The organism is Cupriavidus sp. SHE, assembly GCF_000812445.1.
GTDB lineage: Bacteria > Pseudomonadota > Gammaproteobacteria > Burkholderiales > Burkholderiaceae > Cupriavidus > Cupriavidus metallidurans.
In genome coordinates this window covers 1-174,612 of sequence record NZ_JWMB01000016.1, presented here as the reverse complement: position 1 = coordinate 174,612, position 174,612 = coordinate 1, and the positions used below count along the sequence as shown (strand labels likewise).

Genomic DNA, 174,612 nt, shown 5'->3' with positions numbered 1-174,612 from the left:
TGGGCTGGAAGCCGGAGGTGTCGATGGAGCAGGCGCTGCGCCGGATCTTCGAGGCGTATCGCGACAAGGTGGTCGAGGCACGCACGCTGGTCGACGCCAGCAACTGAGCGTCGCCCCGGACGGGGCGCGGCAGGCCATCAAAGAGGCTCTCGGCCCCCGGTTCTCGGGATGGCGGCGCGCCGCCCGCACGGCTTGTGGACTTGCCAGCGCGGCCGTGCGAGCCTATGGTTGCGGTTCGTCCCGTGCGCAGTAGGGCGCACGCACCGCCTCCAGCCCATGTCCACAGCTACGCCTGCCGACCACCCGTCCACGATGCCCATCGACCGCCGCCTGCGCTTCATGCTGTGGGTGGTGGCGGTGGGCTTCTTCATGCAGACGCTCGACTCGACGATCGTCAACACCGCCTTGCCCTCGATGGCGCACAGCCTTGGCGAGAGCCCGTTGCGGATGCAATCGGTGATCATCGCCTACTCGCTGACCATGGCGGTCATCATTCCTGCTTCGGGCTGGCTGGCGGACAAATTCGGCACAAGGACCATCTTCCAGATCGCGATCGTGTTGTTCGTGGCCGGATCCCTGCTTTGCGCCGCGGCGCCTTCGCTGCCGTTCCTGACCGCCGCCCGCGTGGTGCAAGGGGCGGGCGGGGCAATGCTGCTGCCCGTGGGGCGACTCTCCGTGCTGCGTACGTTTCCGCGTGAGCAGTATCTGCAGGCGCTGAGTTTCGTGGCCATCCCAGGCATGATCGGTCCGCTTATCGGCCCGACGCTGGGTGGATGGATTACCCAGACGTTCTCCTGGCACTGGATCTTCCTGATCAATGTGCCGGTCGGCCTGCTGGGCGTGCTGGCCACCATCCGCTATATGCCGAACTCGCGCCTGCCCGGCATCGGCACGTTCGATGCGGTTGGCTATGCGTTCCTGGCAATTGCCATGGTGACACTGTCGTTCTCGCTCGACGGACTCGCGGAGATGGGCTTTCAGCACGCCACGGTGCTGATGCTGCTGATCGCCAGCATGGCCGCGCTCAGCGCATATGTGCTCCACGCCAACAAGCGCAAGCAGCCGCTGTTCCCGCTGAGGCTGTTCCGGATTCATTCGTTCAGCGTGGGCCTGCTTGGCAACCTGTTCGCGCGTATCGGCAATGGCGCCATGCCGTTCCTGATTCCACTAACCCTGCAGATCAGCCTCGGCTATTCCCCGTTCGATGCCGGCCTGATGATGCTGCCTGTCACGGCCGCCGGCATGGCGTCGAAGCGCCTGGCCACGTGGCTGATCGAACGGCACGGCTATCGCCGCGTGCTGGTGACGAACACATTTGTGGTCGGACTGGTCATGGCGTCGTTCGCGCTGATCACGCCGACGCGCCCATTGGCGCTCATCGTGGTGCTACTGGCGATTTTTGGCGCGGTCAATTCGATCCAGTTCACCGCGATGAATACCGTGACGCTCAAGGATCTGAGTGGTACCCGGGCGAGCAGCGGCAACAGCATGTTGTCGATGGTGCAGATGTTGTCGATGAGTCTGGCGGTGACATCCGCCGGCGCATTGCTGGCGACGTTCCAGGAGGGCATCGGCGAGCATCACCTGGACGTCCTGCCGGCATTTCACGCGACGTTCGTCTGCGTCGGGCTCATTACGTCGGCATCGGCGTGGATCTTCATGCAGCTTTCGCCCGAGAAGGCGGAGCGGCACAAGGCCAGGGAAGACGTGAAGCAGGGCGGGGAGGTTTGAAGCAGGCCGGGAATGCGATTCCCGGCCCGAGTGCCTGAGGTTCGGTTTGATGCGCGGAAGGATCAGGCCGACAGCAGCGAGCAGAAACGCTCCAGGTCGACGTTGCCGCCGCTGATCACCACGCCCACGCGCTTGCCCTTGAGCGCGTCCTTCATCTGCATGACCGCTGCCAGGCCCAGGCAGCCGGTCGGCTCGACAATCATCTTCATCCGTTCGGCGTAGAAGCGCATCGCCTCGACCAGTTGCGCGTCCGTTGCGGTCAGGATGTCAGTCACGTCACGCTTGATGATGCTGAACGTGTACTGACCCAGGTGCTGTGTCTGGGCGCCGTCGGCGATGGTCTGCGGAGTGTCGATATGGACGATCGAACCGCTGCGGAACGATTGCTGGCCGTCGTTGCCCGCCTCGGGCTCCACGCCGTAGATCTGGCACTGTGGCGCCAGCGCGCGCGTGGTCAATGCGGTACCGGAGAGCAGTCCGCCGCCGCCCAGCGGGGTGAAGATGGCGTCGAGCGCGCCCACTTCCTCGAACAGTTCCTTGGCGGCGGTGCCCTGGCCCGTCAGCACATCCGGATGGTCATACGGCGGAATCAGCGTCATGCCGTGCTTTTCGGCCAGGTCGCGGCCGATGGCTTCACGGTCTTCCTTGTAGCGGTCATAGCTCACCACGGTCGCGCCATACCCCCGCGTCGCCGCTACCTTCAAGGCCGGAGCGTCGTGGGGCATCACGATCGTGGCAGGCATGTTCAGCAGCTTCGCGGACAGCGCGATGCCCTGCGCGTGATTGCCGGACGAGAACGCGACCACGCCGCCACGGCGTTGCTCGGCGGTGAACTTCGCCAGCGCGTTGAACGCGCCACGGAACTTGAAGGCGCCCATGCGCTGGAAGTTCTCGCACTTGAAGAAGACTTCCGCGCCGAGCATTTCGTTGAGCGTGCGCGACGTGTTGACCGGCGTGCGGTTGGCAAAGCCTTCGATCCGTTTGGCGGCGGCTTCGACGTCGGCGTAGGTGGGCAGTTGCAGGGTCGTCATGATGGGCAGGGAGAGGAGAGTTGTTACCAGGGCCAGGCCAGGCGTGTGCCGGTGCCGTCGGCCCGCGCGCGTTGGTCCAGGAAGCGGGCGACCGTCAGGTCCTGCAGGGCCAGTCCGGTCATGTCGAATACGGTGATATCGGCGGGCTGGCGCGTGATCGTGGCCTTGCCGGTCAGCAGGTCGCCAATCTCGATGCATGGGAGATCGGGGGCCCATTGGCATTCGCCGATGCGGCGTGCCTGTTCGCTGTCATCCACGACGATGCGCGCGCGTTCCAGCACGCCTGCAGGCAGTTCGCGCTTGCCGGTGGTATCGGCGCCGACACAGGTCAGGTGCGTGCCCGGCCGCACGGCCTGGGCGTCGAACAAGGGGCCGCCGCCCGGGGTGGCGGTGATTACCACGTCGCTGTTGGCCACGGCGTCATCGCGGTCCGTCGCCAGTTGGATTTCACACCGGTCCTGGAAGGCTGCCTCAAACGCCGCATGGCGCTGGCCACTGTTCGAAACATAGCGCACCGTTTGCAAGCTGGGCATCAAGCGCAAGGCAAATTCGAGCTGAACGCGAGCCTGGACGCCGGTGCCAAAGACGCAGAGGCGCGTGCTGTCGGGCCGGGCCAGTTGTTGCAGGCCGATGCCGCCGGCGGCGCCGGTGCGTGCCGTGGTGATGGCGTTGCCGTCAACGATGCAGAGGGGGCGCCCCGTGGCGGGGTCGATCAGGACGATCGTGGCCTGGTGGGTGTCTCCGCCCAACTGGCGGTTGCCGGGCCAGAATCCGGCGGCCTTGAAGCCAAGCAGGTTCTGGCTGCCCACGTCGCCGGCCTTGATGCCGAACACCCCGCCCGTCGCCAGCTTTTCCCGCACCACTGGGAAGACGCGTCCCTCACGCTGGCTGTGCAGCACGAATGCCTCGCGCACGGCGGCCAGCACGTCGTTGGGTAGCAGCGCCGCTTCCACGGCGTGCTTGTCGAGCAGAAGCAGTTCTGCGGATCGTTGATTAACGGACATAGCTGTAGACGGCTGCGCGCGATACGCCCAGATGGGCCGCGACGGTTTCCATGGCGCGTCGGACATCGAGTAGCCCCGATGCCTTCAGCTCACCCAGCAGCGCGCGCCGCTCCTCGGTTTTCAAGGCGCGCGGCGTGGTGGCCAGCCGCGCGGCGAAGGCGTCGATGCGGTCGCGCAGCGCGTCGGTGCCCGCAGGATCGAGCGTTTCCTTCGGACCGTCCGTGGCGGTCTGGACGAACTGGCCCATGGCCATCTGCAGGCTGCGGAACAGCGTCAGGTCGACATTCATGCACAGCGCGGCGATGTAGTTGCCGCTTGCGTCCTTGATGCCGATCGACGTGCTTTTTGCCTGACGACCGTCCGCGAACTGGTTCGCGTAGTTGGCCAGAACCTGCGGGTAGTCGGGATCGGTGATGCGCGCCTGACCAAGCTCGGTGGTCGGATCGCCAACCGCGCGGCCGGACAGGTTGTTGTGGATGGCCAGGATCGACTGCTCGGGCTCCAGCAGGTCATGAACCACGACCTCGCAGAACGGTGCGAGCGTCTGGCCGAGGCCATCGGCAATCTGCTTGATCTGGTCGAGCAGGACACGCTGCTCGGCGGTGCGTTTGACCATGTCAGGCGGTCTCGGTGTGTGAAGCCATGATTCTGGACAGTTTGTATAGAGATGGAATAAATGTCAAGAACTGGGCGAAAAAGAAGGTTCATCGCCGATTTCCGGGAAAGGCTGAAGATCCGACGGCTTAGACCGGCCAGAAGGCGACGCTACTAAACAGGCCGTCGGATGTCCCTTCCGGTCGTTAGAGGCCATTCGCGCGCACGGATGTGGGGCGATGGCAAAGAGTTCCAGCAGTCCCGCCATAGGCGCTTTCGTTGTGGACTGTGTGGCCCTGCAGCATGGCATCCAGGGCAGAGCCGGGTGTTTGCCCGGGAACAGGGATCGACGACGCATGGGCGCGCCGCAGACCCATGGGAGCTCGACGGGCCGAGACCGGCCATGAAGGGACATTCGCCTTTGTGGCGAAAATCCTAGCAATCGCGGTTCGAACATGCCGGGCGATAACGCTTGCAGAAAGCTTAGCCATATTACAATACGCACCAGCGCGGCATCGAAAATAGCGACCGCATCACATTTTTAGCACCGTTTTTGGAATTCCCCATGGAAATTAAGGTCGACTTTCTCGATAAGCTGCGTCTTGAAGCCAAGTTCGATGATTTCACGGTAGTAGCCGACCAGCCTATCCGTTATAAAGGCGATGGTTCCGCACCTGGTCCGTTCGATTATTTTCTCGCCTCGTCGGCCTTGTGTGCGGCCTACTTTGTCAAATTGTACTGTGTAGCCCGCAATATTCCCACCGATAATATCCGCCTGTCGCAGAATAATATTGTTGATCCGGAAAACAGATATCAGCAGATTTTCAAGATCCAGGTCGAATTGCCAGCAGATATTTCTGCCAAGGACCGCCAGGGTATCTTGCGATCCATCGATCGCTGCACGGTAAAAAAGGTGGTGCAAACCGGACCCGAGTTTGTGATCGAAGAGGTGGAGAACCTGGACGCCGATGCTCAATCGTTGCTGACGTTGAAGCCGGCGTCTGGCGCCAGCACCTATATTTCAGGCAAGGATCTCCCATTGGAGCAAACTATCGCCAATATGTCAGGCATTTTGGCGGGCCTGGGGATGAAGATTGAAATCGCGTCATGGCGGAATATCGTTCCCAATGTCTGGTCGCTACATATCCGTGACGCGCACTCGTCAATGTGTTTCACCAACGGCAAGGGAGCAACCAAGGAAAGCGCATTGGCGTCGGCGTTGGGTGAATTTATCGAACGCCTGAATTGCAACCATTTTTATGCCGGTACATTCTGGGGCGAAGATCTCGCCAATGCGGCGTTTGTACACTACCCGAACGAGCGCTGGTTCAAGCCGGGACGCAAAGACGCGCTACCCGTTGAAATTCTCGATGAATACTGCCTGCCTATATACAATCCCGATGGCGAGTTGCGCGGCTCGCATCTGTACGAGACCAACTCGGGGAATATGCAGCGTGGTATCTGTTCGCTGCCCTTCGTACGCCAGTCAGACGGCGAAGTGGTGTATTTCCCCTCCAATCTGGTCGAAAATCTTTACGCCAGCAATGGCATGAGTGCAGGCAATACACTGGCCGAAGCACAGGTGCAATGCTTGTCGGAGATTTTCGAGCGGGCGGTAAAGCGCGAGATTCTGGAGGGCGAAATGGCACTGCCTGATGTGCCTCAGGAAGTGCTGGCGAAATATCCTGGCATTATGGCTGGCATTCAGGTGCTGGAAGAGCAAGGTTTTCCGATATTGGTGAAGGATGCATCGTTGGGTGGGATCTATCCGGTGATGTGCGTCACCTTGATGAACCCACGCACTGGCGGTGTCTTTGCTTCGTTCGGTGCGCACCCAAGCTTCGAGGTGGCGCTGGAACGGAGTTTGACGGAATTGCTGCAGGGTCGTAGTTTTGAAGGCCTGAACGATCTGCCACGGCCCAGCTTTGTCAGTAATGCCGTGACTGAGCCAAACAATTTTGTCGAGCACTTCATTGACTCCAGCGGCGTGGTGTCGTGGCGCTTTTTCAGCGCCAAATCGGATTTCGATTTCGTCGAGTGGGATTTCTCTGGCCAGGGCAAGAATTCCAATACCGAGGAAGCAGCAACCTTGCTCGGCATTCTGGAAGACATGGGCAAGGAAGTGTATATGGCGGTGTATGACCAGCTAGGCTCCGTTGCTTGCCGGATATTGGTTCCTGGCTATTCGGAAGTTTATCCTGTCGAGGATCTGATCTGGGATAACACAAACAAGGCACTGTCGTTCCGCGCAGACATTTTGAACTTGCATCGCCTGGACGACGAAAGCCTGGAGGCCCTGCTTGAGCGCCTGGATAACAGTGAGCTCGATGAATACGCCGACATCGCCACGCTGATCGGCATAGAGTTTGACGAGAATACCGATTGGGGCCAGCTGACAGTGTTGGAGTTGAAGCTGCTCATTCATCTCGCGTTGCAGCAATTTGAGGCAGCGCACGAACTGGTGGGCGCCTTCTTGCAATACAACGACAACACGGTCGAGCGCGGACTGTTTTACCAAGCCTTGGATGTGGTGCTGGAGGTGCTGTTGGATGACGACCTGGACCTGGAAGACTACAAGGTCAACTTCCGTCGGATGTATGGCAATGCGCGGATGGACGCGGTGCTCGGTTCCGTTGACGGCAGCGTGCGTTTCTTTGGTTTGACGCCAACCAGCATGAAATTGGAGGGGCTCGACAGGCACCACCGCCTGATTGACAGCTACAAGAAATTGCACGCCGCGCGGGCAAATGCAGCGGCTGCAGCCAGTTAAGTCCGAGGATGAAGACGGCGGTGAGGGCCTCCAGCGGGAAGCGCTCACCGTCAGTGTCCGCTGTCGAGAAAGCTGAAAGGCCGCTCAGGGTCGGTCTGCGACTGTCAGTCACCCCGCAAATCGGCGATGAACCAAAAGAAGCGGACGAAAGAAAGGCGCGGCGGGCACACGGCCCGCCGCGCCTTTGTCGCCTGCGTATCTGTTAAGCCGCTTCGACCACCCGGATTTCCACCAGCAGCTTGCGCAACTCCGGCACGCAGGAGCCGCAATTGCCGCCGGCCTTCACGCAAGCCGTGATTTCCGCCGGTGTCTTAAGGTCGTGCTGGCGCACCGCGTCGCAGATCGTGTTGCGGCCCACGCCGAAGCACGAGCAGACCGTGGGGCCCGCATCGGCTGTCTTTTCGAGTGGCTGGCCCAGTAGCAGGCCGATGCGATCGCTGTCTTCCAGGCGTGCCTGACCGAAAAGCTGAGACAGCCACGCCCGCGACGGCAGGTCGGGGCGGGTCGAGAGATAGACGCAAGCCTCAAGCCGGTCATCAACGACATAGCCAGCGTGATAGACGCCCGCGGCGCGATCCTCGAACTCGAGCCAGTCCGCGTCGGGCGCCTGCGCTCCCAGTCGCTCACGTGCCCACGCGGCACGATCCGTGATGACATCGCGGCCCGCGAACTCGTGGCGATGGAAATGCTTGCCCTGGATGCGTGTCCACCAGGTCAGCGCGTCAGCGGGAAGCACCTTGCGGCTCAGCACGAAGCCGTGCCACGACACGCGGAATTCCTCCACTCGCACGGGCGTGTGCTTGAACTCGGGCTCGCCGGACACTGGATCGACGGCCGGATTGACCACCGCGCCAACGCGCGCGTCGGAGCTGAACTGGTCGTTCCAGTGGATTGGCACGAAGACGCTGCCTCGCGGAATGCCTCCGCCAAAACGGACTCGGCCGATCATCACACCCCAACGGCTGGTTACGCGTGCGAGCTTGCCTTCGCCCACACCGCAGAGCAGTGCGTCTTGCGGATGCATGTCGACGAATGGCTCGGGCAGGTGATCCGACAGACGGGCGGCTTTGCCCGTCCGAGTCATCGTGTGCCATTGATCGCGCACGCGGCCGGTGTTCAGGATCAGCGGGAACTCATCGTCGGTGGCATGGACGGGCGCGCGCGCCGCCGTGGCGACGAAGCGTGCCCGGCCATCGGCGAAGGCAAAGCGGGCATTCTCGAACAGGCGTTGCTTGCCTGACGAAGCCATGGCGGGCAGCGGCCATTGCACGGGCAGCATGGCGTCGTATGCGGCCTGGTCCATGCCAGCTAGACCGCCGATGTTGAACATGCGCGGTGCGTGGGCCGCATCATCGCCGCCACCGCTGCCATTGCGCCAGGCGCTGAGACGCGCGTGCTCGTCGAAGATCTCATGCTGGCCGGCGTAGTCGAAGCCGGCGAACCCCATGCGGCGTGCCACGTCGCAGAGGATGTCCCAGTCCGCGCGGGCTTCGCCGGGAGCGGGCAGGAATGCACGCTGGCGCGAGATGCGGCGCTCGGAGTTGGTGACCGTGCCGTCTTTCTCGCCCCAGCCCAGCGCGGGCAGCAGGATATGCGCGGCGTCGTTGGTGTCTGTGCGTGTGACGATGTCCGACGTCACCACGAGTTCGCAGCGGGCCAGCGCGCGCCGGGCCTGATCGGCGTCCGGCAGGCTGACCACAGGATTGGTGGCGATCACCCACACGGCCTTGACCTTGCCTTGTTCGATGGCCTGGAACAGGTCCACCGCCTTCAGGCCGGGCTTGTCGGCCATGGCTGGCGAGTGCCAGAAGTCCTGCACGATGTCGCGATGGCGCGGGTCGGCCAGTTCCATGTGAGCCGCGAGCATATTCGCCAGTCCGCCGACTTCGCGTCCGCCCATGGCGTTGGGCTGGCCCGTGAGCGAGAAGGGCCCCATGCCGGGACGGCCGATCCGGCCGGTCAGCAGGTGGCAATTGATGATGCTGTTGACCTTGTCCGTGCCGGCCGACGATTGGTTCACGCCCATCGAGAACGCGGTGACGACCTTCGTCGTTGCGGCAAACAGTTCGTAGAAGGCCTGCACATCCTGCGGCGCGAGTTTGCACGCGCGTGCCACGGCGGCGATATCGGCACCGTCGGCGTCGGCCACGGCCAGCGCATCGTCAAGGCCAGCGGTATGGTCCGCCACGAAGACGTCATCGCCATGACCGTGACGCGCGAGGTAGCTCAGCAACCCATTGAACAGCCGCACATCGGTACCGGCGCGCAGCGGCAGGTGCAGGTCCGCCAGTTCGCAGGTAGCGGTTCGACGCGGGTCGATCGCGACGATTTTCATCTCGGGCCGCGCTTCCTTGGCGCGGGTCAGGCGCTGGAACAGGATCGGGTGGCACCACGCGGTATTGGAGCCCACCAGGATTACGAGATCGGCCAGTTCGAGGTCCTCGTAGCTGCACGGTACGAGGTCCTCGCCAAACGCGCGTTTGTGGCCAGCGACTGCCGACGACATGCACAGGCGCGAGTTGGTGTCGATGTTCGCAGTGCCGATAAAGCCCTTCATCAGCTTGTTGGCGACGTAGTAGTCCTCGGTCAGAAGCTGGCCCGACACGTAGAGCGCGACGGCGTCGGGGCCGTGCCTGGCGATGATCTCCGTGAAGCCACGGGCGACCTTGTCGAGGGCTTCGTCCCAGTCCACGCGGCGCAGCGAGCCATCGGCATCGCGCACTTGCGGATGCAGCAGCCGCCCGTTCAGGTCGAGCGTTTCGCCCAGCGCGGAGCCCTTGACGCAGAGCCGCCCGGCGTTGGAAGCATGATCGGCATCGCCGGCAATGTCGACCAGGCCATCGGCACGCACGGTGGCGCGCACGCCGCAACCTACGCCGCAGTAGGGGCAGGTCGTGGAGATTGTCTTGGTGGGGGTGGTGGCGACCACCGCGATATCTGACAGGTTCACGTCGATGTCCCGGAAAAAGCTACGCCGCAAGGGCCTCGCATTGCGCCTTGCCGAACAGCAGACGCTGACGCAATGCGGCTACCGGCTGGCCGGTCTGGATCAGGTCGAAGTACCACGGCCCGTCCTGGACGTCGCCATAGAGCACGGCACCGACAAGCCGGCCACCCTGCAGCACCAGACGCTTGTAGACGCCTCGGCGCGGATCGCGCAGCACGAGGTCTTCGCTGCTTTCGCCGCCGATGAAGTCACCGGCCGAATACAGGTCCACGCCCGTGACCTTGAGCTTGGTAGCGGTGGCCTGCTGGACATAGCGGCGGTGGCCGGCACCTGCCAGGTGGGCGGCGCACACCCGTGCCTGATCCCAGATCGGCGCCACCAGCCCGAACGTGGCCTGGCGGTGCTGCACGCATTCGCCCACGGCGTAGATGCGGGGGTCGAAGGTCTGCAGCGTGTCGTCAACGACGATCGCGCGCTCGCAGCGCAGCCCCGCGCTGGCGGCCAGTTCGATGTTGGGGCGCACCCCGGCGGTCATCACCACAAGGTCCGCCGGGATCTGCGTGCCGTCCTTGAACAGCACGCCCGTGACCCGCTCGCTGCCGAGCACGGCGGCGGTCTGCGCGCTGAGCAGGAAGCGCAGACCCTTGCGTTCCAGCGCTGCCTTGAGCAGTTCGGCGGCAGGTTTGTCGAGCTGGCGCTCCATCAGGCTGTCGGCCAGGTGCACCACGGTGACGTCCATGCCCTGACGCATCAGCCCGTTGGCCGCTTCGAGGCCAAGCAGGCCGCCGCCGATCACCACCGCATGGCGATGATTGCGAGCGGCGTGGAGCATTGTTTCCACGTCCTGGATATCGCGGAAAGCGATCACGCCGTCGAGCGTGTGGCCGGGGACGGGGATGATGAACGGCTTGGAGCCGGTGGCCAGCAGCAGGCGGTCATAGCGGACTTCCTTGCCGGACGCGGAACGTACCAGCCGGCGCGGCCGGTCGATTGCAACGACCGGATCGCCGGCCAGCAACTCGATGCCATGCTGGCCATACCAGGCGCGGGTATTCAGCATGATGTCGTCGACGGTCTTTTCGCCGGCGAGCACCGGGGACAGCAGAATGCGGTTGTAGTTGCCGTGCGGCTCGGCGCCGAACACTGTGATGTCATACAGGTCCGGCGCCAGCTTCAGCAGTTCCTCGACCGTGCGCATTCCGGCCATGCCATTGCCGACGACGACCAGTCGCGGCTTGGCGTGGGACGAGACGGGGGGCGTCATGAGCGTCTTCCTGATTCTGGCTGTTGGCGTGGGCGAGGGGGTGTCGATCGAAGGTCAGGCGGCCAGTTCTTCCTCGGCCTCCGCTTCTACCTCTACCTCTGCCTCCACCTCGCGGGCCATGGCCGCGGTGGCCACCCAGACCTTGCCGTCGTAGACCCGTGCGGTATAAGCATCCACCGAGTGCTCGGGCACTTCGAGGCATTCGCCGGTGCGCAGATCGAAGTGGTGCTTGTAGATCGGCGACGCCACCACGGTGCGCGGGCCAAGGTTGCCGACCAGACCACGCGACAGCACGTTTGCCTGCGCGTTCGGGTCGAAGTTGGCCAGCGCGTAGACCTCCTCGCCGCGGCCGATGCGGAAGACGGCGACCTGTTTTCTGTCGACCAGGGCACAGACACCAGTATTGGGCACGATATCGCGCAAGGTGCAAATCGCGGTCCAGGTCTCTGGGTGGTGGGCTTGGCTCATCACGTTCTCCTTGAAATCGGGGGCTTCACGCAGCTTTTGCGGGCACGGCAACCACGGGGATGTGGCTCAGGCGGGAACGTTGCAAGTTTCGTTCCTCCTGCGTGGCGGGGCGAACCTGGCCGCGCTCCTCCAGAAACATGAGGTTGTCGTCGCGCAGGTCGCTGTTGACGAAGTGGCGGAAGCGCTTGCGCGTCTCGGGGTCGGTGACGGCGCGCTTCCATTCGTCTTCGTACGTATCCACCACGTGCTGCATCTCGGCTTCGAGTTCGGCGCCGATGCCGAGCTTGTCGTCGATGATCACGGACTTCAGGTAATCCAGGCCGCCTTCGAGGTTGTCGCGCCACGTGCTGGTGCGTTGCAGGCGGTCCGCCGTGCGCACGTAGAACATCAGGAAGCGGTCGACGTAACGGATCAGCGTTTCGCGGTCCAGATCGCCCGCCAGCAGTTCGGCATGGCGTGGCTTCATGCCGCCGTTGCCGCACACGTAGAGGTTCCAGCCGCGCTCCGTGGCGATGATGCCAACGTCCTTGCCTTGCGCCTCGGCGCATTCGCGCGTGCAGCCCGAGACGCCGAACTTGATCTTGTGCGGCGCGCGCAGGCCCTTGTAGCGGTTCTCGATGTCGATGGCCAGGCCGACGGAGTCGTCCACGCCATAGCGGCACCACGTGGAGCCCACGCACGATTTCACCGTGCGCAACGATTTGCCGTAGGCATGGCCCGATTCGAAGCCGGCCGCGATCAGTTCTTCCCAGATCAGCGGCAGTTCCTCCAGCCGCGCGCCGAACATGTCGACCCGCGCGCCGCCGGTGATCTTGGTGTAGAGGCCGTACTTCTTCGCGATCTGGCCAACCGAGATCAGGCCGTCGGGCGTGACTTCGCCGCCGGGCATGCGCGGGACCACCGAGTAGGTGCCGTCTTTCTGGATGTTGGCCAGGAAGTAATCGTTCGAATCCTGCAGGCTGGCGTGTTCTTCCTTGAGCACGAATTCGTTCCAGCACGACGCCAGGATGCTGCCGACGGTCGGCTTGCAGATGTCGCAACCCAGCCCGGAGCCGTGCGCGGCCAGCAGGTCGTCGAAGGACTTGAACCTGCCGACGCGCACCAGGTGGTAGAGCTCCTGACGCGAGTACGGAAAGTGCTCGCAGACATGGTTGTTCACGGCCATGCCTTGCTTCTTCATTTCCGCCTTCATGATCTGCGTGACCAGCGGCACGCAGCCACCGCACGCGGTGCCGGCCTTGGTGCACGATTTCAGCGCGCCGATGGTGGTGGCGCCATCGCACACGGCGCCGCAGATCTCGCCCTTGCTGACGTTGTTGCACGAGCAGATCTGGGCGGTATCCGGCAGCGCGTCGGCGCCGAGCGCGGGCCGGGCCTTTCCGTCGGAGGCAGGAAGGATCAGGAACTCCGGAGATTCCGGCAGTTCGATCCGGTTCAACATCATCTGCAGCAGCGTGCCGTACTCGGCGGCATCGCCAACCAGCACGCCGCCGAGCAGGAACTTGCCGCACTCGGATACCACCAGCTTCTTGTAGATCTGCTTGCGTTCGTCGGTGAACTGGTATGAGCGGCTACCCGGTTCGTTGCCGTGCGGGTCACCGATGCTGGCCACGTCCACGCCCATCAGCTTGAGCTTGGTGCTCATGTCGGCGCCAGCGAACTCCGAGGCTTCGCCGCGCAGATGCCGGGCGGCTACGCGGGCCATGTCGTAGCCCGGGGCCACCAGGCCATAGATCTTGCCGTCCCACAGCGCGCACTCGCCGATGGCGTAGACGTGCGGGTCCGAGGTCAGGCAGTTGTTGTCGATCACGATGCCGCCGCGCGCGCCGATCGTCAGGCCGCTGGCGCGTGCCAGCTCGTCGCGCGGACGGATGCCGGCCGAGAACACGATCATGTCAGTGTCCAGGTGCGTGCCATCGGCGAAGTTCATGCGATGCGTGCCTTCGGTGCCATCGACGATCTCCAGCGTGTTCTTGCCGGTGTGCGCCGTCACGCCCAGTTCCTCGATCTTCTGGCGCAGCATTCGGCCACCGCCATCATCGACCTGCACCGCCATCAGGCGCGGGGCGAACTCCACAACGTGGGTCTGCAGACCCATGTCGCGCAGCGCCTTGGCGCACTCCAGGCCAAGCAGGCCGCCGCCGATCACCACGCCCGACTTCGCGCGCTGGCCGCATTCGAGCATCGCCTCGAGGTCCTCGATCGTGCGGTAGACGAAAGTGTCCTTGCGATCCTTGCCGGGCAGCGGAGGCACAAACGGATAGGAGCCGGTGGCGAGCACGAGCTTGTCGTAGCCGAGCGTCTCGCCTGTGGAGGTGGTGACCGTCTTCGCGGCTGTGTCGATGGCCGTGGCCTTCGCGTTCAGGCGCAGCAGCATGTTGTTGTGCTGGGCGAAGAAGCCTTCAGGCACCAGCGACAGATCCTCGGCGGACTTGCCGGCGAAGAACTCGGACAGGTGGACGCGATCGTAGGCGGGGCGGGGCTCCTCGCAAAGCACCGTCACATCGAGGTCCTGCGCGCCGGCGTCCGCGAGGCATTCCAGGAACTTGTGGCCGACCATGCCATGCCCGACGATGATGATCTTCATGATGCTTTCCTTGTCCGAAGGGAATGTCTTGTGGAATTCAGTTGGCGAGCGCGCTGTCGTAGAGCGCCTGCTCCTGGGCCTTGTGCTCGGCACTGAAGCGCACCGCAATCGCGCACAGGGCGGCCAGCGTGGCGGCCACACCGAGCCACGTCAGGGTCTGCTGCAGGTCGCCGAGGCCCTTCATCAGGAAGCCCGCCGCCACTGCGCCCACATTGCCGCCGGCGCCGATGATGCCGGCCACGCCGCCAAGTGCCTTGCGATCGATGAACGGCACCAGCGCGTACGTCGCACCGCAGGCCATGTGCGTGAACAGCCCGAAAACCAGCATCGCTGCTACCGCAGTGGTGGCCGTGGAGGCGTGAGCGAAACCGAGCAGCCCCAGACCCTCGCCGAGGATGAAGACGAACAGGATCAGGGAGCGGGCGTCGAGGCCGCGACGCATGGCCAGCTTGTCCGATACGTAGCCGCCCAGCGCGCGGGCAAACAGGGCCAGCAGACCGAAGCTCGCGGCGGCCATGCCGGCGGCCGACAGTGACAGGCCGAAGCGATCGACGTAGAACGTGGCGGCCACGTTGTGAATGAAGATTTCCACGCCGAAGCAGGCACCGTACGTGATGAACAGCATCCAGACGCGGTAGTTGGCGCTGGCGGCGCGGAAGCTGGCCCAGCCGCCACCGCCCTTGCCACCGTCTTTGCCACCGCTAATGGCGATGCCACGGGCACGCAGGTCGGAGAAGTTGCCTTCGGGGCAGTCCTGCGTGAAGCGCCAGTAGACGACGGCCATGACCAGCATCAGGATGCCAGGGACCAGCAGCGCCACGCGCCAGCCCATCGTGTGATCGACGCCGAGAAACAGGATCGCGGCCAGCAGCAGCGGCATCAGGCCTTGGGCGGCGCCGCCACCTGCGTTGCCCCAGCCAGCGGACGCCGCATTGGCGGTGCCCACCACGTTCGGCGCGAACATCACCGACGTGTGGTACTGGGTGATCACGAAGCTGGCGCCAACCGCGCCGATCAGCAGGCGAAAGAACAGGAAGGTCTCGTAGTTCTGGGCGAAGGCCACGCCGAGCACGGGCAGGGCGCCAATCGCCAGCAGGCCGGTGTACGTCTTGCGCGGGCCAAAGCGGTCGCACAGCGGGCCGATGACCAGCCGCACCAGGATGGTCACAGCGACAGCGGCGATATTGATATTGGCGATCTGATTCGGCGTCAGGCCGAATTCGCCCTTGAGCACCGGCATGAGCGGCGCGCAGGCAAACCACGCGAAGAAACAGACAAAGAAGGCCATCCAGGTCAGGTGGAAGGCGCGCATCTGCGGCGTCTTGAAACTCAGCAGATCGATCCGGGTGGCTTTTCCGTTCATCCTTTTGCTCCAAAAACAAAAGGCGTCCCGAGATTCCGACCCGATGGGCCAGTTCTGGGGACGCCGTTGTCCTGCCGGCGGCTCTCAAAGGGGAGCTGCGGCTGTGTGGGGTGGGCGGATCGCCGTTGACCGGCCCGCGCTTAGTAACGCAAGCGTCGTGCCAGCGTGCGCGAATGCCGTTTCGGATGCTTATCGGGGCGTGGCCCGATCATCGGGTGGAAGAGCGCGCACATTGATGCGACATGGTGCCGCGCCAGTATTGGGCGTTCGCACGGCAATGGTGCGGTGCAATGTGTGCAAGCGGTGCGTTTGCTCAGGCGACCGTGTCGGTGGAGGCGGGGACGGCCAGCAGTTGCATGTCCGAGGGGGAGACAGTCTCCCCAGCCTCGTCGATCAATGCGGCACGCACCTTGAGTCCGGAGAGCTTGGAGCGGACTTCGGCCGGGCCGCTACCGTCGGCGGCCATATGGGCGTCGCCCCATTGCATCAGTCCGACCAGGACGGGAAGCAGATCGACCGCCGCGCGCGTCGGATGGTAGGCGAAGCGTTCCCGTTCCCCGGGCGCCTTGTAGCCGACCTTGCGCAGTAATCCCGCCTCGGTCAGCGTCTTGAGCCGCGCCGAAAGTACGGCCGGCGAGCATTGCAGGCGCTCGAGGAAGTCATCGAAGCGGCGTACCCCGGAGAACACATCGCGCAAGATAAGAATCGTCCACTTCTCGCCAATCAACGAGAGCGTGGCGGCAATCGAGCAGTTCGTGAGGTCGACGGGCGGTGGCGTGATCATGCTTTGAGCATAGCACCCTAACTTCATTTGCAAAAGTTAGGGTTTCGACTATAGTCCTGACTATACAAAACGTAGTCAGGAGCGGACCATGAGCCGTGTCGAAGACGACAACCAGGTGGCGACACCGATCAGTGAAGAAAACTGGACCGGCCGCAGTGGCGCCCGGTTGACGCTTCGGCCCGCGCGCGGGGCGGATCAGGCCGCGCTGCGGATGTTTGTCGACAGCTTGTCACGTGAAAGCCGCTACTTCCGCTTCCTGACTGGTGGGCGGGTGACTGACGAGATCGTTCAAGGCTTCGTGAGCCATCGGAAGGCGCGGGACGTGGCGCTCGTGGTGACGTACCGCGAGGCGGATGGCGCCGAAACCATCGTCGCCAATGCCGAATACGTGGTGAACGAGGAGGATGTTGCCGAACTGGCCGTTGTGGTCGCCGATGCGTGGCAGGGCCAGGGTCTGGGTCGCCGGCTGATACAGCGGCTGCAGCAACTGGCCGGATCGGGGCAACTGCGTGGAATGCGGGGCGACGTTCTCAGCGAGAACCGCCGGATGCTGGCGATCATGCGGGATTGCGGATTTTCCGCGCGCCGCAACCCCGAAGACAGCTTCCTGCATGAGGTCAGCCTGACCCTGGCAGAGGCGCGGGCGTCAGCGCGGGAACACCGGATGCCGCGCGACTGGTTCGCCGCCCATTAACGCTTGCTTTTCGACGTAGCTGTACAACCAATCGACGCGACGATGATCGCGGCAATCGCTACCCACTGAATCGGCGTCAGTTGTTCGTTCAGGAATGCCAGGCCCGCCAGGGCGCCCATGGCTGGCTCCAGACTCAACAAGATGCCGAACGTGCGCCGGGGGAGCCGCTTGAGGGCTACCATTTCCAGCGAATACGGGATCGCGCTGGAAAGAATGCCGACCGCCAAACCGGAAAGCAGAAGAGCCGGGCTGAACATCTCCAGTCCGGCGTGGCCCAGTCCGAATGGCAAGGCGACCAATGCCGCCATGGTCATCCCCAGGGACGTGGCCTGGCCGCCATGGGCGTTGCCCGCCATCTGGCCGAACACGATATACAGCGCCCAGCCCACCCCTGCGGCGAGGGCGAAGCCAATGCCTACGGGGTCGAGGTGCGTGGCGGCTTCGCCAAGCGGCAGCAGCAGGATCAGTCCGGTGACCGCGCAGCCAATCCACAGAAAGTCGATCGCGCGGCGTGACGAAAGCACGGCAACCGCCAGCGGACCGGTGAATTCGATGGCGATCGCCAGCCCGAGCGGGATCGTCCGCAACGACATGTAGAACAGCAGGTTGGTCCCGCCCAGCGCGGCGCCATAAAGGGCGATGGCGCGGGCATTCTTGCCGGAGAGCGGAAAACGCCAGGGGCGCCAGACGCAGATCAGGATTACCGCCGCAAAGCTCACTCGCAGCGCGGTGGTGCCCTGTGCGCCGATCGACGCAAACAGGCTTTTGGCAAATGATGTGCCGATGCAGAGCGACGCCATCGAGCCGATCAGAGCCAGCACAGCCAGCAGGCTGTCGCTTTGTTTTATGCGCGAGAGTGGCAATTCTTGTCCAGGGAATCAGTCCCCAATTGGGGCGGTGCGGCATCATGCCTGAGCGCTACGTCGGGTGCCATACACAGATGACGGTTGCACGCGCTGTACAGTTTCTCTTGCGACATAGTATTTTTGCGAGACGGGCGGCAGAGGGCTATCGTTTAAGAACCCTCACCCTGGAGCGTTTCATGGACTCGACCGCTGCCCGTCGTCATGTCGTCATCACCGGAGCCGCCGGCGCGCTAGGCCGTGCAGTGGCCAGCCGCTTTGCCGCCGAGGGTGCCAGATTGGCGCTGATCGACCGGGACCTGCAGCACTTGCAAAGCGTATTCGCTCATCCTGAGCCCGATCACGGCGGCACGCTGCTTCACGCGGCCGATGTCACATCGGACACCGCGATGGCGCCGGTTGCGGCGGCAATCCTCGACGCCTTCGGTACGGTGGACGTTCTGGTGCATGTGGCCGGCGGCTTTGAAATGGGCGAGGCCACTCACGCCATGAGCCGGGAATCGTGGATGCGGATGATGGACCTGAATGCGTGGTCGTTCGTTGCAGTCACCAGTCACTTCATTCCGGCCATGCTGTTCCAGAGGCACGGCAAGGTCGTTGCGGTGTCGGCGCGTGGTGCCATGGCCGGGGCGGCGACGATGGCGGCCTATGCGGCATCGAAGAGCGCGCTGCAACGGCTCGTGGAAAGCCTGTCGCATGAGGTAAGGGGTGCAGGCATCAACGTGAACAGCGTCGCCCCGAGTATCCTCGATACCCCGGCCAATCGTCAGGCCATGCCCTCGGTCGACCATACGCGCTGGGTATCGACAGGCGCCGCGGCACGGGCAGTGGCGTTCCTGGCCTCTGATGCGGCAGAAGCGGTTCATGGGCAGCATATGGTGCTGGATGGATTGAGTTGAGTCGAGGGGCGAGTCAGGCAATCAGTCTCATACCGATGCCACTTGCCGCCTTCCTGTCGAATGTGGCGACATTCCTGCAGCCGAAGGTCTGGCACGTTTGCAGGATCAGGCAGTCGCCGAAGCCGACAGAGCTGACTTCGAACAATCGCAAGGCAGAGACGACGATCTGCTCGGATTCCACGACGAGATCCTTGCTGTTGATGAGGTAATCAACAATGCGGGCGATTTCAGAGCGTTTCATCTTGAGCCGGCGGCCCATCACCCAGGTCAGTTCTGCGGGCGCAACCGTGGAAACATAGCCGCGCTCGACAGCTGATAGCGATTTCAGCAGCATCGCGGCCTTCGGCGTTTGGATAGGATCATCCTTGGCAAAGAACCGAACGAGGATGCAGGCATCGAGACCGATCATGAAAAGGTCGCCATGTATCGCTCGACGATACCTTCCGCTATCGCCTCGTCCATGTCCTCGACAGTGATGGGCGGGTTGATGGCGCGGCCAGCCAGGCAACCCTCCAGATCCATGATCGAACAAGTCTGACCAGGCTTGAGTCTCGGCAATCCGAGAACGATGTCGTCATCGACTTCCTGGCTGGCGAGATTGTTCGTGGCTTGTTCATTCACGATGACGGCTGATTTCATGGCGTAGCTCCAGTAATCCCCATGCCCAATTGCATGGCTTCTCCAGTCTGGAGCCTGCGAAGCCTGCGCGATATGGGACGGTTCTCAAAATGCCCACCCACGCCATGCTCTGCCGCCACGCTCACTCGTCATCGGCCCCCAATGGCGGCGCGACTTCCTCCAGCGGCTTTCGCTCGGCGTCCACCCCGTACTTCAGGGCCATCGCCCCCGCCACGATGACCAGGGTTGCGCCGATGGCGTAGCCGACCGCCACGGCGCCTCGGCTACCCGTTTCGATCAACGCCCCGAACAGCACGGGTGCGATGAACCCGCCGACGCCCGTGCCCACCGCGTAGAACACGGAGATTGCCAGCGCCCGCATTTCGAGCGGGAAGACTTCGCTGGCGGTCAGGTAGGCCGAACTGGCCGCGGCCGAGGCCAGGAAGAACACTGCGGACCAGCACAGCGCTTGCGATCTGGCGTCGAGCCAGCCGGACATGAATGCCCATCCGGTGGCGGCCAGCCCGATGCCGGAGAGCACATAGGTCAGCGCAATCATCTTGCGGCGGCCGATGCGATCGAACAGCGGGCCGAGCAACAAGGGCCCCAAGGCGTTGCCGATTGCGAACGGGAAAATATAGAGCGCGACGCGTTCCTCCGGCACGCCCAGGAAGCGTGTCAGCACCAGGGCGTAGGTAAAGAAAATCGCGTTGTAGAAGAAGGCCTGCGCCACCATCAGGGCGAAGGTGACGGCGCTGCGTGTCCGGTAGCGACGGACCAGCAACCGCACGACGTCGCGCAGGGGAGGCACGGGTTTGCCCCCGTAGTAGACCAGCGCCGCGTCATGGACCGGGGGCAGCGGACCGTGCCGTCGGGTGATCGCTGCCTCGATACCTGCGATCACCTGCTCGGCTTCGGCATGGCGGCCGTGCGTGGCCAGCCAGCGCGGGCTTTCCGGCACATGGCGCCGGATCAACACGATTGCCACTGCCAGCAGCGCGCCCAGCGCGAAGCATGCGCGCCAGCCCCATACGGGGCCCAGCACCCGTGGATCCAGAAGAAGCAGACTCAGGCCGGCACCGAGTGCCGCACCCAGCCAGAAGCTGCCGTTGATCGCCAGATTGACCCTGCCGCGCACGCGGGCAGGAATCAGTTCGTCGATCGCCGAATTAATGGCTGCGTACTCGCCGCCGATGCCAAGCCCGGTCACGAAGCGGCAGGCCGCGAAGAACGCGAAGTTGGGGGAGAACGCGGTTGCCAGCGTCGCCGCCATGTAGACGAACAGCGTGGCCAGGAACAGCTTTTTGCGGCCGAGCCTGTCAGCCATGCGGCCGAAGGCAAGCGCGCCGACCACGGCGCCGAGCACGTAAAGCGAACCGGACCAGCCGACCTGCGTGGCATTGAGCGCAAGTGTGTCCGGCCGCTCGAGCACCGCGCCGACCGAGCCGACCAGCGTGACTTCGAGGCCGTCCAGCACCCAGGCGATGCCTAACGCGATCGCGACGCGCCAGTGCCAGGCGGACCATGGCAGGCGATCGAGGCGTGCGGGAATGTCGGATTGCCGGCCGGGGATGGAGGGCTCCTTTCCGGGGGTGTTTTGCACACTATAGTGCCTTGCATGCAGATCCTCTTCCTGCCGGGCAGGTTCCTGCGGGCGGAAAACGGGGCGCGACCGGACTTTCGACCATCCAATAGAGAAGGGGGCGGCCCCTTGCGGTGCCGCCCCCATTTCAGCGCGAAGGCAATGCCTTCGGGCCCTGCTTACTGCGCCGGGAAGGTCAGCGCATTGGTCAGGTCGCCCATCGCCGGCTTGCCGTTGGCGATCAGCGAATCGTCGCGCAGCTTCAGGCCAGGCAGCGTCGGCAGCGCGAAGCGGTGCGTGATGAAACGCAGCACCGAAGCGGTGTCGTATTGCGTGTGATCGACGAAGCCGCGCTTGGCGAACGGCGAGATCACGATGGCCGGGATACGGGTACCCGGGCCCCAGCGGTCGGCCTTCGGCACCGGTGCGTGGTCATAGAAGCCACCGTTCTCGTCGTACGTCACCACGATCAGCATGTTGTTCCACTGCGGGCTCTTCTGGAGCTGGGCGATCACGTTGGCGATGTGGGCATCGCCGTCGGTCACGTTGGCATAGCCGGCGTGCTGGTTCAGGTTGCCTTGCGGCTTGTAGAACGAGACGGCCGGCAGCTTGCCCGCTGCCGCATCAGCCAGGAACGACGAGTCGTAGTCCTTCAGGTGAGCCGCGCGATAGTCTGCGTGATCGACCGGGCTGAAGGCCGAGTAGTAGTTGAACGGCTGGTGGTGCGGCTGGAAGTTCGGCGTGGTGTTGTTGTAGATCAGCGCGCTGTTGGCGGTCACGGCGCTCCATGCGCCCGAGTACCAGGCCCAGGTGATGCCGCGGCGGTCCAGCAGCGAGGCGATCGTGTCCTGGGTCTGGGCAGGCAGCGTGGTGGCCTTGGTCGGGTCGGCCAGCAGCTTGGTCGAGTCCGTCGACGCAGGTGCGTTGCCGCTCGGCTGGTACGGCGGCTGCATCGTGTTGACCGCGTAGTAGACGCCGGTGCCGTCCTTGGCGGTCAGCGTGCTGTCGTTCACGTACTGGGCGGTGCCGGTCTGGATGCTGGCGGGGCTCGTCGGCTTGAGCGACAGGCTCTTGAAGTTGCCATTGGCGTCCGTGTCGACGACCGAAATCGAACCCGAGGCCACCGAGGTTTCGGCATTCGGGTAGACCGGCGCGCAGGCGCAGACCAGGTACTGGTGGTTCAGGAACGAGCCGCCGAACGCGCCCATGAAGAAGTTGTCGGCCAGCGTGTACTGCTGGGCGAGCTTCCACATCGACATGGCGCTGCCGTCGTAGTAGCCCATGACCAGACCGCCGGCGTCGGAGAACGCCGTGAACTTGTCGTTCTTGCCGCCGTTGATCTGCATCTGGTTGTTATAGAAGCGGTGCACCAGGTCACGCGTGATGACGTTCTGGCCCACCACCACGCCCGTGCCGTTCACGCCGGCCGGGTCGTCAATGCGGAACGGCTTGTTGGCCCAGCCCACGGTGCTGGCCTGCGGGAGCGTGACAGTCTGGCCGCTGGCGGTGAAGCCGCCCCAGGTCGGGGGCAGCGAGGCCAGCGCCGAGCCGTCAAAGTCCTTCTGCGGTTCCACGGTACCCACGGCCGTCGGGTTCACGCCCGGAATGCCGTTGGCGCCCGGGAACAGGCCGTAGAGGTTGTCGAAGCCGCGGTTCTCGGCGTAGATCACCACGACGTTCTTGATGTTCTGCAGCGCGACGCGCTTGGTCACGCCATCACGGATCGCGGTGCCGATGTCGCCGCCCGAAGCCACGGCCGTCGCGATCAGGTCGATCGCCTGCTCGATCTCGGCCTGCAGCGTGGCCTTGATGTTGCTGTCGGTTTCCTTGTTGTGGTCTTCCAGCAGTTTGTCGGCGGTGACGCCCAGGCGGGTAGCCAGTTGATTGCGTGCGTCGTCGAGCTTGCCGCCGTTGCTGTCCATCAGCGCGGCCAGTTCGGTCGAGATCGCGCTCACCACGGCATTGGCGCTGGCCGGGGCGCGGAACACGAGCTTGCGCGTCACGGCGTTGTGGGCGCCCGTGTCGTCGTTGCGGAAGGCATCCGTGCCGATCTCGGCCACCACAGCGCCCTGACCCGTCAGCGTGAAAGCGCCCTTGGCATCGGTATAGGTCGATGCTTCGCCGCTATCGCACTGGGCATTGGCGTTGGCGTCGATACAGACTTTCGCGTGCTCGAAGTAGCTGCCAGTGACAACGCCGGAGGTGGTGGCGGTGGGGGTGCTGGCGGTGCCGGAATCGCTGCCACCGCAGGCGGTCAGCGATGCGGCGGCGATTGCGGCCAATGGCCACAGACGAGTGAGACGGCTCATGGTTTTCCTCTTTCTTATGTGTGGGTATTCAATGCTTGGAAAGCAGAGGGGTACTACTGGGTGCGCCGCGAGTGTGTATGCGGTATGTGTCAAGTTGATGATGAGGCGGAAACCGGCGGTGGTGGCCGACGCGAGTGGGGTGCCTGATGTCATTTCGATGACCTGACACGTGTGTGTCACGGATGTGACGTAGCCTCGCTGCGCCATTCAACCCTCATCCTTGCCGTCATCGTTCCGTCATGACCCTGCCGCCGCTGCTTTGGAATGCCGCGTTTCCCTCGCCGATCACGTGGCTGCGTGCCGCAGGCGGTCTGCTGATCGCGCTTCTGGTCAGTCTGACCTCGGGCTGCGGCAAGCAGGAGGCGGCTGCGGGCACGCCGGCCGCCGCGGCGCAACCGGTGGCAGTCGTCAGCGTGGCTAGCGCGCCAAAGCCCGCTGGCCCGAAGCCGTTCTACGCGATGATGGCCGAGCGTCGGCCCAACATCCCGGCCCTGACGGCTCTCGGCAAGACGCTCTTCTTCGATCCAGCGCTCTCGGCGTCGGGCAAGCAGTCGTGCGCGAGTTGCCATAGCCCCGATCACGCCTATGGGCCGCCGAATGATCTGTCCGTGCAACTCGGCGGCGTCGACATGAGTCGCACGGGCGTGCGTGCCGCGCCGTCGCTGCGCTACGTGCAGAACGTGCCGGCCTATACCGACCACTATCACGAGAACGACGGCAACGACGCCGAGGATCAGGGTCCGACAGGTGGGCACAACTGGGATGGTCGCGCGAACTCCGCGCACGAGCAGGCGCGCATCCCGTTGCTGTCGCCGCACGAGATGGCCAATGGCGAGCCGCGCGTGGTGGTCGAGAAGATCCGGAAGGGGCCCCATGCCGAAACCTTCCGCAAGGTGCTGGGGCAGGATGTGCTTGATGACGACGAAACCGCGTTCAATGCAGTGCTGATGGCCCTGGAGGTGTTCCAGGAGACGCCGTCGGAGTTCTATCCCTATACCAGCAAGTACGACGCCGTGCTGCGCGGGCAGGCAAAGCTCACCCCCCAGGAGGCACGCGGCCTGCGCGTCTTCAACGATCCGAACAAGGGCAATTGCGCCGCGTGCCATCCGGGCGATATTCGCGAGGGCGCATTTCCGGCTTTCTCGGATTTCGGATTCATCGCCGTGGGGGCGCCGCGCAATCGCAAGCTTGCCGGCAATGCCGATCCCGAATTCCACGATCTGGGACTCTGCGGCCCGGATCGCACCGATCTCAAGGATCGCGCCGACTATTGCGGCCTGTTCCGGACGCCGTCACTGCGCAACGTTGCACTGCGTCATGCGTTTTTCCACAATGGTGTATTCCATTCTCTGGACGAAGTGCTGCACTTCTACGCCGAACGCGATGTGAAGCCGCAGAAGTGGTACCCGCGCGGCAAGGACGGCAAGGTGTGGAAGTTCGATGACCTGCCCGAGCCTTATCAGGCCAACGTCAACATGGAAGCCCCGTTCGGCGGCAAGCCTGGCGACAAGCCCTTGATGACTGAAGGGGAAATGCGCGACGTGATCGCGTTCCTGAACACGTTGACGGATGGATACAAGGTGCCGGCAGCAGCGTCGGTGCGATGATGCCGGCCCAGGTACCCGGGGGCTGCGGTTGAAGCGTTAGTTCAGACGTCCTACGGCTTTGAGCATCGACATGCCGTGCGCGGTGATTTGCGGGCAGGCCATCTGCCCGCTATCGTTCTGGATGGACTCCAGCACGACGAGCCGTTGGGCGATCAGGGCGTCAAGATCCACGGGATCGATTTCCCGTGCGTGGGTCGCGGCGGTGTCGTCGCGGGTGTGGGGGCCATTGCCGATCAGCATCAGCGTGGCCAACTCATGTGGACTCAGCACAGTCATCTCCTTGGCGAGAGGGGAGCGGTTGCTGGGGACTCGGGGACGCATCTGTAGTGCACGCCCTCGGCGGGATGTTGAGCCATCTTCACGAACCGTTCACGCTGCATCGCATCGTGATGGTCGGTCGACAGTCAAGGGGTTGGACGGGACCGCCCGCTACGGGTTCCGGCCGATACACGACGGATACATGTCAAAACGTTTCAGCGGGTACTCATGGGATACGCGCTTGTTGAGTGCCCATCAGGCGCGTATCAGTCGCATGCGGGTGATCATACGGCCGATCAAAAAACCTCAGCGGGCGCAGGGACATCGGCAGCGAGCGCGATGGCCGGATCAGGTCCCCGAGTGAACCACGACCAGCAAGGCCGTTGCCACGCTTTTGCCCGGATTACCAATGGCATGCGGCACATCCGCGCCGTAGCGTGCGGTATCGCCGTGCTTCAGCTTCTTCTCGTCGCCACCTGACCGGACGGTCATCGACCCGGTCAGCACCGACAGATGCTCCTGCGTGCCTGCTTCATGTGGCTCCGACGCCAGCACGCCGCCCGGCTGGATCGACAGCTCATACCATTCGAAGCGCCCCGCCATGTCGATCGGACCGAGGATGCGTAGCTCGCAGCGGGTATCGGGGCTCTTGAGCGCCGGCGTGGCATGTGGTGGCACCACGGTGATGGCGGGCGCCTGTGGCGCAGCAGTCCCTTGTGCCAGGAAGTCCGTCAGGCTGACGCCAAGCGCGTTGGCCAACCGCCACAGCACCGCCACGGTCGGGTTCGCCAGGTTTCGTTCGATCTGCGAAAGCATAGACTTGGAGACACCGGCGCGGCGCGACAGCTCGTCCAGGGACAGTTGCTGGCTCTGCCGAAGCGCCTGCAGCGCGCTGCCTACGGCTGGCGGCCCCTCGGCCGTCATCGGCGTTTTGGCGGAGGAGGGTTGCGACATCGTCATCTGTTCGTTATAGTGCACGACATGTTCGTTATATAGAACACGTTCGATTTATCGAATTGAGCGTTCCGAGACACTACCACCGGGAGTCTGGCTATGTCGAGTGCCGAGGCCTTTTATGCATCCATCCGCGCGGAGCTGGATTCGATCCGCGCCGCGGGCCTGTACAAGCGCGAGCGCGTCATCGCCACGCCGCAGGGCGCCAAGATCCGCACGGCGGACGGTCGCGAGGTGATCAACCTGTGCGCCAACAACTACCTTGGGCTGTCGTCGCATCCCAAGGTCATCGAAGCCGCGCACGAGGCGCTGCGCACGCATGGCTACGGGCTGTCGTCGGTACGCTTTATCTGCGGCACGCAGGATCTGCACAAGGAACTGGAGGGACGTCTGGCCCGGTTCCTGGGCACCGAGGACACCATCCTCTATGGCTCGGCCTTCGATGCGAACGGGGGGCTGTTCGAGACCATCCTCGGCCCTGAAGACGCCGTGATCAGCGATGAACTGAACCACGCATCGATCATCGACGGCATCCGCCTGTCCAAGGCACGGCGCCTTCGCTACCGGCACAACGATCTGGAAGACCTGCGCGCCCAATTGCGGCAGGCCGATGCGGATGGCGCGCGCTTCAAGCTTGTTTTTAGCGATGGCGTGTTCTCGATGGACGGCACCGTTGCGCGGCTGGACGAGATCCGGAAGATCTGCGACGAGCAAGGCGCGCTGCTCGGCATCGACGAATGCCACGCCACGGGTTTCATGGGCGCGCGTGGGCGAGGCACGCACGAGGCGCGCGGGGTGTTCGGCAAGATCGACATCATCACGGGCACGCTGGGCAAGGCGCTCGGTGGCGCGTCGGGCGGCTTTACCTCCGGGCGCAAGGAAGTCGTCGAGCTCTTGCGCCAACGTTCCCGACCTTATCTTTTTTCGAACACCGTGGCGCCGGCCATCGTTGGCGGCAGCATTGCCGTGCTCGATATCCTGGAAGGCAGTACCGAGCTGCGGGACCGGCTGGAGCAGAACACCCGCTTCTTCCGCGAGGGCATCGCGAAGCTTGGCTTCGACATCAAGCCCGGTGACCATCCGATCGTGCCGATTATGGTCTATGACGCCGAAAAGGCGCAGCAGCTGGCTGACAGACTGCTGGAACTCGGTGTGTACGTAGTCGGTTTCTTCTATCCCGTGGTCCCGAAGGGACAGGCACGTATCCGCGTGCAGATGAGCGCTGTGCACGATGCGGTGACGCTGCAGTCCGCTCTCGATGCCTTTGGCCAGGCTGGCCGTGAACTGGGGCTGATTCGATGACAGCCGCCACAACAGCCGTGCCGAAAATCCTGATCATCGGCGCAAACGGGCAACTTGGATCGGAGCTGGCTCTGGCATTGGCGGAACGCCATGGGCGTGAGCAGGTGGTGACGTCGGACGTGGTGCCGACCGGCCGCCACGTCCATATCGCGCACGAGATGCTTAACGTGACGGATCGCGGTGAGCTGACGACCGTGATCGAGCGGCACGGCATCACGCAGATTTATCTGCTGGCGGCCGCGCTGTCGGCGACGGGGGAGAAGGCGCCCCAATGGGCCTGGAACCTGAACATGACAGGTCTGCTGAACGTGCTGGAAGCCGCGCGGCATCATGGCATCGAGCGCGTGTTCTGGCCCAGTTCGATTGCCGCGTTTGGGCCCACCACGCCGAGCATCGACACACCACAGAAGACGGTCATGGAGCCGACTACCGTGTACGGCATCTCGAAACAGGCCGGCGAGGGCTGGTGTCGCTGGTACTTCGAGAACCATGGCGTCGACGTTCGCAGCGTGCGCTATCCCGGGCTGATCTCGCACAAGACCCCGCCGGGCGGCGGCACGACCGACTATGCCGTCGACATCTTCCACCACGCCGTGCGCGGTGAGCCCTACACCTGCTTCCTGAAAGAAGACGAGCGGCTACCGATGATGTACATGCCCGATGCCATCCGGGCCACGCTGGAACTGATGGAGGCCCCGCGCGAACAGGTGCGCGAACGTGGCAGCTACAACCTGGCCGCAGTGAGTTTCACGCCGGCCGAAATCGCGGCGGCGATCCGGCTACGCGTGCCTGAATTTGAAGTCCGCTACGCGCCTGACTACCGTCAGGCGATCGCACAGGGCTGGCCTGATTCGATCGACGACAGCGCGGCGCGTGCGGACTGGGGCTGGCAGCCACGGTTCGGCCTGCAGGAGATGGTCGACGACATGCTCGACAATCTGCGCAAGAGCCTCGCCGTCGAGCCGGCCCCGGTAGCCCCGGTAGCGACAGCGGTCTGAAGCCGCCGTCGCAGGGGTCAACGCATACCGGTGGCGTCGGCGAACGATGAGAGTGTCCAGCCCTGGCCCAGCAGGATCATGCGAGTGTGCAGATCGGCTTGCACGGTCTCGCTGACGGACTCGCCGAGATAGGTCATCGACTTGTCGCGTAGATCCACGTAGCCGCGGGTGTGACGCCTGGCCAGCGTCCCCCACAAGGCATTGGCGCCGGCAGACTGCCGCGCGCCGCTGATCAGGCAGAGACCGCCGTCCAGTGCCCATCCGTAGATGGACGTGGCCAGGCCGCAGCGCTGATAGGCCGGACCGAGCTTCGTGTGGGGCGCGCGTACCACTCGGTCCGTGCGTCGGCTGACCTCGATCAGGCGGTTGAACACCGTATAGCCGGCGATGCGTCCATATCGCGTGTCTTCGACGTACACGTAATACTCGCCATCGGCTTCGCGATAACGCAGGCGCACGCCCGGCAGAGCGGTTGGCACCACCGGCATATCGTGCAGCTTGTCACCGGGCTGGCGGATGCGGTCGTGCAGCGTGTCGAGTTCGCGCTCCACTTCGCCGGGCGACAAACTGACGTCGATGCGCAGTTCGAGTATGCGTGCCAGTACCTGCCCCCAGGAGGGCATTGCAAGCGTGAGTGTCATGAGGCGCCTCTTCCGTCAGCTATTGATCAGGACGTAGAGCGCGGCGACGGCCACGATGGCGCAGATGGTCTTTCGGTAGACGGGGGTCATGGCTTTCTCCAGGATGCACGATGAATTGCGGCGCCAGGGGTGGCGTCCAAATGCAAAGTGCCGTGCGGGAAAGCTCAGGTCCGGATGCCGGTGTCCCGAGTTGCCCGCACGGCCAGGAAAAGCACGGCGCGCGGGACCGGGGCGGTCAGGTGTGTGGCGGCAATGCCAGCCTGCATTCCACGGGCGCACGCAGTCCTGCCATGCGGAGCACGGCGGGAAACTGTGGCGAGGCGCTGGAAGCGGGACATTGGCTTTCTATTCGGGGGCGCTCGACTGGTAGTCAGCCGGCGTCAGGCGTTATGGGGCAATGGGTCTTATGCCATATTGCCCGGGGAAAGTCCAGCCCGGTTGCCCGGTGCTGCTTGTGATCTGCGGATGGTTCTTGGCGCGGACCCGGTCGAGGATGGCTCACTGTGGGACCAATATCGACGATATCTGACGCGCGAGGTCACTTGCGAATCGTGGCATCCGTGCTCAGCGCAATCAGCGTGCAGCCGCACGCGGTCCGGTGCCCGTGCAGGGCAATCGCCTTGCCGTTGTCGGTCAGCATGTCGGAGCCTTCGATGATTGGATTGATGCCATGACCGGGGAGAGGGCAGGACACGAGGTCGCCCACCCGCGCAGCCTTGCGTCCCATGACGATCATGGTATCCGAGCCTGTGAGGATGACGCCGCCGTGAGTCGTGGCGTCGCCGACGAAAGCAATAGAGGTCATGGAATTACTTTTGTAAGTGCGAGGTCATTGTTCAGGCACGGAGGGTGCCGAAGACTACGATCGTCCCGTCCGGACTGGCTTCCAGACAAAGGGATCAACCCACTCAGCCGGATTGGGCGCATACGCATAAACATTGATCCCACCCGCCCGCCCAATCGGGTCCTGACTCATGAACCGCCCACTGCCCGGACCGTAATACCGGTGCCGCTTGTAGTGCAGCCTCACCTCTGCATCAACGCATTACTCAGCTAGATCTTCAGTCTTTTCTTCGCTGCCTCTGCTACAAGCTCATCGTCATCTGACGCAAGCTGAGTCAGAATATCTGCTGGTACCTTTGGGTTGCATGCTATTCGATGCCTGATACTTGAATCTGAATCATGTGCTAGGCGTTCGAAGATGAGTCGGTTGATCCTTCTTTTTGTTGCTACATTCCAGCGAACCTCACTGTCTTCGCTATCTGACAATTTCTCCAGCACACTCATCGAAATTGTGTTGTTAAATGCGACTTGACGAGCCAAATCAGGATACTTTGATAAAATATCAAACCACACATAGTCGGAAGCGGCATCTCGAGATTTCAAAAATTCTTCTTCGTTATCGCTTTCAACATATCGCTTGAATTCTTCTGCGCTGTGTATCATTGCTCATTCCCCTCTGCATTCCGGCACTTCATATCGCCCATTGGCATTGTTTTTCCGGTATTGCCCTTGTGCTTATTCATATAGTCGCCGTAAATGTCAGCGTCTTGCCTATGAACAAAATTGTTGCCAGCTTGAGCCATTACCTTCCAAGCAGAACCTCCATGCCATTCGGTATCTTGAGACCACCACAGTTCTGTATTGGGATCACGGAAATATTTGACTCGAGTCCCGTTCAGTGTTGCCTCACAGACCCGGTCAAAACGGTTGACTTCCCACTCCTTTCTGCAAGGACATTTCGAGTTTTGATTTGGCTTCTGCGACGTTTGTTTTCTTCCTGCGGTTGCCGGGATCTTTGAAAATCCGAACGGATCAACCCACCCCGTTGGATTCGGCGCATACGCATAAACATTAATCCCACCCGCCAGCCCAACCGGATCTTTGGAAATGAACCGCCCACTACCCGGATCGTAGTACCGGTGCCGGTTATAGTGCAGCCCCGTCTCGACATCATGGTACTGCCCCTGGAACCGGATGGCGTTGGTGGTCTCGGCCGGGTCTGCCGACTTGTGTGTGGTCTTTAGCCCGCCCCAGGCTTTGTACCGGGCGAGCCACACGACCTTGCCTGACTCGTCGACCATCTCCTGCGGGGTGCCCAGGTGGTCATTCAGGTAGAAGAGCGTCGCGTGCCGGCTCTTGGCCGGCACCTGCACATACCGTCCATCAGTGCCCGTCGCCATGAAGGCAGGTTCCACTAGCGTCTCGTCCAGCCGCGCCAGCGGCACGAAGCTGTCCGGCTCGTGCAGATACAGCGAAGCTCCTTGCCACTGGTGGGATTGCGCCAGCGTGTGCTGGCGCTGCGCCACCGGCACCGAGTACGCATCTTCGGGATGCTCCCGGATGATCGGGATGGGCTGGTATTCATGTGGGGTGAACGCTTGCGGCTTTGCCTGGAGGAAGCGTTCCTCCATCAGCAGCACGTCGCCGTCCCACGTAAAGAAGGTGCGCTCAAGGCGGCCGGCCCGCTCGACCGCCTTGAGCGTGCGTCGCCCGAACGCGTCATACAGGAAGCGCACCTGCATGTCCGGTTCGACCCTGGCCGGGAAGGCGTGCAGCACGCCGTCTGCGGTGCGCTCGATGCGCTTCAGTGCTTCAGCCGGCGGCGGCGTGGCGTAGCGGTCGGCCCGCTCCAGCCGGTTGGCGGCATCGTACTGGTACAGCCACGTCACGCCGTTGGGCTCGGTGCGCCGCACGAGATTGCCATACGCATCGTGCGCGTAGCGCGTGCGCGAGAGTTCGCGCAGCACGTTGCCCACGCAGCGCGGCAGCGACGCCTCCCAGGCTTTCAGCTTCTCCCTGTCCCGCGAGGTCCGCTCATCCCAGCGCAGCGGCGCATACTTCTCGCCCGGATGCTCGCGCAGCCACGCCGCATCCTCGGCGGCCTCCCGCGCGTGGCGCAGTACCTTGTCTGGCTTGCTCTCCACCTCCGGGCGTGGGGCTATCTTGTCCGGGTCGACCGGATTACCCGCCGGATCGAAGGCAAACACCTCGGTCAGGTCCGGCGATGCGGCCTTGAGCAGACGCCCGACCGGATCGTAGGTGTAGTCGGTCACGCCGCGCGCATGGTCCTGGATGCGCGCGAGATGGCCGGTCTGGCTGTACAGGTACTGGCGCTGGGCGATCCAAGCGCCCGGCACGTCGGCGTCTCCCTCTCCCTTTCTCTCGTGCACGGCGATCCTGTCCAGCCGCCCGTTGACATCGTAGGCGCGCGTCTGGCGCCAGCCCCGGTGCTGGCGGGCGACTTCGCGATGCAGGCCGTCGCGCTCAACATCCAGCAGCGCCTGCCCATCGAGTTGCACGCCGTGCAGATGGCCCGAGCCGTAGCGCAGCCAGTCCACCGTGCGCGTGTTTGGCAGGGTGGTTCGGGTGCGATGGCCCAGCGCGTCGTACTCGTGACGGCTGACCGTGACGTAACCGCTCCCCGCACTCCCATGGCGCTGCAGCTCGGCCACCAGGTTGCCGGCGTCGTCGTAGTGCAATTGCACGGTGCTTACGCCACTCCCGGCGGTGACCAGCCGTCCCTGCGCGTCGTAGTGGAAATGCTCGTCCACGGACGAGCGCAGCCCCTCGGCACGTACGCTACGGCGCGTCAACCGTCCCAGCGGATCGCGCTCGTAGTCCGTGCGCATCTCGCCCTCGACGGTACCGATCAGGCGGCCTGCTGCGTCGTAGGCATACTGCACCGTGCGGTCATCGAAACCGGTTTGCTTCACGAGTTGGCCCACCACGTCGTAGGTGAAGCGTGTTGCCTCGCCAGCCTCGTTCTGCAGGCGTGCCAGCCGCCATTGCTTGTCGTAGAAGTACCAAAGTTCGCGGCCTGCGGCGTCGCGCCGCAGGGTCGGCTGGTGGCGCGCGTTATAGCTGTACTCGGTCACCTGGCCTGCAGCGTCGGTGTAAGCGGTGAGGTTGCCCTCGCGGTCGTAGGTAAAACGCTCTTCGCGCTTGTCCGGGTGCGTCCGCGTCAGCAACTGCCCGCTGGCGTCATGTCGGTAGCCGGTGCTGTGGCCTTCGGCGTCGATCCGTTGCAGCAGAAAGCCGTTGGCGTCGTACGAATACCGGGTCTCGTGGCCCGAACAGTCCTGTACGCAGGTAAGCCGTCCGCCGTGGTCGTAAGTGAACGTCTGCACGCCCCCCTTCGGGTCGGTGAGCGCGAGCAGCAGTCCCGCGCCGCTCCAGGCGTATTGAGTCATGCGTCCGGCCGGATCGGTCACTGACACCGGGTGGCCCAGTTCGTCGTACGCGGTCTGCGTGACTTCGCCAGTCGGCGCCGTGACCTTGACGGGTAGTCCTGCGGCGTCGTACTCGGTACGCGTCGTGTTGCCCAGTGCATCGGTCACGGCGGTCGCGCGGCCCTGCTCGTCATAGGCAAAGCGCTGCACCTGACCCTCGGCGTTGGTCACGCCCACCACGTTGTTGTGGTCATCCCACTCGAAGCGCTCGCTGCTGCCGTCGGGGTGCTCGACCATCACGATCCGGTTGTGATAGTCGTAGCGCTGATAGGTGATGCCGCCGTCCGCATCGGTGACCTTGGTGTACCAATGCTCGCGGTGATATTCGAAGCGCGTGTCCTCGCGTGGGTCGTCCGCGTGTTTGCCAATCCACGTCCGCACGCATGTTGCATCGGCCGGTGCCGGCAGGCCGTGCGCGCGCCCAGGCCAGGCCCACTCGAGGTGATGCGCGTTGCCGTTGAAATCGGTGTATTGGGTGAGCAGGTGCTGCACGTAGGCAAAGCTACGCGTATGACCCAGCACGTTCTCATGCCGTACGAGGTCGCCGGCCCGGTCATAGCGATAGCGCGCCAGGGTCTGCTGGATATCGCCATTGAGGTCAACCCGGTGGATGGCCGACACCCGGCCCTCGACATAGTCCAGCCGGATGGTGGCCTCGGCCCCGCCGGTCATGCCGATCAAGTTGCCGTGGTTGTCATAAGACAGCATCAGCGCCATCCCGTCGCGCCGGCTGCGCGTGGTGAGCCGGTAGCGCGTGCCGTGCAGCGTGTAGGCCTCCGAGGCGCCATCGGGATAGGTGAGCCGCACCTGTCGCCCATCCGGTCGATGCAGGGTCAACTGCTCGCCCGGCACCTCGACCGACTCGCCCACCTCAACCGCCGGCAGCGGCACCGGACGATTGTCCGGGTCGAAGAAGAGGAACGACCCATCGTCCTGCGGCGCGAGCGACAGGTGATAGGGGCTGCTCCAGCGCGCGCCCAGGGGGCTGTTGTCGTAGGCGCAAAGGCTGGAGCGGTAACGCCGCGTCCACACGATGGGTACGATGCCATCAAGCACGAAATCGGTTTGCGCCAGGTTCTCGTCGCCCATGGCGTAGTTGACCGGCTTGGGACTCGCCGTTATCGGGCAGCCGCAGCCGTCCCTGGCCGGCGTCTTGCTCGGCTTCGCGGGCTTCTGCGTGGTATCACGGTGCTCCCCAGGCTTGCGGTGCGGCTCGGTCAATTCACCCGGCGCAGCCTGGGCGGTGTGCGAGGGTGTCTTGCCACGCCCGCGCCGCGCCTTGATTTCCGCCACGATTTGCGCCGCCATGAACAGCAACGTGCCGGCCTTGGCCGCGTCACCCAGCGCCGCGCGGATCATTGGCTCGGTATTGCGTTCGAACTCGTCCAGCCACGCCAGAATGGCGGTGCGCTGGCCGGACAGCTTGAGCAGTTCATCAATGCCGTATAACGCCACCTCCTCGGTGGACGGCACCCACGACCAGAAGCCCTTGTTCGTGCGGATCACGCCTATCTGCTCGGCGGCCGATATGGGGTTCTGCACAAAGGTGCGGATCGTGCGGGTCGCCTGTTGCACGCCCTTGATGATGTCCGCTTGCCAGCGCTTGAGGTGTTCGTCCAGATGCGCCATGAACTCGATCACATCGCCGCCGGCGGTGGCCCAGAACAGATCCACCAGGACAGCGGTGCGTTGCCCCTTGGCGAAGGCGAGCAACACCTCCTTGACCACGGCGCGCGCAGGGCGGCTCGCATTGCCGGCGGCCGGCACCACCCCGATGGCGTCGATGACGAGAATGCCCCACTCGAACAGATTCTTGGCGGCACTCGGTTGGCTGCACAGCCGGTAGACGTCGGTGCCCACATCCCACAGCGACATGGCATTGCCCACGACGGGAACCATGTACAGGCACTGAATGAAGAGTTCGTGGCTGTGATCGGCCACCGAGTCAATGGCGCCATGGACTAGCGTGGGGGCGGTGACAGGGGCCGTGACAGGTGCCGGGACAGGACTGAGGACCACGCGCCTGGCCTGGGCATTGTCGTGAACGGCCTGGGGAATCTGACGGGCGGGGCTATGAGGCGTCTCGGTGGCGGCCATGGTGACGGGATCGGCGAAGAGAAATGTTGTCAGGAATGCGCGTGGGGCGGGTTACGTCAGGGTCTTTGCCTGAGCGGGCAGGCCTGCGGTCGGTGTCGTGTCGGCGCTGGCGTCTGCCATTGCCTTGTCGAGCGTGGCAACGACCTTCGCAGCCTTGCCGGTTGCGGTGCCAAGCGCGGATTTGGTCAGCGCTGGGCCGGCAACCGATTGCGCCTGACTGGCGGCGGTCGCCATGATTGGCCCGGTGAGGCTTGGCAAACCGTTGTTAGCGCCTGCAGGCATTGGCAGCGCGCTGGCGTTGAGTTGAGGCTCCCGCCATTTCCTGGCCCGGCTCTCCAGGTCGCCGGGTTCTTCGAAATAGTGGACTGTGCCGCCGCCACGCGGCACGTTAGTCAGGGTGCCGCGTCCATTGGCATCCAGGGTGCCGTAGCGCGTGGTGCCGTCAGGAAACTGCACCACATAGCTGGCGTTCTTGACTGGCTCACCGTTCGGGTAGGCATGCCAGAGTTGCAGCCCGGTTTGTTTCTGCGTCGGCAACTGCGGCAGCGCGTGATGCTGTCCGGCCGATGGCCCGATGCGCAGCGGGCCATGGCACTGGATGTCACTGGTGCTGCCGATGGTGATCAGGCCCTGTGCCAGCTTGATGTAGGCACCGCCGCACATCAGCGTGAGCGCTTTGTCGGCAACGAGCGTGACAGAGTCGCTGGTGCTGGCAATCGTGACGCCCTTGAGCGCGGTAAGGCTCATCGCATCGCCCTGGGCCTGCACATCGACCGGTCCAGCCCCGGCATAGAACTTCATGCCCTTGGCGCCGGCAAACAGCGAAACGGCATCGCTGGCGGCCACGGTGTAGTTGCCACCAACAGCCGCGTCGGCATTGCCCCCGGCCGTCGTGAAAAGGTGGCCTGCCGACGAGAACTGCATGTGCCCGCCGCTGGTCAGCGCAAGCCCTTGCGGGGCACTGCCGAGTAGCACCGCCTGCTGCAAGTCCTTGAGCTGGGTCTCCAGCATCGTCTTCTGCGCCTCGCAGTCGGCGACGACCGCTTTCGCCTCGCGTACCGCGTCGGACAGACTTTGCATGCGCGATTGAGCGGCGTGCAATTGCTCTAGCGCGGCGCTCATGTCAAGGACCTGTCCGCCCGCGCTAGCCTGTTTGTCGGCGCTCAGGAACAGTCCCTTGCCGCTGCGCACGGCCCCCCAGGCGTCGGTGCGCAGTTCGAATCCTTCGCCGCGCTTCTCGCGCTTGCCGTCGACGATGTGGCCGAGTGTGAGTTGGCTCTTGCCCGAATGCTCGGTGGAGACCTTGACGTGCTCCTGGCCTTCCCAATCTTCTGCTTCGAACTCGTTGTCGCTCTGCGTGCGGAGCACGTTGCGCGACATCCACCGGTCCTGATTGGTGATCAGTTCAGGGTGCTGGCTGGTGTGTTGCGCGCTTAAAATGTACGGCTTGTTGGGGTTGCCGTCACGGAAGGCCACGTCTACGTACGTGCCGTCGATGAGCGGGAAGTGGAAGCCCGTCTGGTTCGCCCCGGCAAACGGCTTGGCGAACCACAGCGGCACGCTTTCGCCGCCGTTGGGCCAGGTGTCGAAGTCGAAATCGAAGCGGACGATGTACTGACCCTGCTGCGTCAGGCAGGCGTATTTGTAGTCGCCGGGGGAGGTAATTCTTGCACTTAGCGTGCCGGAAATGCGCGGCCAATCGGCTTCGCCTAGCGGCAGCCGGAAGCGCCGGTCCGAGGGAATGGCCTTGTAGGTGTTGCGATACGCGGCGTCGCGGGCACCGGTATGAACGACTTCCGTGATGACCTGCCCGTTGGGCGCATCGGGCAGCGCCAGGTCGAGGCGCAGGATGCGCGCCGGGCACAGCGCGAGTACATTGCTTTCGCCCGCGTAGACCAGTTGTTCGGCGTACTTCGCCTCATGCCGCAGCAGCGCTTCCCACTTGGCCTCATCAAAGTCCAGGTGGTGCGTGCCGAAGACATAGGACTGGCCGTAGGTATTCTCCTTGCGTGCGACGTTGGCGTCGCCGGTGAGCCGCTCCCACGCCTTGTTCTGGTTGTAATCCGCCACCCGGAACGATTCGGGGATGGTCTTCGCATGGGTCTTGAGCGAGAGGATTGTCTCCTGCCCGGATTCGAGCCCGGCCGTCTCGCGGTACGGCACGATCCGTTGCGGCTGGTAGATGTAGTGGTCGATGTCGTCGCCGAAGACGATCTGCTCCCCGAACTTGCCTGGCGCGAAATAGCAATAGATCCCGTTTTGCTCCATCAGCAGCCGGATATAGTCCCAGTCCGAAAGCTGGTGTTGCATTCGGAAACTAAGCTGCGGATATCTGCGCCGCAGATTGAATGCGAACTGGTGGCCCTTGAGGTCGTGGCGGCGCAGGACGGCCTCGATGATCTGCGGGGCGGTCTTCTGCTGGTAGATGCGGCTGGCCTGCGTGAGCTTCAGGCGCGACACTAGCGGCTCGACCACGATCTCGTAGCCACAGAAGTCACGGGTTTGGCGGGTCTTCGAGAACTCGGAAATCCAGCCCGCGAATTTGCGGGGTTCGCTATCACCCCCCGCATTGATGACGAAGGTGGCGTTCCGGTTCAGGTACTCAGCCCGATCCAGTTCCAGCGGATGCGTCAGTTGGACAGTGACCCTGTAGGGATCTCCCAGCCGTTCGACGGCTTCGAACGACACGACTGAAAGCTCTGCCGCGCTCGATGCGCCAGGGACCTCCAGAAAATAGACTTGCCTACCTGCTACCAGCTTCGCTGCGTCATTCCAACCTTCGGCCATGTCGATGTCCTTGTCTCAGGAGCGCGCCGGGATGACGGCATCCGGTATCAGGCAATCACAGGCGAGGGGAGGGCCCAGATCACCTGATCTGGGCGCGAATCATGGCGAAGTTGACCCGACGTGAATATCGGTTTTCTACGATTTTGAAATCGCGGATTCTGGATTCAGAAAATACTGAAGCGGGCACGCGGCGCTGGCCCCGCGTCGCTTCCGCCCACGTGGTTGTCCGCTGTGGGAGTGGCTACCTTTCCCGCAGCAAACTCCAAAGCCAAGACGTTCAGCAGAATTAAAAGCCTAAAGCTCGCGATACGGAGTGCCTTCATGTGTTACGCCGAGCGCTCCGCTGCGGACATCGAATACGCCCGCAATCGCGCGGTCTTCCAGCATCGTTGGTGATTGTGCGTCGATTGGCGGCGGTACGATTTCCCAGTTGTCCGCGGTATGGGTGATTGGGTCCTGCGGAATCCTGTGCAAATAGGCGCGTTGCACGAGGGTGTCGAGGGACGGCGGATAGTGGCCATGGTCTACGTGGAATCGGGTGATCGCCTCTCTCATTGCCAGCAGGTTGTAGCGGAGCGCCGCTTCCTGGGAGGGTTCTGCCTCTGTGGTGAGGTGGGTTGCCATCAGCGCTATCAACCCAATCCCGATCAGCGCTGCGAGCAGTGTCGCCAGCGTGAACCTTGCTCGGCGCCGGGCGGTCGCCATGGTGATTGTCATCGACGGTCCTCGTGGGCAGGCCATGCGGGCCTGATTGGGGCGACTGTATTTTCATGAAGTAGAGGCGGATATCGCCGATCTGCGGAAGTGCCCGTAACGTTGTTGTCGACGGATGTTTTCAGATATTTCTGAGGCGCTGCCAGGGGTGCCGAGGCGACGATTGCGTCCCATCTCCAAATTTCCGCACAGCATTGAGAGTCTCTTGATGCACATTAACTAGTTCGCAGAGAAATCATTTGCATCCTAATAGATTCACATCTATCATTCTGCCCATGCCAAAGATCGATTCCCTTCTTTTCGCCTTTACCGGCCAGTTGATGCTGGCCGGGCGCCAGTGGCGGCAGATCAGCCAGGCCGCAGTGACCGCGCACGGGATTTCCGCCGCGGCTGCCGCGCCGCTGCTGTTCATTCGCCGTCTGGGCGGTGGTGTGCGCCAGGTGACCCTGGCCGATTACGTGGGCGTGGAAGGCGCGACGCTGGTGCGTCTGGTCGACCAACTCAGCGCGGCCGGGCTGGTGCGTCGCGAGGTGGATTCGAGTGATCGCCGGGCCAATGTGCTGTCCCTGACGGAAGAGGGCGAGCGCATGGCGGAGTTGATCGAGGTGGCGCTGAAACAATTGCGGACCGAGGTGTTCGCCGATATCAGCGAATCGGACATGGCGGCCACGTTGCGCGTGTTCGACGCTCTGGCGCGCGCGGCCGCATCTACATCGGGCAAGCAGGAGTCCTGAGCAACATGGGTAGTTGGCCGTCCGCGAGAGATTGGGTCTTTTCCATCAAGGCCTTCGTCGCAGCGATGCTGGCATTGTGGATTGCGATGTATCTCGGCCTGCCGCGCCCCTACTGGGCGATGGGCTCCGTCTATATCGTGGCGCATCCGCTGACCGGCGCCACGCGTTCCAAGGCGCTGTATCGCGTGCTGGGCACACTGCTGGGCGCCGCCGCTGGCATTCTGATGGTCCCGCCACTGGTCAACGCGCCGCCTCTGCTGATGGGCGCCGTGGCGATCTGGACGGCCTGCCTCTTGTACGTGGCGCTGCTGCATCGCACGCCGCGCAGCTATCTCTTTATGTTGGCGGCCTATACGCTGCCGCTCGTTGCGCTGCCTTCGGTCGATAATCCAGCCGGCATCTTCGATCTTGCCGTCGCGCGGTCCGAGGAAATCTGCCTGGGCATCCTGTGCGCCAGCGTGGTTGGTGCGGTCGTGTTTCCGGCCAGCGTAGCCAATGTGCTGCGCGACAAGTCTCGCCAATGGATGGCCGATGCGACGCTGTGGGCGAGCGACATGCTGTCGGCAAGCCCCGGCAAGCAGGTGTCGCGCCACCATAGTCGCCATCGTCTGGCCGCCGATATCCTGGCGCTGGACCAACTCATCAGCCAACTGAGCTACGACGCCGAAAGTGCCCAGCGCGTGCGTGCCGCGCGTGAATTGCGTGGCCGCATGACGATGCTGCTGCCTGTCATGTCGTCCCTGGCTACCGTCGTTGAATCGATGCAGTCCGCCGGCGGCGTGCCGGAACCCCTGGCCGCGAAGATGCGGGCGGTGAAGGCCTGGATTCAGGCGGGCGCCGCGGAAGGGGAGCGTCCCGAACTGACGTCCACGCCCGTTCAGGCGGGCTGGGATGCCGCCTTGGTCGCAGCAGCCGAAGACCGTCTGCAGCAGATGGCGGCCTTGTGGCACGACTGCGTCTCGCTGTGCCGCCGCCTTGGTGAAAAGCACATCGAAGGCGAATGGCTGCCGGAGTTCCTGCGTTGGGATGTTGGCCGCGCCCGCCACTACGACCACGGCATGCTGCTGTTCTCGACCGTGACGGTGGCGCTGGCCATCTTCGCGATGGGCATGATCTGGATTCACACGGGCTGGGCCGATGGCGCGGGTGCTGTGGCGCTTGGCGCAATCTCGTGCTGTTTCTTCGCCGCGCTCGACGAGCCCGCGCCGATGATCCAGTCGTTCTTCAACTGGAACGTGGTCTGCCTGCTGATCTCGATGGTGATGCTGTTCGCGGTCCTGCCGGTCGCGCACGATTTCGAGATGCTGGTGCTGATGTTCGCGGTGCCGTACCTGATCATCGGCCTGCTGGTGGCGCAGCCGCGCCTGGCGATGATCGGGATGCCACTGGCCGTGGTTACGGCAAACGACATCGGTATCTCGGGCGCCTACAGCGCGAATTTCCAGAGTTTCTTCAACAGCAACCTGGCAGGTATCGCCGGGATTGCGTTCGCCCTGGTCTGGACGCTGGCGGTGCGGCCTTTCGGCACGCGAGCCGCAACGCGCCGGCTGGTGCGGTCCGGCTGGAGCGACATTGCCGAGAACGCCGTGAGTACGCGTCCGGAGTCTCATTCGACGCTGCGCGCGCGGATGCTTGATCGTCTGGCGCAACTCGTTCCCCGGCTGGCTGCCAGCGAAAGCGAAGTGTCTGCCGACGGCTTCAGCGAAGTGCGTGTGGAACTCTGCACGCTGGCGCTGCAACGCGAGATGGCCGAGCTGGAAGCCGATGAGCAGCATGCAGTGAATCGCGTGCTGCGCAGCGTGTCCGGCTATTACCAGTCACGTTTGAAAGGTGCCATCGATGCGCCGCCGCCGGCGTTGCTGACGCGGCTGGGCAAGGCTCAGCAGAAGGTGCGCTCGCGTATCGCACTGGCGGCCCTCGTGGACCTTCAGGTTGCCTTGTTTCCGCCGGTCCTGGTGCCGGCAACCGTTTCCGGAAAAGCATGATGCCCGGTGAAATCAGTATCTATGGCGTGTACATCCCCAGCTTGCTGGTGTGGATGCTTGCCGCCTTCGTCATTACGAGCGCCGCGCGGGCGGTGCTGACGCGTGTCGGCTTCTACAAGCTCGTGTGGCACCGTTCCCTCTTCAACCTGGCGCTATATGCGATCGTCCTCGGTGGGGTGGTTGCGTTGGTGCCCTCGCTGCAATCATGAAACTGAGACTCTCCTCGCTCGGGCCAGTCGTGCTGACGCTGGCCGTCACCGCCGTTGGCGCGGTCGTTGTCAAACACCTGTGGGACTACTACACCGTGGCGCCGTGGACGCGCGACGGCCACATCCGCGCCGAGGTGGTGCAGGTGGCGCCCGATGTCTCCGGGCTGGTCACGCGGATCGCGGTCAAGGACAACCAGCATGTGAAGGCAGGCGACGTCCTGTTCGAGATCGACCACGAACGCTATGCGCTGGCGCTGCGTCAGGCGGAAGCCACGGCGGCGGCGGTGCGCGCCAATCTGGCCCAGGCACGCCGCGAGGCGAAGCGCAGCCAGACGCTTTCCGAGGTGGTCTCGAAGGAAATCGTCGAAGAAGGGCTGGCCAAGGTGCAGCAGGGCGAGGCCCAGCTGGCACAGGCCGAGGCCGCGATCGGCGTGGCGAAGCTGAATCTGGAGCGCACCCACGTGGTGAGCCCGGTGGAAGGCTACGTCAATGACCGGCTGCCGCGTCTGGGGGATTACGTCGTGACCGGCAAGCCGGTGCTGTCGATGGTCGATTCGAACTCGTTCCACGTGGAAGGCTACTTCGAGGAAACCAAGCTGAAGGGTATTCATATCGGCAGCCCCGTCGATATCCGCGTCATGGGCGAGAAGCGCGTGCTGCACGGCCATGTGCAGAGCATCGCAGCCGGTATCGAAGACCGTGATCGCACCAATGGTTCGAACCTGCTGCCGAACGTGAACCCGACGTTCAACTGGGTGCGTCTGGCGCAACGCGTGCCGGTGCGCATCCAGTTCGACCAGATGCCCGAGGATGTGCGCCTGGTGGCAGGACGCACGGCCACCGTATCGGTGAAGGCCGATGACGAGAAGAATATCGGGGAAACGGAAGACAAGCCGACCGCGCCGGCGGCCGGCCGTAGTGCCTCGCAGGACAAGGTTGCGCTGGCCGGCAAGCGCGCGCCCTCAACCGGAGCAGTGCAGTGAAACGCTTTGCCCGTGCCTCGCTGGCGGCGATGTTGCCGCTTGCGCTGGCCGCTTGCATGACCGTCGGCCCTGATCACAAGGTGCCCGACGATGCGGTCGTGAAGTCATCGGCCGCCAATGGACCGTTTGCCGGCACCGACAGCGATGCGGTGTCGATCGGCGACGTTCCGAACGACTGGTGGCGTCTGTACGACGATCCCCGTATCGACGAGCTGGTGCAGCAGGCGCTGGTGGCCAACACCGACCTGCGTGTGGCCGCTGCCAACCTGAAGCGCTCGATCGCCGTGTATCACGAGGTGGAAGCCGAGAATCTGCCGGAAACGAAGTTCCGGGCCAGTGCGGAGCGCGGCCAGATCGCTGGCGAACCGCTGCTGCACGAAGAGAAGATTCCGGTGATGAACTTCGGCGACATTGGTCTCAATGTTTCGTACCTGATTGACTTCTGGGGCAAGCTCAAGCGTGCCGACGAAGCCGCCTTGGCATCGGCGCAGGCCAGCCATGCGGCGCTGGACCAAGCCCGTGTGGGCGTGGTGGCGGAGACCGTGCGTGCGTATGTGCAAGGATGCACAGCCACGCACGAATTACATGTGGCCGCGCATCAGCTCGACCTGCAGGAACGCGGCGTGAAGCTGGCGCAGAAACTGGTCGATGCTGGCCGAGGTCAGCCGACCGATCTGCTGCGCGCCGAGGCGCAAGCCGACACCCTGCGTTCGGCACTGCCGAAGTATCGTGCGGAGCAGGAAGGTGCGGCATACCGCCTGGCGGTAATGCTGGGCAAGCCGCCGACTGCGCTCGATGTCAGCAGCGTGGCGTGCGAGCACGTACCGGCGTTGAAGCAGGCGCTGCCCGTTGGCGATGGCATGGCGCTGCTCAAGCGCCGACCGGACGTTCGCCAGGCCGAGCGCGAGCTGGCATCGGCCACGGCCAAGATCGGCGTGGCTACCGCGGACCTGTTCCCGCAGATTCGCATCGGTGCATCGGCAGGTTTCACCGGTATTCTCGACCACCTTGGTCAGGCGCCGACCGCGCACTGGGGCTGGGGCCCCGCGATCTCGTGGACGATCCCGACCAGCGGCACGCGCGCGCGCATCCACAACATGGAGTACGGGGCCGAAGGGGCGCTGGCTCATTTCGACGGCGTGGTGCTGAAGGCGCTGCGCGAGACGCAGACTGCGCTGTCGGCCTATACGCACGAACTGGACCGGAACGCGTCGCTGCGCTCGGCGCGCGACAAGGCCAATGAGGCAGCCCGTCAGAACCGGCTGCTGTGGCAGGCAGGCCGATCGCCGTATCTGCAGAGCCTGGATGCCGACCGCACGCTGGCCAATACCGATGCCGCGCTGGCCGCATCCGACGCGCAGGTTGCGATGGATCAGATCAACCTGTTCCTGGCGCTTGGTGGTGGATGGCAGAATGCGCCGGCCATTGCCAGCCATCCGGTGGACAAGGAGCCTGGACAGACTACGGAGCACACCGAGGAGCACTGAGGAGCGCCGAGGAACAATAAGGTAAGCTTCGGCCTCGGCCACGCCTTGGCTGCACTATCGAACTGATTCCGGCGTCGTTGCGCGGCTTCGCCGTACGATTTGTACTGGCTGCGGCCAGGCGCCAAGCCAGAGCCGCTTCGCTTCAGTTTGATAGCGCCGCTTACCCGGCGAGGCCTGACCGCCATGACATCTGCTCTTGGCGGCTCCTCGATTCCCAGGAAAACAAGACCTATGAAAATGCTCTCGATTTCAAAGACCCTGGCTGCCGCAACCGTGGCGCTGGGTATCGTAGCCGCCGGCAACGCGGCGGCTCAGGAACAGACGATCCGCGTGGGCACCGTCAGTGGCCCCGACGCCGAAGTCTGGCAAGTGGTGCAGAAGGTGGCCAAGAAGAACGGCCTGAACGTAAAGGTGGTCGAATTCAACGACTACGTGCAGCCGAACGCCGCGCTCGACGCGGGCGACCTCGACGCCAACAGCTTCCAGCACCAGCCGTATCTGGACAGCCAGATCAAGCAGCGTGGCTACAAGATGACCAGCGTCGGCTACACCTATATCTCGCCGCTGGGCATCTATTCGAAGAACCTGAAGTCGTCGAAGGATCTGCCGCAGGGCGCCAAGGTGGCCGTGCCGAACGACCCGTCGAACGAGAACCGCGCATTGCTGCTGCTGGCCGCCCAGGGCGCGATCAAGCTCAAGCCGGGCGTGGGCACGAATGGCGTCAACGCCACGCCGCTCGACGTGGCCGAGAACCCGAAGAAGCTGAAGATCGTGGAACTCGACGCTGCCCAGCTTGCCCGTGCGCTGCCTGACGTGGCCGCCGCCGTGATCAATACCAACTACGCGCTGGCCGCGGGCCTGCAGCCGACGAAGGACGCGATCGCGCTGGAAGACATCCACAGCCCCTACGCCAACATCATCGTCGTGCGCACGCAGGACAAGGACAAGCCGTGGGTGAAGAAGCTCGTGGCCGCCTATCAGTCGGAAGAAGTGCGCCAGTTCATGAAGGCCCAGTACAAGGGCGCCATGGTGCCGTCCTTCTAAGCAACAAGGTCCCACAACCTTGGCTTGATGCGGAACGGCGGCCAATGGTCGCCGTTTTTGCATCTATCCATAGTCGAATTGCTTCGTTCGCAACGCACGGACGGGGCGCTAAGGTAGGGGACCGATTCCCGCCCCGGAGACTTACCGTGTCAACCCCGCTCAAAGTCGTTGCCGTCAATGGCAGTGCTCATCAACCGTCCCGCACGCTCGTACTGGTGCAGGCACTGCTGGCCGAACTGGATCAACGGCTCGTGCTGGATACGCAGATTGTCGACCTCAGCGAGATTGCCCGACCGCTCGGCGCGTCGTTGACCCGCGACGAACTGCCGCCCGACATCGAGGCACAACTGGCCGCGATCGAATCGGCGGATCTCGTGATTGCCGCGGCGCCGGTGTATCGAGGTTCGTTCCCCGGCCACTTCAAGCATCTGTTTGACCTGGTGGGCATGGATGCGCTGGCAGGCAAGCCGGTACTGCTGGCAGCCACTGGTGGCAGTGACCGTCATGCGCTGGTGCTCGAGCACCAACTGCGTCCGCTGTTCAGCTTCCTGCAGGCGCTGACGTTGCCAATCGGTGTGTACGCGTCCACGGCGGATTTCGATGGGTATCAGGTGGGCAGCAAGTCGCTGGCCGACAGGATCACCCTCGCGGTCGAACGTGCCGCGCCGTTGTTTGCCAATGCAGCGAGGCAGTTGCGGCGGGTGGCCTGAAGTACCGTATTGCTTTCTCCCCTCCCTGCACGACGTGAGAGGGGAGCAGAGCCCTCAGCCTTCGATAGCCGGCGGCAGGCGATCATTGACCCAGTCGCGCACCTTCTCATAGGCCGCTGCCAGTTGCAGCACACCCAGATCGTCGCGCGGCCTGCCGATCAGTTGCATCCCCATCGGCAATCCGTCCGCGTTGAATCCCACTGGCACGCTGATCACCGGGCAGCCCGATAGCGTCCACGCGACCACCACTTCCATCCAGCGATGGTACGTGTCCATCTGCCTGTCGGCGATCTGCTTCGGCCAGTGTTGCGTGACGTCGAACGGAAACACCTGTGCGGTGGGCACGGCGATGTAGTCGAACTGGGTGAACGTCCGTTGCAGCGCCTGGTACCACGCACTGCGATCGGTGCTGGCGGCGTACAGATCGCTGGCCTTGAGGTCCAGCGAGCCTTCGATCTCCCAAATCGCCTCGGACTTGAGCTGCGCACGCGTGGACGGATTGGTGTACAGCCCCAGACGCGAATTCCCAGTCAGGAAGTGGCGATAGACGAGCCAGGTTTGCCAGATTTTCTCGGGCGGGTAGGGTGCTTTGATGGCCTCGACGTCCACGCCGAAATCCGGGAAGAAACGCAGCGCCTGCTCGCAGAGCGACAGGATGCCGTCTTCCATCGGCAGGTAACCACCCCAGTCGCCCAGCCATGCAACACACTTGCCGGTGAGATCCGTTTTCAGTATGTCCGCGACGTTTGCCGGTGTCAGCGAAGCCAGCATCGGATCGTGTGGCAGCGCCTGCGGCGTGCGCGCGTCGGGGCCGGATTGCGTGGCCAGCAGCAGTGCAAGATCCTCGACATTGCGTGCCATCGGCCCTTCGCTGCCCAGTTGGGGTAGAAACAATTCCGGCGTCGGGCCGTAAGGCACGCGTCCCGCTGAAGGCCGGAACCCATAGACATTGCAGAACGCAGCGGGATTGCGCAGCGACCCGCCAAAGTCGCTGCCATCGGCAACCGGCAGCATACGCAGCGCCAGCGCGGCGGCTGCACCACCACTGGAGCCGCCAGCCGAACGCGTGGGATCGTAGGGATTCAGCGTGGCGCCATAGACGGGATTGAACGTGTGCGACCCCAGCCCGAACTCAGGCGTGTTGGTCTTGCCGATCAGGATCGAGCCGGCACGTCGCATACGCTCCACGATGACCGAATCACTGGCGGGGATATTGTCGCGAAAGATCGGCGATCCGTACGTTGTGCGAATGCCACGCGTCATCGCCAGATCCTTCGGCGCCTGCGGGAAGCCATGCATCCAGCCGGAAGACTTGCCCGCCGCCAGCGCTTCGTCGGCCGCCGATGCCTCGCGCATCAGCGCTTCCTCGTCCTGCATGGCGACGATGGCGTTGCTGCCCGGGTTGACTCGGGCGATGTGCGCCAGATAGGCCGTCATGACTTCCCGGCTCGACACCTCCTTCTTGTGAATGGCCTCGGAAAGCTGTCGGGCAGACAGCATGACGATGGGGTCGGGACGGTAGGCGGACATCGGAGGAGGGCGCAAATTGGATGTGGCGGAAGACGGCATCATGAATGAATTGCCCGCGCTCGTGTATTGGGAGTTGACCGCGAGGCGTGTTGATCACGCCATGTCGTATCATTCCTGCCCAAAACCACAAAAATGACACTAGGGAGAAGCAATGCGCAAGCTGATATTGGTCGCAGCACTGTGCGCCGCCGGGTACTACTACTATCAGCACGACCGGCAGGCGCGCCTGCTGGCGGCAACGGAGACTGTGGTGGCAACGGAGACTGTGGCGGCCGAACCGTCTGCGCCGATCAGCCTGAGTCGGTCGAATCCGGCGGTGCAGTCATTCAGTTGCCAGGGCAAGACCAGATGCAACGAGATGACGTCCTGCGACGAGGCGAAGTTCTATCTTCAGAACTGTCCTGGTACGAAAATCGATGGCGACGGTGATGGCATCCCATGCGAGAGGACGCTCTGCGGCGGCTAGAGGGATTCAGGCGTGGGGATGCCGGCGCCGGGATGCGCCGGCATCAGTCCTTAAAGCCGCTCCGCGTGATGCCGCACGTGGTCGGCAATGAACGTCGAGATGAAGTAGTACCCGTGGTCGTACCCGTCGTGCCGACGCAATGTCAGGGGCTGCCCGGCCTTTTCACAGGCGGCCTCGAACACTTCCGGATGCAGTTGCTCGGCCAGGAATTTGTCGGCGAGCCCCTGATCGATCAGGATGCCGGCCGGGAAGGGTGCCGACGTCTGCGCGCGCATCAGGGCACTGGCATCGTGCTGGGCCCAGCGGCTGCGATCTTCGCCAAGGTAGCCGGTGAACGCCTTCACGCCCCACGGGCAGTCCGACGGCGCTGCGATTGGCGCGAACGCCGATACCGATCGGAACCGCTGGGGGTAGCGCTGGGCCAGCACCAGCGCGCCATGTCCACCCATGGAATGCCCAAAGATCCCTACCCGTGCCGCATCCGCGGGAAGCTCGCGGGTCACCAGATGGAACAGCTCATCCGCAACGTAGCTCTCCATGCGCCAGTGCATGCGCCATGGCGTTTCGACCGCATCCACGTAGAAGCCGGCGCCCACGCCGAAGTCCCACGCATCGGCCTCGCCTGGCACATGCGCGCCGCGCGGACTCGTATCCGGGCCCACCAGGATCAGGCCGTGCTCGGCGGCAAAGCGCTGCGCGTTTGCCTTGATCGCGAAGGTTTCCTCGGTGCAGGTCAGGCCGGCCAGATAGAACAGCGCTGGCAGCGGCTTCGCGCCGGGTTGCAGCGCCTGCGGCGGGAGATAGACCGAAAACCGCATCGGCAGCCCGATGGCCACCGACTGGTGCTGGTAGAAGCGCTGGACGCCGCCGTGGCAGCCGTGTTCTGACAGCAGTTCCATGGATCGCGTCCTCAGTACAGGACCACCGAGCGGATCGACTCGCCGCGCTTCATCAGGTCGAAGCCCTCGTTGATGCGGTCGAGCGGCAGCGTATGCGTGATCAGGTCGTCGATGTTCAGTTTGCCGTCCATGTACCAGTCGACGATCTTGGGCACATCGGTGCGCCCGCGTGCGCCGCCGAAGGCCGAGCCCTTCCATTCGCGGCCCGTGACGAGCTGGAACGGACGGGTGGAGATTTCAGCGCCCGCTTCGGCCACGCCGATGATGATCGACTTGCCCCAGCCCTTGTGGCAGCACTCCAGCGCCTGACGCATGACCTGCGTGTTGCCGATGCACTCGAACGAGTAGTCGGCGCCGCCGTCGGTCAGTTGGACGATGTGGTCCACCACGTTGTCGACATCCTTCGGATTCACGAAGTGGGTCATGCCGAACTTGCGTGCCATCGCCTCGCGCGCGGGATTGAGGTCCACGCCGATGATCTTGTCGGCACCCACCATCTTTGCGCCCTGGATCACGTTCAGGCCGATGCCGCCCAGGCCGAACACCACCACGTTCGCGCCGGCTTCCACCTTGGCCGTGAAGATCACCGCGCCCACGCCCGTGGTCACGCCGCAGCCGATGTAGCAGACCTTGTCGAACGGTGCGTCGGGGCGGATCTTGGCCAGCGCGATTTCCGGCACCACGATATGGTTGGCGAACGTCGACGTGCCCATGTAGTGGAAGATCGGCTTGCCATCGATCGAGAAGCGCGAGGTGCCATCCGGCATCAGGCCCTTGCCCTGCGTGGCGCGGATGGCCTGGCACAGGTTGGTCTTGCGCGACAGGCAGAACTTGCACTGACGGCATTCCGGCGTGTAGAGCGGAATCACGTGATCACCCGGCTTGAGCGACGTGACGCCCGGACCGACGTCGGTGACGATGCCCGCGCCTTCATGGCCGAGGATGGCGGGGAAAATGCCTTCGGGGTCCGCGCCGGACAGCGTGTAGTAGTCGGTGTGGCAGATGCCGGTGGCCTTGATCTCCACGAGGACTTCGCCCGCGCGCGGACCGTCGAGGTCCACCTCTTCGATGGTGAGTGGTGCACCGGCTTTCCAGGCGATGGCGGCTTTGGTTTTCATGAAGCAACTCCCGAGCGAATGAATTGAGGCGGCACGTGTCCGCGTGACAGGCCAATACCAAGGCCACGACTATAAGCCGAACCGCGCACACGAGCCAGACCGGCGGGCGATTATCGGCTGCCGGTCTGGCCCCGGGCGAGTACAGCCGGTGGGGATTTCTCGGCCGTCAGTTCCGTCAGCTGACCTTCGTGCTGGCGGCCAAGCCACCAGCCCAGCCAGCCCCACACGATGGCGAGTACCGCGCCCGCCAGCGCCACGGTTGCGGGGTGCCCGGACAAGGCGTCGATCGCCGTTTTCACCCAGGCGCTGACGGCGTCGCCGGCACGATAGATCGCGGTGTCGATGACGTTCTTGGCTTTGTACTTGGTTTCTGGGTCGACCACCGTAAACAGCATCTCCCGGCCGGGGCGCAGCATCGCGTACTCCCCGACGCGTCGCACGATCATGGCGGCCGCGAGCACGCCGAACGTGGGCCACATCGCCAGTAGCAGGAAGCCGCCGGTCACGGCCAGCGGCACGGCGGTCAGCAGGGCGGTCACGCCGTAGCGCCGCGCCACGCGTCCTGAAAAGAAAATCTGCACGAGAATCGTCAGCGCCTGCACGGTGGCGTCGAGCGCGCTGAATACCTGTGTCTGCTGCGCACGCGAGTGGAAGGTGGCCGCCACCAGTCGTGCCTGCTCGAAGTAGAGGAACGTGCTCGATGTGGCCAGCAGGATCACGAACAGGCTGATACCGATGAGGTACCGGGAACGGAGGACCAGGGACAGACCAGCCCAGAGTCCGCCGCCTACCGGTTGCGCAGGGTCCGCCGCCGAAGCTGTCTCGCTGCCGGGCGCACCCGCTCCATACCTGCGTCGCCAGGCGAACAGGTAGCCGACCCCGGGCAGCGTCGCGGCCAGCAACGCGGCCGACAGCAACATCAGGCCAGTCAATCCGATGTGTCCCACGAGCCAGCCGCCGAGCACGGGTCCGGTGAGCCCGCCTGCGCTGGCACCCGCCGCGATGATGGCGAACAGTCGCTTGGCCTGTTCGGGCCGAAATACATCGGCCATCAGGCTCCACGCCACCGATACCACAAACAGGTTGAAGACCGAGATCCAGACATAGAACACGCGGGCCAGCCAGATGCTGTCGGGCAGGGCGCGGGTGACAAGCGCGAACGCCACGAGGTTGGCGATGAAGAACGCGTAGACCCACGGCACGAAGCGCCGGCGCGGCAGCCACTTGCAACATGCGCCGTAGAACGGGATGGCCACGAGCATCACCACGAACGTCGCGGTAAACAGCCACTGCAGATTCTGCACGCCGCCCGCGATGCCCATCGTCTCCCGCACGGGTCGCAGCATGAAGTAGCTCGCGAACAGGCAGAAGAAGAACAGGAAACCCGCCACCACGGCTGGGGTTTCGCTCCGATCGATGCCAAGCAGCCCGCTGGGGCCGGCGGGATTGGGAGACAGGTCGGGCGTGTCCATGGCGAAGGCCGACAGTCAGGCCAGCTGTCAGGCTAGCGCCGCCGCGATGCGGGCGCGTTCGGGCGTATCAGGCATCCGCCCGAACGCGGCGCCAGCGTTGTCGAGCATATTGTGCGGATTGGAAGTGGCCGGGATGGCGGCGGTGACAGCGGGATGACTGACGATGAACTTCAGGAAGAGCTGACCCCAGGACTCGCAATCGACCTCGGCAGCCCAGTCTGGCACGGGCTTGCCCTTGACAGCCGCGAACAGACGCCCGTCCTGGAACGGGCGGTTGATCAGCACGGCCACGCCACGTTCCTGGCATAGCGGCAGCAACACGCGCTCGGCACCGCGTTCGCCCAGTGAATAGTTGATCTGGACGAAGTCGAGCTTCTCGGCCCGCACGATCTGCGCGACGGCATCCTGCGCGTCTTCACGATAGTGGGTGATGCCGATATACCGCGTCTTGCGCTGTTCCTTCCACTGCCGAAGCAGCTTCAGGTTGTCGCGCCAGTCGATCAGGTTGTGCACCTGCAGCAAATCGACTGCATCCGTATGCAGATCAGACAGCGAACTGGCGAGCTGCGCTGGCGCACTGGCTGCGTTGGCTGAGATCTTGGTGGCCAGGAAGACGCGGCGCCGCGCGTCGGCGGCTTGCAGCAGGTCTCCGGTCACCGCTTCGGCGCTGCCATAGCTCGGCGCCGTATCGACAACGGCACTTGGCAGGCGTTGCAGCAGCACGGACATGACTTCGGTCAGCGGCGCGCGTTCTTCGGCGCTCTTGCCGGTGTTGAACGTACGGGCCGTGCCCATGCCAATGACGGGTAATTGCACGGTTGAGCCCGGAATCTTGCGCCGCATCGGCGCGTCGACGGTTGCGGCGCTGGCGGTGTTGCCGAGCGTGAGGCCGACTGGCAGCGTGGCCAGCGAGGCGGAGATTCCCAGAAAGGTGCGGCGGTCAATCGACATGGCGATGTCCCCGGCTGTCAGGTGCAACGACCTTAGCGCTTGTGGGGGGCGAAGTAAACCGGCACCGGGTGCTGCGCGGGTCGCGCCCGATTGCAAAAATGCGGCGAGACCGGAACAATCGCCGCCAACCTTCCCGAACCCGCGGTCATCCATAAAAAGGACCGGATTGTGATATCGAGCTTGCCTGGCGTGCTGTTCGATGGCGTGGCATACGGCAGCCTGCTGTTCCTTATCAGCATCGGGCTGTCCGTGACGATGGGGCTGATGAACTTCGTGAACCTGGCGCATGGCGCGTTCGCGATGCTTGGCGGCTACGTGGCGGTGGTGCTGATGAACCGGTCCGGGGTGCCGTTCCTGGCAGCATTGCCGCTGGCGTTTCTGGGCGCGGCGGCAGCCGGCTGGGTGCTTGAGCGCACGCTCTATCGCAGGCTGTACCGCGCCAGCCACCTGGACCAGGTGCTGTTCTCGATCGGCCTGACCTTCATGGCGATGGCGGGCGCGACGTGGCTGTTCGGCCCGGGCCAGCAGCCCGTGGTATTGCCGGATTTCCTGATCGGGCAGATTCGCGTGGGCGGGGTCGACCTCGGCGCCTACCGCCTGTTCCTGATCGCCGTGGTGATCGTCATCACGCTGGCGCTTGGGTGGCTTGTTGCGCGTACCCGCTTTGGCGCGCAGGTGCGCGCGGCGGTCGATCATCAGCAGGCGGCACGCGGGCTTGGCATCGACGTCGAACGCGTGTTCAGCCTGACCTTCGCGCTGGGATCGGGTCTGGCCGGTCTTGGCGGTGGGCTGGGCATCGACGTGCTGGGCCTCGATCCGACGTTCCCGCTCAAGTACATGGTGTATTTCCTGCTCGTGGTCGCCGTTGGCGGCGCCGGGAGTATCCGTGGCTCGCTGGTCGCTGCGATCGTGTTGGGCGTGGCGGACGTGGCAGGCAAGTACTACGTGCCCGCGATCGGCGCGTTCGTGATCTACGCGATGATGGTGCTGCTGCTGGTAGCGTTTCCGGCAGGTCTCTACGGGAGGCGCGCATGAAGACCCGTATGCATCGTCTGCCCGATGGCCGCTGGCATCCGGCGGAGATCGTGTTCTGGCTGGTGCCGGTCGTGGCGTTCTTCTTGCTGCCCGACTATCTGATCCTCGGCAGCCAGATCCTGATCGTCGGACTCTTCGCGCTATCGCTCGATCTGATCCTGGGCTATGCGGGCATCGTGTCGCTGGGCCATGCGGCGTTCTTTGGCCTGGGCGCGTACATGGCCGGTCTGCTTGGCGCGCATGGCTGGGGTGAGCCACTCACCGGCTTGCTAGCCGCGGCAGCGGTGGCGGCGCTGGCCGGATGGCTGTGCAGCTTCCTCGTAATCCGGGGCGGCGATCTGACCCGCCTGATGGTGACGCTCGGCATCGGCCTGATGCTGTTCGAGGCGGCGAACAAGGCGGCATTTCTGACGGGTGGCGTCGACGGGCTCTCCGGCGTGACGATGAACAAATTGCTTGGCATGTTCGAGTTCGACCTGTTCGGCAAGACCGCCTATGTCTACAGCCTGGTGGTGCTGTTTGTGATCTTCCTGCTGGTGCGAAGGCTGGTGGCTTCGCCATTCGGTCTGTCGCTGCGCGGCATTCGCGAGGGCGCGCGGCGAATGCCAGCGCTGGGGACCGACGTGCCCGCACGGCTTCGGGCGGTCTTCACGGTGGCGGCGGCGATTGCCGGCGTGGCGGGGGGCTTGCTGGCCCAGACCACGCAGTTTGTCGGCATGGATGTGCTCGGCTTTCCGCGCTCGGCCGAATTGCTGGTGATGCTGGTGCTTGGTGGCACTGGGCGGCTTTACGGCGCGTTGGTCGGTGCGGCATTGTTCATGATCGCGCAGGACGTCCTGGCTGGTATCAACCCCGTGTACTGGCAATTCTGGATCGGGTTGCTACTGGTGGTCATCGTGCTGTTCGCGAGAGATGGTGTGATGGGGGCGCTGTCGGCGCTAGGCCGGCGCAGGCATCCGTCCGTACCCGCGCGAAAGGAGGTCGACGCATGACCGCGATCCTGCGCACGGAAGGGCTGAGCAAATCCTGGGGCGCGTTCGCCGCGAACAGCGACGTCGCGCTGACGTTCGAACCGGGTGCCCGCCACGCGCTGATCGGACCCAATGGGGCGGGCAAGACCACGTTCGTCAACCTGCTGACCGGGGCGCTGGCCCCGTCGGCAGGACGCATCTGGCTCGGCGAGCGTGACATCACCACGCTGCCGCAGCACGCGCGCGTGAAGCTGGGCATGACGCGCACATTCCAGATCAACACGCTGTTCCCCGGGCTGACGGTGCTCGAATCGGTAGTGCTGGCGGTCGCCGAACGCACGGGGGCGGGGCGCGTCTGGAGGCGCACGGTGGCGTCGCAGGCGGCGCTCGTCGACGAGGCGATGGCAGTGCTGGCCACGCTCAGGCTCGAGGCCGACGCCGATGTCGAGACCCGGCAATTGCCCTATGGCAAACAGCGCCTGCTGGAGATGGCGCTCGCGCTGGCCACGCGGCCTTCGATCCTGCTGCTCGACGAGCCCGCCGCCGGCATTCCGACCGGTGAGAGTGCCGAGTTATTCGCGGTGATTGCAGCGCTGCCCCGCGACATCACCATCGTTTTCATCGAGCACGATATGGATCTGGTGTTCCGCTTCGCCGAACGCATCACGGTGCTGGTGGCCGGGCGCGTGTTGATGGAAGGGACGCCGGCTGAAGTCTCCACCGACCCGAGAGTGCGTGAGGTCTATCTTGGGGAGGCCGCCCATGAGTGATCTGCTACGGCTGGAGGCCGTCAGCGCCGGGTATGGCGAGGCGACGGTGCTCGAGCAGATTGATCTGGCGCTGGGCGCCGGCGACAGCCTCGCGCTGCTGGGCCGTAATGGAGTGGGCAAGACGACGTTGCTGTCCACGCTGATGGGCTTCACGCGATTGCGTGGGGGCAAGCTGCTCTGGCAAGGGCGGGATCTGGCCAGGGTGCCGCCGCATCGCCGTGCCCAGAGCGGCATCGGTTGGGTGCCGCAGGAGCGCTGGGTCTTTCCCTCGCTGACCGTGGAGGAGCATCTCGGCGCGGTGGCCCGGCCCGGGCCATGGGATGTCCAGCGTGTGTATCGGACCTTTCCGAGGTTGGGTGAGCGCCGGCGTAATCTTGGCAACCAGTTGTCTGGCGGGGAGCAGCAGATGCTGGCCATTGGCCGGGCACTGATGGTCAACCCCGCCTTGTTGCTGCTGGACGAGCCGATGGAAGGGCTGGCCCCGGTCATCGTGCAGGAGTTGCAGCGCGTGATCGCGGGGCTGATCGCAGATGCGGGGATGGCTGTGATCGTGGTGGAGCAACACGCGCGGTTGGCCTTGGGCATGACCCGGCAGGCGATTGTTCTGGACCGGGGCCGAGTGGTGCACCGGTCGGATAGCGCCACACTGCTGGCCGACAAGGCGTTGCTGGATCGGCTGGTTTCGGTCCGATAGCCGAGGGGCGGGGCGTTCGCAGTAGCGCTCGGACGATTCCGAACGTTTTCGGAATCGTCTTATATCCGCGTGGTCTCCCGGCTTTGACAATGCATGGGTCGCTGCAAGGGTGGCGACGCGGGCCACACGCCCGCCTGAACGCTTTGTCGAAAGAAAGGAGTTACGCCATGCATCGCCACGATGTCTGCATCTTACTTGCCGTTCCGGTCTCCCTCCCCCTGGGGAGGCCGGGGCATGGATAAGCCAGTACCCGGAGCCGCTTCGCGCAAGCCCGCCGGCAAGCGGCAGGCCGGGCCACCAGGGCAACCCAATGCGGGCTTTCCATCGCCGGATGTGATGGCGTTCCGGCAGTTGCAGCGCGTCGAAGGGGCAATGGGTGTGGTGACGGTTGCAGTCGAGCACGCCGCCGCGCCGGAGTTTTCGAATGAAGGGGCTGCGCTGATCTTGCGCATGTTGAGGCAGGAGGCAGCCAGGGCTCTCGAGGAGCTGTCGCCGTACTGATTGGCGCCGGGGCGGATTCACGGCCTGTGGTATCCGCTCCGCCAATGCCCGTCAGTGCATCCGATCCAATCCTGGATCGCAATTGGTAACAGGATTCTTGTCCATGGATGTTCGTACCATCGGTGTCGATGACCTCGACCTCATTTGCCAGCATCGGGAGGCGATGTTTCGGGAGGCAGGCTTTGCCCCGGGCACGTTGCGCACGATGACAGACCACTTTCGCGCCTGGCTGCGGCCACGCCTGGCGGATGGCAGCTACTTCGGCTTTCTGCTGATAGATGTGCGGCAGCCTGTTGCGGGTATCGGCCTGATGCTGGTCGACTGGCCACCGCATCCCGCGCATCCGACGCAGGATCGCCGGGGCTATGTCCTCAACGTCTATGTGGAGCCGACGCGCCGGCGCCGGGGTCTGGCGCAGCAGTTGATGGCGCTGGCCGAGGCGGAGTTCGCGCGACGCGGCGTGGAGTTTGCCGTTCTCCACGCTACCGAGGCAGGTCGACCGCTCTATCAACGGAGCGGCTGGAATCAGACTTCGGAGATGTCCAAGGTGATTGCCCCACCCGCGCCGTGATGGCCCGGGCGCGGGAACCACGCCGCGCGCCTTGGGGCTACTTTCCCGAGTCCTTCACGCCATCGAACTTGTCGAATTCGACGTTGTAGAGCTCGCCGTTCACCTTCTCTACCTTCCGGATATAGACCGTCTGGACCACGTCGCGGGTGGCGGGGTCAATCGTGATGGCGCCGCGCGGGCTCTGCAGTTTCATGCCCTTCAGCGCGCCAACGAGCTTGTCGCCGTCCGTCACGCCGTTGGTCTTCTTCAGCGCATCGTAGATGGCGGCCATGCCGTCGTATGCGGCCACGGCCATGAAATTCGGGCGTCCGGCCCCTGGGTTGGCATCGGCAAAGGCCTTCAGGAACGCCTTGTTCTCCTTCGAATCATGCGCCGCCGAGTAGTGGAACGACGTGATCACGCCCAGCGTGGCATCGCCCATGGCCGGCAGCACGTGGTCGTCAGTGAGGTCGCCCGTGGCGATGACGCGGATACCGGCATCGGCCAGCCCACGTTCGCGGAAGCCCTTCATGAACGCCACGCCCTGTTCGCCTGCCGGCAGGAAGAGGAACACGGCCTCGGGTTTGGCATCCTTGATGCGCTGGATGAATGGGGCGAACTCGGGATTTCGCAGCGGTACGCGGATCGATTCGACAATCTGGCCGCCACCGCCCAGGAAGTTGGTCTTGAAGGCCGTTTCGGCGTCGATGCCAGGGGCGTAGTCTGCGACCAGCGTCACGACCTTGCGGATGTTATTGCGAACGGCCCACGTCGCCATCGGCGCCGAGATCTGCGGCAGCGTCATCGACACGCGGGTGATGTAGTTCGACTTGGTAGTGATGACCGACGACGCCGCATTGAAAATCACCATCGGCTTCTTCGCCTGCTCGGCGACCGGCGCAACAGCCAGTGCCTCGGGCGTCAGGCCGAAGCCTGCCAGGATATCGACCTTGTCGCGCACCACCAGCTCTTGCGCCAGCCGCTTGGCGACCTCGGGAACCGGACCCGTGGTGTCCTTCATGATCACCTCGATCTTGCGGCCCGCCACGACGTCGCCGTTCAGCTTCTGCCAGGCCTTGATGCCGCCTTCCATCTGCTTGCCGTAGTCGGCAAAGCTGCCAGAAAACGGGGCGATCAGGCCGATCTTCACGGGATCGGCTGCAAGGGTGAGGAGGGGATACGTGAGGACGGCGAAGGCGCTGCACGCCGTGATGGCACGCCGCATCGGACTGAACGTCATGAGAGTCTCCCGGAAGTGCAGCATCGGACGGCTGCATCGAAGAGGGAGTGTAGGAGGGGTGGGGGCTTTGTGCTACCCCGGGTTTTCTCCCCCGCCGCCGGGCGGAACAGGGGAGAAAACACCGCCGCGAAGCCTCAGGTCACCGTCGCCAGTCCCAGCGTCAGCAGCAACGCCACGACCGAAATGATCGTTTCGGCGACCGACCAGGTCTTGAAAGTCTGGGTCACTGTCATGTTGAAGTACTCCTTGACCAGCCAGAAGCCGCCGTCGTTGACGTGCGACAGGATCAGCGAACCGGCGCCGGTCGTCAGCACCAGCAGTTCGGGGCGCGTGCCCGGCACGCTGGCGGCGATCGGGGCGACGATGCCGGCGGCGGTGGTCATGGCCACGGTGGCCGAGCCGGTGGCGATGCGGATCATCACGGCCACCAGCCAGCCCAGTACCAGCACCGAGACGTTTGCGTGGGTGGCCACGTCGACGATGGCGGTGGAGATGCCGGAGTCGCGCAGGATGCGGCCGAAGCCACCGCCGGCACCCACCACGAGGATGATGATGGCGGTCGGCGCCACGCACTCGTTGGTGAACTTCAGGATGGCATCGCGACCGAAGCCGCGGGCCTTGCCGAAGGTATAGAAGCTGACCAGCGCGGCGATCAGCAGTGCCATGACCGAGTTGCCGATCAGCTTGAGGAAGTCGTTGGCGAAGGTCTTTGGCGTGGCAATCAGGTCCGCCCAGCTACCAATCAGCATCAGAATCACCGGCAGCAGGATCGTGAAGATGGTGATGCCGAAGCCCGGCAATTGGCGCGTGCCCTTGATGTTCTCGGCTTCTTCGGTGAACTGCGCGGCCAGCGGGTTGACCTCGGGCAGCTTCACGTGGCGGTCGATCAGCTTGGCGAACAGCGGGCCAGCGATGGCGGCTGTCGGGACACCGACGATCAGCGCGTACATGATCGTCTTGCCCATGTCAGCGCCGTAGGCCTGCACGGCCAGCAGCGCGGCAGGGTGCGGCGGAATCAGCCCGTGCACCACCGAGAGGCCGGCCACCATCGGGATGCCAACCAGCACCATCGAGGTATTGGTGCGCTTGGCCACGTTGAAGGCGATCGGCACGAGAAGCACGAAGCCCACCTCGAAGAATACCGGCAGGCCGACGATGAAGGCGATGACCACCATCGCCCAGTGCACGTTTTTCTCGCCGAAGAAGTCGATCAGCGTCAGCGCGATGCGCTCGGCGCCGCCCGATTCGGCCATCATCTTGCCAAGCATCGTGCCGAGCCCGATCACGAGCGCGATATGCCCGAGCGTGCCGCCCACACCCGCTTCGAACGACTTGATGATGTCGCCCATCGGCATCCCCACGGCGAAGCCCAGGGCCACCGAGACCACCACGAGCGTGATGAATGGGTTCAGTTTGAATTTGGCGATCAGGATCACCAGCGCGATCACGGCGATCAGCGCATAGACCAAGAGCGTGGTTCCGGTAACGGCACCCATGTCGTCTCCTTTTTGCGGGTGCCGTCGGTCCGGACGGTCCGCTTCCGCGTGTGAAAAAGCCGCTATGCCTTGTGTCGCGTAGCGGCGGGTTGAGAAAGCTGAAAAAGCAGAAAAGCTAAGAAGCTAAAAGCTATGAAGCTGTGGCCCTGGCTCGGCTGGCTCGCCGACCACGCCCACGCCGGCCGGGTTCAGGCCGCCGGCTTCTTGTAAGCGATGCAGTCCACTTCGACCTTGCAGTCGACCACCATGCTCGATTGCACGCAGGCCCGGGCCGGCGGATTGGCGCCGAAGTATTCCTTGAAGATCTTGTTGAACGACGTGAAGTCCCGGGCATCGTCCAGCCAGACGCCGCAGCGGACCACATGCTCCGGGCCGTAGCCGGCTTCCGCCAGGATGGCCATGACGTTCTGAATGGCCTGGTGGCTCTGCGCGACGATGCCGCCGTCGATGACTTCGCCGTTGACCATCGGTACCTGGCCCGACACGTAGAGCCAGCCGTCCGCTTGCACGGCGCGTGCGAACGGCATGTGCGAGCCGCCCTGGCCGGTGCCACCTTCGACGCCGAATCGTTTGATATCCATGGAAACTCCTGTTTTCAGTGTTGTGGCTGGGTGCCGCGCGGCAGGAAGCGGCCGGCGCGTACGCCGGTGGCGGCGCGTTGCCGCCATGTCAACTCGCCGTTGACCCAGACGGCCGCAATGCCTTCGGCCGGTTGCTGTGGATCGGTGAAGCTCGCCGCGTCGCGGATCGTGGCGGCGTCGAACAGAACGAGATCGGCCCAGTAGCCTTCGCGCACGAAGCCGCGACCGGTCAGGCCGAAGCGCTCGGCCGACATGCCCGTCATCTTGTTGACGGCCACCGCGAGCGGGAACAGCTCGCGATCGCGCGCGTAGTGACCCAGCACGCGTGGAAATGCGCCCCACAGGCGCGGATGCGGCAGCGGATCGTTGGGTAGCCCGTCGGACCCAACTACGGTGGCCGGATGGCTCAGGATGCGATCGACGTCCGCATCCTCCATGCAGTGATAGACAGCGCCGGCGGGCTGCAGGCGGCGTGCCGCTTCAAGCAGGTCGACGTTCCATTCGGCGGCGATATCGGCCAGCAGCCGGCCACCCATCGTGGGATGTGGCTCGGACCAGGTGACCTGGATGTCGAAGTCGCTGGTGACCTGCTTGAGATCGAGTGTCGACGAACTGGCGGTGTAGGGGTAGCAGTCGCAGCCGACCGGTTGCCAACGTTCCGCGCCTTCGAGCGCGGCGAGCACCTCGCCGCTACGGCCCCAGTTCGACACGCCCGCGCATTTCAGGTGCGAGATCACCACCGGCACGCGCGCGTGGCGGCCGATGCGGAAGGCTTCGTCCATCGCGTCCAGAATCTCCGCGAACTCGCTGCGCAAGTGGGTGGCGTAGATCGCGCCCGCCTTGGCCAGCGGTTCGGCCAGCGCCAGCACTTCATCGGTGGGAGCGTGGAATGCGTTGGCATATGCCAGGCCGGTGGAAAGCCCAAGCGCGCCATGATCCAGGGCTTCCTGAAGCTGGCCGCGCATTGCGGCGGTCTCGGCCTCGGTCGCGGGCCTGTCGAGCCGATCCATATGATTGCTGCGCAGCGCGGTATGGCCGACCAGTGCGGCCACGTTCACGGCTGGTTGCGCGGCGTTGACGGCAGCCACGTACGTTTTGAAGTCGGGGTAGCGAAAGGCGTCGGCGCGGCCCAGCAGGTTCATCGGGTCGGGTGGATCACCGGCCAGCGTGACGGGCGCGGCGCTGATGCCGCAGTTGCCGACGACCACGGTGGTCACGCCTTGCGAGATCTTCGGTGTCATCGCTGGCTCACGCACGACATTGGTGTCGTCGTGTGTATGGACATCGATAAACCCGGGGGAAAGCACCAGACCGTGACCTTCCACGACGTTCGACGCGGAATCGGGGTCGATCGCGCCAGGCTCGTCGATGCGGGCGATGCGGCCATCGCGGAGCGCCACGTCGGCCAGGCGCGCCGCGGCGCCCGAGCCATCGAGCAGCAGCACGCAGCGGATCAGGGTATCGAACAGGTGTGGCATCGTCAGTCTCCGAGCGGCTGGCGGCTGTCTGGTCCGTCACTATCCTGGCTGACGCCACGGTGGGCATCCAGCACGTATTTCAGCCGGCGCAGCTTTTCCTTGCTTTGCTCCTGTTGCAGTAGCGCAAAGCGGGTGGCCAGTACGTCCAGCACCATCAGCATCGCGTAGCGCGAGGCCGACGGCTTGAAGATGAAATCCGTTTCCAGCGTCCGCACGGGCAGGAGCACGTCGGCGCGCGCGGCCAGCGGCGAGCCAAGCGCGGTCACGGCAATCAGCCGCGCGCCATACTCGCGCGCGATATCGCAACTGGCCAGTATCTCCGGCACGCTGCCGCTGGCCGAGAACGCCAGTACCACGTCATCGCGCGTCAGCGTTGCGGCGACCATCTTCTGCAGCAGCGCGTCGTGATACGTGGCCACCGGGTGCCCCAATCGCGCCAGCCGATACCGCGCCTCGTCGGCCATGAAGGTCGAGCCTCCACCCATGCCAAAAGCGTAGACCATGCGTGCGTTGAGTAACAGGCGCGCGGCAATGTCGATCCGCTCGGGATCGATCAGCTTTCGGTTGACTTCGAGCGTGGTGAGAACGTCGGCGTGGATGCGCTCGGCCAGGGCGGCCGGCGCGTCGGTATCGACCGGGCCCGGCGCCGGTTGCAGGAAACGCGATCCCACTGCCGTGGCTTGTGCCAGGCGCAGTTTCAGATCGCGGACGTCGCGGCAACCGATGGCCTTTGCAAAGCGCGTGACACTGGCCTCGCTGACCGCCGCCTTGCGTGCCAGTTCGTTGATGCTGGCCGCCGCCGCCCCGGCAAGATCCTCAAGGATCACCTGCGCCACTTTCTGCTCGGCCAGTCGCAATGACGGGCCACGCTCGGCGATGCGGGTCAGGATGTCGAAGGGCGCGGTCATGGCGTACGGTGGGCGGGCCCCGCCGGTCACCTCGGCCGACGAAGCATGTTACTTTCTAACAAGGATGAAATATCGTAGTTTCAAGGCTATCATTACGTCAATTGAATTTTGACGGGGTGATGTCAGTCATGCGTGAAACAAAGTACCAGACCGGTATGATCGATCCGCTGAACAAGGCGATGGGGCGTCTGGACGCGCCGCTCACGCCGTCCGAGGCGGGTCAGCCGGGCTGGCGTCTGCTGGCCGAAGAGCTCAGTCTCCCGGCAGCAGTGCTCTATGAAGACCGTCTGACGCACAACCTGCAGTGGATGCGCAATTTCATGGGCGCATACGGCGTGCAGCTGGCACCGCATGGCAAGACGACAATGGCGCCGAAACTGTTCGCGCGTCAGCTTGCCGAGGGCGCGTGGGGCATCACGCTGGCCACCGCCCATCAGACCGCGGCGGCAGCCGCGCACGGCGTCAAGCGCGTGCTGATGGCCAATCAGCTAGTGGGGCGGCGCAATATGGAGATCGTTGCCGATCTGCTGGCTGCCGACCCGTCATTCGAGTTCTTCTCGCTGGTCGATTCGGCCGCGCTCGTCGACCAGCTTGGCGCGTTCTTCGACGCGCGTGGTCAGACGCTGCAGGTGCTGCTGGAACTGGGTGTGGAGGGCGGCCGGACCGGTGTGCGTGATGCCGCGCAGCAGGCGGACGTGCTCGATGCGCTGTCGCGCTGGCCGAACGCCCTGAAGCTGGCTGGCGTCGAGATCTATGAAGGCGTGTTGCAGCAGGAAGCCGATATCCGCAAGCTTCTGCAGCGCACGGTGGCCGTGACGCGCGAACTGGCCGCGGCGGGGCGTTTCGGACGCAGCCCGGTGGTGATGTCCGGCGCAGGCTCGGCATGGTATGACGTGGTGGCCGAAGAGTTCGCGCGCACCGATATCGGGATGCCGATCGATATCGTGCTGCGTCCCGGGTGCTACCTGACGCACGACGTCGGCGTCTATCGGGCGGCGCAGGAACGCATCCTGGCGAGCAATCCGGTGGCGCAGAAGATGCGGGAGGGCCTGCTGCCCGCGCTGCAGCTCTGGGCCTATGTGCAGTCGATTCCCGAGCCAAACCGCGCCATCATCGGCATGGGCAAGCGGGATGCCGCGTTCGATGCGGGCATGCCGATACCAGCGCAGATGTATCGTCCGGGTGCGGCCAGCCCTGGTGCCACGCCCGCGCACTGGAAAGTGACGGGGATGATGGATCAGCACGCCTATCTGGAAATCGAGGCTGGCGATGACATCCGCGTCGGCGATATGATTGCCTTCGATATCTCGCATCCTTGCCTGACCTTCGACAAGTGGCGCCATATTCCCGTGCTGGACAGCCAGTTCCAGGTCATCGACATTGTTCAGACGTTCTTCTGACCCCGGTGTCAGTCCCTGTGGTCAGACCGAATGGAATGAAGAGGAGATGAAGTCGAGATGAGTATCGATATCCTTGCCTATGGCGAACCGCTGATCGAGTTCAACCAGCAGCCCGACGATCCGTCGCGTTACCTGCAGGGCTTTGGCGGCGATACCTCCAATTTCTGCATTGCCGCCGCGCGCCAGGGCGCGACCACGGCCTACATCACCGCCGTAGGCGCCGACAGCTTCGGCGAGCGGTTGCTGGCGTTGTGGACGCGGGAACGTGTCGATACCCGACACGTGGTGGTCAATGCCTCTGCGCCCACCGGCGTCTATTTCGTCTCCCACGACAACCACGGCCATCGCTTCGACTATCTGCGCGAGCGTTCCGCGGCCAGCCGCTATCACCATGAGCAGTTGCCGCTGGCGACCATCGCGCAGGCCCGCTTTCTGCATCTCTCCGGTATCAGCCTGGCAATCAGCACCAGCGCCTGTGATGCAGGACTGGCGGCGATGGAACATGCGCGCAAGGCCGGGGCGAAAGTATCGCTCGACACGAATCTGCGATTGCGGCTCTGGTCGCTGGCCCGCGCGCGCGGCATCATGCGCGAGGCATTTTCCCTGACCGACATCTGCCTGCCGAGCTGGGACGACATCACGATCCTGACCGGGCTCGATGACCGCGATGCGATCATCGACTATTTGCTGGATTGCGGTGTGGAACTGGTTGCGCTGAAGCTCGGAGAGGAGGGCAGTTACATTGCCACGCAGGAATCTCGCGCGCTGGTGGCGCCGTTCCCCGTACGTCCGGTCGATGCCACTGGCGCGGGCGACTGCTTCGGCGGCAGCTTCATCGCGCGGCTGGCTGCGGACGCTGATCCGTTCGATGCGGCACGCTATGCCAATATCGCCGCCGCGCTATCGACCACAGGTTACGGGGCCGTGGCGCCCATCCCCCATGCCGAAACCGTGCGGGCCCGGCTGGAGCAGGGCGTCACAGTTATTGCCTGATGCATTCGGCAACAGCCTTGTCCCGTTTCATGACAATTCGGCCCCTTGCACCAACGCACCAATTTATCGAAGATCCGTCATGCCCATCCAAGCTTCCCCTCTGCTCGAACGCCTGACCAATGTGCCGGTGATTCCGGTGCTCGAATACCACTCCGTCGACGACGCGCTGCATATCAGCGAGGCCTTGGTGGCCGGAGGCCTGCCGCTGCTTGAGATCACGCTGCGCACACCGGTGGCATTGCAGGCGATGGAAGCCGTCGCCAAGGCCTTGCCGCAAGCCGTGGTTGGCGCTGGAACCGTGCTGACGACTGACCAACTCCAGGCCGTGCGTGATGCAGGCGCGCAGTTCGCGGTGTCGCCTGGGCTGACGCAGAAGCTGGCCGATGGCGCTCAAGATGCGGGTATTTCGCTGCTGCCGGGCGTGGCGACGGCGAGCGAGGCGATGTTCGCGCTCGAAGCGGGCTTCTCATTCCTGAAGTTCTTCCCGGCGGAGGCAGCCGGGGGCGTGCAGATGCTGAAATCGCTGCATGGACCGTTCTCTCAGCTCAAGTTCTGCCCGACTGGAGGTATTGATCTGGCGAAAGCGCCCAACTATCTGGCCTTGCCCAATGTCGTGTGCGTAGGCGGTTCGTGGGTGGTGCCGAAGGATGCGATTGCGGCGAAGGATTGGGGGCGAATCCGCAAGCTGGCCGAAGAGGCGGCTCAGTTGCGGAAGGTCTGAGCCTGACGGCAGTCGTCGATAGGATGCGGCACTGGCAAGCTGAAACGGGAAAAAGAAAAGGGGCGCACGAGCGCCCCTTTTTCATGCTTCAGTTGGACAACCTGAGCGCTCAGCCGTCTTACTTGCGCTCGGCCGAATTCTCAAGCTTCTGACCGCCCTTCTGAATGTCCTGGCCAAGTCCTGCCATGGTATTGCAGCCTGCCAGCAATGTGGCGACCAGTACGCACCAGATCCATCCTTTCTTCACGAGGGGCTCCTTTCAGGGATAGTAATCAACGGGCACATTTTATCGCCGCGCCGATACTTGTCGATGCAGGATATGTGCCAAAGTGTAAGTCCATCTGTACTGCAATTGATGTGATCCGCGCGTTGCGCCGCACCTCAATGCCGGTTAGACCAAATTGGTTGGCCGCAGGAGCTGCCGAGCGCGCTCGGCCACGGCTGCGTGGGTCTGCACCAGCCATTGCGCGGGAAAGGGCTGCGCCAACAGATAGCCTTGCACGCCATCGCAACCCCAATCGCGTACGGCCTCAAGCTGGGCGCGAGTTTCCACACCCCGGGCGTGGACCGCCACGCCCCGCGACCTGGCGAACACACATGCCGAGCGCAACAACGTGGCAGCATCGCGCGCCTGCGCCGAACTGCCCAGATGCCGTGCATCGAGCATCACCATGTCCGGTTCGACCAATGCCAGCGCGTGCCGGCTGATCTGGTCATCCGTGAAATCCGAAAGGGAAATCTGGATGCCGCAGTCATGTAGTCGTGCGGCTTTCTGCGCGGCATCGGCAACTGCGCCGATGCACTGGACTGGCACCTCCACGCAGAGACGGTCCGGGGATATACCGGATGTTTCCACCGCGCGCTGCAGCATGGTGATTGCATCGTCGGCCAGGAGCTGCGGGCTGGACGCCAGCAGCGTGAACTGGACCTTTGCCACATGTTTGGATTCCTGGATCAATTGCAGCAATTGCTGCACCAGCCAGTGGCCGACCTCGCGCATCATGCCGAGCGCTTCGACGGCTGGCAGGAAGTCCTGCGGCGAAATACGCCCAAGCACTGGGTGATGCCAGCGTAAGCGCACCGTATAGGCGGCAATCTCCGCTGTGTCGAATAATGCACGAGGCTGTAACTGCAGGCTGAATTCGCCGCGTGATACGGCCTCGGGCAGCGCCGCCAGCAGGGTCACCATGCGCGGGCTAACAGGCTGGCTGGCATTGGCAATACCACCACCGCCACGCCGATTGATCTGCAGCATCGCATCGAACGCCTGCTGCAGATTGCGTTCGGTGGCGCTTTCCGGGCTGTCGATGGCGGTGCCGATGCTGCATGAGAGGAATAGCTCGAATCCGTCGACGGAGTAGGGGAGCCGCAGCGCTGTGGCAATGCTCCGGCTCAGTTCGGCCATCTCTTCGGCGGTTGCCGGCAGAAGGCAGGCGATGCCAAGGTCGGCCGGACTCAGCCAGTGCATCACGGCGGGCATGACGCCGACACCGGCTATGCGGGATTTGACCTCAGCCCGCAGCATGCGGGTGCGCCGGCTGCCGATCGTTTCGCAGGCAAACTGAAAACGGTCCAGGCGGACGATCACGATCGCCAGCGGATGTGCGGTGCCAATCTCCGCGCGATGCCCGGCAAGCGCTGCCAGAAAGGCGGCGGGTTGGGACTCCGACAGCGCAGGCTCGCGGTCGCGGTCATCCCCCCAAGGCGCGTCTTTGGCTTCAGAGTCCATCGAATACGTTTGCTGGCAGCAAGTTCATGTTAGGCAATAGCCGCCGGCGATACCGCGACTGCGTTCCGTCCTGATGTTCTCTTGCCCGGCGCGCTCCGGTGGTGCGGCAGGGTCTATTTGGTGTGCGCGGTCGCACTACCTTTGTACGGCTGGTCAGATAATACGGCAGGAACCTGCGAGATCGTAATTCGACGATGCTGGCACAGGCATATCGTCGCAGCGAAAGTTGATCTTGAGCAATATCGGGATTGCCCGGCTGTCGCGTATCTTGAACACGGCGGCAAGCGACAAACACACTCGGCTTGAAACAAGTGAAAACGGACACCGAAGTGTCCGTTTTGATCGATCAATCGCAATGATCGGATCCGGTCAGGTATTGCCGGTCAGTATTGCTGATCAGCCGGTGGTATCGGGCTCGGGGCCGTCCTCTGCCGGTACGCGGGAGGCCAGCACCTTGTCGATGCGCTTGCCGTCCATGTCGACAATCTCGAACTTCCAGTCCTCCCACTGCACGGCGTCGGTGGTTTGCGGTAGTCGACCCAGCAGCAACAGGAGCATGCCTGATAGCGTGTGATAACGCTCCTTGGCCTCTTCCGGCACCGCCCGCAGGCCGATCCGGTCCTTGAGTTCGGGAATTGGGATCAGTCCGTCCAGCAGCCATGATCCGTCGTCGCGCTGCACGGCCCATTCGTCGCCGGCCGCATCCGGCTTGAACTCGCCGGTGATCGCTTCCACGAGATCTTGGAGCGTGACGAGGCCCAGTACTTCGCCGTACTCGTCGATTACGAATGCAACTTGCCCGCCGGACGAGCGGAAGTTCTCGAGCAGTTCCATGCCGGTCACGCTTTCGGGCACAAACACCGCCGGCTGCAGCACGGCCGTCAGCTCGGCCTTTTCGCCGCGCAGGCGCTTGGCCAGCATTTGCCGGGCGCTGACTACACCGAGAATGTCGTGCATCCCGCCGCGTACCACCGGAAAGCGGGCGTGGTCCGATTCCTCGATGCGGCGCAGGTTCTCGTCCTCGCTCTCCTCGACGTCCAGATAGACCACATCGCCACGGGGCACCATCAGCGAAGCGAGTTGGCGGTCGTCGAGGCGGAACACGTTGCGCACCATCGTGTGCTCCTGCTGCTCGATGATGCCGGCCTCCGAGCCTTCCACCAGTAGCGCGTGGATTTCCTCCTCGGTAACTGCCGGGCCGCGATTGGTTTTCACACCAAGCAGGCGCAGCACGAGGCGGGTAGAGCTCGACAGCAGCTTGACGAAGGGGGTGGAGGCAACGGCGAGGAACGAAATCGGGCGGGCGGCCATCCGGGCGATCGCTTCCGGCGCAAGCTGACCCAGTCGCTTGGGCACGAGTTCGCCCAGCACGATGGAGAAATAGGTCAGGCCGGCCACCACGATCGCGGTGGCAACGTATCCAGCAGTCGTGGCTGAAACACCAAATCCCTGAAGCCATGCGCCAAGTGGCGCCGCCAGCGTGGATTCACCAACCACGCCGTTCAGCACGCCGATCGACGTGATGCCGATCTGGACCGTCGAGAGGAAGCGGGTAGGGTCCTCCCCCAGTTTCACGGCCGCCATGGCGCCCCGGTCGCCTTCGTCGATATGGCGCTGAAGGCGGGCCTTGCGAGCCGTCACAAGCGCGATTTCGGACATGGCGAACAGCCCGTTCAGCAGAATGAGCGCCAAAATTATGGCAATTTCCATCAGGGTGCGCGCCCTGTGCGCGCGGGAATTGAAAAGTCAGAGCATACCATCGGCATGTGACGGGATACTGCCCTGGTGGCGTAAGCGTCACTGTCGAGGTGGCATCAGGGCAGATCATGCCGTCAGCGGCTGGATGTCGCGCTCGATGATCGGCCCTGCAGCCGCGCGCGCCAGCCGCAGTGCATACGCGGCCTGGAGGCCCGCCCAGAATTCAGCACTAGTGCCGAAATAGCGGGCCAGCCTCAAGGCGGTGTCTGGCGATATAGCTCGCTGACGTCGCACGATATCGTGAATTCGTTGCGGCGCCATATGCAAGGCCACCGCCAGCGCTTCTGCCGACAGTTCGTTTGGCGCCATGAACTCGGTTTCCAGGACCTCGCCGGGGTGTGCAGGCGGGATCGGTCGGCCGGTGGCAATGCTGCGAAAATCCGCGCGCCGCAAGTCTTCGCGCTTGATTGTCATGCGCGCTCCTCATTCCTCGCATTCGGCGATGCCGACGTCCCACGCTTCGCCGTTGATGAAGCGAAAGCAGAGATGCCACGGACCTTGAATGCGCACGCGCCAGTGGCCGCGGCGCTTGCCGAGAACCGGTTCCAGCCGGTTTGCGGGCGGCGCGACCATATCGGGAAGAGACGACGCAGCGTCGAGGATCGCGAGCTTGCGCAGCGCATCGGCCTGAATGTGAGCGGGCAGTGTGTGAACGGACTGGCCGCAATAGATGGCGGCCGTCGTCTTGTCGGAGAGCGAGCGGATCATGATGGTTGGCGGTACGGTCAGTCGTTGGTTCCGGGATGGAGCCATCGTACGAATCGCGCGCCATTACCAATATGGGATGAATCTGAAACCCCGGATTCCCGAGGTTCTGAATCGTGGATACGAAAACGCCCACCGTTACCGGTGGGCGCTCCGAGGCCGCCGCTATCCCGTTGCGCTCAACCTGCCAGGGCACGGCCTACGACCAGCGGGTCGACCAGACCGACATGCTCCGGGCTGCGATTTGTATAGGCAAAGCGGTGGAGCACAACGCGCATCGCGTTCAGGCGCGCCCGCTTCTTGCAGTCCGAACGGATCACGGTCCAGGGGGCGTCGGCGGTGTCCGTACGGGCGAACATCGCTTCCTTGGCCTGGGTGTAGTCTTCCCATTTGTCGAGCGAAGCAAGGTCGACCGGGCTCAGTTTCCACTGCTTGAGTGGATGGACCTGACGCTCCTTGAAGCGGCGCCGTTGTTCCTTCTGGCTCACGGAGAACCAGAATTTGAACAGATGGATGCCGCTGCGGACGATGTGCCGCTCGAACTCGGGTGCCTGATACAGGAAGTCGTGATACTCGGCATTGCTGCAGAAGCCCATCACGTGCTCGACGCCTGCGCGGTTGTACCAGGAGCGATCGAACAGCACGATCTCGCCGGCTGCGGGCAGGTGCTGGATATAACGCTGGAAGTACCACTGCGATCGCTCGGTGTCCGTGGGCTTTTCGAGCGCCACCACGCGCGCGCCGCGTGGGTTCAGATGCTCCATGAACCGTTTGATCGCGCCGCCCTTGCCGGCCGCGTCGCGTCCCTCGAAGACGATCACCACGCGCTGGCCCGTTTCGCGCACCCACGCCTGAAGCTTCAGCAACTCCACCTGCAGGAGGTACTTCTGCTTTTCGTAGTTGCGGCGCGACATCAGGTTCTGGTACGGATACGTGCCCTGACGCCAGGTGGCTGACAGTTCTTCGTCAGGATGACGTTTTTTGCCGGCAGGCCACGTCGAGGGCTCGCCCTCGAGGATCAGGCGGCGCAGCTCGGCGGCCTCGTCGGGCGACAGGCCGTCCATGACCGTGCGGACGGTGGCAAGGACAGTATCCGGGTCCTTGCCGGCAACATCGGCCAGCACGTCACGCAAGCCACTGGCCACCAGCACCCTGGCGGCTTCCGCGCCATCGCGCACAGCGTGGAGTTCAGCCGAACGCGCCGAGTTGGTGGGAAGAACGTCCCCCTTGCTGACCGGACGCTCGTCGGCACTGGAGCCTGCAAGCGGTTGTGTCGCGTCGACGGCCTGAAGCCCGTCGTTGGCCGCCGTGTTTTTCTTGCCAATGGCCATGTTAGTTTCCGGCGGTCTTGCGAAGAATCACGTACAACTGATCCTTCAAGCGCAGCTTCTCTTTCTTCAGGTTTTCGATGGCTTCATGGGTTCCGACGACGATGCCGCTTTCCATGTTCTTGATCTGATGATCGAGATCGTTGTGGAGGTTGAACAGACGGGAAAAGTGGGCGTCTTCAGTCTTGAGGCGGGAGATTTCTTCGCGGTATTCCGGGAACATGTTGTGTCCTGTTAAGCGGGGGTGAGGGCGAGAGACTGTGCCGATTGATTACATTTTGTGTAGCTGGCGGCAGCTTGGAATTGACGTGGGTCATGCTTGTTGTGGCGCTCACGAAGAATCAGACATTTCCTTGTGGTGACAACGAAGTCCGATGTAGGTTGGCTTCGGAGTCTCTCGCTATCGCTGTCGATCGTTAATAGCCCGCGCGTTCATGGCCGCAATGGCAGTGTTTGCATGGCGGGTGACTGAATTACAACGATTACCTTGGAGGTAGTCGCCCGGGTATGGCCGGCGTGCTGTAATCGGTCCCATGGATACGCTGACTCCCGGCTCCGAAGCCGCCCTCGATTTCCCCGGCCTGCTGCGCTACTGGCGCGGAAAGCGCGGCTATAGCCAGCTAGCCCTGTCGTTGGCGGCCGGCGTGTCGCAGCGCCATATCAGCTTTCTCGAGTCAGGCCGCGCCCGGCCCAGTCGTGAGATGGTGCTGGCGCTCGCAGAACGCCTGGGCGTGCCCTTGCGGCAGCGCAACCGGCTGCTGCTGGCCAGCGGCTATGCGCCGGCGTATAGCGAGCACGCGCTGGCCTCGCCTCCAATGCAAATGGTGCGGCACGCCATCGCGCTGATCCTGGCCAAACAGGAACCGTATCCCGCCGTGGTGCTCGACCGTTTCTGGCATCTGGTCGATGCCAATCAGGCCTACCGGCGCATGCTCGACAAGCTGCTGCAGGGCCGCAAGCCAGCCACGCTGGACGAAGCAGGGGGCCGACTGAACCTGATGCTGGCGGTGTTCGATCCCAACGGTCTCTGGCCTGTGATCGAGAACGCGCGGCAGGTGGGCCGCTATTTGCTGCGGCGCGTCTGGCAGGAACTGCAAGTACAGGCGCAGGACCAGACCGCGCGCGAGATCCTGCGGCGAATCGCCGAATGGCATCCGGACATGGTCGGGGCAGGAGGCGTCCTGCTTGTCGAGGATGATCCGGCCGAAGGCACGCCGCCGCCCGTGCTGCCGGTGGCGCTTCATGCCGGGCGATTCCGTGCATCGCTGTTCTCCACGCTGACCACGCTGGGTATTCCCCAGGATGTCACCCTGCAGGAACTGCGGATCGAATGCTTCTATCCCGCTGACGACGCCACAAAGGCGGTATTCGAAGCGCTTGCCGAGGTGCCGGCAAATCCATTGGCAGCATCGACGAATCGCTGAACAGCTAAAAAAGCACAGTCGTGCTAAGATCGTCGCGCCGCTGCGAGGTCTCTCGCGGCGGCATCGTTACGTCTTCAGGGCGGGGTGTAATTCCCCACCGGCGGTATGTGGCCGGCGCCATTGGCGCATTGTCACGAGCCCGCGAGCGCCCACGCTCTCCGCGTGGGGTCAGCAGATCTGGTGAGAGACCAGGGCCGACGGTTAAAGTCCGGATGAAAGAAGATGGGCGGAATTCGCATGACCCCATGCGCGCGCAATGTCGTCCACTGCGTGCCGTCGGGGTGTCTTTGCCGTTCTCGCTAATCATCCCCTGAAACGCCCATCCATGGAAATCCACGCACGGAGCGTTTCAATGCTGACCCTTACCAAATCCACCAGCTTTCCCGATTCCCCCGCCTCGCTGGCGCCATCCGATGCCGACACGCGTCCACTGGCCGAGCGCATCGCGCAGGCCCTCGATGCGATGCGCGATGGCCGTCCGGCCGTACTGCTCGACGATGACGACCGCGAGAATGAGGCCGACCTGATTCTTGCGGCGGAGCGGCTGACGAACTCGAACATGGCCATGATGATCCGCGAATGCAGCGGCATCGTCTGCCTGTGCCTCACGCCGGAGAAGGTGCGGCAACTCGGCCTGCGGCCGATGGTCGAGAACAATCGCAGCCAGTACGGCACTGCGTTCACGGTATCGATCGAGGCGCGTGAAGGCGTGACCACCGGTGTCAGCGCGGCGGACCGGATCACGACCATTCGCGCCGCCATCGCCGATGAGGCGGGCCTTGATGCCGTGGTGAGTCCCGGACACGTGTTTCCGCTGGTAGCAGTGGAAGGGGGCGTGCTGGCGCGTCGCGGGCATACCGAGGGCTCGGTTGAGCTCGCGCGCATGGCGGGCCTGTCGCCGGCCGCGGTGTTGTGCGAGCTGATGAATCCCGATGGCACGATGGCACGCAGGCCCGAAGCGCTGGCTTTTGCCGAGATGTACCAGTTGCCAGTTCTGACGATCGCCGATCTGGTGGCGTGGCGGCAAATTAACGGCTGACCAACCGCAAAAAAATGACGCGGCGCTGGTCCCAAAACGATACAGATCGACCAAGATCATCGTCGCGCGCGAATGCTGTGCGAAAATGCGGGGGACTTTTTCCCGTCCTTACGAGGGTTCCCCAATGTTCTCCCGCTTTATTTCACGCGCGGCGCTGCTCGCCGGCGCGTGCCTTTGTCTTGCCACGCCGCTTGCCTTTGCGGAATCGGACGGCATGGTTCCAATGACCCAGCTGATGCCCAATCCTGCGGTGCGTCCGGTGGCAGCCGGCGCTCTGTATCAATGCCAGGGCCCGAATGGTGGCACCGTGTTTCGCGCTTCGCCGCGTGAAGGGTGCACGCTGGTGGCCTCGCCCGATCCGGCCGCACCGGACCCGCAACGCTGGATGCCGCTGATGGGCGCCACAGGTATGATTTCCTATCTCGATCAGACGGCCATCCGCCGGCGCGGCACCGAAGTGGGCGTGGTACTGGTGCATAACGCACCGGCCGGTGTCATCAAGACCGCCAGTGGCGACACGATCCGCTCATCGCTCAAGCGCATGGTGCTTAACTGCGCGACGTCGATGTATGCCGTGATCGAGCAGACCCTCTACAACAAGCGCTACGCGCGCGGAGAATCGCTCTATACGATTCGCGGTCCTCAGGCCGGGATGCCCCAGCCGGCAGCACCCGGCACGCTGGCCGGTGAACTGATCGGCCGTCTCTGCCACTGAGTATTCGCACTGAGTATTCGTCTACCCGACCGATCGCGGGAGTGCCGCCCGGCATTCCGCGTCGGCCGGTGGCCTGTCAGGCGTCAGTCCTGGACTTGACGCGCCTTCCAGGTGCCATTCGACTGCTTGCAGAACCAGCCTGACCAAGCCTCGGTGGCGCTTCCGCGCTTCAGTTCCGATTTCAGCCGGCGGCAGGATTGGCCCTTGTCCGTCTTGGTGGCGATCGGGCTGACCGTGCCATCCACGGCCTGACGACGACCCTCGCCGGGGAAATGCCATTCCACGACCTGGTTGTCTTCCGTGTCGTTGAGTGCCTTGCGCACGGTTTGCTGGAGTGAGGCAACTTCCTTCTTGTTCAACGTGCCCACGATGCTGCCGGACAGGTAGTTGTCAAAGTAGGCCAGGGCCGGCTGGCTGGCGCCAAGCAGCAGGGCGCAACCTGCGGTGGCGGCAATGGCGAGGCGGAAATGACGCCGGAAGGACATGACGGTTCCTTGTGAAATGACGTTGTCGATGGGCCGATTGTAAGCGCGTGGTGACGGATTGCGTGCAAAGGAAGGGCGTCCGCGGCACATTCGTCGATGCGGCCGTTAACGCCTGGGGCCACCTTGTCAAACCATGACCTATGCTTGACTTCAACCCGCAAACGCTTGTCCGGAGCGGCTTTCAGCCCACAGGTGTGACATTTTGTTGCAAACGTTGCGACACCGAAACGTGACTTTTAAGGCTCGAATTGTTAAGGTTTCGCATCGCAATGCAACAAAGCCATCAAACCTGTCCTGCGGTGGGCCTATCTGGCACTGGTACGGATATGCCGACGCGGGTGTCGTTGCGCAGCACCCTGGCTCATCTCTTGCTGCTTCCGCATGTTGAAGATTCACGATCCGGCCACATGATCGGGTCGCTGCTTCCGTTAACCCACTCCCGGGCCTTCATGACCGCCATTACACCTTCGATCCGCCACGACCAGATTCCGACCGCCGCGCCTGCGCGGCGCTTATCGGCGAGGATGTCCGGTCTTGGGCGATGGATTGGTGGCGGCCTGCTGGCGGCGATGGTGGTGACTGCGCACGCGTTCGACTTCGAGACCGTGGCGGCACGCGCGCGCCAGTTGTCGGCGTCGCCGTACAAGCCGGTGAAACACGACTTGCCGCGCGAACTGAAGGACCTTCCCTACGAGCGATATCGCGAGATCGAGTACAAGCCCGAGCGCTTCGCGTGGCGCGGCCAGCGGCTGCCGTTCGAGGTGTCGTTCTTCCACGAGGGCATGGTGTTCGACCAGCCGGTGAAGATCAACGAGGTGGTCGGCAATAGCGTGCGCGAATTCCGGTTCGATCCTTCCGCGTTCAACTATGGCTCTCACCGGGTGGATCCGGCCAAGCTCAAGGGGCTTGGGTTTGCCGGTTTCAAACTGCTGTATCCGCTGAACCAGGGCAAGCGCAAGGATGAGCTGGCGTCGTTCCTGGGCGCAAGTTACTTCCGCGCGCTGGGCAAGGACCAGTGGTATGGCCTGTCGGCCCGCGGCCTGGCAGTCGACACGGCCTTGAACTCGGGCGAGGAGTTTCCGCGCTTCGTCGAATACTGGATCGAGCGACCGGCGGCCAACGACAAGCAGCTGACCATCTACGCGCTGATGGACTCCCGCCGCGTGAGTGGCGCGTACCGGTTCGTCATCAAGCCCGGCAACGAGACCGTGATGGAAGTGAAGTCACGTCTCTTCCTGCGTGAGAACGTGACCAAGCTGGGTCTGGCGCCGCTGACGAGCATGTATCTGTTTGGCGAGAACCAGCCGTCTCAAGACACCGACTACCGGCCCGAGGTGCATGACTCCGATGGCCTGTCGGTGCAGCTCGGTACCGGCGAATGGATCTGGCGTCCGCTGGTCAACCCCAAGCGACTGTTGGTGACATCGTTCGCCGCCACCAATCCGCAAGGATATGGCCTGATGCAGCGCGATCGCAGCTTCGACAATTACCAGGAGATCGGTGCCTGGTATGAGCGCCGGCCGAGTGCCTGGGTCGAGCCGAAGGGTAACTGGGGCTCGGGCCGCGTGGAGCTGGTGCAGATTCCAACGCCCGACGAGACCAACGACAACATCGTCGCATTCTGGGTGCCCGACAGCCCGCCCAAGCCCAAGCAGGCATTCGATTACGAGTACCGCCTGAAGTGGCAGAAGGATGGCGAGAACCTGCCGCCGCTGTCATGGGTCACGCAAACGCGCCGTGGGCAGGGCCTTACGCGCAAGCAGGATGACACCAGCTTCTCGCTGATGGTGGATTTCGAAGGCCCGGCCTTCAAGAAACTGCCCGATGACGCGAGACTGGATGCAGTGATTTCGGCGGACGCCAATGGCGAACTGCTCAAGACAACAGTCCAGCGCAATGAGGCCACGGGTGGCTGGCGCATGACGATGTTCATGCGGCGCAAGGACGAGAACAAGCCGGTTGAGTTGCGCGGCTATCTTCGCAACGGCAATACAACCCTTTCCGAAACATGGAGCTACATCTTACCCCCAGGCTAAAGCAGTTACCGGCCCAGGCGGCGGCAGTATGCGAGCGCTATGTCGATCGTCTGCCGGCTTCGCCCGAGGTACGTAGTGAACTGCTGGCCGATGCCCTGTCTCCGGCTGTGTCGAGCCTGCCGGCTGAGGGCATTGAAGTGCCGTCGGCGATGACGGAGTTGCAATTGCGCCTGGCTGGGCGTGACCCGAAGGAGAAGGACATCGCGGATCTGAATACGCGGAATACGGCCGGTGGTGCTGCATATGCCTCGGTGCCCCGACGCTTCGCGATGGCGTACGGCAATCCACAGGTCGATGGCGCCCCGTTGCTGCAACGGCGGGACGATGGCACCGTGCGCGTGGACACCGGCCCGGAGCCGCAGCGCGCGTCCATGGTGCCGCGTCAGTGGCCACCGCATGTGATCTCGGGCTGGATTCGCAATACCTGGCGCAAGATGCTGGGCCGGCCGCCGGTCCCAGAAACCTGGGATACGCTGCACGACGGCCCGGATGCCGAAGGCAAGTGGCATCCCGCTGGGTCGCATCGCCGTTGGTTCCTGCTGGCGCTGGTGGTCATTCAGACCGCGCTGGCCACGTATTTCATGGCGAAGGTACTGCCGTATCACGGCGCGGATCCGCTCGAAGTGGCGATCCTGGTGCTGTTCGCCGTGCTGTTCTCGTGGGTGTCGGCTGGTTTCTGGACGGCGATGATGGGCTTTCTGGTGCTGGCCAAGGGCGGCGACCGCCATCTGATATCGCGCAGTGCCGCGAGCGATGCGCCGATCGATCCCGCAGCCCGCACGGCCGTGATCATGCCGATTTGCAATGAAGACGTGACGCGCGTCTTCGCCGGTTTGCGCGCGACCTACGAATCTCTCGAGCGCACCGGGGAGTTGCAGCATTTCGATTTCATTGTCCTGTCCGATAGCGGCAATCCCGATCTGCGCACGGCCGAACATGACGCGTGGATGGAAGTGTGCCGCGCCGTAGGCGGATTCGGCCGCATCTTCTATCGCTGGCGTCGCCACCGCGTGAAGCGCAAGACCGGCAACGTGGCCGACTTCTGCCGCCGCTGGGGCAGCAAGTATCGCTACATGATCGTGCTCGACGCTGACAGCGTGATGAGTGGCGAATGCCTGGCCACGCTGACGCGGCTGATGGAGGCCAACCCGGGTGCGGGCATCATCCAGACCGCGCCGCTCGCGGTCGGCCGCGACACGCTTTACGCGCGTGTGCAGCAGTTCTCCACTCGCGTCTACGGCCCGCTGTTTACGGCTGGTCTGCATTACTGGCAGCTTGGCGAATCGCACTACTGGGGCCACAACGCAATCATTCGCATCAAGCCGTTCATGGAGCACTGCGGCCTGGCGCCGCTGCCGGGCAAGGGTCCTCTCTCTGGCGAGATTCTGTCCCACGACTTCGTCGAAGCAGCGGTCATGCGTCGCGCGGGTTGGGGCGTGTGGATCGCATACGACCTGCCGGGATCGTTCGAGGAATTGCCGCCGAACCTGCTCGACGAGGTCAAGCGAGACCGCCGCTGGTGCCAGGGCAACCTGATGAACTTCCGGCTCTGGATGAAACAGGGCTTCCACGCGGTGCACCGCGCGGTGTTCCTGACCGGCATCATGGCCTACGTGTCGGCGCCGCTCTGGTTCCTGTTCCTGCTGCTGTCCACGGCCGCGCTGGCCAAGCATGCGCTGGTGCCGCCCGAGTACTTCACCAAGCCGTACCAGATGTTCCCGACCTGGCCGGAGTGGCATCCGGAGAAGGCGCTCGCGCTGTTCTCGGCCACGGCCACGCTGCTGTTCCTGCCCAAGCTGGCCAGCGTGTTGTTGCTGCTCAAGGACGCCAAGCAGTATGGCGGTGTGGTGAGGCTGTTCATTAGCATGTTGCTGGAGATGACGATGTCGGCCCTGCTGGCACCGACGCGCATGCTGTTCCACACCAAGTTCGTGATCGCAGCCTATAGCGGCTGGGGGATCTCGTGGAAGTCGCCACCGCGCGAGGACGCCGAGACCACCTGGGGCGAGGCATTCCGTCGCCACGGCTGGCATACGCTGCTGGGGCTGGTGTGGGGCGCGGGCGTCTACTGGATCAGCCCGGGCTTCATCTGGTGGCTGCTGCCAATCGTCGGGTCGCTCGCGCTGTCGATTCCGTTGTCCGTGATGCTGTCACGGGTGTCCCTGGGTCGTGCCGCGCGTCGCGCGGGCCTGTTCATGATTCCTGAGGAAACGGTCGTGCCGCGCGAAATCGTGGAGACGCAGCAGCATGTGGAGAATGCACAGGAGGTGCCGGGCTTCGTCGATGCCGTGGTCGATCCGGTGACCAACGCGCTGATGTGCGCCACCGGTACCGCGCGCAAGATCCAGCCCGAAGCGGCACGGCTGCAACACGCGGCGCTCGTGCAGCACGCGCTGACGAACGGGCCGAAGTCGCTCTCGGCTGCGCAGAAGCACGTGTTGCTGGGCGATCCGTTCGCGCTGGCCAGGCTGCATGAGCTGGTTTGGGGTTCGCCACTGGCGGACAGCGCCTGGAAGGAAACGCGCGTGCTGATGCGCCGGGCGCCGAACGTGTTGCCATTGCGGCCACGGGCGGCCTGAGGGACGCATCGCTGGAATCAAAAACGGCAGGCTTTGAAGCCTGCCGTTTTTGTTTGTCCGGCATCCGGATGCGGAGGGGAGGCCGGCCTCTTTCCAGCCACGCCGTGGCGCGATATTCGCTCGGGCTGCGACCTCACACTCCATGGCATCTTCGCGCGAAGCGACCACGGCGGCATCGGTTCGAGGATGGCACTCTGGCCGATGCCGAATCCGCCTGCATGCAGGCGTGTGGCACTTGTTTGAAACGGGTTATCGCAACGCGGCGGTACAGATCGGGGCGTTGATATAGACGTCGCCGACACGACGCTCGCCGCGATCGTTGCGAGTCATATAGCGGAACATCATGCTGATGCCGAGCTTGGTCAGGATCTCGACGTCGCGGTTAGCGCAGATGTTGCGCTGTAGCGGTGCCGCGTAGTTGACCTCGAAGCTGGCGAGGTCAAGCATCGGGCCACGGTAGTTGGTCAGTTCCAGCTGAAACAGGATGTGCTTGCCTGGAATCGACTGACAGCGCCGCAGGCGAGTCTCTCCGTCGATCTCGATCGGCAGCGCATCGTTGAGCTGGCGGCAGGCGCGCGCCAGCACGCTGTCAGGGCGATTGGTATTGCGCAGGAGTTCCGGCACGCCAGCGGCGCCCGTGTTCTGACCGGTGGCGGCACCCTTGAGCATTCTCGCCAGGGCGTCGGCTTCGTCCACCGCCACGGGCGCGGAAGACGGAGCCGGCGTCGCGGTCGGCCTGCCCGGCGCGGCCCATGCGGGCAACGGCGGCAGGGCTGCGATCGCAACCAGGCTCAGCGAGGCAATTAACGGCTTATATCGTATGGTCATGCAGGATAACGGTGCCGGGGACGGTTTCCGTGATCCGTCTCCCGCGATGCGTCTGACTGCGTGGTCGGTGCAACATCCGAGCCGACAGGCAGGCATTGTACCCTCCACCCCGCCGCGCGTGAAAGCCAGTCCAACAATGTTCCGCACCGGTGGCGGGTTGCCTGGCGATCAATGCCAACATCCTTGCTTCCCCGACGGGTGGGCCGGTGCGCATTTGCCGGCTGTGCAACAATTGCGCCTTGCGTTTCCGGAACCCTTTCATGACGTCGACCAAGGGCGCGCCATCGTCCTCCCGTTTTCCCCTCTGGCTTCTGATTTGCGCATCGCTGACCGCCATCGCGCCGCTGTCCATCGACATGTACCTGCCGAGCTTCCCGGCGTTGGCAGCAGATCTGCATACCGACATCGGACAGGTGCAACTGACGCTCGGCACGTTTCTGGTTGGGCTGGCGATCGGACAGGCGTTTTACGGCCCGATCAGCGATCGCTTCGGCCGCAAGCCGCCACTGTACGTCGGACTCACGATCTACGGCGCGGCGGCTGCAGGCTGTGCGATGGCGTCGACCGTCGATTCGTTGATGCTCTGGCGGTTCCTGCAGGCGCTCGGCGGCTGTACCGGCCTGGTAGTCTCGCGCGCGGTGATTCGTGACCGGATGGAAGCCCATGAGTCGGCGCGGGCGTACTCCTCGCTGATGCTCGTGATGGGCCTGGCGCCGATCCTGGCTCCGCTGATTGGTGGCGCGGTGCTGGCGGCTTCCGGCTGGCGTGCGATCTTCTGGATTCACTGTGGCGCAGCGGTGCTGCTGCTGTGGTTCGTCCACGTGCGCATGGAGGAGTCGCTCGACGTGCAGCGCCGCCGGACACTGCATCCGGTTGCAGTGCTGCGCAGTTACTGGGAGTTGCTGCGCGATCGCGAATTTCTCGGCTATTCGCTGGCGGCGGGATGCGTGCAGGGCGGCATGTTCGCCTATATTGCGGGGTCGCCGTTTGTGCTGATCGAACTGCATGGCATCGATCCCTCCCACTACGGCTTTGTTTTCGGGGCGAATGCGTTTGGCCTGATCGGCATGTCGCAGGTCAATTCCCGCCTGGTGCGGTCGCGCGCGCTTGACGATGTGTTGCGCGTGGCGCTGTTCGCGCCTTGCGTGGCAGGTCTCGTCCTGGCTGGCACGGCCCTGATCGGCTGGACAACGCTTCCGGTACTGCTGGTCTGCTTCTTCGTATTCCTGTCGGGCCTTGGCTGCATCACGCCCAACGCCTCGGCCTTGGCGCTATCCCACCAGAGTCATCGCGCCGGCACGGCATCGGCGCTGATGGGCACGTTGCAGTTCGGCTTCGGCACGCTGGCGGGCGCGGCGGTCAGCCTCTGGCACGATGGCACCGCGCTGCCGCTGGCCGTTGTCATGGCTGTCTGCGGCAGCGGCGCGGTCGTGCTGCGTCTCTACGGGCGGGCAGGTATGCGGCAGCGCTCCCAATCCGCAACCTGATCCCGCCGAGCTTGCCTGGCCGGATCAGGCTCAGGCCGCCTGGTTTGCCGGCGTGCCCGATGCTACCGATACGGCCGGCGCGTTCTGCATCACCACGACCTGGGCCGGCATCGGCGCCTGGAAGCCCGCTTGGCCGAAGCTGTCGCGAATCGTGCGGTTGGTATCGAAATAGACCTGCCAGTAGTGATCGGTATGGCAGTAGGGGCGGACGGCCAGGACTGGGCCAACCAGCGTGAATTCGAGGATCTCGACATCGACGGGCGGTTCGGTCAGCACGTTCGGAATGGCCGCGATCTTTTCCTTGAGCAACGCCGTGGCGGCTGCCACGTCAGTCGACCCGGCAAGTTGCGCCTTCAATTCGACCCGGCGGAACGCATTGGCCGAGAAATTCTGGATCGTGTCGCTGAAGATCTTGTTGTTGCCGACGACCGTCATGACGTTGTCGGGCGTGTCGAGCGTGGTGGAGAACAGGCCGATCTCGCGCACCGTGCCGGTGACACCACCGACGGATACGAAATCTCCGACCTTGAACGGGCGCAGGACCACCAGGAACGCGCCGGCTGCGAAGTTCGACATCAGGCCAGACCAGGCCATACCGATAGCAACGCCGGCTGCGGCGATCAGCGCTGCAAACGTCGTAGTCTGGATGCCGAAGTAGCCGAGGATGCCGATGACCAGCACGACATTCAGCGTGACGGTAACGATCGAGCCAACGTAGCGCAGCAGCGTCGGGTCTACCTTCTGCCTGGCCAGCGAATTCTGGACCATGCGCACCACGAAATGAATCAGCCAGCGGCCGACCACCCAGAAGGCGAGGGCGGCAAGGATCTTGACGCCGAAAACAGTGGCATAGCCATAAATCACATCGCGGATGCTTTGCAACGAAGAAGTATCCATGGGGGCACGCTCCAGTTCTTTATGGAAAAGTGAAAATCAGGCACGTCAGAATCAGCGCAAATCGGTGTGGATGGTGCCAGGGCTGCAAGACACGCCTGTGTCGGCGTTTCTTCGGGAGTCCAAGGGCATTATTGGGCGCGTCGAGATCAAAGTTCAAGTTAATCTTTGTGAACACAAAGTAAAACGGCCGGATGATTCCGGCCGTTTTATTTGGGGCGATTCGAGGCTGCAAGCGTGTCGATTACCAGCTCGTTTCGCGCTCCGGTGTAGCGGAGATGCGGTGCAGTGTCAGGTCGGCGCCGTTGTACTCCTCCTCAGCGTCCAGGCGAATGCCGACGACCTTCTTCAGCGTGCCGTAGACCACGGTGCCGCCCACCAGGGCAATCACGATCCCCATGGCCGTGCCGATAAGCTGGGCCACGATCGAGACGCCGCCGATACCGCCGAGCGCGTGGCTGCCGAAGATGCCCGCGGCGATGCCGCCCCAGGCGCCGCACAGGCCGTGCAGGGGCCAGACACCGAGCACGTCGTCGATGTGCCACTTGTTCTGCGCCAGCGTAAACAGATGAACGAACAGCACACCCGCCACCGCACCGGTAATCAGCGCGCCCAGCGGATGCATCAGGTCCGAGCCCGCGCAAACGGCGACCAGGCCTGCCAGGGGGCCGTTGTAGGCAAAGCCCGGATCGTTGCGGCCGGCCCACCACGCGGCCAGCGTGCCGCCCGCCATTGCCATCAGCGAGTTGATCGCGACAAGGCCGCTGATCTTGTCGACGGTCTGCGCGCTCATGACATTGAAGCCGAACCAGCCCACCGCCAGTACCCAGGCGCCCAGCGCGAGGAACGGGATATTCGAAGGCGGGTGCGCGCTGATGCGGCCATCCTTCTGATAGCGGCCGCGGCGCGCGCCCAGCAGCAGCACCGCCGGCAGCGCGATCCAGCCGCCGACCGCGTGGACCACCACCGAGCCGGCAAAATCATGAAACGGCGCACCGGTCACGGAGGCGATCCAGTCCTGGATGCCGAATCGGTTGTTCCACGCGATGCCTTCGAAGAAGGGGTAGACGAAACCGACCAGCACGAACGTGGCTGCGAGTTGCGGGTTGAACCGCGAGCGCTCGGCAATACCGCCCGAGATAATCGCCGGGATGGCCGCAGCAAATGTGGCCAGGAAGAAGAACTTCACCAGCTCATAGCCGCTTTTTTGCGCCAGTACATCTGCCCCGGACATGAATTGCACACCGTAGGCGACCGTATAACCGATAAAAAAGTATGAGATCGTCGAGACCGCGAAATCGACCAGGATCTTGACCAGGGCATTGACCTGATTCTTCTTGCGGACGGTGCCAAGCTCCAGGAATGCGAATCCCGCGTGCATGGCTAGCACCATGATTGCGCCTAGCAGGATGAACATTGCATCCGTACCGGTTTTCAAGTTGTCCATCGTTGCCCCATGCTCAAAATGGGAGCATGGGTATGCAAAAGCCGTTCCAGATCTGGGCATGAATGCCGAAAAACCGCGCAAACTCAGTGCGTGGCGCACTTGGATGGCGTTTCGGGTCACTCTGAGCCGCGGAATGCCAACGCCCAAAAAGAGGGAATGAGGTGCAAATGCGCCGTGATGGCGCACGTTGTGTTGTCAAATCAGACCCGAAACGGTGCATTGCACCTGAACTGGGCGTTGTTGAGTCTGGACGGACTGATGCCTGGTAAATGGGAGCCGAACGTTCCGGTGACGGGTACGGCAATTTCTCCGGGAATGCCGATGTGCGATATTCGGTACAGCAGACAGCCGCAAAAAGTGACGTTTCGATTCTCGGAACAGAGGGGGAGAACGCCCGCTAAGTCTTGCCACAGAACGATTTCCGGCAGTTTTCGTTGCATTGGTGCCACTGGGGATTGCCCAAGGCACAAAGGGCAGATTAGACTGCGCCGATCGGACTTCTGCCATGCGGTAAAAAGTCCGGTGACGACGACCAACAAGGGAAATCAGCCATGAATAAAGGTGAACTGGTATCGGCCATCGCCGCGGAAGCAGAACTCAGCAACGCCGCCGCCGAGCGCGCGCTGAACGCTGCGCTGGACAGTATCAAGAAGGCAGTAGCCAAGGGCGACTCGGTCACTCTGGTGGGTTTTGGCAGTTTCAGCTCGGGCAAACGTGCTGCCCGCACCGGTCGTAATCCGCGCACCGGCGAAACGATCAAGATTCCTGCGGCCAAGACCGTGAAGTTCTCGGCAGGTCAGGGTTTCAAGGACGCTGTGAACAAGAAGAAGTAAGCACATCGCGTCTGAGAAGCAAAGAAAGCGGCCTGCGGGGCCGCTTTTCTTTTGTCGAAAGTTTCTTGCATGGCTGGGGTGGGCCGGGCTCCCATTCACGCACGCGGCGAGTTACACTGCCGGCGCCTGAATGCCCGAATCTGGATTTCCTGCGATGAACGATCTGTCCCACCAGCTTTCCATGACCGTGCTGATGACGCCGGACATGGCCAATTTCTCCGGCAATGTCCACGGCGGCACGATCCTGAAATACCTCGATATGGTGGCCTACGCCTGCGCCAGCCGCTATGCCGGTCGCTACGTGGTTACGCTGTCGGTGGACCAGGTGATGTTCCGCCAGCCGATCCACGTGGGCGAACTCGTGACGTTCCTGGCTGCCGTCAACTTCACGGGCCGCAGCTCGATGGAGATCGGTATCAAGGTGGTGACCGAGAATATCCGCAGCAAGGTCGTGCGCCATACCAATAGCTGCTACTTCACGATGGTCGCCGTTGACGACAACGGTGCGCCGGCCGAGGTGCCGCCGCTGCAGCCGCGTGACGAAGTGGAGCGCCAGCGCTTCGAAGCCGCCAAGCAGCGACGCGCGCTGCGCCAGGAAATGGAACGTCGCCACGACGAGATCAAAGGCTCCACGCCGTGACCCCGACATGACCAGACTTCGTATCGGCATGGCCGCGGGCCTTGCCATCGGTATGCTTGCCTGCGCGGCACAGGCCGAAGAGATCGGCAGCGTTTCCACCAATTTCCGCATGACCGGATCGGACAAAGTCGTTATCGAGGCTTACGACGATCCGCAAGTCGACGGGGTGACCTGCTACGTCTCGCGCGCCCGGACCGGCGGCATCAAGGGGACGTTCGGCATGGCCGAAGATCCGCCAGAGGCGTCGATCGCCTGCCGCCAGGTGGGGCCGATCACGTTCAAGGGTCCGGTGAAGGCGCAAGAGGATGTGTTCTCCGAGCGCATGTCGATCCTGTTCAAGACGCTGCACGTGGTGCGCGCAGTGGACCGCAAGCGCAATACGCTGGTCTATCTGACGTATTCGGATCGGATCGTGTCCGGCAGCCCGCAGAACTCGGTCACTGCCGTGCCGGTGCCGGCGGGGACGCCGATTCCGGTGAAGTGATATTCAGAGATTGAGGGTTTGCGCCCCTCTCCCGTTTGCGGAAGAGGGGGCGTCACCTCAGACAATCAAGCCGCGAACAGCTTCCTGAGGTTCGACTTCAGGATTTTCCCGTTCGGATTCCGCGGCAGCATCTCCTCCAGCACGATCACGCGCACCGGCACCTTGAAGGCCGCCAGACGCGCGCGCACGAACTCCTGCAGTTCGGCCTCGGTTGCCTTCATGCCAGGCTTCAGGCTGACCACCGCGCCGGGCTCCTCCCCCAGCGTGCGGTGCGGAATGCCTACCACCGCCGCATCCATGATGGCCGGATGATCGTATAGCGTGCTTTCCACCTCGATGCAGTAGATGTTCTCGCCGCCACGGATCAGCATGTCCTTCATGCGGTCGACGATATAGAGGAATCCGTCCTCGTCGATACGCGCCACGTCGCCAGTGTGCAGCCAACCGTCGACGAAGGTCTTCGCGGTTGCTTCGGGCTTGTTCCAGTAGCTGTGGACCACATTGGCGCCGCGCACCAGCAACTCGCCGACCTCGCCGGGCGGGAGTGCCCGGCCGAATCCATCGTCGATCTTCATCTCGCAGATCGGCAGCGCCGGGCCGGCACTGTCGGGACGATGGATGTATTCCTCGGCGCTGTGGCTTGTGAACGTGGCTGACGTTTCCGTCATACCCCAGCCGATGCCCGGTGCGGCATGTGGGAATACCTCCTTGATCCGGCGCACGAGTTCCGGTGAGGCGGGGGCCCCACCATAGTTCATGTTCTCGAGCGACGACAGATCGAACTCGCCGCGCTGAGGGTGCTCCAGAATCTGCCACGCGATGGTCGGCACGCCACCCGCGCCGGTGCAGCGCTCCGCCTGAATCAGTTCCATGGCGCGCAGCGTGTCCCAGCGATAGAGCAAGACGATCTTTCCGCCGGTGGCGAGCGTGCCATTCAGGATGGACATGCAGCCGGTGACGTGAAAGAACGGCACCGCCAGCAATCCCCCTTTCTGTGGGGCGTCCGGATTCGGTTCCGGCACCGGCTCGCCACGGCGCAGCAGGTTGCGCAGTGGGCTGAATTGCGCGCATACGGCCACCGTGCAGGCATTGCGGTGCGTGCCGACGGCGCCTTTTGGCTTGCCCGTGGTGCCGGACGTATAGAAGATCGTTACGTCATCGTCCGGATCCAGGGGGACGACCGGGAGAGATTGCGAGGGGAGTGCCGGCCACGCATCCGATTCACCGATCACCGATGCCAGCGGCACGATACGCGGGTCGTCGAAGGTCGCATTGGCGGGGGCGCGCACGACGTAGATCCGTTCGAGATCGGGGCAGGCTGCCAGATGCTCCGTGATGCGATCCAACCGTTCGTAGTCGACGATGGCAACGCGGCTGCCCGAATCGGCCAGGCCATATTCCAGCTCGGGACCGGTCCACCACGCATTGAGCGGGGTGACGATGGCGCCGGCGAGAATTGCCGCGTAGAACGCCACAGGCCACTCGGGCAGGTTGCGCATGGCCACGGCCACGCGGTCGCCCTTGTGGATGCCGTCGCGTACCAGTTGCTGGGCCAGCGTCGTGGCCGCCTGCGCGAACGCGCGATAGCTGACGCGCTCCTCTTCGTAGACCACGAAGGTCTTGTCGCCCCAGGCTGCGGCGATCAAAAACAGATCGCGCAGCGTTGGTGGCGCATTCTTCCAGACCGTGGTCGGGATGCCCCGGATCACGCGCGTCTCGGTTTCGAACGGCGCGCCCGGCGCGGTCAGCCGGGCGTGCGCTTCGGCCAGGGACATGACCGGCCATTGGCCGGCGCCGGCGCCGGCCTCCGGCGGCCGGGATTGCTGCGTCTGCTGCTGGTGCTGTTGGTGCTGCTGTTGCTGCGGTTGTTGCGACATGCATGGCCTCCCGCAAAAACAATCGTCAGATGGTAACGCCCCCGTCAACAACCAGTGCCTGGCCCGTCATGAACGTGCTGGCGGCGGAAGCCAGATAGCAGGCCGCGCCCGCGATTTCCACCGGTTCACCGATGCGGCGCAGCGGCGCGTTCTCGGTGGATTGCTTGTAACGCACCGGATCTTCCCAGAGGGCACGTGCGAAATCGGTCTTGATCAGGCCCGGGGCAATGCAGTTCACGCGTACGTTGTGCGGCCCGAACTCCACGGCCAGATTGCGGGCCAACTGGAAATCGGCGGCCTTGGACACGTTGTAGACCCCGATCGTGGGCGAGCCGCGCAGGCCACCGATCGACGACACGATGATGATCGAGCCCTCGCGGCGTTCGATCATCTGCGGCGCCACCATCTGGATCAGCCAGTGGTTAGAGATCACGTTGTTGTCGAGCACCTTGCGGAACTGCTCGTCGCTCACGCCACTCATCGGGCCATAGTAGGGGTTCGATGCCGCGTTGCAGACCAGCACGTCGACCTTGCCGTAGACGCGATTGGTTTCGTCCACCAGATGCTGCAGTGCATCCTTCGACGAGATATTGGCGGCCACGGCCAGCGCGGTGCCTGCGCCGTGCTTGGCGTTGATGGCGTCGACGACTTCCTGGCAGGCCTCGATCTTGCGCGAGGAGACGACGACCTTCGCGCCCTGGATGGCAAGCTGCTCAGCGATGGCCCGGCCGATGCCGCGCGAAGAACCGGTGATGATGGCTACTTTGCCCGACAGATCGAACAATGACATGGCGTCTCCTGTTGTTTGACAGCGGTCATTGCCGCTGTCTGGATGGGTGATTGGCCGGGACATTATGGGCAGGCGCCAGGACTCAGTCCATAACGAAAGCGGTGCCAGGATGCCTGTATCAGCAAACTTTCTGCGGGCAATTCACGCGATGCATGGCGTGTGCCGCTGCGCGGAATGGCAGCCGGGTCTCTATCCGAGCACCGCTGGCAGTCGTGCCGCCAGCGCGGCGCGCAAGGCGGGATCGAGCCGGATCTGGAAGCGCGTTGCCAGCGTGTCGATCACGGCGTCGGCCGACGCCAGGGCGGTTTTTCGCACGCTGCCGTCGGGCGAGCGCTCGCTCAGGTTGCCATTGGCGAGCGCGAGCCGGGTGTCGCCGTCGGTACGCGCGGCCATCAGCGTACGGGTGAAGTGGCTGTCTGGATGCGTGGAGACGTACCAGTTTCGCGCGATGAAATCGATCCAGGGCTGCGGGGTCAGGTCGAAACGGTAGATCGGTTGCCAACCCGAAGCGTCGTCACTGACGTCGGGCACCGTCAGATCCAGGCAGTGAAAACCCGTACCCGTCAGCGCGTTTGCCGGGGAGGGTTGCAGACGATAGGGCGTGTTTTCATCCGGCGGCAGCGATAGCGACAGGGCGCGGTCCGGCGTCGGCCCGCCGAAGCCCACATCGGCGATATAGCTTTCGTGCGCCACTTCCACGCGCAGGAGCATGTGCGACAGCCCCGTCGGCGTGGCTTCCGGCACATGCCAGCGCACACGCGCGGCCAGTGGCGTCACCGCATAACCGAGTGCCTTGAGGCCGGCGCAGAGCAGGGTGTTCTGCTCGAAGCAGTAGCCGCCGCGGCCCTGCGCCACGAGTTTTTCGAATACCGAGGGCAGATCGATCGACACCCGGCGGCCGAGCAGCGCATCGAGATTCTCGAACGGGATATGCGCGAGTTGCGCCGCGATCAACGTGTTCAGCAACGGTAGCGCGGGGGCGTCGGGAACTGCTGCGATGCCGAGGCGTCGCAGCCAGGCGGCCAACTGGTCGGGGTGGAGAGCGGGGATTTCGTCGGCGGCAAGCATGGTGGGGTGCTGGCGGGAATTAGTAGGGGCGCTCGAACGGAAGGGGGGACGCTACCGAATCGCACGGGACGTGACTACTATAAGGCCGCAACGGCCGCGATGCGAACCTTGCGCCAAAGCATAAAAAAACTACGGAGACGCCCGTGAAAACCCTGATCGATCACCTGTCGAACTACGCTGCCTATCACCGTGATACCCGCAACGTCGTGACGCATTTCATCGGTATCCCGATGATCGTCCTGGCCGTGACGGCGCTGCTTGGACGGCCCGCGCTGCCGCTTGGTGACGGCGCTCGATATCTGACGCCGGCGATGATCGTCTACGCGCTTTCGTGCCTGTTTTACCTGCGCCTGTCGTTCGCTTTCGGCGTGGCGATGGCCGTGATTCTGGCGTTTTTCGTATGGGCTGGCGCATGGCTTGCGGCGTTGCCGACGGCCGCATGGCTGGCATCTGGCATCGGTCTGTTCGTCGCGGGCTGGGTCATCCAGTTCGTCGGGCATTACTTCGAAGGTCGCAAGCCGGCCTTCGTCGACGATCTGGTTGGTCTGCTGGTGGGGCCGCTTTTCCTCGTCGCGGAGACGGCTTTCGCGCTTGGCCTGGCGCGTGAAACGCGCGATGCGATGCTGGCGCACGCGCATTGAATGACCCGAAAACGCGCCGTCGCGCGACGCTCGCGGAATGCGAAAGTGGGGGGACGTAACGCTCCGCAGCGTGTTTGCTGATGCAAACCAGCTACAAAACACGGGGTTTTCACTTGGTTTGCCCTACGGCATGTACGAAAACCCCTTTACTTCTGGCCGTTTCCGCTATGATTCAGTGCGTACCGGCACTGACGTTCAGCAACATGCCAAACGTTGCGATCGGCCGGCACACTATCTTCAACTCTCGTATATAGACATGGCGACCAAAGCGAAACCGACCGCGAAGACCGCAACCAAGCCCGCTGCCAAGAAGGCCGCGGCACCCAAGGCACCCGTGAAGGCACCTGTGAAGGCTGCTGCCAAGAAGGCCGCTCCGGCCAAGAAGGCTGCTCCCGCCGCTGCCGCGCCGACTCCGAAGCCGCTGAAGGACACCTTCAACAAGTCGAGCCTGGTCGCTCACCTGGTAGCCCAGACCCAACTGGAAGCCAAGGCCGTGAAGACGGTGCTGGCACACCTCGAAAACACCATCGTCAGCGCACTGAACAAGAAGGGTGCTGGCGAATTCACGCTGCCGGGCCTGCTGAAGGTGACCGCACAGCAAGTGCCGGCCAAGAAGAAGCGCTTCGGCAAGGATCCGTTCACTGGCGAAGAGCGTTGGTTCCCGGCCAAGCCGGCCAGCGTCAAGGTCAAGGTGCGCCCGCTGAAGAAGCTGAAGGACGCTGCGGCCTGATCGCCCGCATCTTTGGTAGTCGTCAGTCCGGTGCCGATCGCTCGGCGCCGGGCGACTTGAAACCCCGTGCCCGAAAGGCCCGGGGTTTTTTGTTGGGCGGGCGGGATCGAGCGGGATCAGTGCCTCAGTAGGCCTTGAAGTTCGCAGCGACTCTTTGCCGCAGGAAATCACCTGCCGTAATCGCCGGATACCGCTTCGACGGCCCTTCGATCACCGCATCGCGGTTGGCCTGGCAGAAGAACGCAAGGCTGTAGCGCGGGCCCATGTACTCTCCTGGCGCGGGATTCCGGACGCGATGGAAGTTCGACGGCAGGCGGTCGTCGCTCCAGCGCATCAGCATGTCCCCGATGTTGCAGGTGACCACGTCCTCGATCGGCGCGATCGGGGTCCAGGCCTGGGCATCCATCTCCTTGCCGGGACACACCTGCAGACCACCCTGGCCTTCGCGCTGGAACAGTAGCGTCAGGCAGTCGAAATCGGTATGGGCGCCGGCGCGCCACAGGTCGAGCTTGTCCTGCGCCTCGGGTGGAATCGCGTAGTAATGCAGCAGCCGCAGCGTGCTCTGGTAATCCGGTGCGGCCGGGTCATGCGCGCGCGAGAAGAAGTCGGTGTCGAAGCCGAGTCTGTCGGCGAAGCAGGACAGCACCTTCATTCCCACGTTCCAGCATTGCGCCTCGAATTCGAGCATCGTCTGCCGGAACCCGGGCAATTCGGTCTCCGCAGGCCAGAGTGGTGCCATGTGCGGGCGCGTGATCTGATAGGACTCCTTCTGGTCCGGGGTGCCGGTGGATGGCCTTACCTGCGCGCGAGATTCCCAGCCCGCGTTATTGGCTTTCTGCAATGGATACCGGGCTTTTACCGTCTCCGGTAGTGCGAAGAACTGTTCGGCCATGGCAAATGCCCGCCGTATGGCAGTCAGGTCGATACCGTGGTGCCGCAACTGGAAGAAGCCGATGTCGGTGGCGGCACCCCAGAGCTGATCGGTAATCTCGGGCTTGCGGGTGTCGAAGTCCGAGAGGTCGATGCAGCGGATCTCGCGCGTGTCGGTTTCGGAGCCATGGGCGCCCATGCGTGATTCGCGGGCAAGCTCGTGGAGGGGAAGGGTGGCGTTGGTCATGGGTGTCCTGGTTCGGGAATGTGGGCCGATCGGTCCGTCCCGGGAGCAAGACACACGCATATCGCGGCAATGCGGCTCTCGACTTCCGGGATGGACACGGAACTCAAGAGCAATTTCCTGCCGCCCCGGTGCCTGGAAAGGGCGGGGCGGTTGAACGCTTCTACTCTTCGATCGCAGGTGATGCAGGATTCGGGCCAGCCGGCACGCGCCCCGGTTCACCAGATTGGCGCGGCCGACGGTTACTCCGTGGCGTTGAATGCATCGTGATAGCGCACGGTGCCCACCGGCACGTCGGGCCCGAAGGCAAGGGTCTGGAAATACTCCTGCGGTACGCCGGGCAACACCAGCCGGGAATCGGCCTGGAAGCCGAATCTGCCGTAATAGGCCGGGTCCCCCAGCACGACGCAACCACGTCCGCCACGGCGCCGCAACTCATCAAGCGCCGCCAGCATCAGCACCGAGCCAATGCCCCTGCGCTGCCGATCTGGCGATACCGAGACCGGCCCAATGCCATACCAGCCCGAATTGCCGGAGGAAATGGTGACAGGCGAGGCCGCAACGTGGCCGACGATCCCGCTTTCATCCTCGGCCACCAGCGAGAGCGTCAGGCATCCGGCACGACGCAAGCCGTTGATGATGAAGGCTTCGGTGTGGCTCGAGTGGGTCTCGCCCCTGAACGCCGCTTCCGTGAGTTGGGCGATGGTTTCAACATCCTCGGGACGCTCGGTCCGGACGGAGATGGTCATGCAGTTTTCCTCATTGATGCTCTCGCGGTGGACATCAACCATACTGCAATACGGTCAACCAATCATCCAGATTGCGGGAGGCGGGAAATGGGAAGCATTGGTGCGGTGGTGGTGGCGTCAGTCGCCTTCGTGGGCAGTCATTTCCTGCTGTCTCATCCGTTGCGGGGAACGCTGGTTCGCGCGGTCGGCGAAAAGGGGTTTCTCGGCATCTATTCGCTGGTCGCCTTCCTGACGCTTGGGTGGATGGTGATGACCTACAAGCGAGCGCCGGTCTCGTCACCGCTGTGGGTGCCTGGCGACGGGACATGGGCGGTGGTGACGGCGGTCATGCTGATCGCCTCGATCCTGCTGATGGGATCCCTGATCCGAAATCCGGCGTTGCCCACAGTTGGCCGCCCGGGCGCCTTCCCGGAGGCTGCGCGCGGCGTGTTTGCGGTGACGCGTCATCCGATGATGTGGGCCTTCGCGCTCTGGGGCGTGTGCCATATCGCTGTGTATCCGGTGACGAGGAACATCGTGGTCGCGCTGGCAATGATCGTGCTCGCCCTTGTGGGCGCCGCATTGCAGGACCAGAAAAAGGAACGGCTGCTGCCAGACCGCTGGCCGGACTGGGAGGCCAAGACGAGCTACCTTCCATTTGCGGCGATCGTCACCGGCCGGGCTCGGCTGGCCGGATTTGGCTCGCACGCGCTCCTTGGTGGGCTTATCGTCTGGCTCGCGGCGACCTGGGCCCACCTGCCGCTCGCCGGGATTGCGGCGGGCATCTGGCGGTGGTTGTAGTCGCCGCGGGATTACAACAACGTACCGCCCCGGCAAATGCCGGAGGGCGCGTCAAATCCACTGGTCGTTCTCGACGGTGCGCTCGCCCGCCGCACCGTCACCCGTGTTCACCACGCCTCGCGGCTCGATCAGCAGCAGTTTGACTTCCGCGTTCGCGCAGGGCTTGTGCTCGACGCCCTTCGGCACCACCGCCATCTGCCCGGCACGCAGCACGATCGACCCGTCGCCCGTGGGTCCCGTCCGGAAGTCGATGCGCAGTTCTCCTTCCAGGACGATGAAGGTTTCGTCGGTGTCGGCATGGCGGTGCCACTGGAACTCGCCCTCGACCTTCACGACCTTGAACTGATAGTCGTTCATTTCAGCGACGACGCGCGGTTGCCAGTGACCGTCGATCAGCGCGATCTTGTCGATCAGGTCGATGGCCCGGCACTGGCCACGGTCGGCATGCATGGTGGGATGTTTGGGGGCTTGGGGCATCGTTCTCTCCGCTCAAATGTTGACGATTCGAGCTTACGCACGATCCACGCGACGGCATTGAACGATCGTGGGTGTGCTCAGCCGCGTTGCATGTACCCGGCGACTTGCAGCCAGCGCCCTGGCGTCAGTCCAAATGTCTTCGAGAAGTGCCGCGTCATGTGGCTCTGATCGGCAAGCACCAGGATTCTCGCACGGAGCATCGACATCTCCGCTGGCGCATGACGCCGTCCTTCAACTGCGTCTGAAGGACCCAGACGCATCTATATCAGTGCGCCAGCCATCTGCGGCGACCCTTTCCCCGGGAACTGAAAGCACATTTCATATTGCGAAATCCCCGGAAAATTTCACCACTGGCTTCTTTTCGTTCTCCGAAAACTCGTTCCACATCGCAAAAAATAGAGCTTATCTCTTTGAAAAATAAGGATAAATTAACTCTTATGTCTTATATAAGACCTTGCCGCGATGCATCAAAAACCCCCTACAATTATTTCCACGCTGCTTGCTTCGACACCCGTAGCGGCACAGGCAAACACTTCTTCAAACACGCTTCACTCTTAGGAAACTCGTATGGCTCAGTATCAAGACGACATCAAGGCAGTTGCTGGTTTGAAAGAGCAACACGGCAGCGCGTGGAATGCCATCAACCCCGAGTATGCCGCTCGCATGCGTGCCCAGAACAAGTTCAAGACGGGTCTGGACATCGCCAAGTACACCGCCAAGATCATGCGCGCCGACATGGCCGCCTATGATGCGAATCCTTCGAAGTACACCCAGTCGCTCGGTTGCTGGCACGGTTTCATCGGCCAGCAGAAGATGATTTCCATCAAGAAGCACTTCAAGAGCACCGAGCGTCGCTACCTCTACCTGTCGGGCTGGATGGTCGCTGCGCTGCGCTCCGAGTTCGGCCCGCTGCCGGACCAGTCGATGCACGAAAAGACCTCGGTCAGCGCGCTGATCCGCGAGCTGTACACGTTCCTGCGCCAGGCTGACGCACGTGAACTGGGCGGCCTGTTCCGCGAACTGGATGCCGCCACCGGTGCCGCCAAGGCCGCCATCCAGGAAAAGATCGACAACCACGTCACCCACGTGGTGCCCATCATCGCCGACATCGACGCTGGTTTCGGCAATGCCGAAGCGACGTACCTGCTGGCCAAGCAGTTCATCGAAGCCGGTGCATGCTGCATCCAGATCGAGAACCAGGTGTCCGACGAGAAGCAGTGCGGCCACCAGGATGGCAAGGTTACCGTGCCGCACGAGGACTTCCTGGCCAAGATCCGCGCGATCCGCTACGCCTTCCTCGAACTGGGCGTGGACGACGGCGTCATCGTGGCCCGTACCGATTCGCTGGGCGCAGGCCTGACCAAGCAGATCGCCGTGACCGCCACCCCGGGCGACCTGGGCGACCAGTACAACTCGTTCCTGGATTGCGAGGAACTGTCGGCCGACCAACTGGGCAACGGTGATGTCATCATCAAGCGCGACGGCAAGCTGCTGCGTCCGAAGCGTCTGCCGAGCAACCTGTTCCAGTTCCGTGCCGGCACGGGCGAAGCACGTTGCGTGCTGGATTGCGTCACCGCGCTGCAGAACGGCGCCGACCTGCTGTGGATCGAAACCGAAAAGCCGCATATCGCCCAGATCGGTGGCATGGTCAGCGAAATCCGCAAGGTCATCCCGAACGCCAAGCTGGTGTACAACAACAGCCCGTCGTTCAACTGGACCCTGAACTTCCGCCAGCAGGCCTACGACGCGATGAAGGCCGCGGGCAAGGACGTGTCGGCATACGAGCGCACCCAGCTGATGAGCGTGGAATACGACGACAGCGAACTCGCCAAGATCGCTGATGAGAATATCCGCACGTTCCAGGCCGATGCATCGCGTGAAGCCGGTATCTTCCACCACCTGATCACGCTGCCGACGTACCACACCGCCGCGCTGTCGACCGACAACCTGGCCAAGGAATACTTCGGCGATCAGGGCATGCTGGGCTACGTGGCTGGCGTGCAGCGCAAGGAAATCCGTCAGGGCATCGCCTGCGTCAAGCACCAGAACATGTCCGGCTCGGACATCGGTGACGACCACAAGGAATACTTCAGCGGCGAAGCTGCCCTGAAGGCGGCTGGCAAGGACAACACGATGAACCAGTTCTGATCTGGGTCGTACTCCTAAGCAAGCTTTAGGCAGAACGCCAACCCTTCGCGGGTTGGCGTTTTTTTTATTTGGCGACGCGCAAAAAAAAGAGCCGACGAATCGGCTCTGTCCAAACTCTCAACGTGACGACCTGAGAAACTTACTGCGGTCCAAGCTTGCGGATCAGCGCGTCCAGTCGTGCCATTTCGTCTTCGGTCAGATCGGTCAGCGGCGCGCGCACCGGACCGGCATCGTGGCCAACCAGCTTGGCGCCAGCCTTGACGATCGACACCGCGTAGCCTTGCTTGCGGTTGCGGATGTCCAGGTATGGCAGGAAGAAATCGTCGATCAGTCGACCCACCGTGGCGTGGTCGTCAGCGGCAATCGCGCGGTAAAACTCCATCGCGGTCTTCGGGATGAAGTTGAACACGGCCGACGAGTAGACGGGCACGCCCAGCGCCTTGTAGGCGGCGGCATAGACTTCGGCGGTAGGCAGGCCGCCCAGGTATGCGAGCCGGTCACCAAGCTTGCGGCGAACGCGCACCATCGCCTCGATCTCGCCCACGCCGTCCTTGAAGCCGATCAGGTTGGGGCAGCGGTCGACCACGCGCTCCAGCAGGTCGGCGCCGATACGGGAGTTCGCGCGGTTGTAGACGATCACGCCGATTTTCAGCGCCTTGCAAACCTCTTCGATGTGGTTGGCGATGCCTTCTTCGCTGGCTTCGGTCAGGTAGTGCGGCATCAGCAGCACGCCGTGGGCGCCCAGGCGCTCGGCTTCCTTCGCGTATTCGATCGCCACGCGGGTCGGGCCACCGGCACCGGCAAGAATGGGTACCTTGCCCCGGCAGGTTTCCACCGCGGTGCGGATCACGTTCGAATAGTCTTGCTGCGTCAGCGAGAAGAACTCACCCGTGCCGCCGGCGGCGAACAGCGCCGACGCACCGTAGGGCGCCAGCCATTCCAGGCGCTCGATATAGGTATCGGGGCGGAAGTTGCCTTGCGCGTCGAAATCGGTGATAGGGAAAGAGAGCAGGCCTTCCGAGATGATCTGCTTGAGTTCTTGCGGTGTAGTCATGTCACGCTTCCTGATCGCCACATGGCAGATGGCGGTTGGTGGGGAACAAGGTGGGTTATGGCCTCGTTCCATCTGGTCGATGGCTTCGAGATAAGTCATCGTACAACTATAGCGAAAAGCGCGCAAGCATCGACAGGGAAGTCCGAGGGAAAACCCCGGGTTTGACTGCTTCGGAAGCACGCCGGTGGCCAAATGGAAAGTGACGGCCTGGAGAGTGAATTACCCTGAGAGCCCGCAAACAGGCTGAAAGAGGGTGATATGCGTCGGACTACGGAGTCGGCAAATGCGCGGAGTAGGGGTAAACGCGCACTGCATTCATCCGAGCCTCGTTCTTATAATTCCAGTCGTATGACGACATATCTCAAGCCGGTCCAGAAGCACTCCCGCATCCAGGAACCAGGGCTGTGAGGAGACCTCTCATGAATGCCACCCCCACCACAGGCGCTGCAGCCGCATCCACCGCGCGGCGCACCAATGTCCGTTACTGGATTCTCGCGCTGATTTTCATCGTGACCACGGTCAACTACGCGGATCGTGCCACGCTGTCGATTACCGGGCCCGCGATGCGCGAGGAATTCGGTTTCTCGGCGGTCCAGATGGGCTATATCTTCTCGGCCTTCAGTTGGTCGTACGTGATGGCGCAGATTCCTGGCGGCTGGCTGCTCGATCGCTTTGGCGCCCGGCGCATCTATGCCGTGAGCATCTTCCTCTGGTCATTCTTCACGCTGCTGCAGGGGTGGGTCGGCATCTTCGCCTCGATGGGAGCAACGATGACGGCGCTCTTCATGCTGCGTTTCGCCGTGGGCCTGGCCGAGTCCCCGGCATTCCCGGCCAATGCAAAGGTGGTGGCAAGCTGGTTCCCGACCGCCGAGCGCGGCACCGCGTCGGCCATCTTCAACGCCGCGCAATACTTCGCAGCCGTGGTGTTCACGCCGCTGATGGCGTGGATCGTCCACAGCATGGGCTGGCATCACGTCTACTTGTGGATGGGCATCATGGGCATGCTGCTGGCGATGCTCTGGCTCAAGGTCATGCGCAGCCCGGTCACGCATCCGGCTGTGAATCGCGCGGAACTTGAGCACATCGAGCAGGGCGGTGGCCTGATTCACATGAATGAAGGGGCAGGCAAGTCAAAGCAGGGCGCCAATCCCGCTGGCTGGTTCTATGCCCGGCAGTTGCTGTCGAACCGGATGCTGGCCGGGGTCTATCTGGGCCAGTACTGCATCAACGTGCTGACGTACTTCTTCCTCACGTGGTTTCCGGTGTACCTGGTGCAAGCGCGCGGCATGTCGATCCTGAAGGCGGGTTTCGTCGCGTCCCTGCCGGCCATCTGCGGCTTTCTCGGCGGCGTGCTGGGCGGCGTGATCTCCGACCACTTGCTGCGCCGCGGCTACTCGCTGACCATCGCCCGCAAGGTGCCGATCGTGGCGGGCATGTTGCTGTCGGTGTCCATGATCGCCTGCAACTACGTGGATGCCGAATGGCTGGTGGTGGGCATCATGGCGCTCGCGTTCTTCGGCAAGGGCATCGGCGCGCTGGGCTGGGCCGTGGTGGCTGACACTGCGCCCAAGGAAGTGATCGGCCTGGCGGGCAGCATCTTCAACACGTTCGGCAATATCGCCGGCATTGTGACGCCGATCGTGATCGGCTATATCCTGAGCGCGACAGGCTCGTTCAACGGCGCGCTGGTGTTCGTGGGTATCAATGCCCTGGTCACCGTGCTGAGCTATCTGGTGATCGTCAAGGACATTCGCCGCGTCGAGCTGAAGCACCCCCAATAAGGAAGGAATCCCCAACATGTCGGACTTGTCGGTACAAAACGCGCAGGGCCAGGCCGCCGAACGCGCGCCGCTCTACATCCGCATTCACGCCAACGACAACGTGGCCATCGTCGCCAACGACGGCGGGCTGCCAGCCGGCTCGGTATTCCCGTGCGGTCTGACGCTCGTGGAGCGCGTGCCGCAGGGCCACAAAGTGGCGCTGGTGGATCTAAAGAAAGGTGACGCGGTTACGCGCTACAACGTGACCATCGGCTACGCCTTGCAGGACCTGCCGCGCGGCGCGTGGGTCAACGAGCGCGTGATTGAAATGCCAACCGCTCCGGGACTGACCGATCTGCCGATCGGCACACGCGTGCCCGAGCCGCTGCCGCCGCTGGAAGGCTATACGTTCGAGGGTTTCCGCAATCCGGACGGATCGGTCGGCACGCGCAATATTCTGGCGATCACGACCACGGTGCAGTGCGTGTCCGGCGTAGTGGAGCACGCGGTGCACCGGATCAAGACCGAGCTGCTGCCGCGCTATCCGAACGTCGACGACGTGATCGGCCTCGAGCATACCTATGGCTGCGGCGTGGCGATCGATGCGCCCGACGCGATCGTGCCGATCCGCACGCTGCGCAATATCGCGCTGAATCCGAACTTCGGCGGCACCGCCATGATGGTGAGCCTGGGGTGCGAGAAGCTGCAGCCGGAACGCCTGATGCCGCCGGGCACAATCCCGATCCAGACCGGCGCCGGCGAGGTGCAGGTGGGCGTGGTTTGCTTGCAGGACGACAAGCACGTGGGTTTCGCGTCGATGATCGACTCGATCATGGCGATGGCCGAGACCCATCTGCAGACCCTCAATGCCCGCAAGCGCGAGACGGTGCCCGTATCGGAACTGGTGGTGGGCGTGCAGTGCGGCGGTAGCGATGCGTTCTCCGGCGTGACGGCCAATCCGGCTGTCGGCTTTGCCACAGACCTGCTCGTGCGCGCCGGCGCGACCGTGATGTTCTCGGAAGTGACCGAGGTCCGCGACGGTATTGACCAGCTCACTGCCCGCGCCGCTACCCCCGAGGTGGCCGAAGCGATGATTCGGGAAATGGACTGGTACGACCGCTATCTGGACCGTGGTCGCGTCGATCGCAGCGCCAACACGACGCCAGGCAACAAGAAGGGTGGCCTGTCGAATATCGTGGAAAAGGCCATGGGTTCGATCGTCAAGTCGGGCAGCGCGCCGATCTCGGGCGTGGTGTCACCGGGCGAGAAGGTCAAGCAGAAGGGCTTGATCTACGCGGCGACCCCGGCCAGCGATTTCATCTGTGGCACGCTGCAACTGGCTGCCGGCATGAACCTGCACATCTTCACGACGGGGCGCGGCACGCCGTATGGTCTGGCCGAGGTGCCCGTGATCAAGGTCGCAACGCGCAGCGATCTGGCGCGCCGCTGGCACGACCTGATGGACGTGAACGCAGGCCGCATCGCCACGGGCGAAGCCACGATCGAGGATGTGGGCTGGGAGTTGTTCCGCCTGATGATCGATGTGGCCAGCGGCCGCAAGCAGACCTGGGCCGAGCACCACAAGCTGCATAACGCGCTGGCGCTGTTCAATCCGGCGCCGGTGACCTGAGTGGTGGTTTGTTGAGGGGTGTCGCCTCTCTCCCGCAGGTGGGGGAGAGGCGGAAGATCGCCAGGCTTAGCCGCCAATGATCTGCTTGGAGTACGTCGCGCGCTCCATTTCCACGACGTTCACAGACACCTGAACGCTCTGCGCCGACGCGCCGGGGCGGACCATTTCCGAGATCGCATTGCACACGAGCTGGCCGAGTTCCTTGCGCACGGCCTGATCACGGCCGTCCAGGATCTGCAGCGTGGCGTGGACAAACGCGCGGTCCACGTTCTCCGTTCCCTGGCGATAGGTGGAGAGCGTCACGCAGCGCGACTTGATATCGGGTTCCTGGAATTGGCCGCTGGACAGCAGCGCGGCGTTCGCCTCGTCGAGCAGCTCCTCTTGAGAGCAGGTCAGACGGGTGTTTTCCGTGAGTTCGATGACGAGATGGGGCATGGAACCGAGTCCGGTTGATGGCGGGAAACCCGCATCGTACGGCATTCCGGTGCGGCGTGCCCGCAACCGTTCCCCATCCCGTCAGTGTTTCGCTCCGTTACCGTGTGACACCGAACGCGGCTTCGATCTTGCGGATATGGTCACGCAGCAGCGGACGCACTTTCTCCAGCAGATGGGCTGGCGGCACGATCGCATTGGGACCACTGCAGCTCAGCGTCATCGGGGGCAATGAGGGCCCCGGCCGGAACGCGTGGGCGATCGAATTGATGTCGGGCAGCCATTCGCCAAACGACGTGGTGCAGCCAAGCCGGCGTTGCTCGTCACGGCTGTTCGCGAGGATGGCTTCGGCTTCGGCAGGGGCGACCTTCTCGTCCGTGCGGAATGCCGTCAGCGCCTGACGCTGCTCGGCTGGCGGCAATGCCACCAGATAGGCACGGCCTGCTGCCGTATTGAGCCCCGATACGCGGCTTCCCACGGCGACGCGCAGAGTCAGGTAGGTCTCGGACTGGCAGTTCTCGAATACCAGCATACGTCCGCGGTCGCGCACGATCAGTGAGGCGACGCCTTGCGACAAATCCGCCAATTCCTGCATGTAGGGCCGCGCCACCGCCAGGACCTCTGCACCCTGTTGCGCGGCGGGCGCCAGCGCCAGTGCGGAACTGCCCAGGCGGTAACGAACGGGGTCCGTCAGGGCCTGGAGGTAGCCAAGTTCGGTCAGCGTGTGGGTCAGTCGCGAAATCGTCGATTTCGGCAGGCCACAGCGCTTGGCGAGTTCGGCATTGCCAAGCTCGCTGTCGAATGCACGAAAGCACGCCAGCACATCCAGACCACGCGCCAGCGCGGTCACGAAATGGCGGTCTTCCTTGCGTTTGCTTTCCTTCGGTGCGGCGGCGATCTCCGCCATTTCGATCACATCTTCCATGGCGTGCTCACTCTTTGCCCGTGGCAAGTTGCACGTGCAGCTTCGCCTGGATGGTGGTGCCTGCGAGCAGGCGTGGTGTTGCGAAAAGGGGGATGGACGCGAGACCAGAACGGTTCGCGGGTACTGCGGTACTACGCATGATGTCTCCGGGTAAGGCGTCCGGTGTTGATGACTCACCGGTATTCGATGAGTCGCATCGTCCCACCGATACTCGGCAATTGTCAACCGCAGCGCGGAATCATAATTCTGCATTGCGGAATTCAAAGGCTGAATCTAGTGCTCGGAGGCTTGCGTCTGCAGCCATTCTCGTGGCGATTTGCCGACTTTGGCCGCGAAAACTCGCGACAGCGCAGAGGGGTTGGCATACCCCAGTTCGTTGGCCAGCAGCTTGATCGGCACGCCATCACGCAGCCGCGCCTGTGCAAGGCTGATACGCCAGCCCGCCAGGTAGTCGGCAGGCGTCTGTCCCACGATTTCGCGAAAGGCGGAGGCGAAGGCGCTGCGCGACATGCCGGCGCAGGACGCCATGCGGTCCAGGTTCCAGGTCTCGCCAGGGGCTTCGTGCATCGCCACCAGTGCGCGGGCCAGTCGCGGATCGGAAAGCCCGGTAATCAGGCCCGCCTGGATGCCTGCATCGGCCGGATGATCGAGCATCCAACGCAGTAGCTGGATCAGCACGACCTCGAACAAGCGGTCTGCCAGCAGCCGCTGGCCGCAGCGGACACGCCCGGTCTCGGCGAACAGCAGCGATAGCGCGGCATCCAGCCCCTCGACCCGCGCCAGCGGCAACACGATCAGCGGGGGCAGGGCCCTCGCAACCGGGTTCATTGCACCTCCGGCGAACTCGAGCGTGGCACAGGTGAACTGCGAGCCTTCGACCGGCGGATTGTGGAAGGTATGGATGACGTGCCGCGGATAGAACAGCAGGGACGGCTCGCGGATTTCCATGCGCCGAGGCAGGCCACGGGCCGAGTGCGAGAGCGTCAGATGGCCTTCGCGCAGCACGTGCAGGAATCCGCGTTCCTTCACATCGAACCGGCTGATCCCGCAGAGCGCCCCGGTATGGAACAGGTGGGCGCGAACGCGGAAGCGTTCCAGCAAGCCGGAGAGGCGGTCAGGAGTGGATTCGATCGGGTGGGACATCTTGATGGATGAATTGGTACGTTTCGTGGACGTATGGTATCCGATCGTGTTGCGCCCGGCGGCATAGTGGAGCCCATGGACGGCACGGCCCGTCCGGTTCCCAGTACCACTCCACTTATCATCCAGAAAGGAGCTTCATCATGACCGCACGTGTTCCCCTCGTAGACCAACGCACTGCTCCGGCCGCAAGCGTGGCTGCCATCGAACAGATCCAGACCGCGTTCGGCGTCGTACCCAATATGTTCCGCGCCGTGGCCAACTCGCCGGCCGCGCTGCAGTCGATGTGGGGCAGCTTTGGCGCGCTCGGTGGTGGCACGATCTCAGCGCAACTGGGCGAGAAGATCGCCGTGGCCGTTGCCGACCGCAATCGCTGTGAATACTGTCTGGCCGCGCATACCGCGCTGGGCCGCAAGGCGGGCGCATCTGCCGAGGAGATGGCCGCCGCCCAGGCTGGGTTGTCGAACGAACCCAAGACGGCCGCCGCGCTGGCCTTCGCGGTGAAGGTCGTGGAAGCGCGCGGGCAGATTAGCGAGACCGATGTGGCATCGCTGCGCAAGGCCGGTTTCGGCGAGGAGGAGATTGTCGAGATCCTGGCACACGTCGCGTTGAACCTGTTCACGAACTACGTCAACGTGGTGTTCAACGTGCCGGTGGATTTCCCGGGCGTGAAGCTGATTGCGCGTTGAGGTTGCGCCGAGATTGCGCTGAGTTTGGGCTGATGTCGCGCGCGGCTGAAAGCCAATGAAAAAAGGGCCGGAATTGCTTGCGGCCCTTTGTCTCTTGCTGCGGGACCGATTGAGCGTCAGTGCTGAATCAGCCCTGAATCAAGCGTGAATGGCACCCGATTCGAGTTGCTTGCCAGTCAGGCTGGCCACCGCGATCGCCATGGCGCGCTCGCGGGCCTCGGCGGCGGCGGGCGCCGGCATGAAGCGCTCCGGTGCCTCGCGTGCCAGTTGCTGCAGATGGCGCAGCTTGGCCTTGAGATCGGGGTCGACGCGCGAATCCGGCGTGATGGTGGAAGGGCAGGCTACACCGAGGATGTCGAGCGCCTTGCGGAAGATGTCGACGGTCAGACCTTCGGCCGGGTTCACCTGTACCAGGTGTGCGCGCTGCTCGTCGGTCAGCGACTCGGGGGCAGCGGTCGAGATGATGACCCATGCGCCCGGAGCCGGGTGTTGCGCGAACCAGGCGTCGATCTCCGCGCCGTGTCCGCCTGCCACCGGCGGCGTCATGCCTTCGACCTGCAGATCCAGCTGCTGGAAGATGGCGGCCGGGGTGCCACGGCGCCAGGCGTCCGAGACCACGACGCGGGCGCCGGCAATGCCGAACAGGCGGCGCAGGTAGCCGAGGGCGATGGGGTCGAAGTACCTGACGTCTCGCAGGGTTCCCGTGTTTGGCGTGCCGCCCAGGCGGGTAGCGGAGCGGTCCGAATACAGGACGCCGGGGACGTCCAGCATGATGAGGCGTTCAGACATGGGATTCCTGTGTTTGTCAGTCGCAGTTAAGCGGTTAAGTTGAATCAAGCGTATCTGGCTTTAGGGTGCGATGGGCTACACAAATTGTGCTCAAGTGCAACAGCCGTGTAACTTGGCCACACAACTCGTAAATGCCGGTTAGCGCTTGATATCAGTTGTTTCGTGCAGACACACTGCCAGGCTGCGGTCCGCATTGTCTCGACAATGTCGACGCGCGGATACAGACCCGATGCACGCCTCAACGAGTGGTTTGGCGGGTCGGTTGACAGGAATTTGAAAGGAAATGTTCGCGGATGTGAAACATTTGATGCATTGCAGGCGAGGGGAATGGCGTTCAGCGCTTGCGCAGCATTTGCATTTCGAAATGTTCGAACGAGTACTGGCACGTGATGCCGCAAAATAATTCGGCTCGCCTGACCGGCTGCTCGCAGGCGTGACAGGTGCCGCAAGGCTTGAGCCGGGGCACCCAATCGCGCCCAGCGTTCTCGAAGTCTTCCAGAAAGCTGCTGTCATCCTGTACGGCTTTGCGTAGCATTCGCTTGTCTCCGCGAGAGGCATTTCCTTGGCCAATGACGCAATGCCTTCGGCCTGTGGGTCATGCTCGCGGGACGTTATGCGTCGGTCAATAGGCGTGTTGTCATTTACGGACGACAAATGCGAAAACTGAAGCCTTGCCCCGGCGTTCGGCACCCTCGGGGCAAGGTATTGCGGCGGTGCGAAACCTCAGAAGCGGAAGCGCGCGACGTCTGCCTCCAGCGCTGCGGCCTGTTGGTCGAGTTGCGCCGCCTGGCCGGACACGGCCTCCACGAGCGTGCCGTTCTGGGCGCTGGTCTGCTCGAGCCGTGTCAGCGCATCGGCGACGTGCCCGATGCCGGACGCCTGTTCGTCGGCCAGCAGGCGCAGTTCTTCGGCAAGGGTGTGGCTGTGATTGACCGCGACATCAATGCCTTCCATGGCGCCCACCACGCGCGTGCTGAGGTCCGCACCGCGTGCGATCTCCTTCGCCGCGTCGCCGACAATGCCGCCGATTTCGCGCGCAGCCGTGGCGCTACGCTGGGCCAACGCGCGGACTTCCTGCGCGACAACGGCGAAACCACGTCCCGCAGCGCCCGCGCGAGCGGCTTCCACCGCTGCATTCAGCGCCAGGATATTGGTCTGGAAGGCAATCCCTTCTATCACCGTGACGATTTCGGAGATGTTGCGCGACTGCGCGTGAACGTTCGCCATGGCGCCGCTCATGTCGCGCACCGACGCCATGCCTGTAGTGGTGGCTTCGCGCGCGCGGCTGGCCATGTCGCTCGACTGCCGGGCCTGTGCGTGCGCCTGCTGAACCAGTTCGGTCAGGCGCGCCACGTTCCCTGCCGCCTCGGCAAGCGCTGAAGCCTGCGTGCCCGTGCGTGCAGCCAGTTCGCGGTTGCCGTTTGCGATACCGTCGCTGGCACTGGAGATTTCATGCGCGCATTGCTGGATGCGCGCGAGCACGCCGGCCAATTGATCGCGCATGCCGGCCAGGAAGTAGAGCAGGCTGCCTTGATCGTGGGCGCCCACGGCGATCCGGGCGGTCAGGTCGCCATTGGCGATGCGATTTGCAACGGCAGCGGCGTCGCGCGGTTCGCCACCGAGTTCGCGTGTCAGGCTACGTGCCGCGATCCAGGCCAGCGCGGCGGCGGCGAGGAAACTGGCGACAAGCAGTACCGCCATCACGGTCTGGGCGGTGACTTGCGCAGCGGCCACGCCGGCAACTGTGTCCGCAGCTTGTTGATCCAGCGTGGACCGTGTCTGTTCGATCAGGCCGGCGAGCTTCTGCAGCTGTTCGCCGACGAAGTGTCCGTCGACCGAGACCGATGAATCGAATTGCAGGGCGTCGAGCGGCTGCTTGCCGATCAGGGCCACGAAGTTGTTCATCAGTTCGCCGGCAGTCGCGCGCTCTTTCTGCAGTGCGTCAGCTTGCTGCGGGGCGGCCGAGCGGACGCCGTCAACAGCCTGGTCGAGCCGGCGCAGCGCCTGGGCGATCTCCGACGCGGCGGTGTCGCGCTCCGCGGTGCTGGTGGCCAGCGTCAGCGACAACTGGGCGCGGCCCAGCGTGGCCAGCGCCGCCTGAGCACGCTCGGCGGAGATCGCGCCGCGCATGTCGCGCTGGTAGAGCGTGTCTGTATCCTGCTTTAAATGAACCAGATTGATGATGCCGGTGAGTCCGACGGCCGCGCCGAAGGCGTAGATCAGCACGAATGCCGCTGACAGCCGCATGACCAGTGGCAGGCGCGCCAGTCCTTGCCACAGGGATTTGCCTCCCAGTCCAGGCAGACCCAGCTTGATGGCTTGCAACACGAGAAACACTCCTTCGGGGCCGCGACCCCCTCATTCCATGACCCGATGCGCTGCGGCATGCCGGCCTCTCGGTCATTCCCTGGGGAGTGCGGGGCGTGGGTCGTGCTGCGGTGCAGCGCGATCGTCGTGCATGAATGTGACGATAACGTGACACCCCCTGAATGGGTGACGTCGTCATACTGGTGACACATTGCTGTCATGAAATGGCGGGCGCTCCATTTATCGTCCGCGCCGAAAGCCGCCTCGTGGTATCACGCCTCCCGGCCGATAACCTGCCATTCAACCCTTATCCGCATGTCATGCTGACCGTCGCCTGCTCGTTGGCCACGGCCCGAGAGGCTGTGTGCCTGCCTTCGCTGCAGGCGGTATTCCAGCCTATCGTGTCGCTGGGCAATGGGGACATTCTGGGTCATGAGGCGTTGATTCGCGGCCCGGCCGCATCGTTGCACGAGATGCCTGACGCCTTGTTCCGACTCGCGCAGGAAAATGGGACAACCGTGGCGCTTGAAGTGGCGGCGGCCCGTACCGCGCTCGATGCGTGGTCGTCGCTGAACCTGCCGGGCAAGCTGTTCCTGAACTTCAGTCCATTGACGCTGCGCCATCTTCTGGTCGGGCGTGGGCACGCCATGGCCGCGTTGCTGGGGGCCGATGGCATTGTCGGCGGCGCGGCGGCCATCGCACCATCCCGGGTCGTTATCGAGATCACGGAGCAGACTGCCATCGGCAATGCCCAGACCTTTGGCCAGGCCATGGCGCTGCTCGGCGAGCTAGGCGTGCATTACGCTCTGGACGATTTCGGTTCGGGACATGCCAATCTCGACATGCTGGCCGATCTGTCGCCGCAGTTCATCAAGCTGGACAAGTCGCTCGTGCGCGGGATAGGTACGTGCTCGCGCCGGCTGGAGATACTGCGCGGGATGTTGCGCATGATGGGAGCATTCGGTGGGCACGTGATCGCAGAAGGCATCGAGCGGGCCGAGGAATTGGCCATGGTGCGGGATCTTGGCGTTTTCGCGGGCCAGGGCTACTTTTTGGGGAGGCCAGTGGCGCAGCCTGACCCGCAAGCGTCGCCGGAGGTGCGGGCTGTGCTGGCCTCGCGTCAGATCGCGGTGTTTCCCCAAGCCTTGCGCTCGGGGTGGTCGGGCATGACAGCCGGGCAACTCCTGCGCCCCGCGCCCACGATTCTTCCCACCACCTCCAATAACGACGTTCTGGCGCGGTTTCACAGCCAGCCCGATCTGCACGCGATGGCAGTGGTGGACGAGGCCATGCGGCCGGTGGCGATGATGAACCGGCAAATCCTGATCGACCGCTACGCCACGCCATTTCATCGGGAACTCTATGGCAGGAAGGCCTGCATCACGATCGCCAATCCGGCGCCAGTTTGCTTCGACCGCCGTACCAGTCTGGAGGATATGGCCGAACTTTTCGCGGGCGAGCAATCCCATGTGCTGGCCGATGGTTTCGTGATCACCGATCAAGGCAGATACGTGGGTCTTGGCACCGTGGCCGATCTGCTACGCGCCACCACCGAGGTACGCATGGAGGCGGCACGCTATGCGAATCCGCTAACGTTCCTGCCCGGCAATATCCTGCTGAACCAGCACGTCGACCGACTCATCACAGCCGGCAGCGCGTTTCATGCGTGCTATGTCGACCTCAACCAGTTCAAGCCATTCAACGATCGCTACGGCTACTGGAAGGGCGACGAAATGCTGAAGGGCGCGGCCGCCATTCTGGCGCAGGCTTGCGACCCCGCGCGCGACTTCCTTGGGCATGTCGGCGGCGACGACTTCCTGGTGCTGTACCAGGGGGACGATTGGGAGGTGCGTATCCGGGACGCCATCGCACGCTTCAACGATGCGGCACTGATGTCGTACTCGTCGACGGATCGTGCTGCTGGTGGTATTCACGGCGAGGACCGGTTCGGCAATCCGGCGTTTTTCGTGCCGGTAACGATGGCCGCCGGCGTGGTCAGTGTCAGTGCGGAAGCAATGGCGACGCTGCGGCTATGCAGTCAGCATATCGGCGCGGCCTCGGCGGTGGCCAAGCGCAGCGCCAAGCGCGCGCCATCAGGCGTTGCGCGGATCGATATCGCCGAACTGGCTGCGCGCGGCGCGCTCAATATCTAGATCTGGATTTTCAGACGGTCTTACGAAAGCAATTTGAACATCCGCGCAGGGGGCGATGACGCGGAGGCCGCGCGAGCGGCAGCGGACAATTCGTGGCGTGCAGCTTGATCGAGGATGTCCAGCCGATACCCCTGGGCATAGACGACGCTGACCGTGACGCCGTTCTCCGCGCACAGGTTCAGGGTACGACGCATTCGCGATACCAGTCCGGCCAGCGCGCGGGAGTAGGGCGGCAAGTCATGCCCCCAGATTGTGTGCTCGATGCGGCGACTGGCCAGAATGCGGCCCGCGTTGGCGAACATCAGCATGGCCAGGTCGAACTCCTTGGGTGTCATCGGAATCCGGTCGCCATTGAGCGTGGCATAGCGACCGGGGTTGCTCAACTCGTATGGCCCGGCGCGCAACGGCATGGCTCCGCGCAAGCGCGTGCCGCTCATGCGCCGGCGCAATGCGGCGATGCGGGCCAGCAGCACACGCGCGGCCAGCGGGCGGAGCACGTAGTCGTCGGCGCCGGCATCGAGGGCCTCGACGAGATCGTCGTCGTTGCTCTCGCTGGCAAAGATCACGATTGGCACGTCGCGGTTGCGCACGGCCCGCACGGTGCGAATCACGTCGATGGCGGAAATGTCGGCCAGCTCACGGTCGATCAGGAGCATCTCGTAGCTGTCATGGCCGAGCCCTTGAATCAGGTCACGTCCGGCGTGAAAGACGTTGCATTGGTAGCCGGCGACGGCAAGGAGTTCCTGCAGCGGATGCAGGGGTGACGAGCTGTTTGCCAGCAGCGCGATGTTCGTTCGGGCATTCATGCGACATTCTCTGGAAAGCGAAGTAAACGCGTTGCAGCGTAGCCAGCGTTTGCAGGGCGAACAATCGGTGTTCCCTTAAATGGATGGCGTTGACGTCGGAATGAAACGAAATCGGGCATCCGGCGGCGACGCGTGCGTGGTGTCCGTTATCCACAGATTGTGTGGATAACTGCGTCGGTGCCTCCGCCAGCCGCGCCGGGTCATGGGAGCGCATCGGGCTGCCCAAAAAATAAGCAGCGTGGATGCGGGTGCGTGGCTTGGGGATGTTGGAAGTGATGTGCTGTGCCAGAATAGCGTCCATCTCGTCCGGCCCCGGCTGCCTATGTTGACCCCTAGTGTGATTGCAGCGATCGTCGTGTCTCTTCACGTGCTGGGCGTGATCGCGGCGCTGCATGCTGTCATGACCGTACGCACCGCGCCCGGGGCCATAGCCTGGGCCGGATCGCTGGTCATGATGCCGTACTTCTCGCTGATCCCCTATCTGATCTTCGGACGAAGCCGCTTCGCGGGATACGTCAATGCGCGGCGCTTCAACAATCACCGGTTGCGCGAGATCCGCCAGAACATGAGCACCCAGGAGCTGGATTCGCTCAGCGCCTGCCTGGTGATGAACCCCGACCAGGAATGCATGCGTGCATTGCCGCGTCTGACTGGCATGCCATGCCTGGGCAATAACGACGTGCGGCTACTGGTCAACGGCGAGGCGACCTTCCAGGCGATCTTCGCCGCGATCGATGCCGCCACGCAGGTCGTGGTGGTCCAGTTCTTCATCGTTCATGACGATGAGCTTGGACTCGAACTGCAACGCCGCCTGTGCGAGCGTGCCAAGGCAGGGGTCAGGGTCTATTTCCTTTACGACAGCATCGGCTGTCACGCGCTAGGCCGGGCCTACCTGCGTGCGCTGGAGGAAGCCGGCGTCCACGTGCGCTCATTCGCCACGCATCCTGGCTTTGTCAATCGCTTCCAGCTCAACTTCCGCAATCACCGCAAGCTGGTGATCGTCGATGGCGAGCGCGCCTTCGTCGGGGGCCATAACGTCGGCAACGAGTACCTCGGTCGCCGGCCACCACTCGCGCCCTGGCGGGATACCCATATCGAGATTCGCGGCGCGGTGGTGCTCGAGCTGCAGATGACGTTCGCCGAGGACTGGTACTGGGCCGCGCACGAGGTGCCCTACCTGTTGCTGCCGCCGCCGAAGCGCTTCGGCGACATGGTGTGCCAGATCGTGCCATCCGGGCCGGCGGACGCGCAGGAGACATGCTCGCTGTTCTTCGTCGAGGCGATCCAGGCCGCGCGCAAGCGGATCTGGATTACGTCGCCATACTTCGTGCCCGACGAAGCAGTATCCGCGATGCTGCGGCTGGCAGTGCTGCGTGGTGTGGACGTGCGTATCCTGATACCGGCGCGGCCGGACCACTACGTGGTCTATGGGGCGTCGACGATCTATGCCCACCAGGCCGTCTGCGCCGGCGTGAAGGTGTTCCGGTACCAGCCGGGCTTCCTGCACCAGAAGGTCATCCTGATCGACGACGACGCGGCGGCTGTCGGCACGGCGAATCTGGACAACCGCTCGTTCCGGCTCAACTTCGAGATGATGGTCATGACGGCTCACCCGGCGTTCGCGGCCAGCGTGGCCGAGATGCTGGAAGCCGATTTCGCGCAGGCCCGTCAGATCGACCGCGAGGACTTCCTTGGCGCGCCCGCGATCCTGCGCGTGGCGATGCACGTCGCCAAGCTCTTCGCTCCCATCCTTTAGTGACGCGGGAAATACGCGAACCGCGCGGACGAACGGCGCTGGAAGTGTTTGTGTACACTGTCTACTATTATTATTCGTTGCCCTGGACGTTGTCCGCATGGGAGCTAGCATGAAGCGAACCGCCGCGCCCACACCGCCCACACCGCCCACGCGCACCACTTATCGCCATGGTGACCTGCGCCGCGCCCTGCTGGAAGCAGGCATCGATCTGGCACGGCAGGGCGGGCCAGATGCCATTGTCCTGCGCGAGGCAACACGCCGAGCGGGCGTGGTGCCGAATGCGGCATACCGGCACTTCGCGAACCGGCAGGATCTTTTGCAGGCAGTGCGCGCGCACGCGCTGTCCAGCCTGGCGATGGCGATGGAAGCGGAGTTGGCGACGATTCCTTCCGATGCCGCGCCTGCCGAGGGCGCGCGGGCCAGCCTGCGGGCGGTAGGCGCGGGCTACCTGCGCTTTGCCTTGGGTGAGACAGGGCTGTTTCGCACCGCATTCTCAGTTCCCGACGATGTGGAGGAAGATTCCGATCCGGCAAAAGCCGGCAATAGCGGACTGAACCCGTTCGAACTGCTTGGCGCCGCGTTGGATCGCTGGGTAGAGGCAGGCTTGCTGCCAGTCGAACGACGTCCGGGTGCGGAGTACCTTGCGTGGTCGGCCGTACATGGCCTGGCGATCATGCTCATCGACGGGCCGCTGCGCGGCCGGGCAAGGGAGCAGGCGGGAGTGCTCGGCCAACGACTGCTCGACCTGGTGGAGAAGGGCCTGTAAAAAAAGATGCCACGGGACGGGGACCGCGTGGCATCGTGAAGCCTGAGTCTCAGGGGGAGGGGTCGACCCTGAAACCGGGTGGGTCGCCCGTATTGCACGGGCGAGGGGCAGTGTAAGAAGACGATTCTCATATGAGAATCGGAAGATTCCGAAATTTGGACTTCTCGATGCAGCTACTGTCTAAGTGACTGTCGGAAGTCAATTCCGACCGGGTATCGACAGGAGGTTGTGATGAGGGGCGCCCACGGGTGGGTCCTGGCGGCAGTGACCGCGGCAACGATGCTGGGCGGCTGCGCGACGTATCCCGGCTATGACAGTCCGTACGGATATGACCCCAACTATCCGCTGGGCGACCTTGGTTCTGTCTACGGTGGGTACCCGGGCTACGAATATGACTACGCGTATCCCTATTGGTACGGCTATCCGTACGCGTATGGCGGCGGTTATCCATACTGGCCCGCTTACTGGCCGGCGTACACTGGTGGCGTATTCTTCGGCAGCTTCTGGTATGGCTGCTGTCACACCTCTTACTACCACCGCTACGGATGGTATGGGCATGGGTACCGTGGATACTACGGGCACGGCTGGTATGGGTATCGCGGTGGCTACTACGGCTACCGTGGGTCGCCGGGCTATCCTGGGTATCGCGCGTACCCCGGCTACCAGGGCGCAGGTGGAATGCCGGGATGGGGTGGCGGTGGTCGGGGCGGACGGAGCGGTGGTGGCCGCGGAGGCGGACATCGCTGACACGCATCACCAGCACTTTTCAAGGAGTCGATGTTATGAGCAATCTGGATTCCACCAAATCTCTCACACCTGCTTCAAGAAAGGCACGCGAGTCGCATGATCAGAAGGTCGAGCAGGAACTCGACGAGGCCTTGCTCGAGACATTTCCGGCCAGTGATCCGATCGCGGTGCATCCTGTGCCGCACGAACCGGCCCACAAGGGGCCGGGCGGAAAAGGGTGATTGGAAGGCGTCGGAGGGCGTTAGCGAAAGTGGCCAGGCGACCAGGGCAACCAGGGCGACCAAGGTGATTTAGGGCAACTGGCGCAATTGCCCGATGACGGACATCAGCCGGCCGTGCGCGACCGTGACCGCGGCTTCATCCTGCAGCGCTTCCTGATAGCGCTTGCGGAAGTCCGCGTCGCCACGTTCGCTGAACAGCTTCTGCGCGGCGGCAGCCACGGCCCGGCAGGTTTCGTCGTGATGTTCTTCACCATCGAGTTCTTCGTCGATCTCGATGATCAGTCGCGATAGTGGATCGAGCCAGCGGAAGAAGGATTCCTCGGTCACGAGTTGCACGAACTGGCCGGCTGGAATCGGACCGTGCAGCCGCTCGTACTGGCCACGGTCATAACCGATGACTTCCTTGTGAACCTGGAGCAGCGCCGCGCGCAATGCCCGGAGCCCCAAGCGGCGGGTTTCCTGGATCGCAAGGAACTGTTCGCTGGGCATGTCCATCTTCACTTTCCTCTTCAATGGCAGGCCGAATGGACATGATCATCCGTGGCATCCTCCCTGGGCCGCCAGAGCCTGCCCGCTAGTGTTATCGGGCACACTCGTAGACAGCGTGATGCTGTGTACGGTGCGAAGTCAGTATAGGCAGCGGGGCAGGCGCGATCTAGCGTTGAAGCCTAGCGAAATACCCGTATTGCGGCCCCGCGACAAAGCGTGCCGGGCTTGCTGCGCAGGCGCTCACCACGCCTCGCGCATTGCAGTGCGGCACTCAGCCGCACGGGCGGGGCGGGCGAACGTGGCGCTACTTTTGTGGCTACTTTCTTGTGGCTACTTTTGCGCGGGTAGCGACTTCAGCAGTTCAACGAGATACGGCTTCCAGACCTCGGGGTGTTGCAACGTCTGATGCCCATAGGTGTTCCCGCTCTCCGGCATCTCCACGTACTTGCCTTGCCGTACCTTCGGCACGGTGCGTTGCATGACGCCGAGGTCCACCGCGTTGATCATGTCGTCGGCGAAGTTCACCGCGTAAAGCGGCGCGCGGATCATGCCCAGATCCGGCTCGGGGTTGTAGTCCCATGATGATTCGAACCAGTAGAGGTAGTCATTGGCGTCCACGCCGCGGCTGTCCGCCACGGTCTTGTCGACGTACTGGTTGACCTGGTCGCGCGTAGGGGCGGCCTTCTGCAACGTGGCTGCGCTTTGCGTCATCAGGGCAAATACCGGCGTGGTGCGGGTCCAGTGCGTGGGCTGCCGCGTATAGTTGCCGCCGTTCCAGTCTGGGTCATTCCGGATCGCGTCGATCAGCATCCGGCGCCACAACCAGTTGCGGCCCGACATCGCCACGGGCTGGCTGGCGATCGGCATCAGCGCATCCATCATGTCCGGATGCCGTTCACCCCAGACCCACGTCTGCATGCCGCCCATCGACGTGCCCAGTACCAGCCGCAGGTGATCGACCTTGAGTCCTTCGGTCAGCAGGCGGTAGTGGCCTTCCACCACGTCGTTGTAGCCATAGCGCGGAAAGTTTGCGCGCAGGGCGTCGCTGGGCTTGCTCGATCCGCCACGGCCGATGCCGTCGGGCATGATGATGTAGTAACGCGAGGCGTCGAGCGGCTGTCCCGCCGCGAACAGTTCCTTCTGCATCAGCGGCGTCAGGTACGCGCGTCCGGTGCCGGTGGTGCCGTGGAGCAGAAGCACGGCGTTGTTGACCTTGCCGTCGGCGCCGCGCGTGGGCGTGCCCAGCGTCGCGTAGTGAAGCTTGACGGTCGGCAGCGTCTGGCCGCTCTGGAAATGGAAGTCGCGTGCTTCGAAATCGCCTTCGGTGGGTTGCATCACCGGCACCGTCGATTGCGCATGGACTATCCCGCAGGCGAATAGCGTGGCAACGGCGAGGCGCTTGAGCCCGACCGTCGTGATCGTTGTCTTCATGGTTGTCTCCCCCGTTTTGGTTCGCTGGTTCGCTGGCTCGAACACGCGCGCATCATACGCGCGGCGGGAGAAATCTGCAGATCAGGCCAGCGCGGCGGCCCGCCACGCACCGGGCGGTTTGCCGAACCGCCGGGCGAATGCGCGTGTGAAGGTGGTTTGATCGGGATAGCCAACGCCATAGGCGATATCGGCGAGCGACATCGTGCCGGCCATCAACCATTGCACGGCCTGGTCCAGCCGCAGGCGTGTCTGATAGCCGTGCGGGGTATCGCCAAACGCCTCGCAAAACAGCGTGTGGAACCGACGCGCGCCCCAGCCCATGCGCGCGGCAAGCTGGTCTACCCGCAACGGCGACGCGAGATTGGCGCGCAGCCATGCGTCGATGGCCATTGCCGGAAAATGCGTGGCATCGTTACCGGCCGCATCGAGACCCAGCGCCGATGCCAGATTGCCCGCGAGCGCCGTTGCGCAATGCCACGCGTGCTGGAGTGGCAGGTCGCCAGACGGGCGATGCGTCGCCAACGCGCGGACGCGGGCAGCGAAGCTGGCATCCATGGCGAAGGCGCGCGGGTTCTCCATTAGCCGCGCAGGCAGGGCGACGGAACTGGCGGGAAAGTCCGCCACGAGCTGGAGGTTTTCGGTCAGGCCCGCGCAGACATGGTGGGCGCCCGCAGGCACCACCAGCCCGTGTTGGCCATCGACCCGGTAGGCATGGCCGTCAATTTCGAGTTCGATGGCCCCGTCCACGCCGAACAGCAACTGATGGTAGTCATGGGCATGGCCGAAGGGCCGCGGCGAATAACGGCGCGGCTCGACCAGCGGCGAGGCGTGTTCAACGAGCTTGGGCATGTCGGGGGTTGCCCTGCGTCTGACAGAGCCACACGCCAATACCGGCCACGGCCATGCCAAGCCACTGGAGCGGGGCGAGCCGGTCGCCGAACAAGAGCGCGGCCTGCACGGCGGCAAGCGGTGGAGCCAGGAACATCAGCGCCGCCGCATTGGCGGCCTGACCACGGCGCACCAGGCTGAGCAGCAGCCAGGTGCCGATCCCAGACAGCACGAACGCAGCCCAGGCCAGCGATGCCCACAGCGTCGGGCCGGTTTCCCAGCGCAATGCGCCAATTCCGCCCGTGGCGCAGACCAGCACCCCGGCCACAAGCATGGCGCCGGCATTCTGCCAGGCCGAGCTAGCGCGGATATCCGCGCGGGCAATCGAGGTTTTCTGGAGGAGGGTTCCCATCGTGATGGAGAGAATGGCGAGCACGCCCGTCAGTATGATCCATGGCGACACGGTCTGCGGCGTGCCGGCCTGCATGGCCGGAAGCACCACCAGCCCGACGCCCAACGCGCCGAGCCCAAGTCCGCGCCAGGTACGGGACGAAGGTTGCTCCTTCAGCAGCGGGATCGCAAGCAGGGCGGTCAGCAGCGGCTGCAAGGCGCCAAGCAGCGCCATGATCGAAGGTGACAGTCCATGCGCCACCGCGCCGTAGCCCGCGCACAGGTAGATGCCCTGCATCAGTGCGCCGGCCAGCAGATGGCGTGGCACCTGCTTGAGCGCAGGCCACGTGACGCCGCTGGCCATCGCCGCCACGGAAAACATCAGCGCGGCCAGCGTGAAGCGGGCCAGCAGGAACAGGTTGGAGTCGGCAACCGGAACGACGGCCTTGCCGACGATGAAGCCGGTGGACCAGATCAGGACGAAAGCCATGGCCGGGAGCCAGGCGGGGAAGGGGCGCGACATCGGTTCGAATCGGGTAGGGCCTTGGTGGAGCCTCGGGATGGCTTTTCTTGGGCCGGAATGGTCGGCGGAATGGTCCGTATTGTCCGGGAGCCTAACCCGCCACGTGCCGGGTCGTCTTGGCGAATCCTGCAATGCCGGGGCCATGCCGCCATCGGCCGACATTCTGTCATGCCTGGCTTTCGGGTAAGGTGGCGTGTCAGTCATCCGATCCACACGCCAGCCCCCTGCAGCCCCGGAAACAAGCCATGCTTACGCGCTCACCGCAGCAACGCCTGATCGACGAACTGTCCCTGGTCCCGCACCCGGAAGGCGGCTATTACCGCGAGACCTACCGGGACCCCGCGCGTATCACACGCGTGGCCGACGGTGCGGAGCGCTCTGCATCCACGGCCATCTACTACCTGCTGTGCGATGGCGCCTATTCGACTTGGCACCGCATCCAGTCCGACGAAGCCTGGCACTTTTACGCGGGCGACGTGCTCAATGTCCACGTGCTGGCGCCCGACGGCGCGTTCACCACGCACCGGTTGGGTAATCCGCTGTTCCAGCCAGGGACCGTCTTCCAGGCGGTGGTGCCGGCCGGCTGCTGGTTTGCCGCGGAACGCGTGGCGGGCGCGGCCGGCTATGCCCTGGCCGGTTGCACGGTAGCGCCGGGATTCGAGTTCAGCGAGTTCGAGCTGGCGGACCGCGATGAACTGGCGCGGCTGGCGTCATCCCATCCACGTCACGCCGCGTTGATTACCCGGCTGGGCAAGGCATAGGCAGCGGCCCGGCGCTTGCCCTACCTGTCCTGTCCGTCCGATCAACGAGGCCAATTCACCATGAATGCACGGAACGCTGTCCTGCTGGCTGTCCTGCTTTGCGCCACGAATGCGATGACCGCGTTCGCGGCGACCCGGTGCGATGGCCCAGACCACAAGGTTCTCTATCTCGACGATGGCGTGACGTGTCCGACCGGCTACCGCAATACCGGCGAGCCAGGGGGCACGCTCTCGATCATCGGCAAGACGGCGGTCACGCGGCAGCAGGAGGAAGCCTACCTCCGTCGCCACGACGTCGAAGCCAGGCAGTTGCAGCAGACCAGCGCCCGTGAACAGCAGATGACGATCGCCGCGGAGAACAACCGCCGCTCCAGTTGCACCATGCTGTTCAATCAGCTGCGCCAGAACGACCTCGCCATGCGTCAGGGCAACGCCTGGGACAACATGGCGCAACTCAAGGCCAACCGCCAGGCCATCGTGAATCAGCGTGGTCAGCTTGGCTGTTAGGCGGATCCGATACCAGAGTGCTGCAAGCTGCGCGACATATATCGTGGTATATATCGCCTTATAATCATTGATATATCCACAATCGACTTATAATTAAGTGGTTTTCCTCACTTCTTAATTTTCCATTAATGTATTTTATCCAGACATTCAAAATAACACTGAATGTCTAATGAAAAATGCATTATTCATTCCTCAGATCGGTATCTTTTCTGGTGTTTCTCTCCTAATCTTGACGCAGGGAAGGAGAACGCGCGGCGTCACCATGACCAAGACATGGAAAGCCGGACCGGGAGGGCGCCGCTGCCTAAAGCGGACAGAAGTCGAAGCACGCAATGCACCCCTGAATTCAGGGGAGGCCGCGTCCTGTGTGATGCGTGCCGGGCACCTGGACAGCGCGGAATCCTGTGAGCCAGCAAGGGATTCCAGCGCGGCTCGTGACTGCCTCAAGCATTGTCGGGCGGGCCTCCGCGGGCCCTATCTGTCCCAGGCAGTATCACCACCTGACAGGCTGATTCATGCTGCCCCCGCGTTGAAATGCGTGTCGCGTCAGGCACGATTTTCAATGTGGATGCCGCTCGCACTTCTGCGTAGTTCGAAGTGGGAGGCGCAAATGAATAACAACTGCAGTGTGCTGATCGTGGAAGACCATAATCTTCTGCGCGCGGGTTTGCGTTCGATGCTGTCCGCGCAAATGGGATATCACGTGGCGGGGGAGGCAAGAGATGGCCGGGAGGCCTGCCAATTGGCAATCTCGCTGTGCCCGGATCTGATATTGATGGATCTTTCGCTTCCCGGCATGAACGGTATCGATGCCATTGCAGCAATCAAGCGCCGATCTCCTGGTATTCGCATCATTGCGCTTTCGGTGCACCAGAACGACGAATATGTGCGCGAGGCATTGCGGGCGGGCGTCGATGGCTATGTACTGAAAGACACCTCCTTCGATGATCTGGTGACGGCGATGCGCGTCGTCCTGCTGGGCAAGAAACATCTGAGCCCGGAGCTCTACGGCAATCTTGTGGAGTCCTACGTCAGCGGCCATGAAATGTCGACGGCCAAGACCGGATGGGACCTGCTGACGGCACGGGAGCGCAGCGTTCTCAAGCTGGTGGCTGAAGGGCGCTCGAACCGGCAAGTCGGCATCTACATGAATCTCAGCCCTAAGACGATCGAAAAGTATCGGGCGAGTCTGATGCGCAAGCTCGGCATCACCAACCTGACGGAACTGGTGCTGATCGCCATCAGCATGGGGCTGATCACATCGTTGGCGCGGAAGTATTGCGACGACAATCATCCATCCGTCACGAACCATGACGGGCTGGACGCCGTACCACTTCCCGCAGTACGCCGGCAGATGCTGGACGAGGGGCGCGCCGCCGGCTCGGATGGGGAGGCTTCCCCATGACTGCGCGACGATTGACAGGGTAGCGGGAGGGAGTGCCCGATCAGACCCTCCATGCAGCGCTGACCAGGGTTCCGCTACCTTCGCCTGATGTCAGCGCAAAGCTCCCTCCATTCGATTCGACCCGCTCGCGCATGCCCAGAAGACCAAGGCCGGAGAAGGTCGGGCCGTCGGGTGAGCCGGATAGATCGTCGAAGCCGATGCCATTGTCCTGAATCGTCAGCAGTATGTCCTTCGCGGCGCGGCGCAGGACGATGTTGATCTCCGTGGCCAGCGCGTGCTTGATGATGTTGTTGATCGCCTCCTGGGCAATCCGGAAAATGTCCGCCTTGAGGTTGTCGGGCACCTCGTTTTCAACGATGCGACAGTCGAAGACCACCAGCAGATTGCCGGTGCATTGCTGCGTCTGCTTGCACAGCGCCTCCAGCGCCGGCACCAGGCCCAGATCGTCCAGCAGCCGTGGGCGCAGGTCATTGCAGATGTGCCGGACCTCGCCGATGGTTTCCCTGATGCGTAGCAGCGTGGTTTCGAGCAGCGACTCCGCCTGCTCGGCGCTGCCATGGCGCATCCGCCCAAGCGCATCCTCCACCATCAGCTTGACCAGCGTCAGCGCCTGCCCAAGGCCGTCGTGAAGCTCTGAAGACAGGCGCTTGCGCTCGTGTTCCTGACCGGTCAGCAGGTGCGTGTACAGACGCCGGAAATCCGCTTCAGACCGCATCAGGGCATCCACCAGCCCCTGCTGCAGCACGACCGGCTCCTCGAAGATGACAAGCACCGCGCTGCAGTTGCCCCTGCCGTCCATCACCGGCTGAAAATGCAGCAGGACACTGGCTTCGCGATTGTCACGGCCATGCAGCACGACATTGAACGAGCGGAGGGTGCACGAGATGCTCGCGGCAAGGCAATCCACGATCCATGCGCGATCGCCGTCGTCTGCCATGTCGGCCAGTGACCGGCCGATCAACTCCGCGCCGGTATAACCGAGCAATCTGGCGGCGCCATGGTTGACGGATACGAAGTGCCCGTCAGGCGCCAGAACGGCGAGCGCGGTGCCGCGTCCGTCGGTAATGGCACGAAAGCACCGGTGACCCGTTTCAATGGCTGCGCTCATCCGGCGCATCGCATCCGTGACGTCACGCAACTTCAGGGGCTCGGCTCCATGGGATGGCTTGTCTTCCATTGGCCCTCCGATACAGATTCGCGCGATTCCCACGTTCCGATGAAGGGCGCGCCATGGTGGCCCGGACCACGCGGGCCTGTGTTCCCGACTGCGACGGGCCAGCACTCCCGATGCGTGCCTTGTATCGTTTGTGATCATTCTAGGCGCGTGAAAAATGCAATGCCATGAAAGCGACCCGTCGGAGGAAGAAGGAGGGTCTCTACCCATGCCTAAAGGCGGACCTCCCTACTACTTGGCACCCGCCCTGTATCCAAGAATGTCACTAAGGCCCCAGGTTGGATCGCAGCTCTCCACCAGGAGGAAGGGATTTGCCATGCGTATCGACACGCAACGGAAGCGGCTGGCGCAGCGCCGATGGCGATGGGTAACGCGCCGCTTCCCGGATCATCGCCCATATCGGCTGGCGGGGGGATGCCCGCCAGGGTTCACGTTGCTTGAGCTGCTAGTCGTCATGGTCATCATCGGCTTGCTGGCCGGACTGGTGGCGCCACGCTACTTCGAACAGATCGGCAAGTCGAACACCAACGTGGCCAAAGCGCAGGTCGACTCGTTGAGCAAGGCGCTGGACGCATATCGTCTCGACGTGGGGGCATACCCCACTACCGAGGAACGTCTCGACGCGCTGGTCACCCGGCCCCAGAACGCGCCGCGCTGGAATGGCCCCTATCTGCAGAAGCGTGTGCCGCTGGATCCATGGGATCGGCCCTATCAGTACAGGTCGCCGGGGGAGCATGGCGACTACGACCTCATGTCGTTTGGCAAGGACGGACAGCCTGGAGGGACGGGAGAGAACTCAGACATTACTTCGTGGTGAAAGCGTGAAGGGCCGGCCCGCCGGCCTGACGTGGAGAACGACGGTGACCTACATGTTGTGCGTGTTCGACAGCGGTGGCCGGGTCAAGACCATCTACCTGGACGGCGAGTCCGCTGCCAATGTGGTGACGCAGGCGTAATCGCGAGGCCTGCGCGTGGCATCCGTCCGGTCCACCGTCAGGACCACGAACAGTATCCGCGGATGGCGCGTGCTGCCGGGTGTGCGGTTCGATGTGGAACTGTTCGCGCGGGAGCTTGCCGCACTGCTCGATGCCGGCGTTGGCGTGATTGACGCCTTGCGCACGCTGGGCGGCAACGACCGCAGGGAGGCGTCGGCACGTGTCTACGGGAATCTGCTCCGGCAACTTGAGGAAGGCCATTCGCTATCCGCGGCCATGGTGAACGCGTCGAACGTGTTTCCCGATGTGCTGATCGCCTGCGTCAAGGCAAGTGAACAGACCGGTGGTCTCGCAGACAGCCTGCGCCGCTACTCACGCAACAGTGCCACCCTGCAGGCGTTGCGCGCCCGCGTGGTCTCGGCTGCCATCTATCCGTCGGTTCTGCTGGTGGTGGGGATGGCGGTGGTCCTGTTCCTGCTGGCGTTCGTGGTGCCACGGTTCGCCGCGCTGCTCGAGCACAGCGGCCGCGAACTGCCGTTGATGTCGCGCTGGTTGATGATGTGGGGCGGCGCGGTGCACCGGCACGGCTCCGCCATCGCATTGGCATTCGGCATGCTGCTTCTGGCCGGCATCGTTGCGCTACAGCGTCAGTCCATACGCGATCTGCTGGCCGATCGGCTGCTTGCGCTGCCTGGCATCGGGCCGCATTTCCGCATCTATCGCCAATCGCAATTTTTCCGAACCTCGGCGATGCTGGTGGAAGGAGGGATCCCCGCCGTACACGCCTTCGAGCTGTCGCAAGGGCTCGTGAGCCAATCCGATCGCGCCGCGCTGAGCACGGCACTGCACGCGGTACGCAGCGGCAGGAAGATTTCGGAGGCCTTCCAGCAGTGTGGATTGGCCAATGCCATCACCTCCCGTTTGCTGACCGTCGCGGAGAAGACCGGTGGCCTCGGCCCGGTGCTGGACAAGATTGCCGGATTCCAGGAGTCGCATGTCTCGCGCGCCATCGACCTGATATCGCGGTTGATCGAGCCGGTGATGATGATCTTCATCGGCGTCGTGATCGGCGGCATTGTCGTGCTGATGTACATGCCGATCTTCGAACTCGCCTCCAGCGTTCAGTAGACCATCATGGACCCGATCGGCACGCATCCGGAGCAGCATGGGGGGACCACCCTCCGCGCAACGCTGCGCGAACTTGCGGCGTCCTACGGATCGGGCACCCGTGCGCTGGAAGCGTACATGTCCCAGAGCGGCGTGGGTGCGGATGAGAGCCTTGCGGAGCTGGCAAGCGCCTTCCGGATGGAGCCTATCGGCATTCGCGACCTGCAGGAGATGGAGCCCGACTTCGAGATCATTCCATTCGTCGAGGCCGTGGCACGCCTGTGCGTATGCTTCCGGTCCGGGGACGATCTGGTGTTCGTGATCGCGGACCCGCTCGATGCGCAGTCGCGCGGGCGGGTTGACCAGCGGATGCGTGCCCGGCCGCACGTGCGTTACGAATGGCGCCTGGCGACCGTCGGCGATGTAACGGCCTACCTCGCGGCGCGTGAAAAAGACGTCCACGCGCTGGATACCGTTGCCTTCGAGGAGCTGGAGCACCGCGCGGCGGAATCGTCCGCGCTGGCGCTGAGTCTGCAGGGCATCAGCAATGACGACAGCTCGGTCGTCAGGTTGCTCAATTCGACCATCTATGACGCCTTGAAGATGCAGGCCAGCGATATCCATCTGGAATGTCGCGCTAATGGTCTGGTGATCAAGTGCCGCATCGACGGCGTGCTGACGGTGGTGGGCAGGGTCGACGGACGCGCACCCGCCGATCAGGTGCTGTCGCGTGTCAAGGTCATCTCGGAACTCGATATCGCCGAGCGGCGCGTGCCGCAGGATGGCCGCTTCAAGGCGCAGTATGCCGGGCGGGAGATCGACTTCCGCGTGTCGATCATGCCGAACCTGTTCGGGGAGGACGCCGTCCTGCGCATTCTGGACCGCTATCAGCTATCGCAGTCCGCGCACGGCCTGACGCTCGAAACACTGGGTTTTCAGGCGGCCGATACGGGTTTCATGCGGTCCGTGGCGTCAATGCCGTACGGCATGTTGCTGGTGACCGGTCCAACCGGTAGCGGCAAGACCACGACGCTGTACGCCATCCTGACAGAGATAAACGATGGCCTGGACAAGATCGTGACCATCGAGGACCCGGTCGAGTACCAGCTCGGGGACATCCTGCAGATCCCGGTCAACGAGGCCAAGGGCCTGACCTTCGCGCGTGGCCTGCGCTCCATCCTGCGCCATGACCCGGACAAGATCATGGTGGGCGAGATCCGCGATGCGGAGACCGCGCAGATCGCGGTGCAGGCGGCGCTGACCGGGCACCAGGTGTTCACGACCGTCCACGCGAACAACGTGTTCGACGTGATCGGTCGCTTCACGAACATGGGGGTGGATCCATACAGCTTCGTCTCGGCGCTGAATGGCGTGGTCGCCCAACGGCTGGTGCGTAAGTGTTGCGATGGCTGCGTGGTCGAGGAAGCCGGTGATCGGGACTTGCTGGCACGATCTGGCATCGACCCGGACATGGCGGACGGGTTCCGCTTCCGGCGCGGACTGGGTTGCGCGGCCTGTCGTGGCAGTGGCTATCGTGGCCGGCGCGCGATTGCGGAAGCGCTGCGGATGAACGACGAACTCCGGGCGCTGCTCTCGGAGCGCGCGCCGCTCGCGCGCATCAAGAGCGTGGCACTGCGGCAAGGTATGCAGACGCTGCGCAAGGCCGCGATCGAGATGGCGGCGGCCGGGGATACGACACTCGAGGAGATCAATCGTGTCACGATCTCCGAGTAACCGTCTTGCCATCGGCATTGGCACGTGCGATGTCGCGGTCGGCCTGTGCCAGTCCAGGGCCGAGCGTCTGTGGACGCTGTTGCAGCGACGCGAAGTCAAGGCGCTGTCGCTGGGCGGCCTCACGGCGCCGCTGGCTATCGTTTCGCACCGCAGCGTCGAGACGCCGTCCGACCGCTGGTATAACGAGGAGGGCACGCTCGATACCCTGCGCATGGCACTTGCCGAGGTGCATTCCCCGTCCAACCTGCCTGTGGCGGGGCGCAGACACCATGCAGCGATCGTACTGGACGACTTCTGGGTGAATCATGGGGTGCTGCGTGGCGACTTCCGCAGTATGCGCAAGCGGGATGTGGAGGAGGTTGCGCGCGCGTACTTCTCGGATGCGTTCGGCCTTGAGGGTGTGAGTCTGGCGATCGCCATCTCAGTGCAAGCGGGCGGTGACGCTGTCTTTGCCAGCGCAATGCCGAGATCGTTGCTGACGGGCATCCAGGAAACCTGTGCCGAAGCCGGCATCAAGGTGACGTGCCTGTCTCCCAGGCTGCCCCGGCTGCTCGATCGGACCCAGCGCGATATGCCGGATCTTCCGGGCATGATCGTCGTGGTAGCGGACGATCTGCTGCAGGTGGCCATAACCGATGGCAGCCACTGGGTTGCCTATGACGCGCAGCGATTGTTTCCCGGCGAGACGGCTAGCGATACGCGGCTCGCCGATCAGGCCCGCACGATGTTCGAGAGATGGGCGGACGAGAGTGCGAGCACCTGCGCAGTCTTTCTCAGCGGCAATGCGGTGGACACGGCACCGTTCGAGCGCTGCTTCGCCAAGGTGCATCGGATGTCGGGGACGGATGTCACGTATGCCTCGCCGGCGTTGGGCCTGATGGGGCTTGCATCATGAAGCCGCGCCTGGACATCGACTTCTGCGCGGCACGCTGGCGGCCGCCACCGGCCGGCATCGTACTGTTGCTTGTGTCCGGCATCCTGCTTGGGTCGGGGGTGTGGGAGCTTTGGCGGGCGGGCGAGAGCAACGAGATCGCGCGAACCGATCTCGAAACCGTCATACGCCGCGCCAGCCCGGCGAAGCACACCGTCGCTGTTGCCTCCACGCCAGCCGCGAAGCTGGCCGAGAAGCAGTCTCAGGCGATCCTGCGGGAGCTGACGGTTCCCTGGCAGGACCTGTTGTCGATTGTCGAGAACTATCCCGAGCACGATGTGGCGCTGATCGGCATCGACCAGAATCCGGCGCAGGGGCAGATTCGGATCGTCGCGGAAGCCAAGGACGCCGATGCGATGATCGCCTATCTCAAGTACTTGCAGAGTAGCGCGCTGTTGCGCGAGGCGGTCCTGAATGCGCATCTGGTGGAAACCAATGTGCCTGGCACGCCAATACGGTTTCAGGTTGCCGCTGTCTGGAGAAAGCCATGACAGTCGCCCAGGTACGCGATCGCCTGCTGACGATCCGTTTCGCGCTCTGGCAGACACTGGGGGCCCCCGGGCTGCTTGGCATCGCCGTTCTGGCGGCGGCGATTGTGGTCTGGTCAATGGTGCCCGGCTTGATGGCGGACACCAAGGCACTTCATGCGCAGACATGGCAGGCCCGCAAGGTGGCAGGAATTCGTGCCGCCGAGGCGGCGCAGGCAAAAGCCGATATCAGCGCGCCGGACAAATTCCCCGAACTATTCTCGACCTTCTCCGGCAGCGGCGAAGACCTGACTGTCATCTTTGCCCAGGCGCGGGAGAGCCACCTGACACTCGGCTCGGCGCAGTACCAGTTCAGTGCCGAGTCGGGCGCGCGCTTCGTGCGCTATCAGGTCACGCTGCCGGTCAAGGATCAGTACGGCGCGATTCGCCGTTTTATCGCGTCGGTGCTGAACAGTGTGCCTAACGCGGCCTTGCAGGAGATTCACGTCGAGCGGCCGGCCGTGGACGGCAATCAGATCGAGGCGCGAATCCGCTTTGCCTTGATCTATCGGACGGAGCGGCCATGACGCACGATCTCGCCCGAAAGATCCTGATCGGTACGACTGGCTTCGTGTTGGCCGCCGTCGTTTCCTGGTCGGTGATGCCCGATCCGCGCACCAACCCGGCACTTGCAGCGATCAATACCGGCCCTTCCTGGGGCACGATGACCCGGCACGGCGCCTCCAGTGATGCCGCAGCGGCCAGTCACGCGCATCATTCCGCGGCGAAGCACCCACCCGCCAGCGCCGCCATGGCCCAGACGCAGACCCATGCCGCGCCACGCGAACAGCTGGAGAAGCTGCGCAAGCCGATGTCCGCCGAGCCGGGGCACGATCCCTTCACGGCGTCATCGTGGTTGCCGCCGCCGCCCCCACCGCCGCCTCCGGAACCGGTCGTCGAGCCACCGCCAACGCCACCGCCCCTGCCGTTCAGCTTCCTTGGCGCGCTGGATGGCAATACGCCCAAGCCGCAGATCTTCCTGGGCAACGGCGACCGCCTGTTGATTGTCTCTCGCGGTGACGTGATCGACGGGCAGTACCGCATCGACGCGATTGCGACCGAGAGCATCACGTTTACCTACCTGCCGCTCAATATGAAGCAGGTCCTGCCCACCCAGAGCGAGGGGAAATAAATGCATACCTCACGTGGGCCCAGGCTGATCCGGGCGAGATGTAAGGCGCAGCCCATTTGCATCAGCGTCATCCTGTTGGGGACCTGCCTTGCCGGTTGCTCGCCCATGTACCAGCGATTCCCGCCGGACCCGAGCACCAATGCAGGGCAGATCGTCGGCGCGCTGCGCGAGCGGGACAGACAGGTCAATGCACTGCTCGAGGAGGCGGAGCGACTACGCGCGGCGGGCCAGTACCAGGACGCCGTTCCGCTGCTTGGCGCGGCGAACCAGCTGGACCCCACCAACGAGCGCGCGCGCATTCTTGGCGCGGCGCTGCAGCGTGACTGGCGCGACGCGGCCATCCTGCAGGAAGCGGAGCGCATGTTCGATCGTGGCTCCTACGATATTGCAGCGGAGCGCGTCCGCTACGTGCTTGCCGAGAACCCGAACAGCATTGCCGGTAGACAACTGGCCCAGCGTATCGAGGAGCAACGCCGTCTGCTGCGGCTCGCGCGTGAGGAGCAGCGCGCGGCGGGATCGATCATGCGCACGCCGGTGACCTTGCAGTTCCGCGATGCCAACATCCGCATGGTGTTCGAGGCACTGTCCCGTACCTCCGGTCTCAATGTCATCTTCGACCGGGATGTGCGTGCCGATCTCAAGACGACGATATTCGTGACCAATGCGGCTATTGAGGACGCGGTGGATCTGATCCTGCTGCAAAGCCAGCTCGACAAGAAGGTGCTGAACGCCAATACGCTGTTCATCTACCCAGCCACGCCCGCCAAGCAGCAGGAGTATCAGGAGCTCAAGGTCCGCACATTCCAGCTGTCGAATGTCGACTCCAAGCAGATCCAGTCGCTGCTGAAGAGCCTGCTGAAGATCAAGGAAGTCGTGGTCGATGAACGCGCGAACACCGTGACCATTCGCGGCACGCCAGACACGATTCGCGTGGCGGAGCAGATGATCGCCGCCCAGGACCTGCCGGAGCCGGAAGTCATGCTCGAAGTCCAGGTTCTGGAGGTGTCGCGCGAGCGCCTGACCGATCTTGGCATCGCATGGCCAAACTCGTTCACGATGGCCACACCAGCCTCCGCGACGACATGGGGCGTGCTGCACCACCTGACCGCCAACGAGCTTGAAGTGAGTCCGTTGTCGGCGACAGCCAACTTCAAGCTGACCGATACCGATGCCAATCTGCTCGCCAGCCCGCGGATTCGTACGCGAAACAAGGAGAAGGCAAGGATCCTGATTGGCGACAAGGTGCCGGTGATCTCCAGTTCCAGCACGCCCAGCACGAGCGGACCGTCGTTCACGCAGACGATCCAGTATCTGGACGTCGGCATCAAGCTGGAAGTGGAGCCCCAGGTGTATCGCGACAACGACGTGGGCATCAAGCTGGCCCTGGAGGTCAGCAATATCACCAAGACGATCCAGAGCGGCAACGCGCAGACGGGCCTGAGTTCGCTGGCCTACCAGATTGGCACGCGCAGCGCGTCCACGAGCCTGCGACTGCGGGACGGCGAAACGCAGATACTCGGCGGGCTGATCTCGGATCAGGATCGGACATCTGCCGACAAGGTGCCCGGGCTGGGGCAGTTGCCGGTGGTTGGGAGGCTGTTCTCCGACCACAATGGCGACCACGTCAAGACCGAGATCGTGCTGCAGATCACACCGCATATCGTGCGCCCGCAACTGACGATGGATAGCGACACGCGCGAGCTCTGGTCTGGCACCGATACCAATGTCCGCACCGAACAATTGCGGCTGGACCCGAGCCGTCCTGTCGCATCGTCGGCAACCGGCGCGCCTGCGCTGCCCTATACGCCGGTCAAGCCTGGACAGGTAGGTGGCGGAACCATGGGGCCGCCACCGGCCGCAAGCGGCAGCGCTGCAACAGCGCCAAAGAGCGCATTCGGGCAGCCTCCGCCGCCGATGCGGACCACGCCGCCACCGGCTCCCTATAACGGTCGGTTCTCCGGCACGCCTGCGGTGCCGCAGGGGCAAGCAGCACCTGCCGGGGCAGCCGAACCGGCGCCACCACCACCCATGCCGGCGTCTGGCAACGCCGACGGCTCGGCCGAAAACACGGCGCCGCCGCCAGCGCCACGTGGTCCGGTGCAGGTGGAGCTGATTCCACCGACGCCGCCCGCGCCAATGCCCCGGCAGCCGACGGACATTCCCAGCGACAACCCGCTGTACTCGATCCCGGGCGGCAGCCCCTGAACCATGAATGCCAGGCCCGGATCTCTCTGCATTGCGCGTCGCGGCCCGCCGGCGGGATGCGGGGGGCGCGGCTTCACGCTGATCGAGCTGGTGGTGACCCTGGCGCTGGTGGGCATCGTGGCGCTGGCGGTGTTGCCGTTCTCCGAGCTGATTGTGCAGCGCCAGAAGGAGCAGGAACTCCGCGTTGCCCTGCGGGAGATCCGAACGGCGCTGGATGCGTACAAGGAGGCCAGCGACTTCGGCTCCATCGAGAAGAAGGCAGATATGTCCGGCTATCCGCCAACGCTCGACGTGCTGGCTACTGGCGTCGTCGATGCCAAGGACCCGAAGGGCGGGCTGTTGCAGTTTCTGCGGCGGGTGCCGCGCGATCCGTTCTATGTGGGCGATGTCGATGTGCCACCAGAGAGTACGTGGAATGTCCGCGCCTACGGCAAGGCGCCAGACGGCAGCCAGGCGGGCAGTGCCGATGTCTATGATGTGTCGTCGACGTCCACGCGCGTTGGCCTCAACGGCATTCCGTACAAGGACTGGTGACGGCCATGCGATTTCCGGCTTTCACGTGGCGGCGGGGATTCACGCTGATCGAGATCGTGGTCGTGATGGCGATCCTTGGATTGCTGCTGACCATCGCGCTGCCACGCTACCTTCACGCGATCGACCGTGGCAAGGAACAGGTTCAGCGGCAGAACCTTGCTGTGATGCGCGACGCCATTGACAAGTTCTACGGCGACAACGGGCGCTATCCCGAGACACTCGACGAGCTGGTGACCCGGCGCTACCTGCGCAATGTGCCCGACGATCCGGTCAGCGGCAGCCGTGACTGGGTGGTCGTTGCATCGCCAGACGGCGAGAAACCCGGCGTGTACGACCTGGCTCCCGCCAGCGCGCCGGAGGCGGCAAAGCCCGTCGCTGCCACGACTACCGCAGCCGAGGGAGCGTCCGCGGCGCCTGCAACCGGGCGGCCAAGCCAATGAGCCTGAAGCCGAGTGCGCGTCTGGTGCGTGGATGCCTTCGTCGCAGGCGAGGGCAGGGGCTGGTCCTGCTGTCGCTATTGATCGCGCTGTTGCTGATGGCGATCGCGATGGAAGGGGCGCTGGACGTGTGGGCGCTGCAACGACGGCGACAGATGGAAGAAGAACTGCTCTTCGTTGGCGAACAGTACAGGCAGGCGATTCAGAGCTATTACCTGGTGGGTCGCGCGCTACCGGCATCCATCGACGATCTGCTCGAGGACAAGCGGTTTCCCGTGCCGTTGCACCACTTGCGACGCGCCTATCCGGACCCGATGACGGGCAAGGCCGACTGGAAACTGTTGATCGAAGGTGGCCGGATCTACGGCGTCTACAGCAGCTCGACCGCCGAGACGATCAAACGGGCGAGGTTTCCCAGACGCTACGCCGAGTTCGCGAACGCCAGGACCTACGCCGAATGGCAGTTTTTCTATGTGCCTCCTGGCCGCGGCATTCCGGGCACGAACCCCGGGCCGCAGACGCCAGCGCCGAACACGCGCGGTGGGAAAGGGGCGGTGCCGGGCAACGGGAACAGGACCTCTCCATTCGCGCCATTGCGGCCGGGCGGTTGAGGGTGTCGAAGACGGGGCAGTCTTTGATGGATTGCCCTACCGCATCAGTAGGGTGTTGCCCCATGCCAAGCTTTCGTCGCGCTTTCCAGAATGGAAGCATCGGGCGATGGATGTCCTGGACATCGGCCATTCGCCCGGATCGTTCGGCTGCGCGCGCAGACAGCCGGGGGCACCGGACCAGGACCGAGGCTGCCGCCAGGAAGGAGGCCGTATGTCGAGTTCCCGCATATTGCGCAGCGCGTTCACCGCGCTGCTGCTGACCAGCATCGCCTTGCCCGCACTGGCACAGTCGTTCCGGGTCCAGTGTCCGGACAGCACGACACTGCATCCGGCACCCGCGCAGGGCGGTGGCGTCGCGGCAGGCATCAAATGCCAGCAGATCTCCGGCGGCGATGGCTACGCCACGATGGGCGATGGCACACAGACCTACCTGTTCTCGTTCGGGCCACTGTCGGGGCTGGCCGATATCAAGAAAGGCCTGCCCGGCACCCAGCCAAACTCCGTGTTCAATACCGTGGGCAGCCCACAGACCGATCCGACCTACAACGGCGCGGTGGGTCTGGTGCCGGATCCGGAGGCAACCGACGCCAACCATCCGCTGACCGGTCACGTCGATCCGAAGCAAATCATGGACGTAGGCGTCATGAACGGCAACATGCCTGCGCCGACGATGGCGATCGACGAAGACGACGAGTTCTTCCTCACGTTGACGAACGTCGGGATGATCATGCGCCCAGACCTGTTCGAGCAGCACACCGTGCACTTCCACGGCTACCCGAATGCGTCGTCGTTCTATGACGGGGTGCCGGACGCTTCGGTCGCGATCAATATCGGCGGAAGCTTCACGTACTACTACCTGGCGCCGGACGCCGGAACGTACTTCTGGCACTGCCATATCACGCCACCGGAGCACTTGCAGATGGGCATGGTCGGGCAGATCTACGTACGGCCGCGCCAGAACCGCGTGCCAATGGACGGCACCACCACGCTGTACGCGGCGCTGATGTCGCAGCAGGCGGACCCGCGCACCCGCTGTGGCACGGACATTCTCTGCGCCACGCCGCTGCCACCGCAGAACACATTCAAGCGTGTGCCTAACAAGAGCGGAACGCCCACCCTCTATGCCTACAACGATGGCGACGGATCCACCGCCTATGACGTTGAGTACCCGATCCAGATCCACGGCTTCGACCCGAACTTCCACTTCGTGGGGATGACGTTCAATCCCGAGCCGTTCACCGACATGAAGGACAAGTACTTCCTGCTGAACGGACGGAGCTACCCCGATACGATCAACCAGGCGGCGATGCATACCCAGGTGGCGGACGGCACCGAGCACTTCTCGCAACCGCTGCCGACGCTGATCAACATTCCCGTTGGCGGGAAGGCGCTGCTGCGGATCTCGGACCTCGACGTCAGCGAGTTCCAGACGCTGGCGTCGCTCGGCATCCCGATGCACGTGATTGCCGTCAATGCGCGCCTGCTGCGCGACATGGCCGGCAGTGACATGACCTACTACACCAACTCGATCACGCTCGGCGGTGGCGAATCGATCGACGTGATCCTCGATGCCAGCGATGTGAACAGGTTCCCGGTCGGTTCGACCTTCTACCTGTACACGCCGAACCTCGATCACCTCTCGAATGATGCGGAGAACTTCGGTGGCCTGATGACGGAAGTCCATATCTGCAACGCCGTCGACCCCGTCAGCAAGGTCTGTTCCTAGGAGAGATGCCGTGAGCCAACTATCCAGAAACAGGGGGGCGTCCAGGGTGGCATCGCTGGCCTTTGCCGGTGTGGTTGCACTGGCCTGCGCATCGGTGCAGGCCGCGGCGCCCGGCATCACTGGCCCGGTGTTCAACCTGAACGCCGAAGCGAACCGCATCAGCCAGCCTGACGGATCGAGCATCTATTCATGGGGCTATGGTTGCAAGACCACGCCGACCGGCTTCCTGCCTGCCAACATCACGGGTACGTGCTCCTCGATGCAGATTCCAGGGCCGACGCTGATCGTCAGGCAGGGGGACACCGTCACTGTCACGCTGACCAACAACCTTCCTGCCGCGGCCGGTACCACGTCGATCCTGTTTCCGGGCTTCCAGGTCTGCGCGGCGGCGCTGAATCCGGACAAGACCTGCCCGAACACACCGACCGGTGTCCCGGGCCTCCTGACGCGCGAAGCGGCCAACGGTGGTGGCACGGTGACCTACAGCTTCGTTGCCACTACGCCGGGTACTCATTCCTACTACAGCGGCACGCAGGGCGATCTGCAGATCGAGATGGGGATGTACGGGGCGCTCATCGTACTGCCCACATCGGGTGGCGGCGGCGCGACGGTCGTGCCGCCCGGATGCCGCGCGGTGGCCGCCACGTTGCCCGATGGCCAGACCGACTTCCGCAATGCGGCAGCCGCCTACAACCATCCGTCGGCGTGCTACGACCGCGAGTACCTGTTTCAGTTCTCCGAACTCGATCCGCGTATCCACGAGCAGGCGGAGCAGCAGGCGGCCAAGACGTGCAACCAGCCCAACGGGTGCATGTCCGTGGTCACCGAGCCGTACCATCCGGCGTACTTCATGATCAACGGTCGCTCGATGCCGGACCTCATGGACCCGAACTATGCCGTGCAGTACCCGCATCAGCCCTATAACGGCAATCCGCACATGCATCCTGGGGAACTGGTGCTGTTGCGGATCATCGGGACTGGCCGCTGGCAGCACCCCTTCCACGAGCACGGCAACCACGTACGCGTGCTGGCCAGGGACGGCAACCTGCTGTTGAGCCAGAGCGATTCGAACAAGCTGGCCGGGCCGCTGCTGTTCACCACGACGACCACGCCGGGGCTGGCCATGGACGGCATCTTCTACTGGACGGGCAAGGGCCTGAACTGGGATGTGTACGGCCATGTGGCTGGCGCTGTCTACACCGATCCGGCTTTCCCCGCATACGCCGGCAAACCGGTGGTGTGCCAGCCGGACGCGAATGGCTATTACACGATCGATCCGCACGCGCCGAACTACTACGAGTGGTGCGCCGACCATAACAAGGCGCTCGAGGCGCATCCGTTCGGCAATGTCGCCAGTGGCGGGCCGGTGACGCTGCCCGACGCCAACATCCTGACCAACGGCACGTGGTACGGCGGCAGTCCATACCTCGGTCCGGACGCCACGATCCGCGCCGTGGGCGCCAATGGCACCACGCCGCCTTCCGGGACCATCGCCAATCCGCCTACGAGCGAGGCTGGCTTCGCCTTCATGTGGCATTCGCACAATGAGCGCGAGATCACCACGAACAATATTTTCCCGGGCGGAATGATGATGATGATGCTTGTGGACCCACAGGCATTCACGATTAACGAAGGCAACTAGCGGGCGGGGGAAACGCGATGAGATCCGATCAGTTCAGGGCCAGGGTGCTTGACCTGGTCAAGGCAGGACTCGCGGTGTCGCTGCTGCTCGTGGCGAGCGGCGAGTCTCTTGCACAAACCGTCAACCTCACGGCCCAGGCGGCCACGGCGGCGATGCCTGATGGCCAGGTCGTGCCGATGTGGGGCTACAAGTGCGGCACCGCCACCGGGGCGACGTGCGTGGCGTCCAATGCGAACGCCGGTACGGGCTGGTCGCCGGTCATTATCCGGGTGCCATACGTTGGCGCCGCGACCACGTTGACCATCAACCTTACCAACAGCCTGCCGGTGCCCAAGAACGCCACGAGCGGGGTTCCGACCTCGCTGGTCATCGCGGGGCAACTGGGCGGGGGCCTCGGCAAGACGGCCACGACCACGGCCAGCCCGGCCCACCCGGTGCAAACCGCAACGTGGCCGATTGCAGGCGGATCCGCACAGTTCACGCCGCCCCAACAGGCCGCCCGCGTCCAGTCGTTCTCGACCGAAGTGGCGACGGGCGGGATGGCTACGCTGACGTGGAGCAACCTCAAGCCTGGCACCTATCTCATCGAATCGGGCACGCACCCGTCGATTCAGGGTCCGATGGGGCTCTACGGGATGCTGATCGTGACGACGCCGGCCAGTGCCGGCAACCCCGCGCTGGCATACACCAACGTCCCCTATGACGCTGACCTGCCACTGCTGCTTAGCGAAATCGACCCCGTACAGAACGCTGCGGTGGCAGCGGCGGTGGCGACGCCAAACTTCAGTGAGACCGCAGTCTGGTCGGGGCAGGCCGGCAGTTGCGGGGACCCGAAGTCGCCAACGTTCGGCACCTGCTATCCGCCTGCCGTGAACTACGATCCACGCTACTACATGATCAATGGCGTGGCCTTCGATCGCACGAACCAGAACCGGTCCAGCTTCCCGGTCAGCGCCACGCCCGCCACGGGCAGGATTCTCGTGCGCTACGTCAATGCAGGGCTGCGCGCGCACGTGCCGGTGATCGTGGGTGCCCAGACCGGCAACGCCGGCTCGTCCGGTGTTGCGTTGATCGCTGAGGACGGCAACGTGCTGCCCGGCACGCCCAAGGTGCAGAGCGCCACGTTCCTGGCTGCCGGCAAGGCCTACGACGTGATGATGAACGCGCCTGCGAGTGGCGCGCTGGCCCTGCCGGTGTTCGACCGTCAACTCAGTCTGTCGACGAACAACCAGCGCGATGGCGGCATGCAGGCCTACATCGCGGTCAATGGTGGCGCGCTGCCTCAGGCGTCGTCGTCGACGAATGCGGTGGCCAACCCGGATACGTATTTCCTGGTGCCCGGCAATCCGGTCATCGTGGTGGACCCGGCCAAGGGCGTGATAGCCAATGATGTGGGCGTCTATGGGGTGACGGTGCAGCAGGGGCCTTCTGGCGGTACGCTGACATTGAACCCGGATGGGACGTTTACATACAGCCCGGCCAGTGGCACCACCACTGACAGCTTCATCTATCAGGCCAATGGCAATCCGGCGATCAAGGCCAAGGTCACGCTGGCTGCCTGCACCTCCAATTCAAAATGCCTGGGCAAGGCGCCCGTGGCGGTGGACGATGCCTTTTCCAGCAGTACGGCCTCGCGCTACCAGTCAGGCGCGCCGGGCGTACTGGCCAACGACACCGATCCTTCGGGTCTGCTTCTGACCGCCGCCATTTCTGGCGCCGTGCACGGCGGCACGGTGACCCTGAATCAGGATGGATCGTTTACCGCCGTTCCCTCGGCGCCGCCGTCGGGCAACGGTACGGCAACGGTCCGTTTTAACTACACGGCCGTGAACTCGCAGAAGACATCCAGCAAGCCGGCCACGGTGACCGTGACATTCACGGGCGGAAGCGGGCTTGTCGTGGCCGTCAAGGATGCCCCGACCGGAACACCGATCAACGACTACCGCTGGATCATCGAGGAAGACCGCACCTTCTACATCGATCCGGTCTGTCAGGTTAACAGCAAGAAACGGCCGGCCAACTGTCCGCCGCTGCCCGTGCCGAGTCTCGGCACCAACTTCCACACCAGCTACATGCCAGTGGTCGCCTCGGGATGCGTCGGCGTGGTGGCTTGCGAATCCGGGCAGTCGGTGCTTGACCCGAACACCGGCACGCATTCGGCAGCGACCTGCGATGTCGGCAACGGTAGTTGCCGTACCGATGCCACGCAGAAAGCCCCGCTGGACCCGAGTCAGGTGGTGCTGGACCCCGCCAAGCGCTACTACATCTCGATCCTGCCTGGCGATGCCGGGAATCCGTTCAGCGCTGGGGCAGGCGCGCCGAAGCCGGTGGACCCGAATAACGCGAACAGCCCGTTGCGGCCCTTCAGTATTGCCGCGGATTGTCCGTCCGGCCCAGCAGGCGCGGATTTCGCGCCGGGCTCGGGTACCTGTGGCCACGGCATGGGCGGCGCGCCCATCGCGGCGGGCCAGAAGACAGTGAACGTCCTGCTGCAGCAGACGCCCTTGCAGACCGCGAAGATCTCGGTGTTCGTGTTCGAGGACGATGCGCCGCTCAATGGCGAAGTCGATGTCAGTGGCGGCACGGACGGCTTTGGCACGGCCCGCGAGCCGGGCCTGGGCGGCTTCGAGATCAAGCTCTTTGACGATGCCGGCGGCACGGGCGATGCGACCGGACAGATGACCTACGACATGTTCAACATGCCGTTGTCGAACTCGCTGCAGGGAACGATCGATCCGCTCACGGGGCTGGATGCCTGCCCGATCTCGAAGTCTCCGCGCAATGGCACGCTGGTCGGCATGATCCCGACCTGCCCGAAGTTCGAATCCGATGGCAAGACGCTGTCGCCACTGGTGGGACAGGCGATCATCGCCAACCTGATGCCAGGCCGCTACGGCGTTGTGGCAACGCCCGCAGCCGATCGGATCGGCCGGGGAGAGGAGTGGCTCCAGACCAATACGCTTGACGGCCAGAAAGCACACGATGCGTTCATCAAGGTTGGCGGGCCGTCCTACTTCCAGGAGTTCGGGCCGGCTGGCTTCCATGTATCGGTCGGCTTTGCCAATCCGAAGATCATTAATGCCCGCCTGAAGGCAATCTGCGCAAGCACGGGGTCAGGCTGCGTCAACAGTGTGAAAGGCCGGATCACCAACCTGCACTACAGCCGGCCGCCCAACCAGCATCTGTATGGCAGCGGATCGCGCGATTCGCTGGGCTTCACGCAATGCTATGTGAGCGTCGGCGACCCCGACGGGGAGGATATTGCCTTCTCGAAGTGCAATGCCGACGGCACGTTCTCGGTATCGGGCATTCCGGACGGAACATACCGCCTGACCGTCTTCGACCAATGGAACGACCAGATCGTCGATGGCCTGGCTACCGCATTCCAGGTGAAGGGCGGGCAGAACATGGTCCTGGGCGATATCCCGGTACTGCAATGGCACACCAACCTGTACACGCGCACCTTCATCGACACGAACAAGGATGGGGTGTCGCAGAGCGGTGAACCGGGGTTGACGCTTGTTCCCACCAATATCCGGTTCCGCGACGGCAGCTACTCGAACTTCAACAACACCGATCTCAACGGCTATGCGGCGTTCAACGAGGTGTTCCCGCTATTCAACTGGTACGTAGTCGAAGCCGATACCACACGCTTCAAGCAGACGGGCGTGCACGTGGTCTATGACTCGGGCGGTCCGCCGGACGGCACGCCGGGCGGGGGGACGTCCTCGATCGCGTCGAACTATGCCAACACCCTGGAATCCAGCACGGCTCATCTGCCGAACCCCCTGCGGGTACCAGGATCGGTGTACTGCGACAACGCGGACTGCAATGGATACTCGATCCAGAACGGACCCGGCAGCAGCGCGCACCAGCCATCCACGGGCCGTATCGATCCGCCATGGATCACCACCATGGGCTGGCAGGGCTTCTCGGGCCAAAGCGGATTCATCGAGTTCGGCAAGCAGCCATTCGCCGCGAACGAGAACGGTGGCATCCGTGGCGAGGTCATCTACGCCTCGACGCGTCCGTTTGATGATCCAGCGCTGCTGATCCATACGAGCTGGACGCCGAACGTGCCGAACGTGACGGTGAATCTCTACCAGAAGACCGTTGCGGCTGATGGCTCGGTTGCGCTCACGCTGGTCGATACCACGAAGACCAGTAGCTGGGACGACTTCGCGCAGGGCTTCCGCACCAACAATGTGCCGAACATGAACTGCCCTGGGCAGGAGACGCAGGCCAAGGACCCGTTCTTCTTCACGTTGCGTAACAGCACGCAGTGGCTGGACCCGACCCAGAAGCAGTTGCCGTCGAACGCGCAGTTCAAGTGCTATGACGGGATGCACGCCTTCAACCAGCTGCAGCCTGCGCCGTACGATGGGATGTACAGCTTCCCGAGCGTTACCGGCCGCAACCCTGGCAACGGGAAGGCCACCGGGACCAACTGCACGATCTGCGTGAAAAACCCGACCGGCGACGGCACCATGATGCTGCCCCCGGGCAAGTATGTGGTGGAAGTCATCCTTCCGCCCGGATACGAGCTGGTCAAGGAAGAGGACAAGAACATCCTGATTGGCGACAACTACATCGCGCCGGTCACGCAACAGTTCGGCGCGCTTGGCAATATCTTCATCCTGCCCGACCAGGCCGCGGTAAACGCCACCTACAACCGCTTCAATGCCCAGAATCCGACCACGGGCCTCGGTTCGTCGCCACGGCATGAGGGCGACACGGGCAGCGTGGAAACGTTCTGGCCGTGCGTTGGCGCGTTGCGTGTGGTGCCGGACTACATCAGCCTGTTCCCGGGCTCGAAGGAGGTGGCGCCATTTGCAGGTGCCTCGCGGAACCTGTGCGATCGCAAGGAAGTCATCCTGACCGACCAGATGACCGTGCTGGCCAAGTTCTGGGTCTTCAGCTCCACCCATGTGGCCGCGCACTATACGGGCTTCATGCTGGACGACTTTTCGTCCGAGTTCGATCCGTACTCGCCGCAGTTCGGAGAGAAGTTCGCCGTGCCCAATGTGCCGATTTCGATCAAGGATTTCGGCGGCACCGAAGTGGCGCGCGTCTACTCGGACCAATGGGGCATTTTCAACGGCCTGAACTATTCCACCTGGGAGGTCAATCCGCCCAATCCGACTGGCTACGCGCCGACCATGATGGTGGCGTGCATGAACGATCCGGATATGCCCGACCCGGCGCACCCCGGCAAGACCATGCGCGACCCGCTCTACAACCCCGGCTACAGCCAGTTCTGCTACGAGATCCCGTTTATGCCGGGTCAGACGCAGTACATGGACACGCCAGTGGTGCCTGTCCAGGCGTTCGCCGATGGCTACAACCAGCCGGACTGCGCCTATCCCGACGCCACGCCAGCCATCTCGACTGTGCAAGGCGATACGGTGGGTACTGGCAGCGGGCCATGGGTGCAGGCGGCAGGCAACAACCTGACCATCAAGGCGCTTGGCGATCAGACGGTGACCAACCACGCCTACAGCGGCCCATCGGCCACGACGGCGCCGTTCAACGAGAAGTCCATCAGCCGGCATTACGGCTTTGGTAGCCGACCTGCCGGTTGCCCGGCCTCGGGTCCGTGTCCGAACGTGACGATCGGCGGCAAGCCGATGACCGACGTGACGTGGAGCGACCTCAGCATCACGGGCAAGGTACCCGCCGGCGTGGCGGCGTGCTCGGTACAGCAGGCGGGTCAGTCTGCGGCCCAGTGTGGCGAGCTTTCGATCGTGGCGGCCAATGGCAAGAAGTCGATCGACACCGTTACCGTCACTATCGGCGGCAAGGCGCCGACGTTCGTCAACGGCGAGAACGGCAGCAACAATGCCATCCAGACTGCCATCGACAAGGCGAGCCCGGGCGACATGATCCTGGTGGGCCCCGGCACGTACAACGAGATGCTGCTGATGTGGAAGCCTGTGCGCCTGCAAGGTGTCGGCGCTCCGTCGGTCGTGGTCAACGCCAATACGCATCCTTCGGGCAAGCTCGATCCGTGGCGCAGGCAGGTGCAATGCCTGTTTGGCGTGGCGACGAACGGCGGTCTGATCTCCGCGACCAATCCGTATGACAAGTCGGGAACGTACACCTGCCCGGCGAACATGCAGCGGCAGGTGGACGCGATTCCGCTCGAACCGGTGATCGGCTGGGATGGCACCCTGAATGGCAACCTGGGCGAGCTGCTTATCGAGCCGACGCTGATGGGCGCCTACGAAGGGGCGGCGATCACCGTCCTGGCCAAGGGGGTACGTGACGTGTCCGTGAACGGCGTGCTGCAATCCGACCCGAACTGCAGCGCCAACGGCATCTGCACGCCGCTGACCAGCAGCGCGGCGGATTGCTCCACCTATCCGAGCAACTTCCTCTGCAACCCGTCGCGGATTGATGGCATCACCTTTACCAACAGTTCGCAAGGCGGTGGCGGGATTTTCCTGCACGGCTGGAACCACAACATGGAGGTCTCCAACAACCGCGTGTTCGGCAACGCCGGAACGCTGACAGGTGGCATCACGGTGGGGCAGGTGGAAGTGCCTGACGGCACCATCGCCGCCGACGGCTTCACGCAGCAGCCGTTTGCCTACAACACCAACGTGAAGGTGCACCACAACGCTGTCACGTCGAATGCCTCCTACGGCGACGAGATCAACTCCACCACGCCGTCTTCGGCGGGTGGGGTGACGTTCTGCTCGGGCGCCGACAACTACAAGTTCGACTACAACTGGGTGTGCGGCAACATCAGCAGCGGCGACGGTGGTGGCGTGGCCCACTTCGGCTTCAGCTACTTCGGCGAGATGTCGCATAACTGGGTGCTCTTCAACCAGAGCAATAACCCCACGCTACCCACCTATGGCGGCGGCATCATCGTTCAGGGCGTTCCGCCGGATGGCACCTTCTGCGAAAACTCGGCAACCGACCTGGATTGCGCGCCGCAGTTGTCAGATGGCGCGGGTCCGGGGATAAAGATCGACAGCAACCTGATCGTCGGCAACACGGCGGAAAGCGGCAAGGGTGGCGGGCTGCGGCTCCAGTCGGTCAACGGCACCGACGTGGCGCGTAGCCCGACGAACCCGAGCCGCTGGTACCAGGTGTCCGTCACCAACAACATCATCGCCAACAACGTGGCGGGTTGGGCTGGAGGCGGGGTGTCGATTCAGGATGCGGTGTACGTGAACTTCATCAACAACACGGTTGTGTCGAATGACTCGACGGCGTCCGCCGGCGTGCTGTTCAACACCGCCGCGGCAAGCCAGGCCAACGTACCGCCGCCGACCAACTGCACCACCGTGGGTGCGGAAACGACCTGCGACCCGGTCACGACATCCACCTATCAGCCAGCGGGACTGGAGACCGCGCGGCATACGCAGAATCTGCTCGGCGCGTTCAATGGGCAGAGCGTGAACTGTCCGGCCGGGCTCCCGGGGTGCAAGACGTACTCGAACCCGGTGATCGCCAATAACCTGTTCTGGCAGAACCGGTCCTTCTACATCAAGGTGGGCGCGCTCGACCAGGGGATACCCGGCCTGCAGAACATCGTGACCCTGATCCCGACGCTGAACCAGTCGGGACACGCCACCGGCTACTGCGCGCCCAAAGCGGTGTACTGGGACATCGGCGCCTATGGCGACATGGGGCCGAGCGACCACTCGTCGGGACTGACGCTTGCGCCACGGCAGTCGATCCTGACGGATGCCGTCGACTATCAGGGGCAGGGGAATCTGGGCTCCAATCCGGCCCTGGTGAGCCAGTACTGCAATGGCTCGCGCAAGCCGCCGGAAGCGGGTGGCAACGGCATCTCGGTGCCACCGGGCATTGCCGATGCGGTGATCCCGAACCCGCTGTTCAGCCTGACGCCGTCGGCCACGCCGGACGAGGGTAACCAGTGGATCAACATGTCCTACGGTCCGCTGTCGCTGGTGAATGCCTCCGTCACCGCGGGCAGCGCGGGGTACGGCGTGCCGCTTGGCAATTACTCGATCACGGGCGCGTCTCCGGCGATCAACGCGGCAGGGGCGGGTGCGCCGGACCACGACTTCTTCGGGACGCCACGGCCGCAAGGCGGTGGGGTGGACATCGGCGCGGTCGAGTACGTGCCATCGAAATAAGGCGGCAACGAAATGATCTGTTTCGCACGCATCCTGACCACCACGGCGCTGCTGCTTGGCAGCGGCGCCGTGCCCGGCGCGCTGGCCGCATCGGGCGATGCGACGGCGGCCAAGGCAGGCTCCGCGTCCGCCTATCGGCCCGTCAACGTGCCGAAACGGGCCCAGTCCTACTACGAACTGAATCGCGGCGTGGACAACCTGCGGGTACGCCGCACAGCGTCGGGCAACCTGCTGCGCTTCAGTTTTCGCGTCGTCCAGCCTGAAATCGCTCAGGTGCTTGGCGACAAGAACGCCACGCCGTATCTGATTGGCCAGCGCACCCATGCACTGCTCGAGATTCCGGTGATGGACAAGATCGGCCAGTTGCGGCAGACCGGGCAACTGGAAGCTGGCCAGGAGTACTGGATGGTGTTTTCCAACAAGGGCAACGTGATCAAGGCCGGCGACCGGGTCAGCATACTGGTTGGCACGTATCGCATCGACGGCCTGGTGGTGGAATAGGTGGACGGGCTCGGACATGTCGACGCCTGAACCGGGGAGGAGAAACCCATGAACCGAAATCTCTTTGTGGCGCTGGGTCTGGCCGTGCTCGTGACACCGGTCGCGGCCGCTGCCGCCGATGCAGGCCGGATGTCCGCCGCCCAGATCGTCGACCGGAACGTAGCCGCGCGCGGCGGCCTTGCGGCCTGGCGGGCGGTCAATACGCTGACCATGTCGGGCGAACTGGACGCGGGTGGCAAGAAGGAGACGAAGCTACCGTTCGTGGCCACCATGAAGCGCCCCCACAAGGTGCGATTCGAGTTGCGGTTCCAGGACCAGACGGCAGTGCAGGTCTACGATGGCACGCAGGGATGGAAGGTCCGGCCGTTCCTGGGGCGGGACGGCGCCGAGCCGTTCACGCCCGCCGAGGCAAAGGCAGCAGCCGAATGGGCTGAGCTCGACGGACCGCTGGTCGATTACGCCCGGAAGGGGTCTACCGTCGAACTTGAAGGCACTGACACCGTGGAAGGCCATCGTGCCTACCGGCTCAGGCTGACAACGAAGGATAGGGTGCAACGCAGGGTGTGGGTAGATGCGTCGAGCTTCCTGGAGGTGAAGATGGACGGCGAACCCCGCGTGATGGACGGACGCCCGCGCCCGGTAGCGATCTACTACCGCGAATACGGCAAGGAGAACGGCCTGATGATGCCGCACGTCGTGGAAACCGTGGTCGTTGGCGTCAAGCCGGGGCACAAGATGAAGATCCAGCGAGTGGCCGTGAATCCGCCGGTAGACGATGCGGCGTTCGCCAAGCCGCAGGTTGCCGTTCCGGGAGCCGCAGGCCAGTAGCAGGGGGCGAACGCCATGAGCACCATAGCAACACGCGCCCGGACCATGGGCACCAGGGCGATGGCCGGCAACGCGCTGGCCGCCTGTCTGCTGGTACTGGCAGGCGCGCAAGGCTGCGCGGCGGAGCCTACCGCTGCCGAGGTCGTCGAGAAGCATGGCAAGGCCATTGGCGGCGCGGAAGCCTGGCGCAAGATCGATGCCATGGTATGGGTCGGGCACGTGGAAAGCGCGCAGGCCCCCGCCCAGTTCGTGCTGGCCCTCAAGCGGCCCAACAAGACGCGCTTCGAGATTCGCGGCGGCAGTCAACAGGCCGTGCGGATCTTCGACGGCAATCGCGGCTGGAAGGTACGTTCGGCGCAGGGCAAGCCGAGCCTGACGCCCTACACGCCGGAGGAGGACAAGTTCGCGCACGACGAGCAGGTCATCGACGGGCCGCTGATCGACTGCGAGGCCAAGGGCATTACCGTGGTGATGGAGGGCACTGACGAGGTTGACGGGCACAAGGCCTACCGGCTCGGTGTCACCTTGCCCTCCGGCAGTTCGCGCCGCGAGTGGATCGACGCGCAGACCTATCTCGATATCAAGTCGGAGCGGCAGTCCCGCAACGCGGCCGGACAGGCGCATCTGGTGACCGTGTACTACCGCGATTACCGGGAGGTGGATGGCGTGCGTCTGCCATTCGTTATTGAGAGCGGCGCGGGCATGGCGCGTGCCGGGGAACGGCTCGTGATCGATCGCATCCAGATGAATCCGCCATTGCAGGACATCATGTTCGCCAAGCCGCCGTCGATGCGTGGCAGCGAAGAAGCGGCACGACCCACTGCGGCGCCCCCATACGGCTTCCGCCCGGCCCCGATGCAATGAACCCGCTTGCTTGCCGACTCTGGCGGATTGTCGCGTGGCTGGCGCTGCTATTGCTGGCGGGCCTTGCGCGTGCCGACCCGCCGCCAGACGCTGGCGAGCGGATTTTCCGGCAGGGCACGCTGGCCTCGGGCGAACCGCTTCAGGCCATCCGCGATGGCGGGATGCGCATGGAGGGCCAGGCCGCCGCCTGCATGAACTGCCACCGGCGCAGCGGGCTTGGCGCCCGTGCCGGCCTGACAGCGATTCCCCCGATTACGGGCAGGTATCTCTTTCACCCGCGCGCGAGCAATCCCGACGATCTCGACCTGCCATTTGTCGATGGCATCCGTATCGACCGCGAGCCCTACACGGAGGCTACGCTGGCACGGGCCATCCGCAGCGGGCTTGACTCGGAAGGCCGGCCACTGAGCTACCTGATGCCGCATTTCGCATTGGGCGATGCCGATATGGCGGCGCTGATCGGCTTTCTGAAGCGCCTTGACGCACGCACGCTGCCCGGCGTCGATGGGACCATGCTGCACTTCGCCACGATCATCACGCCAGACGCGGACCCGGTCAAACGCCAGGGAATGCTGGACGTGTTGCAGCACTATTTCGCTGACAAGAACGCGTTCCCGCTGGGCCCCACGCCGCGTCTGCGCGCGTCGCGCAGCATGATGTTCATGGTGAACCGGCGCTGGCAGCTGCATGTCTGGGAACTGAGCGGCGCGCCCTCCACGTGGCAGGCGCAATTGCAGAAACATCTCGCGGAACAGCCTGTGCTCGCCGTGGTATCCGGGCTTGGCGGTTCGAACTGGGCGCCGGTGCACGCGTTCTGCGAGCAGGCAGCCGTGCCGTGCCTGTTTCCCAATGTCGAGGTGCCCGCCGAGGAGGGCAAGGGGTTCTATTCGCTCTACTTTTCCAATGGCGTCACCCTTGAGGCGCAGTTGATGGCACGGTCGATCCTGCGCGGCCAGGACGGCAAGGCAGTTGGACCGGTGCTTCAGGTATACCGCGAAGGCGATAGCGGTGACGCTGGCGCCAGGGCGCTCGCGGCAGCGCTCTTGCCCGCAGGCGTTACGGTGTCGAACCGCGTTTTGAAGGCGCACGAGAGCATCGCCAGCGCACTGCGCAAGGTGCCGAAGGGCAACGTGCTGGTGCTATGGCTGCGTCCGCCGGATGTGGTGGCGCTTGGCGGCAGCCCACCGCCCGGAACGACCGTGCTGATGTCGGGGCTGATGGGCGGGCTGGAACATACGCCTGTCCCTGCGGGCTGGCGAGCAGTCACCGAGTTGACGTATCCGGTCGATTTGCCCGAACGCCGGCGGGTGCGCGTCGATTATGCGCTCGGATGGTTCACGATCCGGCGCATCCCGCTGGTGGCCGAACAGGTGCAGGCGGATACGTTCCTGGCTTGCGGGCTGCTCGCCGAGACGCTGAACCATATGGCCGATACCTTCCAGCGCGACTACCTCGTGGAGCGCGTGGAGGACATGATCGAGCGCCGCGTTATCACCGGATACTATCCGCGCCTGACCCTCGCGCCAGGCCAGCGATTCGCGTCCAAGGGCGGCTACATGGTCCGCTTCTCGGGGCCGGACGGCGCCCGGGTTGCGGCGGAGGGGGACTGGACGGTGCCCTAGACACACCGGGCGGAGGTTTACCTATCCCAGTTAGGGGAGGGTTCCCCATGCCGGCCTTGGCGCGGCTTGCCCACAATGGAGTAAACACCCGCCAGGGTGCGCGTCAGCGAAACATCGAGGAGGGGACTCCCATGAAAGCGTACGCAAAGCGTTGGAGCAAGGTGGCGGCAGTGACCGCCGTTGGCTTGATCGCGTGCGTCTCGATGGGCGCCGTCGGTCATGAATCCGACGACCCGCATTCCCATCACGAGATGAAACGGGAGATGCATACGTCCACGGTGGACTATCGCCTGCCACCGGTGACGCTGGTGCGTGACGATGGGCAGGCCGTGTCGCTGGCCAATGAACTCGATGACGGCCGGCCGGTGGTACTGACCTTCATCTACACCACGTGCACGTCGATCTGTCCGGTCATCAGCCAGACGCTGTCACAGCTTCAGGCGGAACTGGGTCCTGACCGGGACAAGGTGCATCTGGTCTCCATCTCGATCGACCCCGAGCACGACACCCCGGGACGGCTGCGGGAATATGCGGCGAAGTTCGGCGCGGGCCCGGAGTGGCAGCACTACACCGGCGCAGTGTCGGCCAGCGTTGCCGCGCAGAAAGCCTTCAACGTCTATCACGAAGACAAGATGAACCACAGTCCAGTGGTCCTGCTGCGCGCGGCGCCGGGCAAGCCCTGGCTGCGGATAGATGGTTTTGCGACGGCGGACGAAATCCTCCATGCGTACCACCATCTGATGGCGTCGAACTGATCTCGCCGGGCGCCTGAACGTCGCGCCAGTCGTCCGAATGCGGAGGCACACCATGAATGCGATTGCCCTGTCTCGTCTGTCAGGTCCGGCACGTCTGGCGCTCGGCCTGATGCTCGCTGCGTGCCTTGCGCCATGCCAGGCAGCGGATGACAGCGGGAGCGGGGCGGCCACGGGCCTGCCGCCAGGAACGCTCGCCGTCGTCAACGGCGTGCCGATTGCGCAGGCGCAGCTCGACGACGCCTTGCGTGTGGCGCGCCAGCCAGACACCCCGCAGATGCGCCAGTTCTTCACACAGGAACTGATCGTGCGCGAAGTGCTGCGGCAGTCGGCGGAAAAGGATGGGTATGACCGGAGGCCGGAAGTCTTGCAGGCCGCCAACACCGCGAAGGCGTCGGCGGAGGCGGAGCTTTACCTGCGCGACAACCTGCGCCTCGATCCGATTACCGATGCGCAGGTCAAGGCGCGGTATGACGAGGTAGTCAGCATGATGGGGAGGGAGGAGTACAAGGTCCGCATCATTTCGGTGGCGGACGATCGGACCGCCCGTACCGTGCTGGAAAAGCTCAGGGCGGGCGTGTCCTTCGATGAGCTGGTCCGGATGTACAGCGTGGCGTCGAGCAAGGAGAGCGGGGGCGAGATGCCGTGGATCACGTTCCGGGTGCCTGTGGTCGAAGGCAAGAGCCAGGGCGTGCCGGTAGCCGTGGCCGAAGCCGTCTCCCATCTGGAGGTTGGTGCGGTCACGCAGGAGCCAGTCGTGGTCGACAACCTTCGTGTCATCGTCAGGCTCGATGCGAAGCGTGCCACGCAGGTCCCGGCATTTGACGAAGTCAAAGACGACATCCGCAGGCAACTGCATATTGTGGCGCTCAACAAGGCCAGGGCGGATGTGGTCGGCAATCTGATGCAGGCGGCGACGATTCGGCAGTAGAGCAGTAGAGCAGTAGAGCCGTAGGGCAGTAAAGCAGTAGCACCGGCACCGCTGGCGCATTACCCCGAGGCCAGCAGCCTGCGGTAGTGCGCCATGACCATCGGTACGTAGGCCTGCGTTTCCGCATAGGCCGGGATCCGGTTTCCCGCCTGGATCACCGCATTCTCGCCAGCGTTGTAGGCCGCCAGCGCAAGTTCCAGATCATCGCGGAACAGGTCCAGCAGATAGCGCAGGTACTGGGCGCCCGCGAGTATGTTGTCGCGCGGATTCAGCATGTCGCCGGTCGAGAACCGCTTGGCGGTATCCGGCATCAGTTGCATCAGTCCGATCGCGCCCTTTCTGGATACCGCATTGGGATTGAAGCGCGACTCGATGGCGATCACGGCACGGATCAGTTCCGGCGGCAGGTGGGAGTTGCGGCTGGCTTCGGAAATGAAAGTCGCGAACAGCGCGGCGTCGGTGGGCAGATCCCTCGGCTCCCGGGGCTTGCGCTCGGCCGGTGGATTGCCGGCGACCAGCAGGTGCAGATGTGGATTTCCCGCCGTATTGGTCAGCGTGATGGACCCGTCCGCACTGACCGCGCCGAAGATCTGGGCCCGTGCCACGCGCGCAAAGGCAAGCCCCACGATCACCACGACCGTGAAAAGGATGGTCCTCGGCAACGTTGATGGCTTGCGCTCAGTCATTGGCGTCCCCTCCCAGTACATTCTGGTACGTCCCGACCCATTGCGGCAGGAGGAAGTGTCCCCATGGGGCAGTAGGGATTGTGGGGTTCCTGGCGCCCCGTGCAGCGTTTGCGCACTCCGGGCCAACCCTGATTCACTCATGTTTACCTTGACGCGGGCAGGCGCGTCTCCGACACTTCGCAGAACTATGCAATGATCAGTTTGACGCGCTCTGGCGTCCGGATCACTTGCTGCGACGCACCGCCAGTTGGAGACTGGGAAAGGACCCGCATGAGCGCATTCTTCTACGCATTACGACCGGTATTGTTCGACTCGCTTGGCGTGATCGTCTTTGCCGTACTGTTTGCCATGAAAGTCGATGTCGTGGTGGCCACAGCGGCAGGTACTGCCGTGGCGGTCGGCGTGGTGCTCTGGGCGAGGTTCCGGGGTGAGCCCATTGCCGCGCTGCAATGGATCAGCCTGATCAGCGTGCTGGTATCGGCCGCTGCCACGTTACTGACGAACGATCCCCGCTTCGTGATGGGCAAGCCCAGCGTGCTGTATGCGCTGGTCGGCGTGGTCATGCTGCGCGGTGGCTGGATGCACCGCTACGTGCCGCCGGTCGCGCGGGAGCGCATGGGCGATCTGCTGACCCGTTATGGCTACCTGTGGGCCGGGCTGATGCTGCTCACCGGCGTGCTGAACCTGGTGGTGGCAGTGGCGTTCACGGCATCGTGGCCGCTCTTTATCGGCGTGTTTCCGCTGGCATCGAAACTTGCGCTGTTCGGCATCCAGTTCACGCAAATGAAGCTGGCCGCGCGGCGGATGGGAATCGTGCAGCCCCAGGTCGGCGGGGAGGGGGCCGCCTGACCCCGCGGTTCATCAGGCGTCAGAACGACCCAACCCAACTCCCCAGCGCGATCACGGCCGCCAGCGCCAGCATTGGGCCGACGATCCCCACCATCACGATGCCGCCGTAGCTTTCCCGATGCGTGGCCCCGCATACGGCAAGCAGCGTGACCACGGCGCCGTTGTGCGGCAGCGTGTCGAGTGTGCCGGCGCTCATCACTGCCACGCGATGCAGGATGGCCGGATCGATGCCCAGGTCGAAGGCACGTGTCAGGTAGGTGCCACCCAACGCATCGAGCGCAATGGTCAGGCCGCCAGAGGCTGAGCCGGTCAGCGCCGACAATACGTTTGTTGCCACGGCCAGCGACACGAGTGGGCCTCCCTCGATCGACAACACCCAGTCCCGCACGACGCCGAACCCGGGCAGGCTGGCGACCACCGCGCCGAATCCCACCAGACTGGCGACGCTGAGCACCGGCAGGGCGGCGGCGTGGGCACCAGCCCCCATGCTGTCGCGCAATTCCGGCAGGCGCCGGAAATTCAGCGCAATCAGGCAGAGGATGGCGGCGGTCAGTGCGACGATAACGGACCACACGCCGCTGACTGCCTGCAGCGTGGTCGCGCCCCACTCGGGCAGGCCGAGGTAGTCGGCATCCACCCGTGGCAGCACCACGAAGCTCATGAGCAGGTTCACCACGATCACCACGGCCAGCGGCAGCAGCGCGATAAAGGCCGCTGGCGGCTCGTCGCTGCGACTGCCTTGCAGCGCCTCGGCCGGGTCGAATTCGCGTGCGGTACTGGCAAGCTCACGGATCAGCGGGCGCTCCGCTACCTCATCGGGCGAAGCCTCCTCTTCGGCAATGGCGTAACCCTCGCCCTTGCGGCGCGCAGCGTTCTCGCGCTGCGACAGCCACCACAGCCCGAACGTCAGCATGATCGCGCTGGCCACGATACCCAGGCCGGGCGCCGCGAACGGCGTGGTGCTGAAGAACGGCATGGGAATCGCGTTCTGGATCGCCGGCGTGCCCGGCAGCGCCGACATCGTGAACGTCGACGTACCCAGTACGATGGCGGCGGGCATCAGCCGTGGCGGGATGTCTGCCGCGCGAAACAGCGCGTGCGCCATCGGCGCCAGCACAAAGAACGCCACGAACAGGCTTACGCCGCCGTAGGTCAGCAGCGCGCCCGCGAGCACCACGGCCAGCATCGCTCGCTGGGGACCGAGCACGCGCGTCATCCATTCGGCGATGGCCGTGACGGAGCCGCTGTCGTCCATCAGCTTGCCGAACAGGGCGCCGAGCAGGAACAAGGGGAAGAACTGGGCGACGAACCCCGCCGCCGTGCCCATGAAGGTCTGGGTCCAGTGAGCCAGCAGCGGTTCGCCCGCCGTGGCCGCGGCCAGCAGGGCCGCTGCCGGCGCGATGATCAGGATGCTCCAGCCGCGAAACGCGAGCCAGATCATCGCCCCCAGGGCGATAACGATGCCAAGGAGACCCATGGTTCAGATCTCCTCGAGCAGTTCGTCGAGATTGAACGAAGAGCGCTGGCCGAGCGCATCGCCGTGCTCGGCCAGGAATTGCGAAGCCGCGTCACGTCCTTCGTCGCGCAGCAGGCACAGGAACGACCACTCCGCATTCATCTTCGATGCCGTGCCGTACTCCGCGATCTTGTCGCTGGCAATGCGGTGGATGCGCATATTGGCCCATTGAGCCCCTTCCGCGTCACCGGGATCGGCCACGCGCTGCAGCACCGCCATCATCCGCAACTCCTTGAGCAGCGCGGCGTTGAACGAGATTTCGTTGAGGCGGTTCACGATGTCCCGGGCGCTGCGTGGCGCGCCGGGGCGGGCCACGGGGTTGATCTGCACAAGGATCGTGTCGTGCGAGCAGCATTCCCGCACCAGCGGCGTGATCGTCGGATTGCCGGCGTAGCCGCCATCCCAGTACGGCACCCCGTCGATTTCCACGGCCTGGAATACCGTGGGCAGGCACGCCGAGGCCAGCAGTACCTCGGACGTGACCTCCGCGTTCTTGAACACGCGTCCGCGGCCGGTTTCCACATTGGTGGCGGTGACGAACAGGTGGATAGGCGCGCGCGCCAGCAGCTCAAAGTCGATGCTGGCCTGCAGGATATCGGCCAGCGGATTGCTGCCGGCGCGGTTCAGGTCATAGGGCGACCAGATCCGAGCAGCCAGATCGGCGGCGACGAACAGCGGGGAATCGTCGAGGGTCCAGCGGCCCAGGATCACGTCCAGCGGGCTGCGGCGGAACGGGCTGAAACGCGCCGTCTCGGAGACGCGCTGCCAGAAGTCCGACAACGCCTGCCGGGCGCCTTCGGCACCGCCAAGCGCGTGGCCATGCACGAGCACTGCCGCGTTCATGGCGCCGGCCGAGGTGCCGGAAATGCCGTCGATCTCCAGCCACGGCTCTTCGAGCAGCCGATCGAGCACGCCCCAGGTGAAGGCGCCGTGCGCGCCGCCGCCCTGTAGCGCCAGGTCGATCAGCAGCGGCTCCCGCCCTGGCGGCGGTGCGGCGGTCTTGCCATCGTCGGCCATGTGTCTCTCCGTTGGGTGAATCACGTGAGGTACAAGCCGCTCTATTATTTGTGTTGCGCTGCAACTTAGGCAAGCGGAAAGAATGTCGTGTAGACCAGACGTTCCTCCACCACCCGGCGCCGCAACGATTTGCCGGCCCGGACTTCTGGCACGGTGCGGTCGGTGTAATACCGCTCGAACTCCCGGATCGCCAGCCGTGCGGGCTTGCCGGCGACATCGGGCAGTGTGACCGTGCCGGACCAGATCACCGGATCCAGCAGGTCGCCCAGCGATGGCCGTGTCACGTCGATTGCCCCCGCTGCCCCAATGGCGCCAATTGCCCCAATTGCCCCAATAGCCCCGGTGACGGCAGCCGGGGGCGCGATGCGGCCAAGCCCTAGCACTTCGGGGACGATGCGCTGCGGCGCCTGCCCCACCAGATGCTGGCCGACGGTGCCGATATTCAGCGGGGCCTTCGGGTCCAGCAGGCTGTCCGCCAGCACGCGAACATCCTGCCAGGCCAGATCGCTGTCGATGGCAGGGTCCCGCGTCTGCAGCACGACTTCCACCTTGTTGCGTCCGGTCTCGCCCTCGGTGCCGAATGGCGGGATAAACGAGATGTCGAGATATTCGCCATCGGCCGACCACTTCATCGGTCCGTGGGCCGGCACGGTACCGCGCAGGCTGACGTTGACCTGTGTTCCGGTGCGGGCGAAGGTGGCGCGTCGGCGCGGCAGGACCTGAGCGAAGTCGCAGAGCACGACTTTCGACACCAGCGCCTCGTCGATCGCATTTGGCTGGTAGCGGACCAGCGCCAGCCGCACGAACGGCATATAGGTCAACCCCGGGTCCAGCTCGATATCGCAGTACCAGCAACTGCGTTCGGCGTGCCAGTGAACCCGATGCCCGACCACCATGACTTTGGGTTTGCCCGCTTCCTGCAGTGGGGCCATTGCCGATGTCACCCGCGCCGGGAAGTCAGTGTCGTGGATCGACATTTTCGGCAGTACCGAATCCCAGAGCGGATCGGCGCCCCACTGGGTCACGAGCCCCTCGAGCGGCAGCGGGATGCTGGCGAAATCCCCGCGGGCCGGCAACACGACGCCGAGCAGTTCGCCTTCGCCGGACGTGAACCACGGGCGATCCAGCCATACGCGCACGCCGTTGCCGAGCCGGGTGGTGTCGAAGTCCGTGTTGGTGGGCGTGCCGCTCCAACGGAACGTCGGCACGCAGTAGCGCACGCGCGGCGCATCCGGCGGAGCGCTGGCGGGTATGACGGTATAGGCGTCGGTGGCGTCGGTGGCGTCGGCAGCCCGCAGCATCGGTGCGCCTGGATCGTCGTCGGCGCCACGCACCATGCGCGGCCCCTGGGCAAATTGCCCGGTACGGGTGATGGCGTTCGGGTCCGCATAAAGGGCCGCCGGCAGGTACTCGCGGAAGCGCGTCGTAGCCCGCAGGCAGTACGACACCAGACGGCATTTCGTATCGCCGAATTCGTGCTGGTCGCCGCGCGCGCGGGGTCGTTGCGGATCAGCGATCATCGCATCGACAAGCGGACCCAGGCTGTCGAGGTTGGGTCCGTTCTCCGGCAGGGCGATCTCCGCCAGCGTGCCCTCGCATTGCGCGACCCGGGGGCCTGCGGCGTCGGCGGGGTCATCGATCCATTCGGTCCATGTCGCCTGCAACTCCAGCTTGCCCGTGCTCGGCCCATGCACCCGCACACGCGCGCCAAGTTTGGCAAAGCGATCGCCCGGGCTACGTGCTGTGCCCAGTCCGGTCAGGAATTCCGGCGTGCAAACCGGTTGCTGCGTCGCGTGAACCAGTACCAGCGGCCGGTACGGCGTGAGCATCCATGCCGCGCCAGTCAGCGCCATCTGCTGTAGCAGCGCCTTTTCGGCGGCGGTATCCACCCAGTCTGGCAGGCCGAACGTGCCGATCAGGTCGGGATGGACAAAGCTGGCATAGGTCAGCCTGGCGATCTGGCCCTTGGGCAGAAAGAACGTCAGGGTGCGGGCGTCGGCGTCCCAGCGCGGCGCGCCGTCGTCGGGATACGTGACCTGACAGTGCGGATCGGCGAGCAGCCCGATGCGCTCGGCCAGCACGATGCGCAGCCCGCGTGTATCTGGCCAGCGCTGGTCGAACGCCACCATCAGGACGAGTTCGTTACCCGGAATGGCGACGATCTCGGCGCCCGCGCCCAGTGACATCGGCCCGGTCACGCCGGGCAGTCGGCTGCCCGGCGCGGCGCGCAGCGCGATGCCCCCGGCTGCGACATCGGGCAGCCACGGCGTTGGCACCCGTGCCTCGCGATGGATCACGTACTGGCCAGCCGCGAGCCGGTCGCCAGTCGGGTTATCCGGCGACGGCAGGGCTGGCGGCACCGCGACGGTGGTGGCAACGTTCGCCAGCGCCGTGGGGGTGATCAACGCCACGTCAGTGCCGGGACCGGCATCGTAGAGCGTGCCCGATTCGCGCGCGGCCAGCGCGTACGCGTCACGGATACCCGATGCGGACCCGAACATCGGATCGAACAGACCGTGGGTCTCGCACAGCGTTTGCGACGCCTTGGGTGGCACCACATGCCGCTCGTTCGCAGGCGTGTAGGCGAAATCGGCGGAAGCGGGCAGCTTGATCGCATCGGCAAACGCGCCGGTCGTCAAAAAGGTGGTTGGATCGGCGTCGTAGTTGCTGCGAATGACCATGCGTTCCAGCGACTCCCCCTCGCTGGCACGCGCGCGTTGCACCAGCACGGGCGGGTCCACCGGCTCGAAACGCCAGTACGTGACTGGCTGCGTGACCTCCAGTTCGTTTTCTCCGTCACCGAGCGAGGGGTCGTCGACATCGAGGCTGTTACCGGCGAGATCGACCAGCCGCGCGCGCAAGCGATAGGCAAAGCCGAAGCGCAGCCGGGGCAGACTGCCTTTCGCGGCCACGAAGCTGGCCAGGATGCCGTTCCCATCGGTAGCGGCCGCGGCATCGGTCACATCGGTCGGCACTTCGGCCTGCACGCCCGAATCGCCATCCTGCGCGCGCAGCGTGCGGCCCGGACGCGGCACTACCAGGCTCCATCCAGCCCAGCGGAACAACGATTCGTGCAGATAGTGATCGTCTGGGTCAGCGCCGCTGGAAGGGTTGGCGGTACTCGTCGTCGATGCGCCCTTGACGTAGCCCTCGTCGTCGGCAGGCAGCGAGAGCTTCGCGCCCGTCGCGGCAATCTGGTACGCGCCTTGCCGCCGGCACAGCGATTGCCAGCGGCCCGGCTTGCCTCCGATGATCGGCTGCACGTCGACCCTATACCCGCGCAGCACATCTTCCGTGAACAGGGCAATCCCGGCTGAAGCCGCCGCGCCGCTGCGGACGGCGCCATCCTTGGCGGCGCTGCTGGCCGCCCCAAAGGCCAGTGCGGCGGCACGCCCATGGCGGGAGACACCGATCCCTCCGGCACGCAACGCGGCAACGGGCTGGTCGTCCCCGGTGGTGTAGGTCACCGCGCCATCGGTGCCGGTCTTGTGGCTCTTGTCGATCAGCCGCTGCGCCGACAGCACAAAATCCACGGTCTTCAGCGCGGTGCCGTCCGGGTCTACCTGATAGACGTCGAACGGAATACGCTTCGACTGGTCCCAGCGATCATTGGCGCCGCCCAGCCGCAGCATTCCCATGTGGTGATCGTTGGTGCGCGGGCGGGCCGTGAAGCGTTGCGAGTCGGCCTGCCACGCGGTGGCCGGGCAGCCATCCACGCCGGGATCGTGATCATTGGCCCAGCGCAGATCGAGTTGCATCGTCCCTTGCGCGTTGCCTTGCTGGCGGACCTGCTGATCGATCGGGTTCTCGGCGGGCAGGACGAAGTCGAGCAGCACACCAAGTCTGCGCAGCAGGGCTGGGTAGTCGCTGTAGGACGCCAGACGCTTGTGGAAGTCGAGCGTCTGGGTCTCGGGCGGCGGGGGAATGTCCTTGCCGCTCGGCCGGCGCATGGCAAGCGCATCTGCCGAGAGGGGTTCTCGGCGATAGAAGCGGTCGGCCTGGTACAGCGTGTACTCGGCGGCGGTGGCCCAGTTGGCCATCAACGCCGTATCGGGCTTGCCGTTGGGCGGCTGCCAGTCCGGCGGCAGCACGCGCACCGGGAAACTAGCGCCGTTGACCGGGTTGCCGCCCCTGTCGACACCGATGCCGGCCGCGATGCCCGAGTATTTCGAGTTAGGGCCGAATACGCTATTGCGCAGCACCTGCTCGATGCCGCCATCGCCGTCGTTGAAGAAACGTGCGAAGCCACCCTGGCGCTCCGCGCCCACCTCGCGCGGTGCCCCCATGTCGATCAGCATGGCGCGTAATGCCGGATTGGCCGATGACCAGGGCAACAACGTCGGGTGCCGGCTGGTGGCGCCCACGGCCAGTTGCGCGTAGTACTTGCGCGCCAGGCCGAGCACGTTGCGCACGGCGTAGGAGCGCAGGTTGACCCGGCTCATGTCCTTGAAGACGAAGCCATCAACCGGCGTCTCCGGCGCGAAAAGCTGGCTCCACAGATCGACGTCGGGCTGTGCCTGACCGGCAAGCGGCCCAAGTGGCTCGAGTGGCAGCAACGTGGTGCCGATGCGTAGCCCGAACTTTGCCTCGGCCACGGTCCTTGGCCAGAGCAGCCATTCAGGAAAGGCCCGGAGCGCTCGCTCGTTCGCGCGTTCGGGTGTCAGTCGCGGCGAAGCGACGACCGACACCTTGAGGCGCCCCTTCAAGGCCCCCTCGGTCACGCGCCCGGCGGGCAGGACCGTCCAGAGAATCGTTTGCGTGGCCATGCGCAGCCCCCTGTTTGACCAACGTCGGGTCAGGCAAATGCCTCGGCGTACTGCCGCCAGGCGTACTCGGTGTCGTCGTGGATCAGCGCCAGTTCGTCCGTCAGCGGCAGGGCCGGCTGCAGCCCCATGAGTTCGCGGAAGGTCGGGTCACCGTTCGCGCCGGCGAACTTTCGCTCGCAACTGATCGTGACGCTGGTGGAGAACAGGAACACCTCGACTTCGATCGTCAACTGCGCGCGCCCCACGCACTTGCCGCTTTGCGATTCGTACGCCAGCGCAAGGTACAGTTCGATCGACGCCGTGATCAGCCCCAGCACGCTGACGCTGCCGCCAAGGCGGAAATAGCCGGTCAGGGCGCAGTTGTCCTGCTCCATGCGGAAGTAGATGCCGGCCATGACATGGACACCACCGGATGCCACGCCGAGGTTGACCGAGATGCTGGCGCCAAACTCGAACGAGGCTTCCAGCAACTGGATGCCACCCGGATCAAGCGTGATGCCGAAGAACCCGCCGCCGCCAAACATGCAGACCGACAGATTGAACGGCTGCTCGCGCGTGCAGAAGTTGAACCGCACCGCCAGCGGCTGGCCGATGAACGGCACCGTGAACCCGGCGCCCAGCGCGAGGTTGCTGAGATTGAACATGCCCACCGAGATCGACGGCAGGGCCACGTTGAAGCCCGCATCGATCCCCTGGGTGGAAATATCCAGGTAGGGCGGGTCGGAGAAGCCGTCGAGCGGTATCAGGTCGCGCAGCGTCTCCACGAACGAGAGCGGGCCGATAAATTTGATGTCGTTGAGCAGCACGTCGACGTTCATCTTGTCGGCGGTGCCAACGCGGAATTCGATCTTCTCGAAATTCAGTTCCAGGAAGCCGGCAGCGCCTATCAGGATCAGGTCGAAATGCTTGAGCGAACTGACGACCGTCAGCTTCGGCTGCCCGCCGCCCGATTTCTTGACCTTGGCCTCCACGGCCACCGAGAAGCCGGCGGGGTCGTTGGGGTGAAAGATCGGGCCGGAGGCCGGCCAACTGACGATGCGCGGGTTCCAGTTGAAGCGGATGGTCAGTTCATCGCCGAACAGCACCTGCAAAAGCGCGCGGAGCACATCATCGCTCACTGCGAGCGCCTGCATCATCGCGTCGAGTACGTTCAACAGCGTCTGCCGCGCCGCGCCTTCGAGCAGCCGGAAGTTGGCGAGGGTATTCCGCAGCGGTGCCAGCGCGTTCTGCACGGCCTTGAGGTGAGCAAAAAGCGCATCCGGATTGCTCAGCAGGGCCTGGAACGCCTTCGGGTCGCCGAGGATCGCATCGAGCGCGGCGAACAGCGCCTTGCCTTCGGCCACCAGCGCGGCCACCGTGCCGAGGTCGCCGGCAAGCGCAGAGGCAACGTTGGCGGCCTGAACCAACGACTGACGCAGGCCAGAGGGTAGCGAGACACCGGCGACCGTCGCACCCGCGGTGGCGCGCAATTGATCCGAGGCGCTCTGCACAGCCGTGATCGCCGTGGCGAGATTGGGCAGGGCTGGCGCTGCGTCGATCGACGTGTTGACCAGTGGCGCGATAGCGTTGCTGAGTGCGGTCAGCGCGGCTTGCAGGGCGTCCAGTCGCGCCTGCGCATCGGCAACGAGCCCCGGCGCGTAGGTGGCGGCCTGCTGTTTCAGGTCTGCCACCGTCGAGCCGATGGCGCTCACCCCGCCCGTGGCGGCGCTGCCAGTCTGCCCGGCCAGCCCAGTCAAGGCGGCATAAAGCTGCGCCAGACCGTTCAGGAATAGTTCGGCCTGGCTGCCGCACTCCGAGACAAAGCGCGGCACCTGCTCGGGCGTGTCCACCAACGACGTCACTGTCTCGATGACCGCGCCGAGTGGAATGCATCCGAACAGCAACGGAAGGTTGGGCAGTCCTGCGCCGGGGAAAGCATCCGACCCGGTCATGCGCCCGCCCACGAAATCGTTGACGGTGCCGGTGACCGGCCCGGTCAGGCGAGACACCGCGCTCGGACTGAGGTTCGGCTGGACGAAGCCGCCAGCGCGATCCCCCTGTGCGGAGAAATCGAGCCGGGCCTTGTTCTTCGGATCGTTTGGCACGATGCTGACGAACACCTGTCCCTTGTTGTCCGCGCCGAACTCGCTGGTCAGGTAGGTGTTGTTCCATTCCACCACGTTGGCGTCGCCGCTGCCCGTAAGCTGCGCCAATGCAGGAATGCGCACCGTGGCCCGAACCACCTTCGGATAGAAGGCAGGACGCTGCTGGGTCTGGCCGTACGCCTTCAGCGTTGGATTGCCGGTGCCAGCTTCCGCGCCGAAGCGTAGCTCGCGCACCTCCAGCACCGTGTCACCGGGCTGGGCGCTACGCGCCAGCGTTATCGATTGCGGCGCCATCGTCGCGCCACGTCCCGTGCCGGGGACCTCGCCAGGTGGCAGCCCTTGATCCCAAAGCGTCTGCGCTTTGGCGAACGTGTCGTTCGCAGTGCTCGGGTCCATGGCGATGGATTCATACATGAACACCATCGGCAGGTCGAAGCGGATAGCGCGCCCGTCGAGATCCGTGCCTTCGCAGCGGAATGGAAACGGCACGCCGCCTACCAGGGGCCAGATCGGGGCCGTCGTCGGCGTCACCGGGCTCAGGTCCGGCGTCACCAGGCTCAGGATGCGCACGCTGGTCAGGGGCATCTGCAGATGCAGTTGCGTGCGACCATCGGTACCGCTGCGCAGATCGGTCTCCGTGAAGGACCGCTCGCGTTCGCGCACGATGATGAACGTGCGCTTGCGAAGCACCGCCGCATTGCCGGGCACGCCGCCATGCTGGAATTTTCGCTCGGTGACTTCGACCAGCACCGCGCGGTGCCCGAAGGGCCATAGAAACCCGCGCTTGACCGTGCGTACGTAGTGGTCGCGCCCCATGCTGCCGCGATGGGTCCAGGCGACGAGGTCGATCGACTGGGGGCCGTCCCATATGCCACGCACGTTGATCCACGCGCCCAGCGCGGAGAGCATCAACTGATCGGCAGGAATCGCGGCGGGGGTGTAGCCCGAGCGCGAGAAGTTGGACGACAGATGGACAATGCTGTAGCGGTCCATGTCGTTGAGTGCTGCCTTGAACGGCATGTCCGCGGGATTGGGCAGTTCCCCGACGGCGGCCGGAAACTTGGCCTGCATCGGCTTCGACGTCCCTTCACCCGCCAGCGCCCAGACCGCGCGCACGATGCGGTTGGGGTCGGGGTGCGGGGGCACGATGGTGCCCTGATCGGTGGGTGCCACGAGCTGGGTGTGCCATAGCTCCGTATGTCCGTCCGGCGTGGTGACTGGCGCCACCGCGTGATGCCAGCGCTCATCGGCATCGGGGCTCAGGATCAGGCGCCAGGGTACCTCCAGCGCGGTCTGCTGGGCGGTAGGTTCGGCGGGACGGGGTTTCAGGCCCGACAGGATCGGACCCAGCCCGACGTCCGTGGTAACGCCCCGGCGAACGTCGATGGCCGGCAGGGCCGCACGGCGCCGTGCCGTAGCCGGGGCCACCTGCCGCCGCTCAAGCGTCGACGTATCGCGCTGGACCGATGCGAGCTTCAGGTTGCGTAGCGTGATGCTCGGCAGGGCGGCGCGCTGGGCCAGCGTCAGATTGCCGGTTGCCTGCGCGATCAGCCCGCCGAGCCATTCGGGAAAAGACAGGGGCGGTTGCGCGGCCGTGGGCGGCAGGGCATTGGCGCCAACGGCCAGTGGCAGATCGCGCACGGCCGTAAGCACGCCTTCAAGCGTGTATGGGATATCGAAGCCATCAGGCACAGCAAACGCGATGCGCGACTCGCCCGCGATACGCGCGCGCGCCGGCAGCGTGACGGGGGGATCAACGGCTGGTGGGGAGGATTCGGCGAACGCCTGCTCGAAGATCGACTGAGGCGGAAAATGCAGGACCAGCGTGGCCACGCCGCTGCCGGTCTTGCGCAGCCGTGGCGGGCTGCCTCGCTGCACGGTCAGATTGTTCAGTTCCACCCGCAGCACGAGCAGGTCGTCCTGCCGGACCACCGGCTGACCGGGGCGGCCCGCGTCGAAGAAATTCTGATTGGGATCGGGCGCGACAGGGAGCGGGATCGGGATCGGAATCGGCCGGATTACCACGGGGCCATCGACACGCGTTTTGACTGAAGCTGTCTTGCCGGCGGCCGGCGTCGGCCTGCGCGGGACTCTGCTGACCATCGCAGCCCCCTTTCAGAGAATGTTCTGATTGTTTGCAAGAAACGGGGTCACGGGCAGCGTCCCGGGACACAGCCAATATATTCAGTCCGCGCGTTTGCGGAATTCGATATCTTGCAGATCAGATCTGAGACGGGCCACGCGCGGGGGGCAGGGTGTGGCCGTGGCGTCTCACCAGCGCAGCAGGCGCGGACCGAACAGCCAGCCCAGCGCCGCCGGAATCAGCATCCCGGCCAGATACCAGATTGCCCAGAACGGGACCTCCATTTCCGGGCAATGCAGGCAATAGACGATAGTCGCCACCGAACCGGCGAGCAGACCCGCCAGGGCGCCGGCGGCGCGGAGGTTCGTTGGGGCCATCTGCCGAACCGCCCAGACCACCGCCACGCACAGCGGCAAGGACAGGAACACGATATTGAACGGGCAGGTCCTCCACGTCATGCCGAGCATCAGTTGCAGCCGCTGGCTTGCCGGCACATTGGCCAGTACCGCCAGGGCGCCGATCCACACCGCCAGCACCGGCACGCCCGGCACCGCCCAACGGGTACCCACCTGCGCGCCGGGCACCACCAGCCGTTTCAGCACAACGAATGCGCCGATTGCCAGCGACAGCGGAAACGCCACCTTGAGCCAGAAGATCGGCGTGACCAGCATCACGCGGATGTCTGGGCGCACCCCATACGTCATGGTCAGCAGCAGGAGCGCGCCGGCGGCCCCGGCGCAGAGCGCCTGGACGAACGCCCGGCGCATGATGTGCGGGTCCACCGGGCGGATGCCGGTGGCCAGCAGGGAGATCAGATCGTCTGTCTTCATGATGTGAACAGGCGCGCTTTGGCGGCCAATGCCTTGAGTCCGCGATGAATACCTACCTTGACCGCCGATTCGGACAGCCCCGTCAGCCGGGCGGTCTCAGCCACCGACAGGCCCTCCAGTTTCACGTGCAGGATCGGTAGCCGCTGCTTGTCCGGCAGTTGCTCGAGCAGGCCGCTCAGGTCGAGTCGTGCATCGTGCGCCGGCGCATCGTCGCTATGGCAGAGGATGTCCGCGACATCGTCCAGCGACTCCGTCGCCCCGTGACGGGAACGGCTACGCAGGAAATCCAGCAGCTTGTAGCGGGCAATCGCGTAAACCCACGCCGTCAGCGGTTCCTCGGCGCGGTAGGTGTGCCGGGCGTTGTGCACCGCCAGAAGCGTTTCCTGGACGATGTCCTCGACTTCATCCTGCAACTGATAGAGCCGCCGCCGGACAAAGGCGCGCAGCCGGCCGGTCAGTTCGGTCAGGAATGCATGATAGGCGGCCTGATCGCCACCCAGGCCGGCCAGGAGCAGCGCGCGCAGGCGCTGCTCCACCGCATCCATGGCCTCCATGCCGGCGCGCTCGGGAGCGGGCTTCATGCAGGCGACGACTGCGCGGAGATTTGATCGATCAACATCGTCACGAGGTTCAGGGGTGATCGCTTCGAAATGATATGTGAGTGCACCCATGGCGACAATCCGCGTGCATGTGCTTCTCCGTTATTCGTCGGCAGGCGCCATCCGGTTACAGCGGACCACAAAAAAATATTCTCCCAGGCGGCTGTAACCGGTGACGGATCCCCGGCGAATTGACAGTCAGATCATCCGACCACCGAGCCCAACAACCTTGCGTCGCAAGGCAGGCCGGGCGGGACCACGGATATCTGACTTCCCTTCACATTGATCCGCTCTCAAGGAGTATCGCCATGAACACCATCAAGCTCGCCGCCGCCGTGACCCTGGCCGCCCTGACTTCGGGCGTCGCCCTGGCGCAGAACAGCACCATGCAGCAGTCCAAGGACAAGCCCGCCATGGAGAAGTGCTACGGCGTGGCCATGGCCGGCCAGAACGATTGCAAGGCGGGGGCGGGCACGACGTGCGCCGGTACCCAGAAGACCGATTACGAGCGCGACCACTTCAAGTCCGTGCCCGTTGGTACCTGCGCGACGATCAAGACGCCGCACGGCATGGGCACGCTGAAGCCGATGTAAGCCGGATAGCAGCCCGTTGGAGACGTCTACCATGACAGCGACACCACGCGCGGGGCTTGGACTCAAGCCGCAACACTTCGAGCAGGCGCTGCAATGCGCCGAGCCGGGCCTGTGGTTCGAGGTCCACCCGGAGAACTACCTGATGGCAGGCGGTCCGCGCCTGGCGTGGCTGACGGCCATCAGGGAGCGCCATCCGTTGGCACTGCACGGCGTGTCGCTGTCATTGGCGGGCGATGCCCCGCCGGACGAGGCGCATCTCGATCGGCTTCACGCACTTTTGCGGCGGATCGAGCCGGTGCTGGTTTCCGAGCATCTGGCGTGGTCGACGCTGGACGGGCGCTACGTGCCGGATCTGTTGCCGGTGGCGCGGACCACGGCCCGACTGGCGCAAGTGGCGGCCAATATCTCCCGCGTTCAGGACCGCCTTGGATGTGCCATCGCGCTGGAGAACCCGTCGCACTACCTGCGCATGGACGAGCACGACTGGAGCGAGACCGATTTTCTGGCCGAACTGGTGCGGCGCACCGGTTGCGGGCTGCTGCTGGACATTAACAACGTTTACGTCAGCGCCCGAAACATGGGTTACGACGCGTGGGACTACCTGACCCGCGTGCCGGCCGAAGCCGTGCGGGAGATTCATCTGGCCGGACATAGCTTCGACGACGAGTTCGGCGCGTCACTGCTGATCGACTCGCACGATGCGCCGGTGGCGGAGGCCGTCTGGTCGCTATATCGCCGCTTCGTGGCGCGGGTAGGTGAGCGTCCGACGCTGATCGAACGGGACGACAACATTCCCGAATTCGCCGACTTGCTTGACGAGCGGGATCGCGCGCAGTCCATCCTGGACGCGGAGGTCGCCACATCATGAACGCTAACGGACATCACTTTCAGGACGATTTCCTGCGCGCCATTCTGGCGCCGCCGGGCATCGCGCCGCCGTGGACCCCAATCACGCCGCTGACGCAGCAGCCCGGTTTCAAGGTCTATCGCAACACCGTGCTCAAGGGCTGTGTGGATGCGCTGGCCGCGAATTTCCCGACGGTCCTGCGGCTGGTAGGGGAGGACTGGTTTCGCGCGGCGGCGCTGATCCACGTCTGCGCGGAGCCCCCGCGCAGCGTCTGCCTGATTGAGTATGGGCAGGAATTCGCCGATTTCCTGTCGGGATTCGAGCCTGCCGCGGCACTGCCATACCTGCCGGACGTGGCACGTCTGGATCGCCTCTGGACCGAGTCCCACCTGGCCGCCGACGACGAGGCGCTGGACGCGGCGGCACTGGCCACGCTGAACGGGGGTGATCTCCTTGGCGCGGCGCTACGGCCATGCGCCAGCGTGCGCTGGCGCTGGTTCGAAACGCCTGCCTTCACGATCTGGCGGGCAAATCGGGAGCAGCGTGACCTCGAAGGCGAACTGGAATGGATCGGGGAGGGCGCCTTGCTGACGCGGCCAGAAGGTGCCGTGGTCTGGCAACACGCCACGCAGGGCATGTGCGCCTTTCTGGATGCCTGCGCCGCCGGCGCCAGCCTTCAGATCGCCTGCCAGTCCGCCACGATTGCCGAGCCTGGCATCGACATCGCCCGCCTGCTGGCCACGCTGCTTGGCGCGCGGGTTTTCGCAGACATTCACGGCGCAGACATTCACTGAGCCTATCCAGCTTGCCGAGGTAGCCATGTCAAACGTATCCCATACCGATTCCCCAGTGCGGGCCGATACCACGCTCTGGTCGAACCTTACAACGCGGGCCTCGCGGCTGATCAGCGACTCGTTTCTGGCATTGCTGGCACGGCTGGCAATTGCCTCGGTGTTCTTTCTGTCGGGCCGCACCAAGGTCACCGGGCTGCTGACGATCAAGGACAGCACCTATTCGCTGTTCGAGCAGGAGTACAACCTGCCGCTGATCCCGCCCGAACTCGCGGCCCATCTGGCCGCGTACGCCGAGCACCTGTTTCCGGTGCTGCTGGTGCTCGGCCTGTTCACGCGATTTTCAGCGTTCGCGCTGCTGGGGATGACGCTGGTCATCGAGATCTTTGTCTATCCCGATGCCTGGCCCACGCACCTGACCTGGGCCACGCTGCAACTCTTCCTGATTGGCCGGGGGGCGGGCGCCTTCTCGCTCGACCGCCGATTCGGCATCACGTAGCCCTCAAGTGGACCTCAACCTGGCCCGAGAAACCTCTCGGGCCTTCTCCTTCCGCCCCGGCACGCTCGTTGGCCGGGGCATTCTCCTTTCTGCATAGCGGTTCTGTGCGGATATCGACCAGATCGAGGCCGTCCGACCGCGCGTCAATGCTGCACTGCGCAATCCGATTGCTGGCGTATTCGCAAGGCCAGAGGCCCCAGGTCAGGCAGAGCATGTCGCGCTGCAATGCAGCATCGGATAGTTGTGACTTCCGCACTAATTAAGCAATTCATTAACTTGACTTTGCGCATACGGACTCTTACGCTCCCGATCTTCATACAAGACGTTCGCATGTAGAACGCTAGTTCGATATGCGTTCATTTCGGATTTCGTAGGAGACAGATCTTGAGTAAGGTCGCCGGGTTCTTTACTGAACTGATGCGCCGGTATTTGCCGGACCCCTTTGTATTCGCCATCGGCCTGACGTTGCTGACGATGGTCATGGCAATGCTGGTAGAAGGACAGGCCGCCCAGGCGGTCATCACGAACTGGGGCAAGGGGTTCTGGAACCTGCTCTCGTTCACCACCCAGATGGCGGTGATTCTGGCGATGGGCTACGTGCTGGCCACCGCGCCGCTGGTCGACCGCTTCCTCAACGCCATCGTCGCCCGCGTGCAGACGCCGCGCGGCGCCATCATCGTGGCCACGCTGGTAGGCGGTATCGGCAGCTATCTGAACTGGGGCTTCGGCTTGGTGATCGGCGGCATCATCGCCCGCAAGCTGGCGCTGAAGGTCAAGGGCGTGCATTACCCTCTGATCATCGCCTCGGCCTACAGCGGCTTCACGATGTATGGCCTGGGCCTGTCTGCCAGCATCCCGGTACTGATCTCCACCCCGGGCCACCCGATGGAAAAGCTGATGGGCGTGATCGGTCTCAAGGAGACGATCTTCTCCACGCCGATGCTGCTGACGAGCCTTGCCGTCATCGTCACGCTGCCGCTGCTCAACGCAATGCTGCACCCGCGTGATGCCAAGGAAGTGGTGGAAATCCGCGAGGAGAACACCGCCGAGGACAGCGCCGCCGGGCACGGCCACAGCATGGGCATCGAGAACACGCTTGCCACGCGTATGAACAACAGCCGCCTGCTGAGCCTGATCATCGGGCTGTGCGGGCTGGCCTACGCGGGTCTGCATTTCTCGCAGGGTGGTTCGCTGGACCTGAACCTGATCAACTTCCTGATCCTGTTTATCGGCGTGCTGCTGCTGGGCACTCCGGCCAACTACGTGGCCAAGCTGAACGAAGGCATCAAGACGATCTCCGGCATCATCCTGCAGTATCCGTTCTACGCAGGCATCATGGCGGTCATGGCCGGCTCCGGGCTGGTGGACAGCATCTCGCGCGTGTTCGTCGATATCGCCACGCCGCAGACGCTGCCGTTCTGGGGTCTGGTCAGCTCGTTCGTGATCAACTTCTTCGCGCCGTCCGGCGGTGGCCACTGGGTGATCCAGGGTCCGTTCATGATCGATGCGGCCAAGGCCATCAACAGCTCGGTGGCGCAGACGTCGATGTCGGTCATGCTCGGCAACGCCTGGAATGACCTGGTGCAGCCGTTCTGGATTCTGCCGGCGCTGGCGCTGTCGAAGCTGAAGCTCAAGGACGTGATGGGCTACACCGTGATCATGATGTTCTGGGTCGGCGCGATCTATATCGTCGCCATGCTGGCCTGGGGCGCGCAGATCTGACAACCGATACAGGAGACATTCGATGCCGTACCTCATTGAGACCTTCGACAAGCCCGAACACCAGCATGTACGCCAGGCCAACCGGCCCGCGCACCTGGAGTTCCTGGCGGAGAACAGCAAGCTGCTGCTGGCCTGCGGGGCCAAGCTCAATGATGACGGCAGCGATGGCGGCGGTGGCATCTACATCGTCGACGTGGACACGCGCGAGGCCGCGCGGGCACTGATCGAGGCCGATCCGTTCTTCACGGCCGGCCTGTTCGCCGACATCCGGATCGTGCGCTGGCGCAAGGCGTACCTGGACGGCGTCTGCCATCTCTGAACGCCAGTCCGGAGCGTCAGCCATGAAACGATGGAAGCAACGGCCCGAAGGCGCCAACTGGGGCGACTTCGGTGATGACGACCAACTCGGCCGCCTGAACCTGATTACCGCGGAGCGCGTGCGTGCCGCCGCCCGCGAAATCCGCAGCGGCAAGACGTTCTGCCTGTCTCTGCCGCTCGATCTGCCGGGCGGCAATGTTCTCAATCCACGCCGGCATCCGCCGGTGCTGCGACCCACGTTCCGTGACGACGTGGCGTACGTCAACTTTCCGCTGGCCAAGGTCGACCCAAACGCGCTTGATGTCTTGAGCGACGACCAGGTACTGCTGTCGATGCAGTACTCGACGCAGTGGGATTCCCTGGCCCACGTCGGCGCGCTGTTCGATGCCGATGGCGACGGCGTGGCCGAGCGGGTCTACTACAACGGCTTTCGCCCCAATACCGACATCGTTGGCCCGGTCGACTACGCCGAAGGCGATCATTTCTCCGCGCACCCGTGCGGCCATGACCACAGCCACGCCGACGCGCTCGGCATCGAGACCTTCGCCGCGCACGGCATCCAGGCGCGTGGCGTGCTGATCGACCTGGCCGCGCATTACGGGCGCGAGTGCCGCACGGTCGGATACGACGACCTGATGCGCGTGATCGAGGCCGATGGCATCGTGGTCGAACCCGGCGACATCCTTGTGCTGCGCACCGGGTTTGCCGAGATGGTGATGGAGATGGCCGGCCAACCCGATGCCGAGGTGCTGCACCATAGCTGCTGCGCGCTGGACGGCCGCGACGAACGCCTGCTGCAATGGATCACCGATTCCGGCATCGCCGCAATCGCCGCGGACAACTACGCCGTGGAGCGCTATCCGGCACGGCCCGCGCCAGAGGGAGCAGGGCCGGTGCCGATGCTGCCCCTGCATCATCATTGCCTGTTCAAGCTCGGCCTGCCGCTGGGCGAGCTGTGGTACCTGCGCGATCTCGCCGCATGGCTGCGTGCCGAGGGTCGTCATCACTTTTTCCTGTCGGCGCCGCCGCTGCGGCTGCCGGGTGCGATGGGGTCGCCGGTGACGCCCGTCGCCACCGTCTGATTTCGCCGGATTCACAAGGAGCCCCCACATGTTGTTCATGGTGGAAATGACCGTCCGTATCCCCCAATCGCTCGACCCGGAAGTGGCCGATGCGATCAAGGCCAAGGAAAAAGCCTATTCACAGCAACTGCAGCGCGACGGCAAGTGGCGCCATCTGTGGCGCGTGGCTGGCCTTTACGCCAACGTCAGCATCTTCGACGTGAAGGATGCCGACGAACTGCACACGCTGCTGACCGGTCTGCCGCTGTATCCGTACATGGAAATGAAGGTCACCGCGCTGGCGCAGCACGGCTCGGCTATCGCGCAGAACTGAACCACGGGAGCCGTCATGCCTTTTGCCGACCTCTCCGACGTCCGGATCCACTACCGCCTGGATGGCGCCGAGCACCTGCCGGTGCTGGTGCTGTCCAACTCGCTCGGCACCACCCTCGACATGTGGCAGCCGCAGATCGCCGCGCTGTCCCAACACTTCCGCGTGCTGCGTTATGACACGCGCGGCCATGGCGAGTCGGGCGTGACACCCGGCCCGTACAGCATCGCGCAGCTTGGCGGCGATGTGATCGGGCTGCTCGACCATCTGGGTCTGCAGCGCGTGCATTTCTGCGGATTGTCGATGGGCGGCATCACCGGCATGTGGCTGGCGCTGCATCACGCGGATCGCCTGAACCGCCTCGTGCTGTGCAACACCGCGGCCTATATCGGGCCGCCCGAGAACTGGACCAATCGCGCCGCGCTGGTGGAGCGCGAGGGCATGGCCGCGATCACGGCGGCCGTGGTCGACAAATGGCTGACGCCGGACTTCAGCGCGCAGCAGCCGGAACTGGTGCAGCGTCTGCAGGCCATGCTCGGCGCCACCAATCCGAGCGGCTATGCCGCCAACTGCCTGGCCGTGCGCGATTCCGATCTGCGCACCGAGATCCAGCGCATCCAGACGCCGACGCTGGTGATCGCCGGCTCGGGCGATATCCCCACGCCGCCCGCTGACGGCCGCTATCTGGCCGACACGATCCCCGGCGCCCGCTACACGGAGTTGTACGCCGCCCACCTGTCGAATCTGCAGCAGGTGGAGGGCTTCACCCAGGCCGTGCTGACGTTTCTCGGCAGCTGATCCGAGCGGTCATTTGCCCGCCGCCACGCGGTACGGGTAGCATTGCCCGCCTGACGACAACTTCTCGGGCGGGTGATGATCGACAAGCAGTACGGCGGCAAGCCTGCATGGCGACTGGCCATGGCTGTGGTGGGAGCCTTGCTGGCGGGCGACGGCATCGCCCTGATGCTGATGGGTGTGTTCAACTTCGGCATCGTTCTGCCGTTTTCGCTGGGTGTCGCCCTGATGGGCCTGGCCTGGGGCTGGGCCGCCATCGCCCGGTGGCGCGCGGCGGTGCCCTGGCGGCAATGGCTCTGGCGCGCCGGCTGGACAGGGTTGATTGTGTGGCTGGTCAGCGTCGCCATGTTCTTCCAGCATATGCGGCACGGCATCGCCGACATGGCGCCGAACGCATCGGCGGCGGGCGCCCCCGTGGCGATCGTCATTCTGGGTTCAGGGTCGCCCAACTGCGAGGTATCGCCCACGCTCGCGGCCCGGCTCGATGAAGGGCTGCAACAGGCCAGCCGTTTCCCGGCGGCATCGGTGGTCGTCAGCGGTGGGCAGGATTTTGGCCGGTTGCCCTGCACCGAGGCCGGCATCATGGGGGATTACCTGCTGGCGCATGGCCTGGTCCCGGATCGCCTGATCCGCGAGGATCGCAGCACCAGCACCGCGGAAAACATGCAGTTCAGCCGCGAGATACTGGCCCGACACGGCGTCCGCGCCACCGATCCCGTGCTGGTGGTGACCAGCGACTTCCATCTACTGCGCGCCGAGCGGATCGCCCGCAAAGCGGGCTTTACGACACTTTCCGGCGCGGCTGCCGCCACGCCGCTCTATATCCGCTACAACGCCTGGCTGCGCGAGTATTTCGCGTATATCAGCGGCTGGGTGCTTGGCGAGTACTAAAAAAGACATCCGGGACGGCGGCGGCAAGCCCGATAAACAGAGCCACCGGCCGTGCATATACCCAGAATTGGCGATGTGCAACGGCAGCCGATCCGGTCATCATGCCGGCACGGGCGTTTGCCGCGACTCGCCTGTTACCACTTCCAGCCCTCATTCCTCCCGGCCTGAGGGCTTTTTCTTTGCTTCTTCGCGATTTACGGGGGGGTGTCGGAAAACGACCCTACTCGGACATCCAGCGGTCTTAGCAATGATGACCGGTACGGGCCCGAACTCGGTCGTCTGGCACCGAGTGCTTGCAGCTTCGTCCGATATACGCGATCCCGTCCAGCGCCGTTCCGTAGCCGGTGGTGGCTCCCCAAGGCTGCTTAGCCCAATGCTCCGAATGTTGGGTATTAGAAAAACAATTGCTTCTGAGACCGCTCGAACTCATCCATCAAGGCATCGTGACCGAGTTGATTTCGAATCTCTGACTCATCTTTGGTGAGCGGTACCACCAGGGAGAAGCTCGTCCGCCGCTCATCGAAGTCCTTATTGTCAGGTATTGCTTCACAATCAACTGATGTCGCCGCTCTCAGCAAGACCACTCCGTACGGCGCACATGCAATCGAGGAAAGCTCGTTTGGCAGCACTACTGTCTCTCCGGGTCGTAGTGCTTTGGACGTTTCGCGCTCATAGTCCTCTAGATTTGCCAAGATGAGCGCCGTCTCACTCGGATTGGTTTTCGTGAGTGCTAGGAAGACGCTTTGCGAATAGGTTGGCAAGTTGAACACTATCCGCGACGGCGTATCGACATCCCGGATTTCAGAATGTACGACACGATATTTTCCTGAAAACGAACCTGAGAGCGAAAACTCCAGATAATCCACTTCATCTGTAGTGGGCAAGCTCTCAAAGAGGAATGACAATATCTTCGCTTGATATATTGAGAGTTTCATTTGAGTGCTGCGCTGAGAGCAACTCGGGCTAAACACACGAGCAAGGGCAATACGGTAGCATCGGGCCGCGGCGGAATCCATGATTGCGAAGTGGGGTGTCCGTAGCTCGCGACAGCATAGCCGACGGTCCGTTAGCGCTCCAGAAGCGGCCTTTCGTGTCGGGAGCGCGAGGGTCACCTCCTGGCCGGCAAGCGACCTTGTCGAGAGGCAATTGAATTCGGGCCATATGCCGGGGCAGGGGAGGCGTGGGCTCAGGCTGGCTGTGCACCAGAGTCACCTTGGCGGCACCCCGGTCCGGATTTTGCGGCTACGCACTAGGGGCGTTATGCCCCGCCCCGCCGCAAGTGTCACTGCCCCTCACATCTCATACACTTGATGCCTCCAGCAATACCAACCCCAAGAAGATGAAAAAAGCGGGACGAATCAGATCCTGGCATGCCGATAAGGGCTACGGGTTCATCGACATTCACGCGGACATCAAGGATGTGTTCTTTCATGTCACCGCGTTGCAGACACGCTCAACTCAACCGAAGCCGGGTGATCGCGTGAGCTTCGAGCTCATCAGAGGAAAGGACGGCCGGATGCAAGCGATTAACGTGGCCATAGCGGGCGCACCGAAGTCCGCCTCCGGCTCCGGCGCAAGCTGGTTGCCGGCGCTCGTAGGTTTGGCGGCCTTGGCAATCATGGTGGTTGGTGCGCTCGGCGGTTACCTCCCTCGACATGCCGGCATCGTCAGCGTTCTGGCTAGTGTCGTCGCATTCCTCGCGTACGCTGACGACAAGACGCGGGCAAACCGAAATGCGTGGCGCATTCCTGAGGCGAACTTGCATCTGATTGCGCTCTGCGGCGGGTGGCCGGGCGCGCTCGCTGCCCAACACCTCCTCCGCCATAAGAACCGGAAGCAGGCGTTCCAGGTTGTGTTCTGGGGCACCGTCGCCTTGAACATTGGCGCACTGATGCTGTGGAAGACGGCCGTTGCCAATTGATGTACGAAGAGGGATGTCAGCAGCTTTCGACAGCGCAGCAGCCAGATTGAGCTGCGCCGCGGGCAGGAACGCGCTGAGAGACCCGGCCGCGCTCAGAGCGCGTTGCCAGTGCTGGTGAGCACGTCGGAAGGCAGAACGACCACTCCCTCCGCCGTAGGCACGGTCTTGACGAGGGACTGCGCGACCGCTTGCGCGTGTACTGGTCGATAGGCTCCGGGTAACAGTGGAGCCAGCAGCTTCGCAATCGGGATGGCGATCTGCTCGCCGATGCGCGGCGGTTGCTGCAGGCCATCCCGGGAATCCAGCAGCAGCGAAGGTCGCGCGATCACCAGCGTCGTCAGCCCCATTGATCTGAGGGCGTCTTCCAATTCACCTTTGACGCGGCTGTAGAACGTTGAGGACTTGGCGTTCGCTCCTACAGCACTAACCAGACCTGCGCGGCGGGCCCCCGCGGCGAACGCAGCCCTGGCTACGGCCAGATTGGCCTCCAGGTCGACGGCGCGGAACGCCGCTTGACTGCCGGCCACCTTGATTGTGGTGCCGAGCGCCAGATACACTTCGTCGGCTTGCGGCAACAGGGGCAAACGGCTGAAATCCACGATGTGGACCTGAAGCTTGGGATGATGGACACGCAATGGCCGGCGACTCAGGGCATGAACCTGCGAGACCGTCGGATCTGCCAGCAGAGCCTGAAGCATCAGGCTTCCTACAAGTCCGGTGGCGCCGGCCAGCAGCACCTTGCGTTGATCGGTGGGCGTGGACAAGGTGTGCTTTTCCTCAGTTCAGGCGCATGGCGTGACGGGCGCTGTCAGGTGTTTGCCCGGTCCAGTCAGGTCGTCAGGAAGCCCCGCTCGGCGCAGTACTTGATCCGGTCGGAAGCCGAAGTTCGAAGTTCGAAGTCCTTTAGCAAGGGCTGCCACCTAATGTCCAAGGAAAAAGTCTGGCTGCGGCGCTTAAGGGTGCTCATCAAGAGCCGAAACTTGAACTCGCTACTGTAGAAGTGAACTCAGTATATGGCGCACCTGCCCATTTGAACATGCAAAGCGCGTCAGTCCGGCTGCTATGCGTGCCACGATACGCGGCCTCGTTGAACTTGGCCCGCTGCGCCCGTGCGGTGGTTGGCAAACCGGTCTTGACGAAGACGGTGGCGGTTGCCTCTAGGGAGTTGCTAACCCCTGGCCGCCAATCGGTGTTGTCTCAAATCGTTCGCCGAAACCCGCGATGAGTGGTTTGCCGCGCTCGATGGCTTGTTGCACTGACGGCAAAGACAGGGAGGCTCGATGGCTATCCTGGCTGTCCCAGACCTCGGTGATCCAGATCGCATCAGCATCATTCGGATCATGGGCAACGATGTAGCTCAAGCAGCCAGGCATTCCGCTAACGCCCTCAAGGAGGATCGAGACTAGTGCCTCGCGTTGTCCAGGAATGACCTTCATCTTTCCAATCAGTCCGTACATCCTTGTTTCCTCATCACAAAAAGCTCAACTGGCGTCATCTTGAGCCAATGATGGTCGAGCGTGGTGTTTCAGTCGATCGCTCGCTGGCTTCACCACGCCACTGTTATCGCGACAGAACCGCAGCAGGCATCGGCGCCTACTTCAGCAACTTCTCGAAATCCCGGTCGAGTCGGCCCAGCGAGCCATCGATCGCCGCCCGTCGCGCGCGGATCCACGCATCCTGTTGTGCCAGTTGGGGTCGTCTCAGAAAACGGAAAATAAAGCACGCTAAGGCATAGCCGAACCTGCCAAGCTTGCTCCACCCTGTAGTGACGCGATCAGCGGGCAGGAA

General features: G+C 63.9%; 154 protein-coding genes, 1 pseudogene and 1 riboswitch. Of the genes and pseudogenes, 80 read left to right on the top strand and 75 right to left on the bottom strand.

Annotation, left to right across the window (positions count from 1 at the left end; genetic code table 11):
* The first annotated feature begins 276 nt into the window (after positions 1–276).
* Positions 277–1,731 carry a multidrug transporter subunit MdtD gene (gene mdtD / locus RN01_RS08240; protein WP_024569202.1) on the top strand — a complete coding sequence of 485 codons (1,455 nt, stop codon included), beginning with the start codon at positions 277–279 and terminating at the stop codon, positions 1,729–1,731.
* A gap of 62 nt (positions 1,732–1,793) precedes the next feature.
* On the opposite strand, the gene RN01_RS08235 is transcribed toward mdtD, so the two are convergent.
* From RN01_RS08235 to RN01_RS08225, 3 genes are read right to left on the bottom strand one after another with little or no spacing between them, the layout of a single operon-like run.
* A complete protein-coding gene (locus RN01_RS08235) occupies positions 1,794–2,762 on the bottom strand; it encodes a threo-3-hydroxy-L-aspartate ammonia-lyase (RefSeq protein ID WP_011519250.1) in 969 nt (322 codons plus the stop codon).
* 23 nt (positions 2,763–2,785) lie between these two features.
* Complete coding sequence (locus tag RN01_RS08230) at positions 2,786–3,766, bottom strand: ornithine cyclodeaminase family protein (protein ID WP_017514405.1); 981 nt, start codon at positions 3,764–3,766, stop codon at positions 2,786–2,788.
* A complete protein-coding gene (locus RN01_RS08225; RefSeq protein WP_011519248.1) occupies positions 3,756–4,382 on the bottom strand; it encodes a transcriptional regulator in 627 nt (208 codons plus the stop codon). Before RN01_RS08225 ends, RN01_RS08230 begins: the two co-directional genes overlap by 11 nt.
* 543 nt (positions 4,383–4,925) lie before the next feature.
* On the opposite strand from RN01_RS08225, the gene RN01_RS08220 reads away from it, so the two are divergent.
* The gene (locus RN01_RS08220) at positions 4,926–7,130 is read left to right on the top strand and encodes an OsmC domain/YcaO domain-containing protein (protein ID WP_024569203.1); all 2,205 of its coding nucleotides are present in this window, start codon (positions 4,926–4,928) and stop codon (positions 7,128–7,130) included.
* Positions 7,131–7,332: 202 nt separating this feature from the next.
* On the opposite strand, the gene RN01_RS08215 is transcribed toward RN01_RS08220, so the two are convergent.
* The 6 genes from RN01_RS08215 to RN01_RS08190 form a co-directional block, all read right to left on the bottom strand.
* Complete coding sequence (locus RN01_RS08215; protein ID WP_024569204.1) at positions 7,333–10,080, bottom strand: nitrate reductase; 2,748 nt, start codon at positions 10,078–10,080, stop codon at positions 7,333–7,335.
* A 19-nt stretch (positions 10,081–10,099) separates the two neighbouring features.
* A complete protein-coding gene (locus RN01_RS08210; RefSeq protein ID WP_017511552.1) occupies positions 10,100–11,341 on the bottom strand; it encodes an NAD(P)/FAD-dependent oxidoreductase in 1,242 nt (413 codons plus the stop codon).
* A 54-nt stretch (positions 11,342–11,395) separates the two neighbouring features.
* Positions 11,396–11,809: a nitrite reductase small subunit NirD gene (gene nirD / locus RN01_RS08205; RefSeq protein WP_017511553.1), complete on the bottom strand. Its 414-nt coding sequence runs from the start codon at positions 11,807–11,809 to the stop codon at positions 11,396–11,398.
* A 25-nt stretch (positions 11,810–11,834) separates the two neighbouring features.
* Positions 11,835–14,396, bottom strand: a complete 2,562-nt coding sequence (gene nirB, locus RN01_RS08200) for a nitrite reductase large subunit NirB (RefSeq protein ID WP_017511554.1) — start codon at positions 14,394–14,396, stop codon at positions 11,835–11,837.
* Positions 14,397–14,433: 37 nt separating this feature from the next.
* Positions 14,434–15,759, bottom strand: coding sequence for an MFS transporter (locus RN01_RS08195; protein ID WP_017511555.1), 1,326 nt, complete (start codon positions 15,757–15,759; stop codon positions 14,434–14,436).
* A gap of 313 nt (positions 15,760–16,072) precedes the next feature.
* Positions 16,073–16,543 carry a helix-turn-helix domain-containing protein gene (locus tag RN01_RS08190; protein ID WP_017511556.1) on the bottom strand — a complete coding sequence of 157 codons (471 nt, stop codon included), beginning with the start codon at positions 16,541–16,543 and terminating at the stop codon, positions 16,073–16,075.
* 88 nt (positions 16,544–16,631) lie between these two features.
* Between RN01_RS08190 and RN01_RS08185 the strand changes: the two genes are divergently transcribed.
* Positions 16,632–17,237 (top strand): GNAT family N-acetyltransferase, encoded by a 606-nt coding sequence (locus tag RN01_RS08185; protein ID WP_017511557.1) that lies wholly within the window; start codon positions 16,632–16,634, stop codon positions 17,235–17,237.
* On the opposite strand, the gene RN01_RS08180 is transcribed toward RN01_RS08185, so the two are convergent.
* Positions 17,234–18,100: a DMT family transporter gene (locus tag RN01_RS08180; RefSeq protein ID WP_011519239.1), complete on the bottom strand. Its 867-nt coding sequence runs from the start codon at positions 18,098–18,100 to the stop codon at positions 17,234–17,236. The genes RN01_RS08185 and RN01_RS08180 overlap by 4 nt on opposite strands.
* A gap of 179 nt (positions 18,101–18,279) precedes the next feature.
* On the opposite strand from RN01_RS08180, the gene RN01_RS08175 reads away from it, so the two are divergent.
* Positions 18,280–18,999 (top strand): SDR family oxidoreductase, encoded by a 720-nt coding sequence (locus RN01_RS08175; protein ID WP_011519238.1) that lies wholly within the window; start codon positions 18,280–18,282, stop codon positions 18,997–18,999.
* Between the two features lie 13 nt (positions 19,000–19,012).
* On the opposite strand, the gene RN01_RS08170 is transcribed toward RN01_RS08175, so the two are convergent.
* From RN01_RS08170 to acpA, 4 genes are all read right to left on the bottom strand, one after another.
* A complete protein-coding gene (locus RN01_RS08170; RefSeq protein ID WP_017511558.1) occupies positions 19,013–19,408 on the bottom strand; it encodes a PIN domain-containing protein in 396 nt (131 codons plus the stop codon).
* Positions 19,405–19,638 carry a hypothetical protein gene (locus RN01_RS08165; protein ID WP_017511559.1) on the bottom strand — a complete coding sequence of 78 codons (234 nt, stop codon included), beginning with the start codon at positions 19,636–19,638 and terminating at the stop codon, positions 19,405–19,407. The genes RN01_RS08170 and RN01_RS08165 overlap by 4 nt, the downstream gene beginning before the upstream one ends.
* A gap of 121 nt (positions 19,639–19,759) precedes the next feature.
* Positions 19,760–21,220, bottom strand: coding sequence for an MFS transporter (locus RN01_RS08160; protein ID WP_017511560.1), 1,461 nt, complete (start codon positions 21,218–21,220; stop codon positions 19,760–19,762).
* Positions 21,221–21,378: 158 nt separating this feature from the next.
* On the bottom strand, positions 21,379–23,508 hold the full coding sequence (gene acpA / locus RN01_RS08155; RefSeq protein ID WP_017511561.1) for an acid phosphatase: 2,130 nt from the start codon (positions 23,506–23,508) through the stop codon (positions 21,379–21,381).
* 239 nt (positions 23,509–23,747) lie between these two features.
* On the opposite strand from acpA, the gene RN01_RS08150 reads away from it, so the two are divergent.
* A complete protein-coding gene (locus RN01_RS08150) occupies positions 23,748–25,115 on the top strand; it encodes a cytochrome-c peroxidase (protein WP_017511563.1) in 1,368 nt (455 codons plus the stop codon).
* Between the two features lie 36 nt (positions 25,116–25,151).
* Here the strand turns inward: RN01_RS08150 and RN01_RS08145 are convergent, their stop codons facing one another.
* Both RN01_RS08145 and RN01_RS08140 read right to left on the bottom strand, forming a co-directional pair.
* Positions 25,152–25,385, bottom strand: coding sequence for a hypothetical protein (locus RN01_RS08145; protein ID WP_017511564.1), 234 nt, complete (start codon positions 25,383–25,385; stop codon positions 25,152–25,154).
* A 336-nt stretch (positions 25,386–25,721) separates the two neighbouring features.
* A complete protein-coding gene (locus tag RN01_RS08140) occupies positions 25,722–26,327 on the bottom strand; it encodes a helix-turn-helix domain-containing protein (RefSeq protein WP_024569206.1) in 606 nt (201 codons plus the stop codon).
* 99 nt (positions 26,328–26,426) lie between these two features.
* Between RN01_RS08140 and kbl the strand changes: the two genes are divergently transcribed.
* Together kbl and RN01_RS08130 are read left to right on the top strand one after the other, a co-directional pair.
* Positions 26,427–27,629: a glycine C-acetyltransferase gene (kbl, locus tag RN01_RS08135; protein WP_017514367.1), complete on the top strand. Its 1,203-nt coding sequence runs from the start codon at positions 26,427–26,429 to the stop codon at positions 27,627–27,629.
* Positions 27,626–28,627 (top strand): NAD-dependent epimerase/dehydratase family protein, encoded by a 1,002-nt coding sequence (locus tag RN01_RS08130; RefSeq protein WP_017514366.1) that lies wholly within the window; start codon positions 27,626–27,628, stop codon positions 28,625–28,627. Before kbl ends, RN01_RS08130 begins: the two co-directional genes overlap by 4 nt.
* 17 nt (positions 28,628–28,644) lie before the next feature.
* Here the strand turns inward: RN01_RS08130 and RN01_RS08125 are convergent, their stop codons facing one another.
* The 7 genes from RN01_RS08125 to RN01_RS08105 form a co-directional block, all read right to left on the bottom strand.
* The gene (locus RN01_RS08125) at positions 28,645–29,268 is read right to left on the bottom strand and encodes a hypothetical protein (RefSeq protein WP_017514365.1); all 624 of its coding nucleotides are present in this window, start codon (positions 29,266–29,268) and stop codon (positions 28,645–28,647) included.
* A 538-nt stretch (positions 29,269–29,806) separates the two neighbouring features.
* The gene (locus RN01_RS08120; protein WP_011519228.1) at positions 29,807–30,073 is read right to left on the bottom strand and encodes a PAAR domain-containing protein; all 267 of its coding nucleotides are present in this window, start codon (positions 30,071–30,073) and stop codon (positions 29,807–29,809) included.
* Positions 30,074–30,127: 54 nt separating this feature from the next.
* Complete coding sequence (locus RN01_RS32930) at positions 30,128–30,298, bottom strand: RHS repeat-associated core domain-containing protein (RefSeq protein WP_082019908.1); 171 nt, start codon at positions 30,296–30,298, stop codon at positions 30,128–30,130.
* 23 nt (positions 30,299–30,321) lie between these two features.
* Positions 30,322–30,714, bottom strand: a complete 393-nt coding sequence (locus RN01_RS33845; RefSeq protein WP_128646640.1) for a hypothetical protein — start codon at positions 30,712–30,714, stop codon at positions 30,322–30,324.
* A complete protein-coding gene (locus tag RN01_RS08115) occupies positions 30,711–35,597 on the bottom strand; it encodes an RHS repeat-associated core domain-containing protein (protein WP_024569415.1) in 4,887 nt (1,628 codons plus the stop codon). Before RN01_RS08115 ends, RN01_RS33845 begins: the two co-directional genes overlap by 4 nt.
* 51 nt (positions 35,598–35,648) lie before the next feature.
* Entirely contained in the window at positions 35,649–38,384 is a 2,736-nt protein-coding gene (locus RN01_RS08110) for a type VI secretion system Vgr family protein (protein WP_017514223.1), read from the bottom strand.
* Between the two features lie 294 nt (positions 38,385–38,678).
* A complete protein-coding gene (locus RN01_RS08105; protein WP_024569414.1) occupies positions 38,679–39,101 on the bottom strand; it encodes a type II secretion system protein in 423 nt (140 codons plus the stop codon).
* A gap of 272 nt (positions 39,102–39,373) precedes the next feature.
* Between RN01_RS08105 and RN01_RS08100 the strand changes: the two genes are divergently transcribed.
* The 7 genes from RN01_RS08100 (at position 39,374) to msuE (ending at position 46,250) form a co-directional block, all read left to right on the top strand.
* Entirely contained in the window at positions 39,374–39,832 is a 459-nt protein-coding gene (locus RN01_RS08100; RefSeq protein ID WP_017514801.1) for a MarR family winged helix-turn-helix transcriptional regulator, read from the top strand.
* Positions 39,833–39,837: 5 nt separating this feature from the next.
* A complete protein-coding gene (locus RN01_RS08095) occupies positions 39,838–41,817 on the top strand; it encodes an FUSC family protein (RefSeq protein WP_017514802.1) in 1,980 nt (659 codons plus the stop codon).
* Positions 41,817–42,026, top strand: coding sequence for a DUF1656 domain-containing protein (locus tag RN01_RS08090; protein ID WP_008651199.1), 210 nt, complete (start codon positions 41,817–41,819; stop codon positions 42,024–42,026). The genes RN01_RS08095 and RN01_RS08090 overlap by 1 nt, the downstream gene beginning before the upstream one ends.
* Positions 42,023–43,009, top strand: coding sequence for an HlyD family secretion protein (locus RN01_RS08085; protein ID WP_024569413.1), 987 nt, complete (start codon positions 42,023–42,025; stop codon positions 43,007–43,009). Before RN01_RS08090 ends, RN01_RS08085 begins: the two co-directional genes overlap by 4 nt.
* Positions 43,006–44,496 carry an efflux transporter outer membrane subunit gene (locus RN01_RS08080; RefSeq protein WP_024569412.1) on the top strand — a complete coding sequence of 497 codons (1,491 nt, stop codon included), beginning with the start codon at positions 43,006–43,008 and terminating at the stop codon, positions 44,494–44,496. Before RN01_RS08085 ends, RN01_RS08080 begins: the two co-directional genes overlap by 4 nt.
* Positions 44,497–44,727: 231 nt before the next feature.
* A complete protein-coding gene (locus RN01_RS08075; protein ID WP_008651202.1) occupies positions 44,728–45,540 on the top strand; it encodes a MetQ/NlpA family ABC transporter substrate-binding protein in 813 nt (270 codons plus the stop codon).
* 146 nt (positions 45,541–45,686) lie between these two features.
* On the top strand, positions 45,687–46,250 hold the full coding sequence (gene msuE, locus RN01_RS08070; RefSeq protein WP_008651203.1) for an FMN reductase: 564 nt from the start codon (positions 45,687–45,689) through the stop codon (positions 46,248–46,250).
* 54 nt (positions 46,251–46,304) lie between these two features.
* On the opposite strand, the gene RN01_RS08065 is transcribed toward msuE, so the two are convergent.
* Positions 46,305–47,780: an amidase gene (locus RN01_RS08065; protein WP_029699910.1), complete on the bottom strand. Its 1,476-nt coding sequence runs from the start codon at positions 47,778–47,780 to the stop codon at positions 46,305–46,307.
* Between the two features lie 151 nt (positions 47,781–47,931).
* Between RN01_RS08065 and RN01_RS08060 the strand changes: the two genes are divergently transcribed.
* Positions 47,932–48,246, top strand: a complete 315-nt coding sequence (locus tag RN01_RS08060) for an excalibur calcium-binding domain-containing protein (RefSeq protein ID WP_017515225.1) — start codon at positions 47,932–47,934, stop codon at positions 48,244–48,246.
* 50 nt (positions 48,247–48,296) lie between these two features.
* Here RN01_RS08060 and fghA read toward each other — a convergent pair whose 3' ends face one another.
* The 4 genes from fghA to RN01_RS08040 all read right to left on the bottom strand — a co-directional run bounded on the left by fghA (position 48,297) and on the right by RN01_RS08040 (position 52,686).
* Positions 48,297–49,145 carry an S-formylglutathione hydrolase gene (gene fghA, locus RN01_RS08055; protein WP_017515226.1) on the bottom strand — a complete coding sequence of 283 codons (849 nt, stop codon included), beginning with the start codon at positions 49,143–49,145 and terminating at the stop codon, positions 48,297–48,299.
* 11 nt (positions 49,146–49,156) lie between these two features.
* A complete protein-coding gene (locus RN01_RS08050) occupies positions 49,157–50,263 on the bottom strand; it encodes an S-(hydroxymethyl)glutathione dehydrogenase/class III alcohol dehydrogenase (RefSeq protein WP_011519214.1) in 1,107 nt (368 codons plus the stop codon).
* A 110-nt stretch (positions 50,264–50,373) separates the two neighbouring features.
* Entirely contained in the window at positions 50,374–51,735 is a 1,362-nt protein-coding gene (locus RN01_RS08045) for an NTP/NDP exchange transporter (RefSeq protein ID WP_029699908.1), read from the bottom strand.
* Between the two features lie 27 nt (positions 51,736–51,762).
* On the bottom strand, positions 51,763–52,686 hold the full coding sequence (locus RN01_RS08040; RefSeq protein ID WP_017515871.1) for an aldo/keto reductase: 924 nt from the start codon (positions 52,684–52,686) through the stop codon (positions 51,763–51,765).
* A gap of 171 nt (positions 52,687–52,857) precedes the next feature.
* Here RN01_RS08040 and RN01_RS08035 point away from each other — a divergent pair, with 171 nt between their 5' ends.
* From RN01_RS08035 to RN01_RS08015, 6 genes are all read left to right on the top strand, one after another.
* Positions 52,858–53,721, top strand: coding sequence for a branched-chain amino acid ABC transporter permease (locus tag RN01_RS08035; protein WP_369799831.1), 864 nt, complete (start codon positions 52,858–52,860; stop codon positions 53,719–53,721).
* The gene (locus RN01_RS08030) at positions 53,718–54,713 is read left to right on the top strand and encodes a branched-chain amino acid ABC transporter permease (RefSeq protein WP_017515469.1); all 996 of its coding nucleotides are present in this window, start codon (positions 53,718–53,720) and stop codon (positions 54,711–54,713) included. The genes RN01_RS08035 and RN01_RS08030 overlap by 4 nt, the downstream gene beginning before the upstream one ends.
* Positions 54,710–55,462 (top strand): ABC transporter ATP-binding protein, encoded by a 753-nt coding sequence (locus tag RN01_RS08025; protein ID WP_017515470.1) that lies wholly within the window; start codon positions 54,710–54,712, stop codon positions 55,460–55,462. The genes RN01_RS08030 and RN01_RS08025 overlap by 4 nt, the downstream gene beginning before the upstream one ends.
* Positions 55,455–56,156 carry an ABC transporter ATP-binding protein gene (locus RN01_RS08020; RefSeq protein ID WP_008651221.1) on the top strand — a complete coding sequence of 234 codons (702 nt, stop codon included), beginning with the start codon at positions 55,455–55,457 and terminating at the stop codon, positions 56,154–56,156. The genes RN01_RS08025 and RN01_RS08020 overlap by 8 nt, the downstream gene beginning before the upstream one ends.
* Positions 56,157–56,390: 234 nt before the next feature.
* Entirely contained in the window at positions 56,391–56,657 is a 267-nt protein-coding gene (locus RN01_RS33840) for a hypothetical protein (protein ID WP_008651222.1), read from the top strand.
* 103 nt (positions 56,658–56,760) lie between these two features.
* Positions 56,761–57,228 (top strand): GNAT family N-acetyltransferase, encoded by a 468-nt coding sequence (locus tag RN01_RS08015; RefSeq protein ID WP_017515682.1) that lies wholly within the window; start codon positions 56,761–56,763, stop codon positions 57,226–57,228.
* 37 nt (positions 57,229–57,265) lie between these two features.
* On the opposite strand, the gene RN01_RS08010 is transcribed toward RN01_RS08015, so the two are convergent.
* The 5 genes from RN01_RS08010 to RN01_RS07990 form a co-directional block, all read right to left on the bottom strand.
* Positions 57,266–58,447 (bottom strand): ABC transporter substrate-binding protein, encoded by a 1,182-nt coding sequence (locus tag RN01_RS08010; protein ID WP_024569408.1) that lies wholly within the window; start codon positions 58,445–58,447, stop codon positions 57,266–57,268.
* A 134-nt stretch (positions 58,448–58,581) separates the two neighbouring features.
* On the bottom strand, positions 58,582–59,943 hold the full coding sequence (locus RN01_RS08005) for a GntP family permease (protein ID WP_008651225.1): 1,362 nt from the start codon (positions 59,941–59,943) through the stop codon (positions 58,582–58,584).
* 188 nt (positions 59,944–60,131) lie between these two features.
* Positions 60,132–60,524, bottom strand: a complete 393-nt coding sequence (locus RN01_RS08000; protein WP_008651227.1) for a RidA family protein — start codon at positions 60,522–60,524, stop codon at positions 60,132–60,134.
* Positions 60,525–60,538: 14 nt separating this feature from the next.
* Positions 60,539–62,002: an amidohydrolase family protein gene (locus RN01_RS07995; RefSeq protein ID WP_017514746.1), complete on the bottom strand. Its 1,464-nt coding sequence runs from the start codon at positions 62,000–62,002 to the stop codon at positions 60,539–60,541.
* 2 nt (positions 62,003–62,004) lie between these two features.
* Positions 62,005–62,910 (bottom strand): MurR/RpiR family transcriptional regulator, encoded by a 906-nt coding sequence (locus RN01_RS07990; protein WP_024569407.1) that lies wholly within the window; start codon positions 62,908–62,910, stop codon positions 62,005–62,007.
* 128 nt (positions 62,911–63,038) lie between these two features.
* Between RN01_RS07990 and RN01_RS07985 the strand changes: the two genes are divergently transcribed.
* The 3 genes from RN01_RS07985 (at position 63,039) to RN01_RS07975 (ending at position 66,024) form a co-directional block, all read left to right on the top strand.
* Positions 63,039–64,310: an amino acid deaminase gene (locus tag RN01_RS07985; RefSeq protein WP_024569406.1), complete on the top strand. Its 1,272-nt coding sequence runs from the start codon at positions 63,039–63,041 to the stop codon at positions 64,308–64,310.
* Positions 64,311–64,367: 57 nt separating this feature from the next.
* The gene (locus RN01_RS07980; protein ID WP_017515491.1) at positions 64,368–65,303 is read left to right on the top strand and encodes a sugar kinase; all 936 of its coding nucleotides are present in this window, start codon (positions 64,368–64,370) and stop codon (positions 65,301–65,303) included.
* A 79-nt stretch (positions 65,304–65,382) separates the two neighbouring features.
* Positions 65,383–66,024, top strand: coding sequence for a bifunctional 4-hydroxy-2-oxoglutarate aldolase/2-dehydro-3-deoxy-phosphogluconate aldolase (locus RN01_RS07975; RefSeq protein ID WP_017515490.1), 642 nt, complete (start codon positions 65,383–65,385; stop codon positions 66,022–66,024).
* Between the two features lie 118 nt (positions 66,025–66,142).
* Here RN01_RS07975 and RN01_RS07970 read toward each other — a convergent pair whose 3' ends face one another.
* From RN01_RS07970 to RN01_RS07940, 7 genes are all read right to left on the bottom strand, one after another.
* Positions 66,143–66,271 carry an entericidin A/B family lipoprotein gene (locus RN01_RS07970; protein ID WP_008651235.1) on the bottom strand — a complete coding sequence of 43 codons (129 nt, stop codon included), beginning with the start codon at positions 66,269–66,271 and terminating at the stop codon, positions 66,143–66,145.
* A 144-nt stretch (positions 66,272–66,415) separates the two neighbouring features.
* A complete protein-coding gene (locus RN01_RS07965; RefSeq protein ID WP_024569405.1) occupies positions 66,416–67,753 on the bottom strand; it encodes an EAL domain-containing protein in 1,338 nt (445 codons plus the stop codon).
* Positions 67,754–68,149: 396 nt separating this feature from the next.
* Positions 68,150–69,463: a hemolysin family protein gene (locus tag RN01_RS07960; protein WP_024569404.1), complete on the bottom strand. Its 1,314-nt coding sequence runs from the start codon at positions 69,461–69,463 to the stop codon at positions 68,150–68,152.
* A gap of 114 nt (positions 69,464–69,577) precedes the next feature.
* The gene (locus tag RN01_RS07955) at positions 69,578–69,925 is read right to left on the bottom strand and encodes a HigA family addiction module antitoxin (protein ID WP_017514877.1); all 348 of its coding nucleotides are present in this window, start codon (positions 69,923–69,925) and stop codon (positions 69,578–69,580) included.
* 9 nt (positions 69,926–69,934) lie between these two features.
* Positions 69,935–70,219, bottom strand: a complete 285-nt coding sequence (locus tag RN01_RS07950) for a type II toxin-antitoxin system RelE/ParE family toxin (RefSeq protein WP_017514876.1) — start codon at positions 70,217–70,219, stop codon at positions 69,935–69,937.
* A gap of 176 nt (positions 70,220–70,395) precedes the next feature.
* Complete coding sequence (gene ppk2 / locus RN01_RS07945) at positions 70,396–71,547, bottom strand: polyphosphate kinase 2 (RefSeq protein WP_017514875.1); 1,152 nt, start codon at positions 71,545–71,547, stop codon at positions 70,396–70,398.
* A 1-nt stretch (position 71,548) separates the two neighbouring features.
* Positions 71,549–71,767 (bottom strand): YdcH family protein, encoded by a 219-nt coding sequence (locus RN01_RS07940; protein ID WP_008651241.1) that lies wholly within the window; start codon positions 71,765–71,767, stop codon positions 71,549–71,551.
* A gap of 310 nt (positions 71,768–72,077) precedes the next feature.
* Between RN01_RS07940 and RN01_RS07935 the strand changes: the two genes are divergently transcribed.
* The 3 genes from RN01_RS07935 to RN01_RS07925 all read left to right on the top strand — a co-directional run bounded on the left by RN01_RS07935 (position 72,078) and on the right by RN01_RS07925 (position 74,722).
* Positions 72,078–72,968, top strand: coding sequence for a helix-turn-helix domain-containing protein (locus RN01_RS07935; RefSeq protein WP_024569403.1), 891 nt, complete (start codon positions 72,078–72,080; stop codon positions 72,966–72,968).
* A 66-nt stretch (positions 72,969–73,034) separates the two neighbouring features.
* Positions 73,035–73,196: riboswitch (FMN riboswitch) on the top strand.
* 124 nt (positions 73,197–73,320) lie between these two features.
* On the top strand, positions 73,321–74,007 hold the full coding sequence (gene ribB / locus RN01_RS07930; protein ID WP_039016662.1) for a 3,4-dihydroxy-2-butanone-4-phosphate synthase: 687 nt from the start codon (positions 73,321–73,323) through the stop codon (positions 74,005–74,007).
* Positions 74,008–74,131: 124 nt separating this feature from the next.
* Complete coding sequence (locus RN01_RS07925; RefSeq protein ID WP_017515643.1) at positions 74,132–74,722, top strand: surface-adhesin E family protein; 591 nt, start codon at positions 74,132–74,134, stop codon at positions 74,720–74,722.
* Positions 74,723–74,805: 83 nt separating this feature from the next.
* Here the strand turns inward: RN01_RS07925 and RN01_RS07920 are convergent, their stop codons facing one another.
* A complete protein-coding gene (locus tag RN01_RS07920) occupies positions 74,806–75,207 on the bottom strand; it encodes an RT0821/Lpp0805 family surface protein (RefSeq protein WP_017515642.1) in 402 nt (133 codons plus the stop codon).
* Positions 75,208–75,656: 449 nt separating this feature from the next.
* Here RN01_RS07920 and RN01_RS07915 point away from each other — a divergent pair, with 449 nt between their 5' ends.
* Both RN01_RS07915 and mdoH read left to right on the top strand, forming a co-directional pair.
* Entirely contained in the window at positions 75,657–77,243 is a 1,587-nt protein-coding gene (locus RN01_RS07915; RefSeq protein WP_024569401.1) for a glucan biosynthesis protein G, read from the top strand.
* A complete protein-coding gene (mdoH, locus tag RN01_RS07910) occupies positions 77,216–79,822 on the top strand; it encodes a glucans biosynthesis glucosyltransferase MdoH (protein WP_024569400.1) in 2,607 nt (868 codons plus the stop codon). Before RN01_RS07915 ends, mdoH begins: the two co-directional genes overlap by 28 nt.
* 249 nt (positions 79,823–80,071) lie before the next feature.
* Here the strand turns inward: mdoH and RN01_RS07905 are convergent, their stop codons facing one another.
* The gene (locus RN01_RS07905; protein WP_017513713.1) at positions 80,072–80,650 is read right to left on the bottom strand and encodes a hypothetical protein; all 579 of its coding nucleotides are present in this window, start codon (positions 80,648–80,650) and stop codon (positions 80,072–80,074) included.
* Between the two features lie 260 nt (positions 80,651–80,910).
* On the opposite strand from RN01_RS07905, the gene RN01_RS07900 reads away from it, so the two are divergent.
* Positions 80,911–82,137: a Bcr/CflA family multidrug efflux MFS transporter gene (locus tag RN01_RS07900; RefSeq protein WP_017513712.1), complete on the top strand. Its 1,227-nt coding sequence runs from the start codon at positions 80,911–80,913 to the stop codon at positions 82,135–82,137.
* A gap of 30 nt (positions 82,138–82,167) precedes the next feature.
* Here the strand turns inward: RN01_RS07900 and RN01_RS07895 are convergent, their stop codons facing one another.
* Together RN01_RS07895 and RN01_RS07890 are read right to left on the bottom strand one after the other, a co-directional pair.
* Positions 82,168–83,034, bottom strand: coding sequence for a mechanosensitive ion channel family protein (locus RN01_RS07895; protein ID WP_011519185.1), 867 nt, complete (start codon positions 83,032–83,034; stop codon positions 82,168–82,170).
* Between the two features lie 241 nt (positions 83,035–83,275).
* Positions 83,276–84,478 (bottom strand): ammonium transporter, encoded by a 1,203-nt coding sequence (locus RN01_RS07890; protein WP_011519184.1) that lies wholly within the window; start codon positions 84,476–84,478, stop codon positions 83,276–83,278.
* Positions 84,479–85,029: 551 nt separating this feature from the next.
* Between RN01_RS07890 and RN01_RS07885 the strand changes: the two genes are divergently transcribed.
* The 3 genes from RN01_RS07885 to RN01_RS07875 all read left to right on the top strand — a co-directional run bounded on the left by RN01_RS07885 (position 85,030) and on the right by RN01_RS07875 (position 86,435).
* On the top strand, positions 85,030–85,311 hold the full coding sequence (locus RN01_RS07885; protein WP_008651272.1) for an HU family DNA-binding protein: 282 nt from the start codon (positions 85,030–85,032) through the stop codon (positions 85,309–85,311).
* A 154-nt stretch (positions 85,312–85,465) separates the two neighbouring features.
* The gene (locus RN01_RS07880) at positions 85,466–85,951 is read left to right on the top strand and encodes an acyl-CoA thioesterase (protein WP_017515742.1); all 486 of its coding nucleotides are present in this window, start codon (positions 85,466–85,468) and stop codon (positions 85,949–85,951) included.
* A 7-nt stretch (positions 85,952–85,958) separates the two neighbouring features.
* Positions 85,959–86,435, top strand: coding sequence for a CreA family protein (locus tag RN01_RS07875; RefSeq protein WP_011519181.1), 477 nt, complete (start codon positions 85,959–85,961; stop codon positions 86,433–86,435).
* A 65-nt stretch (positions 86,436–86,500) separates the two neighbouring features.
* Here RN01_RS07875 and RN01_RS07870 read toward each other — a convergent pair whose 3' ends face one another.
* The 3 genes from RN01_RS07870 to RN01_RS07860 form a co-directional block, all read right to left on the bottom strand.
* Positions 86,501–88,312: a class I adenylate-forming enzyme family protein gene (locus tag RN01_RS07870; protein ID WP_024569399.1), complete on the bottom strand. Its 1,812-nt coding sequence runs from the start codon at positions 88,310–88,312 to the stop codon at positions 86,501–86,503.
* 25 nt (positions 88,313–88,337) lie between these two features.
* A complete protein-coding gene (locus RN01_RS07865; RefSeq protein ID WP_008651283.1) occupies positions 88,338–89,102 on the bottom strand; it encodes an SDR family oxidoreductase in 765 nt (254 codons plus the stop codon).
* Between the two features lie 189 nt (positions 89,103–89,291).
* Positions 89,292–90,170, bottom strand: a complete 879-nt coding sequence (locus RN01_RS07860; RefSeq protein WP_017515094.1) for an arylamine N-acetyltransferase — start codon at positions 90,168–90,170, stop codon at positions 89,292–89,294.
* Between the two features lie 143 nt (positions 90,171–90,313).
* On the opposite strand from RN01_RS07860, the gene RN01_RS07855 reads away from it, so the two are divergent.
* A complete protein-coding gene (locus tag RN01_RS07855) occupies positions 90,314–90,811 on the top strand; it encodes a DUF962 domain-containing protein (RefSeq protein WP_017515093.1) in 498 nt (165 codons plus the stop codon).
* 256 nt (positions 90,812–91,067) lie between these two features.
* The gene (locus RN01_RS07850; RefSeq protein WP_008651289.1) at positions 91,068–91,541 is read left to right on the top strand and encodes an HU family DNA-binding protein; all 474 of its coding nucleotides are present in this window, start codon (positions 91,068–91,070) and stop codon (positions 91,539–91,541) included.
* 124 nt (positions 91,542–91,665) lie between these two features.
* Here the strand turns inward: RN01_RS07850 and RN01_RS07845 are convergent, their stop codons facing one another.
* Together RN01_RS07845 and RN01_RS07840 are read right to left on the bottom strand one after the other, a co-directional pair.
* A complete protein-coding gene (locus RN01_RS07845; RefSeq protein WP_024569397.1) occupies positions 91,666–92,658 on the bottom strand; it encodes an isopenicillin N synthase family oxygenase in 993 nt (330 codons plus the stop codon).
* 239 nt (positions 92,659–92,897) lie between these two features.
* Positions 92,898–93,404, bottom strand: coding sequence for a GNAT family N-acetyltransferase (locus RN01_RS07840; RefSeq protein WP_024569396.1), 507 nt, complete (start codon positions 93,402–93,404; stop codon positions 92,898–92,900).
* 87 nt (positions 93,405–93,491) lie between these two features.
* Between RN01_RS07840 and RN01_RS07835 the strand changes: the two genes are divergently transcribed.
* A complete protein-coding gene (locus tag RN01_RS07835) occupies positions 93,492–94,184 on the top strand; it encodes an NnrU family protein (RefSeq protein WP_017515410.1) in 693 nt (230 codons plus the stop codon).
* Positions 94,185–94,235: 51 nt separating this feature from the next.
* On the opposite strand, the gene RN01_RS07830 is transcribed toward RN01_RS07835, so the two are convergent.
* A complete protein-coding gene (locus RN01_RS07830; RefSeq protein WP_024569395.1) occupies positions 94,236–94,661 on the bottom strand; it encodes a cupin domain-containing protein in 426 nt (141 codons plus the stop codon).
* Between the two features lie 77 nt (positions 94,662–94,738).
* Positions 94,739–94,861, bottom strand: a complete 123-nt coding sequence (locus tag RN01_RS33835; RefSeq protein ID WP_017515412.1) for a hypothetical protein — start codon at positions 94,859–94,861, stop codon at positions 94,739–94,741.
* A 367-nt stretch (positions 94,862–95,228) separates the two neighbouring features.
* On the opposite strand from RN01_RS33835, the gene RN01_RS07825 reads away from it, so the two are divergent.
* Complete coding sequence (locus tag RN01_RS07825; RefSeq protein WP_024569394.1) at positions 95,229–96,809, top strand: isocitrate lyase; 1,581 nt, start codon at positions 95,229–95,231, stop codon at positions 96,807–96,809.
* 139 nt (positions 96,810–96,948) lie between these two features.
* Here the strand turns inward: RN01_RS07825 and kdgD are convergent, their stop codons facing one another.
* Positions 96,949–97,863, bottom strand: coding sequence for a 5-dehydro-4-deoxyglucarate dehydratase (kdgD, locus tag RN01_RS07820; RefSeq protein WP_008651303.1), 915 nt, complete (start codon positions 97,861–97,863; stop codon positions 96,949–96,951).
* A 419-nt stretch (positions 97,864–98,282) separates the two neighbouring features.
* Between kdgD and RN01_RS07815 the strand changes: the two genes are divergently transcribed.
* Both RN01_RS07815 and garD read left to right on the top strand, forming a co-directional pair.
* Positions 98,283–99,644 (top strand): MFS transporter, encoded by a 1,362-nt coding sequence (locus RN01_RS07815; RefSeq protein ID WP_008651304.1) that lies wholly within the window; start codon positions 98,283–98,285, stop codon positions 99,642–99,644.
* A gap of 16 nt (positions 99,645–99,660) precedes the next feature.
* Positions 99,661–101,253 carry a galactarate dehydratase gene (gene garD, locus RN01_RS07810; protein WP_024569393.1) on the top strand — a complete coding sequence of 531 codons (1,593 nt, stop codon included), beginning with the start codon at positions 99,661–99,663 and terminating at the stop codon, positions 101,251–101,253.
* Positions 101,254–101,319: 66 nt separating this feature from the next.
* Here the strand turns inward: garD and RN01_RS07805 are convergent, their stop codons facing one another.
* The 3 genes from RN01_RS07805 to RN01_RS07795 form a co-directional block, all read right to left on the bottom strand.
* Positions 101,320–101,688, bottom strand: coding sequence for a 5-carboxymethyl-2-hydroxymuconate Delta-isomerase (locus tag RN01_RS07805; RefSeq protein ID WP_024569392.1), 369 nt, complete (start codon positions 101,686–101,688; stop codon positions 101,320–101,322).
* A gap of 97 nt (positions 101,689–101,785) precedes the next feature.
* The gene (locus RN01_RS07800; RefSeq protein WP_011519168.1) at positions 101,786–102,610 is read right to left on the bottom strand and encodes an IclR family transcriptional regulator; all 825 of its coding nucleotides are present in this window, start codon (positions 102,608–102,610) and stop codon (positions 101,786–101,788) included.
* Between the two features lie 273 nt (positions 102,611–102,883).
* Positions 102,884–103,753 carry an AraC family transcriptional regulator gene (locus RN01_RS07795; protein WP_017513422.1) on the bottom strand — a complete coding sequence of 290 codons (870 nt, stop codon included), beginning with the start codon at positions 103,751–103,753 and terminating at the stop codon, positions 102,884–102,886.
* A 140-nt stretch (positions 103,754–103,893) separates the two neighbouring features.
* Here RN01_RS07795 and RN01_RS07790 point away from each other — a divergent pair, with 140 nt between their 5' ends.
* The gene (locus tag RN01_RS07790) at positions 103,894–104,439 is read left to right on the top strand and encodes a carboxymuconolactone decarboxylase family protein (protein ID WP_017513423.1); all 546 of its coding nucleotides are present in this window, start codon (positions 103,894–103,896) and stop codon (positions 104,437–104,439) included.
* A gap of 138 nt (positions 104,440–104,577) precedes the next feature.
* Here the strand turns inward: RN01_RS07790 and RN01_RS07785 are convergent, their stop codons facing one another.
* From RN01_RS07785 to RN01_RS07775, 3 genes are all read right to left on the bottom strand, one after another.
* Positions 104,578–105,228 (bottom strand): HAD domain-containing protein, encoded by a 651-nt coding sequence (locus RN01_RS07785; RefSeq protein WP_011519165.1) that lies wholly within the window; start codon positions 105,226–105,228, stop codon positions 104,578–104,580.
* Between the two features lie 334 nt (positions 105,229–105,562).
* Positions 105,563–105,763, bottom strand: coding sequence for a hypothetical protein (locus RN01_RS07780; RefSeq protein WP_017513424.1), 201 nt, complete (start codon positions 105,761–105,763; stop codon positions 105,563–105,565).
* Positions 105,764–105,951: 188 nt separating this feature from the next.
* Entirely contained in the window at positions 105,952–107,556 is a 1,605-nt protein-coding gene (locus RN01_RS07775) for a methyl-accepting chemotaxis protein (RefSeq protein ID WP_017513425.1), read from the bottom strand.
* 299 nt (positions 107,557–107,855) lie between these two features.
* Here RN01_RS07775 and RN01_RS07770 point away from each other — a divergent pair, with 299 nt between their 5' ends.
* Positions 107,856–109,688, top strand: a complete 1,833-nt coding sequence (locus RN01_RS07770) for a phosphodiesterase (RefSeq protein WP_051385282.1) — start codon at positions 107,856–107,858, stop codon at positions 109,686–109,688.
* 20 nt (positions 109,689–109,708) lie between these two features.
* Here the strand turns inward: RN01_RS07770 and RN01_RS07765 are convergent, their stop codons facing one another.
* Positions 109,709–110,494 carry a response regulator transcription factor gene (locus tag RN01_RS07765; RefSeq protein WP_017516015.1) on the bottom strand — a complete coding sequence of 262 codons (786 nt, stop codon included), beginning with the start codon at positions 110,492–110,494 and terminating at the stop codon, positions 109,709–109,711.
* A gap of 322 nt (positions 110,495–110,816) precedes the next feature.
* Here RN01_RS07765 and cls point away from each other — a divergent pair, with 322 nt between their 5' ends.
* The 4 genes from cls (at position 110,817) to RN01_RS07745 (ending at position 113,984) form a co-directional block, all read left to right on the top strand.
* Positions 110,817–112,250 carry a cardiolipin synthase gene (cls, locus tag RN01_RS07760; RefSeq protein ID WP_029699902.1) on the top strand — a complete coding sequence of 478 codons (1,434 nt, stop codon included), beginning with the start codon at positions 110,817–110,819 and terminating at the stop codon, positions 112,248–112,250.
* Positions 112,251–112,359: 109 nt separating this feature from the next.
* A complete protein-coding gene (locus RN01_RS07755) occupies positions 112,360–113,016 on the top strand; it encodes a TetR/AcrR family transcriptional regulator (RefSeq protein ID WP_017515477.1) in 657 nt (218 codons plus the stop codon).
* Positions 113,017–113,247: 231 nt separating this feature from the next.
* A complete protein-coding gene (locus tag RN01_RS07750; RefSeq protein WP_017515478.1) occupies positions 113,248–113,763 on the top strand; it encodes a hypothetical protein in 516 nt (171 codons plus the stop codon).
* A gap of 35 nt (positions 113,764–113,798) precedes the next feature.
* On the top strand, positions 113,799–113,984 hold the full coding sequence (locus RN01_RS07745) for a hypothetical protein (RefSeq protein WP_017515479.1): 186 nt from the start codon (positions 113,799–113,801) through the stop codon (positions 113,982–113,984).
* 69 nt (positions 113,985–114,053) lie between these two features.
* Here RN01_RS07745 and RN01_RS07740 read toward each other — a convergent pair whose 3' ends face one another.
* From RN01_RS07740 to RN01_RS07725, 4 genes are all read right to left on the bottom strand, one after another.
* Complete coding sequence (locus RN01_RS07740) at positions 114,054–114,479, bottom strand: hypothetical protein (protein WP_011519155.1); 426 nt, start codon at positions 114,477–114,479, stop codon at positions 114,054–114,056.
* 324 nt (positions 114,480–114,803) lie between these two features.
* The gene (locus tag RN01_RS07735; RefSeq protein WP_024569388.1) at positions 114,804–115,904 is read right to left on the bottom strand and encodes an alpha/beta fold hydrolase; all 1,101 of its coding nucleotides are present in this window, start codon (positions 115,902–115,904) and stop codon (positions 114,804–114,806) included.
* An 81-nt stretch (positions 115,905–115,985) separates the two neighbouring features.
* Positions 115,986–116,753: an AraC family transcriptional regulator gene (locus RN01_RS07730; protein ID WP_017515697.1), complete on the bottom strand. Its 768-nt coding sequence runs from the start codon at positions 116,751–116,753 to the stop codon at positions 115,986–115,988.
* Positions 116,737–117,645, bottom strand: a complete 909-nt coding sequence (locus tag RN01_RS07725; protein WP_024569387.1) for a DMT family transporter — start codon at positions 117,643–117,645, stop codon at positions 116,737–116,739. Before RN01_RS07725 ends, RN01_RS07730 begins: the two co-directional genes overlap by 17 nt.
* Before the next feature lie 245 nt (positions 117,646–117,890).
* Here RN01_RS07725 and RN01_RS07720 point away from each other — a divergent pair, with 245 nt between their 5' ends.
* The 3 genes from RN01_RS07720 to RN01_RS07710 all read left to right on the top strand — a co-directional run bounded on the left by RN01_RS07720 (position 117,891) and on the right by RN01_RS07710 (position 120,318).
* Positions 117,891–118,406, top strand: coding sequence for a cupin domain-containing protein (locus RN01_RS07720; protein ID WP_017512331.1), 516 nt, complete (start codon positions 117,891–117,893; stop codon positions 118,404–118,406).
* Positions 118,407–118,466: 60 nt separating this feature from the next.
* Entirely contained in the window at positions 118,467–118,913 is a 447-nt protein-coding gene (locus RN01_RS07715) for a hypothetical protein (protein ID WP_017512330.1), read from the top strand.
* Between the two features lie 610 nt (positions 118,914–119,523).
* Positions 119,524–120,318 carry a response regulator transcription factor gene (locus RN01_RS07710; protein ID WP_011519148.1) on the top strand — a complete coding sequence of 265 codons (795 nt, stop codon included), beginning with the start codon at positions 119,524–119,526 and terminating at the stop codon, positions 120,316–120,318.
* 40 nt (positions 120,319–120,358) lie between these two features.
* Here RN01_RS07710 and RN01_RS07705 read toward each other — a convergent pair whose 3' ends face one another.
* Positions 120,359–121,600, bottom strand: coding sequence for a histidine kinase (locus RN01_RS07705; RefSeq protein WP_227874116.1), 1,242 nt, complete (start codon positions 121,598–121,600; stop codon positions 120,359–120,361).
* A gap of 208 nt (positions 121,601–121,808) precedes the next feature.
* Here RN01_RS07705 and gspG point away from each other — a divergent pair, with 208 nt between their 5' ends.
* The 20 genes and pseudogenes from gspG to RN01_RS07605 all read left to right on the top strand — a co-directional run bounded on the left by gspG (position 121,809) and on the right by RN01_RS07605 (position 148,625).
* The gene (gspG, locus tag RN01_RS07700; RefSeq protein ID WP_024569386.1) at positions 121,809–122,309 is read left to right on the top strand and encodes a type II secretion system major pseudopilin GspG; all 501 of its coding nucleotides are present in this window, start codon (positions 121,809–121,811) and stop codon (positions 122,307–122,309) included.
* 43 nt (positions 122,310–122,352) lie between these two features.
* Positions 122,353–123,555 (top strand): annotated as a pseudogene (locus RN01_RS07695) (type II secretion system F family protein).
* A 6-nt stretch (positions 123,556–123,561) separates the two neighbouring features.
* Entirely contained in the window at positions 123,562–125,268 is a 1,707-nt protein-coding gene (locus RN01_RS07690; protein ID WP_017512328.1) for a GspE/PulE family protein, read from the top strand.
* Positions 125,249–126,163: a hypothetical protein gene (locus tag RN01_RS07685; protein WP_017512327.1), complete on the top strand. Its 915-nt coding sequence runs from the start codon at positions 125,249–125,251 to the stop codon at positions 126,161–126,163. The genes RN01_RS07690 and RN01_RS07685 overlap by 20 nt, the downstream gene beginning before the upstream one ends.
* Positions 126,160–126,690, top strand: coding sequence for a hypothetical protein (locus RN01_RS07680; RefSeq protein WP_017512326.1), 531 nt, complete (start codon positions 126,160–126,162; stop codon positions 126,688–126,690). The genes RN01_RS07685 and RN01_RS07680 overlap by 4 nt, the downstream gene beginning before the upstream one ends.
* A complete protein-coding gene (locus RN01_RS07675; protein ID WP_017512325.1) occupies positions 126,687–127,253 on the top strand; it encodes a hypothetical protein in 567 nt (188 codons plus the stop codon). Before RN01_RS07680 ends, RN01_RS07675 begins: the two co-directional genes overlap by 4 nt.
* Positions 127,250–127,858, top strand: a complete 609-nt coding sequence (locus RN01_RS07670) for a hypothetical protein (protein WP_017512324.1) — start codon at positions 127,250–127,252, stop codon at positions 127,856–127,858. The genes RN01_RS07675 and RN01_RS07670 overlap by 4 nt, the downstream gene beginning before the upstream one ends.
* Complete coding sequence (locus RN01_RS07665) at positions 127,859–130,063, top strand: type IV pilus secretin PilQ (protein ID WP_029699896.1); 2,205 nt, start codon at positions 127,859–127,861, stop codon at positions 130,061–130,063.
* A gap of 3 nt (positions 130,064–130,066) precedes the next feature.
* The gene (locus RN01_RS07660; protein ID WP_017515689.1) at positions 130,067–130,597 is read left to right on the top strand and encodes a type II secretion system protein; all 531 of its coding nucleotides are present in this window, start codon (positions 130,067–130,069) and stop codon (positions 130,595–130,597) included.
* 5 nt (positions 130,598–130,602) lie between these two features.
* The gene (locus RN01_RS07655) at positions 130,603–131,037 is read left to right on the top strand and encodes a type II secretion system protein (RefSeq protein WP_017515690.1); all 435 of its coding nucleotides are present in this window, start codon (positions 130,603–130,605) and stop codon (positions 131,035–131,037) included.
* Positions 131,034–131,645, top strand: a complete 612-nt coding sequence (locus tag RN01_RS07650; RefSeq protein ID WP_017515691.1) for a hypothetical protein — start codon at positions 131,034–131,036, stop codon at positions 131,643–131,645. Before RN01_RS07655 ends, RN01_RS07650 begins: the two co-directional genes overlap by 4 nt.
* 211 nt (positions 131,646–131,856) lie before the next feature.
* The gene (locus tag RN01_RS07645) at positions 131,857–133,371 is read left to right on the top strand and encodes a multicopper oxidase family protein (RefSeq protein ID WP_017515258.1); all 1,515 of its coding nucleotides are present in this window, start codon (positions 131,857–131,859) and stop codon (positions 133,369–133,371) included.
* Between the two features lie 10 nt (positions 133,372–133,381).
* On the top strand, positions 133,382–135,013 hold the full coding sequence (locus RN01_RS07640; protein ID WP_024569383.1) for a multicopper oxidase family protein: 1,632 nt from the start codon (positions 133,382–133,384) through the stop codon (positions 135,011–135,013).
* A gap of 17 nt (positions 135,014–135,030) precedes the next feature.
* Complete coding sequence (locus RN01_RS07635; protein ID WP_024569382.1) at positions 135,031–143,127, top strand: Ig-like domain-containing protein; 8,097 nt, start codon at positions 135,031–135,033, stop codon at positions 143,125–143,127.
* Positions 143,128–143,139: 12 nt separating this feature from the next.
* Complete coding sequence (locus tag RN01_RS07630) at positions 143,140–143,628, top strand: hypothetical protein (protein WP_017514025.1); 489 nt, start codon at positions 143,140–143,142, stop codon at positions 143,626–143,628.
* A gap of 48 nt (positions 143,629–143,676) precedes the next feature.
* On the top strand, positions 143,677–144,456 hold the full coding sequence (locus tag RN01_RS07625; protein ID WP_024569381.1) for a hypothetical protein: 780 nt from the start codon (positions 143,677–143,679) through the stop codon (positions 144,454–144,456).
* Between the two features lie 15 nt (positions 144,457–144,471).
* Entirely contained in the window at positions 144,472–145,320 is an 849-nt protein-coding gene (locus tag RN01_RS07620; RefSeq protein ID WP_051069131.1) for a hypothetical protein, read from the top strand.
* Positions 145,317–146,942 (top strand): hypothetical protein, encoded by a 1,626-nt coding sequence (locus tag RN01_RS07615; protein ID WP_024569380.1) that lies wholly within the window; start codon positions 145,317–145,319, stop codon positions 146,940–146,942. Before RN01_RS07620 ends, RN01_RS07615 begins: the two co-directional genes overlap by 4 nt.
* A 203-nt stretch (positions 146,943–147,145) precedes the next feature.
* Entirely contained in the window at positions 147,146–147,697 is a 552-nt protein-coding gene (locus tag RN01_RS07610) for an SCO family protein (RefSeq protein WP_224444935.1), read from the top strand.
* Between the two features lie 52 nt (positions 147,698–147,749).
* The gene (locus tag RN01_RS07605; protein ID WP_017514263.1) at positions 147,750–148,625 is read left to right on the top strand and encodes a peptidyl-prolyl cis-trans isomerase; all 876 of its coding nucleotides are present in this window, start codon (positions 147,750–147,752) and stop codon (positions 148,623–148,625) included.
* Between the two features lie 59 nt (positions 148,626–148,684).
* On the opposite strand, the gene RN01_RS07600 is transcribed toward RN01_RS07605, so the two are convergent.
* Positions 148,685–149,311, bottom strand: a complete 627-nt coding sequence (locus tag RN01_RS07600; RefSeq protein WP_017514262.1) for a lytic transglycosylase domain-containing protein — start codon at positions 149,309–149,311, stop codon at positions 148,685–148,687.
* 270 nt (positions 149,312–149,581) lie between these two features.
* Here RN01_RS07600 and RN01_RS07595 point away from each other — a divergent pair, with 270 nt between their 5' ends.
* Positions 149,582–150,160, top strand: coding sequence for a septation protein IspZ (locus RN01_RS07595; RefSeq protein WP_017514261.1), 579 nt, complete (start codon positions 149,582–149,584; stop codon positions 150,158–150,160).
* A 19-nt stretch (positions 150,161–150,179) separates the two neighbouring features.
* Here RN01_RS07595 and RN01_RS07590 read toward each other — a convergent pair whose 3' ends face one another.
* The 6 genes from RN01_RS07590 to RN01_RS07565 all read right to left on the bottom strand — a co-directional run bounded on the left by RN01_RS07590 (position 150,180) and on the right by RN01_RS07565 (position 163,037).
* Positions 150,180–151,637: a GntP family permease gene (locus RN01_RS07590; protein WP_017514260.1), complete on the bottom strand. Its 1,458-nt coding sequence runs from the start codon at positions 151,635–151,637 to the stop codon at positions 150,180–150,182.
* A 3-nt stretch (positions 151,638–151,640) separates the two neighbouring features.
* Complete coding sequence (locus RN01_RS07585) at positions 151,641–152,693, bottom strand: patatin-like phospholipase family protein (protein ID WP_017514259.1); 1,053 nt, start codon at positions 152,691–152,693, stop codon at positions 151,641–151,643.
* Positions 152,694–152,758: 65 nt separating this feature from the next.
* Positions 152,759–157,459: a hypothetical protein gene (locus RN01_RS07580; RefSeq protein ID WP_024569378.1), complete on the bottom strand. Its 4,701-nt coding sequence runs from the start codon at positions 157,457–157,459 to the stop codon at positions 152,759–152,761.
* 29 nt (positions 157,460–157,488) lie between these two features.
* The gene (locus RN01_RS07575) at positions 157,489–161,646 is read right to left on the bottom strand and encodes a hypothetical protein (protein WP_024569377.1); all 4,158 of its coding nucleotides are present in this window, start codon (positions 161,644–161,646) and stop codon (positions 157,489–157,491) included.
* 168 nt (positions 161,647–161,814) lie between these two features.
* On the bottom strand, positions 161,815–162,456 hold the full coding sequence (locus tag RN01_RS07570; RefSeq protein ID WP_017515745.1) for a DUF1109 domain-containing protein: 642 nt from the start codon (positions 162,454–162,456) through the stop codon (positions 161,815–161,817).
* Complete coding sequence (locus RN01_RS07565) at positions 162,453–163,037, bottom strand: sigma-70 family RNA polymerase sigma factor (RefSeq protein WP_049799845.1); 585 nt, start codon at positions 163,035–163,037, stop codon at positions 162,453–162,455. The genes RN01_RS07570 and RN01_RS07565 overlap by 4 nt, the downstream gene beginning before the upstream one ends.
* A gap of 326 nt (positions 163,038–163,363) precedes the next feature.
* Here RN01_RS07565 and RN01_RS07560 point away from each other — a divergent pair, with 326 nt between their 5' ends.
* The 10 genes from RN01_RS07560 (at position 163,364) to RN01_RS07510 (ending at position 170,903) form a co-directional block, all read left to right on the top strand.
* On the top strand, positions 163,364–163,648 hold the full coding sequence (locus tag RN01_RS07560) for a DUF2282 domain-containing protein (protein WP_008646072.1): 285 nt from the start codon (positions 163,364–163,366) through the stop codon (positions 163,646–163,648).
* 31 nt (positions 163,649–163,679) lie between these two features.
* Complete coding sequence (locus tag RN01_RS07555) at positions 163,680–164,516, top strand: DUF692 domain-containing protein (RefSeq protein WP_024569376.1); 837 nt, start codon at positions 163,680–163,682, stop codon at positions 164,514–164,516.
* Positions 164,513–165,289 (top strand): DNA-binding domain-containing protein, encoded by a 777-nt coding sequence (locus RN01_RS07550; RefSeq protein ID WP_024569375.1) that lies wholly within the window; start codon positions 164,513–164,515, stop codon positions 165,287–165,289. Before RN01_RS07555 ends, RN01_RS07550 begins: the two co-directional genes overlap by 4 nt.
* Positions 165,290–165,314: 25 nt before the next feature.
* Positions 165,315–165,785: a DoxX family protein gene (locus tag RN01_RS07545; protein ID WP_017515456.1), complete on the top strand. Its 471-nt coding sequence runs from the start codon at positions 165,315–165,317 to the stop codon at positions 165,783–165,785.
* 384 nt (positions 165,786–166,169) lie between these two features.
* Complete coding sequence (locus tag RN01_RS07535; RefSeq protein WP_017515454.1) at positions 166,170–167,507, top strand: short-chain fatty acid transporter; 1,338 nt, start codon at positions 166,170–166,172, stop codon at positions 167,505–167,507.
* Between the two features lie 22 nt (positions 167,508–167,529).
* Positions 167,530–167,826, top strand: a complete 297-nt coding sequence (locus RN01_RS07530; RefSeq protein WP_008646080.1) for a YciI family protein — start codon at positions 167,530–167,532, stop codon at positions 167,824–167,826.
* Between the two features lie 22 nt (positions 167,827–167,848).
* Positions 167,849–168,907 (top strand): cyclase family protein, encoded by a 1,059-nt coding sequence (locus RN01_RS07525; RefSeq protein WP_017515352.1) that lies wholly within the window; start codon positions 167,849–167,851, stop codon positions 168,905–168,907.
* A gap of 28 nt (positions 168,908–168,935) precedes the next feature.
* Positions 168,936–169,220: a muconolactone Delta-isomerase gene (gene catC, locus RN01_RS07520; RefSeq protein WP_008646082.1), complete on the top strand. Its 285-nt coding sequence runs from the start codon at positions 168,936–168,938 to the stop codon at positions 169,218–169,220.
* A 15-nt stretch (positions 169,221–169,235) separates the two neighbouring features.
* Positions 169,236–170,015 carry a 3-oxoadipate enol-lactonase gene (pcaD, locus tag RN01_RS07515; protein ID WP_017515351.1) on the top strand — a complete coding sequence of 260 codons (780 nt, stop codon included), beginning with the start codon at positions 169,236–169,238 and terminating at the stop codon, positions 170,013–170,015.
* 75 nt (positions 170,016–170,090) lie between these two features.
* Complete coding sequence (locus tag RN01_RS07510; RefSeq protein WP_024569374.1) at positions 170,091–170,903, top strand: YdcF family protein; 813 nt, start codon at positions 170,091–170,093, stop codon at positions 170,901–170,903.
* A 392-nt stretch (positions 170,904–171,295) separates the two neighbouring features.
* On the opposite strand, the gene RN01_RS07505 is transcribed toward RN01_RS07510, so the two are convergent.
* A complete protein-coding gene (locus RN01_RS07505) occupies positions 171,296–171,838 on the bottom strand; it encodes a hypothetical protein (RefSeq protein ID WP_024569373.1) in 543 nt (180 codons plus the stop codon).
* Between the two features lie 344 nt (positions 171,839–172,182).
* On the opposite strand from RN01_RS07505, the gene RN01_RS07500 reads away from it, so the two are divergent.
* Positions 172,183–172,824 (top strand): cold shock and DUF1294 domain-containing protein, encoded by a 642-nt coding sequence (locus RN01_RS07500; RefSeq protein WP_231582267.1) that lies wholly within the window; start codon positions 172,183–172,185, stop codon positions 172,822–172,824.
* Between the two features lie 92 nt (positions 172,825–172,916).
* On the opposite strand, the gene RN01_RS07495 is transcribed toward RN01_RS07500, so the two are convergent.
* From RN01_RS07495 to RN01_RS34565, 3 genes are all read right to left on the bottom strand, one after another.
* On the bottom strand, positions 172,917–173,588 hold the full coding sequence (locus RN01_RS07495) for an NAD(P)H-binding protein (RefSeq protein WP_024569372.1): 672 nt from the start codon (positions 173,586–173,588) through the stop codon (positions 172,917–172,919).
* A gap of 393 nt (positions 173,589–173,981) precedes the next feature.
* Positions 173,982–174,281, bottom strand: coding sequence for a putative quinol monooxygenase (locus RN01_RS07490; protein WP_017516116.1), 300 nt, complete (start codon positions 174,279–174,281; stop codon positions 173,982–173,984).
* A 136-nt stretch (positions 174,282–174,417) separates the two neighbouring features.
* A partial coding sequence (locus tag RN01_RS34565; protein WP_039016661.1) for a hypothetical protein occupies positions 174,418–174,612 on the bottom strand: 195 nt, incomplete at its 5' end.

Bases quoted from the DNA above. Each gene is read 5' to 3' on its own strand.
- mdtD (WP_024569202.1), top strand. From the start codon at position 277: ATGTCCACAGCTACGCCTGCCGACCACCCGTCCACGATGCCCATCGAC.
- RN01_RS08235 (WP_011519250.1), bottom strand. From the start codon at position 2,762: ATGACGACCCTGCAACTGCCCACCTACGCCGACGTCGAAGCCGCCGCC.
- RN01_RS08230 (WP_017514405.1), bottom strand. From the start codon at position 3,766: ATGTCCGTTAATCAACGATCCGCAGAACTGCTTCTGCTCGACAAGCAC.
- RN01_RS08225 (WP_011519248.1), bottom strand. From the start codon at position 4,382: ATGGTCAAACGCACCGCCGAGCAGCGTGTCCTGCTCGACCAGATCAAG.
- RN01_RS08220 (WP_024569203.1), top strand. From the start codon at position 4,926: ATGGAAATTAAGGTCGACTTTCTCGATAAGCTGCGTCTTGAAGCCAAG.
- RN01_RS08210 (WP_017511552.1), bottom strand. From the start codon at position 11,341: ATGACGCCCCCCGTCTCGTCCCACGCCAAGCCGCGACTGGTCGTCGTC.
- nirD (WP_017511553.1), bottom strand. From the start codon at position 11,809: ATGAGCCAAGCCCACCACCCAGAGACCTGGACCGCGATTTGCACCTTG.
- nirB (WP_017511554.1), bottom strand. From the start codon at position 14,396: ATGAAGATCATCATCGTCGGGCATGGCATGGTCGGCCACAAGTTCCTG.
- RN01_RS08195 (WP_017511555.1), bottom strand. From the start codon at position 15,759: ATGAACGGAAAAGCCACCCGGATCGATCTGCTGAGTTTCAAGACGCCG.
- RN01_RS08190 (WP_017511556.1), bottom strand. From the start codon at position 16,543: ATGATCACGCCACCGCCCGTCGACCTCACGAACTGCTCGATTGCCGCC.
- RN01_RS08185 (WP_017511557.1), top strand. From the start codon at position 16,632: ATGAGCCGTGTCGAAGACGACAACCAGGTGGCGACACCGATCAGTGAA.
- RN01_RS08175 (WP_011519238.1), top strand. From the start codon at position 18,280: ATGGACTCGACCGCTGCCCGTCGTCATGTCGTCATCACCGGAGCCGCC.
- RN01_RS08170 (WP_017511558.1), bottom strand. From the start codon at position 19,408: ATGATCGGTCTCGATGCCTGCATCCTCGTTCGGTTCTTTGCCAAGGAT.
- RN01_RS08165 (WP_017511559.1), bottom strand. From the start codon at position 19,638: ATGAAATCAGCCGTCATCGTGAATGAACAAGCCACGAACAATCTCGCC.
- acpA (WP_017511561.1), bottom strand. From the start codon at position 23,508: ATGAGCCGTCTCACTCGTCTGTGGCCATTGGCCGCAATCGCCGCCGCA.
- RN01_RS08150 (WP_017511563.1), top strand. From the start codon at position 23,748: ATGACCCTGCCGCCGCTGCTTTGGAATGCCGCGTTTCCCTCGCCGATC.
- RN01_RS08140 (WP_024569206.1), bottom strand. From the start codon at position 26,327: ATGTCGCAACCCTCCTCCGCCAAAACGCCGATGACGGCCGAGGGGCCG.
- kbl (WP_017514367.1), top strand. From the start codon at position 26,427: ATGTCGAGTGCCGAGGCCTTTTATGCATCCATCCGCGCGGAGCTGGAT.
- RN01_RS08130 (WP_017514366.1), top strand. From the start codon at position 27,626: ATGACAGCCGCCACAACAGCCGTGCCGAAAATCCTGATCATCGGCGCA.
- RN01_RS08125 (WP_017514365.1), bottom strand. From the start codon at position 29,268: ATGACACTCACGCTTGCAATGCCCTCCTGGGGGCAGGTACTGGCACGC.
- RN01_RS08120 (WP_011519228.1), bottom strand. From the start codon at position 30,073: ATGACCTCTATTGCTTTCGTCGGCGACGCCACGACTCACGGCGGCGTC.
- RN01_RS33845 (WP_128646640.1), bottom strand. From the start codon at position 30,714: ATGATACACAGCGCAGAAGAATTCAAGCGATATGTTGAAAGCGATAAC.
- RN01_RS08115 (WP_024569415.1), bottom strand. From the start codon at position 35,597: ATGGCCGCCACCGAGACGCCTCATAGCCCCGCCCGTCAGATTCCCCAG.
- RN01_RS08110 (WP_017514223.1), bottom strand. From the start codon at position 38,384: ATGGCCGAAGGTTGGAATGACGCAGCGAAGCTGGTAGCAGGTAGGCAA.
- RN01_RS08105 (WP_024569414.1), bottom strand. From the start codon at position 39,101: ATGACAATCACCATGGCGACCGCCCGGCGCCGAGCAAGGTTCACGCTG.
- RN01_RS08100 (WP_017514801.1), top strand. From the start codon at position 39,374: ATGCCAAAGATCGATTCCCTTCTTTTCGCCTTTACCGGCCAGTTGATG.
- RN01_RS08095 (WP_017514802.1), top strand. From the start codon at position 39,838: ATGGGTAGTTGGCCGTCCGCGAGAGATTGGGTCTTTTCCATCAAGGCC.
- RN01_RS08090 (WP_008651199.1), top strand. From the start codon at position 41,817: ATGCCCGGTGAAATCAGTATCTATGGCGTGTACATCCCCAGCTTGCTG.
- RN01_RS08085 (WP_024569413.1), top strand. From the start codon at position 42,023: ATGAAACTGAGACTCTCCTCGCTCGGGCCAGTCGTGCTGACGCTGGCC.
- RN01_RS08075 (WP_008651202.1), top strand. From the start codon at position 44,728: ATGAAAATGCTCTCGATTTCAAAGACCCTGGCTGCCGCAACCGTGGCG.
- RN01_RS08065 (WP_029699910.1), bottom strand. From the start codon at position 47,780: ATGTCCGCCTACCGTCCCGACCCCATCGTCATGCTGTCTGCCCGACAG.
- RN01_RS08060 (WP_017515225.1), top strand. From the start codon at position 47,932: ATGCGCAAGCTGATATTGGTCGCAGCACTGTGCGCCGCCGGGTACTAC.
- fghA (WP_017515226.1), bottom strand. From the start codon at position 49,145: ATGGAACTGCTGTCAGAACACGGCTGCCACGGCGGCGTCCAGCGCTTC.
- RN01_RS08050 (WP_011519214.1), bottom strand. From the start codon at position 50,263: ATGAAAACCAAAGCCGCCATCGCCTGGAAAGCCGGTGCACCACTCACC.
- RN01_RS08045 (WP_029699908.1), bottom strand. From the start codon at position 51,735: ATGGACACGCCCGACCTGTCTCCCAATCCCGCCGGCCCCAGCGGGCTG.
- RN01_RS08040 (WP_017515871.1), bottom strand. From the start codon at position 52,686: ATGTCGATTGACCGCCGCACCTTTCTGGGAATCTCCGCCTCGCTGGCC.
- RN01_RS08030 (WP_017515469.1), top strand. From the start codon at position 53,718: ATGAAGACCCGTATGCATCGTCTGCCCGATGGCCGCTGGCATCCGGCG.
- RN01_RS08025 (WP_017515470.1), top strand. From the start codon at position 54,710: ATGACCGCGATCCTGCGCACGGAAGGGCTGAGCAAATCCTGGGGCGCG.
- RN01_RS08020 (WP_008651221.1), top strand. From the start codon at position 55,455: ATGAGTGATCTGCTACGGCTGGAGGCCGTCAGCGCCGGGTATGGCGAG.
- RN01_RS33840 (WP_008651222.1), top strand. From the start codon at position 56,391: ATGGATAAGCCAGTACCCGGAGCCGCTTCGCGCAAGCCCGCCGGCAAG.
- RN01_RS08015 (WP_017515682.1), top strand. From the start codon at position 56,761: ATGGATGTTCGTACCATCGGTGTCGATGACCTCGACCTCATTTGCCAG.
- RN01_RS08010 (WP_024569408.1), bottom strand. From the start codon at position 58,447: ATGACGTTCAGTCCGATGCGGCGTGCCATCACGGCGTGCAGCGCCTTC.
- RN01_RS08005 (WP_008651225.1), bottom strand. From the start codon at position 59,943: ATGGGTGCCGTTACCGGAACCACGCTCTTGGTCTATGCGCTGATCGCC.
- RN01_RS08000 (WP_008651227.1), bottom strand. From the start codon at position 60,524: ATGGATATCAAACGATTCGGCGTCGAAGGTGGCACCGGCCAGGGCGGC.
- RN01_RS07995 (WP_017514746.1), bottom strand. From the start codon at position 62,002: ATGCCACACCTGTTCGATACCCTGATCCGCTGCGTGCTGCTGCTCGAT.
- RN01_RS07990 (WP_024569407.1), bottom strand. From the start codon at position 62,910: ATGACCGCGCCCTTCGACATCCTGACCCGCATCGCCGAGCGTGGCCCG.
- RN01_RS07985 (WP_024569406.1), top strand. From the start codon at position 63,039: ATGCGTGAAACAAAGTACCAGACCGGTATGATCGATCCGCTGAACAAG.
- RN01_RS07980 (WP_017515491.1), top strand. From the start codon at position 64,368: ATGAGTATCGATATCCTTGCCTATGGCGAACCGCTGATCGAGTTCAAC.
- RN01_RS07975 (WP_017515490.1), top strand. From the start codon at position 65,383: ATGCCCATCCAAGCTTCCCCTCTGCTCGAACGCCTGACCAATGTGCCG.
- RN01_RS07965 (WP_024569405.1), bottom strand. From the start codon at position 67,753: ATGGACTCTGAAGCCAAAGACGCGCCTTGGGGGGATGACCGCGACCGC.
- RN01_RS07960 (WP_024569404.1), bottom strand. From the start codon at position 69,463: ATGGAAATTGCCATAATTTTGGCGCTCATTCTGCTGAACGGGCTGTTC.
- RN01_RS07955 (WP_017514877.1), bottom strand. From the start codon at position 69,925: ATGACAATCAAGCGCGAAGACTTGCGGCGCGCGGATTTTCGCAGCATT.
- RN01_RS07950 (WP_017514876.1), bottom strand. From the start codon at position 70,219: ATGATCCGCTCGCTCTCCGACAAGACGACGGCCGCCATCTATTGCGGC.
- ppk2 (WP_017514875.1), bottom strand. From the start codon at position 71,547: ATGGCCATTGGCAAGAAAAACACGGCGGCCAACGACGGGCTTCAGGCC.
- RN01_RS07940 (WP_008651241.1), bottom strand. From the start codon at position 71,767: ATGTTCCCGGAATACCGCGAAGAAATCTCCCGCCTCAAGACTGAAGAC.
- RN01_RS07935 (WP_024569403.1), top strand. From the start codon at position 72,078: ATGGATACGCTGACTCCCGGCTCCGAAGCCGCCCTCGATTTCCCCGGC.
- ribB (WP_039016662.1), top strand. From the start codon at position 73,321: ATGCTGACCCTTACCAAATCCACCAGCTTTCCCGATTCCCCCGCCTCG.
- RN01_RS07925 (WP_017515643.1), top strand. From the start codon at position 74,132: ATGTTCTCCCGCTTTATTTCACGCGCGGCGCTGCTCGCCGGCGCGTGC.
- RN01_RS07920 (WP_017515642.1), bottom strand. From the start codon at position 75,207: ATGTCCTTCCGGCGTCATTTCCGCCTCGCCATTGCCGCCACCGCAGGT.
- RN01_RS07915 (WP_024569401.1), top strand. From the start codon at position 75,657: ATGACCGCCATTACACCTTCGATCCGCCACGACCAGATTCCGACCGCC.
- mdoH (WP_024569400.1), top strand. From the start codon at position 77,216: ATGGAGCTACATCTTACCCCCAGGCTAAAGCAGTTACCGGCCCAGGCG.
- RN01_RS07905 (WP_017513713.1), bottom strand. From the start codon at position 80,650: ATGACCATACGATATAAGCCGTTAATTGCCTCGCTGAGCCTGGTTGCG.
- RN01_RS07900 (WP_017513712.1), top strand. From the start codon at position 80,911: ATGACGTCGACCAAGGGCGCGCCATCGTCCTCCCGTTTTCCCCTCTGG.
- RN01_RS07895 (WP_011519185.1), bottom strand. From the start codon at position 83,034: ATGGATACTTCTTCGTTGCAAAGCATCCGCGATGTGATTTATGGCTAT.
- RN01_RS07890 (WP_011519184.1), bottom strand. From the start codon at position 84,478: ATGGACAACTTGAAAACCGGTACGGATGCAATGTTCATCCTGCTAGGC.
- RN01_RS07885 (WP_008651272.1), top strand. From the start codon at position 85,030: ATGAATAAAGGTGAACTGGTATCGGCCATCGCCGCGGAAGCAGAACTC.
- RN01_RS07880 (WP_017515742.1), top strand. From the start codon at position 85,466: ATGAACGATCTGTCCCACCAGCTTTCCATGACCGTGCTGATGACGCCG.
- RN01_RS07875 (WP_011519181.1), top strand. From the start codon at position 85,959: ATGACCAGACTTCGTATCGGCATGGCCGCGGGCCTTGCCATCGGTATG.
- RN01_RS07870 (WP_024569399.1), bottom strand. From the start codon at position 88,312: ATGTCGCAACAACCGCAGCAACAGCAGCACCAACAGCACCAGCAGCAG.
- RN01_RS07865 (WP_008651283.1), bottom strand. From the start codon at position 89,102: ATGTCATTGTTCGATCTGTCGGGCAAAGTAGCCATCATCACCGGTTCT.
- RN01_RS07860 (WP_017515094.1), bottom strand. From the start codon at position 90,170: ATGCTTGCCGCCGACGAAATCCCCGCTCTCCACCCCGACCAGTTGGCC.
- RN01_RS07850 (WP_008651289.1), top strand. From the start codon at position 91,068: ATGGCGACCAAAGCGAAACCGACCGCGAAGACCGCAACCAAGCCCGCT.
- RN01_RS07845 (WP_024569397.1), bottom strand. From the start codon at position 92,658: ATGACCAACGCCACCCTTCCCCTCCACGAGCTTGCCCGCGAATCACGC.
- RN01_RS07840 (WP_024569396.1), bottom strand. From the start codon at position 93,404: ATGACCATCTCCGTCCGGACCGAGCGTCCCGAGGATGTTGAAACCATC.
- RN01_RS07835 (WP_017515410.1), top strand. From the start codon at position 93,492: ATGGGAAGCATTGGTGCGGTGGTGGTGGCGTCAGTCGCCTTCGTGGGC.
- RN01_RS07830 (WP_024569395.1), bottom strand. From the start codon at position 94,661: ATGCCCCAAGCCCCCAAACATCCCACCATGCATGCCGACCGTGGCCAG.
- RN01_RS33835 (WP_017515412.1), bottom strand. From the start codon at position 94,861: ATGCTCCGTGCGAGAATCCTGGTGCTTGCCGATCAGAGCCACATGACG.
- RN01_RS07825 (WP_024569394.1), top strand. From the start codon at position 95,229: ATGGCTCAGTATCAAGACGACATCAAGGCAGTTGCTGGTTTGAAAGAG.
- kdgD (WP_008651303.1), bottom strand. From the start codon at position 97,863: ATGACTACACCGCAAGAACTCAAGCAGATCATCTCGGAAGGCCTGCTC.
- RN01_RS07815 (WP_008651304.1), top strand. From the start codon at position 98,283: ATGAATGCCACCCCCACCACAGGCGCTGCAGCCGCATCCACCGCGCGG.
- garD (WP_024569393.1), top strand. From the start codon at position 99,661: ATGTCGGACTTGTCGGTACAAAACGCGCAGGGCCAGGCCGCCGAACGC.
- RN01_RS07805 (WP_024569392.1), bottom strand. From the start codon at position 101,688: ATGCCCCATCTCGTCATCGAACTCACGGAAAACACCCGTCTGACCTGC.
- RN01_RS07800 (WP_011519168.1), bottom strand. From the start codon at position 102,610: ATGGAAGATGTGATCGAAATGGCGGAGATCGCCGCCGCACCGAAGGAA.
- RN01_RS07795 (WP_017513422.1), bottom strand. From the start codon at position 103,753: ATGTCCCACCCGATCGAATCCACTCCTGACCGCCTCTCCGGCTTGCTG.
- RN01_RS07790 (WP_017513423.1), top strand. From the start codon at position 103,894: ATGACCGCACGTGTTCCCCTCGTAGACCAACGCACTGCTCCGGCCGCA.
- RN01_RS07785 (WP_011519165.1), bottom strand. From the start codon at position 105,228: ATGTCTGAACGCCTCATCATGCTGGACGTCCCCGGCGTCCTGTATTCG.
- RN01_RS07780 (WP_017513424.1), bottom strand. From the start codon at position 105,763: ATGCTACGCAAAGCCGTACAGGATGACAGCAGCTTTCTGGAAGACTTC.
- RN01_RS07770 (WP_051385282.1), top strand. From the start codon at position 107,856: ATGCTGACCGTCGCCTGCTCGTTGGCCACGGCCCGAGAGGCTGTGTGC.
- RN01_RS07765 (WP_017516015.1), bottom strand. From the start codon at position 110,494: ATGAATGCCCGAACGAACATCGCGCTGCTGGCAAACAGCTCGTCACCC.
- cls (WP_029699902.1), top strand. From the start codon at position 110,817: ATGTTGACCCCTAGTGTGATTGCAGCGATCGTCGTGTCTCTTCACGTG.
- RN01_RS07755 (WP_017515477.1), top strand. From the start codon at position 112,360: ATGAAGCGAACCGCCGCGCCCACACCGCCCACACCGCCCACGCGCACC.
- RN01_RS07750 (WP_017515478.1), top strand. From the start codon at position 113,248: ATGAGGGGCGCCCACGGGTGGGTCCTGGCGGCAGTGACCGCGGCAACG.
- RN01_RS07745 (WP_017515479.1), top strand. From the start codon at position 113,799: ATGAGCAATCTGGATTCCACCAAATCTCTCACACCTGCTTCAAGAAAG.
- RN01_RS07740 (WP_011519155.1), bottom strand. From the start codon at position 114,479: ATGGACATGCCCAGCGAACAGTTCCTTGCGATCCAGGAAACCCGCCGC.
- RN01_RS07735 (WP_024569388.1), bottom strand. From the start codon at position 115,904: ATGAAGACAACGATCACGACGGTCGGGCTCAAGCGCCTCGCCGTTGCC.
- RN01_RS07730 (WP_017515697.1), bottom strand. From the start codon at position 116,753: ATGCCCAAGCTCGTTGAACACGCCTCGCCGCTGGTCGAGCCGCGCCGT.
- RN01_RS07725 (WP_024569387.1), bottom strand. From the start codon at position 117,645: ATGTCGCGCCCCTTCCCCGCCTGGCTCCCGGCCATGGCTTTCGTCCTG.
- RN01_RS07720 (WP_017512331.1), top strand. From the start codon at position 117,891: ATGCTTACGCGCTCACCGCAGCAACGCCTGATCGACGAACTGTCCCTG.
- RN01_RS07715 (WP_017512330.1), top strand. From the start codon at position 118,467: ATGAATGCACGGAACGCTGTCCTGCTGGCTGTCCTGCTTTGCGCCACG.
- RN01_RS07710 (WP_011519148.1), top strand. From the start codon at position 119,524: ATGAATAACAACTGCAGTGTGCTGATCGTGGAAGACCATAATCTTCTG.
- gspG (WP_024569386.1), top strand. From the start codon at position 121,809: ATGCGTATCGACACGCAACGGAAGCGGCTGGCGCAGCGCCGATGGCGA.
- RN01_RS07690 (WP_017512328.1), top strand. From the start codon at position 123,562: ATGGACCCGATCGGCACGCATCCGGAGCAGCATGGGGGGACCACCCTC.
- RN01_RS07680 (WP_017512326.1), top strand. From the start codon at position 126,160: ATGAAGCCGCGCCTGGACATCGACTTCTGCGCGGCACGCTGGCGGCCG.
- RN01_RS07675 (WP_017512325.1), top strand. From the start codon at position 126,687: ATGACAGTCGCCCAGGTACGCGATCGCCTGCTGACGATCCGTTTCGCG.
- RN01_RS07670 (WP_017512324.1), top strand. From the start codon at position 127,250: ATGACGCACGATCTCGCCCGAAAGATCCTGATCGGTACGACTGGCTTC.
- RN01_RS07665 (WP_029699896.1), top strand. From the start codon at position 127,859: ATGCATACCTCACGTGGGCCCAGGCTGATCCGGGCGAGATGTAAGGCG.
- RN01_RS07660 (WP_017515689.1), top strand. From the start codon at position 130,067: ATGAATGCCAGGCCCGGATCTCTCTGCATTGCGCGTCGCGGCCCGCCG.
- RN01_RS07655 (WP_017515690.1), top strand. From the start codon at position 130,603: ATGCGATTTCCGGCTTTCACGTGGCGGCGGGGATTCACGCTGATCGAG.
- RN01_RS07650 (WP_017515691.1), top strand. From the start codon at position 131,034: ATGAGCCTGAAGCCGAGTGCGCGTCTGGTGCGTGGATGCCTTCGTCGC.
- RN01_RS07645 (WP_017515258.1), top strand. From the start codon at position 131,857: ATGTCGAGTTCCCGCATATTGCGCAGCGCGTTCACCGCGCTGCTGCTG.
- RN01_RS07635 (WP_024569382.1), top strand. From the start codon at position 135,031: ATGAGATCCGATCAGTTCAGGGCCAGGGTGCTTGACCTGGTCAAGGCA.
- RN01_RS07630 (WP_017514025.1), top strand. From the start codon at position 143,140: ATGATCTGTTTCGCACGCATCCTGACCACCACGGCGCTGCTGCTTGGC.
- RN01_RS07625 (WP_024569381.1), top strand. From the start codon at position 143,677: ATGAACCGAAATCTCTTTGTGGCGCTGGGTCTGGCCGTGCTCGTGACA.
- RN01_RS07620 (WP_051069131.1), top strand. From the start codon at position 144,472: ATGAGCACCATAGCAACACGCGCCCGGACCATGGGCACCAGGGCGATG.
- RN01_RS07615 (WP_024569380.1), top strand. From the start codon at position 145,317: ATGAACCCGCTTGCTTGCCGACTCTGGCGGATTGTCGCGTGGCTGGCG.
- RN01_RS07610 (WP_224444935.1), top strand. From the start codon at position 147,146: ATGGGCGCCGTCGGTCATGAATCCGACGACCCGCATTCCCATCACGAG.
- RN01_RS07605 (WP_017514263.1), top strand. From the start codon at position 147,750: ATGAATGCGATTGCCCTGTCTCGTCTGTCAGGTCCGGCACGTCTGGCG.
- RN01_RS07600 (WP_017514262.1), bottom strand. From the start codon at position 149,311: ATGACTGAGCGCAAGCCATCAACGTTGCCGAGGACCATCCTTTTCACG.
- RN01_RS07595 (WP_017514261.1), top strand. From the start codon at position 149,582: ATGAGCGCATTCTTCTACGCATTACGACCGGTATTGTTCGACTCGCTT.
- RN01_RS07590 (WP_017514260.1), bottom strand. From the start codon at position 151,637: ATGGGTCTCCTTGGCATCGTTATCGCCCTGGGGGCGATGATCTGGCTC.
- RN01_RS07585 (WP_017514259.1), bottom strand. From the start codon at position 152,693: ATGGCCGACGATGGCAAGACCGCCGCACCGCCGCCAGGGCGGGAGCCG.
- RN01_RS07580 (WP_024569378.1), bottom strand. From the start codon at position 157,459: ATGGCCACGCAAACGATTCTCTGGACGGTCCTGCCCGCCGGGCGCGTG.
- RN01_RS07575 (WP_024569377.1), bottom strand. From the start codon at position 161,646: ATGGTCAGCAGAGTCCCGCGCAGGCCGACGCCGGCCGCCGGCAAGACA.
- RN01_RS07570 (WP_017515745.1), bottom strand. From the start codon at position 162,456: ATGAAGACAGACGATCTGATCTCCCTGCTGGCCACCGGCATCCGCCCG.
- RN01_RS07565 (WP_049799845.1), bottom strand. From the start codon at position 163,037: ATGAAGCCCGCTCCCGAGCGCGCCGGCATGGAGGCCATGGATGCGGTG.
- RN01_RS07560 (WP_008646072.1), top strand. From the start codon at position 163,364: ATGAACACCATCAAGCTCGCCGCCGCCGTGACCCTGGCCGCCCTGACT.
- RN01_RS07555 (WP_024569376.1), top strand. From the start codon at position 163,680: ATGACAGCGACACCACGCGCGGGGCTTGGACTCAAGCCGCAACACTTC.
- RN01_RS07550 (WP_024569375.1), top strand. From the start codon at position 164,513: ATGAACGCTAACGGACATCACTTTCAGGACGATTTCCTGCGCGCCATT.
- RN01_RS07545 (WP_017515456.1), top strand. From the start codon at position 165,315: ATGTCAAACGTATCCCATACCGATTCCCCAGTGCGGGCCGATACCACG.
- RN01_RS07530 (WP_008646080.1), top strand. From the start codon at position 167,530: ATGCCGTACCTCATTGAGACCTTCGACAAGCCCGAACACCAGCATGTA.
- RN01_RS07525 (WP_017515352.1), top strand. From the start codon at position 167,849: ATGAAACGATGGAAGCAACGGCCCGAAGGCGCCAACTGGGGCGACTTC.
- catC (WP_008646082.1), top strand. From the start codon at position 168,936: ATGTTGTTCATGGTGGAAATGACCGTCCGTATCCCCCAATCGCTCGAC.
- pcaD (WP_017515351.1), top strand. From the start codon at position 169,236: ATGCCTTTTGCCGACCTCTCCGACGTCCGGATCCACTACCGCCTGGAT.
- RN01_RS07510 (WP_024569374.1), top strand. From the start codon at position 170,091: ATGATCGACAAGCAGTACGGCGGCAAGCCTGCATGGCGACTGGCCATG.
- RN01_RS07505 (WP_024569373.1), bottom strand. From the start codon at position 171,838: ATGAAACTCTCAATATATCAAGCGAAGATATTGTCATTCCTCTTTGAG.
- RN01_RS07490 (WP_017516116.1), bottom strand. From the start codon at position 174,281: ATGTACGGACTGATTGGAAAGATGAAGGTCATTCCTGGACAACGCGAG.